The organism is Streptomyces bauhiniae (assembly GCF_004784475.1).
In the GTDB taxonomy this organism is placed as follows: Bacteria; Actinomycetota; Actinomycetes; order Streptomycetales; family Streptomycetaceae; genus Streptomyces; species Streptomyces seoulensis.
The window spans coordinates 227,509-456,148 of record NZ_SRRT01000003.1; the positions used below are offsets into that span (position 1 = coordinate 227,509).

Annotated in this window: 204 protein-coding genes, 2 pseudogenes and 2 riboswitches (1 of these 208 cut by a window edge); of the genes and pseudogenes, 91 read left to right on the forward strand and 115 right to left on the reverse strand. The window is 72.2% G+C overall.

The genetic code is table 11. The features are described 5' to 3' along the window. The first annotated feature begins 68 nt into the window (after positions 1-68). Complete coding sequence (locus E5083_RS11105; RefSeq protein ID WP_135785483.1) at positions 69-557, forward strand: GNAT family N-acetyltransferase; 489 nt, start codon at positions 69-71, stop codon at positions 555-557. A gap of 24 nt (positions 558-581) precedes the next feature. Here E5083_RS11105 and pepN read toward each other — a convergent pair whose 3' ends face one another. Next, complete coding sequence (gene pepN, locus E5083_RS11110) at positions 582-3,062, reverse strand: aminopeptidase N (protein WP_135785484.1); 2,481 nt, start codon at positions 3,060-3,062, stop codon at positions 582-584. Between the two features lie 88 nt (positions 3,063-3,150). Continuing rightward, positions 3,151-3,489 (reverse strand): chorismate mutase, encoded by a 339-nt coding sequence (locus E5083_RS11115; protein WP_031182885.1) that lies wholly within the window; start codon positions 3,487-3,489, stop codon positions 3,151-3,153. A gap of 94 nt (positions 3,490-3,583) precedes the next feature. On the opposite strand from E5083_RS11115, the gene E5083_RS11120 reads away from it, so the two are divergent. Continuing rightward, complete coding sequence (locus E5083_RS11120) at positions 3,584-4,477, forward strand: hypothetical protein (RefSeq protein ID WP_135785968.1); 894 nt, start codon at positions 3,584-3,586, stop codon at positions 4,475-4,477. 8 nt (positions 4,478-4,485) lie between these two features. Here the strand turns inward: E5083_RS11120 and E5083_RS11125 are convergent, their stop codons facing one another. Next, positions 4,486-5,697, reverse strand: coding sequence for an esterase/lipase family protein (locus E5083_RS11125; protein WP_135785485.1), 1,212 nt, complete (start codon positions 5,695-5,697; stop codon positions 4,486-4,488). Positions 5,698-5,943: 246 nt separating this feature from the next. On the opposite strand from E5083_RS11125, the gene E5083_RS11130 reads away from it, so the two are divergent. Next, complete coding sequence (locus E5083_RS11130; protein WP_135785486.1) at positions 5,944-6,861, forward strand: rhomboid family intramembrane serine protease; 918 nt, start codon at positions 5,944-5,946, stop codon at positions 6,859-6,861. Positions 6,862-6,961: 100 nt separating this feature from the next. Here the strand turns inward: E5083_RS11130 and E5083_RS11135 are convergent, their stop codons facing one another. The 3 genes from E5083_RS11135 to E5083_RS11145 form a co-directional block, all read right to left on the reverse strand. Further along, on the reverse strand, positions 6,962-8,425 hold the full coding sequence (locus E5083_RS11135; RefSeq protein WP_135785487.1) for a glutamate synthase subunit beta: 1,464 nt from the start codon (positions 8,423-8,425) through the stop codon (positions 6,962-6,964). Beyond that, on the reverse strand, positions 8,418-13,022 hold the full coding sequence (gene gltB, locus E5083_RS11140; protein WP_208754025.1) for a glutamate synthase large subunit: 4,605 nt from the start codon (positions 13,020-13,022) through the stop codon (positions 8,418-8,420). The genes E5083_RS11135 and gltB overlap by 8 nt, the downstream gene beginning before the upstream one ends. 417 nt (positions 13,023-13,439) lie before the next feature. Further along, positions 13,440-14,171: a VIT1/CCC1 transporter family protein gene (locus E5083_RS11145; protein WP_135785488.1), complete on the reverse strand. Its 732-nt coding sequence runs from the start codon at positions 14,169-14,171 to the stop codon at positions 13,440-13,442. A 272-nt stretch (positions 14,172-14,443) separates the two neighbouring features. Here E5083_RS11145 and E5083_RS11150 point away from each other — a divergent pair, with 272 nt between their 5' ends. Genes E5083_RS11150 through E5083_RS11180 form a run of 7 tightly spaced genes read left to right on the forward strand, consistent with a single transcriptional unit; the run spans position 14,444 to position 22,341 of the window. Next, positions 14,444-15,784 carry an ADP-ribosylglycohydrolase family protein gene (locus E5083_RS11150; RefSeq protein ID WP_244317474.1) on the forward strand — a complete coding sequence of 447 codons (1,341 nt, stop codon included), beginning with the start codon at positions 14,444-14,446 and terminating at the stop codon, positions 15,782-15,784. Further along, the gene (locus E5083_RS11155) at positions 15,781-16,893 is read left to right on the forward strand and encodes an ADP-ribosylglycohydrolase family protein (protein WP_135785489.1); all 1,113 of its coding nucleotides are present in this window, start codon (positions 15,781-15,783) and stop codon (positions 16,891-16,893) included. The genes E5083_RS11150 and E5083_RS11155 overlap by 4 nt, the downstream gene beginning before the upstream one ends. A 7-nt stretch (positions 16,894-16,900) precedes the next feature. Beyond that, positions 16,901-18,085 (forward strand): ADP-ribosylglycohydrolase family protein, encoded by a 1,185-nt coding sequence (locus E5083_RS11160; protein WP_135785490.1) that lies wholly within the window; start codon positions 16,901-16,903, stop codon positions 18,083-18,085. After that, positions 18,073-19,437, forward strand: a complete 1,365-nt coding sequence (locus E5083_RS11165) for an ADP-ribosylglycohydrolase family protein (RefSeq protein WP_135785491.1) — start codon at positions 18,073-18,075, stop codon at positions 19,435-19,437. The genes E5083_RS11160 and E5083_RS11165 overlap by 13 nt, the downstream gene beginning before the upstream one ends. Beyond that, positions 19,434-20,327: a ribokinase gene (gene rbsK, locus E5083_RS11170; protein WP_135785492.1), complete on the forward strand. Its 894-nt coding sequence runs from the start codon at positions 19,434-19,436 to the stop codon at positions 20,325-20,327. The genes E5083_RS11165 and rbsK overlap by 4 nt, the downstream gene beginning before the upstream one ends. Next, positions 20,324-21,538, forward strand: a complete 1,215-nt coding sequence (locus E5083_RS11175) for a CaiB/BaiF CoA transferase family protein (protein WP_208754026.1) — start codon at positions 20,324-20,326, stop codon at positions 21,536-21,538. The genes rbsK and E5083_RS11175 overlap by 4 nt, the downstream gene beginning before the upstream one ends. Further along, a complete protein-coding gene (locus E5083_RS11180; RefSeq protein ID WP_135785493.1) occupies positions 21,535-22,341 on the forward strand; it encodes an HpcH/HpaI aldolase/citrate lyase family protein in 807 nt (268 codons plus the stop codon). Before E5083_RS11175 ends, E5083_RS11180 begins: the two co-directional genes overlap by 4 nt. A 61-nt stretch (positions 22,342-22,402) precedes the next feature. Here E5083_RS11180 and lgt read toward each other — a convergent pair whose 3' ends face one another. The 11 genes from lgt to hisI all read right to left on the reverse strand — a co-directional run bounded on the left by lgt (position 22,403) and on the right by hisI (position 31,225). Next, positions 22,403-23,395, reverse strand: coding sequence for a prolipoprotein diacylglyceryl transferase (gene lgt, locus E5083_RS11185; RefSeq protein WP_135785494.1), 993 nt, complete (start codon positions 23,393-23,395; stop codon positions 22,403-22,405). A gap of 85 nt (positions 23,396-23,480) precedes the next feature. Further along, complete coding sequence (locus E5083_RS11190; RefSeq protein WP_135785495.1) at positions 23,481-24,257, reverse strand: DsbA family protein; 777 nt, start codon at positions 24,255-24,257, stop codon at positions 23,481-23,483. Between the two features lie 101 nt (positions 24,258-24,358). After that, positions 24,359-25,177 (reverse strand): tryptophan synthase subunit alpha, encoded by an 819-nt coding sequence (gene trpA / locus E5083_RS11195; RefSeq protein ID WP_135785496.1) that lies wholly within the window; start codon positions 25,175-25,177, stop codon positions 24,359-24,361. After that, positions 25,174-26,460, reverse strand: a complete 1,287-nt coding sequence (trpB, locus tag E5083_RS11200; protein ID WP_135785497.1) for a tryptophan synthase subunit beta — start codon at positions 26,458-26,460, stop codon at positions 25,174-25,176. Before trpB ends, trpA begins: the two co-directional genes overlap by 4 nt. A 63-nt stretch (positions 26,461-26,523) precedes the next feature. Beyond that, entirely contained in the window at positions 26,524-26,742 is a 219-nt protein-coding gene (trpM, locus tag E5083_RS11205) for a tryptophan biosynthesis modulator TrpM (RefSeq protein WP_135785498.1), read from the reverse strand. Between the two features lie 22 nt (positions 26,743-26,764). Beyond that, positions 26,765-27,574: an indole-3-glycerol phosphate synthase TrpC gene (gene trpC / locus E5083_RS11210; protein ID WP_135785499.1), complete on the reverse strand. Its 810-nt coding sequence runs from the start codon at positions 27,572-27,574 to the stop codon at positions 26,765-26,767. 134 nt (positions 27,575-27,708) lie between these two features. Beyond that, positions 27,709-28,152, reverse strand: coding sequence for a DUF2752 domain-containing protein (locus tag E5083_RS11215; protein WP_244317475.1), 444 nt, complete (start codon positions 28,150-28,152; stop codon positions 27,709-27,711). A gap of 91 nt (positions 28,153-28,243) precedes the next feature. Then, a complete protein-coding gene (locus E5083_RS11220) occupies positions 28,244-28,501 on the reverse strand; it encodes an HGxxPAAW family protein (RefSeq protein ID WP_086696430.1) in 258 nt (85 codons plus the stop codon). A 168-nt stretch (positions 28,502-28,669) separates the two neighbouring features. Continuing rightward, entirely contained in the window at positions 28,670-29,308 is a 639-nt protein-coding gene (locus E5083_RS11225; RefSeq protein WP_135785500.1) for a TIGR02234 family membrane protein, read from the reverse strand. Positions 29,309-29,357: 49 nt separating this feature from the next. Then, positions 29,358-30,839 (reverse strand): anthranilate synthase component I, encoded by a 1,482-nt coding sequence (locus tag E5083_RS11230; RefSeq protein WP_135785972.1) that lies wholly within the window; start codon positions 30,837-30,839, stop codon positions 29,358-29,360. Between the two features lie 5 nt (positions 30,840-30,844). Beyond that, positions 30,845-31,225: a phosphoribosyl-AMP cyclohydrolase gene (gene hisI, locus E5083_RS11235; protein ID WP_130334460.1), complete on the reverse strand. Its 381-nt coding sequence runs from the start codon at positions 31,223-31,225 to the stop codon at positions 30,845-30,847. Between the two features lie 82 nt (positions 31,226-31,307). Here hisI and E5083_RS11240 point away from each other — a divergent pair, with 82 nt between their 5' ends. Both E5083_RS11240 and E5083_RS11245 read left to right on the forward strand, forming a co-directional pair. Then, complete coding sequence (locus tag E5083_RS11240) at positions 31,308-31,943, forward strand: TIGR03085 family metal-binding protein (protein WP_135785501.1); 636 nt, start codon at positions 31,308-31,310, stop codon at positions 31,941-31,943. A 27-nt stretch (positions 31,944-31,970) separates the two neighbouring features. After that, entirely contained in the window at positions 31,971-32,369 is a 399-nt protein-coding gene (locus tag E5083_RS11245; RefSeq protein WP_135785502.1) for a VOC family protein, read from the forward strand. 4 nt (positions 32,370-32,373) lie between these two features. Here the strand turns inward: E5083_RS11245 and E5083_RS11250 are convergent, their stop codons facing one another. From E5083_RS11250 to hisD, 9 genes are read right to left on the reverse strand one after another with little or no spacing between them, the layout of a single operon-like run. Beyond that, positions 32,374-33,609 (reverse strand): MFS transporter, encoded by a 1,236-nt coding sequence (locus E5083_RS11250; protein WP_244317495.1) that lies wholly within the window; start codon positions 33,607-33,609, stop codon positions 32,374-32,376. Positions 33,610-33,643: 34 nt separating this feature from the next. Beyond that, positions 33,644-34,402: an imidazole glycerol phosphate synthase subunit HisF gene (gene hisF / locus E5083_RS11255; protein WP_086691315.1), complete on the reverse strand. Its 759-nt coding sequence runs from the start codon at positions 34,400-34,402 to the stop codon at positions 33,644-33,646. After that, the gene (locus E5083_RS11260; RefSeq protein WP_135785503.1) at positions 34,399-34,794 is read right to left on the reverse strand and encodes a RidA family protein; all 396 of its coding nucleotides are present in this window, start codon (positions 34,792-34,794) and stop codon (positions 34,399-34,401) included. Before E5083_RS11260 ends, hisF begins: the two co-directional genes overlap by 4 nt. After that, positions 34,791-35,516 (reverse strand): bifunctional 1-(5-phosphoribosyl)-5-((5-phosphoribosylamino)methylideneamino)imidazole-4-carboxamide isomerase/phosphoribosylanthranilate isomerase PriA, encoded by a 726-nt coding sequence (gene priA, locus E5083_RS11265; RefSeq protein ID WP_135785504.1) that lies wholly within the window; start codon positions 35,514-35,516, stop codon positions 34,791-34,793. The genes E5083_RS11260 and priA overlap by 4 nt, the downstream gene beginning before the upstream one ends. A 4-nt stretch (positions 35,517-35,520) precedes the next feature. Next, positions 35,521-36,168 (reverse strand): imidazole glycerol phosphate synthase subunit HisH, encoded by a 648-nt coding sequence (gene hisH, locus E5083_RS11270; protein ID WP_135785505.1) that lies wholly within the window; start codon positions 36,166-36,168, stop codon positions 35,521-35,523. Beyond that, complete coding sequence (locus E5083_RS31180; protein WP_030810044.1) at positions 36,159-36,323, reverse strand: hypothetical protein; 165 nt, start codon at positions 36,321-36,323, stop codon at positions 36,159-36,161. The genes hisH and E5083_RS31180 overlap by 10 nt, the downstream gene beginning before the upstream one ends. Before the next feature lie 5 nt (positions 36,324-36,328). Further along, a complete protein-coding gene (hisB, locus tag E5083_RS11275; protein WP_026248532.1) occupies positions 36,329-36,922 on the reverse strand; it encodes an imidazoleglycerol-phosphate dehydratase HisB in 594 nt (197 codons plus the stop codon). Further along, complete coding sequence (locus E5083_RS11280; protein WP_135785506.1) at positions 36,919-38,025, reverse strand: histidinol-phosphate transaminase; 1,107 nt, start codon at positions 38,023-38,025, stop codon at positions 36,919-36,921. The genes hisB and E5083_RS11280 overlap by 4 nt, the downstream gene beginning before the upstream one ends. Continuing rightward, complete coding sequence (hisD, locus tag E5083_RS11285) at positions 38,022-39,347, reverse strand: histidinol dehydrogenase (protein WP_135785507.1); 1,326 nt, start codon at positions 39,345-39,347, stop codon at positions 38,022-38,024. Before hisD ends, E5083_RS11280 begins: the two co-directional genes overlap by 4 nt. 232 nt (positions 39,348-39,579) lie before the next feature. Between hisD and E5083_RS11290 the strand changes: the two genes are divergently transcribed. The 4 genes from E5083_RS11290 to ybaK all read left to right on the forward strand — a co-directional run bounded on the left by E5083_RS11290 (position 39,580) and on the right by ybaK (position 43,691). Continuing rightward, positions 39,580-41,163, forward strand: coding sequence for an oxidoreductase (locus tag E5083_RS11290; RefSeq protein WP_425276714.1), 1,584 nt, complete (start codon positions 39,580-39,582; stop codon positions 41,161-41,163). 165 nt (positions 41,164-41,328) lie between these two features. Continuing rightward, the gene (locus tag E5083_RS11295) at positions 41,329-42,345 is read left to right on the forward strand and encodes a hypothetical protein (protein WP_135785508.1); all 1,017 of its coding nucleotides are present in this window, start codon (positions 41,329-41,331) and stop codon (positions 42,343-42,345) included. Between the two features lie 80 nt (positions 42,346-42,425). After that, on the forward strand, positions 42,426-43,166 hold the full coding sequence (locus E5083_RS11300) for an LON peptidase substrate-binding domain-containing protein (protein ID WP_135785509.1): 741 nt from the start codon (positions 42,426-42,428) through the stop codon (positions 43,164-43,166). Positions 43,167-43,190: 24 nt separating this feature from the next. After that, positions 43,191-43,691: a Cys-tRNA(Pro) deacylase gene (gene ybaK, locus E5083_RS11305; protein ID WP_135785510.1), complete on the forward strand. Its 501-nt coding sequence runs from the start codon at positions 43,191-43,193 to the stop codon at positions 43,689-43,691. 4 nt (positions 43,692-43,695) lie between these two features. Here the strand turns inward: ybaK and E5083_RS11310 are convergent, their stop codons facing one another. The 4 genes from E5083_RS11310 to E5083_RS11325 form a co-directional block, all read right to left on the reverse strand. Continuing rightward, entirely contained in the window at positions 43,696-44,373 is a 678-nt protein-coding gene (locus E5083_RS11310; protein ID WP_135785511.1) for an AAA family ATPase, read from the reverse strand. 34 nt (positions 44,374-44,407) lie between these two features. Next, complete coding sequence (locus E5083_RS11315) at positions 44,408-45,229, reverse strand: ABC transporter permease (protein WP_135785512.1); 822 nt, start codon at positions 45,227-45,229, stop codon at positions 44,408-44,410. 76 nt (positions 45,230-45,305) lie between these two features. After that, entirely contained in the window at positions 45,306-46,319 is a 1,014-nt protein-coding gene (locus E5083_RS11320) for an ABC transporter ATP-binding protein (RefSeq protein ID WP_135785513.1), read from the reverse strand. Positions 46,320-46,398: 79 nt separating this feature from the next. Beyond that, on the reverse strand, positions 46,399-47,616 hold the full coding sequence (locus E5083_RS11325; protein ID WP_135785514.1) for an NYN domain-containing protein: 1,218 nt from the start codon (positions 47,614-47,616) through the stop codon (positions 46,399-46,401). A gap of 225 nt (positions 47,617-47,841) precedes the next feature. On the opposite strand from E5083_RS11325, the gene E5083_RS31185 reads away from it, so the two are divergent. Then, positions 47,842-48,015: a hypothetical protein gene (locus tag E5083_RS31185; RefSeq protein WP_167513517.1), complete on the forward strand. Its 174-nt coding sequence runs from the start codon at positions 47,842-47,844 to the stop codon at positions 48,013-48,015. 109 nt (positions 48,016-48,124) lie between these two features. On the opposite strand, the gene dnaE is transcribed toward E5083_RS31185, so the two are convergent. Beyond that, positions 48,125-51,664 (reverse strand): DNA polymerase III subunit alpha, encoded by a 3,540-nt coding sequence (dnaE, locus tag E5083_RS11330; protein WP_135785515.1) that lies wholly within the window; start codon positions 51,662-51,664, stop codon positions 48,125-48,127. A 211-nt stretch (positions 51,665-51,875) separates the two neighbouring features. On the opposite strand from dnaE, the gene E5083_RS11335 reads away from it, so the two are divergent. From E5083_RS11335 to E5083_RS11350, 4 genes are all read left to right on the forward strand, one after another. After that, positions 51,876-53,204 carry a DUF2252 domain-containing protein gene (locus E5083_RS11335; RefSeq protein WP_135785516.1) on the forward strand — a complete coding sequence of 443 codons (1,329 nt, stop codon included), beginning with the start codon at positions 51,876-51,878 and terminating at the stop codon, positions 53,202-53,204. A 58-nt stretch (positions 53,205-53,262) separates the two neighbouring features. Next, positions 53,263-53,964: a hypothetical protein gene (locus E5083_RS11340; RefSeq protein ID WP_135785517.1), complete on the forward strand. Its 702-nt coding sequence runs from the start codon at positions 53,263-53,265 to the stop codon at positions 53,962-53,964. Positions 53,965-54,055: 91 nt separating this feature from the next. Continuing rightward, the gene (locus E5083_RS11345; protein WP_135785518.1) at positions 54,056-54,880 is read left to right on the forward strand and encodes a thioredoxin domain-containing protein; all 825 of its coding nucleotides are present in this window, start codon (positions 54,056-54,058) and stop codon (positions 54,878-54,880) included. A 92-nt stretch (positions 54,881-54,972) separates the two neighbouring features. Continuing rightward, positions 54,973-56,643 (forward strand): alkaline phosphatase D family protein, encoded by a 1,671-nt coding sequence (locus E5083_RS11350; RefSeq protein ID WP_135785519.1) that lies wholly within the window; start codon positions 54,973-54,975, stop codon positions 56,641-56,643. A 4-nt stretch (positions 56,644-56,647) separates the two neighbouring features. Here the strand turns inward: E5083_RS11350 and E5083_RS11355 are convergent, their stop codons facing one another. Beyond that, positions 56,648-57,217, reverse strand: a complete 570-nt coding sequence (locus E5083_RS11355) for a dienelactone hydrolase family protein (RefSeq protein WP_135785520.1) — start codon at positions 57,215-57,217, stop codon at positions 56,648-56,650. A gap of 113 nt (positions 57,218-57,330) precedes the next feature. On the opposite strand from E5083_RS11355, the gene E5083_RS11360 reads away from it, so the two are divergent. After that, positions 57,331-58,437 carry a mechanosensitive ion channel family protein gene (locus E5083_RS11360; protein WP_135785521.1) on the forward strand — a complete coding sequence of 369 codons (1,107 nt, stop codon included), beginning with the start codon at positions 57,331-57,333 and terminating at the stop codon, positions 58,435-58,437. A gap of 26 nt (positions 58,438-58,463) precedes the next feature. Here the strand turns inward: E5083_RS11360 and E5083_RS11365 are convergent, their stop codons facing one another. The 5 genes from E5083_RS11365 to E5083_RS11385 form a co-directional block, all read right to left on the reverse strand. Further along, the gene (locus tag E5083_RS11365) at positions 58,464-60,050 is read right to left on the reverse strand and encodes a Na+/H+ antiporter (RefSeq protein ID WP_135785522.1); all 1,587 of its coding nucleotides are present in this window, start codon (positions 60,048-60,050) and stop codon (positions 58,464-58,466) included. A 95-nt stretch (positions 60,051-60,145) separates the two neighbouring features. Next, complete coding sequence (locus E5083_RS11370; protein WP_135785523.1) at positions 60,146-60,622, reverse strand: GNAT family N-acetyltransferase; 477 nt, start codon at positions 60,620-60,622, stop codon at positions 60,146-60,148. Further along, positions 60,619-61,563 (reverse strand): RluA family pseudouridine synthase, encoded by a 945-nt coding sequence (locus E5083_RS11375; RefSeq protein ID WP_135785524.1) that lies wholly within the window; start codon positions 61,561-61,563, stop codon positions 60,619-60,621. The genes E5083_RS11370 and E5083_RS11375 overlap by 4 nt, the downstream gene beginning before the upstream one ends. Positions 61,564-61,630: 67 nt before the next feature. Then, entirely contained in the window at positions 61,631-62,203 is a 573-nt protein-coding gene (gene lspA / locus E5083_RS11380; protein ID WP_135785525.1) for a signal peptidase II, read from the reverse strand. A gap of 79 nt (positions 62,204-62,282) precedes the next feature. Continuing rightward, entirely contained in the window at positions 62,283-63,335 is a 1,053-nt protein-coding gene (locus E5083_RS11385) for a TraR/DksA family transcriptional regulator (protein WP_135785526.1), read from the reverse strand. Positions 63,336-63,885: 550 nt separating this feature from the next. On the opposite strand from E5083_RS11385, the gene ileS reads away from it, so the two are divergent. Continuing rightward, positions 63,886-67,023, forward strand: coding sequence for an isoleucine--tRNA ligase (gene ileS / locus E5083_RS11390; protein WP_135785527.1), 3,138 nt, complete (start codon positions 63,886-63,888; stop codon positions 67,021-67,023). 239 nt (positions 67,024-67,262) lie between these two features. Here the strand turns inward: ileS and E5083_RS11395 are convergent, their stop codons facing one another. From E5083_RS11395 to rsmH, 16 genes are all read right to left on the reverse strand, one after another. Continuing rightward, positions 67,263-68,495 carry a DivIVA domain-containing protein gene (locus tag E5083_RS11395; protein ID WP_135785528.1) on the reverse strand — a complete coding sequence of 411 codons (1,233 nt, stop codon included), beginning with the start codon at positions 68,493-68,495 and terminating at the stop codon, positions 67,263-67,265. Between the two features lie 52 nt (positions 68,496-68,547). Continuing rightward, positions 68,548-68,838, reverse strand: a complete 291-nt coding sequence (locus E5083_RS11400; RefSeq protein ID WP_030810117.1) for a YggT family protein — start codon at positions 68,836-68,838, stop codon at positions 68,548-68,550. A gap of 50 nt (positions 68,839-68,888) precedes the next feature. Next, positions 68,889-69,530 carry a cell division protein SepF gene (locus E5083_RS11405; RefSeq protein ID WP_030810120.1) on the reverse strand — a complete coding sequence of 214 codons (642 nt, stop codon included), beginning with the start codon at positions 69,528-69,530 and terminating at the stop codon, positions 68,889-68,891. 129 nt (positions 69,531-69,659) lie between these two features. Continuing rightward, positions 69,660-70,379, reverse strand: coding sequence for a YggS family pyridoxal phosphate-dependent enzyme (locus E5083_RS11410; protein ID WP_135785529.1), 720 nt, complete (start codon positions 70,377-70,379; stop codon positions 69,660-69,662). Positions 70,380-70,385: 6 nt separating this feature from the next. Further along, positions 70,386-71,114: a peptidoglycan editing factor PgeF gene (gene pgeF / locus E5083_RS11415; RefSeq protein WP_135785530.1), complete on the reverse strand. Its 729-nt coding sequence runs from the start codon at positions 71,112-71,114 to the stop codon at positions 70,386-70,388. Further along, positions 71,111-72,337: a cell division protein FtsZ gene (gene ftsZ, locus E5083_RS11420; RefSeq protein ID WP_135785531.1), complete on the reverse strand. Its 1,227-nt coding sequence runs from the start codon at positions 72,335-72,337 to the stop codon at positions 71,111-71,113. Before ftsZ ends, pgeF begins: the two co-directional genes overlap by 4 nt. Before the next feature lie 277 nt (positions 72,338-72,614). Continuing rightward, positions 72,615-73,409, reverse strand: a complete 795-nt coding sequence (locus tag E5083_RS11425) for a cell division protein FtsQ/DivIB (protein WP_135785532.1) — start codon at positions 73,407-73,409, stop codon at positions 72,615-72,617. A gap of 27 nt (positions 73,410-73,436) precedes the next feature. Beyond that, the gene (gene murG, locus E5083_RS11430; RefSeq protein WP_135785533.1) at positions 73,437-74,525 is read right to left on the reverse strand and encodes an undecaprenyldiphospho-muramoylpentapeptide beta-N-acetylglucosaminyltransferase; all 1,089 of its coding nucleotides are present in this window, start codon (positions 74,523-74,525) and stop codon (positions 73,437-73,439) included. Between the two features lie 6 nt (positions 74,526-74,531). Further along, the gene (gene ftsW / locus E5083_RS11435) at positions 74,532-75,890 is read right to left on the reverse strand and encodes a putative lipid II flippase FtsW (RefSeq protein ID WP_135785534.1); all 1,359 of its coding nucleotides are present in this window, start codon (positions 75,888-75,890) and stop codon (positions 74,532-74,534) included. Positions 75,891-75,960: 70 nt separating this feature from the next. Further along, positions 75,961-77,403: a UDP-N-acetylmuramoyl-L-alanine--D-glutamate ligase gene (gene murD, locus E5083_RS11440; protein ID WP_208754027.1), complete on the reverse strand. Its 1,443-nt coding sequence runs from the start codon at positions 77,401-77,403 to the stop codon at positions 75,961-75,963. Beyond that, positions 77,385-78,458 carry a phospho-N-acetylmuramoyl-pentapeptide-transferase gene (gene mraY, locus E5083_RS11445; RefSeq protein ID WP_030810142.1) on the reverse strand — a complete coding sequence of 358 codons (1,074 nt, stop codon included), beginning with the start codon at positions 78,456-78,458 and terminating at the stop codon, positions 77,385-77,387. The genes murD and mraY overlap by 19 nt, the downstream gene beginning before the upstream one ends. Next, positions 78,455-79,870 (reverse strand): UDP-N-acetylmuramoyl-tripeptide--D-alanyl-D-alanine ligase, encoded by a 1,416-nt coding sequence (locus E5083_RS11450; protein ID WP_135785535.1) that lies wholly within the window; start codon positions 79,868-79,870, stop codon positions 78,455-78,457. The genes mraY and E5083_RS11450 overlap by 4 nt, the downstream gene beginning before the upstream one ends. Positions 79,871-79,874: 4 nt before the next feature. Then, a complete protein-coding gene (locus tag E5083_RS11455) occupies positions 79,875-81,554 on the reverse strand; it encodes a UDP-N-acetylmuramoyl-L-alanyl-D-glutamate--2,6-diaminopimelate ligase (RefSeq protein ID WP_167513518.1) in 1,680 nt (559 codons plus the stop codon). A gap of 44 nt (positions 81,555-81,598) precedes the next feature. Beyond that, positions 81,599-83,551: a peptidoglycan D,D-transpeptidase FtsI family protein gene (locus tag E5083_RS11460; protein ID WP_279632458.1), complete on the reverse strand. Its 1,953-nt coding sequence runs from the start codon at positions 83,549-83,551 to the stop codon at positions 81,599-81,601. A gap of 5 nt (positions 83,552-83,556) precedes the next feature. Beyond that, entirely contained in the window at positions 83,557-84,108 is a 552-nt protein-coding gene (gene ftsL, locus E5083_RS11465) for a cell division protein FtsL (protein ID WP_135785538.1), read from the reverse strand. Between the two features lie 43 nt (positions 84,109-84,151). Next, positions 84,152-85,108 carry a 16S rRNA (cytosine(1402)-N(4))-methyltransferase RsmH gene (gene rsmH, locus E5083_RS11470; RefSeq protein WP_135785539.1) on the reverse strand — a complete coding sequence of 319 codons (957 nt, stop codon included), beginning with the start codon at positions 85,106-85,108 and terminating at the stop codon, positions 84,152-84,154. Between the two features lie 417 nt (positions 85,109-85,525). Here rsmH and E5083_RS11475 point away from each other — a divergent pair, with 417 nt between their 5' ends. From E5083_RS11475 to E5083_RS11490, 4 genes are all read left to right on the forward strand, one after another. Then, positions 85,526-86,098 carry a beta-class carbonic anhydrase gene (locus tag E5083_RS11475; protein WP_135785540.1) on the forward strand — a complete coding sequence of 191 codons (573 nt, stop codon included), beginning with the start codon at positions 85,526-85,528 and terminating at the stop codon, positions 86,096-86,098. 224 nt (positions 86,099-86,322) lie between these two features. Beyond that, complete coding sequence (locus E5083_RS11480) at positions 86,323-87,402, forward strand: AAA family ATPase (protein ID WP_208754028.1); 1,080 nt, start codon at positions 86,323-86,325, stop codon at positions 87,400-87,402. Further along, positions 87,402-88,715: a DUF58 domain-containing protein gene (locus E5083_RS11485; protein WP_135785541.1), complete on the forward strand. Its 1,314-nt coding sequence runs from the start codon at positions 87,402-87,404 to the stop codon at positions 88,713-88,715. The genes E5083_RS11480 and E5083_RS11485 overlap by 1 nt, the downstream gene beginning before the upstream one ends. Then, positions 88,712-91,069: a transglutaminase TgpA family protein gene (locus E5083_RS11490; RefSeq protein WP_135785542.1), complete on the forward strand. Its 2,358-nt coding sequence runs from the start codon at positions 88,712-88,714 to the stop codon at positions 91,067-91,069. The genes E5083_RS11485 and E5083_RS11490 overlap by 4 nt, the downstream gene beginning before the upstream one ends. 115 nt (positions 91,070-91,184) lie before the next feature. On the opposite strand, the gene E5083_RS11495 is transcribed toward E5083_RS11490, so the two are convergent. From E5083_RS11495 to E5083_RS11505, 3 genes are all read right to left on the reverse strand, one after another. Continuing rightward, entirely contained in the window at positions 91,185-91,571 is a 387-nt protein-coding gene (locus E5083_RS11495; protein ID WP_031179948.1) for a DUF3040 domain-containing protein, read from the reverse strand. Positions 91,572-91,847: 276 nt separating this feature from the next. After that, positions 91,848-92,645 (reverse strand): methyltransferase, encoded by a 798-nt coding sequence (locus E5083_RS11500; protein WP_135785543.1) that lies wholly within the window; start codon positions 92,643-92,645, stop codon positions 91,848-91,850. 190 nt (positions 92,646-92,835) lie between these two features. Then, positions 92,836-93,339, reverse strand: a complete 504-nt coding sequence (locus E5083_RS11505; RefSeq protein WP_135785544.1) for an SAV_6107 family HEPN domain-containing protein — start codon at positions 93,337-93,339, stop codon at positions 92,836-92,838. 197 nt (positions 93,340-93,536) lie between these two features. Here E5083_RS11505 and E5083_RS11510 point away from each other — a divergent pair, with 197 nt between their 5' ends. The 4 genes from E5083_RS11510 (at position 93,537) to E5083_RS11525 (ending at position 98,904) form a co-directional block, all read left to right on the forward strand. Next, the gene (locus E5083_RS11510; RefSeq protein ID WP_244317477.1) at positions 93,537-94,319 is read left to right on the forward strand and encodes an ATP-binding cassette domain-containing protein; all 783 of its coding nucleotides are present in this window, start codon (positions 93,537-93,539) and stop codon (positions 94,317-94,319) included. Next, positions 94,291-96,375 carry a YhgE/Pip family protein gene (locus E5083_RS11515; protein ID WP_135785546.1) on the forward strand — a complete coding sequence of 695 codons (2,085 nt, stop codon included), beginning with the start codon at positions 94,291-94,293 and terminating at the stop codon, positions 96,373-96,375. The genes E5083_RS11510 and E5083_RS11515 overlap by 29 nt, the downstream gene beginning before the upstream one ends. 56 nt (positions 96,376-96,431) lie before the next feature. Next, positions 96,432-97,058, forward strand: a complete 627-nt coding sequence (locus E5083_RS11520; RefSeq protein WP_030810186.1) for a TetR/AcrR family transcriptional regulator — start codon at positions 96,432-96,434, stop codon at positions 97,056-97,058. 355 nt (positions 97,059-97,413) lie between these two features. Then, positions 97,414-98,904, forward strand: coding sequence for a phytoene desaturase family protein (locus tag E5083_RS11525; protein ID WP_208754029.1), 1,491 nt, complete (start codon positions 97,414-97,416; stop codon positions 98,902-98,904). A 7-nt stretch (positions 98,905-98,911) separates the two neighbouring features. On the opposite strand, the gene E5083_RS11530 is transcribed toward E5083_RS11525, so the two are convergent. The 6 genes from E5083_RS11530 to E5083_RS11555 all read right to left on the reverse strand — a co-directional run bounded on the left by E5083_RS11530 (position 98,912) and on the right by E5083_RS11555 (position 103,704). Continuing rightward, positions 98,912-99,838, reverse strand: coding sequence for an SCO2102 family sporulation regulator (locus E5083_RS11530; protein ID WP_135785547.1), 927 nt, complete (start codon positions 99,836-99,838; stop codon positions 98,912-98,914). A gap of 56 nt (positions 99,839-99,894) precedes the next feature. Beyond that, positions 99,895-100,818, reverse strand: a complete 924-nt coding sequence (metF, locus tag E5083_RS11535) for a methylenetetrahydrofolate reductase [NAD(P)H] (protein ID WP_135785548.1) — start codon at positions 100,816-100,818, stop codon at positions 99,895-99,897. Between the two features lie 97 nt (positions 100,819-100,915). Beyond that, a complete protein-coding gene (thiE, locus tag E5083_RS11540) occupies positions 100,916-101,563 on the reverse strand; it encodes a thiamine phosphate synthase (RefSeq protein ID WP_135785549.1) in 648 nt (215 codons plus the stop codon). A 93-nt stretch (positions 101,564-101,656) separates the two neighbouring features. Then, entirely contained in the window at positions 101,657-102,022 is a 366-nt protein-coding gene (locus tag E5083_RS11545; RefSeq protein WP_031179938.1) for an Rv2175c family DNA-binding protein, read from the reverse strand. Between the two features lie 65 nt (positions 102,023-102,087). Beyond that, positions 102,088-103,275 (reverse strand): NAD(P)/FAD-dependent oxidoreductase, encoded by a 1,188-nt coding sequence (locus E5083_RS11550; protein WP_135785978.1) that lies wholly within the window; start codon positions 103,273-103,275, stop codon positions 102,088-102,090. 78 nt (positions 103,276-103,353) lie between these two features. Further along, positions 103,354-103,704: an avidin-fold protein gene (locus E5083_RS11555; protein ID WP_135785550.1), complete on the reverse strand. Its 351-nt coding sequence runs from the start codon at positions 103,702-103,704 to the stop codon at positions 103,354-103,356. Between the two features lie 53 nt (positions 103,705-103,757). After that, positions 103,758-103,870: riboswitch (TPP riboswitch) on the forward strand. Here E5083_RS11555 and thiO point away from each other — a divergent pair. The 5 genes and pseudogenes from thiO to E5083_RS11580 all read left to right on the forward strand — a co-directional run bounded on the left by thiO (position 103,867) and on the right by E5083_RS11580 (position 109,031). Then, a complete protein-coding gene (gene thiO / locus E5083_RS11560) occupies positions 103,867-105,051 on the forward strand; it encodes a glycine oxidase ThiO (protein WP_135785551.1) in 1,185 nt (394 codons plus the stop codon). Its footprint overlaps the riboswitch before it by 4 nt. Then, positions 105,048-105,248, forward strand: coding sequence for a sulfur carrier protein ThiS (gene thiS / locus E5083_RS11565; protein ID WP_030810212.1), 201 nt, complete (start codon positions 105,048-105,050; stop codon positions 105,246-105,248). The genes thiO and thiS overlap by 4 nt, the downstream gene beginning before the upstream one ends. A 2-nt stretch (positions 105,249-105,250) precedes the next feature. Next, positions 105,251-106,042 (forward strand): annotated as a pseudogene (locus tag E5083_RS11570) (thiazole synthase); the annotation flags it as partial. 91 nt (positions 106,043-106,133) lie between these two features. Continuing rightward, positions 106,134-108,071, forward strand: coding sequence for a Stk1 family PASTA domain-containing Ser/Thr kinase (gene pknB, locus E5083_RS11575; RefSeq protein WP_135785553.1), 1,938 nt, complete (start codon positions 106,134-106,136; stop codon positions 108,069-108,071). Between the two features lie 57 nt (positions 108,072-108,128). Continuing rightward, positions 108,129-109,031, forward strand: coding sequence for a deoxyribonuclease IV (locus E5083_RS11580; RefSeq protein ID WP_135785554.1), 903 nt, complete (start codon positions 108,129-108,131; stop codon positions 109,029-109,031). 24 nt (positions 109,032-109,055) lie between these two features. Here the strand turns inward: E5083_RS11580 and E5083_RS11585 are convergent, their stop codons facing one another. Next, complete coding sequence (locus E5083_RS11585; RefSeq protein WP_135785555.1) at positions 109,056-109,688, reverse strand: sulfite oxidase-like oxidoreductase; 633 nt, start codon at positions 109,686-109,688, stop codon at positions 109,056-109,058. Between the two features lie 153 nt (positions 109,689-109,841). On the opposite strand from E5083_RS11585, the gene bfr reads away from it, so the two are divergent. Continuing rightward, positions 109,842-110,333 carry a bacterioferritin gene (bfr, locus tag E5083_RS11590; protein ID WP_135785556.1) on the forward strand — a complete coding sequence of 164 codons (492 nt, stop codon included), beginning with the start codon at positions 109,842-109,844 and terminating at the stop codon, positions 110,331-110,333. 19 nt (positions 110,334-110,352) lie between these two features. Here bfr and E5083_RS11595 read toward each other — a convergent pair whose 3' ends face one another. Next, a complete protein-coding gene (locus E5083_RS11595) occupies positions 110,353-110,604 on the reverse strand; it encodes a (2Fe-2S)-binding protein (RefSeq protein WP_135785557.1) in 252 nt (83 codons plus the stop codon). Positions 110,605-110,758: 154 nt separating this feature from the next. Beyond that, a complete protein-coding gene (locus E5083_RS11600; protein ID WP_031179927.1) occupies positions 110,759-112,114 on the reverse strand; it encodes a class II 3-deoxy-7-phosphoheptulonate synthase in 1,356 nt (451 codons plus the stop codon). 122 nt (positions 112,115-112,236) lie between these two features. On the opposite strand from E5083_RS11600, the gene E5083_RS32245 reads away from it, so the two are divergent. Both E5083_RS32245 and E5083_RS11610 read left to right on the forward strand, forming a co-directional pair. Next, positions 112,237-112,293: a trp operon leader peptide gene (locus E5083_RS32245; protein ID WP_425276720.1), complete on the forward strand. Its 57-nt coding sequence runs from the start codon at positions 112,237-112,239 to the stop codon at positions 112,291-112,293. 137 nt (positions 112,294-112,430) lie between these two features. Continuing rightward, positions 112,431-114,302: an anthranilate synthase family protein gene (locus E5083_RS11610; protein ID WP_135785558.1), complete on the forward strand. Its 1,872-nt coding sequence runs from the start codon at positions 112,431-112,433 to the stop codon at positions 114,300-114,302. A 6-nt stretch (positions 114,303-114,308) separates the two neighbouring features. Here the strand turns inward: E5083_RS11610 and E5083_RS11615 are convergent, their stop codons facing one another. The 4 genes from E5083_RS11615 to E5083_RS11630 form a co-directional block, all read right to left on the reverse strand. Further along, positions 114,309-115,337, reverse strand: coding sequence for a 6-phosphofructokinase (locus E5083_RS11615; protein WP_135785559.1), 1,029 nt, complete (start codon positions 115,335-115,337; stop codon positions 114,309-114,311). Between the two features lie 88 nt (positions 115,338-115,425). Continuing rightward, positions 115,426-116,100 (reverse strand): response regulator, encoded by a 675-nt coding sequence (locus E5083_RS11620; protein ID WP_135785560.1) that lies wholly within the window; start codon positions 116,098-116,100, stop codon positions 115,426-115,428. Continuing rightward, positions 116,097-117,269 (reverse strand): MacS family sensor histidine kinase, encoded by a 1,173-nt coding sequence (gene macS, locus E5083_RS11625; RefSeq protein WP_425276715.1) that lies wholly within the window; start codon positions 117,267-117,269, stop codon positions 116,097-116,099. Before macS ends, E5083_RS11620 begins: the two co-directional genes overlap by 4 nt. A 50-nt stretch (positions 117,270-117,319) precedes the next feature. Next, positions 117,320-118,057: a lysophospholipid acyltransferase family protein gene (locus E5083_RS11630; RefSeq protein WP_037855357.1), complete on the reverse strand. Its 738-nt coding sequence runs from the start codon at positions 118,055-118,057 to the stop codon at positions 117,320-117,322. A gap of 160 nt (positions 118,058-118,217) precedes the next feature. On the opposite strand from E5083_RS11630, the gene E5083_RS11635 reads away from it, so the two are divergent. Next, positions 118,218-118,997: an alpha/beta hydrolase gene (locus E5083_RS11635; protein ID WP_135785562.1), complete on the forward strand. Its 780-nt coding sequence runs from the start codon at positions 118,218-118,220 to the stop codon at positions 118,995-118,997. Beyond that, positions 118,990-119,571 carry a hypothetical protein gene (locus tag E5083_RS11640; protein WP_135785563.1) on the forward strand — a complete coding sequence of 194 codons (582 nt, stop codon included), beginning with the start codon at positions 118,990-118,992 and terminating at the stop codon, positions 119,569-119,571. The genes E5083_RS11635 and E5083_RS11640 overlap by 8 nt, the downstream gene beginning before the upstream one ends. 6 nt (positions 119,572-119,577) lie before the next feature. On the opposite strand, the gene E5083_RS11645 is transcribed toward E5083_RS11640, so the two are convergent. The 6 genes from E5083_RS11645 to E5083_RS11670 all read right to left on the reverse strand — a co-directional run bounded on the left by E5083_RS11645 (position 119,578) and on the right by E5083_RS11670 (position 124,574). Next, positions 119,578-120,330: an endonuclease/exonuclease/phosphatase family protein gene (locus E5083_RS11645; RefSeq protein WP_135785564.1), complete on the reverse strand. Its 753-nt coding sequence runs from the start codon at positions 120,328-120,330 to the stop codon at positions 119,578-119,580. Positions 120,331-120,432: 102 nt separating this feature from the next. Further along, on the reverse strand, positions 120,433-121,386 hold the full coding sequence (locus E5083_RS11650) for an ROK family glucokinase (protein ID WP_031179915.1): 954 nt from the start codon (positions 121,384-121,386) through the stop codon (positions 120,433-120,435). Positions 121,387-121,453: 67 nt separating this feature from the next. After that, positions 121,454-121,960, reverse strand: a complete 507-nt coding sequence (locus E5083_RS11655; protein ID WP_135785565.1) for a DUF5304 domain-containing protein — start codon at positions 121,958-121,960, stop codon at positions 121,454-121,456. Between the two features lie 56 nt (positions 121,961-122,016). After that, positions 122,017-123,189 (reverse strand): ArsA family ATPase, encoded by a 1,173-nt coding sequence (locus E5083_RS11660; protein WP_135785566.1) that lies wholly within the window; start codon positions 123,187-123,189, stop codon positions 122,017-122,019. Between the two features lie 49 nt (positions 123,190-123,238). Beyond that, complete coding sequence (locus E5083_RS11665; protein WP_030810292.1) at positions 123,239-123,679, reverse strand: SRPBCC family protein; 441 nt, start codon at positions 123,677-123,679, stop codon at positions 123,239-123,241. Between the two features lie 97 nt (positions 123,680-123,776). Then, on the reverse strand, positions 123,777-124,574 hold the full coding sequence (locus E5083_RS11670) for a metallophosphoesterase family protein (protein WP_135785567.1): 798 nt from the start codon (positions 124,572-124,574) through the stop codon (positions 123,777-123,779). Positions 124,575-124,826: 252 nt separating this feature from the next. Here E5083_RS11670 and E5083_RS11675 point away from each other — a divergent pair, with 252 nt between their 5' ends. Continuing rightward, on the forward strand, positions 124,827-126,635 hold the full coding sequence (locus E5083_RS11675; RefSeq protein ID WP_135785568.1) for an AMP-dependent synthetase/ligase: 1,809 nt from the start codon (positions 124,827-124,829) through the stop codon (positions 126,633-126,635). Between the two features lie 50 nt (positions 126,636-126,685). On the opposite strand, the gene E5083_RS11680 is transcribed toward E5083_RS11675, so the two are convergent. Beyond that, positions 126,686-127,828 (reverse strand): glycosyltransferase family 4 protein, encoded by a 1,143-nt coding sequence (locus E5083_RS11680; RefSeq protein ID WP_135785569.1) that lies wholly within the window; start codon positions 127,826-127,828, stop codon positions 126,686-126,688. A gap of 128 nt (positions 127,829-127,956) precedes the next feature. On the opposite strand from E5083_RS11680, the gene E5083_RS11685 reads away from it, so the two are divergent. After that, complete coding sequence (locus tag E5083_RS11685; protein ID WP_135785570.1) at positions 127,957-129,192, forward strand: glycosyltransferase family 87 protein; 1,236 nt, start codon at positions 127,957-127,959, stop codon at positions 129,190-129,192. 3 nt (positions 129,193-129,195) lie between these two features. Here the strand turns inward: E5083_RS11685 and E5083_RS11690 are convergent, their stop codons facing one another. The 5 genes from E5083_RS11690 to E5083_RS11710 all read right to left on the reverse strand — a co-directional run bounded on the left by E5083_RS11690 (position 129,196) and on the right by E5083_RS11710 (position 134,543). Beyond that, positions 129,196-130,383 (reverse strand): hypothetical protein, encoded by a 1,188-nt coding sequence (locus E5083_RS11690; protein ID WP_135785571.1) that lies wholly within the window; start codon positions 130,381-130,383, stop codon positions 129,196-129,198. 29 nt (positions 130,384-130,412) lie between these two features. Next, positions 130,413-131,417 (reverse strand): C40 family peptidase, encoded by a 1,005-nt coding sequence (locus E5083_RS11695; protein WP_208754030.1) that lies wholly within the window; start codon positions 131,415-131,417, stop codon positions 130,413-130,415. 226 nt (positions 131,418-131,643) lie between these two features. Continuing rightward, entirely contained in the window at positions 131,644-132,684 is a 1,041-nt protein-coding gene (locus tag E5083_RS11700; RefSeq protein WP_135785572.1) for a C40 family peptidase, read from the reverse strand. 210 nt (positions 132,685-132,894) lie between these two features. Next, positions 132,895-134,238: an NYN domain-containing protein gene (locus E5083_RS11705; RefSeq protein WP_135785573.1), complete on the reverse strand. Its 1,344-nt coding sequence runs from the start codon at positions 134,236-134,238 to the stop codon at positions 132,895-132,897. A 65-nt stretch (positions 134,239-134,303) separates the two neighbouring features. After that, positions 134,304-134,543, reverse strand: a complete 240-nt coding sequence (locus E5083_RS11710; RefSeq protein ID WP_031179904.1) for a hypothetical protein — start codon at positions 134,541-134,543, stop codon at positions 134,304-134,306. A gap of 132 nt (positions 134,544-134,675) precedes the next feature. Here E5083_RS11710 and E5083_RS11715 point away from each other — a divergent pair, with 132 nt between their 5' ends. Together E5083_RS11715 and E5083_RS11720 are read left to right on the forward strand one after the other, a co-directional pair. After that, positions 134,676-135,428: a rhomboid family intramembrane serine protease gene (locus E5083_RS11715; protein WP_135785574.1), complete on the forward strand. Its 753-nt coding sequence runs from the start codon at positions 134,676-134,678 to the stop codon at positions 135,426-135,428. Continuing rightward, positions 135,425-135,706: an Lrp/AsnC family transcriptional regulator gene (locus E5083_RS11720; RefSeq protein ID WP_135785575.1), complete on the forward strand. Its 282-nt coding sequence runs from the start codon at positions 135,425-135,427 to the stop codon at positions 135,704-135,706. The genes E5083_RS11715 and E5083_RS11720 overlap by 4 nt, the downstream gene beginning before the upstream one ends. A gap of 6 nt (positions 135,707-135,712) precedes the next feature. Here E5083_RS11720 and E5083_RS11725 read toward each other — a convergent pair whose 3' ends face one another. From E5083_RS11725 to ctaE, 6 genes are all read right to left on the reverse strand, one after another. Then, positions 135,713-137,062, reverse strand: coding sequence for an aminotransferase class V-fold PLP-dependent enzyme (locus tag E5083_RS11725; protein ID WP_135785576.1), 1,350 nt, complete (start codon positions 137,060-137,062; stop codon positions 135,713-135,715). 169 nt (positions 137,063-137,231) lie between these two features. Continuing rightward, positions 137,232-137,348: riboswitch (SAM riboswitch) on the reverse strand. A gap of 107 nt (positions 137,349-137,455) precedes the next feature. Next, complete coding sequence (gene trpD / locus E5083_RS11730; RefSeq protein WP_135785577.1) at positions 137,456-138,520, reverse strand: anthranilate phosphoribosyltransferase; 1,065 nt, start codon at positions 138,518-138,520, stop codon at positions 137,456-137,458. A gap of 151 nt (positions 138,521-138,671) precedes the next feature. Further along, entirely contained in the window at positions 138,672-140,309 is a 1,638-nt protein-coding gene (gene qcrB, locus E5083_RS11735; RefSeq protein ID WP_135785578.1) for a cytochrome bc1 complex cytochrome b subunit, read from the reverse strand. After that, entirely contained in the window at positions 140,306-141,364 is a 1,059-nt protein-coding gene (gene qcrA, locus E5083_RS11740) for a cytochrome bc1 complex Rieske iron-sulfur subunit (protein WP_135785579.1), read from the reverse strand. The genes qcrB and qcrA overlap by 4 nt, the downstream gene beginning before the upstream one ends. Further along, on the reverse strand, positions 141,361-142,173 hold the full coding sequence (qcrC, locus tag E5083_RS11745) for a cytochrome bc1 complex diheme cytochrome c subunit (RefSeq protein WP_135785580.1): 813 nt from the start codon (positions 142,171-142,173) through the stop codon (positions 141,361-141,363). The genes qcrA and qcrC overlap by 4 nt, the downstream gene beginning before the upstream one ends. 60 nt (positions 142,174-142,233) lie before the next feature. After that, positions 142,234-142,854 (reverse strand): aa3-type cytochrome oxidase subunit III, encoded by a 621-nt coding sequence (gene ctaE / locus E5083_RS11750; RefSeq protein ID WP_030810341.1) that lies wholly within the window; start codon positions 142,852-142,854, stop codon positions 142,234-142,236. 145 nt (positions 142,855-142,999) lie between these two features. Between ctaE and E5083_RS11755 the strand changes: the two genes are divergently transcribed. Then, on the forward strand, positions 143,000-143,401 hold the full coding sequence (locus tag E5083_RS11755; protein ID WP_135785581.1) for a response regulator: 402 nt from the start codon (positions 143,000-143,002) through the stop codon (positions 143,399-143,401). A 53-nt stretch (positions 143,402-143,454) separates the two neighbouring features. On the opposite strand, the gene E5083_RS11760 is transcribed toward E5083_RS11755, so the two are convergent. From E5083_RS11760 to ctaC, 4 genes are all read right to left on the reverse strand, one after another. Next, a complete protein-coding gene (locus tag E5083_RS11760; protein ID WP_135785582.1) occupies positions 143,455-144,717 on the reverse strand; it encodes a L,D-transpeptidase in 1,263 nt (420 codons plus the stop codon). Positions 144,718-144,861: 144 nt separating this feature from the next. Continuing rightward, positions 144,862-145,260 carry a cytochrome c oxidase subunit 4 gene (locus tag E5083_RS11765; protein ID WP_030810349.1) on the reverse strand — a complete coding sequence of 133 codons (399 nt, stop codon included), beginning with the start codon at positions 145,258-145,260 and terminating at the stop codon, positions 144,862-144,864. Then, positions 145,257-146,990 carry an aa3-type cytochrome oxidase subunit I gene (ctaD, locus tag E5083_RS11770; RefSeq protein WP_135785583.1) on the reverse strand — a complete coding sequence of 578 codons (1,734 nt, stop codon included), beginning with the start codon at positions 146,988-146,990 and terminating at the stop codon, positions 145,257-145,259. Before ctaD ends, E5083_RS11765 begins: the two co-directional genes overlap by 4 nt. Further along, entirely contained in the window at positions 146,987-147,979 is a 993-nt protein-coding gene (ctaC, locus tag E5083_RS11775) for an aa3-type cytochrome oxidase subunit II (protein WP_376117014.1), read from the reverse strand. Before ctaC ends, ctaD begins: the two co-directional genes overlap by 4 nt. Before the next feature lie 323 nt (positions 147,980-148,302). Here ctaC and E5083_RS11780 point away from each other — a divergent pair, with 323 nt between their 5' ends. Next, positions 148,303-149,679: a cysteine desulfurase/sulfurtransferase TusA family protein gene (locus E5083_RS11780; RefSeq protein WP_135785585.1), complete on the forward strand. Its 1,377-nt coding sequence runs from the start codon at positions 148,303-148,305 to the stop codon at positions 149,677-149,679. A 97-nt stretch (positions 149,680-149,776) separates the two neighbouring features. On the opposite strand, the gene E5083_RS11785 is transcribed toward E5083_RS11780, so the two are convergent. After that, complete coding sequence (locus tag E5083_RS11785) at positions 149,777-150,751, reverse strand: carbohydrate kinase family protein (RefSeq protein ID WP_135785586.1); 975 nt, start codon at positions 150,749-150,751, stop codon at positions 149,777-149,779. 131 nt (positions 150,752-150,882) lie between these two features. Here E5083_RS11785 and E5083_RS11790 point away from each other — a divergent pair, with 131 nt between their 5' ends. After that, entirely contained in the window at positions 150,883-151,077 is a 195-nt protein-coding gene (locus tag E5083_RS11790) for a hypothetical protein (protein ID WP_135785587.1), read from the forward strand. 696 nt (positions 151,078-151,773) lie between these two features. Continuing rightward, positions 151,774-153,186 (forward strand): hypothetical protein, encoded by a 1,413-nt coding sequence (locus tag E5083_RS11795; protein ID WP_244317478.1) that lies wholly within the window; start codon positions 151,774-151,776, stop codon positions 153,184-153,186. 78 nt (positions 153,187-153,264) lie between these two features. Here the strand turns inward: E5083_RS11795 and erpA are convergent, their stop codons facing one another. After that, complete coding sequence (gene erpA / locus E5083_RS11800) at positions 153,265-153,621, reverse strand: iron-sulfur cluster insertion protein ErpA (protein WP_030807593.1); 357 nt, start codon at positions 153,619-153,621, stop codon at positions 153,265-153,267. A gap of 262 nt (positions 153,622-153,883) precedes the next feature. Between erpA and nadA the strand changes: the two genes are divergently transcribed. Continuing rightward, complete coding sequence (gene nadA, locus E5083_RS11810) at positions 153,884-155,068, forward strand: quinolinate synthase NadA (protein ID WP_135785590.1); 1,185 nt, start codon at positions 153,884-153,886, stop codon at positions 155,066-155,068. 75 nt (positions 155,069-155,143) lie between these two features. On the opposite strand, the gene E5083_RS11815 is transcribed toward nadA, so the two are convergent. The 3 genes from E5083_RS11815 to E5083_RS11825 form a co-directional block, all read right to left on the reverse strand. After that, positions 155,144-158,257, reverse strand: coding sequence for an efflux RND transporter permease subunit (locus E5083_RS11815; protein WP_135785591.1), 3,114 nt, complete (start codon positions 158,255-158,257; stop codon positions 155,144-155,146). Between the two features lie 156 nt (positions 158,258-158,413). Continuing rightward, positions 158,414-159,091 (reverse strand): response regulator, encoded by a 678-nt coding sequence (locus tag E5083_RS11820; protein ID WP_135785592.1) that lies wholly within the window; start codon positions 159,089-159,091, stop codon positions 158,414-158,416. Next, positions 159,088-160,308 carry a sensor histidine kinase gene (locus E5083_RS11825; protein ID WP_135785593.1) on the reverse strand — a complete coding sequence of 407 codons (1,221 nt, stop codon included), beginning with the start codon at positions 160,306-160,308 and terminating at the stop codon, positions 159,088-159,090. Before E5083_RS11825 ends, E5083_RS11820 begins: the two co-directional genes overlap by 4 nt. Before the next feature lie 160 nt (positions 160,309-160,468). Here E5083_RS11825 and E5083_RS11830 point away from each other — a divergent pair, with 160 nt between their 5' ends. Then, the gene (locus E5083_RS11830) at positions 160,469-161,845 is read left to right on the forward strand and encodes a DUF3616 domain-containing protein (protein WP_425276716.1); all 1,377 of its coding nucleotides are present in this window, start codon (positions 160,469-160,471) and stop codon (positions 161,843-161,845) included. Here E5083_RS11830 and pspAA read toward each other — a convergent pair whose 3' ends face one another. Together pspAA and E5083_RS11840 are read right to left on the reverse strand one after the other, a co-directional pair. After that, positions 161,846-162,124, reverse strand: coding sequence for a PspA-associated protein PspAA (pspAA, locus tag E5083_RS11835; RefSeq protein ID WP_135785595.1), 279 nt, complete (start codon positions 162,122-162,124; stop codon positions 161,846-161,848). Positions 162,125-162,157: 33 nt separating this feature from the next. Beyond that, positions 162,158-162,955 (reverse strand): PspA/IM30 family protein, encoded by a 798-nt coding sequence (locus E5083_RS11840; protein ID WP_135785596.1) that lies wholly within the window; start codon positions 162,953-162,955, stop codon positions 162,158-162,160. Positions 162,956-163,262: 307 nt separating this feature from the next. Here E5083_RS11840 and E5083_RS11845 point away from each other — a divergent pair, with 307 nt between their 5' ends. The 3 genes from E5083_RS11845 to E5083_RS11855 all read left to right on the forward strand — a co-directional run bounded on the left by E5083_RS11845 (position 163,263) and on the right by E5083_RS11855 (position 165,801). Next, positions 163,263-163,859 (forward strand): DUF3043 domain-containing protein, encoded by a 597-nt coding sequence (locus tag E5083_RS11845; protein WP_167513520.1) that lies wholly within the window; start codon positions 163,263-163,265, stop codon positions 163,857-163,859. 71 nt (positions 163,860-163,930) lie between these two features. Next, entirely contained in the window at positions 163,931-164,671 is a 741-nt protein-coding gene (locus E5083_RS11850; protein ID WP_208754047.1) for a class I SAM-dependent methyltransferase, read from the forward strand. 56 nt (positions 164,672-164,727) lie between these two features. After that, positions 164,728-165,801, forward strand: coding sequence for a S1C family serine protease (locus E5083_RS11855; protein WP_135785598.1), 1,074 nt, complete (start codon positions 164,728-164,730; stop codon positions 165,799-165,801). Positions 165,802-165,844: 43 nt separating this feature from the next. Here the strand turns inward: E5083_RS11855 and E5083_RS11860 are convergent, their stop codons facing one another. Then, positions 165,845-166,057, reverse strand: coding sequence for a hypothetical protein (locus tag E5083_RS11860; RefSeq protein ID WP_135785599.1), 213 nt, complete (start codon positions 166,055-166,057; stop codon positions 165,845-165,847). A 133-nt stretch (positions 166,058-166,190) separates the two neighbouring features. Here E5083_RS11860 and E5083_RS11865 point away from each other — a divergent pair, with 133 nt between their 5' ends. Next, positions 166,191-167,390, forward strand: a complete 1,200-nt coding sequence (locus E5083_RS11865; RefSeq protein ID WP_135785600.1) for a bifunctional adenosylcobinamide kinase/adenosylcobinamide-phosphate guanylyltransferase — start codon at positions 166,191-166,193, stop codon at positions 167,388-167,390. On the opposite strand, the gene E5083_RS11870 is transcribed toward E5083_RS11865, so the two are convergent. Further along, entirely contained in the window at positions 167,387-168,229 is an 843-nt protein-coding gene (locus tag E5083_RS11870; protein WP_135785601.1) for a class I SAM-dependent methyltransferase, read from the reverse strand. The genes E5083_RS11865 and E5083_RS11870 overlap by 4 nt on opposite strands. A 131-nt stretch (positions 168,230-168,360) precedes the next feature. Here E5083_RS11870 and cobT point away from each other — a divergent pair, with 131 nt between their 5' ends. The 3 genes from cobT to E5083_RS31485 all read left to right on the forward strand — a co-directional run bounded on the left by cobT (position 168,361) and on the right by E5083_RS31485 (position 172,007). Continuing rightward, the gene (cobT, locus tag E5083_RS11875; protein ID WP_135785602.1) at positions 168,361-169,443 is read left to right on the forward strand and encodes a nicotinate-nucleotide--dimethylbenzimidazole phosphoribosyltransferase; all 1,083 of its coding nucleotides are present in this window, start codon (positions 168,361-168,363) and stop codon (positions 169,441-169,443) included. Between the two features lie 66 nt (positions 169,444-169,509). Beyond that, a complete protein-coding gene (locus E5083_RS11880; RefSeq protein ID WP_135785603.1) occupies positions 169,510-171,324 on the forward strand; it encodes a phosphatidylglycerol lysyltransferase domain-containing protein in 1,815 nt (604 codons plus the stop codon). Next, complete coding sequence (locus E5083_RS31485) at positions 171,321-172,007, forward strand: hypothetical protein (protein WP_208754031.1); 687 nt, start codon at positions 171,321-171,323, stop codon at positions 172,005-172,007. The genes E5083_RS11880 and E5083_RS31485 overlap by 4 nt, the downstream gene beginning before the upstream one ends. Here the strand turns inward: E5083_RS31485 and E5083_RS11890 are convergent. Then, positions 171,947-172,711, reverse strand: a complete 765-nt coding sequence (locus E5083_RS11890) for a hypothetical protein (RefSeq protein ID WP_135785604.1) — start codon at positions 172,709-172,711, stop codon at positions 171,947-171,949. The two genes, E5083_RS31485 and E5083_RS11890, sit on opposite strands and share 61 nt — an antisense overlap. 61 nt (positions 172,712-172,772) lie before the next feature. On the opposite strand from E5083_RS11890, the gene E5083_RS11895 reads away from it, so the two are divergent. From E5083_RS11895 to E5083_RS11925, 7 genes are all read left to right on the forward strand, one after another. Further along, on the forward strand, positions 172,773-173,564 hold the full coding sequence (locus E5083_RS11895; RefSeq protein WP_135785605.1) for an adenosylcobinamide-GDP ribazoletransferase: 792 nt from the start codon (positions 172,773-172,775) through the stop codon (positions 173,562-173,564). Between the two features lie 238 nt (positions 173,565-173,802). Further along, the gene (locus E5083_RS11900) at positions 173,803-175,329 is read left to right on the forward strand and encodes a leucyl aminopeptidase (protein ID WP_135785606.1); all 1,527 of its coding nucleotides are present in this window, start codon (positions 173,803-173,805) and stop codon (positions 175,327-175,329) included. A 243-nt stretch (positions 175,330-175,572) separates the two neighbouring features. Then, the gene (lpdA, locus tag E5083_RS11905; RefSeq protein ID WP_135785607.1) at positions 175,573-176,961 is read left to right on the forward strand and encodes a dihydrolipoyl dehydrogenase; all 1,389 of its coding nucleotides are present in this window, start codon (positions 175,573-175,575) and stop codon (positions 176,959-176,961) included. A 61-nt stretch (positions 176,962-177,022) separates the two neighbouring features. Continuing rightward, positions 177,023-178,873 carry a 2-oxoglutarate dehydrogenase, E2 component, dihydrolipoamide succinyltransferase gene (gene sucB, locus E5083_RS11910; RefSeq protein ID WP_135785608.1) on the forward strand — a complete coding sequence of 617 codons (1,851 nt, stop codon included), beginning with the start codon at positions 177,023-177,025 and terminating at the stop codon, positions 178,871-178,873. 188 nt (positions 178,874-179,061) lie between these two features. Beyond that, positions 179,062-179,685: a GntR family transcriptional regulator gene (locus E5083_RS11915; RefSeq protein WP_135785609.1), complete on the forward strand. Its 624-nt coding sequence runs from the start codon at positions 179,062-179,064 to the stop codon at positions 179,683-179,685. A 247-nt stretch (positions 179,686-179,932) separates the two neighbouring features. Beyond that, complete coding sequence (gene aceE / locus E5083_RS11920) at positions 179,933-182,644, forward strand: pyruvate dehydrogenase (acetyl-transferring), homodimeric type (protein WP_135785610.1); 2,712 nt, start codon at positions 179,933-179,935, stop codon at positions 182,642-182,644. A 108-nt stretch (positions 182,645-182,752) separates the two neighbouring features. Beyond that, complete coding sequence (locus E5083_RS11925) at positions 182,753-183,271, forward strand: DUF4240 domain-containing protein (protein ID WP_135785982.1); 519 nt, start codon at positions 182,753-182,755, stop codon at positions 183,269-183,271. A gap of 3 nt (positions 183,272-183,274) precedes the next feature. On the opposite strand, the gene E5083_RS11930 is transcribed toward E5083_RS11925, so the two are convergent. Further along, positions 183,275-184,048, reverse strand: coding sequence for a peptidoglycan recognition protein family protein (locus E5083_RS11930; RefSeq protein ID WP_244317479.1), 774 nt, complete (start codon positions 184,046-184,048; stop codon positions 183,275-183,277). Positions 184,049-184,225: 177 nt separating this feature from the next. Between E5083_RS11930 and E5083_RS11935 the strand changes: the two genes are divergently transcribed. From E5083_RS11935 to E5083_RS11945, 3 genes are all read left to right on the forward strand, one after another. After that, positions 184,226-185,419, forward strand: a complete 1,194-nt coding sequence (locus E5083_RS11935; RefSeq protein WP_135785612.1) for a MarP family serine protease — start codon at positions 184,226-184,228, stop codon at positions 185,417-185,419. 48 nt (positions 185,420-185,467) lie between these two features. Further along, complete coding sequence (locus tag E5083_RS11940) at positions 185,468-186,364, forward strand: TIGR01777 family oxidoreductase (RefSeq protein WP_135785613.1); 897 nt, start codon at positions 185,468-185,470, stop codon at positions 186,362-186,364. Positions 186,365-186,557: 193 nt separating this feature from the next. Continuing rightward, positions 186,558-187,925 (forward strand): FAD-dependent oxidoreductase, encoded by a 1,368-nt coding sequence (locus E5083_RS11945; protein ID WP_135785614.1) that lies wholly within the window; start codon positions 186,558-186,560, stop codon positions 187,923-187,925. Positions 187,926-188,569: 644 nt separating this feature from the next. Here E5083_RS11945 and E5083_RS11950 read toward each other — a convergent pair. Beyond that, positions 188,570-190,000, reverse strand: a complete 1,431-nt coding sequence (locus E5083_RS11950) for an NsdA family TPR-like regulatory protein (RefSeq protein WP_135785615.1) — start codon at positions 189,998-190,000, stop codon at positions 188,570-188,572. A 251-nt stretch (positions 190,001-190,251) separates the two neighbouring features. On the opposite strand from E5083_RS11950, the gene lipB reads away from it, so the two are divergent. The 4 genes from lipB to E5083_RS11970 all read left to right on the forward strand — a co-directional run bounded on the left by lipB (position 190,252) and on the right by E5083_RS11970 (position 193,326). Next, positions 190,252-191,046 (forward strand): lipoyl(octanoyl) transferase LipB, encoded by a 795-nt coding sequence (gene lipB, locus E5083_RS11955; RefSeq protein ID WP_135785616.1) that lies wholly within the window; start codon positions 190,252-190,254, stop codon positions 191,044-191,046. A gap of 121 nt (positions 191,047-191,167) precedes the next feature. Next, positions 191,168-192,133, forward strand: a complete 966-nt coding sequence (lipA, locus tag E5083_RS11960) for a lipoyl synthase (protein ID WP_135785617.1) — start codon at positions 191,168-191,170, stop codon at positions 192,131-192,133. A gap of 230 nt (positions 192,134-192,363) precedes the next feature. Continuing rightward, positions 192,364-192,561 carry an SCO2195 family GlnR-regulated protein gene (locus E5083_RS11965; protein WP_135785618.1) on the forward strand — a complete coding sequence of 66 codons (198 nt, stop codon included), beginning with the start codon at positions 192,364-192,366 and terminating at the stop codon, positions 192,559-192,561. A gap of 63 nt (positions 192,562-192,624) precedes the next feature. Continuing rightward, positions 192,625-193,326, forward strand: a complete 702-nt coding sequence (locus E5083_RS11970) for a DUF4191 domain-containing protein (RefSeq protein ID WP_030807686.1) — start codon at positions 192,625-192,627, stop codon at positions 193,324-193,326. A gap of 66 nt (positions 193,327-193,392) precedes the next feature. Here E5083_RS11970 and E5083_RS11975 read toward each other — a convergent pair whose 3' ends face one another. Further along, on the reverse strand, positions 193,393-193,860 hold the full coding sequence (locus tag E5083_RS11975; protein WP_135785619.1) for an RDD family protein: 468 nt from the start codon (positions 193,858-193,860) through the stop codon (positions 193,393-193,395). A 212-nt stretch (positions 193,861-194,072) separates the two neighbouring features. Here E5083_RS11975 and glnA point away from each other — a divergent pair, with 212 nt between their 5' ends. Beyond that, on the forward strand, positions 194,073-195,482 hold the full coding sequence (gene glnA, locus E5083_RS11980; RefSeq protein WP_030807690.1) for a type I glutamate--ammonia ligase: 1,410 nt from the start codon (positions 194,073-194,075) through the stop codon (positions 195,480-195,482). Positions 195,483-195,545: 63 nt separating this feature from the next. On the opposite strand, the gene E5083_RS11985 is transcribed toward glnA, so the two are convergent. Beyond that, the gene (locus tag E5083_RS11985) at positions 195,546-196,532 is read right to left on the reverse strand and encodes an endonuclease/exonuclease/phosphatase family protein (RefSeq protein ID WP_135785983.1); all 987 of its coding nucleotides are present in this window, start codon (positions 196,530-196,532) and stop codon (positions 195,546-195,548) included. 90 nt (positions 196,533-196,622) lie between these two features. Here E5083_RS11985 and E5083_RS11990 point away from each other — a divergent pair, with 90 nt between their 5' ends. Both E5083_RS11990 and E5083_RS11995 read left to right on the forward strand, forming a co-directional pair. Continuing rightward, entirely contained in the window at positions 196,623-197,297 is a 675-nt protein-coding gene (locus E5083_RS11990) for a response regulator transcription factor (protein WP_135785620.1), read from the forward strand. Beyond that, positions 197,290-198,393, forward strand: a complete 1,104-nt coding sequence (locus tag E5083_RS11995; RefSeq protein WP_135785621.1) for a sensor histidine kinase — start codon at positions 197,290-197,292, stop codon at positions 198,391-198,393. Before E5083_RS11990 ends, E5083_RS11995 begins: the two co-directional genes overlap by 8 nt. 55 nt (positions 198,394-198,448) lie before the next feature. On the opposite strand, the gene E5083_RS12000 is transcribed toward E5083_RS11995, so the two are convergent. Then, positions 198,449-198,697, reverse strand: a complete 249-nt coding sequence (locus E5083_RS12000; RefSeq protein WP_135785622.1) for a hypothetical protein — start codon at positions 198,695-198,697, stop codon at positions 198,449-198,451. 272 nt (positions 198,698-198,969) lie between these two features. Here E5083_RS12000 and E5083_RS12005 point away from each other — a divergent pair, with 272 nt between their 5' ends. The 4 genes from E5083_RS12005 (at position 198,970) to pspAB (ending at position 202,127) form a co-directional block, all read left to right on the forward strand. Continuing rightward, entirely contained in the window at positions 198,970-199,230 is a 261-nt protein-coding gene (locus tag E5083_RS12005; RefSeq protein ID WP_135785623.1) for an SCO2583/SCO2584 N-terminal domain-containing protein, read from the forward strand. A 55-nt stretch (positions 199,231-199,285) separates the two neighbouring features. Continuing rightward, a complete protein-coding gene (locus E5083_RS12010; protein ID WP_244317480.1) occupies positions 199,286-200,503 on the forward strand; it encodes a hypothetical protein in 1,218 nt (405 codons plus the stop codon). A gap of 103 nt (positions 200,504-200,606) precedes the next feature. Then, complete coding sequence (htpX, locus tag E5083_RS12015; RefSeq protein ID WP_135785625.1) at positions 200,607-201,527, forward strand: zinc metalloprotease HtpX; 921 nt, start codon at positions 200,607-200,609, stop codon at positions 201,525-201,527. A 3-nt stretch (positions 201,528-201,530) separates the two neighbouring features. Beyond that, the gene (gene pspAB, locus E5083_RS12020) at positions 201,531-202,127 is read left to right on the forward strand and encodes a PspA-associated protein PspAB (RefSeq protein ID WP_135785626.1); all 597 of its coding nucleotides are present in this window, start codon (positions 201,531-201,533) and stop codon (positions 202,125-202,127) included. Between the two features lie 4 nt (positions 202,128-202,131). On the opposite strand, the gene E5083_RS12025 is transcribed toward pspAB, so the two are convergent. Next, positions 202,132-202,401 (reverse strand): hypothetical protein, encoded by a 270-nt coding sequence (locus E5083_RS12025; RefSeq protein WP_135785627.1) that lies wholly within the window; start codon positions 202,399-202,401, stop codon positions 202,132-202,134. Positions 202,402-202,492: 91 nt separating this feature from the next. Here E5083_RS12025 and E5083_RS12030 point away from each other — a divergent pair, with 91 nt between their 5' ends. Next, positions 202,493-204,142, forward strand: a complete 1,650-nt coding sequence (locus E5083_RS12030; RefSeq protein WP_135785628.1) for an alpha/beta fold hydrolase — start codon at positions 202,493-202,495, stop codon at positions 204,140-204,142. A gap of 40 nt (positions 204,143-204,182) precedes the next feature. On the opposite strand, the gene E5083_RS12035 is transcribed toward E5083_RS12030, so the two are convergent. Next, on the reverse strand, positions 204,183-204,488 hold the full coding sequence (locus tag E5083_RS12035; protein WP_135785629.1) for a hypothetical protein: 306 nt from the start codon (positions 204,486-204,488) through the stop codon (positions 204,183-204,185). A 189-nt stretch (positions 204,489-204,677) separates the two neighbouring features. Between E5083_RS12035 and E5083_RS12040 the strand changes: the two are divergent. The 6 genes and pseudogenes from E5083_RS12040 to E5083_RS12065 all read left to right on the forward strand — a co-directional run. Then, a pseudogene (locus E5083_RS12040) lies at positions 204,678-204,815 on the forward strand (arsenate reductase family protein); the annotation flags it as partial. 141 nt (positions 204,816-204,956) lie between these two features. After that, positions 204,957-205,691, forward strand: a complete 735-nt coding sequence (locus E5083_RS12045) for an RlpA-like double-psi beta-barrel domain-containing protein (RefSeq protein WP_135785630.1) — start codon at positions 204,957-204,959, stop codon at positions 205,689-205,691. Positions 205,692-206,061: 370 nt separating this feature from the next. Next, positions 206,062-207,093, forward strand: a complete 1,032-nt coding sequence (gene glnII / locus E5083_RS12050; RefSeq protein ID WP_135785631.1) for a glutamine synthetase — start codon at positions 206,062-206,064, stop codon at positions 207,091-207,093. Between the two features lie 434 nt (positions 207,094-207,527). Then, a complete protein-coding gene (locus E5083_RS12055) occupies positions 207,528-208,142 on the forward strand; it encodes a winged helix-turn-helix domain-containing protein (protein ID WP_135785632.1) in 615 nt (204 codons plus the stop codon). A gap of 61 nt (positions 208,143-208,203) precedes the next feature. After that, entirely contained in the window at positions 208,204-209,232 is a 1,029-nt protein-coding gene (locus E5083_RS12060) for an NAD-dependent epimerase/dehydratase family protein (RefSeq protein WP_135785633.1), read from the forward strand. A gap of 137 nt (positions 209,233-209,369) precedes the next feature. Next, positions 209,370-210,944, forward strand: a complete 1,575-nt coding sequence (locus E5083_RS12065; protein ID WP_135785634.1) for a DUF1996 domain-containing protein — start codon at positions 209,370-209,372, stop codon at positions 210,942-210,944. 148 nt (positions 210,945-211,092) lie between these two features. Here E5083_RS12065 and E5083_RS12070 read toward each other — a convergent pair whose 3' ends face one another. After that, the gene (locus E5083_RS12070) at positions 211,093-211,500 is read right to left on the reverse strand and encodes a hypothetical protein (RefSeq protein WP_208754032.1); all 408 of its coding nucleotides are present in this window, start codon (positions 211,498-211,500) and stop codon (positions 211,093-211,095) included. Positions 211,501-211,624: 124 nt separating this feature from the next. Between E5083_RS12070 and E5083_RS12075 the strand changes: the two genes are divergently transcribed. The 5 genes from E5083_RS12075 to E5083_RS12095 all read left to right on the forward strand — a co-directional run bounded on the left by E5083_RS12075 (position 211,625) and on the right by E5083_RS12095 (position 216,904). After that, positions 211,625-212,131, forward strand: coding sequence for a tetratricopeptide repeat protein (locus E5083_RS12075; RefSeq protein WP_135785636.1), 507 nt, complete (start codon positions 211,625-211,627; stop codon positions 212,129-212,131). Positions 212,132-212,192: 61 nt separating this feature from the next. Beyond that, positions 212,193-214,115 (forward strand): hypothetical protein, encoded by a 1,923-nt coding sequence (locus E5083_RS12080; protein WP_135785637.1) that lies wholly within the window; start codon positions 212,193-212,195, stop codon positions 214,113-214,115. A gap of 79 nt (positions 214,116-214,194) precedes the next feature. Next, a complete protein-coding gene (locus E5083_RS12085) occupies positions 214,195-215,097 on the forward strand; it encodes a metal-dependent hydrolase (RefSeq protein ID WP_135785638.1) in 903 nt (300 codons plus the stop codon). Next, positions 215,090-216,154 carry a PDR/VanB family oxidoreductase gene (locus tag E5083_RS12090; protein WP_135785639.1) on the forward strand — a complete coding sequence of 355 codons (1,065 nt, stop codon included), beginning with the start codon at positions 215,090-215,092 and terminating at the stop codon, positions 216,152-216,154. Before E5083_RS12085 ends, E5083_RS12090 begins: the two co-directional genes overlap by 8 nt. A gap of 60 nt (positions 216,155-216,214) precedes the next feature. Next, positions 216,215-216,904 carry a TetR/AcrR family transcriptional regulator gene (locus E5083_RS12095; protein ID WP_135785640.1) on the forward strand — a complete coding sequence of 230 codons (690 nt, stop codon included), beginning with the start codon at positions 216,215-216,217 and terminating at the stop codon, positions 216,902-216,904. A 4-nt stretch (positions 216,905-216,908) separates the two neighbouring features. Here E5083_RS12095 and pulA read toward each other — a convergent pair whose 3' ends face one another. The 6 genes from pulA to E5083_RS12125 all read right to left on the reverse strand — a co-directional run. Next, positions 216,909-222,305 (reverse strand): pullulanase-type alpha-1,6-glucosidase, encoded by a 5,397-nt coding sequence (gene pulA, locus E5083_RS12100; protein WP_135785641.1) that lies wholly within the window; start codon positions 222,303-222,305, stop codon positions 216,909-216,911. 180 nt (positions 222,306-222,485) lie between these two features. Beyond that, entirely contained in the window at positions 222,486-223,862 is a 1,377-nt protein-coding gene (locus tag E5083_RS12105) for an alpha-amylase (RefSeq protein WP_135785642.1), read from the reverse strand. Between the two features lie 158 nt (positions 223,863-224,020). Beyond that, positions 224,021-225,703 (reverse strand): glycoside hydrolase family 13 protein, encoded by a 1,683-nt coding sequence (locus tag E5083_RS12110; protein WP_135785643.1) that lies wholly within the window; start codon positions 225,701-225,703, stop codon positions 224,021-224,023. Positions 225,704-225,760: 57 nt separating this feature from the next. Further along, positions 225,761-226,681: a sugar ABC transporter permease gene (locus tag E5083_RS12115; RefSeq protein ID WP_135785644.1), complete on the reverse strand. Its 921-nt coding sequence runs from the start codon at positions 226,679-226,681 to the stop codon at positions 225,761-225,763. Between the two features lie 19 nt (positions 226,682-226,700). Next, entirely contained in the window at positions 226,701-227,705 is a 1,005-nt protein-coding gene (locus E5083_RS12120) for a carbohydrate ABC transporter permease (RefSeq protein ID WP_135785645.1), read from the reverse strand. Between the two features lie 104 nt (positions 227,706-227,809). Further along, positions 227,810-228,640, reverse strand: the 3' portion of a protein-coding gene (locus E5083_RS12125) for an extracellular solute-binding protein (protein ID WP_135785646.1). 444 nt of this gene lie beyond the right edge of the window; the window shows 831 of its 1,275 coding nt (coding positions 445-1,275); its start codon lies beyond the right edge, outside the window; it ends in the stop codon at positions 227,810-227,812.

Here is a 228,640-nt window from a genome sequence, read left to right on the forward strand (position 1 = left end):
GGAAATGGGTACTGCCGTACGGGGAAAACGCGTTGGAGCGGCGTCCGGGCGGCACTACCGTCGCCGGGATGAGCGAGACATGGACGGTGGACCTGCCCGGTGAGCGGGTGCTGCTGCGCGAGCCGGGTCCGGCCGACGAGACGGCACTGCTGAAGCTGTTCGAGGAGTGCGAGGACTGGTTCACGGCGGCGACGGGGCTGCCGTCGGCGCCGGGCGATGTGCAGAGCCTGTACTACGCGCTGCCCGAGGGCGCGGACCCCGGCGCCAAGGTGCTGCTCCTGGTGGAACGGAACGGCGAGGTCGCGGGCCTGGTGGACGCGGTACGGGACTGGCCGGAGCCGGGCGCGGTGGCGGTGGGGCTGTTCCTGCTGGCGCCGTGGGCACGCGGCCGGGGCCTGGGGCGGGCGGTGGCGGTGTCGCTGCTGGCGCGGGGCGCGTCCCGGGTCACGGCGACGGTGCCGGCCGGGTGGACGGCGGGTGAGCGCTTCTTGGAGGGGCTGGGCTTCACGCTGGAGGCGGGTGTGCTGCGCCGGGCGGAGTGGCTGCGGGGGTCCTGAGCCGTGCCGCCCGGCGCGCAGGAGTTACTCCCCCCGCACCCGCAACGCCCGCGCCAGGTCGTCGAGTTCGTCGGCGAGCTTCCGCCTGAGGGCGGGTACCGGGTCGGCGTCGCGCAGGCACGTCTCCCCCAGGGCCAGGTTCTCGGCGTCGACGGCGTGGTGCGGGAAGGCCCAGGCGCCGGCGGCGGTGGCGATGGCGGGCCCGCGCCGGGCGGACACCGCGACCGCCTCGTCGTAGTAGCGGGGTACGTACTCCCGGACGAGGTCGGCCTGTTCGGGTTGCCAGAAGCCCTGGGCGGTGGCCTTGAACAGGTAGTTGGAGAGGTCGTCGGTGGCGAACATCGACTCCCAGGCCCGCCGCTTGGCCTCCGGGTCGGGCAGCGCGGCACGGCAGCGGGCGGCGCCCTCCTGGCCGTTGGCGGAGGGGTCGCGCTCCAGTTCGGCGGCGATGGCGGCCTCGTCGGTGGCGCCGAGCACGGCGAGCCGGCCGAGGATGCGCCAGCGCAGCTCGGGGTCGAGTTCGGGCCCGCCGGGCACGGTGCCGTCGGCGAGCCAGGCGGCGATGGCGTCGGGCTGCGCGGCGACGTCGATGAAGTGCCGTACGGCGACCAGGCGCAGGCCGGGGTTGTCGCCGTCCTCGGTGCGGCGCAGCAGGTCGCGGCAGAGGGAGCGGAGGGTGGCAAGCGCGGCGGGCCGCTCCTCGGGGGTGAGGTAGCGGTCGGCGATGTGGGTGCCGGCGAAGGCCAGGACGCCCTGGACGAGGGCGAGGTCGGTCTCCAGCGGGAGGTGGGCGCGGGCGGTCTCCAGGTAGGCGGCGGGCGGGAGTTCGCCGTCCCGTACGGCGTCGCGCAGGGCGTTCCAGACGACGGCGCGGGTGAGCGGGTCGGGCAGGCCGGAGAGGCTGGTGCGCAGGGTCTCGAAGGACTCGGGGTCGAAGCGGACCTTGGCGTAGGTGAGGTCGCCGTCGTTGAGGAGGAGCAGCGCGGGCCGCTTGCCGAGGGGCTGGGGCACGGTCTGGGGCACGTCGAGGCCGACGCGCTCGCGCAGGGTGAGGCGGCCCTCCTCGGTGAGGTCGTGGTCGTAGACGCCGGCGGTGACGCGGTGCGGGCGGTCTCCCTCGTGCTCGACGGTCAGGACGCGCTTGCCGTCGGCGGTGGTGAGGCGGGGGGTGAGCTTGTCGACGCCGGTGGTGCGCAGCCAGGCGTCGGCCCAGGCGGGGACGTCGCGCTCGGTGGCGGAGGCGAGGGAGTCGATGAAGTCGGCGAGGGTGGCGTTGCCGAAGCGGTGCCGTTCGAAGTGGACGTTGATGCCGGCCAGGAAGTCCTTCTCGCCGAGCCAGGCGACGAGTTGGCGCAGGGCGGAGGCGCCCTTGGCGTAGGAGATGCCGTCGAAGTTGAGCAGCGCGGCGGCGGTGTCGTCCACGGACTCGGGGGCCACGGGGTGGGTGGAGGGGCGCTGGTCGGCGTCGTAGCCCCAGGACTTGCGGGTGACGCCGAACTCGACCCAGGGCTGGGTGAAGCGGGTGGCCTCCAGGGTGGTCTGGTAGCCCATGTACTCCGCGAAGGACTCGTTCAGCCAGATGTCGTCCCACCACCTGAGGGTGACGAGGTCGCCGAACCACATGTGGGCCATCTCGTGCGCGATGACCATGGCACGGGTCTGCCGCTCGGTGTCGGTGACGGCGGAGCGGAAGACGAACTCGTCGCGGAAGGTGACGAGTCCGGGGTTCTCCATGGCGCCGGCGTTGAACTCGGGGACGAACGCCTGGTCGTAGGAGTCGAAGGGGTAGGGCTCCTCGAACTTCTCGTGGTATCGGTCGTACAGGGCGCGGGTGATGTCCAGGATTTCGTCCGCGTCGGCGTCGAGGTACGGGGCGAGCGAGCGGCGGCAGTGGATGCCGAAGGGCAGCCCGCGGTGCTCGGTGCGCACGGAGTGCCAGGGGCCCGCGGCGACGGCGACGAGGTAGGTGGAGATCAGCGGGGTGGTGGCGGCGCGCCAGCGGCCCCCGCCGAGGTCCTCGGTGATCCCGTTGGCGAGCACCTGCCAGCCCTCGGGGGCGGTGACGCTCACGTCGAAGACGGACTTGAGGTCGGGCTGGTCGAAGGCGGCGAAGACGCGCTGGACGTCGTCGAGGAAGAGCTGGGTGTAGACGTAGGTCTCGCCGTCGGTGGGGTCGGTGAAGCGGTGCATGCCCTCGCCGGTGCGGGAGTAGCGCATGACCGCCTCGACGGTGAGTTCGTGCTCCCCCGCGGTGAGGTTCTTCAGCGGCAGCCGGTTGCCGTCGAGGGTTCCGGTGTCCAGGGGCTGTCCGTCGAGGGTGACGGCGCGCAGCTCGGCGGGCTTCAGCTCGACGAAGGTGTCCCCGTCCGTGCGCGCGGTGAACCGGACCGCGGTACGGGAGCCGAAGGTCTCGTCACCGCATGTCAGGTCGAGATCGACGGTGTAGCGGTGGACGTCGAGGAACTCTGCTCGGGCTTGCGCTTCGTCGCGCGTCAGTACGGACATGGGGGCCATGCTGCCCGATCGCCCCCGGCGGCCGACAGGGGCGGTTCGGTACGCGGCTTATGTCCGGCCCCGCGCGGGCGTACGCGGGTCAGGGGCGGGTGTGGGCGGAGTCCTCGGCGATGCGCTCGTGGTGCCGGATCACCTCGGCGACGATGAAGTTCAGGAACTTCTCGGCGAAGGCGGGGTCGAGGCGGGCGTCCTCGGCGAGGCTGCGCAGCCGCTCGATCTGGCGGGCCTCCCGGCCGGGGTCGGCGGGCGGCAGGTGGTGGCGGGCCTTGAGGCGGCCGACCTGCTGGGTGGCCTTGAAGCGTTCGGCCAGCATGTGGACGACGGCCGCGTCGATGTTGTCGATGCTGGCCCGCAGCCGCTCCAGCTCCTCGCGGGCCTCGGGGTCGACGTCACCGGTGCCGGTGTTGCTGATGGTCATGGGCGTCAACCCTACGGGGCGCGGGGCGGTGGCGTCGCTGGTGGGCGGTTCTACAGTGGGAGGGGTGTTCCGGGCGACCTTCGGGGGTGCGGGCGTGGTGGCAGGCGGACCGGTGGAACACGGCTTTCCGCACCTTGAGACGGTGCGGGCGGCGGTCACCGCGCTGTACCGGCGGCTGTCGGAGGACGGCCTGCGGACCTTCGCGGCGAGCGTGGCCCCGGCCGACGTGGCCTTCGGTGACGAGGACGATCTGCACCTGGGCGCGCAGCGGGTGGCGCGGGAACTGGTACGGCACTTCCGGCTGCCGGACGCCCGGCTGATCGTCTGCTTCCGCGAGATGACGCACGCCGCCGACGTGGAACTCGCGGCGGGCCCGGAGTACTTCGTGGAGCTGAACGACCGTTTCCGCACCCATCGGCGGGACATCGGCGCGGCCCTCGCGCACGAGGTGGCCCATGTGTATCTGCACCGGCTGGGCCTTGCGTTCCCGACCACCGCCGAGAACGAGATCCTCACCGACACGGTGACCACGTATCTCGGCGCGGGCTGGCTGCTGCTGGACGCCTACCGGGAGCACGGCGAGGCGTCGCAGAAACTCGGCTATCTCACCCCGGAGGAGTTCGGCTACGTCCTGGCGAAGCGGGCGGCGGTGTTCGGGGAGGACCCGGCGGTGTGGTTCACCAGCCCGCAGGCGTACACGGCGTACGTCGCGGGCCGGGACCGGGCGCGGGCGGACGAGCGGCGGGCGCCGCTGAGCGCGGCGGGCTGGGCGGCCCGGCGCCGGTACGCCCACGACCGGCGTGACTCCGCCCGGCACGACTCCGGCCGGCCCCGTCCGGATTCCCCCTACGCGTTCACCCCGGACGGGGCGGGCCTGAAGGTGTCCTTCCCGTGCCCGGTGTGCCACCAGCGCATCCGGCTGCCGGTACGGGGCCGGGTCAGGGCCCGCTGCGGGCTGTGCCGGACGGTGCTGGAGTGCGATACCTAGGGGGTGTCTCAGTCGGGGAGGCGGTCCAGCAGCCAGGTGGCGAGTTCCTCGGTGACGGCCGTGTGCGGGGTGGTCGTGGAGGACCAGGTGAAGTCGTCGGCCTCGCTCTCGTCCGGGGCGATGTCGTCCAGGTTCGCGTAGAGGTCCTTCTGCTGGTCCAGGTCGCGCAGGGCGACCGCGCTGACCGTGGGCACGAAGCAGACCTCCTCGTGCCGCAGGTCGACCTGGGCGCCGGCCTTCTTCAGGGCGTCGGCGAGGATGCCGTAGGAGCGCAGGGTGCCGCCGGGGGCGCCGTCCAGCTCGGGGAGGTCGCCGGTGGTGATCGTCTTCTCCGACGCGGGGAAGCGGCGCTTCAGCTCGGCGACGGTGACCTCGCGGCCCTGCGCCTGGGCGGAGAAGGCGGTGCCGGGGTAGACCCGCTCCGACTTCAGTACGGTCTCGCCGGGCGGGACGGCGATGCCGGTGCCGTCGCCCCGGCCGTTGGCGACGGCCAGGATGCGCGGGATGCGCGGCCAGCCGCCGACGTCGGCCAGGCGCTGGAGGAACTCGCGGCGCTCGGGGGCGATGCCGTTCTGGCCGGTCATCGCGTCGTAGTGGCGCCAGAGCATCTGGCGGGCGGCCGGGCTGTTCATCTGCCGCGCGAAGTCGTTGGGCACCGGGATGAAGTGGGCGAACGCCTGGAGGCCGATGGGGATGTAGGCGCCCCGGTGCGGGGTGTCGTAGGAGAAGTACACGCCGGTCTGGTGGTCCATGCGGTCGTGCTCCATCTTGGCGAGCGCGTAGCGGCTGACCAGGCCGCCCATGCTGAAGCCGCCCACCATGAGGCGGGTATCGCCGAGCCGTTGGGCGATGGTTCGCAGCACGGCCTCGGTGACGGTGCGGGCGTTGTCGAGGACGGAGGCGCTGCGCTCGTCGAAGCCGACCAGGATGACGTCGCGGCCCCGGCGGCGCAGCTCGGTCAGGAAGGGGAAGTCGCGGTCGAGGCCCGCGTAGAGCCACGTGAGGTCGCTCTTGCCGAGGTTGAAGCCGTCGGCCATGATCACCGGGCGGACGATGCCCTGGTTGCGCTCGCCGTGGTACACGTGGGCGAAGCCGCCCCGGAGCGTCCACTTCTCGTCGGGCTCGGGGGCGGTGTAACCGGCCGGGGGCGCGGTGGTCAGCGGGCCGGTGAGGGTGAACTCCCCGACGCCGCGCTCCGCCTGCTCGATCTGCTCGGACATGGCCGTCTCCTTCCGACCACGCGGGCGCGTGGGTCGGGACATCATCAGCACGCCCCGCGGACCTGCCCGAAATGCCTCGCCGGTGCGGTCACGCCTAAGAGTGCGCGGCGAGCGAGGCGCTGACGCGGCGTCGGGAAATCGGTTGATCACAGCCTGAGGCGCGGCCATCCTGCGATGATCCGATATTTTGTTCGCCGCCGTCCCCACCGGCTCACTTCGACACCCCTTTCCTCTAAGGAGCCGGCCGTGACCGCCGAGTCCGCCGTGACCACGTGCTTTCGTCATCCCCGGGTGGAGTCGCACGTCCGCTGCACCCGCTGCGACCGCTACATCTGCCCGGACTGCATGCGCGAGGCGTCGGTCGGCCACCAGTGCGTGGAGTGCGTCCAGGAGGGCGCCCGCTCGGTACGGCAGGCACGGACCGCGTTCGGCGGCCGGATCAGTACGTTTCCGCTGGTCACGTGGGTGCTGGTGGCGCTGAACGTGCTCGCCTACCTCGCCGGGCTGGCCCGGCCCTCGATCACGGACCGGTTCGGGATGCTGGGCGCGGGCCTGGTCGGCCCGGACGGCGGCCACTACCTGTGGCAGTACCCGTACGACTCGGTGCTGACCCCGGAGGGGGTGGCGGGCGGGCAGTGGGAGCGGCTGCTGACCGGCGCGTTCCTGCATCTGCCGCCGGACGACGGGATCGGCGTGGTGCACATCGTGCTGAACATGGTGGCGCTGGTGAACGTCGGCCGGGTGGTGGAGACCCAGCTCGGCCGGGCCCGCTATCTCGCGCTGTATCTGCTCTCGGCGCTCGGCGGCTCGGTCCTGGTGCTGCTGATCGCGCCGGACGTGCCGACGGTGGGCGCCTCGGGGGCGGTCTTCGGCCTGGGCGCCGCGTACTGGGTGATGGGACGCCGGCTCGGTTACGACATGCGGTCGGTCAACCAGTACATGACGGGCCTGCTGATCTGGCTGGTGGTCTCGGCCTTCGCGACCTCCTGGCAGGGCCACCTCGGCGGCCTGCTCGCGGGCGCGGTCGTCACCCTCGCCTTCGCCTACGCCCCACGCGGCGACCGCCGCACCCTCATCCAGTGGGCGGCGTGCGCGGGCCTGCTGGTGCTGCTGCTGGGGCTGGCGGCGGTGAAGGTGGCGACGCTGACCAGCGGCACCTGGTGAGAAGGCGGCGGCGCCTGCCCGGGCGTCCGGTCGGGGACTGTCGGGCAGGCGCCGTCTGATGTTCCGTACGCCGTTGTACGGCACACCGGGTGTGCGGGTGTCAGACCGCCAGGGCGCTGTCGGTGGGGCGGATCGGGGCGGGCAGGTCGCTGGCCCCGGTGAGGTGGCGGTCCACGCCACGGGCGGCGGAGCGGCCCTCGGCGATGGCCCACACGATCAGGGACTGGCCCCGGCCCGCGTCACCGGCGACGAAGACACCGGGCACGTTGGTCTGGAAGTCGGCGTCGCGGGCGATGTTGCCCCGCTCGTCCAGCTCCAGACCGAACTGGTCGACCAGGCCGTTCTCCCGGTCGGTGCCGGTGAAGCCCATGGCCAGGGTGACCAGTTGGGCCGGAATCCTGCGCTCGCTGCCCGGCTTGGGGGTCAGCTTGCCGTCGATGAACTCGACCTCGGCCAGGTGCAGCGCCTGGACGTTGCCGTCCTCGTCGCCCTCGAAGTGCGTGGTGGAGACGGCGTAGACCCGCTCGCCGCCCTCCTCGTGGGCGCTGGTGACCTTGTACAGCATGGGGAAGGTCGGCCAGGGCTGGTTCAGCGGGTGCCGCGCGTCGTTCGGGCGGGGCATGATCTCGAGCTGGGTGACGGAGGCCGCGCCCTGGCGGTGGGCGGTGCCCACGCAGTCGGCGCCGGTGTCGCCGCCGCCGATGACCACGACGTGCTTGCCCTCGGCCGTGATCGGCGGGGACACGTAGTCGCCCTCCTGGACCTTGTTGGACAGCGGCAGGTACTCCATCGCCTGGTAGATGCCGGTCAACTCCCGCCCCGGGACCGGGAGATCACGGGCGGTGGTGGAACCGGCGGCGATGACGACCGCGTCGTACCGCTTCTTCAGGTCGCCCGCCTTGAGGTCGCGGCCGATCTCCACGCCGGTGCGGAACCGGGTGCCCTCCGCGCGCATCTGCTCGATACGGCGGTTGATGTGCCGCTTCTCCATCTTGAACTCGGGGATGCCGTACCGCAGCAGGCCGCCGACGCGGTCGGCGCGCTCGTACACGGCGACGGTGTGGCCGGCGCGGGTGAGCTGCTGGGCGGCGGCGAGGCCGGCCGGGCCGGAGCCGATGACCGCGACCGTCTTGCCGGACAGCCGCTCGGGGATGCGCGGGGCCACGTCCCCGGTCTCCCACGCCTGGTCGATGATCGAGACCTCGACGTTCTTGATGGTCACCGGCTGCTGGTTGATGCCCAGCACACAGGCCGACTCACAGGGCGCGGGGCACAGCCGCCCGGTGAACTCGGGGAAGTTGTTGGTCGCGTGCAGCCGCTCGGAGGCGGCCGCCCAGTCCTGCCGGTAGGCGTAGTCGTTCCACTCCGGGATCAGGTTCCCGAGCGGACAGCCGTTGTGGCAGAACGGGATGCCGCAGTCCATGCACCGGCTGGCCTGCTTGCCGATGATCGGCAGCAGGGCGCCGGGGACGTAGACCTCGTTCCAGTCCTTGACCCGCTCGTCCACGGGACGGGTCCGGGCGACCTCGCGGCCGTGGTTCAGAAAGCCCTTGGGATCAGCCATTGGTCGCCGCCTCCATCATCTTCTCGGTGATCTCGGTCTCGGAGAGACCGGCTCGCTCGGCGGCGTCCTTGGCGGCGAGCACTGCCTTGTACGTGCTGGGGATGATCCTGCTGAAGCGCTCCACGGACCGGTCCCAGTCCGCGAGGAGCTTGCCCGCGACCGTGGACCCGGTCTCCTCGGCGTGCCGGCGCACCACGTCGTGCAGCCAGGTCCGGTCGGCGTCGTCCAGCGGCTCGACCGCGTCCGCGTTGCCCGCGTTCATGTTGTCCGGGTCGAGGTCGATGACGTACGCGATGCCGCCGGACATGCCCGCCGCGAAGTTGCGGCCGGTCGGGCCGAGGACGACCGCGTGCCCGCCGGTCATGTACTCGCAGCCGTGGTCGCCGACGCCCTCGGAGACCACCAGGGCCCCGGAGTTGCGGACGCAGAAACGCTCGCCGGTACGGCCGCGCAGGAACAGCTCGCCGCCGGTGGCGCCGTAGCCGATGGTGTTGCCCGCGATGGTGGAGTACTCGGCGAGGTGGTCGGCCGCCCGGTCGGGGCGGACCACGATCCGGCCGCCGGAGAGGCCCTTGCCGACGTAGTCGTTGGCGTCGCCCTCCAGGCGGAGCGTGACCCCGCGCGGCAGGAAGGCGCCGAAGGACTGGCCGGCCGAACCGGTGAAGGTGATGTCGATGGTGTCGTCGGGCAGGCCCGCGCCGCCGAACTTCCGCGTCACCTCGTGGCCGAGCATGGTGCCGACCGTGCGATTGATGTTGCGGATGGCGACCTGGGCGCGCACCGGGTGCGCCTCGGTGGCGTCGGTGGCGGCCAGCGCGTCGGCGGCGAGCCGGATCAGCTCGTTGTCGAGCGCCTTCTCCAGCCCGTGGTCCTGGGAGACCACCTGGTGGCGGGCCGCGCCCTCGGCCAGCTCGGGCACGTGGAACAGCGGGGCCAGGTCCAGGCCCTGGGCCTTCCAGTGGTCGACCGCGCGCTCCACGTCGAGCACCTCGGCGTGGCCGACGGCCTCCTCGATGGAGCGGAAGCCCAGCTCGGCCAGGAGCTCGCGGACCTCTTCGGCGATGAACCGGAAGAAGTTGACGATGTACTCGGCCTTGCCCTCGAAGCGCTCGCGCAGCACCGGGTTCTGGGTGGCGATGCCGACCGGGCAGGTGTCCAGGTGGCAGACGCGCATCATCACGCAGCCGGAGACCACCAGGGGCGCGGTGGCGAAGCCGAACTCCTCGGCGCCGAGCAGCGCGGCGATGACCACGTCCCGGCCGGTCTTGAGCTGGCCGTCGGTCTGGACGACGATCCGGTCCCGCAGCCCGTTGAGCAGCAGGGTCTGCTGGGTCTCGGCGAGGCCCAGCTCCCAGGGGCCGCCCGCGTGCTTGAGCGAGGTGAGCGGGGAGGCACCGGTGCCGCCGTCGTGGCCGGAGACCAGCACCACGTCGGCGTGCGCCTTGGACACACCGGCCGCGACCGTGCCGACGCCGACCTCGGAGACCAGCTTCACGTGGATGCGGGCCGAGGGGTTGGCGTTCTTCAGGTCGTGGATGAGCTGGGCGAGGTCCTCGATGGAGTAGATGTCGTGGTGCGGCGGGGGCGAGATCAGGCCGACGCCGGGCGTGGAATGCCGGGTCTTGGCGACCCACGGGTACACCTTGTGGCCGGGGAGCTGGCCGCCCTCGCCGGGCTTGGCGCCCTGGGCCATCTTGATCTGGATGTCGTCGGCGTTGACCAGGTACTCGGAGGTGACGCCGAAGCGGCCGGAGGCGACCTGCTTGATGGCGCTGCGCCGGGCCGGGTCGTACAGCCGCTCGGGGTCCTCGCCGCCCTCACCGGTGTTGGACTTGCCGCCGAGCTGGTTCATGGCGATGGCGAGCGTCTCGTGCGCCTCCTGGGAGATGGAGCCGTACGACATGGCGCCGGTGGAGAAGCGCTTGACGATCTCGGAGACCGGCTCGACCTCGTCCACCGGGATGGGGGCGCGGCCGGAGTCGAAGCCGAACAGGCCGCGCAGCGTCATCAGCCGCTCGGACTGCTCGTTCACCCGGTCGGTGTACTTCTTGAAGATGTCGAAGCGGCCGGAGCGGGTGGAGTGCTGGAGGCGGAAGACCGTCTCCGGGTCGAACAGGTGCGGCTCGCCCTCGCGGCGCCACTGGTACTCGCCGCCGATGTCGAGCGTGCGGTGCGCGGGCGCGATGCCGCTGGCGGGGTACGCCTTGGCGTGCCGGGCGGCGACCTCCTTCGCGATGACGTCGATGCCGACGCCGCCGATCTTGGTGGTGGTGCCGTCGAAGTACTTCTCCACGAAGGCGTCGTCCAGGCCGACGGCCTCGAAGACCTGCGCGCCCCGGTAGGAGGCGACGGTGGAGATGCCCATCTTGGACATCACCTTCAGCACGCCCTTGCCGAGGGCGTAGATCAGGTTGCGGATGGCCGCTTCCGGCTCCATGCCGGGCAGGAAGGTGCCCGCGCGGACCAGGTCCTCGACGGACTCCATCGCCAGGTACGGGTTGACAGCGGCGGCGCCGTAGCCGATCAGCAGGGCGACGTGGTGAACCTCGCGGACGTCACCGGCCTCGACCAGCAGGCCCACGTGGGTGCGCTGCTTGGTGCGGATGAGGTGGTGGTGGACGGCCGCGGTGAGCAGCAGCGACGGGATCGGGGCGTGCTCGGCGTCGGAGTGCCGGTCGGAGAGCACGATCAGCCGGGCGCCGTTGTCGATGGCGGCGTCCGCCTCGGCGCAGATCTCCTCGATGCGCGCGGCGAGCGAGTCGCCGCCGCCGGAGACCCGGTACAGGCCGGAGAGGGTGGCGGCCTTGAAGCCGGGCATGTCGCCGTCGGCGTTGATGTGGATGAGCTTGGCCAGCTCGTCGTTGTCGATCACCGGGAAGGGCAGCACGACCGAACGGCAGGAGGCCGCGGTGGGGTCGAGCAGGTTGCCCTGGGGGCCCAGCGAGGAGCGCAGCGAGGTGACCAGTTCCTCGCGGATGGCGTCCAGCGGGGGGTTGGTGACCTGGGCGAAGAGCTGGGTGAAGTAGTCGAAGAGCAGCCGGGGGCGCTCGGAGAGGGCCGCGATGGGGCTGTCGGTGCCCATGGAGCCGATGGGCTCGGCGCCGGCCTTGGCCATCGGGGCGAGGATGACGCGCAGCTCTTCCTCGGTGTAGCCGAAGGTCTGCTGGCGGCGGGTGACGGAGGCGTGGGTGTGCACGATGTGCTCGCGCTCGGGCAGGTCGCTCAGCTCGATCTCGCCGGCCTCCAGCCACTCGGCGTAGGGCTGGTCGGTGGCGAGGGACGCCTTGATCTCGTCGTCCTCGATGATCCGGCGCTCGGCGGTGTCCACGAGGAACATCCGGCCGGGCTGCAGGCGGCCCTTGCGGACGACCTTGGCGGGGTCGATGTCGAGGACGCCGACCTCGGAGCCGAGGACGACCAGGCCGTCGTCGGTGACCCAGTAGCGGCCGGGGCGCAGGCCGTTGCGGTCGAGCACGGCGCCGACCTGGGTGCCGTCGGTGAAGGTGACGCAGGCGGGGCCGTCCCAGGGCTCCATCATCGTGGAGTGGAACTGGTAGAAGGCCCGGCGGTCGGCGTCCTTCACGTTCATGGTGGCGTGGTTCTCCCACGCCTCCGGGATCATCATCAGCACCGCGTGGGGCAGCGAGCGCCCGCCGAGGTGGAGCAGTTCCAGCACTTCGTCGAAGGACGCCGAGTCGGAGGCGTCCGGCGTACAGACCGGGAAGGTGCGCGCGAGGTTGTCGTCGGTGCCGAAGAGGTCCGAGGCGAGCTGGGACTCGCGGGCGCGCATCCAGTTGCGGTTGCCCTTGACGGTGTTGATCTCGCCGTTGTGGGCGACGAAGCGGTACGGGTGCGCCAGCGGCCACGACGGGAAGGTGTTCGTGGAGAAGCGGGAGTGCACCAGCGCGATCGCGGAGGCGAACCGGCGGTCGGACAGGTCCGGGAAGAAGGGTTCGAGCTGGCCGGTGGTCAGCATGCCCTTGTAGACGATCGTCCGGGCGGACAGCGACGGGAAGTAGACCCCGGCCTCCCGCTCGGCGCGCTTGCGCACCACGAACGCCTTGCGGTCCAAGGCGATGCCTTCGCTCGTACCGTCGGCGACGAAGAGCTGGCGGAAGGCCGGCATGGTCGAGCGGGCGGTCGCGCCGAGCAGTTCGGGGGCGACCGGGACCTCGCGCCAGCCGAGGACGGTGAGGCCCTCCTCGGCGGCGATCGTCTCGATCCGTGAGACGACTTCGCCGGTGCCGTCCTCGGGCAGGAAGGCGATGCCGACCGCGTAGGAACCGGCGGCGGGGAGGTCGAATCCGGCCACCTCGCGGAAGAACGCGTCGGGCACCTGGGAGAGGATGCCGGCGCCGTCCCCGGAGTCGGGCTCGGAGCCGGTCGCGCCGCGGTGTTCGAGATTGCGCAGTACGGTCAGCGCCTGCTCGACCAGCGCGTGGCTCGCCTCACCGGTGAGGGTGGCCACGAAGCCGACGCCGCAGGCGTCGTGCTCGTCGCGGGGGTCGTACATGCCCTGCGCGGCAGGGCGGGCATCCATGAAGGACCAAGCGCGGTCGGTCACGGAATGCGGGGACGGCTGGCGCGTCGTACGCATCGGCTCTCCCGTCGTCGTCAGTGGCGTGTGGCAGGTGCCGAGGGACGACGCTGGCCCTCTGCTGGTGCAAAATTTCGTGCAGGTTACATGATGGAACGCTTGTCGGGAACCGGATACTCCGTTCCACCATGCGGACGCCACAGGGGGGCGCGGCGGGGTGCCGTGGGGTACGGCGGCGCCGCTCCGGGCGGCGGGGACAGCGGGGTTTCACTGCGGTTTCGAGCGAGGTCCTGCGACTGGGCCGGACGGGTGGTGACCGGTCGGACCCAGGGGGCGGAAGAGGCGTCGTCGCCCGTCCCGCGAGTGCACCGCGGGCGCCGTTGCCCGCAGTGCTTACGGCTCATGCCCGACGCTCAAGCGCGCGAAACCCGCGAGTAACAATTATTTATGCGTGCCCCGGCATATGTCCAGGGTCTCTCAGCTCACAGCGGTGTCGAACAACGCGCCGAGCGCGAAAGTAACCCCTGCTGCCGCGCCGCCGAGCGCGAGCTGGCGGAGGCCGCTGTACCACCAGCTACGGGCGGTCACCCGTGCGACCACCGCGCCGCAGCCGAAGAGTCCGGCGAGTGCGAGCAGTACGGCGGGCCACAGCGCGGTCGCGCCCAGCAGGTAGGGCAGGACGGGCAGCAGGGCGCCCAGGGCGAAGGAGCCGAAGGAGGAGACGGCGGCGGTCAGCGGGGAGGGCAGGTCGTCGGGGTCGACGCCCAGCTCCTCGCGGGCGTGTATCTCCAGGGCCTGCTCGGGGTTCTTGGAGAGCTGGCGGGCCACCTCGCGGGCGAGGCCGGGTTCGACACCGCGCGAGGTGTACAGCGCGGCCAGCTCGTCCTGCTCGGCCTGCGGGTGCCTGCGCAGCTCACGGCGCTCGACATCCAGCTCGGCCTGGACGAGTTCGGCCTGCGAGGCGACGGAGGTGTACTCACCGGCCGCCATCGAGAAGGCGCCGGCCGCGAGCCCGGCGAGGCCGGTGATCACGATCGTCTGGTGGCCCACCGAGCCGCCCGCGACCCCGGTCATCAGGGCGAGGTTGGAGACCAGGCCGTCCATCGCGCCGAACACGGCGGGGCGCAGCCAGCCGCCGTTGACGTCGCGGTGCGTGTGGTTGTCGCGGTGCGCCTCGTGCAGCGCGGCCCCGGTCTCGATGATCGCCATGAGGACCCCCGGTAAGCTGAGCCAAAGCTAAGTTTGGACTGATTCTATTTTTCGAACGACCCTCAACCTACGTCGATTCCCGCCCCGTCGCCAGCAAGGCCAGGCTGCGCTAACCTCCGCCGTCTTCCCAGCTCAGGCACCCACGGCGGGGATTTCCCGGTACCGAGCGGGTGATGGCGGCGGCCCGGAGGCTAGGGCACCGCCCCTCGGGTGGGACACATCCGCAAAAGGCCACGCGGTCCACGCGGTCCTGGCGAAGGAGGGTCCCGCCCATGGCATCGAACGCACCCGCTTCCCCACTGCCCGCCCCCGCCGCACCCGGACTCCGCGAGCGGGCACGCGGCGCGCTGCTCGGCCTGGCCGTGGGTGACGCGCTGGGTGCCCCCGCCGAGAACCTCAAGCCCTCCGAGATCCGCGCCCGCTGGGGCCGCATCACCGGCTACGTCACCGACCGGCCGTGCGGCACGGACGACACCGAGTACGCGATCTTCTCCGGGCTGCTGCTCGCCCGGCACGGCTCCGCGCTCACCCCGGCCCATGTCGAGGCGGCCTGGCACCAGTGGATCGCCGACCGGGCCGAGGGTCCCTTCCGGGGCGCGGGGTTCAGCGAGCGGGGCACGCTGGAGAACCTGCGCCGGGGGCTGGCGGCGCCCATCTCGGCCCAGCACCGGCACGCCTGGAGCGACGGGCTGGCGATGCGGGCGGCGCCGTTCGGGGTGTTCGCGGCGGGGCGGCCCTCGGAGGCGGCCCGGCTGGTGGCGATCGACGGCTCGGTCAGCCACGAGGGCGAGGGCATCTACGGCGGGCAGGCGGTCGCGGCCGGGGTGGCCGCCGCGATGGCGGGCGCGGAACCGGCCGTGGTGATCGCCGCCGCCCTCGCCGTCGTACCGGACGACTCCTGGACCGCCCGCTCGCTGCGCCGGGCGGTCGCCGTCGCGCACCGGGGCGAGCGCGCGGTCCGTACGGCGGTGGTCATCGGTGGCTACCCGTGGACCGACCTGGCCCCCGAGGCGGTCGCGCTCGCCTTCGGCGCGTACGCGGCGGCCGACGGGGACTTCCGGGAGGCGGTGCTGACGGCCGTCAACATGGGCCGGGACGCCGACACCACGGCGGCGGTCGCGGGTGCCCTGGCCGGTGCGACCCACGGGGTCGCCGCCATCCCCGGTATGTGGGCCGCCGCCATTGGTCCGGCGCGCGGCAGGTGTCTGCCCGCCATGTCGGGCCACCACATTCTCGACGTGGCCGAACTGCTGACCCCGGAGGAGGGCGGCAAGTGGGGCGAGGGGGTGGTGCTGCCGGACCTGTTGCCGGAGGGGCTGCGGCGCACGCTCTCGGGGTCCGTCGCAGTGGCCGCCGATGACCCACCCATCCCCCTGGCGAGCACCGCCTCGGACAGGATCGGCACCGCCCCCCTCGGCCTCACGGGGACGGTGACCCCCCTCCGCCCGGCCGCACACGTCACCGGACCGGCCGAGGGCCCGCCGCTCGCCCCCGCGCGCCCGGCGACACCGGCCGCCGCGCGGGTAGCACCCCGCCCGGTCGCGGAGACTCCCTCCCCCGGAATCGCCGGCAGGCGGGCCGCGGCCGTACGGAACACGGAGGACCGGTCGTGACCCGGCGCATCGAGGGGCTGCTGCTGGGGCTCGCCGCCGGGGACGCGGCCGGCTGGCCCGCCGCCCGGCACCGGGCGGCCCGGATGCCGGAGTGGACGCGGCGGCTCACCCGCGAGCTGGACACCTTCGCCGAGTTGAACGCCACCACCACGCTGCCGGTGCCCATCGCGCTGAACCAGCCCCCCGAGCCGCTGCGCCTCGGCCCCTCCGACGACGCCGAATGGGCGGCGTTCGCGGCGGAGGCCGTCCTGCGGGCCGGGGACGACGTGCTGGGCGACCTCAGCCGGGACCGCCGGATACGCGCCGCCATCGACCTGACCTGGACCGCCGTCGCCTCCGAGGTCGCGGCGGCGGCCGAACGCGCGCCGGAGATCGAGTCGGCCGTACTCCCCCTGCGCGCCCGCATCTCGGTGCGCGCCGGGCTCGGCAACCTCGCCGCCGGGCTGCGCCCGCCCGCCACCGGCCACGACAACCCGCACTACTTCGACGACGCGGCCTGTGTACGCGCCTGTGTGCTGGCCGTCGCCCACCCCGGCGACCCGGCGCGCGCCGCCGACCTGGCGGAGTTCGATGCCCGCTACACCCAGGACGGTGACGGGGTGCACGGGGCGCGGGCCATGGCGGCGGCGCTGGCCACCGCCCTGTCCGGCGCGGGCGCGGACGCGTGTGTGGCGGCCGCGCTGGACGAGCTGCCCGAGGGCACCGAGATCGGCCGCAACGCCCGGCACGCGCTGGCCCTGGTGACCGCCACCGACACCGCGTTCGCCCTGGTCCCGCTGCTGGAGCACGGAATCGTGGACCACGTCTACAGCTACGGCATCGCCGCCGCCGAGACCGTCCCGGTGGCGCTGGCGCTGACCCTCGCGGCGGCCGGGCGGATCGCGGAGGCGGTACCGGCCGCCGCCTGCCTCTCCCGTGTCGCGGACTCCGCGCCCGCGCTCGCCGGGGCGCTCTGCGGCGCGCTGGGCGGGGGTGAGTGCGTACCGGAGGCGTGGCGGCACTCCTGCCGGACCCTCTCCGGCTGCGCCCTGCCCCGGCTGACCGGCACCGATCTGGTGGAACTCGCCGGGCTGCTGGAAGCCACCCAACGGACCCGGCCAGGGGGATGATGCGGGCATGACGCCGAAAAGTGATGAAATCTCAAATTCCGGTGTAATCGGTCTGGACGAACGGATCACCGGCGCCCTGCTCGGCGCCGCCGTGGGCGACGCGCTCGGCGGACCGGTGGAGGGCTACAGCCCCGACCAGATCGTGGAGCGGCACGGCGGCCGGGTGCACGGGATCGTCGGCCCCTGGAACGGCGACGCCTGGCGCACCGCCCGCCCCATCGCGCCGTACCACAAGGGCGACGGGCACGTCACCGACGACACCCTGATGACGCACGCGCTGATCCGGGTCTACGGCCGCGTCCGGGACCACCTCGACGCGTACGCCGTCGCCGAGCACCTGGTGCCGGACCTGATGACCGAGCCGCGCTGGATTCCCGAGCTGGAGGCGGAGGCGCTGCCGCTGCAGCGGATCTTCCTCGCGGAGAAGTGGCTGGTGGCCCGGATCGCGTACGGGCACGTGGACCCGCGTGAGGCGGGCACCGGCAACATCGTCAACTGCGGGGCGGCGATGTACATGGCCCCGGTCGGCCTGGTCAACGCGGCCAACCCGGCGGGCGCGTACGCCGAGGCGCTGGACGTGGCCGGCGCCCACCAGTCGTCGTACGGCCGGGAGGCGGCCGGGGTGTTCGCGGCCGCCGTGGCCGCGGCCTGCGCTCCGGGCGCGACCCCGGACTCGGTGGTGGACGCCTGTCTGGCGCTGGCCAAGGACGGCACCCGCGAGGCCATCGAGAAGGTCTGCGAAGTGGCCGCCGGACACGGCGACTTCGAGTCGGCGCTGCTCCCGCTGCGCGAGGCCGTCGCCCCGTACGACACCGTCGGCCCCGACTACCGCGCCCCCTCGCTCGGCGCCCGCCGCCCCTCCCGGCTGCACGCGATCGAGGAACTCCCCGTGGCGCTCGGCATGTTGGTGGTCGCGGGCGGCGACCTGCGGCACGCGGTGCTCGGCGCGGTCAACTACGGCCGGGACTGCGACTCGATCGCCACCATGGCCGGTGCCCTCGCGGGCGCGCTCGGCTCACCGGTGCCCGAGGAGTGGGCGAAGACGGTCGCGGAGGCGAGCCGCCTGGACCTGTGGGCCCCGGCCCGTGAGCTGACCGAGGTCGCCCGCGAGGTCTTCGTACGGGACACCGAGCGGCGCCGGGCGCACGAGCGGGCGTTCGCCGCGCTGGGAGGCCCGGCATGCTGCGACTGACCTGGGTGCAGCCCGAGGACCTGGTCGGCCACGAGGTGCGCCAGGCCCGCCTGGACGGCCGCAACGCCACCCGGATCGAGGCGCGCTGGCGCGCGGCGGGCGGCGCGGACGCCCCCGAGCGCGCCGGAGCCTCACCGGAACCCGCCTCCCCCTATCTGCGACTCCTGGCCGAGGACCTGCTGGACGAACTGGCCGAGCTGCCCAGCGACTTGGCCGAGCTGGAGCCGACCGCGCTGGACCGGATCACCGCCCTGTGCCCCGACTGGCCCGCCTCCCCCGCCGCGCGCACCGCCCCCGACCCGGAGGCGCTGGAGGCCGCCTGGCTCGGCCGGGCCATCGGCTGCCTGCTCGGCAAGCCGGTGGAGAAGCTCCCGCTGGACGGCATCCGCGCGCTGGCCCGCGCCACCGGCAACTGGCCGCTGACCACGTGGTTCACCGCCAAGGGCGTGCCCGGCGACCTGCTCGCCCGGCACCCCTGGAACCGCCGCTCCGCCCCGACCTCGCTGGCCGAGAACATCGACGGCATGCCGGAGGACGACGACCTCAACCACCCCCTGCTGGGCCTGCTCCTGCTCCGCCGGCACGGCCGGGACTTCACCACCGACGACATGGCCCGGCTCTGGCTGGACGAACTCCCGCCCGGCCGCGCCTTCACCGCCGAGCGCGTCGCCCTGCGCAACCTGCTCGCCGGGGTCGAGCCTCCGCACACCGCCCGGTTCCGCAACCCGTTCCGGGAGTGGATCGGCGCCCTGATCCGGGCCGACGTGCACGGCTGGACCAACGCGGGCGATCCGGGGGCGGCCGCCGCGCAGGCCCACCGGGACGCGGTCCTCACCCACACCGCGACCGGTGTGCACGCGGCGATGTTCGCGGCCGCCGTCATCGCCGCGGCGACCTCCGGCACCGAGGACGTGCACGCCTGCCTGCGCACCGGCCTCACCGTGGTCCCACCCGCCTCCCGGCTGGCCGGCGCCATCGGCCATGCCGTCCAACTGGCGCAGCACCACACAGACTTCGATGACGTGGTGGATGCGCTCCACATGGTGTACGGCCCCACCCACCACTGGGTGCACGCCCTGCCCAACACCGCCCTGATCGCCGCAGCGCTCACCCACGCGGACGGCGACTTCACCGGCTCCATCTGCCGGGCGGTGTCGGGCGGCTGGGACACCGATTCCAACGGCGCCACGGCCGGCTGCGTCGCGGGCCTCCTCGCGGGCACCCCGGACGCGCTGCCCGAGCGCTGGCGGGCCCCGCTGAAGAACCGGCTCGCCAGCACGGTCGCCGACTTCGACGGCACCGGCTTCGACACCCTCGCCCGACTCACCCACCTGGAGGCGACCCGCCCATGACCCACATCGTCGTGCTCGGCAGCACGAACATGGACCTCGTCACCTATGTCGCCCAGGCCCCGCAGCGCGGCGAGACCGTCACCGGCCGGGAGTTCCGCACCATCCCCGGCGGCAAGGGCGCCAACCAGGCGATGGCCGCCGCCCGCGCGGGCGCGACGGTGTCGCTGATCGGCGCGGTCGGCAACGACGCGTACGGCGTCCGGCTCCGCGACAACCTCGAACACTCCGGTGTGGACACCGACTTCCTGCGCACCGTCGAGGGCCCGTCCGGCACCGCGCACATCGTGGTGGACGACCAGGGCAACAACGCGATCGTGGTCGTCCCCGGCGCCAACGGCACCGTCGACCACCTCTCCCCCGGCGACGAGGGCCTGATCGCCTCCGCCGACGCCCTGCTGCTCCAGCTCGAAGTACCGCTCCCGGCCGTGATCGCGGGCGCCGAGGCCGCGCGGCGCCACGGCGTCCGTACGGTCCTCACCCCCTCCCCCGCCCAGCCGCTGCCGGAGGAGCTGCTGAGCGTGACCGACGTGCTGGTGCCCAACGAGTACGAGGCCGTCACCCTCACCGGCCGCACCGACCCCCTCGACGCGGCCGTGGGCCTGCTCGACCTGGTCCCGGAGGTGGTCCTCACCCTGGGGGAGGCGGGCGTGCTGTACGTGTCCCGCGACACCGAACCGCTCGCGGTGCCCGCGCACCAGGTCGCCGCGATCGACTCCACCGGCGCGGGCGACACCTTCGCCGGGGCGTACGCGGTCGCCGTCGCCGAGGAGAAGCCGCTGCGGGAGGCGCTGTCCTGGGCGGCGGCCGCGGCCGCGCTGTCGGTGCAGCGGGAGGGCGCGTCGGCGTCGATGCCGTACCGCCCCGAGATCGAGGCGCAGTACACATCATGAGCGCCGACCGCCCCGAGAACGCCACCCGCCCGCCGCTGGACGGCCTGCGGGTGCTGGACCTGGCCACTCTGTTCGCCGGTCCGCTGGCCGCCACCATGCTCGGTGACTTCGGCGCCGAGGTGATCAAGGTCGAGCATCCGCTGCGGCCCGACCCGTCCCGAGGGCACGGCCCGGCCAAGGACGGCATCGGGCTGTGGTGGAAGATGCTCGGCCGCAACAAGCGGACCATCACCCTGGACCTGTCCCGCCCCGGCGGCCGGGACACCCTGCTGCGGCTCGCCGCCACCGCGGACGTGGTGATCGAGAACTTCCGCCCCGGCACCCTGGAGAAGTGGGACCTGGGCTGGCCGGAGCTGTCGGCGGCCAACCCCCGGCTGGTCCTGGCGCGGGTCACCGCCTTCGGCCAGTTCGGCCCGTACGCGCACCGGCCCGGCTTCGGCACGCTGGCCGAGGCGATGAGCGGCTTCGCGGCGCTCACCGGCGAGCCGGAGGCGCCCCCGACCCTGCCGCCCTTCGGGCTCGCGGACTCCGTCGCCGCCCTGGCCACCGCGTACGCCGTGCTCACCGCGCTGGCCGCCCGGCAGCGCACCGGCGCCGGGCAGGTGGTGGACATGGCGATCATCGAGCCGATGCTGGCGATGCTGGGCCCCCAGCCGACCTGGTACGACCAGCTCGGCTACGTCCAGGAACGCACCGGCAACCGGTCCGCGAACAACGCCCCGCGCAACACCTATCGCACCCTGGACGGCTCCTGGGTCGCGGTCTCCACCTCCGCGCAGTCGGTGGCGGAACGGGTGATGCGCCTGGTGGGCCGCCCGGAGCTGATCGAGGAACCCTGGTTCGCCACCGGCGTGCAGCGGGCCGCGCACGCCGACGAACTGGACGAGGCGGTCGGCCACTGGATCGCCGCCCGCCCCCGTGACGAGGTGCTGTCCGCCTTCGAGAAGGCCGAGGCGGCGATCGCCCCGGTGCAGGACGTACGGGACGTGTTCGAGGACCCGCAGTACCTTGCGCTGGACACGGTCACCACGGTGGCCGACCCGGACCTCGGCCCGCTGCGCATGCAGAACGTGCTCTTCCGGCTCTCCGCGACCCCCGGCGCGATCCGCTGGGCCGGGCGCGGACACGGCGCCGACACCGACGCGGTCCTCACCGAGCTGGGCCTCGGGCCCGCCGAGATCGGCGCACTGCGCGAGGAGGGTGCGCTGTGACCCCGCTGACCTGGCTCTACGTTCCCGGCGACCGGCCGCACGTGGTGGACAAGGCGCTCGCGGCGGGCGCCGACGTGGTGGTGATCGACCTGGAGGACGCGGTCGCCCCGGACCGCAAGGAGTACGCCCGCGCGGCCACCGCCGAACGGCTCGCCGACCCCCAGCCGGTCCCGGTCCACGTCCGCCTCAACGGCCCCGAAGGACCCTGGGCGGCGGCCGACCTCGCCGCCCTGGCCGACCTGCCGGGCGCCTCCGGGCTGCGGCTGCCCAAGGTGGCCGTACCGGAGCAGATCCGCCGTACCGCCGAGGCGACCGCGCTGCCCCTCTACGCCCTGCTGGAGTCCGCCCTCGCCATCGAGCACGCCTACGCCATCGCCACGGCCCACCCCTCGCTGCGGGGCCTCTCCCTCGGCGAGGCCGACCTTCGCTCCGACCTGGGGGTACGGGCCGACGCGGGCCTGGACTGGTGCCGCTCCCGCGTGGTGGTGGCCGCCCGCGCGGCGGGCCTCGCCCCGCCGCCCCAGTCGGTGCATCCCGACGTACGGGACCTGGACGGGCTCGCCGCGTCCTGCGCCCACGGCCGCGCGCTGGGCTTCGTGGGCCGCGCGGCGATCCATCCACGCCAGCTCCCGGTGATCGCGCGGGCCTACCTCCCCACCCCGGAGGAGGTCGCGGAGGCGGAGACGGTACTGAAGGCGGCGGCCGCCGAACAGGGCGCCCTCGCGCTCCCCGACGGCCGCTTCATCGACGCGGCGGCGGTGGCGCAGGCGCAGCGCATCCTGTCGATGGCGGGGGGCGCCTGAACACGCCGAAGGGCGCCCGGTGGAGTGCCGGGCGCCCTTCGGCGTGCGTACGGGGCTTCGGTCAGCCCTTCTTGCCGGAGTCGGCGGTGTCCTTGACCCCGGCCTCGGCCTCGGCCTCCGTGGCGGACTCGGGGTCGGCCTCGGGTTCAGCCTTCTCGGCCTTCTCCGCCTTGGTCACATCGACCTTCGCCCGGTCCGTGCTCTCGGCCTCACCGTCACCGGCGTCCGGATCGTCGGAGGCACCCTGCTCGACCAACGCTTCCCGGCCCGGCCGGCGCCGCGCGGAGAGCACCAGGTAGGTCACCGCGAGGAGGAACACCACGATGGCGGTCCAGACGTTCAGCCGGACGCCAAGAATGTGGTGGGCGTCGTCCACCCGCATGTACTCGATCCACGCGCGGCCCGTGCAGTACGCGGCGACGTACAGCGCGAAGGCGCGGCCGTGGCCCAGCTTGAAGCGGCGGTCGGCCCAGATGACCAGGAAGCCGACGCCCACGCACCACAGCGACTCGTAGAGGAAGGTCGGGTGGTAGTAGCCCGGCACCCGGCCGCCCTCGGAGGAGGTGATGTGCAGCGCCCAGGGCAGGTGGGTCTCGTGGCCGTACAACTCCTGGTTGAACCAGTTGCCCCAGCGGCCGATGGCCTGCGCGAAGGCGATGCCGGGGGCGACGGCGTCGGCGTAGGCGGGCATGGCCACGCCCCGGCGGCGGGCGCCGATCCAGGCACCGAGCGCGCCGAGGGCGATGGCGCCCCAGATGCCCAGGCCGCCCTCCCACACCTTGAAGGCGTCCACCCAGTTCCGGCCCGGGCTGAAGTACAGCTCGTAGTCCGTGATCACGTGGTAGAGCCGGCCGCCGACGAGGCCGAAGGGCACGGCCCACACCGCGATGTCGGCGACCGTGCCGGGACGGCCGCCCCGCGCGACCCAGCGCTTGTTGCCGAGCCAGACGGCGACGAAGACGCCGATGATGATGCAGAAGGCGTAACCGCGCAGCGGGATGGGGCCGAGGTACAGCACCCCGCGCGACGGACTGGGAATGTAGGCAAGTTCCATGGCAGGACCGACGCTACCGTGCCGGGCCGTACGGTCGCCGCGCGGCCGGGCTACGGGTGCATAACGGGGAGGTGAGAAAACCTCCTCATCCGCGGTCGGCGCTCTCCACCATCTCCTTGAGCTTCTCGGGGGTCATGGACTGGTCCTGGTAGATGTTCTTGCCGCCGAACAGCACGGTCGGCGTGCCGCCGTAGCCGCCGGAGGCGAACGCCTGCTGGGAGCGGTCCACCCAGGTGTTGTGGGTGCCGTCGTTCACACACTTGCGGAACGTCGGCGTGTCGAGTCCCTTGACCTTGCCCGCGAGGTCGATCAGCTTGCCGTTGTCCGCGAAGGCGTCGTCGGTCTCCGGGGGCTGGTTCTCGTACAGCACGTCGTGGAAGTCGCGGAACTTCCCGGCGTCCTGGGCGCAGGCCGCCGCGTTGGCCGAGTGCAGGGAGCCGGTGCCGCCCATGTTGCCGTCGATCAGGCGGACCAGGTGGTACTCGACCCGGAGCTTGCCCGCGTCGGTCAGCTCGTGGAGCGTGGAGCGGTACCGCGTCTCGAAGGACTGGCAGGCGGGGCAGCGGAAGTCCTCCCAGACCGTGAGCGTGGACTTGGCGCCCTCCTTGCCGACCGGGATCGCCAGGCTGTCCTTGCCCTGGGCGCCGGAGGGGGCCACGACCGGGCCCGCGTTCTTGCTGCCCTTGTCCTTGCCCGCGTTCGCCGCGATGACCCCGATCACCGCGGCGAGGCCCAGCACACCGACGACACTGACGCCGACGATCAGCGCGCGCCGGCGCTTCTCCGCGGACTTCTGCTTCTCGCGCTCGGCGGCCAGGCGCTGGCGGGCGTTGCGCTTTCCGTCACGGTTCTTCTCGCTCACACCCCCTGAACGAACCGGGGAGACGCATTGCGCCTCCCCGGCCGGAGGTCCACCCGTTCGAGTGACGGGGAGTGACGTGGGGCGACGTGGAGCGAGGGGGCTCAGGCGCCCCGGCGGACGCCCTTCGCCAGGTCGGCGGCGAGCGCGCGGACGGCCTCGACACCGGCGGCGTCGTCGGGGGCGTCCAGCATGCGCTTGACGAAGGCCGAGCCGACGATGACGCCGTCGGCGAAGGCGGCCACCTCGGCGGCCTGGGCCGCGTCGGAGACCCCGAGGCCGACACAGACGGGCAGGTCGGATCGGGTGGCGCGGGTCCGCGTCACCAGGTCCTCGGCCTGCGCGCCGACGGACTCACGGGTGCCGGTGACGCCCATCAGCGAGGCCGCGTAGACGAAACCGCTGCCCGCCGCGGTGATCTCGGCGAGCCGCGCGTCCCGGCTGCTGGGGGCGACCACGAAGACGGTGGCCAACCCGTGCTTCTCGGCGTGCTCGCGCCACAGCGCGGCCTCCTGCACGGGCAGGTCGGGCAGGATGCAGCCCGCGCCGCCCGCCTCGGCCAGCTCGGCGGTGAACCGCTCGACGCCGTAGCGGTCGATGGGGTTCCAGTAGGTCATCACGAGCACGGGTTTGCCGGTGGCCGCGTGGGCCTCGCGGACCGTACGCATGACGTCCGCGATCCGTACCCCGCCGCGCAGGGCGATGTCGTCGGCGGTCTGGATGACCGGGCCGTCCAGCACCGGATCGCTGTGCGGCAGGCCGACCTCGACGACGTCGGCGCCGCCGTCGAAGGCTGCCTTGATCGCCTCGATGCCGCCGTCCACGGTCGGGAACCCGGCCGGGAGGTAGGCGATGAGCGCGGCGCGGTCCTCGGCCTTCGCGGCGGCGAGGGTGTCCGACAGCAGGTTGATGTTGCCGCTCACTTGGCGTCCCCCTCGATCTCGGCGGTGTGGGCCTCGTCGGCCGCGACCTCGGCGTCGGTGTCGTAGAGCCCGAAGTACCGGGCGGCGGTGTCCATGTCCTTGTCGCCGCGTCCGGAGAGGTTGACGACGATCAGCCCGTCCGGGCCCAGCTCCTTGCCGACCTCCAGGGCACCGGCCAGCGCGTGCGCGCTCTCGATGGCCGGGATGATGCCCTCGGTGCGCGACAGCAGGCGCAGCGCCTGCATGGCGGCGTCGTCGGTGACCGCGCGGTACTCGCCCCGGCCGGAGTCCTTGAGGTAGGAGTGCTCGGGGCCGATGCCGGGGTAGTCCAGGCCGGCCGAGATCGAGTACGGCTCGGTGATCTGGCCCTCGTCGTCCTGGAGTACGTAGGAGCGGGAGCCGTGCAGGATGCCGGGCTCGCCCGCCGTCAGGGTGGCCGCGTGCTCCCCGGTGTCGATGCCGTGCCCGGCGGGCTCGCAGCCGATCAGGCGCACGTCCGCGTCGGGGATGAAGGCGTGGAAGAGGCCGATGGCGTTGGAGCCGCCGCCGACGCAGGCGATGGCGGCGTCGGGCAGGCGTCCGGCGCGCTCCAGGATCTGGCGGCGGGTCTCCACGCCGATGACGCGGTGGAAGTCGCGGACCATCGCCGGGAAGGGGTGGGGTCCGGCGACGGTGCCGAAGAGGTAGTGGGTGTGGTCGACGTTGGCGACCCAGTCGCGGAACGCCTCGTTGATGGCGTCCTTCAGGGTGCGGCTGCCGGACTTCACGGCCACGACCTCGGCGCCGAGCATGCGCATCCGGGCCACGTTGAGGGCCTGGCGCTCGGTGTCGATCTCGCCCATGTAGATGGTGCAGTCGAGGCCGAACAGGGCGCAGGCGGTGGCGGTGGCGACGCCGTGCTGGCCGGCGCCGGTCTCCGCGATGACGCGGGTCTTGCCCATGCGCTTGGTCAGGAGGGCCTGGCCGAGGACGTTGTTGATCTTGTGCGAGCCGGTGTGGTTGAGGTCCTCGCGCTTGAGGAAGACGCGGGCTCCGCCGGCGTGTTCGGCGAACCTGGGGACCTCGGTGAGGGAGCTGGGGCGGCCGGTGTAGTTGACCATGAGGTCGTTCAGTTCGCGGGCGAACTCCGGGTCCGCCTTGGCCTTGTCGTACTCGACGGCGACCTCGTCCACGGCGGCGACGAGGGCCTCCGGGATGAACTTGCCGCCGAAGGCGCCGAAGTAGCCCCCGGTGGTGGGGACTTGACCCTCCGGGTCGGGGAAGAAGTAATCGTTGCTGGGCATGCCAGTACCTCACGGTGAGTGCGTGTGAAAAGACACTGTTCGCCGTGGGGGCGGGGATGGTTATTAGGCTGCGGGCCGTTCGTGGCTGGTCGCGCAGTTCCCCGCGCCCCTGAAGGTCGGCTGTCGCCATCGCATGCCATTGATCTGGCCGGGCTCCGCGCCGATGTGGTACCTCACCCTGCGGCCGTGGACGCGGCGGGCCGGGGCGCGGCAGCCGCGGGGACGGCAGCCGCGCGCGAGGCGGGCGTGGCGGTCCACGGTGGTGGGCAGGGTGAGGTTCATCGGGGTCAAGCCTACCGGGGGATCAGCCGCGGCCGTGCCGGAGCGCGGGGTGCTCGCCCGCGGCCACCAGGTCGGCCACCGCGGTCTTGGGGTCGCGGCCGGTGACCAGGGACTCGCCGACCAGGACGGCGTCGGCGCCCGCGTTGGCGTAGGCGATCAGGTCGTGCGGGCCGCGTACGCCGGACTCCGCGACCTTGACCAGCTCGTCCGGGATCTCCGGAGCGATCCGCTCGAAGGTGCCCCGGTCGACCTCCAGGGTCTTCAGGTTGCGGGCGTTCACCCCGATGATCCTGGCGCCCGCGTCCACGGCACGCTCGATCTCGTCCTCGTCGTGCACCTCGACCAGCGGGGTCAGCCCGATGGACACGGCGCGCTCGATCAGCGACTCCAGCGCGGGCTGCTCCAGCGCGGCCACGATGAGCAGCACCAGGTCGGCGCCGTACGCGCGGGCCTCCCAGAGCTGGTACGAGGTGACGATGAAGTCCTTGCGCAGCACCGGGATGTCCACGCGGGCGCGGACGGCCTCCAGGTCGGCCAGCGAGCCGCCGAAACGGCGCTGCTCGGTGAGGACGGAGATGACGGCGGCGCCGCCCGCCTCGTAGTCCGCGGCGAGGGCGGCGGGGTCGGCGATGGCGGCCAGCGCGCCCTTGGACGGGCTGGAGCGCTTGACCTCGCAGATGACCTTGACGCCGTCGCCCTTGAGGGCGGCCACGCCGTCCTTGGCGGCCGGGGCCTGCGCCGCGCGCTCCTTGAGCTCGTCGAGGCTGACGCGGGCCTGCCGCTCCGCGAGGTCGGCCCGGACTCCGTCGATGATCTCGTCGAGCACGCTCACGCGAGCGGCCCCCTTTCAGCGGTTGGTCTGGGGCGGGTTCGAAAACCCCATGGTCACTGCGATGGTATCCGGAGGAACCGCCGGGGCTCGCATCCGGCGGGCGGCGGTCCCATTACCTGGACATTCCTTGTTGATCAAGGACGGATCGAGCCACCGAACGGCAGGTTCCGGACGACGGTGAAGACCAGCAGCACGGACCCGAGGACCCACAGCGGGGTGCGGCCGAGGACCAGGCGCACCGGCAGCCCCCGCGCGGCGCGCACCGCCCACAGGGTCCACAGCACGGCGAAGGCGAGGTAGGCGGCGACTCCGGCCGCGTTGTCGTGCAGGGCGCCGAGGAGGTCGCCGTGGACGAAGGCGTGCGCGCTGCGCAGTCCGCCGCAGCCGGGGCAGTACAGGCCGGTCAGCGCGTAGAGCGGGCAGACGGGGTAGTGGCCGGGCTGGTTGGGGTCGACGGTGCCGACGTAGGCGAAGGCCCCGGCCACCGCCGCGAGGACACCGGCCGGGGTGGCCAGGCGCCGCCACAGAGGAACCTGGGCGGGCGGGGCGAAGAGCGGGGCACCGCTGTCGGCGTTCACCCTGGCATTCTGCCGTGGCCCCGCCGCGGACGCGCGAAGGGGCGCCTCCGAGCCGTCCGTACGGCTTGGGGGCGCCCCTTCGGTGCTTCGCTCAGCTCTCCGCGGCGACCGGCTCACGGGTGGCCGCGGCGGTAGGGCGGACCGGGGCGGCGTTCTCCTTCGGCATGCCGAGGCCCATGGAGCGCATGATCCAGCCCACGACGCCACCGAGGGCCACGACGACCATGCCGGCCCAGAAGCCGACGGGCTGGGCCATCACGATGAAGGCGCCCGAGACGCAGAAACCGATGAAGGCGATGATGACACCGGTCCAGGCGGCCGGGGTGTGACCGTGGCTGCTGCCCGCCATGACTTGCTCCTCGTTGCTGTGTACGTGTCGAGTACATGCCGTACAGGTCGCACGGCCCGAGCCCGCCCGTCACTGTCCGAGCCGGGTCGCTCGCGGTCCATTCTCCCGTACGCCCGCACGCGATCGACGCGGGGGTGGGAGTCTCGTTGCCCACACTTGGGCCGCGGTTCAGGCGCCGGTGGGGTCCTCGCCCCGGTCCAGGGCCTTCCAGATCTCCTCGGGGCGCTCCGGGTCCACCGGGCGCGCGCTGCGGCGGGGGCGGTCCGTGCCGCGCTCGTAGCGGCCGGACATGGCGGGCCAGCGGGGGCCGTAGCGCAGGGCGAGGAGCCCGGCGAGCAGGATCAGCACGCCTCCGGCGGCGGCCGCGTAGGGCCACGCGGTGTGGCTGAGGGCCTGGACGGTGGCGGAGGTGTCGCCGGTGGTGGCGGCCGCCTTCTCGTCCAGCGCGGAGCCGTCCGCGACCCCGCCGAGCGCGGCGGCGACGATGCCCGCGCCGGAGAGAGTGAGCAGCGCGGCGACGGCGAACCGGCCCGCCCGGCGCACCGCGAACACGGCGACCAGCGCGGCGAGGCCCACCACGGCGAGGGCGGCCGGGACGCCGGTGACGTCGCTGCCCGTGGCGGTCAGCGGGAAGTTCCCGCCGGCGACGGTCGCGGTCCCCTCGGCCCAGCGCTGCCGGGTCGCCAGCAGCGCCACGGCCGCGCCGAGCGCGCCGGACAGCAAGGCGGCGGCCAGGCTGCGCCGGCCGGAGCGGGCGGGCGCGGCGACTTCGGAACGGGGGTGCGGTACGGCAGTCACGTACTCCACTATCGCCTGAACCCGCCACGAAGCGTCATCCGGGGTTCCCGCGAACGGGTCACACCGTGCCCAGCCGGTTGGCGGTGTGCACGGCGCGCAGCACGGCCGCCGCCTTGTTGCGGCACTCCTGGTCCTCCGCGACCGGGTCGGAGTCCGCGACGATCCCCGCTCCGGCCTGCACATATGCGGTGCCGTCGCGCAGCAGGGCGGTGCGGATGGCGATCGCGGTGTCGGAGTCGCCCGCGAAGTCGAGGTAGCCGACGCAGCCGCCGTACAGACCGCGCCGGGAGGGCTCGAGTTCGTCGATGATCTGCATCGCGCGGGGCTTGGGAGCGCCGGAGAGGGTGCCGGCCGGGAAGCAGGCGGTGAGCACGTCGAAGGCGGTACGGCCGCCGGCGACCTCGCCGGTGACGGTGGACACGATGTGCATCACGTGCGAGTAGCGCTCGATCGACATGAAGTCCACGACCTCCACCGAGCCGGGTTCGCAGACCCGGCCGAGGTCGTTGCGGCCGAGGTCGACCAGCATCAGGTGCTCGGCGCGCTCCTTGGGGTCGGCCATCAGCTCGTCGGCGAGCGCCTGGTCCTCCTGCGGAGTGGCGCCCCGGTGCCGGGTGCCGGCGATGGGGTGCACCATCGCCCGGCCGTCCTCGACCTTGACCAGCGCCTCGGGCGAGGAGCCGACCACGTCGAACCCGTCGAACCGGAACAGGTACATGTACGGGGACGGGTTGGTGGCCCGCAGCACCCGGTACACGTCGAGCGCGCTCGCGGTGCAGGGCGTCTCGAAGCGCTGGGAGGGGACGACCTGGAACGCCTCGCCCGCGCGGATGCGCTCCTTGACGTCCTCCACGGCCTCCCGGAAGTCGGGGCCGCCCCACAGCGCGGTGTACTCGGGCAGTTCGGAGGGCGGCAGCACGGCCGGGGGCTGGGCGACCGGGCGGGCCAGGTCGGCCTCCATGGCGTCGAGCCGGGCGACCGCGTCGGCGTACGCCTCGTCCACGCCGGTGTCGAGGTCGTTGTGGTTGATCGCGTTGGCGATCAGCAGGACCGAGCCCTCCCAGTGGTCCATCACCGCGAGATCGCTGGTGAGGAGCATGGTCAGCTCGGGGAGCTTCAGGTCGTCGCGCTCGCCGGGGCCGATCTTCTCCAGGCGGCGGACGATGTCGTAGCCGAGGTAGCCGACCATGCCGCCGGTGAAGGGCGGCAGACCCTCCTGGTGCGGGGTGTGCAGGGCCTGGAGGGTGGCGCGCAGCGCGGCGAGCGGGTCGCCGTCGGTGGGGACGCCGACCGGCGGGGTGCCGAGCCAGTGGGCCTCGCCGTCGCGGGTGGTGAGGGTGCCGGCGGAGCGGACACCGACGAAGGAGTACCGGGACCAGGAGCGGCCGTTCTCTGCGGACTCCAGCAGGAAGGTGCCGGGGCGTTCGGCGGCGAGCTTGCGGTAGAGGGCGACGGGGGTGTCGCCGTCGGCGAGGAGCTTGCGGGTGACCGGGATGACCCGCCGGTCGGCGGCGAGCTTGCGGAAGGTGTCGAGGTCCATGGCGCTCACCGGTCCTCCCCCTTCAGCAGCACGTCGGCGTCGAAGCAGGTCCGGTCGCCGGTGTGGCAGGCGGCACCCGTCTGGTCGACCTTGACCAGCACGGTGTCGGCGTCGCAGTCCAGCGCGACCGACTTGACGACCTGGACGTGGCCGGAGGTGTCGCCCTTGACCCAGTACTCCTGGCGGCTGCGGGACCAGTACGTGCAGCGGCCGGTGGTCAGCGTGCGGTGCAGCGCCTCGTCGTCCATCCAGCCGAGCATCAGCACCTCGCCGGTGTCGTACTGCTGGGCCACGGCGGGGACGAGGCCGTCCGGGTCGCGCTTGAGGCGGGCGGCGATCTCGGGGTCGAGGCCGCTGGGACGGGGGCTGCCGGTCGTACGGGTCATGGGTGCCATTGTGCCGTGCGGTGCCCGGGGTCACGTTCCGTGTCCGCTGCGTGGTCCTCGGGGGTGGCCGTACGCTGAAGTCATGTCGACCTTCGCCAAGCGTGAACGGCTCCTGCTCGCAGACCTCTTGGAAACCGCCGGCCCGGACGCACCGACCCTGTGCGAGGGCTGGACGACCCGTGATCTCGCCGCACACGTGGTGGTGCGCGAACGGCGCCCCGACGCGGCGGCCGGGATGCTCGCCAAGCCGCTGGCCTCCCGGCTGGACCGGGTGATGGACGAGTACGCCGCCAAGCCCTACGACGAGCTGATCCGGCTGATCCGCACCGGCCCGCCGAAGTACTCCCCGTTCCGGCTGAAGCAGGTGGACGAGGCCGCCAACACCGTCGAGTTCTACATCCACGCCGAGGACGTGCGCCGCGCCCAGCCGGACTGGAGCCCGCGCGAGCTGGACCCGGTGTTCCAGGACCTGCTCTGGACGCGGCTGGAGCGCACGGCCCGGATGACCGGCCGGCACGCGCCGACCGGCCTGGTGCTGCGCCGCCCGGACGGCCGTACGGCGGTGGCGCACCGGGGCACGCCGGTGGTCACGGCGACCGGTGAGCCCTCGGAGCTGCTGATGTTCGCCTACGGGCGGCAGGACGCGGCCAAGGTGGCGCTGGAGGGCGACGCGGACGCGATCACCGCCCTGCACGACTGCCGTCAGCTCGGTCTCTGACCCGCCTCTGACCGGCTGGGAGCCGTCATGATCAAGGTCGCCATGACCGGGGTGTACGTGGACGACGTGGCGCGGGCGCACGCCTTCTACACGGAGGTGCTGGGGTTCGAGACCCGGCTGCACCTGGACCTCGGCGACGGCGTGCTGTTCGTGACGGTGGGCGCGCCCCAGGGGGCCCAGCCGGACCTCCAACTGCTGCTGGAGCCCGGCGGCGGCCCCATCGCCGAGCCGTACCGCACCGCCCTGTACGACGCCGGCCTGCCGACCATCGTGTTCGAGGTGGACGACATGCGCGTGGAGTACGAGCGGCTGCGCGCCGCCGGTGTCCGGTTCACCCATCCCCCGCAGGAGCAGGGGCCGCTGCTGGCGGCGGTGTTCGACGACACGGTGGGCAATCTGGTCCAGCTCACCCAGCGGCTGCGCTGAGGGCTCAGGCGGGCAGCTCGGCCCGCCTGAGGTGCGGGAAGCACAGCACGACGACCCCGCCAAGACCGCACACCGCCGCGCTGGCCACGAACACCGGCCCGAGCCCCCAGACGCCGATCGCGGTGGCCGCGAACGGCATGCTCAGCGGGGCGAGCCCCAGGCTGACCAGGCTGGCGACGGCCGTGATCCGGCCCAGGTAGGCGGGATCGGCCTGGGTCTGGAGCAACGCCCCGCACATCGCGCCGCTGAGCCCGGCGAGCAGCCCGACCAGCAGGGCCACACCGACCGCGGCGGGGAGCACCGGTACGTAGGCGAGGGCGCCGATGGCCACGGACCCGGCGAGGATCGAGCAGGCCGCGGTCAGTCCGGCGCGCGGGACCCGGCCGCGTACCGCGAGCAGCAGCGAGACGGCGCCCGCGCCGACGCCGAACCCGGCGAGCACCCAGCCCATGCCGGCCGCGCCCCAGCCGCGCCGGTCGGCGAGCAGGGTGAGGCCGACGTTGAGCGGGCCGACGAAGCCGAAGTCGCCGAGGGCGATGGCGAGCATCAGCGGGCCGAGGACGCGGTGGCGGCGGACGTAGCGCAGGCCGTCCACCAGCCCGGCCCAGGCGGTGCCCGCCGCGCGGGCGGTGTCCTCGGCGGGCAGCGGCCTGATCCGGACGGTGACCAGCAGGGGCAGCGACAGTGCGATGAGCAGTCCGGCCAGCCCGAACGCGGTGGCCGCGCCGCCCATGGCGACGCCGAGGCCGCCGAGCGGGGCGCCGACGACACCGGCGATCCGGATGGCGAGCCCACGCAGTCCCTGGACCCGGGCGAGCTGGCCGGGTGCGGTGATCCGGGCCGGGAGCGCGCCGACGGCCGGCATGAAGACGGCGTCGACGGTGCCGAAGACCAGCGCCAGTGCGGCCAGCGGCCACAGTCCGGGCGTGCTGACGGACAGCAGCGCGGCCACCGCGAGCACGGCCGCGCACCGCACGGCATCGCTGCCGACGACCACCCGGCGCGGCCCGAACCGGTCCGCGATCACCCCGCCGCCCAGCAGCAGCAACGCCCTGGGCACCGCGCTGGCCGCCATCACCAGCCCGGCCTGCGAGGGGCTTCCGGTCCGGACGGCGGCCCAGGACAGGGCGATGTAGTAGACGTTGTCCCCGAGCATGGACGCGGTGTACGCGCCCAGCCAGCGCAGGACGTTGGGGTCACGATGAGCCGCCCGGTCGCCTGTCGGGGCGGCCGGGCGTATCTCGCTGTCGGTGACGGGAGGCGGTTCAGACAGCTCAGACACGGACCGGGTGGCCCGCTTCTCGCAGGGTGTGCTTGACCTGGCCGATGCGCAGGTCGCCGAAGTGGAAGACGGAGGCGGCCAGCACCGCGTCCGCGCCCGCGTCGACGGCCGGCGGGAAGTGCGCGAGGGCGCCCGCGCCGCCGGAGGCGATGACCGGGACCGAGACGTGCTTGCGGACGGCCGCCAGCATGTCGAGGTCGTAGCCGTCCTTGGTGCCGTCGGCGTCCATCGAGTTGAGCAGGATCTCGCCCGCGCCCAGCTCGGCGGCCCGGTGCGCCCACTCGACCGCGTCGATGCCGGTGCCGGTGCGGCCGCCGTGGGTGGTGACCTCGAAGGAGCCGGACGGGGTACGGCGGGCGTCCACCGAGAGGACCAGCACCTGGCGGCCGAACCGCTCGGCGATCTCACGGATGAGGTCGGGCCGGGCGATGGCGGCCGTGTTGACGCCCACCTTGTCCGCGCCCGCGCGCAGCAGCTTGTCCACGTCCTCGGCGGTGCGGACGCCGCCGCCGACGGTGAGCGGGATGAAGACCTGCTCGGCGGTGCGGCGCACCACATCGTAGGTGGTCTCCCGGTCGCCGGAGGAGGCGGTGATGTCCAGGAAGGTCAGCTCGTCGGCGCCCTCGGCGTCGTAGACCTTGGCCATCTCCACCGGGTCGCCGGCGTCGCGCAGGTTCTGGAAGTTGACGCCCTTGACGACCCGGCCGTTGTCCACGTCCAGGCAGGGGATCACACGTACGGCCAGGGTCATGCGGACACTCCTCGGAACGCCTCCACCTCGATCTCGACGACCAGGCTGGGGTCCACGAAACCGGAGACGATGATCATGGATGCGGCGGGCCGCACGGTGTCGAACAGTTCCTTGTGTGCGCGGCCCACCTCCTCCACATCGCGGGCATGGGTGATGTACATACGGGTGCGCACCACATCGTCACGGCCGAGCCCCACCTGGGCCAGCGCGCCGAGCGCGACGCCGAAGGCGTTGACTGCCTGCTCGTACGGGCCGCCCCCGGCGATCTGGCCGTCCACGATGGAGGTGCAGCCGGAGACCAGCACCAGACCGTTGGGCAGCTCCACGGCGCGGGAGTAGCCGAACTGGTCCTCCCAGGGCGCGCCGGTGCTGATCCGGCGTACGTCGCTCACCGGGACACCGCCGCGAGGGCCTCTTCCAGGGTGAACGCCTTGGCGTACAGCGCCTTGCCGACGATGGCGCCCTCGACGCCGAGCGGGACCAGGCCGGCGATGGCGCGCAGGTCGTCCAGCGAGGAGACGCCGCCGGAGGCGACGACCGGGCGGTCGGTGGCGGCGCAGACGCTCTTCAGCAGCTCCAGGTTGGGGCCCTGGAGGGTGCCGTCCTTGGCGATGTCGGTGACCACGTAGCGGGCGCAGCCCTCGCGGTCCAGGCGGGCGAGGGTCTCGTAGAGGTCGCCGCCGTCACGGGTCCAGCCGCGGCCGCGCAGGGTGGTGCCGCGTACGTCGAGGCCGACGGCGATCTTGTCGCCGTGCTCGGCGATGACCTTGGCGACCCACTCGGGGGTCTCCAGCGCGGCGGTGCCGAGGTTGACGCGGGTGCAGCCGGTGGCGAGGGCGGCGGCGAGGGTGTCGTCGTCGCGGATGCCGCCGGACAGCTCCACCTTGATGTCCATGGCCCCGGCGACCTCGGCGATCAGGGCCCGGTTGTCACCGGTGCCGAACGCGGCGTCCAGGTCGACCAGATGCAGCCACTCGGCGCCCGCGCGCTGCCAGGCGAGGGCCGCCTCCAGCGGGGAGCCGTAGGAGGTCTCGGAGCCGGACTCGCCGTGCACGAGGCGTACGGCCTGGCCGTCGCGGACGTCGACGGCGGGGAGCAGTTCGAGCTTGGCCATGGTCTTAGAGGGTTCCGATCCAGTTGGTGAGGAGCTGGGCGCCGGCGTCGCCGGACTTCTCGGGGTGGAACTGGGTGGCGGCCAGCGCGCCGTTCTCCACGGCGGCGACGAACGGCCCGCCGTAGGCCGACCAGGTCACCGCGGGCGGGGTCATGGCCGCGTTGAGCTGCTCGAAGTCCCAGTCCTGCACGGCGTAGGAGTGCACGAAGTAGAAGCGGCTCTCGGGGTCGAGCCCGGCGAAGAGGCGGGAGTCGGCCGGGGCGTCGACGGTGTTCCAGCCCATGTGGGGCACCACGTCTGCCTTGAGCGGGCCGACCGTGCCGGGCCACTCGTCCAGCCCGTCGGTCTCCACTCCGTGCTCGATGCCGCGCGCGAACAGGATCTGCATGCCGACGCAGATGCCGAGCACCGGGCGGCCGCCGGCCAGGCGCCGGTCGACGACCCAGTCGCCGCGGGCCTCGCGCAGGCCGGTCATGCAGGCGGCGAAGGCGCCGACGCCGGGCACCAGCAGGCCGTCGGCGTTCATCGCCTTGTCGAAGTCGCGGGTGATCTCCACCTCGGCGCCCACGCGGGCGAGCGCGCGCTCGGCGGAACGGACGTTGCCGAAGCCGTAGTCGAAGACCACGACCTTCTTCACGTCGCTCAACTCCACACCCCCAGCCGCATGACGCCCGCGACCAGGCACATGGCCGCGCCGATGGAGACCAGCACGATCAGGCTGGTGGGCATCTTCTGCTTGACGAAGGAGATGATGCCGCCGACCAGGAAGAGGCCGACGACGATCAGGATGGTGGACAGTCCGGTCATGGGATTTACAGCGCGCCCTTCGTGGAGGGGAGGATGCCGGCCGCGCGCGGGTCACGCTCACTGGCGTAGCGCAGGGCGCGGGCGAGGGCCTTGAACTGGCACTCCACGATGTGGTGCGCGTTGCGCCCGTAGGGCACGTGCACGTGCAGCGCGATCTGGGCCTGGGCGACGAAGGACTCCAGGATGTGCCGGGTCATCGTGGTGTCGTACTCGCCGATCATCGGCGCCATCTTCTCGGGCTCGGTGTGCACGAGGTAGGGGCGGCCGGAGAGGTCGACGGTGACCTGGGCGAGGGACTCGTCCAGCGGGACCGTGCAGTTGCCGAAGCGGTAGATGCCCACCTTGTCGCCGAGCGCCTGCTTGAAGGCGGCGCCGAGCGCGAGGGCGGTGTCCTCGATGGTGTGGTGGGTGTCGATGTGCAGGTCGCCGTCGGTCTTCACGGTGAGGTCGAACAGGCCGTGCCGGCCGAGCTGGTCGAGCATGTGGTCGTAGAAGCCGACGCCGGTGGCGATGTCGGTCTTGCCGGTGCCGTCGAGGTCGATCTCGACGAGGACCGAGGTCTCCTTGGTGGTGCGCTGCACGCGTCCTGTGCGGCTCATGCGTCAAGCTCCTTCTTCAAGTCCCGTACCGCGTCGAGGAACGCGTCGTTCTCTTCGGGGGTTCCGGCGGTCACCCGCAGCCAGCCGGGCACGCCGTTGTCCCGGACCAGCACCCCCTTGTCGAGGATGCGCCGCCACGCGCCGTGGGTGTCCTCGAAGCGGCCGAACTGTACGAAGTTGGCGTCGGACTCGGTCACCTCGTAACCGATGGCCCGCAGTTCGGCGACGAGCCGGTCCCGCTCGGCCTTGAGCTGCTCGACATAGCCGAGCAGCGTGTCGGTGTGCTCCAGCGCGGCGAGCGCGGTCGCCTGGGTGACGGCGCTCAGGTGGTAGGGCAGCCGGACCAACTGGACGGCGTCCACCACGGCGGGGTCGGCGGCCAGATAGCCGAGGCGCAGGCCGGCGGCGCCGAACGCCTTGGACATGGTCCGCGAGACCACCAGGTGCGGGCGCCCTTCGAGGAGCGGCAGCAGCGAGTCGCCGTGGCTGAACTCGATGTACGCCTCGTCCACGACCACCATGGACGGCTTCGCCGCCTGCGCGGCCTCGTACAGCGCGAGGACGGTCTCGGGCGGGACGGCGTTGCCGGTGGGGTTGTTGGGGGTGGTGATGAAGACGACGTCGGGCTTGTGCTCGGCGATGGCGCGCTCGGCGGCGGGCAGGTCGATGGTGAAGTCCGCGCCGCGCGGCCCGGAGATCCACCCGGTCCCGGTGCCGCGCGCGATCAGCGCGTGCATCGAGTACGACGGCTCGAAGCCGAGCGCGGTGCGGCCGGGCCCGCCGAAGGTCTGCAGGAGCTGCTGGATGACCTCGTTGGAGCCGTTGGCCGCCCAGACGTTTTCGACGCCGAGGGGGTGATGCCCGGTCGTGGTGAGGTACTTGGCGAGTTCGGTGCGGAGCTGGACCGCGTCCCGGTCGGGGTAGCGGTTCAGGTTCCGGGCGGCGTCGCGCACCCGCTCCGCGATCCGCTCGACCAGCGGCTCGGGCAGAGGGTAGGGGTTCTCGTTGGTGTTCAGCCGGACGGGGACGTCCAACTGGGGCGCGCCGTAGGGGGACTTGCCGCGCAGCTCGTCCCGTACGGGGAGTTCGTCGATGCCGGTCACTTGGTCCCCGGTACCTTCCAGCCGAAGCGGGCCTTGACGGCCGCGCCGTGCGCGGGCAGGTCCTCCGCCTCCGCGAGGGTCACCACGTGGTGGGCGACCTCGGCGAGGGCGTCCTCGGTGTAGTCGACGATGTGGATGCCGCGCAGGAAGGACTGCACGGACAGGCCCGAGGAGTGGCAGGCGCAGCCGCCGGTGGGCAGCACGTGGTTGGACCCGGCCGCGTAGTCCCCGAGGGAGACCGGCGCCCAGGGGCCGATGAAGACCGCGCCCGCGTTGCGCACCCGGTCGGCGACGGCGGCCGCGTCGCGGGTCTGGATCTCCAGGTGCTCGGCGCCGTACGCGTCGACCACCCGCAGGCCCTCCTCGACGCCGTCCACCAGGACGATCGCGGACTGCTGCCCGTTCAGCGCGGGCACGATCCGGTCGTCGATGTGCTTGGTGGCGGCGACCTGCGTCTTCAGCTCCGCCTCCACCGCGTCGGCCAGGGCGACCGAGTCGGTGACGAGGACGGCGGCGGCCAGCGGGTCGTGCTCGGCCTGGCTGATCAGGTCGGAGGCGACGTGCACCGGGTCGGCGGTGTCGTCGGCGAGGACCGCGATCTCGGTCGGGCCCGCCTCGGCGTCGATGCCGATCCTGCCGGTGAAGAAGCGCTTGGCGGCGGCGACCCAGATGTTGCCGGGGCCGGTGACCATGTTGGCCGGCGGGCAGGACTCGGTGCCGTAGGCGAACATCGCGACGGCGGTGGCGCCGCCGGCCGCGTACACCTCGTCCACGCCGAGCAGGGCGCAGGCGGCGAGGATGGTGGGGTGCGGGAGACCGCCGAACTCGGCCTGCGGCGGGGAGGCGAGTGCGACGGAGCCGACGCCGGCCTCCTGCGCGGGCACCACGTTCATGATCACGGAGGAGGGGTAGACCGAGCGGCCGCCGGGCGCGTAGAGCCCGACGCGGTCGACGGGGACCCACTTCTCGGTGACGGTGCCGCCGGGCACGACCTGGGTGGTGTGGGAGTTACGGCGCTGGGCGCGGTGGACCAGGCGGGCCCGGCGGATGGACTCCTCCAGGGCGGCGCGCACGGCCGGGTCGAGGGCCTGGAGCGCGTCGGTGAGCGCCTGGGCCGGGACACGGACGGATTCCAGCCGTACTCCGTCGAACTTCTCCGCGAAGTCGATCAGTGCCGCGTCGCCACGATGATGCACGGCCTCGCAGATCGGACGCACCTTCTCCAGGGCGGCCGAGACGTCGAAGTCGGCTCGGGGCAGCAGGTCGCGCAGGGCGGGGCTCTCGGGGAGGGCGTCGCCGCGCAGATCGATTCGGGAGATCACAGTCCCAATTCTCTCAGACCGGCGCCGGGCCCCGTCCGCGCGTATCAATGGCTGATACAGAACGTGGGACAACCGGTGGCACAGTGCGTGGCCGGAACCCGCGATTTCACCCTCACTTTGTGTGTCGAACCCGTCACTCAGCGGGCATGAGCCGGGGAACGACGTGTGGGACGGACGTGGGCGGCGGGCCGGGCGGTGACGCCCGTGGCCGGCTCGCGGGAGAGGAGCCGCGGTGACCGAGGCACTGGCGGCGGGTCCGGGCGCCCAGGAGCTGCCGGACGATCTGACCCCGGCCGAGGCGGGCATGTGGCAGGCGTTCCGCAACGGCAGCGTGTACGACCTGAGCAGCGGCGAGCCCGGCGTGGACGATCCGCACGGGGGCGTCCCCTGGGGCCCGGAGCGCAGTGTGCGGGCGCGGGTGGTGTGCTGGCTGCTGCTGGACGGCCCGCCGGCGCTCGCGGGCCGGGTCTCCTCGCTGAAGCTGACCGGGGTGCGGATCACCGGCACGGTGGACCTGGCGGGCGGCACCGTCACGCCGTACGTGGAGCTGCGGTGCTGCCGGTTCGACGACGAGGTCCGGGTGCCGGAGGCGCACTTCACCACCGTGCGCCTGGTGGACTGCGCGGTGCCCCGCCTGGAGGCGGCGCGGGTGCGCACCGAGGGCGATCTGCATCTGGCGCGCTGCCGGTTCCGTACCGGCATCCGGCTGACCGACGCCCGGATAGGCACCGACCTGATGCTGAACCAGGCGGTGGCGCACCGGGACCGGGGCGGCCGGTCCATCGCGGCGGACGGCATGACGGTCGGCCAGGACCTCCAGGCGGAGATGCTGGAGTCGTACGGCGAACTCCGGCTGCGCGGCGCCCAGGTCGGGGTGTCGCTGAGCCTGCGCGGGGCCCGGCTGTCCAACCCTTACGCCCGGCTGGCGCTGAACGCCCCGCAGCTCACGGTGGAGCGCACCCTGTATCTGACCCCGGCCGCGGTGGGCAGCCCGCTGCTGAGCGGGACGACACCGGCGCGCGGGACGCGGGTGCAGCGGTTCGAGTGCCGGGGCGGGATGCGGCTGGACGACGGGCGGTTCGGGGACGCGGTGGACCTGGAGGGGGCGCGGTTCGTGCTCACCGACGACCAGGAGCTGTCGCTGCGCCGGGTGCAGACGCCCGAGCTGCGCTTCCTCGGGGACCGGCCGCCGTCGGGCCGGGTGGTGCTGTCGGGCGCCCGGATCGTCAACCTGGTGGACCACGCGGGCAGTTGGCCGGAGCCGGGGAACCTCCAGATGAGCGGCTTCACCTACGAGAACCTGGTCCCGCGCGGCCCCTTCCCGCTGGCCCACCGGCTGGACTGGGTGGCGGCGGCGACCGCCGAGTACCACCCGGAGCCGTACGAGCGGCTGGCCGCCGTGCTGCGGGCGGCCGGGGAGGACGAGGACGCCCGCGACGTGCTTCTGGCCAAGCACCGCAGACGCCGCGAGACCCTGCCGCTCGCGGCCAAGCTGTGGGGGTACGCGCAGGACTGGACGGTCGCCTACGGGTACCGGCCGGGCCGGGCCGCGCTGTGGCTCGCGGTGCTGTGGGCGGCGGGCACGCTGGCGTTCGCGCACGCCGATCCGCCCCCGGCGCACTCGGAGGACCATCCGGCGTGGAGTCCGGCGCTGCTGACGCTGGACCTGCTGCTGCCGGTGATCGACCTGGGCCAGCTCGACCAGTGGCGGCTGCGCGGGGCGTGGCCGTGGCTGGCGGCGGTGCTGATCATCCTGGGCTGGGTGCTGGCGACGGCGGTGGCGGCGGGGGCGACGCGGCTGCTGCGGCGGAGCTGAGGCGGAGGGGGCGCGGGGGACGCGTGGGGCTCGTGGGGCCTTTTCGGTGGCAGGGGCCTGACAATAGTGGAAAAGCTACCTTTTTGCGGTTCCTTGACCCTCGGCGGCACAACCTTCCACAACTTGCCCCAACCCTCTGGCGCGGGCCCGACCTGCGGACTTTCAATGGTCGGCACCATGGTTCTGCTGCCGGCGTTCCTCCGCCCCACCCGGAAGACACGACGCGCCTCGCGCCCGGACTCCCCCGCACCGGCCGACGACGTCGTCCTCGACGCGCCCGACGACCGCCTCTCCCCCGCCCTGGTCTCGGCCGGGCAGGGCGAGTTCACGGTCGCCGCCGCCCTGCTCGCGGCCACCCGCGCGGCGGCCCAGTGGGAGGAGCGCGACGCCTACGCCACCCGGCTCGCCGCCTTCGCCCGCTCCCGCCCCGAGTGGTTCGAGGCGTGGCGCGCGGCCGACCCCGGCGACCCCGGCGTGCTGCTGGTCGGCGCCCAGTTGGCCGTGGACCGCGCCTGGCCCTCGCCGGGCCGGGCCGAGCTGCTGCGCGAGGCCAGCCCGCTGATCACCGCCGCCGCCCGCGCCGACGACCGCGACCCGGTGCCCTGGCGGATCGCGCTGGACCACGCGCGCGGCTCCCGCGCGGGCCACCGCTACTTCGAGGAGCTGTGGGAGGCGGCCGTACGCCGCTCCCCGCACCACTACGGCTGCCATGTGGCCGCGCTGCGCTATCTGGCCACCTTCTGGCACGGCTCGCACCGCGAGTGCTTCGACTTCGCCGAGCCTGCCGCCCAGGACGCCCCGCCCGGCTCGCTGGTGCAGGCGCTCCCGCTGCGGGCCGCCTTCGGCTACCTCACCGACGCCTGCGGCCCCGAGGTGCCCCGCGAGCGGCTGCTCGCCGCCGCCGACCGCGCGGTGGCCCTCTCGGCCCGCTTCCCGGCGGCCGACCCCCGCCCGGCCGAGGTCCGCAACAAGCTGCTGTACGTGCTGCTGCGCCTGGAGCGCTGGGAGGAGGCCCGTACCCAGCTCGCGCTGATCGGCCCGTACGCCACCTCGTTCCCCTGGAACCGGGTGTCCGAGGACCCGCTCGGGCACTTCCTGCGGCTGCGCGACGCCCTGCTGACCGACGCCCCGCCCGCCGCCCTGGCCGCTCTGCTGCCGATCCCGCCGCGCGCCCGCGTCTGAGCCCGGCGGGGGCAAGATCGGCGGGGCAACCGCTGGCGCCGCGGACGCTCCCGCGGGCGGGACCATTAGGCTGGGGCGTCGTGACCACCGCCCGCCTGCCCCTCTTCCCGCTGAACACGGCGCTGTTCCCGGGACTCGTGCTGCCGCTGTCCGTCTTCGAGGAGCGGTATCGCGCCGTCATGCGCGAACTGCTGAAGACCCCGGAGGACGAGCCGCGCCGGTTCGTCGTCGTGGCGATCCGCGACGGCCACCAGTTGGCGCCGAGCGCCACGGGCCTGCCGGACCCGGACGCCGACACCGAGGAGGGCCCGGCGGCCGGCTTCGGCCCCGACCCGCTCAAGGCGCTGCACCGGGTGGCCTGTGTGGCGGACGCCGCGACCATCCGGGAGCGTCCCGACGGCACCTTCGAGGTGCTGTGCACGGGCACCACGCGCGTCAAGCTGCTCTCGGTGGACGACTCGGGGGCGTTCCTCACCGCCGAGGTGGAGGAGCTGCCGGAGGAGCCCGGCGACGAGGCGGGCGCGCTCGCCGAGGGGGTGCTGCGCTCCTTCCAGCAGTACCAGAAGCGGTTGGCGGGAGCCCATGAGCGCTCCATCTCCGCCGACTCCGACCTGCCGGACGACCCCAGTGTGATCTCCTACCTGGTGGCGGCCGCGATGGTGCTGGACACCCCGACCAAGCAGCGGCTCCTGCAGGCCCCGGACACCGCGTCCCGGCTGCGGGACGAGCTGAAACTGCTTCGCGCGGAGACGGCGATCATCCGTAGTCTGCCGTCACTGCCCGCGTTCGAGCTGACGCGGGCGCGCACCAGTCTGAACTGAGGGAACAGAGGGCCGGCACCCGCGATGGCGAAGAAGTCCAAGAAGCAGCAGGCGGGCGGCACGCCCGCCACGGTGGCCCTCACCGCCGCGGGCGTGGACCACACGGTCCACGCCTACGAGCACGACCCGGCCCACCCCTCCTACGGCGAGGAGGCGGCCGAGGCCATGGGCGTCTCCCCCGACCGGGTCTTCAAGACCCTGGTGGCCGACGTGGACGGCACCCTGACGGTCGCCGTGGTCCCGGTCTCCGGCTCGCTGGACCTCAAGGCCCTGGCAGCGGCCGTCGGCGGCAAGCGGGCGGCGATGGCCGACCCCGCCCTCGCCGAGCGCACCACCGGCTACGTACGCGGCGGCATCTCCCCGCTGGGCCAGCGCAAGAAGCTCCCCACCGTGCTGGACGAGTCGGCCGGAGCCCATCCCACGATCTGCGTCTCGGCGGGCCGGCGCGGCCTGGAGGTCGAACTCGCCCCGGCCGACCTGGCCACCCTGACGAAGGCCGTCCTGGCACCCATCGGCCGCGGCTGATCCCTTACGCGGGCGGTGTCCCGTACGGGCCCTGCGGCTCGTGGTCGTAGGGGCCCTGCTCGTACGGGTCGGGGTCGCGGGGGCCGAAGAGGGCCGTCAGGCCCAGGTGGACCAGGAGCGCGCCCAGCGGCCAGGCCAGCAGGGCGCCCTTGGCGCCGAGCCGGAGCGGGGCCGGGAAGGTGACGCCCGCGCCGACCGCCTTGGCGTGCGCGATCACGTCGGAGGTCGGGCCCAGCCAGACCCCGAGCCGCCAGGCCAGCAGCGAGGCGAGCAGCCCGCCGACGCCGAGGCCCACCACCAGCGGCACACCCCCGCGCCGCCGCAGCAGGAACACCAGGACCGCGCTGATCAGGCCGAACGCCAGGCCCAGCAGGGCGAAGGTGCCGTCCACCCCGGCCGCCTGCTCGCCCTCGGTGTCCTTGAGGTAGACCACCCAGCTCCGGTCGGTCTCCTCGCCCACCAGCGGCACATGCGGGGCCAGCCACCACCACAGCAGCCCCAGCAGCACCCCGGAGAGCGCCACCGCCACGGCCACGACGACGGCTTCGCGTACTTCGGTCTTCATACCGGGGCCGTCCTGTCCGTACGGGTCCGCGACCGGTGTCCCGCCCGAAGGGCCCCCTCCGTGCTGATGCGCGAAGTCGTCGTGCGGCGGCGGTGGCGGAGTCAGCGGTGCGGTCACCCTGACATCGTGCCAGGTCGCGTCGCGCGCCGCGTCACCGGACGGCGGCCCTGCGGTACGCGCGGGTCGCCACGGCCAGCGAGATCACTCCGACGCCCGCGCACACGCCCAGGTCAGCGAGGACCACCGCCCAGTCGGGGTCCGGGCCGAAGGTGCGCGCGTACGCCTCCACCCCGTAGGTCGAGGGCAGCAGGTCGCGGGCGAGGCGCACGACGCCGGGCATCCGGTCGGCGGGCAGCACGCCGAGCAGCAGCGCCGCCGACATGCCGAGCTGGCCGAGCAGCGTGGCGAGTTCGGGGCGCGGGGCGAGCAGCCCGCACGCGGCGCCGAGCCCGGACAGCGCGGCCCCGGCCAGCGGGATCACCGCCAGCAGCACCCAGAGGTTGGACAGCGGCAGCCCGAACAGCGCGCAGCCCACGATCGCGGTGACCAGCGTCCCCGGCACGGTGAAGGAGGCGTACGCGGCCGCCGCGCCCAGCACCACGGCGGCCGGCGGCACCGGCAGCGTGGCGTAGTGGTCGAGCCCGCCGCTGGCCCGCAACTGGCCGAAGTACTGCGAGAGCAGGTTCAGCGCCACATAGGCGACGACCAGCACCGAGGACCCGGCGACCACGGCCTGCGCCTCGGGCCCGCTGTCCACGACGCCCCGCATCATCACGGCGATGCCGACCGACTGGAAGGTCGCCACGAACAGCAGCGGGATGCGCGCCACCCGGGCCCGCGACAACTGGGCCCGGTAGACGGCGGCCAGCGACGGCCACAACCGCACGGGCGGCCCCAGCTCGGCCGCGCGCCGCGCCTGCCCCGGCACGCTCCTCGCGGCGCCCGGCAGGACCTCGGCGGGTACGACACTCACGACGCGCTGCTCCTCTTGACGACGGCGGCCGGACAGACGTCCCCCAGGGACCATACGGATGCGATCGGGACCGTGCTCACGCCTTGACCAGCCCCTGCCGGGCCTCCCCGCCGAGGGCGAGGTAGACATCCTCCAGGCTCGGCGTGGCGAGGGTGAAGTCGTCCAGCGCGGCGAAGGCGGCCCCGCCGGTGACGGTGGCGACGGCGGCCCGCGCCTCCTCGGGGGCGAGCCGGAGCGTCCAGCGGCGCCCGGCCTCCACGGCCCGCTCGCGCAGGACGGCGACCTCGGGCACCTCCAGCGGCGCCCGCTCCCGCCAGACCAGCTCGACCCGGACCTCGCCGGAGACCCGCTCCTTGAGGCCGGCCGGGGTGTCGCAGGCGATCACCCGGCCCTCGTCGAGCACGGCGACCCGGTCGAGCACGGTCTCGGCCTCGATGACGTTGTGGGTGACCAGCAGCACGGTCGCGCCCTGTTCGGCGCGGCGCCGGTCGACGGCGGCCCAGACCGCGCGCCGGGCCACCGGGTCCATGCCGGTGGTCGGCTCGTCCAGCACCAGCAGCGGGCGCGCGCCGACGAGGGCGGCGGCCAGGCAGGCGAGCCGCCGCTGGCCGCCGGACAGCTTCTTCAGCGGACGCCCGGCGAGCGGGGCGAGGCCCAGCTCGTCCAGTACGGCGTCCCGTTCGGCGCGGGCGGCGCGTGCCTCCAGGCCGCGCAGCCGGCCGGTGGTCTCGGCGGCCAGCGCGACGGTCAGCTCGTCCAGCGCGGAGGACTCCTGGCCGAGGTAGGCGAGGATGCGGGCGGCCCGCTCGGGGTGGCGCACGATGTCGTGGCCGAGGATCTCGACGCTGCCGGAGTCGGGGCGCAGCAGCCCGGTGAGCTGGCGGACCAGGGTGGACTTGCCGGCGCCGTTGGGACCGAGCAGCCCGAAGATCTCCCCGTGCCGCACGTCCAGGGTCACCTGGTCGGTGGCCCGCACCTCGGGCGCCCCGGCCGCGCCGCGCCGCCCCTTGACGGGCGGATAGGTCTTGCTGAGGGCGCGCACGCGTACGACGTCGTCGTACCTGAGTGGCTCTCCCGCGCGCGTGGTCACGAGGGACGAGACTACGCGGTGCGGACCCTTTACTCGCCTTTGGGGCACCTCATCTCGGCATCCGCCGGTCAGGGCGCGTTCACTCCCCGGCGGAGGCGTTCTCCGCCGCGGCCGGGACGTCGAACTCCCGCCAGAACCCCGCCCGGATGGCGTAACGGTCGTGCTCGTCGATCTGGTCGTCCTTGTGGGCGAGCAGGCCGAAGCGGGCCGCGTAGCGCAGCAGCTCGCCGTCGATGCGGTGGGGGATGCGGGGGTACATCGCGGACAGCCGCTGGAGGTGGCCCTGGTCGCCGAGCCGGGCCATCCAGCGGCGGGCGAACACCTGGCCGACCTCGTACGGGTCGCCGCCGACCGTGGTGATGTCCTCCTCGCGGTCCGCCCAGCGCTGCTCGGCGGTGGTGAGCTGGGCCAGCGTCGGCATGGCGGCGACCTCCGGCGGCTCGGCGGCGGTGCCCGGCCGGTCCACCCAGCCCTTGTCGGAGGACCAGCGCAGGGTGGCGCTCGCGGGGTGCTGGGGAGGCGGGGCGCCGGGGGTGCGCAGCGCCGCGAGGTCCTTGGGGGTGGGGACGCCCTTGTGAGCGGCCGCCCGGTCCTGGCCGCCGTTCTCCGAGGCGGGGGCGGCCGGGCGGTGGGTGTCGTCCTCGGCGGTGCGTTCGCGGCCGTTGGGCGCGGACTCGGGCAGCGGGGCGGAGAGGATCGCGGCGATCTCGGGACGCGGCGCCGGGGGCGGGGCGCAGACGCCGGTGAGTTCCTTCGCGCGGACGGCCTTGATGATCCAGGCCCGGTCCAGCACGCGCCGTTCGTCGGCCTCGGCGACCAGGTCCTCGGACTGGTTGTAGTCGCCGTCGGCGGCCTGCACGGCCCACAGGTGGACGGCGACGCCGTGCTCCTTGGCCGCCATCATGCCGGGCAGCAGATCGCCGTCGCCGGTGACGAGGACGATGTCGGAGCAGGCGCGGTTGCGGGCCAGCTCGGTCAGCTCGGCGTGCATGGCCGCGTCGACGCCCTTCTGCGCCCAGCGGCCGTCGCTTCTGGTCAGGGCGCCGAGCCGGACCGTCACCCGGGGCATCACCCGGAGTCTGCGGTGCTCCGGCTGGGGGACCCGATCGGGGGCGCCGTCGAACCAGTAGATGCGCAGCAGCGGGCGGCCGGTCTCGGACTCGGCGCGTTCGCGCAGCGCCTGGATGAGCGCGGTGTGGTCGACGATGATCCGGGACCGCGAGGGCTCACCGGCGAGGAGGCTCGCGGCGGCTCCCAGCAGATACCCGGCGTCCACCAGGACGATGCAGCGGTCCACGCGACTCACCCTCTTTCCGGGAGGTATTGCTTCGGCGTTCCTTCGAGTCTGCCCGACCGCGCGGGGGTTAACGGCCGGAACTCGATCTTCGGCGTGGCGTTTCGGGAGCCGGTGTCCCCACCAGCCCTGTCACACACGGTAATTATCCGACATGCGCTTGATGTCAGCGTATGTGAATCTAATTTCGGCCCTGGCCCCTAGACCCCCTTCAGGAGGCAGATCCCCATGGCCAAGAACAAGAACCGCAAGCAGACCGGCCCGAAGAACCGCGCTTCCCAGGCCGAGCAGTCCCAGCGCTCCGCCGAGCAGGCCCCCGAGGCGCAGGAGGCCACCGCCCAGATCGCGGGCGGCCAGCAGGACTACACCCGCAAGCAGAACAAGCGCTTCGGCCACAACTGAGTGCCGCTACACGGCATTTGAGCTGGCAGTGAGCATATGAAAAGGGGCGCACCTCCGCGGGGTGCGCCCCTTTTGCTCTGCCTGTCGCCGTGCTCTGGGTACCGCCGGCTCAGCCGGTCAGGCAGGACGGGCCGAGCAGGACCTTCAGGTCGCCGTAGAGCGCGGGGTCGGGCTTGACCCGGTGCCGGTCCAGGCGCAGCACCGTGGTCTTGCGCGGGCCCTGGAGCTTGATACGGACCTCGCTGTCGCCCTTGTGGTGGCTGAGGATCTCGCCGAGGCGGCTGATCATCGGCGGGGTGACCCGGACCGCCGGGATGGTCAGCACCACGGGCGCGTTGGTGCCCGCGTTGGACAGGTCGGGGACCTGGAGCTCCATGGCGACGAGCCGGGGCACGTCCTCCCTCTTGTCGAGCCGGCCCTTGACGAACACCACGGCGTCCTCGACGAGTTGGGTCGAGACGAGCTGGTAGGTCGCCGGGAAGAACATGCACTCGATGGAGCCCGCCAGGTCCTCCACGGTGGCGATGGCCCAGGCGTTGCCCTGCTTGGTCATCTTGCGCTGGAGGCCGGAGATGATGCCGCCGATGGTCACCACCGCGCCGTCGGAGTGCTCGCCGCCGGTCAACTGGGAGATGCCCGCGTCGGCCTTGTCGGAGAGCACGTGCTCCAGGCCGAAGAGCGGGTGGTCGGAGACGTAGAGACCGAGCATCTCCCGCTCCTGGGCGAGGAGATAGGTCTTCTCCCACTCCTCGTCGGTGAACTGGACGTCGAGTCCGAAGCCGGGCTCGTCACCCGCGTCGTCGCCCATGCCGCCGAAGAGGTCGAACTGCCCCTCGGCCTCCTTGCGCTTGACCGCGACGACGTTGTCGATCATCGGCTCGTACTGCGCGGTGAGGCCCTTGCGGGTGTGGTTCATCGAGTCGAAGGCGCCGGCCTTGATCAGCGACTCGGTGGTGCGCTTGTTGCAGGCGACCGCCTCGACCTTGTCGAGGTAGTCCGGGAAGGACAGGTACTTCCCCTTGGTCTTGCGGCCCCGGATGATCGCCTCGACCACGTTGGTGCCCACGTTGCGCACCGCGGAGAGGCCGAAGAGGATCACGTCGTCGCCCTGGGCGGCGAAGTTGGACTCCGACTCGTTGACGTTCGGCGGGAGCACCTTGATGCCCATGCGGCGGCACTCGTTGAGGTAGACGGCCGACTTGTCCTTGTCGTCCTTGACCGAGGTCAGCAGTCCGGCCATGTATTCGGCCGGGTAGTTGGCCTTGAGGTAGGCGGTCCAGTAGGACACCAGGCCGTACGCGGCGGAGTGCGCCTTGTTGAACGCGTAGCCGGCGAAGGGGACCAGCACGTCCCACAGGGCCTGGATGGCCTCGTCGCTGAAGCCCTTGTCGCGGGCGCCCTTCTGGAACAGGACGAAGTTCTTGGCCAGTTCCTCGGGCTTCTTCTTGCCCATCACACGGCGGAGGATGTCGGCCTCGCCGAGCGAGTAGCCCGCGATGATCTGGGCGGCCTTCTGCACCTGCTCCTGGTACACGATCAGGCCGTGGGTGACGTCCAGGACCTCCCGGAGCGGCTCCTCCAGCTCCGGGTGGATCGGCGTGATCTCCTGCTGCCCGTTCTTGCGCAGGGCGTAGTTGGTGTGGGAGTTCATGCCCATCGGGCCCGGCCGGTACAGGGCCGAGACGGCGGAGATGTCTTCGAAGTTGTCCGGCTTCATCAGGCGCAGCAGCGAGCGCATGGGGCCGCCGTCGAACTGGAAGACGCCGAGGGTGTCGCCGCGCTGGAGCAGTTCGAAGGTCTTGGGGTCGTCGAGCGGGAGGCTCAGGAGATCGATGTCGATCCCCTTGTTGGCCTTCACCATCTTGACGGCGTCGTCCATGATCGTGAGGTTGCGCAGGCCCAGGAAGTCCATCTTCAGCAGGCCGAGCGACTCACAGCTCGGGTAGTCCCACTGGGTGATGGTCACGCCGTCGGTGTGCCTCACCCACACCGGGACGTGCTCGGTGATGGTCTCGCTGGACATGATCACGCCGGCGGCGTGCACACCCATCTGCCGGACCAGGCCCTCCACACCGCGCGCGGTGTCGATGACCTTCTTGACGTCCGGTTCGTTCTCGTACATCGACCGGACCTCGCCCGCCTCCGAGTACCGGGGGTGCTCGGGGTTGGTGATGCCGTCGATGTTGATGCCCTTGCCGAGGACGTCGGCGGGCATGGCCTTGGTGATCCGGTCGCCCATCGCGTACGGGTAGCCCAGCACGCGCGCGGAGTCCTTGATCGCGTTCTTGGCCTTGATGGTGCCGTAGGTGCCGATCATGGCGACCTTGTCGGCGCCGTACTTCTCGGTCACGTACCGGATCACCTCGACGCGCCTGCGCTCGTCGAAGTCGATGTCGACATCGGGCATCGAGATGCGCTCGGGGTTGAGGAACCGCTCGAAGATCAGGCCGTGCGGGATCGGGTCGAGGTCGGTGATGCCCATGGCGTAGGCGACGATCGAGCCGGCCGCGGAGCCTCGGCCGGGGCCGACCGCGATGCCGTTGTTCTTGGCCCACATGATGAAGTCGGCGACCACGAGGAAGTAGCCGGGGAAGCCCATCGAGATGATGACGTCCATCTCGTACTCGGCCTGCTTCTGGCGGTCGTCGGGGACGCCGTCGGGGAAGCGGCGCTCCATGCCGCGGCGCACCTCCTCCTTGAACCAGGTGACCTCGGTGTAGCCGTCGGGGATGTCGAACTTGGGCATGAGGTTCTTGGCCTCGAACATGCCCGTGGTGTCGACCATCTCGGCCACCAGGAGGGTGTTGGCGCAGCCCTCCTGCCAGGCGTCGGAGGAGTCGATGGCGTACATCTCGTCCGTGGACTTCAGGTAGTAGCCGGTGCCGTCGAACTTGAAGCGGCCGGGCTCGGAGAGGTTCTTGCCGGTCTGGATGCACAGCAGGGCGTCGTGGGCGGCCGCCTCGTGCGCGTAGGTGTAGTGCGAGTCGTTGGTGACCAGCGGGGGGATGCCGAGCTTCTTGCCGATCTCCAGCAGGCCGTCGCGGACCCGGTGCTCGATGTCGATGCCGTGGTCCATCAGCTCCAGGAAGTACTTGTCCTTGCCGAAGATGTCCTGGTAGTCGGAGGCGGCCTTGAGGGCCTCGTCGAACTGGCCGAGCCGGAGCCGGGTCTGCACCTCGCCGGAGGGGCAGCCGGTGGAGGCCACGATCCCCTCGGACCACTTGGCGATGGTCTCCTTGTCCATCCGGGGCCACTTCTGCAGCCAGCCCTCGGCGTACGCGTCGGAGGACAGCCGGAAGATGTTGTGCAGGCCGGTCTTGTTCACCGCCCACATCGTCTTGTGGGTGTAACCGCCGGAGCCGGAGACGTCGTCCCGCTTCTGGTGCGGCTGGCCCCACTGGATCTTGCGCTTGTTGCGCCGGGACTCGGGGGCGACATACGCCTCGATCCCGATGATCGGGGTGATCCCGGCCTTCTTCGCGGAGTGGAAGAAGTCGTACGCCCCGTGCAGGTTGCCGTGGTCGGACATGGCGATGTGCGTCATGTCCATCTCGTTGCAGGCGTTGAACATGTCCTTGAGCCGCGCGGCACCGTCCAGCAGCGAGTACTGGGTGTGGACGTGCAGGTGCGTGAAGGGCGGCTTCGACACGGTTTCGGCCTCCGGATGAACAAGAAGGGGACAGCGAGGAAGTCTATGCCCCGGCACTGACACCGCCGGGCCCGGTCCGCGTACCTTCAGATGGGAACCGGGCACTCCGGCGCGGCGTCGCCCGTTGTGGACGGGGAGAGCGCGGCGCTACGGCTCCCTCCGTGTTCCCGCTCACCTCGACGCACGATCCCGCACCAGGAGGCACCCCGCGATGTCGGTTTCCCAGCTCAGCGACGAGCAGCGCGGCGAGGAGATCCTCGCCGTCTTCGACACCGCCTTCGGCCGGCTGCTGGCCGCGGACCCGGCCGCGTTCCGGGTGAAGTTCCGCAAGATGGCCGCGAGCGCCTTCGCCTTCTACCGGGGCACGGCCAGCCTCTTCTACCACGACCTCGACGCCGAGAAGCGGGGCGGCCCGTACCTGGACGAGCGCACCTCGCGGGTGTGGGTGCACGGCGACCTGCACGCCGAGAACTTCGGCACCTACATGGACTCCAACGGCCGCCTGGTGTTCAACGTCAACGACTTCGACGAGGCGTACGTCGGCCCCTTCACCTGGGACCTCAAGCGCTTCGCCGCCTCCATCGCGCTGATCGGGTACGCGAAGGCGCTGAGCGACGAGCAGATCACCGAGCTGGTGACGGTCTACGCGGTCGCCTACCGCGAGCGCATCCGCGCCCTGGCCACCGGCGCCAAGGACGACGAGGTGCCGCCCTTCACCCTGGACACCGCCCAGGGCCCGCTGCTGGACGCGCTGCGCGACGCCCGCTCGCTGACCCGGTTCGGGCTGCTGGAGTCGATGACGGAGATCCGCGACTTCGAGCGCCGGTTCGCGCCGGGCGGCGGCTCGGTCGAGCTGGACGCGGCCACCCGGTACAAGGTGCTGGCGGCCTTCGACGGCTATCTGGAGACGCTCCCGGATTCCTCGCTGGCCCGCCCGGAGTCGTACCGGGTCAAGGACGTCGTGGGGCGGCGGGGCATCGGCATCGGCTCGGCCGGGCTGCCCTCGTACAACATCCTGCTGGAGGGGGCGACGGACGCGCTGGAGAACGATGTGGTGATCTACATCAAGCAGGCGCAGACCCCGGCCGTCTCCCGGCACATCACGGACCCGGCCATCGCCGGCTACTTCCAGCACGAGGGCCACCGCACGGTGATCTCGCAGCGCGCCCTCCAGGCGCACGCCGACCCGTGGCTGGGCTGGACCGAGCTGGACGGCGCGGGCCAGCTCGTCGCCGAGATCTCGCCGTACGCGGTCGACCTGGACTGGGGCGACATCGACGACCCGGAGGAGATCGCGGCCGTCGTCGCCGACCTGGGCCGGGCCACGGCCACCATGCACGCGGCGGCGGACGAGACCACCTCGGGCGAGTCCCTGGTGCCGTTCTCCACCGAGCGGGCCATCGACGCGGCCATCGCGGGCGACGAGGAGGGCTTCGCGCCCCTGCTGGTGGACTTCGCGCACAGCTACGGCGCCCGGGCCCGCGCCGACCACCAGACGTTCCTGGACCTGTTCCGCAACGGCCGGATTCCGGGGCTGTAGCCGGCGCACACCCTTTACGGGTGTCTCACAGCGGTCCGTGACACACTCTCCTCTCGCTATGGACATATCCGGGACCCAGCTCAGAGCCGTGCGCGCGGCGCTGTTCACGGCCTTCACCGTGACGCTCAGCACCGCGTCGCACGTGCTGCTGTCCCGGTCCCCGCTGCCGGTGGCGACCGTCCTCGCGGTCGCCGCCGGGGTGTTCACCGCCGCGTACGCGCTGGCGGGCCGGGAGCGCGGCTTCGGCCCGATCGCGGCCCTGCTGGTCCCGCTGGAGCTGGCCGCCGACACGGTGTTCACCACCGGCCAGCACGCCTGCTACGGCCGGGCCGGCGGCCCGGTCACCGGTCCGCTGCACGCGGTGGGCCTGGACCTGCTGTGCCGGGGCGGCGCGGTCGGCGGCCCGCTGGCCCATGTCGCCGGTGTCCCCAGCTCCCCGGACCGCGCGGGCGCGCTGCTCGCGCACACCGACCCGGCCGCCTCCTGGCTGCTGCTCGCCGCGCACATCGGGGTGGGGCTGCTGGCCGCCGCCTGGCTGCGCCGGGGCGAGCGGGCCCTGGCCGAGCTGGTACGGGCCCTCGGCGCGACCACGTTCCGGCCGCTGCTGCTGGCGGTCGCCGTCGGTGCGGTCCGGCCGGCCCCGGCCCGCCGGACGCCCCGCCCGGCGCCGCGTCCGGCCGCCGCGCGGGCCGCCCTGCTCCTCGCGCACTCCCTGGGACGGCGCGGACCGCCGTGCTCCCTCGCGCTCGCCCACCCCTGAGCGACACCGAGCACGATTCCGTTCCCACACATATCCCGCGCACACGTACCTCGCGTACGGCATGTGCGCGTCCCCTATGGAGATCACCAACATGAGCAAGCGGAACACCCAGGCGGCGAAGACGGCGGCGCGTGAGCGGCTGCGCGAGGAGCGCGAGCGCCAGGCCAAGCGGGACAAGGTGAAGCGGCAGGCGATCGTCGGCCTGTCGGTGGTGGCGGTGCTCGCCGCCGCGGGCGGCATAGGCTACGCGGTCGTCCAGAACAACAAGCCGAGCGGCTGGGAGGCTGCCGAGAAGGCCACTCTGGTCAAGCCCGCCCACACCACGGGCAAGGACGGCACCACGGTCGTCATCGGCAAGGACACCGCGAAGAAGACCCTCGTGATGTACGAGGACCCCCGCTGCCCGGTCTGCGCCCAGTTCGAGCAGGCGTCCGGCGCCACGGTGGACAAGGACGTCGCGGACGGCAAGTACAAGATCCAGTACGTCGGCGCGACCTTCATCGACAACAACATCCCGGGCGAGGGCTCCAAGAACGCGCTCAGCGCGCTCGGCGCGGCCCTGAACGTCGACCCGGAGGCGTTCCTCAAGTACAAGGCGGCGCTGTACTCGGCGAAGTACCACCCCGACGAGCAGGAGGACAAGTTCAAGAGCGACGACTACCTGATCAAGGTGGCCGACACCGTGCCCGCGCTCAAGGGCAACGCGGCCTTCCAGAAGGCCGTGAAGAACGGCACCTACGACAAGTGGGCGCTGGTGATGAGCGACAAGTTCAACACGGACGGCAAGAAGTACGACTTCCAGGGCACGCCGACCCTGCTCATGGACGGCAAGAAGGTCACCGGCTCCGACGGCCAGAACGCGCCGATGACGCAGGGCGAGTACGTCACCGCGATCACCAAGGCCCTCAAGGGCTGACCCTCTGGCGCTGAGGGGCACCGCGTGAAGAGCGGGCGAACTTTCGGGGTTCGCCCGCTCTTCGGGCATACCGATCAGTAACCTGATCGGCCGTGACCAGTCCCCACAGATCCGTCGAGGCCGTACCGGCCCGCAACACCCTTGCGCCCAGCCGCCGTACGGTCGTCAAGGCCGCGGCGGCCGGCGCCGTCCTGGCCGGGCCGCTCGCCGCGGCGCTCCCGGCCCGCGCCGCCACCGCGGCCCCCGTCTTCCTGCACGGTGTCGCCTCCGGCGACCCGCTGCCCGACGGCGTCCTGCTCTGGACGCGGGTGACCCCCGTGCCCGAGGCGCTGCCCGGCTCCGGCATCGGCCCGGACACCGAGGTCGGCTGGGCCGTCGCCCGCGACAAGGCGTTCACCGACGTCGTCGCCGCCGGCTCCACCACCGCCACGGCGGCCACCGACCACACCGTGAAGGCCGACATCCGGGGTCTGCAGCCGGGCACCGACTACTGGTTCCGCTTCACCAGCGGCGGCGCCGAGTCCCCCGTGGCCCGCACCCGCACCGCGCCCGCCGCCGACGCGGCCGTGACCGGTCTGCGCTTCGGCGTGGTCTCCTGCGCCAACTGGGAGGCGGGCTACTTCAGCCCCTACCGCCACCTCGCGGCCCGCGGCGACCTGGACGCCTGGCTGCACCTGGGCGACTACATCTACGAGTACGGCACCGGCGAGTACGGCACGCGGGACACCGTGGTGCGCCCGCACTCCCCCGCGCACGAGATCCTCACCCTGGCCGACTACCGGATACGGCACGCCACCTACAAGACCGACCCCGACCTCCAGGCGCTGCACCTGGCCGCGCCGGTCGTCGCCATCTGGGACGACCACGAGTTCGCGGACAACGCCTGGTCGGGCGGCGCCACCAACCACACCGAGGGCGCCGAGGGCGCGTGGGCGGCCCGTCAGGCGGCCGCGAAGCAGGCGTACTTCGAGTGGATGCCGGTCCGCCCGGCCGTCGCGGGCACCACCTACCGCAGGCTGCGCTTCGGCAAGCTGGCCGACCTGTCCCTGCTGGACCTGCGCTCGTTCCGCTCCCAGCAGGCGGCCACTGCCTCCGGCTCGGTCGACGACCCGGACCGCACGCTCACCGGGCGGGCCCAACTGGACTGGCTCAAGGCCGGGTTGAAGGCGTCGGACACCAAGTGGCGGCTGGTCGGCAACTCGGTGATGATCTCGCCGTTCGCGGTGGGCGCCCTCTCCGCCGATCTGCTCCGGCCGCTGGCGAAGCTGCTCGGGCTGCCGCAGGAGGGCATCGCCGTCAACACCGACCAGTGGGACGGCTACACCGACGACCGGCGCGAACTCCTGGCCCACCTCAAGGCCAACGCCATCGGCAACACCGTCTTCCTCACCGGTGACATCCACATGGCGTGGGCCAACGACGTGCCCCACGACGCGGGCACCTACCCGCTGTCGGCGTCGGCGGCCACCGAGTTCGTGGTCACCTCGCTCACCTCGGACAACCTCGACGACATCGTGAAGGTCCCCGAGGGCACCGTCTCGGCCGTCGCCGCGCCGGTCATCCAGGCCGCCAACCGGCACGTCCACTGGGTCGACACCGACCGCCACGGCTACGGGGTGCTCGACATCACCGCCGAGCGGGCGCAGATGGACTACTACGTGATCTCCGACCGCAGGAGCCCCGACGCCACGTCGGCGTGGGCCCGTTCGTACCGCACCCGCAGCGGCACGCAGAAGGTGGAGCGGAGTTACACGCCGGTGTAGCGGCTCACAGGCTCTCCAGGAAGCCGAGCGCCACCCGCCAGGTGGCCTCGGCGGCCTCGGCGTCGTAGTCGGGCAGGTCGCGGTCCATGTAGAGGTGGCCGGCGCCGGGGTAGCGGTAGACCTCCACGTCCGCTCCGGTGCGGCCCATCTGGAGGTACCAGGCGCTCAGCCAGTCGTCCGTCTCGAACGGGTCCGGCTCGGCCACGTGCAACTGCACCGGCAGCTCGTCCGTGAAGGCGTTCGGTGCGATGTCCGAGGTGCCCTGGAGGAGCAGCAGCCCGCGCGCCTTGTCGTCGCCGAGGGCCAGGGTCTGCGCGATGGAGCCGCCGAGCGAGAACCCCGAGTAGACGAGCCCTCGGTCGGAGTAGGGGGCGACGGCGAGCACGGCCCGCTTCAGCAGTTCTTCCTTGCCGACGGACTGCTGGTACTCCATGCCTTCCTCGACCGAGTCGAAGGTGCGGCCCTCGAAGAGGTCCGGCGTCCACACCTCGTGCCCGGCCGCGCGCAGCCGGTCCGCCGCGTCGCGTACCGCGGGGGTGAGCCCGTACGCCGAGTGAAAGAGCATGATGTTCATGCCCCCATGGTGCCAGCCGCACCAGGTCAGGGCGTTACCGGCGCGGCCCGTCTACCCAGCGCGAGACCGAACACACAGGTTCATGCCGCCGCCACGCGGTTACGTTCCCCCTCATGGAGAACGTCATCCGGCCCCTGGCCGTGGTCGGCGGTGCCGTCGCGCTCACCGTGCTGCTCGGCTGGGCCACCGATCTGCTGCTGCGCAAGGCCGACGAACGGCACGGCGAGACCCCGCTGTGGGATCTGCTGCGCCGTTGCCGCATCCCGTACCAGCTCGTCCTGCTCGCCGCCCTGCTCAGAGGGTCCTACGCCCAGGTGCCGTGGCTGCGCGCCCACCGGGTCGGCATCGGCCAGACCCTGACCCTGGTGCTGATCGGGTCGACCGCGTGGCTCGTCATCGGCATCGCGGGCGCCGTCGTGGAGACCTCGTACAGCCGCTACGCCCGGATGCACCGGGACGCGGCGCGGGTGCGCCGGGTGCGCACCCAGGTCACGCTGATCATGCGGGTGGTGTCGGCCACGGTCGGGGTGGTCGCGGTGGCGGCGATGCTGCTGACGTTCCCGGAGATGCGCGCGGCCGGTGCCTCGCTGCTGGCCTCGGCCGGCATCCTCGGCATCGTGGCCGGTGTCGCGGCCCAGTCCACGCTGGCCAACCTGTTCGCCGGGCTGCAGATCGCCTTCGGCGACATGGTGCGCATCGGTGACACCGTGGTGGTGGACGGCGAGTGGGGCACCGTCGAGGAGATCACCCTGACCTTCCTGACGGTACGGACCTGGGACGAGCGCCGGATCACCATGCCGGTCTCCTACTTCACCTCGCGCCCGTTCGAGAACTGGTCGCGCGGCACTCCGCAGATGACCGGCACCGTCTTCTGGTACCTGGACCACAGTGCGCCGGTGGAGGCGATGCGGGAGAAGCTCCGCGACATCCTGCGCCACTGCGCCGCCTGGGACGGCCGTGCCTACGGCCTGGTGGTGACCGACACCACCCCGAACACCATCGAGGTGCGCGCCCTGGTGACCGCGAAGGACGCGGACGACATCTGGACGGTCCGGGTCACGGTCCGCGAGCAGCTCATCGCCTGGCTCTCCGCCGAGCACCCGTACGCGCTCCCCCGCGTCAACACCTCCGACGCGGTCAAGGCCCCCTACCAGATCCCCTCCCCGGACCGGTCCACCCTGCGCAAGGCATACGACTTCCCGCGCACCGGCCGGGTCTAGCGGGCCCGAGGGAGCCCGGGGGCGGCTCAGCGCAGGCTGCGTACGTCGAGATGGCGCAGCACCCGGTCCACGATCTCCGGGTCCGCCCCCGGCTCGCTGCGTGCCGCGAGTACCTCGTGGCGGGCGGCGCTCATCATCTCGGACTGGATCTGCCGCACCCGCTTCAGGCGCCGGGCCCGCTTCTGGTGGGCCTCCCGGCGCTCCTCCTCGCCCATGTCCGGGCTGATGCGGATGCCGATGTCGAAGGCGCGGCGGAGCATCTGCTCGGACAGCTCCTCGGGGAGGTCCTCGACCTGCTCGATCTCGCGCAGCTTGCGCCGGGCTGCCTTGGTCGCGCGGACCGCCAGCTCCTTCTCGAAGTCCTTCTCCCGCTCGGAGTCGGCCCGCACCCCGAGCCTGCGCACCAGCGAGGGCAGGGTGAGCCCCTGGAGCACCAGGGTGGCGATGATCACCCCGAAGGCGATGAAGACGATGATGTCCCGGTCCGGGAAGGGCCCGCCGTCCTCGGTGGTGAGCGGGATGGCGAGGGCCAGCGCCACCGAGGCCACCCCGCGCATCCCGGACCACCACATCACCACGGTCTCGCGCCAGCCGACCGGGATCTCCTCGTCGATGTCCCGCCGGGCGTGCAGGCGTTTGGTCAGCCAGGTCGCCGGCAGCAGCCAGAGGAGGCGGACCAGGATCACCACGGCCGCGACCGCCGCCGCCCAGCCGAGCAGCTCGGCCCAGCGGCCGGAGGCGGTGCGGATGGCGTTGTGGAGTTCGAGGCCGATCAGCCCGAAGGCGACGCCGGTGACCAGGGTGTCGATGATGTCCCAGAAGGTGTGCCCGGCCAGCCGGGTCATCACGTCGTCGGCGTCGGTGGCGTACTCGGAGAGGAACAGGGCGGTGGTCAGCACCGCCAGCACGCCCGAGCCGTGCAGCTCCTCGGCGAGCACGTAGGAGGCGTACGGCACCAGCAGAGAGAGGCCGATCTGGAGGGTGGCGTCGCCCAGCAGGGACATCAGCTTGTTGGCGCCCCAGCCGAGCGCGAGACCGATGACGACGGCGACGACCGCGGAGAGCACCAGGTCCAGCCCGGCCTCCCAGGGCGAGAACTCACCGCTGATCGCGGCGGCGATGGCCACGTGGTAGAGCACGATCGCGGTGACGTCGTTGAACAGCCCCTCGCCCTCCAGGATGGACACCAGGCGGCGCGGCAGGCCCAGTTGACCGGCGACGGCGGTCGCGGCGACCGGGTCCGGCGGGGCGATCAGCGCGCCCAGCGCGACGGCGGCGGCGACCGGCAGGCCCGGCACTATGGCGTGCGCGACCGCGGCCACGCAGATCGTGGTTACGAAGACCAGGGCGACGGCCAGCAGGAAGATCGGCCGGATGTTCGCCGTGAACTGCCGCCAGGAGGTGCGCCGTACGGCCGCGTAGAGCAGCGGCGGCAGCAGGGCGGGCAGGATCAGGTCGGGCGGGATGTCGACGTTGGGCACGAAGGGCAGCACGGCGAGCACCCCGCCGAACACCGTCATCAGCACCGGCGCGGGGAGGTTGAAGTACTCGCCCACCGGCACGCTCACCAGCGCGGCCAGCAGGATCACGAACAACAGGGCAAGCTGATCCACGTAGCGCGCTCCGGAGGTAAACGATCACCGCAAGCCTCCAGCCTGCCACGCCGGCCGGAAAAGCCCGGTCAACGGCCCGCTCTCGTACGGCAGTCCTACGCGGGCCCGAGGGGGCGGCGCATCGCCCGGTGCGCTATCCCGGCGTCCTGGAACTCCGGGCCGTACGCGGTGTAGCCGAGGCGCTCGTAGAACCCGAGGGCCTGGGTCTGGGCGTGCAGGTCGACGGCGGTGAGGCCGAGGTCCCGGGCCGCGTCCTCGATGGCCCGCACCAGGGCCGCGCCGACGCCGAGGCCGCGCGCCCGCCGGGTCACCGCGAGCCGGCCCAGCGAGCCCACCGAGGCGTCCCCGCCGGTCTTGCCCGCGGCCGCCTCGCCGTGCAGCAGCCGGCCGGTGCCCAGCGGTATGCCGTCCGCGCCGATGGCCAGTACGTGCAGGGCGGTGGCGTCGTGGGCGTCGTACTCGATGTCCTGCGGCACGCCCTGTTCGCCGACGAAGACCTCCTTGCGGACCGCGAAGCACGCCTCGCGGTCGGCGGGGTCCCCGGCGACCCGGACGGTGTACGGAGTGCTCACGCGTACGTCTCCTCGCGGACCCGGTCGAGGGCGCGGCTGAGGTCCTCGGGGTAGTCGCTCTCGAACTCGACCCACTGGCCGTCCGCCGGGTGCTCGAAGCCGAGCCGGACCGCGTGCAGCCACTGGCGCTCCAGCTTGAGGCGCTTGGCGAGCGTGGGGTCGGCGCCGTAGGTCAGGTCGCCGACGCAGGGGTGGCGGTGGGCGGCCATGTGGACGCGGATCTGGTGGGTGCGGCCGGTCTCCAGCTTCACGTCCAGCAGGGAGGCGGAGCGGAACGCCTCGATGAGGTCGTAGTGCGTGACCGAGGGCTTACCCTCGGCGGTGACGGCCCACTTGTAGTCGTGCTGGGGGTGGCGGCCGATGGGGGCGTCGATCGTGCCGCTCGTGGGGTCCGGGTGGCCCTGGACCAGGGTGTGGTAGCGCTTGTCGACCGTGCGCTCCTTGAACTGGCGCTTGAGCGAGGTGTAGGCCCGCTCGGACTTGGCGACCACCATCAGGCCGGAGGTGCCCACGTCGAGCCGGTGCACGATGCCCTGGCGCTCGGCGGCGCCGGAGGTGGAGATCCGGTACCCGGCGGCGGCGAGACCGCCGATGACGGTGGTGCCGGTCCAGCCGGGCGAGGGGTGCGCGGCCACGCCGACGGGCTTGACGATCACGACCACGTCGTCGTCGTCGTACACGATCTCCATGCCCTCGACCGGCTCGGCGACGATCTGCACCGGGGCGGGTGCCTGCGGCATCTCCACCTCCAGCCAGGCACCGCCGTGCACGCGCTCGGACTTGCCGACCACGGCGCCGTCGACCTGGACCTTGCCGGCCGCGGCCAGCTCGGCCGCCTTCGTGCGGGAGAAGCCGAACATCCGGGAGATGGCGGCGTCGACGCGCTCGCCCTCCAGGCCGTCGGGCACGGGCAGGGTTCGGATCTCGGGAAACGTGCTCACCCGTCGAGTATGACGGACGGCCCGGAAGGCACCGAACGAGCCTGTGGAAAACCGGTGCGGGGGCCCGTCAGTCCTTGTGGACGGTGCCGTCCGGGTCCAGGCCGCGGAAGGACAGCAGCACGATCAGGATGCCGCCGCAGACGATCGCGGAGTCCGCCAGGTTGAACACGGCGAAGCCACGGGGCGCGATGAAGTCGACGACCTCGCCCTGGAAGACACCGGGGGCGCGGAAGATCCGGTCGGTGAGGTTGCCGAGGGCGCCGCCGAGCAGCAGGCCGAGCGCGACGGCCCAGGGGAAGCTGTAGAGCTTACGGGAGAGCCGGACGATCACCAGGATCACGGCGACCGCGATCACCGTGAAGATGATCGTGAAGGCCGCGCCGAAGCCGAAGGCGGCACCGGGGTTGCGGATGGCGTGCAGCTCCAGGAGGTCGCCGACCAACTGGATCGGGGCGTGGTGCTCCAGCTTGGCCACCACCAGCAGCTTGCTGCCGAGGTCAAGGGCGTAGGCGAACGCGGCCACCGCGAAGAGCACGGCGATCCGGCGTCCGCGCCCGGTCCGGGGCGCGGGGGCGCTCGCCCGCTCTCCGCTGTCCTCCGGAGTGTCCGGCGTACCGATGATGCGCTCCGCCTCTGCCACGTGAGTCCCTCAACCTAGGTGCCTGACTGAGGAGAGAGTACGGCACGCCCCCGGCGGCGGCGGAGAGCGGACCCGGAGGTCAGGAGCGGCGTTCCTGCTTCTGCTTGCACTCCACGCACAGGGTGGCCCGCGGGAACGCCTGCATGCGGGCCTTGCCGATGGGGTTGCCGCAGTTCTCGCACAGGCCGTAGGTGCCCGCGTCCAGCCGTTCCAGGGCGCGCTCGGTCTGGCTGAGCATTTCGCGCGCGTTGGCGGCCAGCGCCAGCTCGTGCTCGCGGGTGATGTTCTTGCTGCCGGTGTCGGCCTCGTCGTCACCGGCGCCGTCCGCCGAGTCGCGCATCAGGCCGACCAGGGACGCCTCCGAGGAGGAGATCTCGGTGCTGAGCCGGTCCGCCTCGGCGGCCAGCTCCGCGCGCGCCTCGGCGACCTCCTCGGGCGTCCAGGGGTCCTCACCGGGACGTACGGCCAGGTCACCGGGTTCCGCGGCGGCCAGGCGCGTGCCCGGCAGGGCACCGCCCTCCGCCGTGGCCGTGCCAGGAGTCTTCTTAGCAACCACCCTCGTGGCTCCCGTCTTCTCGGCCGTGCTCTTCCCGGCCGCCTTCTCGGCGACCGCCTTCTTCGCGGGCGCCTTCTGGGCCGCGGTCTTCTTGGTGCCGGTCTTCTCGGTGGCGCTCTTCTTGGCGACCGCCTTCTTGCCGGCCGTCTTCTTGGCGGCGAGCTTCTTGGCGGGCGTCTTCGTGGCCGTCTTCGTGGCAGAGGTCCTGGACGCAGCGGTCCTGGAGGCAGCGGTCTTGGAGGCAGAGGTCTTGGCGGTCTTCTTGGCGGCCGTCTTCCTGGTGGCCGTCTTCTTCGCCGCCGTTCGCCCGGCCGTCGTGCCCTGCGGGGTCGCCGCCTCGGCTGCGGTGGCCTTGGCGGCCGTCTTCCCTGGAGTCACCGTCTCGCCGCCCGTCTTCTCACCGGCCGTCCGCCCGGCGGACGTCTTCTTGGCCGTGGTCGTCTTCTTCGCGGCGGGCGCGCGCTTCTCACCTGCGGCTCTCTTCTCGGCGGCGCCCTTGCCGGCAGCTTTGTCCGCCTTTTCGGACCGCCCGCTCCCCCTTCCTGCCGAACCGCCGGAGGTCTTCTTCGCCACCATGGCCGGGACCCCTTCACATATGTGAGATTGCAGGCGAATCGTGCTGGGACGATAAATCGACTTCAGTCCCGCGGCAACGGGGCACGCCGCCCGATTCGCCCGCCCCGCGCCCCCCGCGCAGCAGACCTGCATCCGTTGTGCCCAGCTCCCCGGCCCGTAACCCGTCACTCCCGCCCCCGCCGCCGTTCGGGTCACACCACCGGCCCGGAAAAGCGGTCGGCCGCTGTCCGCCCGGCGCCGTACACTGGGCGGAGCGAGAAGCGTGGATGGGGACGAGTAGCGTCGTAACGCAGCCCAGAGCGAGCCGGGGTCGGTGGAAGCCCGGTGGCGAGCGCGATGTGAAGATCACCCCGGAGCCGCCGGAGGAAAGCCCCTCGGGGCGAGTAGAACCGGCTTCGCGACCCCAATGAGGGGGCTCACCGCCGGACGTACCCCGGTGGCGGGCCAAGGAGGGTGGTACCGCGGGAGCGCGCCGCACACGGCGTGAACAGGAAGAACGCTCTCGTCCCTCCGACGGAAGGCAGCAAGTTCCGTTGGAGGATGCCCGCAGATGACAGCGCCGACGTACCGCCAGGTGCCCGCCCAGGTCGACCTGCCCGCGCTTGAGCACGCCGTGCTCGACTTCTGGCGCGACCAGAAGATCTTCGCCAAGACCCTGGAGCAGTCCGAGGGCCGCCCCGAGTGGGTGTTCTACGAGGGCCCGCCGACCGCGAACGGCATGCCGGGCGCCCACCACATCGAGGCCCGCGTCTTCAAGGACGTCTTCCCCCGCTTCCGCACCATGCGCGGCTACCACGTCGGCCGCAAGGCGGGCTGGGACTGCCACGGGCTCCCGGTCGAGCTGGCCGTGGAGAAGGAGCTGGGCTTCTCCGGCAAGAAGGACATCGAGGCGTACGGCATCGCCGAGTTCAACGCCAAGTGCCGCGAGTCGGTGACCCGGCACACGGACGCCTTCGCCGAGCTGACGACCCGCATGGGGTACTGGACGGACCTCGAGGACCCGTACCGCACCATGGACCCCGAGTACATCGACTCGGTGTGGTGGTCGCTGAAGCAGATCTTCGACAAGGGCCTGCTGGTCCAGGACCACCGCGTCGCCCCCTGGTGTCCCCGCTGCGGCACCGGCCTCTCCGACCACGAGCTGGCCCAGGGCTACGAGACGGTCGTCGACCCCTCCGTCTACGTCCGCTTCCCCCTCACTTCCGGCCCGCTGGCCGGCGAGGCGTCCCTGCTGGTGTGGACGACGACCCCGTGGACCCTGGTGTCCAACACGGCCGTCGCCGCCCACCCGGACGTCACCTACGTCGTCGCCACCGACGGCACGGAGAAGGTCGTCGTCGCCGAGCCGCTGGTGGAGAAGGCCCTCGGCGAGGGCTGGGAGACCACCGGCCAGTCCTTCACCGGCGCCGAGATGGAGCGCTGGACCTACCAGCGCCCCTTCGAGCTGGTCGAGTTCCCGGAACCGGCGCACTACGTGGTCAACGCGGAGTACGTCACCACCGAGGACGGCACCGGTCTGGTCCACCAGTCCCCCGCCTTCGGTGAGGACGACCTCAAGGTCTGCCGCGCCTACGGCCTGCCGGTGATCAACCCGGTCCGCCCCGACGGCACCTTCGAGGAGGACGTCCCGCTGGTCGGCGGCGTCTTCTTCAAGAAGGCCGACGAGCGGCTCACCGAGGACCTGCGCGAGCGCGGCCTGCTCTTCCGCCACCTGCCCTACGAGCACAGCTACCCGCACTGCTGGCGCTGCCACACCGCGCTGCTGTACTACGCCCAGCCGTCCTGGTACATCCGCACCACCGCCGTCAAGGACCGGATGCTCGCGGAGAACGAGGGCACCAACTGGTTCCCGGAGACGGTCAAGCACGGCCGCTTCGGCGACTGGCTGAGCAACAACATCGACTGGGCGCTCTCCCGCAACCGCTACTGGGGCACCCCGCTGCCCGTCTGGACCTGCGACAACGACCACCTCACGGTCGTGGGCTCCCGCGCCGAGCTGAGCGAGCTGACCGGCACCGACCAGTCGGGCCTGGACCCGCACCGCCCGTACATCGACGCGGTGACCTTCCCCTGCCCCCAGTGCGGCGACACCGCCACCCGCGTGCCCGAGGTCATCGACGCCTGGTACGACTCGGGTTCGATGCCGTTCGCGCAGTGGGGCTACCCGCACAAGAACAAGGAGCTGTTCGAGAGCCGGTACCCGGCGCAGTTCATCTCCGAGGCCATCGACCAGACCCGCGGCTGGTTCTACACCCTGATGGCCATCGGCACCCTGGTGTTCGACGAGTCCTCCTACGAGAACGTCGTGTGCCTCGGCCACATCCTCGCCGAGGACGGCCGCAAGATGTCCAAGCACCTGGGCAACACCCTGGAGCCCATCCCGCTGATGGACCAGCACGGCGCGGACGCGGTGCGCTGGTTCATGGCGGCCGGCGGCTCCCCCTGGGCGGCCCGCCGGGTCGGCCACGGCACCATCCAGGAGGTCGTCCGCAAGACGCTCCTCACCTACTGGAACACCGTCGCCTTCCAGGCCCTGTACGCCCGCACCGCCGGCTGGGCCCCGAGCGAGGCGGACCCGGCCCCGGCCGACCGCCCGCTGCTGGACCGCTGGCTGCTGTCCGAACTCCACGCCCTCACCGACCAGGTGACCAAGGCGCTGGAGGCGTACGACACCCAGCGCGCCGGCAAGCTGCTCTCCGCCTTCGTGGACGACCTGTCCAACTGGTACGTGCGCCGCTCGCGCCGCCGGTTCTGGCAGGGCGACAAGGCCGCGCTGCGCACGTTGCACGAGGTGGTGCAGACGGTCACCCAGCTCATGGCTCCGATCACCCCGTTCATCGCCGAGCGGGTCTGGCAGGACCTGATCGTCCCCGTGACCCCGGACGCCCCGGAGTCGGTCCACCTCTCCACCTGGCCGGAGGCCGACCTGTCGGCGATCGACCCGGAGCTGTCGAAGCGGATGGTGCTGGTGCGGCGGCTGGTGGAGCTGGGCCGCGCCACGCGTGCCGAGTCGGGCGTGAAGACGCGTCAGCCGCTGTCCCGCGCGCTGGTCGGCGCGGCCGGCTTCGACACCCTCGGCGCGGAGCTGCGCGCGCAGATCACCGAGGAGCTGAACGTCGAGTCCCTGGCCTCGCTGTCCGAGGTCGGCGGCTCGCTGGTGGACACCACCGCGAAGGCCAACTTCCGGGCGCTGGGGAAGCGGTTCGGCAAGCGGGTGCAGGACGTGGCCAAGGCGGTCGCCGCCGCCGACGCCGCCGCGCTGTCGCTCGCGCTGCGCGAGGGCACGGCCTCGGTGGAGGTCGACGGGGAGACGGTCGCTCTCGCCCCGGACGAGGTGATCATCACGGAGACGCCGCGTGAGGGGTGGTCGGTGGCGTCCGACTCCGGTGCGACGGTGGCGCTGGATCTGGAGATCACGGAGGAGCTGCGGCAGGCGGGGCTCGCTCGGGATGCGATCCGGCTGATCCAGGAAGCCCGTAAGAACAGTGGGCTCGATGTGGCCGACCGGATCGCGCTGCGGTGGTCGGCGGCGGACCCTGCGGTGGTGGCCGCCCTGTCCGAGCACTCCGGGCTCATCGCGGAGGAGGTTCTCGCCACGGACTTCGCCCAGGGCGAGGGTGATGAGAGCTTCGGGGAGGCTTTCGCGGACGAGGGGCTGTCTCTGACGTTCCGTCTGCGTAAGGCGTAAGGCTCCGCATTCGGCAACGGCGGCTCCCGGTGGGGGGCCGCCGTTGTTGTTTCGAGGCTGCGGGTGCTTCGTGGCTGGTCGCGCAGTTCCCCGCGCCCCTGGGGTAGGTGCGCTTGACGTCAGCCGAACCCGCAACCCTGCTCAACGCGCGTAAAACAGGGCGGCCCCCGGACCTTGAGTCCGGGGGCCGCCCTGAACGCTGCCGACGTCTGTGGCGTACTACAGGCCGTGCGGGGCCGTCAGTTGTCGTCCTCGTCGATCAGGAACCCGCGCATGGGCGAGGGAGCCTGGCCCATCGGGGACGGGCCCTGCGGGCGGACCGGAGCCATCGGCTGGGTCATGGCCGGCGTCATCTGCTGCTGGCCGCCGTAGGACGGTCCTGCGGGCGACTGGGGGCCACCCATGCCCTGGTTGCCGCCACCGTAGGACGGGGCGCTCGCGCCGGCCGGAGCCATCGAGGGCGCCGGGGACGGCGGGAGGGACGCGGCGGCCGGAGTGCGCGGCGGAGCGAGCGAGTCGTCGGCCTGCGTCTCGAGCTGACGGAGCTGGGACTCCAGGTACGACTTCAGACGCGTCCGGTACTCGCGCTCGAAGCCGCGCAGGTCCTCGACCTTGCGCTCCAGCGTGGCGCGCGCGGACTCCAGGGAGCCCATGGCCACGCGGTGCTTCTCCTGCGCGTCCCGCTCCAGGGCGTCGGCCTTGGCACGGGCGTCGCGCTCCAGACCCTCGGCGCGGCTGCGGGCCTCACCGACGATCTTGTTGGCCTCGGAGCGGGCCTCGGCGATCGCCTGGTCGGCGGTCTGCTGGGCCAGCGAGAGGACACGCGCGGCGCTGTCGCCGCCGGGGCCACCCTGACCGGGCAGGCCGGGGCCGCCCATGGGACCGCCCATGGGGCCGCCCATCTGCTGCGGCATGGGCGGCTGGCCGCCCATGGGGCCCTGGCCCATCGGACCGGGACCCTGACCCATCGGGCCGGGGCCCTGCTGGCCCATCGGACCCTGGCCCATGGGGCCCTGGCCCATCTGTCCCTGGCCCTGGCCCATCGGACCGGGACCCATCTGACCCTGGCCCATCGGGCCGGGGCCCTGCGGGCCGCCCTGTCCGCCGGGACCGGCGGGGAGCTGCGGGGCACCGCTCGGCAACTGGGGCGGGCCACCCATGGGGCCACCCATCTGCTGCTGCGGCGGGCCCGATATCCCGGCGGGAACCGGAGCGCCGGGACCGCGCATGCCCTGCTGCTGCTGGTCCTGACCGCCCTGCTCCGGGGGCTTGCGCATGTTCTGCTGGTTCTGCGCGGCGGCCCGCGTGGCGGCGGCCAGCTTGGCGCGCAGATCCTCGTTCTCGCGGAGCAGACGGGTCAGTTCGGCTTCGACCTCGTCGAGGAAGGCATCGACCTCGTCCTCGTCATAGCCTTCTCGGAGGCGGACGGTCGTGAACTGCTTGTTCCGCACGTCCTCGGGGGTCAACGGCATCTCTTCACCTCAACGTAGTCATCGGCAGTCGGCAAGACCGTATCGTCCACCCTCATCGCACGAAGCTCCCCGCCACGGTGATGAGGATGTAGACGATGATCATCAGGACGAAGAAGGACAGGTCGAGTGCCACGCCCCCGAGCCGCAACGGCGGGATGAACCGCCGCAGAAGCTTCAACGGTGGATCGGTGACAGTGTAGGTGGCCTCCAGTACGACCACCATCGCCTTGCCGGGTTGCCACGAGCGGGCGAACTGGAAGACGTAGTCCATGACCAGCCGGAAGATCAGGACGACGAGAAACACCATCAGCGCGATGTAGATCACCTGCGCGAACACGCTCATGGCTGCTGGTTCCCTCTCCCCTGTTCCGTGCGTCTTCCGGTGGTGCGTCTTCAGCTCTGGTTGAAGAACCCGCCCTCTGCGATGCGGGCCTTGTCCTCCGCCGTGACATCGACGTTAGCAGGAGACAACAGGAAGACCTTCTGCGTCACCCGTTCGATACTGCCGTGAAGTCCAAACACCAAACCCGCCGCAAAGTCGACAAGTCGCTTCGCGTCGGTGTCGTCCATCTCGGTCAGATTCATGATCACCGGGGTGCCCTCGCGGAAGTGTTCCCCGATGGTACGGGCCTCGTTGTAGGTCCGCGGGTGCAGCGTGGTGATGCGGTACGGCTCTCGTTCCGACACGACCTTGGGCATGATCACCGGCGCGTTCTTCTCCAGGGACTGACGTTCTTGTGTGATGGACGCCACGGGCGCGATGCGCGCCGGGCGGCCCGATTCCGCGGTCAGCGCCGGGGAATGGGACACCGGTTCGCGTTGCGCCGGAGGCTGCACCACTCGCACCGATTCATCCCTTTGGGACACATGTGCACTGTGCGGCTGGTGTGTCGGCTCGTGTCGTCGGTGGTCCCGCTCGGGCTCCGGGTCCAGTTCGGGCTCGAAGTCGTCGTCGGGGTCGAAACCCCGGCCGTCGTACCCATCGTCCTCCACGAGGCCGAGGTAGACCGCCATCTTGCGCATCGCGCCGGCCATGCTCTGAGTCCTCCGCTCTGTGGTGGATCGGGTGACGACTGCCAAGTTCCCGCGATCCACTCGGTCGTTGCGCCCGCTTTCGGCGGGCATTGACCATATTTTCTGCTGTGGTCCGACTTCTTGGCGACGTTACCCGAGCCTGGCACGGACTCCGAGTACCGCGCTGCCGACGCGCACATGTGTCGCCCCGGCCGCCACGGCCTCCTCGAGGTCCGCGCTCATCCCTGCGGACACCATGGTTGCAGCAGGATGGGCCCGGCGCAGGTCGGTCGACAAATCCACGAGCCGTTCGAACGCCGCGCGTTCGCGTCCCGCGTACTCGCCGGTGAGCGGCGCGACGGTCATCAGGCCGTCCAGCCGCAGTCCGGGCGCGCCGGCGATCAGGTCGGCCAACTCCCCGATCCCAGCCGGTGCGATCCCGCCCCGCTCGCCCCGGCCGCTCGCCCCCGCGTCCAGGGCGACCTGGATGAGGCAGCCGATCTCGCGGCCGGCCCGCACGGCCTCCTTGGAGAGCGCGGTGACGAGCCGGTCCCGGTCGACGGACTGCACGACATCGGCATAACCGACCACGGAACGCACCTTATTGGTCTGCAACTGACCCACGAAGTGCCATTCCAGGGGCAGATCCGCGCACTCGGCGTGCTTGGGCGCCGCGTCCTGGTCCCGGTTCTCCGCGACCTGACGCACCCCCAGTTCCGAGAGGATGCGGACGTCGTCGGCCGGGTAGGTCTTGGTGACCACGATCAGGGTCACCTCTTCACGTGCCCGCCCCGCGGCCGCGCACGCGGCGGCGATGCGTTCCTCAACCTTCGCCAGATTCCCGGCGAGTTCGGTCCTACGGTCCGTCATGCCCCATCAGTCCAGCCACACATAGCCGGCGAGCCGTCCGGTGGAACGGTCGCGGCGGTACGAGAAGTGATCGTCCGACTCCCTTGTGCACACCGGGGATTGCTCCCGGTCGCGCACCCCGAGCCGGTCGAGCTGCGCGTGCACTCCGGCGCTCACGTCGACGGCGGGAGTGCCCCAGCTCGTCTCGGCGTGCGCCGCCGGTTCGGCGGCGGCCACCTCGGCGCGCATCGCCTCCGGCACCTCGTAGCACCGGCCGCACACGGCGGGTCCGGTGCGGGCGACGATCCGGCCGGGCTCGGCGCCGAGTTCGGTCATGGCGCGTACGGCGGCCGGGACGACCCCGGCGAGCATGCCGGGCCGTCCCGCGTGCGCCGCCGCGACGACACCCGCGACGGGATCGGCGAGCAGCACCGGTACGCAGTCGGCGGTGAGCACGGCGAGGGCGAGGCCGCGGCGGGCGGTGACGAGCGCGTCGACCTCCGGCACCGGCTTCTCGCCCCAGGGCTCGTCCACGACCGCGACCTCGGCGCCGTGCACCTGGTTCATCCAGACCACCCGCGCCGGGTCCACGCCCAGCGCCTTGGCGGTCAGTTCGCGGTTGGTCCGCACGGCACCGGGGTCGTCGCCGACCGCGCCGCCGAGATTGAGCTCCGCATACGGAGCGGCGCTCACCCCGCCCCACCTGTCGGTGAAGGCGAAGTGCGCGCCGCTCACGTGTCCGCGCTGTCCTATCACTTCAGGAAGTCCGGCACGTCCAGCTCCTCGGCCGCGCTGTCCGCGTAGGTACGGGACTGCGGCACCGGCGGGGCCACCGGGATCTCGACCACCGGCTCGGGGGCCGGCTCAGGCTCCTCCTTCGGGGTCACGCTGCCGAGCGAGCCGAAGGTCGGACGGCTCTCCGCCTGCTGCTGGCGCGGCGGGGCTGCGGGCTCCTCGCGGCGCTGGGCCGAGGAGTTGGCGGAGGAGGAGGCCGAGGACGAGCCGAGGACGTTGTCCCGGCGGGCCGGGGGCTGGCCGCCGTCGAAGCCGGCCGCGATCACGGTGACCCGCACCTCGTCGCCGAGGGCGTCGTCGATGACCGCGCCGAAGATGATGTTGGCCTCGGGGTGGGCGGCCTCGCTGACGAGCTGGGCCGCCTCGTTGATCTCGAACAGACCGAGGTCGGAGCCGCCGGAGATGGAGAGCAGCACGCCCCGGGCGCCGTCGATGGACGCCTCCAGGAGCGGCGAGGAGATCGCCATCTCGGCGGCGGCCACCGCGCGGTCGTCGCCGCGGGCCGAGCCGATGCCCATGAGGGCCGAACCGGCCTCGGACATGACCGACTTGACGTCGGCGAAGTCCAGGTTGATCAGGCCGGGGGTGGTGATCAGGTCGGTGATGCCCTGGACACCGGAGAGCAGGACCTGGTCGGCGGACTTGAACGCGTCCAGGACCGAGACCTGGCGGTCCGAGATGGACAGCAGCCGGTCGTTGGGGATCACGATGAGGGTGTCGACCTCTTCGCGCAGCTCCGCGATGCCGTCCTCGGCCTGGTTGGCGCGGCGCCGGCCCTCGAAGGTGAACGGGCGGGTGACGACGCCGATGGTGAGGGCGCCCAGCGAGCGGGCGATGTTGGCCACGACGGGCGCGCCGCCGGTGCCGGTGCCGCCGCCCTCGCCGGCGGTCACGAAGACCATGTCGGCCCCCTTGAGGACCTCTTCGATCTCCTCGCGGTGGTCCTCGGCGGCCTTGCGGCCGACGGCCGGGTTGGCGCCGGCGCCGAGTCCGCGGGTGAGTTCACGGCCGACGTCCAGCTTGACGTCGGCGTCGCTCATCAACAGTGCCTGCGCGTCGGTGTTGATGGCGATGAACTCGACGCCCTTGAGGCCGACCTCGATCATCCGGTTGATGGCATTGACACCACCGCCGCCGACACCGATGACCTTGATGACTGCGAGGTAGTTCTGCGGTGCTGCCACGTCGAAGGCCTCTCGCCTCGAATTACGTTGTCGCGCCGGGCGGTTCCCCGACCGGGACGACGGATGCCGAATTGGGACGGTCCGAACGCCGACCCGAACCCTAACGCTGAAGTTTAGGGTTACCAGTGTGTCTGTTCCCTGGAGTCTTCTGAACAGGACACTAAGTCGACAAGCGGCGCCCGTTCAACGAACACGCCGAACCTCCCGTTTTTCTTTTCACCCTATGTGATCAGCCGTAGCAGTGCCCAACCAGGGTGCTGGCCTGCGCTGATGTGCGTCAACTCCCCGCTGACGCGGGGGCGGTGGGCACGCTCACATCGAAGTGCCGGGCCTTCGGAGCTGCTTTCATGAGAGCTGTGAGGGCCCGTGCCTTGGCGCGGCCCTGCTCCCCGCTCCCCCACTCCACGGTGCGTCCGCGGCCCAACTCCAGGGTGATGGCGTCGAACGAGCCCACCTTGACCGTCCCGGTGTCGCGGGCGACGGCGGGCGGGAGACTGCCGGCCACCCGGACCGCCTCGCGCACGAGACGTCCGGTGCCGAAGCGGCGCAGGCTGGCGGCACCCGATCCCTTGCGAGAAGCGGCGAGTTCGAGCATCGGTACACCCTTCGGCGCCTTCCCCACGACCGCGAAACGTACGCCTTCGTGATCGATCTCGGTGAACTTGCCGTTCTCGCGGGCCAGCAGCACCGGGGTGCGCTCGGTGACCTTCAGGGTGATGCCGTCCGGCCAGGACCGGGACACCTCGACGGTGTCGATACGGCGCAACTTCCCCCGCAGCCGGGCCTCGACGGCGTCCGTGCCGATGGAGGCCAGCGGGGCGCCGACCGGTACGGCGGCCGCGTCGCGGACCTCGGCGGGGGTGAGCACCTCGGTGCCGGAGACCGAGACGTGCCGTACGCGGAGCCACTCGGAGCCGTAGAGCAGCCAGACCGTGCCGGCGCCCAACAGGACCAGGGCGACGGCCAAAACGATGATCATACGAAGACGGGGGCGCCTGAATCGGCGGACGAGCGGCGGGCCGGCCGACTCCTGCTGGCGTTCACCGCGCTCCGCGGTGGTCGAACCGGCCACGCTCGCTGTCCCTTCGTCGTGCCGTGCCTAACGGCCGGCGGCGATGGCCTCGTACACCATGCCGACGAGCAGGTCGTCGGCGTCCCGGCGGCCGAACTCACCGGCGGCGCGGGACATCTCGTACAGGCGGTGCGGGTCGGCGAGGACGGGGAGCACGTTCTGCTGCACCCACTCCGGCGTCAGTTCCGCGTCGTCCACGAGGAGTCCGCCGCCCGCCTTGACCACCGGCTGGGCGTTCAGCCGCTGTTCGCCGTTGCCGATGGGCAGCGGGACGTAGGCGGCCGGGAGTCCGACGGCGGTGAGTTCGGCGACGGTCATCGCGCCCGCGCGGCAGAGCATCATGTCGGCCGCGGCGTACGCGAGGTCCATCCGGTCCAGATAACTTACCGGGACGTACGGGGGCATCCCCGGCATCTGCTGCACCTGCGGCAGTTCGTTCTTCGGGCCGACCGCGTGCAGGATCTGGATGCCGGCCTGCTGCAGCCAGGGCGCGACCCGCTGGACGACCTCGTTGAGGTGCCGGGCGCCCTGGGAGCCGCCGGAGACGAGCAGCGTGGGCAGGTTGGGGTCCAGGCCGAAGCGGGCGCGGGCCTCGGGGCGCGCGGCGGCACGGTCCAGGGTGGCGATGGAGCGGCGCAGCGGGATGCCGATGTAGCGGGCGTCACGCAGCTTGCTGTCGGGCGTGGAGACCGCGACCCGGGCCGCGTAGCGGGAGCCGATCTTGTTGGCCAGGCCGGGGCGGGCGTTGGCCTCGTGGATCACGATCGGCACGCCCAGGCGCTTGGCGGCCAGGTAGCCGGGCAGCGCGACGTAGCCGCCGAAGCCGACCACCGCGTCCGCCTTGGTGCGCTCCAGGATCTGCTCGGCGGCCTTGATCGTGCCGCGCAGCCGGCCCGGCACGGTGATCAGCTCAGGGGTGGGCTTGCGCGGCAGCGGGACCGCCGGGATCAGCGCCAGCTCGTAGCCGCGCTCCGGGACGAGCCGGGTCTCCAGACCGCGCTCCGTGCCCAGGGCCGTGATCCCCACGGTGGGGTCCTGCCTGCGCAGGGCGTCCGCGAGGGCGAGCGCGGGCTCGATGTGGCCCGCGGTACCCCCGCCGGCGAGTACGACATGCACCGAAATTCACCGCTCTCCGGACGGACGCGCCGCCGAGGCACGCCGTCGCATCGTGTTCCATCTCCGTGGCACCCGCTCGGCACGGGAGCCCCCCGACCGCTTTCTACCAAAGCGGGGTTGCCGCATCGCAAGTGCCGCCCGCGCACCGGGCTCGTCACGCGCGAACGCGATCAGCAGCCCGACGGCGAACATGGTCGGCAGCAGGGCGGACCCTCCGTAGGAGAACAGCGGGAGCGGGACGCCGGCGATCGGCAGCAGGCCGAGCACCGCACCGATGTTGATCACCGCCTGGGCGATGAGCCACGTCGTCACGCCTCCCGCGGCGTACCTCACGAAGGGGTCCTCCGTGCGTCCGGCCACGCGGATACCCGCATAGCCTAGAGCCGCGAACAGGGCCAGTACCGACAGCGTGCCCGCGAGACCCAGTTCCTCACCTGTGACGGCGAAGATGAAGTCCGTGTGGGCTTCGGGGAGTTGGCCCCATTTCTCCACGCTGGCGCCGAGTCCGGAACCGAAGATCCCGCCCGAGGCGAGGGCGTAGATGCCGTGCACGGCCTGCCAGCAGTCGGCGGCGCCCGCCTTGGGCTCGGTGGCGCCGATGCAGGCGAGCCGGGCCATCCGGTTGGGGCTGGTCTTGATGAGGATCACACCGATCAGCCCCGCCACCGACAGCACCCCGGCGAAGAGCCGGGTCGGGGCGCCGGCCAGCCAGAGCAGGCCGAAGAGGATCGCGGTGAGGATGATCGCGGTGCCCATGTCACCGCCGAGCATGATCAGTCCGAGCAGCAGGAAGGCGACCGGGACCAGCGGGACCAGCATGTGCTTCCACTGGGTCAGCAGCCGCTTCTCCTGCTTGCGGGCGATCAGGTCGGCGCCCCACAGCACCAGGGCGAGCTTGCCGAACTCGCTGGGCTGGATCTGGAAGGAGCCGCCGAGCGAGATCCAGTTCCGGTTGCCGTTGACCGACATCCCTATCCCCGGCACCTGCACCAGGGCCATGGAGAACACGGCGGCGGCCAGGATCGGGTAGGCCAGCGCCCGGTGCAGCTTGACCGGCATCCGGGAGGCGGCGAACAGCAGCGCGCCGCCGATGAGCGCGGCGAGGAACTGCTTGCGGAAGAAGAAGGAGCCGGGCAGCGAGAGCTGCAGCGCGGTGATCTGGGAGGCCGAGTAGACCATCACCAGGCCCAGGACGGTGATCAGCATGCTGCCGCCCAGGATCAGGTAGTAGGCGGTCAGCGGCCGGTCCCACGCCTTGCGGGCGCGGTCGCGCAGCCGGCGCAGCGGGTTGTCGCCCGCGATCCTCGGGGGTGCGGGACGGGCCGCCCGCTGTACGGGCGGCCGTCCGGTACGGCTACTGGGCATCCTGGCCTCCGCTGAACGTCGACCGTCCCACGCGTCCCTCCCAAGGTCCGCCCGGCACGGGCGGCCGGGGTCAGGCGCCGAGTTCGCGGACCGCGGCCGCGAACGCGTCGCCGCGCTGGTTGTAGTTGGTGAACATGTCCATGGAGGCGCAGGCCGGGGCCAGCAGGACCGTGTCGCCCTGCTGGGCCAGCCGCTTCGCCTCCGTCACCGCCTGGAGCATCGCCCCAGTGTCGGTCCGGTCGAGGTCCACGACGGGTACTTCCGGGGCGTGTCGCGCCAGGGCCTCGCGGATCAGCGCGCGGTCGGCGCCGATGAGGACGACCCCCCGCAGCCGCTTCGCGGAGTTGGCCACCAGCTCGTCGAACTCGGCGCCCTTGGCGAGTCCGCCCGCGATCCAGACGATCGGCTCGTAGGCGGCCAACGAGGCTTCTGCGGCATGGGTGTTGGTGGCCTTGGAGTCGTCCACGTAGGCCACGCCGTCGACATCGGCGACGTGCGCGATGCGGTGGGCGTCGGGCTTGAAGGCGCGCAGTCCGTCGCGCACCGCCTGCGCGGGGACCCCGTAGGAGCGCGCGAGGGCCGCCGCGGCAAGGGCGTTGGCGATGTTGTGCGGGGCGGGCGGGTCCACGTCGGAGACCTCGGCCAGCTCCTGGGCGTTCTTCTGCCGGTTCTCCACGAAGGCGCGGTCGACCAGAATGCCGTCCACCACGCCGAGTTGGGAGACGGCGGGCGCCTGGAGCGTGAACCCGACGGCCCGGCAGCCCTCTTCGACGTCGGCCTCGCGGACCAGGTCCTCGGTGCGCGGGTCGGCCACGTTGTAGACGCAGGCGACCTTGTTGCCCTCGTAGATACGGCCCTTGTCGGCGGCGTAGGCGTCCATGGAGCCGTGCCAGTCGAGGTGGTCCGGGGCGAGGTTGAGGACCGCGCCGGAGTGGGCGCGCAGGGAGGGCGCCCAGTGGAGCTGGTAGCTGGACAGCTCGACGGCGAGCACGTCGTACTGCTCGTCGCCGAGTACGGCGTCCAGCAGGGAGACGCCGATGTTGCCGACCGCGGCCGTGCGCAGGCCCGCCGCCTTGAGGATGGAGGCGAGCATCTGCACGGTCGTGGTCTTGCCGTTGGTGCCGGTGACGGCGAGCCAGGGGGCCGCGTCGGGGCCGCGCAGGCGCCAGGCCAGCTCGACGTCGCCCCAGACGGGGACGCCCGCCTCTTCTGCGGCGCGGAACAGCGGCTTGCCGGGCTGCCAGCCGGGGGCGGTGACGATCAGCTCGGTGCCCTCGGGGAGAGTCGCGCCGTCGCCGAGGCGGACGGTGATGCCGAGCGCCTCCAGTTCCGCCGCCTGCTCGCGGGCGCGGGCGTCGTCGCCGTCGTTGACGGCCGTGACGATCGCCCCGCGCGCGTGCAGCGCCTTCGCGGCCGGCAGGCCGGAGACGCCGAGCCCGGCGACGGTGACGTGCTTGCCCTGGAATTCGCTGGGCCCCGAAGGCACCGAGGAGGTCACTTGTCCGCTGCCCATCCCGCGTAGAAGAGGCCCAGTCCGACGATGACGCAGATGCCCTGGATGATCCAGAAGCGGACCACGACAAGGACCTCGGACCAGCCCTTGAGTTCGAAGTGGTGCTGGAGCGGTGCCATCCGGAAGACGCGCTTGCCGGTGAGCCGGAAGGAGCCGACCTGGATGACGACCGACATGGTGATGAGGACGAACAGGCCGCCCATGATGGCCACCAGCAGCTCCGTGCGGGAGAGGATGGCCAGGCCGGTGAGGACACCGCCGAGGGCGAGCGAGCCGGTGTCGCCCATGAAGATCTTCGCCGGGGAGGTGTTCCACCACAGGAAGCCCAGGCAGGCGCCCATCAGGGCGGAGGCGACCACCGCGAGGTCCAGCGGGTCGCGCACCTCGTAGCAGGCGGCCGGGTTGGTCAGGGTCATGGCGTTGGCGCAGGACTCCTGGAACTGCCAGACGCCGATGAACGTGTAGGCGCCGAAGACGAGGACGGAGGCGCCGGTGGCCAGGCCGTCCAGACCGTCGGTGAGGTTCACGCCGTTGGACATGGCGAGGATCATGAACAGCGCCCAGACCACGAACAGCACCGGGCCGATGGTCCAGCCGAAGTCGGTGATGAACGACAGCTTGGTGGAGGCCGGCGTGTTGCCCCGGTTGTCGGGGAACTGCAGGGCGAGCACGGCGAACCCGATGCCGACTATGAGCTGGCCGGCCATCTTCGCCTTGGCCCGCAGACCGAGCGAGCGCCGCTTGACGATCTTGATGTAGTCGTCGAGGAAGCCGACCAGGCCCATGCCGAACATCAGGCCGAGCACCAGCAGGCCGGAGTAGGTCGGCGGCTTGCCGGTGATCACCTTGCTGAGGAAGTACGCGGCGATCGTGGCCAGGATGAAGGCGATACCGCCCATCGTCGGCGTACCGCGCTTGCTGGCGTGCTCGCGCGGGCCGTCGTCGCGGATGTACTGGCCGTAACCCTTGCGGGCGAGGAGCTTGATCAGCAGCGGGGTGCCGATCAGCGTCAGGAAGAGACCGATGACGCCCGAGAACAGGACCTGGTTCATCATCGGGCGGCGACCTCACCCTCGGTACCGGCCTCGGCGAGCGTCTGCGCGACCCTCTCCAGACCCACCGACCGGGACGCCTTCACCAGCACGACGTCCCCCGGACGCAACTGCTTGCGCAAAAGGTCGATCGCCGCCTGTGCGTCGGACACGTGCACCGACTCCTCACCCCACGAACCCTCGTTGTATGCGCCCAGTTGCAGCCAGGAGGCTTCGATGCCACCGACCGCGACGAGCTTGCTGACGTTGAGCCGGACGGCGAGCCGTCCGACCGCGTCGTGCTCGGCGAGAGCCTCGTCCCCCAGCTCGGCCATCTTGCCGAGCACCGCCCACGTGCGGCGCCCCTTGCCCATGGCCACGAGCGCCCTGAGGGCGGCCCGCACGGACTCGGGGTTGGCGTTGTAGGCGTCGTTGACGATGGTCACGCCGTCCGGGCGCTCGGTGACCTCCATGCGCCAGCGGGAGAGGGTGCCCGCCCCGGAGAGCGCGGTCGCGATCTCGGTTGCGGACATGCCCAGCTCATGGGCGACGGCGGCCGCGGCGAGCGCGTTCGACACGTGATGCTCACCGTACAGGCGCATGGTCACATCGCTTGCACCGGAGGGTGTGTGAAGCCTGAAGGAGGGCTGTCCGCTGTCCGTGAGTCGTACGTTCTCGGCGCGTACGTCCGCTTCGGCCGACTCTCCGAAAAGGACCACCTTCGCCTTGGTACGGGAGGCCATGGCGCGCACCAGCGGGTCGTCGGCGTTGAGGATCGCCGCGCCGCCGTCCGCCGCCGGGGGCAGGCTCTCCACCAACTCGCCCTTGGCCTGGGCGATCTGCTCGCGGCCGCCGAACTCGCCGATGTGGGCGCTGCCCACGTTGAGCACCAACCCGACCTTGGGCGGGGTGAGTTCGGCGAGGTAACGGATGTGCCCGATGCCGCGGGCGCCCATCTCCAGCACGAGGAACTTCGTCTCCTCGGTGGCGGACAGGGCGGTCAGCGGCAGCCCGATCTCGTTGTTGAGCGAGCCGGGCGTGAACACGGTCGGCGCCTTGCCGCCCAGTACCTGGGCGATGAGGTCCTTGGTGCTGGTCTTGCCGGCCGAGCCGGTCAGCGCGACGAGGGTCGCGCCGAGGCGCTCCACCACGTGGCGGGCGAGGGCGCCGAGGGCGGTCTGCACGTCGTCCACCACGACCGCGGGCACGCCGACGGGCCGCGTCGCCAGTACGGCGACCGCGCCCGCCTCAACGACCGACGCGGCGAAGTCGTGGCCGTCGACCCGCTCACCGCTGAACGCGACGAAGAGGGCGCCGGGCACCACCTCGCGGGAGTCCCGGACGACCGGGCCGGTGACCTGGACGGACGTATCCGGTATGTCGTGCGTCTGCCCGCCGGTGACTGCTGCGATCTCGGCGAGGGAGAGGGCGATCACAAGTTCATCCCTGGGTGTTCTGGATAGCTTCGCGGAGCACCTGGCGGTCGTCGAAGGGACGGATCACGCCGGCGATGTCCTGGCCCTGCTCGTGGCCCTTGCCCGCGACCAGCACCGTGTCACCGGCGGCGGCGCGGCCCACGGCGGCGGCGATGGCGGCGGCCCGCTCCTCGAACAGCAGCACCTCGCCCCGCTCGTGAGCGGGGACGGAGGCGGCGCCTTCGAGCATGGTCGCCAGGATCGCCAGCGGGTCCTCGGAGCGGGGGTTGTCGGAGGTCAGTACGGCCGTGTCGGCGTACCGGGCCGCGGCCGCGCCCATCGGGCCGCGCTTGGTGCGGTCGCGGTCGCCGCCGCAGCCGAGCACGAGGTGCACGCGGCCCTTGGTGACCTTGCGCAGCGCCTTGAGCACCGACTCGACCGCGTCGGTCTTGTGGGCGTAGTCGACGACGGCGAGGTAGGGCTGTCCGGCGTCGACGCGCTCCAGCCGGCCGGGGACGCCGGGCACGGCGGCGATGCCGTCGGCGGCGGTCTGCGGGTCGATCCCGGCGGCGGCCAGGGCGGCCACGGCGGCGAGGGTGTTGGCCACATTGAACGGGCCGGGCAGCGGCGAACGGGCGTGCACCCGCTCGCCGTTCGGGCCGAGCGCGGTGAACGTCGAGTCCATCGGGCCGGTCTGGACGTCCTCGGCGCGCCAGTCGGCGTCCGGGTGGCCCTCGGCGGAGAAGGTGACGACGGGCACGCCGGCCTCGGTGACGAGCCTGCGGCCGTACTCGTCGTCGGCGTTGACCACGCCGAGCCGGCTGCGCCCAGGGGTGAACAGGCTCGCCTTGGCCTGGAAGTAGTCCTCCATGCCGGAGTGGAACTCCATGTGCTCCGGGCTGAGGTTGTTGAAGACCGCGATGTCGAAGACACAGCCGTCGACGCGGCCGAGGACCAGGGCGTGGCTGGAGACCTCCATGGCGACGGCGTCGGTGCCGCGTTCGCGCATCACGGCGAACAGGGCCTGGAGGTCGGTGGCTTCGGGGGTGGTGCGCTCGGACTTGATCCGCTCGTCGCCGATGCGGGTCTCGACGGTGCCGACCAGACCGGTGGCCCGGCCGGCCGCCCGCAGGCCGCCCTCGACCAGGTAGGCGGTGGTGGTCTTGCCGGAGGTGCCGGTGATGCCGATCTGGAGCATGTCCCGGCCGGGGTGGCCGTAGATGGTGGCGGCCAGCTCGCCCATCTCCGCGCGCGGGTCCTCGACGACCAGGACCGGCAGGCCGGTGGCGGCGGCGCGGTCGGCGCCCGCCGGGTCGGTGAGGACGGCGACGGCGCCGAGGCCGGCCGCCTGGGTGGCGAAGTCGGCGCCGTGCAGCCGGGCGCCGGACAGGGCGGCGTAGATGTCACCGGGGCGGACGGCCCGCGAGTCGTGGGTGATGCCGGTGACCCCGGTGGACGCGGCGGTCTCGGCGGGCGCGGCGGTACCCAGTTGACCGGCCAGTTCCGCGAGGGAGATGGCGGAGACCTGAACCGGTCGCGGCGGTCCCGGATTTGTCACGGAAGCGCCTTTCTGAGTGGTTTGGGACTGATCGGCGTGTGGCACGGCGGTGAGCGTACCGGGAGTACCCGCTCCGGAGCTAAAACGGGGCTCGCGCTCGGTGCGGTGGGTCCCTCGGTTCCCGTCGTCGGGGGTGATCGTTGTCACGGGCTCGTTCCTGGTGGTCGGTGCCTGGTTCCGGTGGGGGCGGGTCAGGGCTGGTAGGAGACGGGCAGGGCGGCGGCCTTGGCTCCGGTCGGCGGCACCTGCAGGGTCTTCAGCGCGAACTCCATCACCTGCTTGTAGACCGGACCGCAGATCTGGCCGCCGAAGTAGCTGCCGGAGGTGGCGTTCTGGATGGCGCAGTAGACGGTGACGCGGGGCTTGTCGGCGGGGGCGAATCCGGCGAAGGACGAGGTGTAGCCGTGGTACCTCCCGGTGGCCGGATCGACGCGGTTGGCGGTGCCGGTCTTGCCCGCGACCCGGTAGCCGGGGATGCGGGCCTTGACGCCGGTGCCCTGCTCGTCGTCGACGACCGACTCCAGCATCTGGGCCACGGTCTTCGCGGTCTTCTCGCTGACCACACGGGTCTTCTTGGGCTTGGGCGCGGGGGCGAAGCGGCCGTCGGCGCCCTTGGTGCCGCGCACCAGGGTGGGTGCGACGCGGACTCCGCCGTTGGCGATCGTGGAGTAGACGGAGGCGGCCTGCATGGCGTTGATGGAGAAGCCCTGGCCGAAAGGGATCGTGTACTGCTGCGAGGTGGACCACTTGGCCGAGGGCGCGAGGATGCCCGGTGTCTCGCCGGGGAAACCGAGCCCCGTGTAGCGGCCGATGCCGAACTGGCGCAGGTACGAGTAGAGCGTGTCGTTGGCGGCCCGCTGGGTCTTGCCGAGCTGGCCGGTGGCGAGGATGGTGCCGATGTTGCTGGACTTGGCGAGCACCCCGTTCAGGGTGAGGTACCAGGTGGCGTGGTCGACGTCGTCCTGGAAGAGCCGGTCGCCCCGGTGCAGCCGGTTGGGTACGACGACATGGGTGAGCGGGGTGGCCGCGTTCTCCTCCAGCACGGCCGCCATGGACATCACCTTGGCGGTGGAGCCGGGCTCGTACGCGTCCTGCAGGGCGGGGTTGCCCATGGCGGCGGAGTCAGCCTTGGAGAGGTCGTTGGGGTCGAAGCCGGGCGAGTTGGCCATGGCGAGGATCTGGCCGGTGGCGGTGTCCTGGACGACGACGTAGCCGCGGTCGGCCTTGGACTTCTTCACCTGCTCGGAGATCGCGTTCTGCGCGGCCCACTGGATGTCGCGGTCGATGGTCAGCTCGACGTCGCTGCCGGGCACGGCGGGCGTCTCGGTGGAGCCCGCGGTGGGCACCTCCCGGCCGCCGGACTGGGCGTAGCGGATCTTGCCGTCCTTGCCGGAGAGCTGCTTGTCGAGCTGCTGCTCGATGCCGCCGCCGCCCCGGCCCTCGCTGTTGACCCAGCCCAGTATCCCGGCGGCCAGCTCCTTGTTGGGGTACACCCGCTGGCTGCTGGGGTCGGCGAAGACCCCGGCGAGCACATTGGGGGTGCCCTTCTTGACGAAGGCGGCCTTGAGGTCCTTGATCTGCTTCCAGACCTGCGGGGTCTGCCGGGAGGCCAGCCGGGCGTAGCGGGACTGCTTGTTGGCCGGGCGGAGCTTCTTGACGAGCGCTTCCTGGTCCTGGCCGAGGATCGGGGCGAGCAGCGCGGCGGCCTGCTCGGGACCGTCGGAGATCTTGAGCTGCTCGCTGTTGAACATCTTCGGGTCGGCGGTGATGTCGTAGGCGTCCTCGCTGACGGCGAGGGCGACGCCGTTGCGGTCGGTGATGCCGCCGCGCTCGGCGGTCAGGGTGTGCGCCACATAGCGGTTCTGCTCGGCCTTGGCGCTGTAGGTGCTGGCGTCGACGGCCTGCACCTGGAGGAGGCGCACGGTGAAGGCGGTCAGGACCAGGGCGAGGGCGAGGCCGACCAGACGCAGCCGGGGCCGGGGGCTGCCCAGCCGCAGGGCGGGCTTGGCCGGGGGCCGGCGTCCGCCGGAGGGGCGGCGGGCGGGGCGGGCTCCGGGGCCGGGGCGGCGGGGGGCCGCGCTCCGGGGGCGGGGCGGCCTCGCGGGTCCGGGCACACGGCGGCGCGGCGTTTCCCTGTCGGACACTTCCGTCACCTGCCGGGGGTCGGGGTGGTGGGGGCGGACCGGAGGGCGCCGCCCGGCGCGGGAGTCGTGGCGGCGGGGGTCGCCGGGGTGCTGGCGGGTGTGCCGGCGGGCGGCGCGCTCGGTGTCGCCGGGGCGGTGCTCGGGGCGGCGGTCAGCGCCTCGGGGGCGCGGGGGCCGGTGAGGACGGCGGAACGGGGGGCCGCGCTGGGGACGCCCTTGACGCTGCCGTCGGGATTCAGGAAGGCGGGGTCGCCGCCGGGAACCATGCCGAGTTCGCGGGCGCGGCGCTGGAGGGCGTCCGGCGCGGAGTAGGCGTCGATGTCCCGCTGGAGGGCCTGTTCCTCGTCGGTGAGGCTCTTGGTCTTGCGCTGTATGTCGTCCAGCTCGAACGACCCTTCGCTGAGCGCCGAGTTGAGCACCAGCAGGCCGAGCAGCCCGCCGCCGAGGAGCAGGACGACGAGGAGGACGAAGGGGGTGCGGGCCGCGCGGGCGCGGCCCGCGGGGATGAGCCGGGCGAGCCGGGCCGCCCTCCCCCGAGGCGCGGGCTTGCTGCTCACTGTCCCTCCCGGCGGGTCGTGGCACCCGGCCGGCCCCGTCCGTTCACTCGGCGTCCTCCCTGATGCGCTCGACACCCCGGAACCTGGCCGGGGCGGCCCGGCGGTTCTCGGCGATCTCCTCCTCGGTGGGCAGTTCGGCACCGCGCGTGAGGAGCTTGAGACGGGGCTGGTAGCGCTCGGGCACCACGGGCAGTCCGGGGGGCGCGGTGTTGGCGGCGCCGGCCGCGAAGACCTGCTTGACCAGCCGGTCCTCCAGCGACTGGTACGACAGCACGGCGATCCGCCCGCCCACCGCGAGCGCCTTCACCGCGGCCGGCACGGCCCGCTCCAGTACGGAGAGTTCGCCGTTGACCTCGATGCGCAGGGCCTGGAAGGTGCGCTTGGCCGGGTTGCCGCCGGTGCGCTTGGCGGCCTGCGGCAGGGCGTCCCGGATCAGTTCGACCAGACGGGCGCTGTTGGTGAACGGCTCCTTCTCGCGCTCGCGGACGATGGCCGAGACGATCCGCTTGGCCTGCTTCTCCTCGCCGTACGCGCGCAGGATGCGCACCAGTTCACCGGCCGGGTAGGTGTTGAGGACCTCGGCGGCGCCGATGCCGGTCGTCTGGTCCATGCGCATGTCGAGCGGGGCGTCCTGGGCGTAGGCGAAGCCCCGGTCGGCCTCGTCGAGCTGCATGGAGGAGACGCCGAGGTCGAAGAGGACGCCCTGGACGGACGGGATGCCCAGGCGGTCGAGGACCTCGGGGAGTTCGTCGTAGACGGCGTGCACGAGGGTGGCGCGGTCGCCGTAGGGGGCGAGGCGTTCACCGGAGAGGCGGAGGGCTTCCTTGTCCCGGTCGAGGCCGATCAGCCGGGCCTCGGGGAAGCGGGCCAGCAGGGCCTCGCTGTGGCCGCCGAGGCCGAGGGTGCAGTCGACGACCACCGCTCCCGGCCGCTCCAGGGCGGGCGCCAGCAGGTCCAGGCAGCGCTGGAGCATCACCGGGACGTGTCGACTCTCGGTCAAGGGGGCCTCTCATTCCGGCGGGCGGTACGCACCGCCGGGTCCCCGCCCGCTCCGTGAAGGGGAGGCCCGCCGGCGCCGGAAGCGTCGGCCGGCCGGGAGCGGGAGGAGGCCGAGCCGCACGTACGCGCCGCGCACGCGGGGAGACGGTCCGGGCGGATGCCGGGATCTCCGGGGGTTTCACCAGCGGGAAGAGCCGCGCCTCCCGCTTCGCGTCACTTTAGTCCACCCTGTGTCGCGGTCAATCAACCGGCCTGCGCGTCGCGTACGGCTTCCGGGAGGGCCCCGCGATTCGCCGGGATTCACCCGTCCGGCGGAGGTTCGCGCTCCGTGTGGGTTAGCTCACAACAAGCCACGACGGGGTTCTTTGTGGCCGTCCACAGCAGGCCAGGGGCACCGGTGACCAGTAACGTCGGGAGCATGACGACTTCCGCAGCAGTTCCGACCGGGTCCGACAACGCCATAACGGGTGGCAACAGCGTGACGGACCGCCTGGTCGGCGCCAACCAGACGTATGCGAGCGAGTTCACCGACCCCGGCATGGACGCGCGTCCGGTGCTCCAGGTCGCCGTCGTCGCCTGCATGGACGCCCGCCTCGACCTGCACGCCGCGCTCGGCCTGGAGCTGGGCGACTGTCACACCATCCGCAACGCGGGCGGCGTGGTCACCGACGACGTGATCCGCTCGCTGACCATCAGTCAGCGCGCGCTGGGCACCCGCAGCGTGGTCCTGATCCACCACACCGGGTGCGGTCTGGAGTCCCTCACCGAGGAGTTCCGGCACGACCTGGAGATGGAGGTCGGCCAGCGCCCGGCGTGGGCGGTGGAGGCGTTCCGGGACGTGGACCAGGACGTACGGCAGTCGATGCAGCGGGTGCGGACCTCCCCGTTCCTGCTGCACACCGACGACGTGCGCGGCTTCGTCTTCGACGTGCGCACCGGTCTGCTCCGGGAGATCGACCCGGCCGACGGCGGCGCCGAGAAGTCGGCCTGACGCCCCGGCGGCCCTCCTACCGCCCTCGGGGCGGGGGGTGAAAGGGCCGCAAGCCCGGCATCACGGGGGCAGTTGTCCACAGGCGGTGACACGAATCCGTAACGGCGGCAAGAATGCGGGGTGTGACGGCGCGCGGCCTGGTCCGCGCGGCGTCGCAGTTCCGGGGTGGGCCGGTCGCGCTCGCGTGCACAGGCCCTGGGTGATGACGGGCCGAGGAGGGCCGGGTGACGACCTATGACGATCGGGCGAGCCAGGGGGGCGTCCCCGCTCGGACGGAGTCGGGCGCGGGGCGGGAGCTGACCGCCACCGCCGAGCGTGTCCGCGCTTCGGTGGAGGACGTGATCGAGGGCAAGCCCGAGGTCGTCCGGCTCGCGCTGACCGTGCTGCTCGCCGAGGGGCATCTGCTGATCGAGGACGTCCCCGGCGTGGGCAAGACCATGCTGGCCAAGGCGCTGGCGCGGTCCATCGACTGCTCGGTGCGGCGCATCCAGTTCACCCCCGACCTGCTGCCCTCGGACATCACCGGGGTCTCCATCTGGGACCAGCGGGGCGGTGACTTCGAGTTCAAGCCGGGGGCGATCTTCGCCCAGATCGTGATCGGCGACGAGATCAACCGCGCCTCCCCCAAGACCCAGTCGGCGCTGCTGGAGTCGATGGAGGAGCGCCAGGTCACCATCGACGGCCACAGCTACGAACTGCCGAGCCCCTTCATGGTGGTGGCGACGCAGAACCCGGTCGAGATGGAGGGCACCTACCCGCTGCCCGAGGCCCAGCGCGACCGCTTCATGGCCCGCGTCTCGGTGGGCTACCCCAGCGTCGAGGCCGAGCTGCGGATGCTGGACGTGCACGGCGGTGCCTCCCCGCTGGAGGACCTGGAGCCGGTGGCGCACGCGCACGAGATCGTGAAACTGATCGAGGCGGTGCGCGCGGTGCACGTCTCGGAGGCCGTGCGGCGGTACGCGGTGGAACTGGTCGCCGCCACCCGTGTCCACCCCGACCTCAGACTCGGCGCCTCCCCGCGCGCGACGCTGCATCTGCTGCGCGCGGCGAAGGCGTCCGCCGCCCTGGAGGGCCGGGAGTACGCGCTGCCGGACGACCTCCAGGCGCTCGCCCCGCCCGTGCTGGCCCACCGGCTGCTGCCCACCTCGGAGGCCCAGCTCAACGGGCGGACGGCCGAGGACGTGGTGCGGGAGATCATCCAGCACACGGCCGTGCCCACCACCGGCCGGCAGAGCGGCTACGACGGCCTGGACGCCTCGCCGGCCCATCCCCCGCGGCCGCTGCGGCCTCCCAGGGGTCTGTGATGTCCGCCGGGGGGCGGGGCGGGGTGCGGGCGACGCTGTCGGGGCTCACCACGCGCGGGCGTTCCTTCCTGGCCGCCGGGATCGCGGCCGCGATCTGCGCGTATGTGCTGGGCCAGGACGACCTGCTGCGGGTGGGGCTGCTGCTGGCGGTGCTGCCGCTGCTCTGCGCGGCCGTCCTGCACCGCACCCGGCACCGGGTGACCGCCGAGCGCGGCCTGGCCCCCACGCGGGTGCCCGCGACCGGGGAGGCGCGGGTCCGGCTCAGGGTGGACAACGTCTCCCGGCTGCCCACCGGCCTGCTGATGCTCCAGGACCGGGTGCCGTACGTGCTGGGGCCCCGGCCGCGTTTCGTGCTGGACCGGGTGGAGCCGGGCGGGCACCGCGAGGTGTCCTACCGGGTGCGCTCGGACCTGCGCGGCAGATACCGGCTCGGCCCGCTCCAGGTGCGGCTGAGCGACCCGTTCGGGATGTGCGAGCTGACCCGCTCCTTCTCGGCGTACGACACGCTCACGGTGCTGCCCCGCGTGGAGCCGCTGCCGCCGGTCCGGTTCGGCGGGGAGGCGCTCGGGCACGGCGACGGACGGCAGCGTTCGCTGGCGCTGGCCGGCGAGGACGACCTGATCCCGCGCGGCTACCGGCACGGTGACGACCTGCGCCGGGTGCACTGGCGCTCCACCGCCAGGCACGGCGAGCTGATGGTGCGCCGCGAGGAGCAGCCCCGCCGCTCGCGCTGCACGGTGCTGCTGGACACCCGCGCGGTGGCCTACGAGGGCGCCGGCCCCGGCTCGGCCTTCGAGTGGGCGGTGTCGGGGGCCGCCTCGGTGGTGACGCATCTGCTGGAGCGGGGGTTCTCGGTGCGGCTGCTGACGGACTTCGGGGTGACGGTGTCCGGCGAGGGCGGCTCGGGGCACGAACGGGCGGCGGCGGCCGCGCTGATGATGGACACCCTCGCGGTGATCGACCACTCCGACGGCGCCGACCTGGCGGGCGCGTACGACGTGCTGCGGGACGGGCACGACGGGCTGCTGGTCGCCTTCCTCGGCGACCTGGACGGCGGACAGGCGGCCTCGGTGGCCCGGATGCGCAGGCGCGGCGGCGCGGTCGCCTTCGTGCTGGACCCGGACGACTGGACGCGCGAGCCGACGGCGGTGCCCGGGCCGAACGCCCCGCTGCCCCAGCGGCTGCGGGTGCTGCGTGAGGGCGGCTGGACGGCGCTGGGCGTGCCGCGCGGGGCCTCGCTGGAGGAGCTGTGGCGGCAGGCGGACCGGGAGCGGCCGGGTCCGGCCGCGCTGAGCGGGAAGGCACGGGGATGAGCGGGCGGGCACGACTGGCGCTGTGCGCGGCGGCGGCGACGCTGATGGCGTCCTCGGCCCTGCTGCCGCTGGTCGACGGCCCCACCTGGCTGCTGCTGTCGGCGCTGCTGGTGGCCGTGCAGACGGGGGTGGGCATCGCGGCCCGGCGGATTCCGCTGTCCCGGTCGCTGACACTGCTGGCGCAACTGCTGGTGACGCTCGTGCTGCTGACGCTGGTCTTCGCGCGGCCCGAGGCGCTGGGCGGACTGCTGCCGGGGCCGGACGCGTTCCTGAAGTTCGGGGCGCTGTTCGGGCAGGGCGCGGACGACGTGAGCCACTACGCGATCCCGGCGCCGCTCACCGACGGCATCCGGCTGCTGCTGGTCGGCGGGGTGCTGCTGGTGCATCTGCTGGTGGACACCCTCGCGGTGTCCTTCCGGCGGGCGGCTCCGGCGGGGCTGCCGCTGCTGGCGCTGTACTCGGTGGCGGCCGGGCTGTCGGACGGGGCGGCGGACTGGCTGTGGTTCCTGGTGGCGGCGGCCGGTTATCTGATGCTGCTGCTCGCGGAGGGCCGGGAGCGGCTCGCCCAGTGGGGCCGGGTCTTCGGCGGCACCCCGCGCGCGGGTGCCCCGGCGGGCGGGGTGACGGCGCCGGCGCGCACCGGCCGCCGGGTCGGCGCGGTGGCGCTGGGCGTGGCCCTGGTGGTGCCGCTGGCCCTGCCGACGCTGCACGGCGGGCTGCTGGGCCAGGCCGGTTCGGGCGTCGGCGCGGGCAACGGCCGGGGCGGCACGATCTCGGCGGTGAACCCGCTGGTGTCGCTGCGGGACAGTCTGAACGTGGACGACGACCGTCAGGTGCTCTCGCTGCGGCCCAGCTCCGGCGAGGTGCCGGACATGTACGTGCGGATAGTGTCCCTGGACGACTTCGACGGCACCGACTGGAAGCCGTCCCAGCGCCGGATCGCCGCGGTGCCCGGCGTCTTCCCGGCCCCGGCGGGCCTGAGCGACGACGTCCGGCGGACCACGCTGCGCACGGTGATCACGGCGGCGGACTGGTACGCCCAGGACTGGCTGCCGATGCCGTATCCGCCGAGCGGGGTCCGGATCGACGGCAACTGGCGGTACGAGCCGGTCGGCATGACCCTGGTCGGCGACCACGGCCAGACCACGCGCGGCGAGACCTACCAGGTCACCAGCCTGGACCTGCGGCCGACCGCGAAGCAGCTCGCCGACGCCCCGAAGCCGCCGGCCGCGCTGGAGCGGGAGTACACGCGGGTGCCGTCCCGGCTGCCGGACGTGGTGGCGCGGACCGCCGAGGAGGTCACCTCCGGTGCGCGCAACCACTACGAGGAGGCGGTACGGCTCCAGGACTGGTTCTCGGTGGACGGCGGTTTCCGGTACGACACCGAGGTGCAGGTGGGCCGGGGCGCGAACGCGATCGCCAACTTCCTGAAGAAGAAGGAGGGGTTCTGCGTCCACTTCTCCTTCGCCATGGCGGCGATGGCCCGCACGCTGGGCATTCCGGCCAGGGTGGCGGTGGGGTTCGCGCCGGGCACCCCGCAGGGCGACGGCTCGGTGTCGGTGAGCCTGAAGGACGCGCACGCCTGGCCGGAGCTGTATTTCCAGGGCGTGGGCTGGACCCGGTTCGAGCCGACGCCCACGCGGGGCACGACCCCGGCGTACACCCAGCAGGACACCCCGAGCAGCGCCCGCCCGGACCAGGAGCTGCCCTCGCGCGGGGCCTCCAGGGAGCCTTCGGCGGCGGCGACGCAGGGTGAGAGCTGCGCCGCGCAGGACCGATCGGGGGCGTGTGCCGACCCCTCGGCGGCGGTGGCGGCGCCGGGCGGGGGCGGGGGTCCGTCGGGCGGGCTGTGGGCCGCGCTGATCGTGCTGGGCGCGCTGGCGCTGGTGGTGCTCCCGCTGTCCCCGATGCTGTGGCGGACGCGGGTACGGGCCACACGGCTGGACGGGCACTCCCCCGACCCGGCCGGGCGGACGCTGGCGGCCTGGCGGGAGCTGACCGACAGCGCCTGGGACCACGGGGTGATACCGGACGACTCGCTGACCCCGCGCGGCTCGGCGGCCCGCATCGTGCGGCTGGGTCAACTGGACGGGGAGGCGGGGGCCGCGGTGCACCGGGTGGCGTCCGCCCTGGAGCAGGTGCTGTACGCCCCTGAGCCGCACCCTGCGCCGGACCTCGCCAAGGACGTGCGCCGGGTAATCGCCGGGCTGGCGGCCCCAGTGGGCCGGGGCACCCGGCTGCGGGCCCTGTTCGCCCCGCGCTCGGCCCGGCGGGTGCTGTGGTCGGCCCAGGACCGGTGGGCATCCCTCCGGGCACGGGCGGCGGCGCTGCGGCCGGTGCGCGGGGAGGCGTAGCGGCCGCGCGGCACGGCTGAGGCGTGACACGACTGAGGCGTGACACGACTGAGGGGGTGACCACCGGGTCCGGTGGTCACCCCCTCGTGCGAAACCTTGGAAGTCCGCGGGCGGCTCAGTGGCCCTGTTCGTCCCGGCGGCGCTGCCAGCGGTCCTCGATACGTTCCATGACGGTACGTTTCCGCCGGACCGGGCGGCGTCTGGTGTGGCCCTTGGGGGTTTCACCCGGCTTGGGTGCCTTGCGCCATCCGGTGACGGCGAGCACGGCACAGCCGAGCATCACGAGGAAGCCGACGACACTGATCCAGATCAACTGGGCGACCATACCGGCCATGAGGAGCGCGATACCGACGAGGAATCCCGCGACCGCCTGATAGACCCGGCGCCGGGTGTAGGTCCGCAGCCCGTTTCCCTCGAGCGCCGACGCGAACTTGGGATCTTCGGCGTACAGCGCTCGCTCCATCTGCTCGAGCATGCGCTGCTCGTGCTCCGAGAGCGGCACGGAGTCCTCCTCATCGTGCAGTCGCCGGGGCGACTCTGGGGGGTCCTTTCAGGATAGGCAGGGAATCGCCCCCGTGAAACCCGCCCCTCTGCGCCATCTGGCCAACCGGTGCGTCAGGACGTCCCGGCCCGCTGAGGCTGTCATTCCCCGGCGGCCGACCCGTCATGCCGGTCGGTGTACCTCGATCATACGGCGCAAACCCCTCGATCGGGGGGCTTGTGGCGTACTCCATCTGCCGCCGCGCCCCTGATCAGCGCCGTGTCCCACGGGGCGGGTTCAGTCTCCGGCGCCCCCGACGGGCCCGCCGGGCGCTCCGGTCCCGCCCGTCTCGCCGAGCACATGGACCTGGGTGGCCACGGAGTGGAAGGCGGGCAGCTCCGCCACGGCCGCCTCCAGCCGCAGCAGGGCGTCCAGCGCGCCCGGCTCGGTGTCCACCAGGACGCCGGGCACCAGGTCGGCGAAGACGCGTACGCCGTGCACGGCGCCGACCCGCAGGCCCGCGCCCTCGACCAGGGCGGTGAGCTGGTCGGGGGTGAAGCGGTGTGGCACCGGGTCGCCCTCGCCCCAGCGGCCGTCCGGGTCGGCGAGGGCCTGGCGGGCCTCGGTGAAGTGCCCGGCGAGGGCGCGGGCCAGTACGGCGCCGCCGAGGCCGGCCGCGAGGAGGCTGAGCACGCCCTCGGGGCGCAGCGCGGCCACCGCGTTGCCGACGCCCTCGGCGGGGTCGTCCACGTACTCCAGCACGCCGTGGCAGAGGACCGCGTCGTAGCCGCCGCGCTCGACCACGTCGAAGAGGCCGTGGGCGTCGCCCTGGACGCCCCGGACCCGCTCGGCGACGCCCGCCTCGGCGGCCCGGCGCTCCAGGGCGAAGAGGGCGTTGGGGCTGGGGTCGACGACGGTGACGCGGTGGCCGAGCCGGGCGACGGGCACGGCGAAGTTGCCGCTGCCGCCGCCGGTGTCGAGCACGTCCAGCGAGTCCCGCCCCGTGGCCTTGACCCGGCGGTCGAGGGCGTCCTGGAGGACGTCCCACACCACGGCGGTACGGAGAGAGGCGCGGGGGCGCGTCGGGTCCGGCACGGCTGTTGCTCCTCGGCACGGCACCGCCCGTTGCCCGGCGGCGCGATGGGGGCCTCCCCGGCCGGTCACGGGGAGGTGCGCGGCAAGTGGAGACGTAAGGCGCCTCCACCCTATGGCCTCGCCTGCCGCGCCCGGTCACCCCGGCCGGGTGCGGTGGTCCGCGTCTCGCCCACTGGACGAGAACGCCGGGTCAGACGGTCTCCGGGCTGGTCCGGGGCAGCACCGGCTGGAGGGCCAGCATCCGCTCGATCAGGCGCAGGAACATGCCCGCGTCGCGTATCAGGTCGTCCGCGTCGCGAGGGCCGGCCGCGCCCCGGATGCCGGCCTCGGCGCGGGCGCGGCGGTCGGCGCCGGAGGCGAACAGGGCGCTCCACTCGGCCAGCTCCGGCGCCAGCTCGGGCAGTACCTCCCAGGCGGGGCGGATACGGGCCCGGCGGCGCGCGGTGGCCTCGGGGCGTCCCCGGACGGCGAGGACGGCGGCGGCCGCGCGGAGGGCGGCGAGGTGGGCCAGGGCGTACCGCTCGTTCGGGGTCTCCAGGGTGGCGGCCTCCTCCAGCGCGGTGTGGGCCTGGCCGAGGAGGGCGACGGCGGCGGGTGGTGCCGTGGACCGGCGGAGCACGGGGTGGACGTCGCTCGCGGCGGTGGCCGCTGACGAGCTGGTCATGACGAACCTCCTGTCGTCCGGTGACGGCATGGATGCCGTATGCCCACATCGTGCGGTATGCCACTGACAATCCGTTCCGACCTGCTGTTTCACCCCAACTGGGGCCGGAATCGGGGGCATCGGGGAACACCTGTGGGGCATCCGGGCTTTGTCGCGCACGTCTGTTCGGGCATACTTTTGAACTGACCAGTCAGTTCAAAAGTAGTTCCGGGGAGAGGCGGGGGCTTGTGCACGGCGTGGACGTCACGGCCGGGGGGTTCGGGCTCAAGGGGCCACGGGGGTGGGCCTTCAGGGACATCGGCTTGGAGGCCGGGCCGGGTTCCCTGATCGCCGTGGAGGGACCGTCCGGCTCCGGCCGTACGTGTCTGCTGCTGGCGCTCACCGGGCGGATGAAGCCGAGTGAGGGCGAGGCGGCCGTCGGCGGTCTTCCGCTCCCCCGGCGGATGGGGGCGGTGCGCCGGTTCAGCGCGGTGGCCAATGTCGCCGGGGTGACCGATCTGGAGCCCGCGCTGACCGTGGGCGAGCATCTGCGCGAACGGGCCCTGCTGCAGCGCCGGTTCGGCGACTCGCTGCGCGAGGCGCTGCATCCGCGTCCCCAGCGCACGCACGAGGCCAGGCTGCGCGCGGACGCGGCCCTGGCCGCCGCCGGGCTCGACCTGGACGCGCTGCCGAAGGGTTCGCGCACGGCCGTACGGGACCTGGAGCGGCTGGAGGTGCTGCGGCTGTCCGTGGCGCTGGCGCTGATCGGCAGGCCCCGGCTGCTGGCCGTGGACGACGTGGAGCTGAAGCTCTCGGCGGGTGAACGCGCCGAGGTGTGGGACCTGTTGCGCTCCCTGGCCGACGCGGGGACGACGGTCCTGGCCGTGTGCCGCACCGCCCCGGACGGGTGCGTCAGCGTCTCGACGGAGCCCGCCGAGGCCGGACCCGCCGAGGACCACCCGGCCGAAGACACCCAGGACGCCCCCCGAGAGGAGGCCCCCGATGCGCTCACCGAAGCTGGCCGCTCTTGAGCTGCGCCGGTTCGGCCGGGGCCGGCTGCCCCGCGCCGCACTGGTGGCGCTGCTGGTGCTGCCCCTGCTCTACGGCGCCCTCTACCTGTGGTCGTTCTGGGACCCGTACGGCCGCCTGGACCGCGTCCCCGTGGCCCTCGTCAACGAGGACCAGGGCGCGACGGCGGGCGGGAAGAAGATCCACGCCGGTGCCGACATCGTCAAGGGGCTGCGCGAGCGGCGGACCTTCGAGTGGCACGAGGTCGACGCGGCCGAGGCCCGCCGGGGCACGGAGGACGGCACGTACTACCTGTCGCTGACCCTCCCGGCCGACTTCAGCCGCCGGGTCGCCTCCAGTTCGGGTGACTCCCCGGAGACCGGCGCGCTCCAGGTGCGCACCAACGACGCGAACAACTACATCGTCGGCCAGATCTCCCGGACCGTGTTCGCCGAGGTCCGTTCGGCCGCGTCCACCAAGACCTCCCGGACCTTCCTGGACCGGATCTTCATCAACTTCTCCACCCTGCACGACAAGACCGAGACCGCCGCCGAGGGCGCCGACAAGCTGAAGAACGGCCTGGGCAAGGCGGAGAAGGGCGCCCGGAAGCTCGCGGACGGCCTGAAGGAGGCCGACAGCGGCAGCGGCAAGCTCGCCAAGGGCCTCACCCGGCTCGACAAGGGCGCGGGCGACCTGGAGGACGGCTCCCGGCAGGTCGCGGCCGGCACCCAGACCCTGGCCGACAAGGTCGACGGGGCGTACGCCAAGGCCGGGCCGTTCCTGGAGAAGAACGGGAAGACCATCGGCGCCACCGCCCGCCTGGTCTCCGACTCGGCCCGCATCGTGCAGGACAACCTCGACACCCTGGTCCGGCTCGCCCCCGGCGCCGCGAAGACCGCGCACGCCTCCGCCGCCGTACTGGACCAGGTGCACAAGACCCGCTGCGAGACACCCCCCGTGCCCGACCCGGCCTGCCCGGACCTGGCGAAGGCCCAGAAGGCGGCGGACGACGTGGCGGACGTGGCGGACGATCTGAACAAGGTCGTCGCCGCGCAGGGCGGTGATCTGACGACCATGCGGAAGAACCTGACCACCCTGCGCGGGCAGGCCGACGCCCTCGCCGAACGCGCCCCGCACCTGCACCAGGACGTCGCCGACGCGGTCGCCCGGATCGACAAGCTGAACTCGGGCGCCAACGCCGTCGCCGCCGGAGCGAAGAAGCTGCACACCGGCCTCGGCAGCGCCCAGTCCGGCGCGGCCACCCTGCACCGGGGCATCGGCACCGCCGAGTCGGGCGCCAAGGCCCTGGACAGCGGCCTGTACAAGCTGGAAGACGGCTCCGAGCGGCTGGCGGACGGCCTGCACGAGGGCGCCGGGAAGATCCCCGACTACGACGAGCGCGCCCGCGACCAGCGCACCGGCGTGATGGCCGACCCGGTCCGGCTCTCCTCCGCCGACCTGCACCACGCGCCCAACTACGGCACCGGGTTCGCCCCGTACTTCATCCCGCTGTCGCTCTGGGTCGGCGCGATGGTCGCCTACATGCTGATCCCGCCGCTCAACCGGCGTGCCCTCGCGGCCGGTGCCCCGTCCTGGCGGATCGCGCTGGCGGGCTGGCTGCCGGTGCTGGCGGTGGGGGTGCTCCAGACGGCCGCGCTGATGTCCGTACTGCACTTCGGCATCGGGCTCGAAATGGCCCGCGCGGCCGGGACGACCCTGTTCCTCTTCCTGGTCACGGCGTGCTTCACGGCGATCGTGCAGTGGCTCAACGCCCGCTTCGGCGCGGCGGGGCGCATCCTCGTGCTGGCGCTGCTGATGCTCCAGCTCACCTCGGCGGGCGGCACGTACCCGGTGCAGACCAGTCCGGGCTTCTTCAACGCCATCCACCCGTTCCTGCCGATGAGTTACGTGGTCTCCGCGCTGCGCCGGCTGATCACCGGCGGCGGGCTCGGCCCGGTGTGGGAGGCGTGCGTGGTGCTGACGGCGTTCACGGCGGGCGCCCTGGCGCTGACCGCGCTCACCGCCCGGCGCCGCCAGGTGTGGACGCTCCAGCGGCTGCACCCGGAGCTGAGCCTGTGAGCGCGGGGGCGGCGGAGGCGGCCCGGCGGTCCGGCGCACCTGTGAGAATCGGGTCCATGGAAAGCACCAGCGCCCGGCCCGCCGGCAGCACGCGCCGCGAGGCCACCCGGCAGAAGCTCTACGAGGCGGCCGTCACCCTCATCGCCGAGCAGGGGTTCTCCGCGACCACGGTGGACGAGATCGCCGAGCGCGCCGGGGTGGCGAAGGGCACCGTCTACTACAACTTCGCCAGCAAGTCGGTGCTCTTCGAGGAACTGCTGCGGCACGGCGTGGGCCTGCTCACCGCCTCGTTGCGGGAGGCCGCCGAGCGCACCGCCCGCGAGGGCGGCGGCGGGGTGGACGCGCTGGACGCGATGGTCCGGGCGGGCCTGGTCTTCATCGACCGCTACCCGGCCTTCACCCAGCTCTACGTGGCCGAGCTGTGGCGCACCAACCGGGCCTGGCAGTCGACCCTGATGGTGGTCCGCCAGCAGGCCGTGGCCGTGGTCGAGGGGGTGCTGCGCGAGGGCGTGGCGGCCGGGGAGTTCAGCGACGAGATCGACGTACCGCTGACCGCGGCCGCGCTGGTCGGGATGGTGCTGGTGGCCGCGCTGGACTGGAAGGCGTTCCAGCCGGAGCGGTCGCTGGACGACGTGCACTCCGCGCTGTCCCGGCTGCTCCAGGGGCGGGTCAGCGGGGGCTGAGCCGAGGCGCGCGAAGGGCGCCGGACCGCATTGCTGCCGGTCCGGCGCCCTCGCTCTCCCCCGTACTCCCCCGTACGGTTCCCACCGCGGTCCCCGTGACCAGTACGGCCACGGACCCCGTGTCTCGCTTCCGCCGACGGATCGGCGGAAGGAGCGGCCGGCGGGCGGGCCCGTTCCGCCGCCCCGTGTCGGCGGTGCCGGGCCGCGCCCCCTGGCCGTGTCTCCACTCTCCCGTCCGGCCGGTCCCCGGCCCATCCGCGCGGCTACTCATCTGTGCGTCTAGGTACGGGTACTCAAGCCCCCGCGTTCGGGCCCAGAACCAGTGCTGTCAGTGGTGGTCGGTAAAGTCGCGGTCATGGCACGGATTGCGGTGATCGGCGCCGGGATGGGCGCGCTGGCGGCGGCCGCCCGGCTGGCCGTCGCGGGCCACCGGGTGACGGTGTACGAGCGGACGGACACATACGGCGGGGCGGTGCGCCGCTTCGAGCGGGACGGGTTCGCCTTCGACACCGGCCCCGGTCTGCTGCCGCTGCCCGCGGTCTGGCGGGACCTGTTCCTGAAGACCGGCAAGGAGCCGCTGGAGGACCTGGTCGAGCTGGTCCAGGTCGACCCCTCCTCCCGCCACCTCTTCGCGGACGGCACCGGCGTCGCCGTGCCCAACGCCTCGCGCGCCGGTGTCGTCTCCGCGCTGGACGAGGCGCTGGGCGCCGGGGTCGGGCAGCGCTGGGGCGACTTCCTGGTGCGGGCCCGCGAAGCCTGGGACCGTACCCGGCGCCCCCTGCTGGAGGAGCCGCTGTGGCCCAACTGGCAGGTGCTGGCGGAGCGCGAGCCCTACCCGGCCGTCCCGCACAAGCGCCTGCTGCGCACCCGCCGCGCCACCACCCTCGCCGAGGTCGCCGACTGGGAACTGCGCGACGACCGCCTCAAAGCCCTGCTGACCGGCCACGCCCTGGCCCACGGCCTCGACCCGCGCACCACCCCGGCGAGCGCGGCCGTCCTGCCGTACCTGGAGCACGCCTTCGGCACCTGGTACGTACGCGGCGGCATCCGCGAGCTGGCCCGCGCGGTGTACGAGCGCTGTGTGCGGCGCCGGGTGGAGTTCGTGTTCGGCGCCGAGGTCACCGGGATCACCGTGAAGGACGGCCGCGCGGCGGGCGTCGAGCTGGCCGACGGCACGGTGGCGGACGCCGATCATGTGGTGGCCGACGTGGACCCGGCGCTGCTGGGCCGCCTGACGGACCGCCCGCTGGACGGTCCCGGCGATGTGCGCCCCGGCGAGAGCGGCGCCGCCCGGCTCGCCCTGCTGCTGGCGCTGAGGGGCGCCCGCGAGGAGGGGGCCGCGCACCGCACGGTCGTGCACGCGCCGGACGCGGAGGCCGAGTTGGACTTCCTGGCGAACCCGGGCGGCGATCCCTTCCCCGTCCCCACGGTCACCGTGCTGCGTCCCGACGACCCGGCGCTGCGCCCGGACGACGCCCACGAGTCGGCGGTGGTGTGGGCGACCCTGCCCGCCGGGCTGGAGCCGGACGCGCGGCACGCGGAGGTCCTGCTCGACGCGGCCGCCAGGGCGATTCCCGCCCTGCGCGACCGCCTGCTCTGGCACGAGGTCCGCACCCCGGACCACAACTCGGCCGAGACCGGCGCCCGTTACGGCGCGGTCCCGGCCCCCTCACTGGCGGCGGCCGACGGCGGTTTCCTGCACCCGGCCAACTCCACGCGTCTGCCCGGCCTGTACCGGGTCGGTGGCTGGTCCCATCCCGGCGGCGGGCTGCCGCACGCGGGGATGTCGGGGGCGATGGTGGCCGGACTCGTCGTGGAGGGGCCGGAGTTCCGGGGCTCGACGTGAGCGGCGCTCAGTAGCGGTACTGCTCGTCGTAGCCGGTGTTCTGCTGCTGGGTCTGGCTCTGGTAGGGGTACTGCTGCTGCTCCGGCGGGAGTTCGCCGTTGTAGTTCTCGTCGGTCCGCTGCTGCGGCACCCACACCCCGCCCGCCGGGGTCTCGCCTTCACCGCCGTACGCCTCCTGGCCGTAGCCCTGCTGGGCGTAACCCTGCTGCGCGTAGCCGGAGTTGTCGTAGCCGCCCGCGTAGCCCTGGCCGTACGGGTCGGTGTAGTTGGGGTACGCCTGCTGGGCGCCGGTGTCGTAGCCGTTCTGGGCGTAGCCCTGCTGGTCGTAGCCCGAGTAGTCGTAGGCGTACGCCTGGTCGGTCTGCTGGGGCTGGGGCTGGGCCGGGGTGCCGTCGCCGTAGACGCCGTAGCTGCCGGTGTCGTCGGGCATGGGCTGGGGCTCGTAGACCGAGGTGGTCTCGGCGGCGGTGGGGTCGGGGCGGGCCGGGGTGAACACGTCGTCCCGGTCGTAGGCGTCGTCCCCGTCGTAACCGTCGGTGGCGTAGGCCGCGGTCTCGGGTCCGGGGTGGTCCTGGCCGAAGTCGGCCGCCTCGTCCGGGCCGGGGTCGCCGAGGACCGGGTCCTGGTGCTCGGCGCGGTTGCGGCGGCGCCGGGTGACCGGGCCCGCCTCCTCGTCGTCGGGGCGCTTGACGGCCCAGCCGGCCGCGAAGCCCTTGCGGAACGACAGCGTGACGTAGGTCTGCCCGACGGCGAACGCGATGGCGCCCAGTCCGATGACGACGACCGACGGCATCAGCACGCCGACCACCACACCGAGGAACCCGGTGAAGGCGAGCAGCCGCCAGCGCAGCCGCGCCTTGTACTGCAGCAGCACTTCGCCGAGCAACCACAGCGCGACGATGCCGAACGCGATGTAGAGGACCGTCCAGCCCATGTACGCCCCTCTCCCAGTGACCGTTACGCAGTGTGTCCCATCGCGGTGCGGCCGGTCTAGGCCCGCGGGGGGTGGTGCAGGCCCAGGTTCTCGTAGATTTCCAGCGTCGCCGTGGAGTTGTTCAGCGTGATGAAGTGCAGTCCGGGCACCCCCTCGTCGAGCAGCCGGGCGCAGAACTCCGTGGCGAAGTCGATCCCCAGGGAGCGTACCGCCGCCGGGTCGTCCTTCGCCGCGAGGATGCGCTCTTTCAGCTCGGGCGGGAACAGCGCGTTGCTCAGCTTCGGCAGCCGTTCCAGCATCTTCACGCTGGTGACCGGCAGGATCTCCGGAATCACGGGGGTTTCGCAACCCGCGGCGGCGACCCGGTCGCGCAGCCGGAGGTAGGACTCGGGCTGGAAGAACATCTGGGTGATGGCGTAGTCGGCGCCCGCGCGGCACTTGTCCACGAAGTGGGCGACGTCGGTGTCCCAGTCGGCGGAGCGCGGGTGCATCTCCGGGAAGGCGGCGACACCCACGCAGAAGTCCCCCGACTCCTTGATGAGGCGCACCAGTTCGGCCGCGTACCGCAGCCCCTCGGGGTGCGCGACCCAGTCGCCCATGGGGTCGCCGGGCGGGTCGCCGCGCACGGCGAGCATGTTGCGGATGCCGGCGTCCGCGTACTGGCCGATGATGTTGCGGAGTTCGGCCACCGAGTGGTCGACGGCGGTGAGGTGGGCGACCGGGGTGAGCGTGGTGTCGACGACGATCTGCTGGGTCTCCTTGACCGTGGTGGCACGGGTGGTGCCGCCCGCGCCGTAGGTGACGGAGACGAAGTCGGGCGCGACCGCCTCGACCCTGCGCAGCGCGTTCCACAGGTTGCGCTCGCCCTGCGGGGTTTTCGGCGCGTAGAACTCGAAGGAGTACGCCGTCTTGCCGGTGGCGAGGATGTCCCGGACGGTCCGGGCGCGATCAGTCCTGGTGGATGCGGTTCCGAGGGCCATACCCGCAGGTTAGCCACGGGTGGGCGGTGGCCCAACCGGGCACCGGCGATTTGGCCGAATTGCCGGGCCCTTGTCCATCCCTTGGGACGGCTCCCCGTCAGATTTCCCGCAGCCGCTTGGCGAATTCGGCCGCCGCCGCGCCCGGATCGTCCGCGGCCGTGAGCGCGCGGACCACGACCACCCGGCGGGCGCCCGCGTCGAGCACCTGGTCCAGGTTGGTGCGGTCGATGCCGCCGATGGCGAACCAGGGGCGCTCGGTGCCGAGGCTCGCGGTGTACCGGACCAGGCCGAGGCCGGGGGCGTGGCGACCGGGCTTGGTGGGGGTGGGCCAGCAGGGGCCGGTGCAGAAGTAGTCCACGCCGTCCTGCACGGCGGCGGCTGCGGCCTCCGCCTCGGAGTGGGTGGAGCGGCCGGTCAGGACCCGGTCGCCGAGGATGGCGCGCGCTGCGGGCACCGGGAGGTCGCCCTGGCCGAGGTGGAGCACGTCGGCTCCGGCGGCGTGGGCCACGTCGGCCCGGTCGTTGACCGCGAGCAGCTTGCCGTGCCGGGCGCAGGCGTCGGCGAACACCTCCAGGTGGGCCAGCTCCTCGGCGGCCTCCATGCCCTTGTCCCGCAACTGGACGATGTCGACACCGCCGGCCAGGACCGCGTCCAGGAACTCGGCGAGGTCGCCCTGCTCCCTGCGGGCGTCCGTGCAGAGGTAGAGCCGGGCGTCGGCGAGGCGGGCGCGGGCGGTGTCGGGCATGCGGTGGGTCCCCCGGTGTTCGGTGTGCGGGTGCTGCGGGAGGGCGGCACCCGGCCGGGTGCCGCCCTGGGGCGCCCCTGGGGCGCGGTCGGCTCAGACGGCCAGCGCCTGGGCCCGGCGCTTCACCTCCGTGCCGCGGTTCTCACTGAGGGCCTGCGCGGGGGTGCCGGGCAGGGAGGGGTCCGGGGTGAAGAGCCACTCGATCATCTCTTCGTCCGTGAAACCGTTGTCCCGCAGGAGCGTCAGGGTGCCGGTGAGGCCCTTGACGACCTTGTCCTCGTCGATGAAGGCGGCGGGGACGTGCAGCGCGCGGTTCTCACCGCGGCGTACGGCGATGAGCTGGCCCTCCTTGACCAACTGCCGTACACGCGTCACCTCGACGTCGAGCTGTTCGGCGATGTCGGGGAGGGTGAGCCAGGCGGGGACAAGTGCGTCGGTCTTGGTGTCAATCTCGGTCACGACATCTAGCCTGCCATCCCCCACCGACAGCCGGTAGTCGGGCCACTCCGCGCGGGGCGCCCGGCCTACTCGACGACGGCCTGCTTCAGCGGGAGGGCGGGGTCCGTCAGTGCCTCGGCGTCCATCACCCGGCCCGCCTCGATCAGCCGTCTGCCCTGGGCCAGGTCGCGCGGGCGGCCCACCGCCAGCAGGGCCACCAGGCGGCCCTCGCGCAGCCAGCACACGGTCCAGGCGGGGTCGGCCGGGTCGCCGCGCCACACCGTGCGGTCGGCGGCCGCGTGGTGGCCCGCGTACTGCACGAACCGCCCGAACTGCTCCGACCAGAAGTACGGCACCGGGTCGTAGGGCGCCGCCTCCTCGCCCAGGATGTCGGCGGCGACCGTACGGGGGCCCTGGAGGGCGTTGTCCCAGTGGTGGACGAGGAGCCGCTCGGCGTAGCGGGCCGAGGGGAAGGAGGTGCAGTCGCCGACCGCGTACACGTCCGCGGCGGAGGTGCGCAGCCGGTCGTCGGCCAGCACGTCGCCGTGCGGGCCGAGGGCGATGCCGGAGCCGGCCAGCCAGTTGGTGGCGGGGTGGGCACCGATGCCGACCACGACGGCGCCGGAGGGCAGGTGGGCGCCGTCGTCCAGCACGACCGCGCCGGGCTCGACGGCCGCCACCCGGGCGCCGGTGCGCAGGGTGACACCGGCGTCGGCGTACCAGGCGGTCATCGGGGCGGCGACCTCGGCGGGCAGGGCGCCGGCCAGCGGGCGGTCGGCGGCCTCGACGACGGTCACCGCACAGCCCGCCTCCCGGGCGGCGGTGGCGAACTCGGCGCCGATCCAGCCCGCGCCGACGACCACCACGTCGTGCTGCGCGGCCAGCACCGGGCGCAGCCGCTCGGCGTCGTCCAGGGTGCGCAGCAGGTGCACGCCGGGCGCCTGGTCGGTGCCGGGCAGCCGGACGGGTTCGGCGCCGGTGGCCAGGACCAGCACGTCGTACGGGACGGGTCCGGTGACGGTGTCCAGTTCGTGGTCGGCGGGGCGGACGCCGAGCGCCTCGCAGTTGAGCCGGAGGTCGATGTCGAGCGAGGCGAAGTCCACGTCGAAGGCGGAGCCGTCGGCGGTGCCCAGCAGGATGGCCTTGGACAGCGGGGGCCGGTCGTACGGCTGGTGCGGCTCGGCGCCGATCAGGGTGACGGGCCCGGTGAAGCCCTGTTCGCGCAGGGCGACGGCGGTCTGCACCCCGGCCATCCCCGCCCCGACGACGACCACGCGCCGTTCCTGTGCCTGGCCCGCCGAAGATCTCTGCTCGCTCACATCGCCACCCTAGATCACCTGACTGCCCGTCAGTCAGTGCGCTGCGGCACCGACCTCTTCCACCACGCTGGTGCCCGCGCCCGGCCCGGATTCCCACTCCCACTCCTCCTCCAGCCGGACCCGGCCGTCGGGCAGCTCGGTCACGGTGGAGACGCAGTGCCCGGAGGCGGTGGTGCCGTCGTGCCGGAGCTGCACGTACCGGAAGTCCAGCCGGTCCCCGGCGCGGGTGCCGACGAGGTGGCCGCGCGCGATGTCGCCGCCCGCGTACTCGGCCCAGATCCGCCCCTCGCTCTCGTGGTAGGCGAACCGGGTCCCGGTGCCCACCTGGCCCGGTGCCTGGTCGGCCACGGGGGCGAGGGTGAGTCCGTCGAGCGAGCGGGGCATGGGCGTGGGCTCCCTTACGGGTGAGCTGGTGGGGCGGCTAGGCTGGCCACCGTACAAGCACTCGCGGGAGCCCGGACGCACCGGGCTGAGAGGGAGGCTGGCGGCCTCCGACCGTACGAACCTGATCCGGGTCATGCCGGCGAAGGGAGGGGCGAGACGCCCATGCCGTCACGTACGTCCGAACGACCCGATGCACCCGATGTCCTCGTGGTCGGGGGCGGGATCATCGGCCTGGTCACCGCCTGGCGCGCGGCCGGGCGGGGACTCACCGTCGCCGTCGTGGACCCCGATCCCGGTGGCGGGGCCGCGCGGGTCGCGGCCGGGATGCTGGCCGCGGTCACCGAGCTGCACCACGGCGAGGAGGGGCTGCTCGCCCTCAACCTCGCCTCCGCCCGCCGCTATCCCGACTTCGCCGCCGAGCTGGCCGAGGCCACCGGCCGCGACCTGGGCTACCGCCGCTCGGGCACGCTGGCCGTCGCCTTCGACACCGACGACCGCGCCCAGCTCCGGGAGGTGCACGAGCTGCAGCTCCGGTGCGGGCTGGACTCGGAGTGGCTGTCGGGGCGGGAGTGCCGGCGTCTGGAGCCGATGCTGGCGCCCGGTGTGCGCGGCGGGCTGCGGGCCGACGGAGACCACCAGATCGACCCCCGGCGGCTGGCGGCCGCGCTGCTCACCGCCTGCGAGCGGGCCGGCGTCGCCTTCCACCGCGCCTGGGCCGCACGGCTCGACACCGCCGGGGACCGGGCCACCGGGGTCACCACGGCGGACGGCACCGCGCTCGCCGCCGGGCAGGTGGTGCTGGCGGGCGGCTGCCTGAGCGGGCGGCTGGCGGGGGTGCCCGAGGCGCTCGTACCGCCGGTGCGCCCGGTGAAGGGGCAGGTGCTGCGCCTGACCGTGCCGCCCCGGTACCGGCCGTTCCTCAGCCGTACCGTGCGCGCCGTGGTGCGCGGCGGCCCGGTGTACCTGGTGCCGCGTGAGAACGGCGAGCTGGTGGTCGGCGCGACCACCGAGGAGCTGGGGTACGACACCACGGTCACCGCGGGCGGGGTGTACGAGCTGCTGCGCGACGCCCATGAGCTGGTGCCCGGCATCACCGAGCTGCCGCTCACCGAGACCCTGGCCGGACTGCGCCCCGGCTCCCCCGACAACGCCCCGCTGCTCGGCCCCTCCGGCCTCGACGGCCTGCTGCTGGCCACCGGGCACCACCGCAACGGCGTGCTGCTCACCCCCGTCACCGGGGACGTGATGGCCGACGTGCTGTGCGGCGCCGGCCTGCCCGAGGTGGCCCGCCCGTTCTCGCCGCGCCGCTTCGCCGCCCCCTCCCCCACCCTGGAGCCCTCCGCATGAACATCTCCGTCAACGGCGAGCGCCGCGAGGTGGCACCCGGCACCGCTCTGGACGCGGTCGTACGCGTCCTCACCCCGGCGCCCTCCGGGGTGGCCGCCGCCGTCAACGAGACCGTGGTCCCGCGCACCCGGTGGGCCGAGACCGGCCTCGCCGAGGGCGACCGGGTCGAGGTCCTCACCGCCGTGCAGGGAGGCTGACCGTGACCACCGATCCCCTGATCCTCGGCGACCTTGCGCTCGACTCCCGGCTGATCATGGGCACCGGCGGCGCCCCCAGCCTGGACGTGCTGGAGCGCTCGCTGATCGCGTCCGGCACCGAGCTGACCACGGTGGCGATGCGCCGGGTCGACCCCGGCGCGCACGGGTCGGTGCTCTCCGTGCTGGAGAAGCTCGGCATCCGCGTGCTGCCCAACACCGCGGGCTGCTTCACCGCCGGGGAGGCGGTGCTGACCGCCCGGCTGGCCCGCGAGGCACTCGGCACCGACCTGGTGAAGCTGGAGGTGGTGGCCGACGAGCGGACCCTGCTCCCCGACCCGGTGGAGACCCTGGACGCGGCCGAGACACTGGTCGACGACGGCTTCACCGTGCTGCCGTACACCAACGACGACCCGGTGCTGGCCCGCAAACTCCAGGACGTGGGATGCGCGGCCGTGATGCCGCTGGGCTCCCCGATCGGCTCCGGGCTCGGCATCCGCAACCCGCACAACTTCGAGCTGATCATGGAGCAGTCCTACGTCCCGGTGATCCTGGACGCCGGTGCCGGCACCGCGTCCGACGTCGCGCTGGCGATGGAGCTGGGGTGCGCCGGTGTGATGCTCGCCTCGGCCGTCACCCGTGCGCAGGACCCCGAGACGATGGCCTCGGCCATGCGGTACGCCGTGCACGCCGGGCACCTCGCGCGGCGGGCCGGACGCATCCCGCGCCGCCATTTCGCGCGGGCGTCGTCCCCCGCCGAGGGGCGCGCGGACCTCGACCCCGAGCGCCCGGCGTTCACCTCGCCGAACGGTCACAGCTCTGCTGCAGCCGCTCACCCGGACGGCGCAGCGGGAGCCGGCTCCGCGCACCCCTCGTAGACTCGCCCGCGTGGATACGACCCTCTCGGACCCCCTCCTCGGCCAGGTGCTCGACGGCCGCTATCGCGTCGAGGCGCGGATCGCCGTCGGCGGGATGGCGACCGTCTACCGGGCCCTGGACATCCGGCTGGACCGGGTCCTGGCGCTCAAGGTGATGCATCCGGCGCTGGCCGCCGACGGCGCCTTCGTGGACCGGTTCATCCGTGAGGCCAAGTCGGTCGCCCGGCTGTCCCACCCCAATGTGGTGCAGGTCTTCGACCAGGGCACCGACGGGGGTTACGTCTACCTCGCCATGGAGTACGTCGCCGGGTGCACCCTGCGCGACGTGCTGCGCGAGCGGGGCGCGCTGCGGCCGAGGGCGGCCCTGGACATCGTGGAGCCGGTGCTCGCCGCGCTGGGCGCCGCCCACCGGGCCGGGTTCGTGCACCGGGACATGAAGCCGGAGAACGTGCTGATCGGGGACGACGGCCGGGTCAAGGTCGCCGACTTCGGCCTGGTGCGCTCGGTGGACACGGTCACCAGCACCACCGGCTCGGTCCTCGGCACCGTCTCCTACCTGGCCCCGGAGCAGATCGAGCAGGGCACCGCCGACCCGCGCGTGGACGTGTACGCCTGCGGTGTCGTGCTCTACGAGATGCTGACCGGCGCCAAGCCGCACTCCGGGGACTCCCCCGCCCAGGTCATCTATAAGCACCTGAACGACGACGTGCCCCCGCCCTCGGCGCTGGCGCCGGGCGTGGCCCCCGAGCTGGACGAACTGGTGGCCGCGGCCACCGCCCGCACCCCGGCCCTGCGCCCGGCGGACGCGGCCGCGCTGCTCGGCGAGGTGCTGCGGGTGCGCGGCACGCTCACCGAGGAGCAGCTCGACACGCTGCCCCCGCAGGCCCTCTCGGGCGCCCACGACAACGCGGGCGACCGGACGAGCGTGCTGCCGCGCGCCCTGACCATCCGGCCGCTCCCGGTCGACGGAGACGGCGAGGACGGTCGCGACGTCACGAGCGTGCTGCACACCACCGACATCGAGCCTCCGCCCACCCGGCGCGGCACCGGACGGTCCCGGCGGCCCCGGCGCACGCTGCTGACCCTGCTGGCGGCGGTGCTGGTGGTCCTGGGCGTCGGCGGCGGGGTCTGGTACATCAACTCGGGCCAGTTCACCAAGGTGCCGCCGGTGCTGTCGCGCACCCAGGACCAGGCCGAGCAGCGGCTGAAGGCGGCCGGTCTCGAGGTGGGCGGTGTGAAGCGCGCCTACAGCGACACGGTGGACCGGGGCACGGTCATCAGCACCGACCCGTCGGCCGGCTCCCGCGTCCGGGGCCACGCCTCGGTGGGGCTCACGGTCTCGCTGGGCCCGCGTACCGTCTCGGTGCCCAGGGTGGCGGGGCAGCCGCTGGAGCAGGCGCGGGAGCGGCTGAAGACGGCCGGCCTGGAGCCGGGCATGGTCACCCGCGAGTTCAGCGACGAGGTCGAGCGGGGTTCCGTGGTCCGTACGACGCCGGAGGCAGGCATCGAGCGGCACGCCGGGTCGGCGATCGCGCTGGTCGTCAGCAAGGGCGCCCCGGTCGACATCCCGGACGTCAGCGGCGAGGACGCGGAGAGCGCCCGCCAGGACCTGACCGACGCCGGACTGAAGGTGAAGATCGCCGCCGAGCGCGTCAACTCCGACTTCGACAAGGGCCAGGTGGCCGCCCAGTCGCCGGAGCCGGGCGCCCAGGGCGCCGAGGGCGACACGGTGACGCTGACGCTGTCCAAGGGCCCGGAGATGGTGAAGGTCCCGGACGTGACCGGGTCGAACGTGGACGACGCCCACCGGAAGCTGGAGGCGGCCGGGTTCGAGGTGCACGAGGACCGGGGGCTGCTGGGGCTGTTCGGCGACACCGTGAAGAAGCAGTCCGTGGCGGGCGGCGACGAGGCGCCCAAGGGCTCGAAGGTCACGATCACCATCCGGTGACCGGTCTCACCGCGGCCGCCGGTCCGGGCGCGCGGGACGGCGTGACACCCTGAACGGGTGACACTCCAGCCGTCCCCCGCAGCTCCCCTCACCGTCCCCGGTGCCCTCCGCAACCCCGTCGGCGCCCATGTGCCGGTGGCCGGCGGGCTGCACTCGACCGGACTTCCGTACGCCCGTGAGCTGCGGGCGGAGACCGTGCAGGTCTTCGTGGCCAACCCGCGCGGCTGGGCCACCCCGGCCGGGAACCCGGCCCAGGACGAGGCGTTCCGGGCGGCCTGCACGGCGGAGTCGATACCGGCGTATGTGCACGCGCCCTATCTGATCAACTTCGGCTCGCACACCGAGGCGACCGTGGAGCGCTCGGTGGAGTCGCTGCGGCACTCCCTGCGGCGCGGGCGGGACATCGGGGCGCTCGGCGTGGTGGTGCACACCGGCAGCGCGACCGGCGGGCGCCCGCGCGAGGTGGCCCTGAAGCAGGTGCGCGAGCATCTGCTGCCGCTGCTGGACGAGCTGACCCACGACGACGACCCGTTCCTGCTGCTGGAGTCGACGGCCGGGCAGGGTTCCTCACTGTGCTCGCGGACCTGGGACTTCGGCCCGTACTTCGAGGCGCTGGACGCCCACCCCAAGCTCGGCGTCTGCCTGGACACCTGCCACATCTACGCGGCCGGGCACGACCTGACCGGCCCGGACGGCATGCGGCAGACCCTCGATCTGCTGGTGGAGACCGTGGGCGAGGGACGGCTGAAGCTGATCCACGCCAACGACTCCAAGGATGTGGCCGGCGCACACAAGGACCGCCACGAGAACATTGGCTCCGGACACATCGGCGAGGAGCCGTTCCGGGCCCTGCTCCAACACCCGGCCACCGCGGGCGTCCCGCTGGTGATCGAGACCCCCGGCGGCAAGGAGGGCCACGCGGCGGACGTGGCCCGGCTGAAGCGCCTCAGGGACGGCTAGAGCGCGCCTCAGGAACGGCCGGAGCTACAGCTCGGGACCGTCACCGGGCTCCTCCTGGTAGGAGTAGCGCTGTTCCTTCCAGGGGTCGCCCACGTTGTGGTAGCCGCGCTGTTCCCAGAAGCCCCGGCGGTCGGCGGTCATGTACTCCACGCCCCGGACCCACTTGGGGCCCTTCCAGGCGTACAGGTGCGGGACGACCAGGCGGGCCGGGAAGCCGTGTTCGGCGGTGAGGAGTTCGCCGTCCTTGTGGATGGCGAAGATGGCGCGCTCGTCGGCGAAGTCGGCCAGCCGGAGGTTGGCGCTGAAGCCGTACTCGGCCCAGACCATCACATGGGTGACCTCGGGCGCGGGCGGCGCCAGGTCGAGGATCGCGCGGGCGGGCACCCCGCCCCACTCGGCGCCGAGCATGCTGAACTTCGTCACGCAGTGCAGGTCGGCCACGACGGTGGTGTACGGCAGGGCGGTGAACTCCTCGTGGGTCCAGGACCGCTTGTCGCCGTCGGCGGTGGCGCCGAAGACGCGGAAGTCCCAGCGCTCGGGGCGGAACTTGGGCACGGGCCCGTAGTGCGTGACCGGCCAGCCGCGCTGGAGCCGCTGCCCCGGCGGAAGATCTGCCGCTGCCCCCGTTCCAGACGCGCGTTCCACCGGATGACCCATGTCTCCATCCTGACAGACCCGGCGGGGTGCATCCGACCAGCACAGGTACATTTCCGGCATTGTCTACTAAGTGTGCGCTTACTGGACGGCTCGGGGCGCCGGTGGAATCATGCGGCAGGATCTGCCAGGAATGTCCGGAAGGAGCCCATCCCGATGTCAGGCGACCCCGAGGTCATCGAGCTGCTCAACGAACAGCTCACCGCCGAGCTGACCGCGATCAACCAGTACTTCCTGCACGCCAAGCTCCAGGACCACAAGGGGTGGACGAAGCTCGCCCGGTACACCAGGGCCGAGTCCTTCGACGAGATGCGGCACGCGGAGTCCCTGACCGACCGCATCCTGATGCTGGACGGCCTGCCCAACTACCAGCGGCTCTTCCATGTCTCGGTCGGCCAGACGGTGACCGAGATGTTCCGGGCGGACCGGCAGATCGAGGTCGAGGCCATCGACCGGCTGCGCCGGGGCGTGGAGATCATGCGGGCCAAGGGCGACATCACCTCGGCCAACGTCTTCGAGGCGATCCTCGCCGACGAGGAGCTGCACATCGACTACCTGGAGACCCAGCTCGACCTGATCGAGAAGCTGGGCGAGTCGCTCTACCTGTCCACGGTGATCGAGCAGGTCCAGCCGGACACGGCGGGCTGAGCCGAGGGGCCCGGCAGCCTCAGGCGGCGTCGCCGAGGCGGCGTACGGGTGCCTCGGCGGTGGCGGTGACAAGCACCGGCGGGCGCTGGGCGATCTGCTCGCGGCGCGGGCAGGCGCCCCGGCCGAGGAGGGCCTGGATGCGGCGGACACAGCCGCCGCAGTCGGTGCCGGCCTTGCAGGCGGAGGCGATCTGGCGCGGGGTGCAGGCGCCGTCCGCGGCGTGCTGCTTGACCTGCTGCTCGGTGATGCCGAAGCAACTGCAGACGAACACCAGGTTCACCTCCCGACGGGACCGCCGATCGCTGCCGTCGCCGGATTTCGGTGAGGCAAACCTAACCTAACCCGAAGGGCGGGGGCCGGGGAAGCGGAAGGGCGCGGATCTCGTGTGATCCGCGCCCTACTTCACGCTCGACGCCGGTGCGGCCTCACTGGTCCCGGTACATCTCCGCGACCAGGAAGGCGAGGTCCAGCGACTGGCTGCGGTTGAGCCGGGGGTCGCAGGCCGTCTCGTAGCGCTGGTGCAGGTCGTCGACGAAGATCTCGTCGCCGCCGCCCACGCACTCGGTGACGTCGTCGCCGGTCAGCTCCACGTGGATGCCGCCGGGGTGGGTGCCCAGGCCCTTGTGGACCTCGAAGAAGCCCTTGACCTCGTCCAGCACGTCGTCGAAGCGGCGGGTCTTGTGCCCGGAGGCCGCCTCGAAGGTGTTGCCGTGCATCGGGTCGGTCACCCAGGCCACCGTGGCACCGGACGCCGTGACCTTCTCCACCAGCTCCGGCAGCCGGTCCCGGATCTTGTCGGCGCCCATCCGGACGATGAACGTCAGCCGGCCCGGCTCCCGGTCGGGGTCGAGACGGTCGATGTAGCGCAGCGCGTCCTCGGCCGTGGTGGTCGGGCCCAGCTTGATGCCGATCGGGTTGCGGATCTTGGACGCGAACTCGATGTGCGCGCCGTCCATCTGCCGGGTGCGCTCACCGATCCACACCATGTGCCCGGAGACGTCGTACAGCTTGCCGGTGCGGGAGTCGACGCGGGTCAGCGCCGACTCGTAGTCCAGCAGCAGCGCCTCGTGCGAGGAGTAGAACTCGACGGTCTTGAACTCCTCCGGCTCCGCGCCGCAGGCCCGCATGAAGTTCAGCGCCTGGTCGATCTCGCGGGCGAGCTGCTCGTAGCGCTGGCCCGACGGCGAGGACTTCACGAAGTCCTGGTTCCAGGCGTGCACCTGGCGCAGGTCGGCGTAGCCGCCGGTGGTGAAGGCGCGGACCAGGTTCAGCGTGGAGGCGGAGGCGTGGTACATCCGCTTCAGCCGCTCGGGGTCCGGGTAGCGGCTCTTCTCGGTGAAGTCGAAGCCGTTGACGGAGTCGCCCCGGTACACCGGCAGGGTCACACCGTCACGGGTCTCGGTGGGCTTGGAGCGCGGCTTGGAGTACTGGCCCGCGATCCGGCCGACCTTGACCACCGGGACGGACGCGGCGTACGTCAGCACGGCGCCCATCTGCAGGATCGTCTTGACCTTGGCCCGGATGTGCTCGGCGCCCACCGCGTCGAAGGACTCGGCGCAGTCGCCGCCCTGGAGCAGGAACGCCTCGCCCTTGGCGACGGACGCCAGCCGGGCGCGCAACTGGTCGCACTCGCCCGCGAAGACGAGGGGCGGATAGGTCGACAGCTCCGCGATCACTTCGCGCAGAGCCTCGGTATCCGGGTATTCGGGCTGCTGCGCCGCGGGCAGGTCTCGCCAGGTCGCCTCGGCGGCCACGGCTCGGGAATCAGCGTTCACGGTCACCCTCTCAACATTACGGGGTCACGACCGGTGCTCCCGGCCCCGCTCGAAAGGTGAGACGGGGTGACTGCTCCGTGGACGGCTTTCCCGGCGCCGGGCCGGGCCGATGCGGTAGGGTCGGCGCCGTGTTCGCGCTGCAGATCCAGAACTGGTGGTGGACCGCTCTTCCGGCGGCCCACTGATTCGCGCGCACTACCGAGACTTACGCGAAGGCCGCCCGAGGGGCGGCCTTCGGTGTTTCCCGGGGTCCGTTCCACGAACGGCGTCCGTCGTGCCCGCCTTTCCGGTTTTCCGGACCGCCCGACGCAAGAGGACCCCCATGAACCAGCCCGACCTGGCCCGTCTCGCCGACGACGGCCGCCCCTTCGCCCTGCTGCACCGCCGCACCCCCGGCCGCGACACCTCCTTCGTGGAGGTGCTGCTCGGCCCGGTCACCGCCCACGAGAAGCTGGCCGAGCTGCCCGACGAGGGCCTGGCGCTGATCCCGTTCCGGCAGATCCGCGAGCGCGGCTTCGACGTCCGCGACGACGGCACCCCGCTGCTGGTGCTCCGCCCCGAGGAGTCGTACGAGGTCCCGCTCGCGACCGCGCTGGAGACCCTGCCCGCGCATCCGGTGCGGGTCGAGGACGGCGGGTTCGACGTGCCCGACGAGGAGTACGGGGAGATCGTCGGCCGGGTGCTCGCTGAGGAGATCGGGCGGGGCGAGGGCGCCAACTTCGTGATCCGGCGGACCTACCGGGGCGAGATCCCCGGCTTCTCGCGGGCCGACGCGCTCGCGCTGTTCCGGCGGCTGCTGGCGGGCGAGCGGGGCGCGTACTGGACGTTCGTGGTGCACACCGGGGACCGGACGCTGGTCGGGGCGAGCCCCGAGGTCCATGTGCGGATGTCCGGCGGGACGGTGGTGATGAACCCGATCAGCGGGACGTACCGCTATCCGGCCGAGGGGCCGACGCCGGAGCACCTGCTGGAGTTCCTCGGTGACGCCAAGGAGACCGAGGAGCTGTCCATGGTGGTCGACGAGGAGCTGAAGATGATGTGCACCGTCGGCGACCGGGGCGGGGTGGTGGTCGGCCCCCGGCTGAAGGAGATGGCCCACCTCGCGCACACCGAGTACGAGCTGCGCGGCAAGACCTCGCTGGACGTCCGGGACGTGCTGCGCGAGACCATGTTCGCCGCGACCGTCACCGGCTCGCCGGTGCAGAACGCCTGCCGGGTGATCGAGCGGTACGAGCCCACCGGTCGCGGCTACTACGCGGGCGCGCTCGCCCTGCTCGGCCGGGACGCCGGGGGCGCCCGCACCCTGGACTCCCCCATCCTGATCCGCACCGCCGACATCGCCGCCGACGGCCGGCTGAGCGTGCCGGTCGGCGCGACCCTGGTGCGCGGCTCGGACCCGGCCGGCGAGGTGGCCGAGACCCACGCGAAGGCGGCGGGCGTGCTGGCCGCGCTCGGGGTGCGCCCGGCCCGGCCGCGTACCGAGCGGGAGCGGCCCCGGCTGGCGGACGACCCCCGGGTACGGGCCGCGCTGGACGGGCGCCGCGCGGCGCTGGCGCCGTTCTGGCTGCGGATGCGGGAGCCGGCCGCCCCGCTGGGCGCGCACGCGCTGGTGGTCGACGGCGAGGACACCTTCACCGCGATGCTGGCCCACGTGCTGCGCTCGGGCGGCCTGGAGGTGACCGTACGGCGCTTCGACGAGCCGGGGCTCACCGAGGCGGTACGGGCGCACGAGGGGCCGGTGGTGCTGGGGCCCGGCCCCGGTGACCCCTCCGACGCGGCCGACCCGAAGATGCGGGTCCTGCGGGAGCTGACGGCGACCGTGCTGCGGGAGCACCGGCACGGGGTGCTCGGGGTGTGCCTGGGGCACGAGCTGATCGCGGCGGAGCTGGGGCTGGAGATCGTCCGCAAGCGGGTGCCGTACCAGGGGGCGCAGACGGTGATCAACCTGTTCGGGCGGGCGGAGACGGTCGGCTTCTACAACAGCTTCACGGCCCGCTGCGACGACGACGCGGCACGTGAACTGGCCGCGCACGGCGTGGAGGTGAGCCGTACGCCGGACGGCGAGGTGCACGCGCTGCGCTCCGGCCGGTTCGCGTCGGCGCAGTTCCACCCGGAGTCGGTGCTGACCGTCAACGGGGCGGATCTGGTACGGGAGTTGGTGTCCGGTCTGCTGACGGCGCGGACCGGCTCGTAGCGGGCGTCACCCGAAGAAAACTCCGGCCTCCGCGTACAGCTCCGGGTCGACCGTCTTCAGTTCGGCGGTCGCCTCGGAGATCGGGATGCGGACGATGCGGGTGCCCTGGAGGGCGACCATCTTGCCGTAGTCGCCGTCGTGGACGCAGTCGATGGCGTGCAGCCCGAAGCGGGTGGCGAGCCAGCGGTCGAAGGCGCTCGGGGTGCCGCCGCGCTGGACGTGGCCCAGCACGGTGGTGCGGGCCTCCTTGCCGGTGCGCTTCTCGATCTGCTTGGCCAGCCACTCCCCCACCCCGGACAGCCGGACGTGCCCGAAGGAGTCGTGCGACTCGTCCTTGAGCACCATCTCCCCGTCGCTCGGCATGGCGCCCTCGGCGACGACCACGATCGGGGCGTACGCCGCCTCGAAGCGGGAGGTGATCCAGCCGCACACCTCGTCCAGGTCGAAGCGGTGCTCGGGGATGAGGATGACGTTGGCGCCGCCGGCCAGCCCGGAGTGCAGCGCGATCCAGCCCGCGTGCCGGCCCATCACCTCGCAGACCAGCACCCGCATGTGGGACTCGGCGGTGGTGTGCAGCCGGTCGATGGCCTCGGTGGCGATGTTGACGGCGGTGTCGAAGCCGAAGGTGTAGTCGGTGCCGGAGAGGTCGTTGTCGATGGTCTTGGGCACGCCCACGCAGGGCACGCCGTGCTCCTCGTACAGGGTGGCGGCGACGCCGAGGGTGTCCTCGCCGCCGATGACGATCAGCGCGTCGACGCCCTGTTCGGCGAGGTTCTCCCGGACCCGGCGCACCCCGTCCTCGGCATTCAGGGGGTTGGTGCGCGAGGAGCCGAGGATGGTGCCGCCGCGCGGGAGGATGCCGCGCACGGCGGGGATGTCGAGCGGGACGGTCCGGCCTTCGAGGGGGCCGCGCCAGCCGTCCCGGAAGCCGGTGAAGTCGTAGCCGTACTCCTGGACGCCCTTGCGGACGATGGCCCGGATGACGGCGTTCAGGCCCGGACAGTCCCCGCCCCCGGTCAGCACTCCGACGCGCATGGTCCGTCCCTTCGCCGCGGTAACCGACTCAGCCACGTTAATGGTGATACAGGTCACACAACGAGGTGGGAAGGGCGAAACCGGTGAATCAGTCGTCGTCCAGGCCGCGCTCGATGGCGTACCGCACCAGTTCCACCCGGTTGTGGAGCTGGAGCTTGCCGAGGGTGTTCTGGACGTGGTTCTGGACCGTGCGGTGCGAGATGACCAGGCGCTCCGCGATCTGCTTGTAGCTCAGGCCCTTGGCGACCAGGCGCAGCACCTCGGTCTCCCGCTCGGTCAGCCGGGGCGCGCCCGGCGCCCCGGCCTCGGGCGCCGGCGCGGGCTCGGCGGCCAGCCGCCGGTACTCGCCGAGGACCAGTCCGGCGAGGCCGGGGGTGAACACCGGGTCACCGACGGCGGTACGGCGGACCGCGTCCAGCAGTTCGCCGGTGGACGCGGACTTCAGCAGATAGCCGGTGGCGCCCGACTTCACGGCCTCCAGCACGTCGGCATGCTCGCCGCTGGCGGAGAGCACCAGCACGCGCAGGGCCGGGTTGTGGGCGACGAGTTCCTTGCAGACCTGCACACCGGGCTTGGCGGGCAGGTTGAGGTCGAGCACCAGCACGTCGGGGGCGGCGGCCTTGGCCCGGCGCACCGCCTGTTCGCCGTCGCCCGCGGTGGCGACGACGTGCAGCCCGGACTCGGCCAGGTCGCGGGCGACCGCGTCGCGCCACATGGGGTGGTCGTCGACCACCATCACCTTGATCGGGTCCTGCTCGGTCATCGCCGTTCCGCCTTCCCCCGCGCCGCCTCGGCGCTCTTCGGTACCTTCAACTCGACCTCGGTGCCCTGGCCGGGCACGGAGATCACCTCCGCGCTGCCGCCGAGGTCGCGCAGCCGTCCCCGGATCGACTGGGCCACCCCGAGCCTGCCCTCGCCCTCGGCCAGCGCGAGCCGGCCCTCGGGGATGCCGGGGCCGTCGTCGCGGACGGTGACGACGATCTCGCCGGGCTCGTCCTCGACCAGAATCCAGGCGCGGGCCTCCTCGCCCGCGTGCCGCCGCACATTGTCCAGCGCGGCCCCGACGGCGGCCGCCAGCTCCCGCGCCGCCGTCGCCTCCAGGGTGACCGGCGCCCCCGGTTCGGCCAGGCTCACGCGGGACCCGGCGTACGGGGCGAGCAGGGAGCGCAGGTCGAGCGGGCCGGTGTCGGCGGAGGCAGGGCCGGCGGGAGTGCGACTGGTGGGGAGCAAGCCGCCGGAGACCAGGGTGCGCAGGGCGATCTCCTGTTCCCCGGCCAGCCGGCCCAGCTCGGCCGCCTCGCCGCCGATGACCGCGCCGCGCCGCTGCACCATGGCCAGCACCTGGAGCACGCTGTCGTGGATGTCGCGGGCGAGGCGCTCCCGTTCGCGGGTGGCGGCCTCGATCTCCAGGGCGCGGGCGAGGGTGCGCTCGGAGGCGCGGGCCACCTCGACCACGTAGCCGATGGCGATGGCGGCGACCCAGACCAGGATCACGTTGTGCACGGTGTCCCGCGCCGGGGCGCCGCGCTCGACCAGGTTGGCCACGGCGACCGCCGTGGAGGCGCCGGCCGCCCAGCGCCAGCCGCCCTTGAGGGCGAAGGCCAGCACCGCGCCGGCCGTCCATATCGACGGCAGGGTGGGACCGCCGTCCGCGATCCGGTGCGGATCGTCGGCGAGCGGGGTGAGCAGGATGCCGAGGACCGCCACGGCCAGGTCGGCCGCGAGGAACCGCCGGGTGCAGCGGGCCGCACCGGTCACCCGGGTCACGGTGGCGAGCGTCCAGACGACGAGCAGCGCGTAGTAGGCGAGGGCCAGCCAGGGGCGGACGAAGTGGGTGTAGGCGGTGGCGCCCAGACCGATCGCGTACAGCATGGTCAGGACGCGGTAGCCGGTGAGCGCGCGCCACAGCGGCAGCTCGACCGACATCCGCATGACTTGCCCACCCCTGGCCACGGCGCCCCCGCCTCCCCCGAGCCGGGTCGCTACGCCCCGGTCTTCTCCGCCTTCTCCGCCTTGCCGGCTTCCTTCGCCGCCTTCGCCGCCTCCGCGATCTGCCGCTTGGCGGCGGTCGCGTAGATGTCGACGTACTCCTGGCCGGAGAGCTTCATGATCTCGTACATGACCTCGTCCGTCACCGCCCGCAGCACGAACCGGTCGTGGTCCATGCCGTGGTAGCGGCTGAAGTCCAGCGGCTTGCCGATCCGGATACCGGGCCGCATCAGCTTCGGCATGACCTTGCCGGGCGGCTGGATCTTCTCGGTGTCGATCATCGCCACCGGGATCACCGGCGCCCCGGTGGCCAGCGCCACGCGGGCCAGACCGCCGGGCTTGCCCCGGTAGAGGCGGCCGTCGGGCGAGCGGGTGCCCTCGGGATAGATGCCGAACAGCTCACCGCGCTCCAGCACCTCTATGCCGCTCTTGATCGCGGCCTCGCCCGCACCCCGCGCGCCGGAGCGGTCGACGGGGAGCTGCCCGACGCCCTTGAAGAAGGCGGCCGTCAGCCGTCCCTTGAGTCCGGGGGTGGTGAAGTACTCGGCCTTGGCGATGAAGGTGACCTTGCGGTCCAGCATCGTGGGCAGGAAGAACGAGTCCGAGAAGGACAGGTGATTGCTCGCCAGAATGGCGGGCCCCTCGGCCGGGATGTTCTCCAGCCCCTCGACCCAGGGTCTGAAGGCGACCTTCAGCGGCCCTCCGATGGCAACCTTCATCGTGCCGTACAACACCCACGTGCCTCCCGATTCCGTCGCACAGACCTTAACCCGGACCGCCGCCGATGGCGCCGACGACCCTGGTCGGTGGCGACGCGGTCGCGTACGGTGAAGCACATCCGCCCGTACCGCACTCCCCAGAGATCCACATACCGGAACAGGAGCCCCAAAGGTGCCGGTCCTTCCCGGAGCCGAGCCGTACCGCCACGACGGCGGGGAGGTGGGGGTTCTCCTCTGCCACGGTTTCACCGGCTCGCCCCAGTCGCTGCGCCCCTGGGCGGAGCACCTCGCCGCGCACGGCCTGTCGGTGTCGCTGCCCCTGCTGCCCGGTCACGGCACCCGCTGGGAGGACCTGCGGGCCACCGGCTGGGAGGACTGGTACGCGCACGTCGACCGTGAACTGTGGCAGCTCGCCGAGCGCTGCGAGCGGGTGTTCGTGGCCGGGCTGTCGATGGGCGGCGCGCTCGCGCTGCGGCTGGCCGCCAAGCACGGTGAGCGGGTGGCCGGTGTGGTCGTCGTCAACCCGGCGAACCGGGTGCACGGACTCGCCGCGCACGCCCTGCCCGTGGTCCGGCACCTGGTGCCCGCCACCAAGGGCATCGCCAGCGACATCGCCAAGGGCGCCACCACCGAGCTGGGCTACGACCGGGTCCCGCTGCACGCGGCCCACTCCCTGCGCCGCTTCCTGCGGGTGCTGGACGGTGAGCTGCCGCAGGTCACGCAGCCGTTGCTGCTGCTGCGCAGCGCGGTGGACCATGTGGTCCCGGCGGCCGACTCGGCGCGGGTGCTGAGCCGGATGTCCTCCACGGACGTAACCGAGAGCGTGCTGGAACAGAGCTACCACGTGGCGACGTTGGACCATGACGCGGACCGGATCGTCGAGGAGAGCCTCGCCTTCATCGACCGGCTCGCTCCCCGTGTCGGCAAGGAAGGGACGGCCCCCGTTGGCTGAGCACGACTCCGACCGCGAGGGCCGCGAGCCGGACGAACACGGCACGCCCCTCGACGAGGACGCCGCCTGGCGTGCCATCGTCGCGGGGTACGGCGACGAGCCGCCGGACCCGCCCGGCTCCAGGCCGTTCCGCGCCATCGAGGACCTCGCACTGCTGGAGAAGGACCCGGAACCCGAAGCAGAGTCGGAGTCCGAGTCGGACGGCACCGACGAGAAGCCCGCGCCGGTACGGCCGCTGGGCAGCTCGGTCACCTTCGCGCCCGGCGTCGGCCCGCGCGACCACACTCCGGCCGAGCCTTCCGACGACGGTGACGATGACGACGGCGAGGGTCACTTCGTACCGCCCGAGCCGCCCCCGCTGCCCGTCGCCGACACCACCGCCAAGTTCGCCTGGCTCGGGGTGGTCGGCGGGCCGGTCCTGCTGCTGCTCGCCGTGCTGCTGGGCTGGGAGATGACCTGGTGGCTGACGACCCTCGCCATCGGCGGCTTCCTCGGCGGCTTCGTCACCCTGGTGACCCGGATGCGCACGGACGACGACGGCGACGACGACCCCGGCCGGGGGGCCGTCGTCTGAGCATCGCTAGGCGCTCGCGGGGATTCTGAGGGCGGCCAGGACCGGGAGATGGTCCGTGGCCGCCCTCAGGTCGCTTCCGGTGACGCCGGGGAGGTCGGTGGGGACTCCGCAGGCCAGCACCTCGATGCCGTTCGTGGCGAGGACGGCGTCGATGCGGCGGGCCGGGGCCTCGGCGGGGAAGGTGTCCGTGCCGCCCCGGGGGGCTAGGGTCGCGGCGTCCTGGAGGGCTTCGGCGAGCTGGGTGAAGGCGGGGCCGGCCGGGCCTTCGTTGAGGTCGCCGCCGATCACGGCGTGGTCCACGCCCAGTTTGCCCAGGTGGTCGAGGAGCAGGCCGCTCTGCACCTGGCGTTCGGCCTTCGTCAGGCCGAGGTGGCAGCAGACGAGTCCGACGCGGGCCTTGCCGAAGCGGACGATCGCGGTGGCCAGGCCCCTGCGGTGCTGGCCGGGGGTGAGGGGCAGCAGGATGTCCTCGGTGTGCTCGACCGTGGCCCGCAGGGAGCAGAGGATCGCGGGGCCGGCTGCGGGGGCTCCGCCGGTGAGGTAGACGAGGTTGGTGGCCTTGGCGAGGCGGGCCAGCTTTTTGCGCCAGCGGAAGAAGCGGGGGGCTTCCTGGAGGAGGAGTACGTCGGGGGCGCAGGCGTTGATCACTCTTGCCAGGGCGTCGACGTCGTCCCTCAGGGAGCGGATGTTGTAGCTGAGAACCCTGATGACCGCGGAACCGTCTGACTCCGTACGGGAGTTGGGGAACGGGGATGGCATGTGATCAACCTACTCGGGGCGCGGGGATCGTTTGCGACTGCCGGTCCGTCGTGGCTTGTCGCGCAGTTCCCCGCGCCCCTGAGTCGGGACAACCGAGGTCACTTACATGACCGGGTCCGGCTCCCTGGCGAGGTCCGCCGCGCCGACCAGGCCCGCCTTGTTGCCGAGCTGGGCGGCGATGACGTCGGCGACCGGGCGCCAGTTGCCGCCGACCAGCCAGCGCTTGTAGGACTTGCGGATCGGGTCGAGGACCAGCTCGCCCTCGTCCGAGAGGCCGCCGCCCACGATGAAGGCGGAGGGGTCGAACAGCGAGGCCAGGTCCGCGAGACCGGCGCCCGCCCAGCGGGCCAGCTCGCGGTAGGAGTCCACGGCCACCGGGTCGCCCTGGCGGGCGGCCACCGAGATGTGCTTGCCCTCGATGCCGTCGGGGGTGCCGTCGCCGAGGCCCAGCAGGATCTCCGCGTTCTCCGGGGTGGCGTTGGCGCGCTGCTTGGCGTAGCGGACCAGGGCGCGGCCGGAGGCGTACTGCTCCCAGCAGCCCTGCGAGCCGCAGCCGCAGGCCAGGCCGTCCGGGACCATCCGGATGTGGCCGAACTCGGCGGCCACGCCGAAGTGACCCCGGCGCAGCTTGTTGCCGATGATGATGCCGCCGCCCAGGCCGGTGCCGAGCGTGATGCAGATGACGTTGCGGTGGCCCTTGCCCGCGCCGAACTTGTACTCGCCCCAGGCGGCCGCGTTGGCGTCGTTCTCCACGACGACCGGGAGACCCACACGGGCCTCGACCTTCTCCTTGAGCGGCTCCTGGCGCCAGTCGATGTTGGGCGCGAAGTACACGGTCGAGCGCTGCCGGTTCACGTAGCCGGCCGCACCGATGCCCACGCCGACGATGTCGTGTCCGGCACGCGCGCCCTCCACGGCCGAGGCGATGGCGTCCACGATGGCCTCGGGCGTGCTGGGGGTCGGCACCTTGAAGGTCGAGAGGATGTTGCCTTCCTCGTCGACCACGCCGGCCGCGATCTTGGTGCCGCCGATGTCGACGCCGATGGTGAGTCCCATGAATCCCTCAGTTCCGGTCGAGCCCCGCTAGGGCCAACGGTACCCGAGGCCCCACCGGGACAGACCGTCAGTCCAGGTCGATGCGCTCGCCCGGTCCGGTGCCCTCACCTGGGTCGCGGCGGCCGGTGGGCGGGGGGTCGGCCGGGGGCGGGGTGGGGCCGGTGGTCCACCGCTGCTCCTGGGCCTGGACGGCCGAGCGGTAGGCGGCGAGCAGCTCGCTGCCGGCGGCGGCGAGGTGGTCGAAGACCTGGGGATTGCGCTCGACGACCGGCTCGACGGCGGCCTTGGCCTGCTGGACCATCTGGCGCACCGCCTGCTGGGCGGCGGGCCCGGCCACCGCGCCGAGCAGCGGGGACTGCAGGCCGGAGAGCTTGTCGGCCACGGAGTCCATCAGCCGGCGCAGCTCCTCGGCGGCCGTGCCGGGCGGCGGCGGGCTGGTGCCGCGGCGGCGGGCCTTCTCGGCGGCCAGGTCCTCGGCGGTGGCGGTGGCCCAGGCGTCGGCGTCGCCCATGCGCGGCGCTTCGGGAGCTTCGGGCTCCTCGGGGGGCTGGGGTGCGGGGCGCTCTTCGCTCATGGCGGGCTCCTGACTACGGTTCGCGTCTTCGACGTTACCCGAACGGCGCAGTCCGTTCACCGTCCCGTGCCGGGCCACAGCGCGGGGTCGGGCGCGAACCGGACACACAGCTCGCCGTCGGTCAGGGCGGCCCCGGCGACGGTGCAGCGGCGCAGCGCGGAGGGCAGGGCGACGATCCGGTGGAAGGGCCCGGCGGTGACCACGAGTTCGTCGCCGCGCCGGATCAGGTCGAGGTCGTCGCGTACGGCGCCGGGCAGCGGGAGGCGCCAGACGAGGGTGCCGTCCTCGGCGAGGCGGTCGGTGACCGGCCACTCGACGGGGTCGGGCGCGGGGTTGACGGCGGGCGGGGCGAGCGCGGTGAGGTCGTCGGTGCCGCGCGGGTCGTGGCCGAGGTGCGGCACGGTGTGCACGTCGTGGTCCTGGGCCCAGTCGGCCAGGGTCTTGCGCTGCTGGGCGAAGGGGCCGGCGAGCCAGGTGCCGTCGGCGGACTCGGGCAGCACGCGGTTGGCGATCAGGGTCTCGGCGCGCAGTCCGCGCAGGGCGAGGCCGAGCGTCGCCGTCCGTACGGCGTCCTCCCCGGCCGGGCCGGGTTCGGCGACCAGGCGGACGGTGGTGCCCTTGTCGGCGACGACGGCTTCGACGGCGGCGAGTTCCAGGTCCCAGCGGGCGGCCGTCTCGTACAGCCAGTCGGCGGGCATGGGGACCCCGGCGAGGCGGCCGAGGACGGGGTGCAGGGCGCGGGCGGCCTGGCGCTCGGGCGGCAGGAGGCGGCGCAGGTAGCGGCGGAGTTCCTCGGGCAGCGCGAGCAGGGCGAGGGCCTGGGGCAGCGGGGGGAGGTCCACCACGAGCAGGTCGTAGCGCTCGGAGAGGGCCGCGTCGCGCAGGGCGCGCAGTACGGAGAGTTCCTCGGCGCCGGGCAGCGGGGTGACCTCCTCGGCGTCGAGCCGGGAGGCGCCGAGCAGGTCGAGGACGGTTCCGGCGCGGTGCTGGAAGGCGGTGAGGTCCTCGCGGAAGCGGGCGCCGGCGTCGGGGCGCCAGACGGTGAGGTTCTCGGCGGCCTCGGTGGGCGTGGGTCCCGTCACCGTGCCGAGGGCGGCGCCGAGCGTGTCGGCCCGGTCGGCGCCGAGCACGAGCACGCGGGCGCCGGTGCGGGCCGCGGCGAGCCCGGTGGCGGCGGCGACGCTGGTGCGGCCGCTGCCGCCCGGCCCGGTGATCAGGAGGGTACGCATGAGGCTGAACGGTAACGGAGCCGCAGCCCCCGGCGGGGACGGGCCGGGGTCAGGAACCCGTCTCGACGCGCTTCTTCAGGCCGGCCAGGGCGCGGTCGATGATGACCTTCTCGGCCTTGCGCTTGATCATGCCGAGCATGGGGATCTTGACGTCGACCGTGAGGCGGTAGGTGACCTCGGTGGACCCGGCGCCCGCGGGCTTGAGCAGGTAGCTGCCGTCCAGGGAGCGGAGCATCTGGGACTTCACCAGGGTCCAGGAGACCTCGTGCTCGCCGGTCCAGGTGTAGGCGAGGGTCTGGTCGTCCTTGATGGCGCCCGCGTCCATGACGAGGCGGACCTCCTCGGCGCGGCCACGGCCGTCGGTCTCCAGGACCTCGGCCTCCTTCACCTCGCCGGTCCAGTCCGGGTAGCGGGAGAAGTCGGCGATCACCGCCATGACATCGGCCGGGGCCGCCTCGATCGTGATGCTCGAACTGGTGTGTTCCGCCATCGCCGTGGCTCCTCCAGATGCGGCCGGACGTTGTCTCACGCGCGGGGTGCGCACGTGTGTGCAGCGTGAAGGCTACCGCGCCGCCCCCGGCCCGCCGTCACCACTCCAGCGCCCACGGCTTGCCGGTTCCGGCGAAGTGCCCCACGTTCACGCACTCGGTCGCCCCGATCCGCATCCGGCGGACGAGCGGCTGGTGGACGTGGCCGAACAGGGAGTAGCGCGGCTTGGTGCGCTGGATGGCGGCCAGCAGGGCCCGGCTGCCGCGCTCGAAGCGGCGGGCGACGGTGTCGTAGACCAGTTCCGGCACCTCGGGCGGGATGTGGGTGCAGAGGACGTCGACCTCGCCGACGGCCTCGATCTTCGCCGCGTACTCCTCGTCGTCGATCTCGTACGGGGTGCGCATCGGGGTGCGCAGGCCGCCGCCGACGAAGCCGAAGACGCGGCCGCCGATCTCCACCCGCTCGCCGTCCAGCACGGTGGTGCCCGGTTGGGCGTACTCCCGCCAGAGGGGCGGCATGTCGACGTTGCCGTAGGTGGCGTAGGTCGGGGTGGGGAAGGCGGCGAACATCTCGGCGTACTGGCGGCGTACTGCCTGCTCGATCGCGGCGTCCCGGTCGGTGCCGATGCCCGACCACAGCTTCCGGCCGAAGGCGCGGGCCTCCTCGAAGCGGCGGGCGGTGCGCAGTTCGACGATCCGGTCGGCGTTCTCCGCGCCGAACAGGTCGGGGAAGATGCCGCGCGAGTGGTCGGCGTAGTCGAGGAAGAGGACGAGGTCGCCGAGGCAGATCAGCGCGTCGGCGCCCTCCCCGGCCCGCGCGAGATCACGGGCGTTCCCGTGCACGTCGCTGATCACGTGGACGCGGGTCCGGGGGCCGCGGGCGGGTGTGGAAGCCATGGCGATCAAGGGTAGAGGTGTGCGGTCTACGTGAACAGTGGCCCGTCTGGCCTGCGGTTACTCGCCCGTTGGTCAAGAGGTGGACTACTGTGCGCCCAAGAGGGTTATCCCGTGTGACGCAGCGAACATCTGGCACGGACCCCCTGTCCCAGAGGTCATACCGGCGGGTAACGTCCGGGCAGTCCGGTCGTGCTCCGGAGAACACCCCGGCAGGCGGGACCCCCCGAGCACCCGCCCCGAGGAGCAGCAGTTTTGCGCGAGTTCAGCCTTCCGGCTCTGTACGAGGTCCCCGCCGACGGCAACCTGACGGACATCGTCCGCAGAAACGCCGCTCAGCATCCGGACGTCGCCGTCATCGCGCGCAAGGTCGGCGGCGCCTGGCAGGACGTGACGGCCCGGCAGTTCCTCACCGAGGTGCACGCGGCCGCCAAGGGCCTGATCGCCGCCGGTGTGCAGCCGGGCGACCGGGTCGGCCTGATGTCCCGCACCCGCTACGAGTGGACCCTGCTGGACTTCGCCATCTGGAGCGCGGGCGCGGTCACCGTGCCGGTGTACGAGACGAGTTCGCCGGAGCAGGTGCGCTGGATTCTCTCCGACTCGGGCGCGACCGCCGCCTTCGTGGAGCTGGACGGCCACGCGGCCGCCGTGGACTCGGTGCGCGATTCGCTGCCGGCGCTGAAGCACGTGTGGCAGATCGAGGCCGGGGGCCTGGAGGAGCTGACGCGGCTCGGGCAGGACGTCTCCGACGCGACGGTCGCCGAGCGCGGCTCGCTGGCCAAGGCGGACGACCCGGCGACCATCGTCTACACCAGCGGCACCACCGGGCGCCCCAAGGGCTGTGTGCTGACCCACCGCAGCTTCTTCGCGGAGTGCGGCAACATCGTGGAGCGGCTGCGCCCGCTGTTCCGTACCGGTGAGTGCTCGGTGCTGCTGTTCCTGCCGCTGGCGCACGTCTTCGGGCGGCTGGTGCAGGTGGCGCCGATGATGGCGCCGATCAAGCTGGGCTGCGTCCCGGACATCAAGAACCTCACCGACGAGCTGTCCGCGTTCCGGCCGACCCTGATCCTGGGTGTCCCGCGCGTGTTCGAGAAGGTCTACAACACCGCGCGGGCCAAGGCGCAGGCCGACGGCAAGGGCGCGATCTTCGACAAGGCCGCGGACGTGGCCATCGCCTACAGCCGCGCGCTGGACACCCCGGCGGGCCCGTCGCTGAAGCTGAGGCTCAAACACAAGGTCTTCGACAAGCTGGTCTACGGCAAGCTGCGCGCGGTGCTCGGCGGCCGGGGCGAGTACGCGATCTCGGGCGGCGCTCCGCTGGGCGAGCGGCTCGGCCACTTCTTCCGGGGCATCGGCTTCTCGGTGCTGGAGGGCTACGGCCTGACGGAGTCCTGCGCGGCCACCGCGTTCAACCCGTGGGACCGGCAGAAGATCGGCACGGTCGGCCAGCCGCTGCCCGGCTCGGTCGTGCGGATAGCGGACGACGGCGAGGTGCTGCTGCACGGCGAGCACCTGTTCAAGGAGTACTGGAACAACCCGGACGCGACCGCCGAGGCGCTGGCCGACGGCTGGTTCCACACCGGGGACATCGGCACCCTGGACGAGGACGGCTACCTCCGGATCACCGGCCGCAAGAAGGAGATCATCGTCACGGCGGGCGGCAAGAACGTCGCCCCGGCCGTGATCGAGGACCGTATCCGGGCGCACGCGCTGGTCGCGGAGTGCATGGTGGTGGGCGACGGGCGGCCGTTCGTGGGCGCGCTGGTCACCATCGACGAGGAGTTCCTCGGCCGCTGGGCCGCCGAGCACGGCAAGCCGGCGAACTCCACGGCCGACTCGCTGCGCGACGACCCGGAGCTGAACGCGGCGATCCAGGCGGCCGTGGACGACGGCAACGCGGCGGTGTCCAAGGCGGAGTCGGTGCGCAAGTTCCGTATCCTGCCGATCCAGTTCACCGAGGAGTCGGGGCATCTGACGCCCTCGCTGAAGCTGAAGCGGAACGTGGTGGCCAAGGACTACGCGGCCGACATCGAGGCCATCTACGCCAAGCAGACCGCCTCCTGACGCACCGTCACAGAGCCGAGCGGCGCCGGGGATTCCCCGGCGCCGTCGTGTCAGAGCAGCACCTTCAGCCGTTCGGCCAGCAGGTCCCAGCGCCACTTCTCCTCGACCCACTGCCTGCCGCGCTCGCCCATGCGGCGGCGCAGGCCCTCGTCGGCGAGGAGGGCGGTGATCCGCTCGGCGGCCTCGGCCGGTTCGCCGCCCCGGACCACCCAGCCGGTCTCGCCGTCGAGCACGGCGTCCGGTGCGCCCCCGGAGTCACCGGCGACGACGGGCAGCCCGGTCGCGGACGCCTCCAGGTAGACGATGCCGAGCCCCTCCACGTCCAGCCCGCCGCGCCGGGTGCGGCACGGCATGGCGAACACGTCCCCGGCGCCGAAGTGCGCGGGCAGTTCCGCCCAGGGCAACGCGCCGGTGAACCGTACGGAGTCCGCGACGCCGGTCTCCGCGGCCATGCGGCGCAGGTCGGCCTCGTAGGGGCCGCCGCCCACGATCAGCAGCACGGCGTCCGGCTGGGCGGCGAGGATCTGGGGCATCGCCCGGATCAGGGTGTCCTGGCCCTTCCTCGGCACCAGCCGGGAGACGCACACCACGACCGGCCGGTCGGTGAGCCCGAGCCGGGCGCGCACCTCGTCCCCGCCGGAGCCGGGGTGGAAGGTCTTCTCGTCCACGCCGGGCGGCAGTTGGACCATCCGTCCGGCCGCCTCCGGGGTGAGCGCGGCCGCGATCCGGGACCGGGTGTACTCGCCGAGATAGGTGATGGTGTCCGTCGACTCGCCGATCCGGCGCAGCAGCCCGCGGGCGCCGGGCAACTGGGCCCAGCCCGCCTCGTGACCGTGGGTGGTGGCCACCAGCCGCTCGGCGCCGGCCTGGCGCAGCGCGGGTGCCATCAGCCCGAGCGGCGCCGCAGCCCCGAACCACACCGAGGTGCAGCCGTGCTCCCGCAGCAGCCCCACCGCCCGCCGGGTCGCCGCCGGGGTGGGCAGCAGCATGGTCGTACGGTCGCGTACGACGGTGAAGGGCTGCTCGGCGTCGAAGGCGGCGGTCGCCTCGGCGCCCTCCCGGCCGCGCTTCCAGGTGGAGGCGTAGACGACGATCCGGTCCGGGTCCAGGCGCAGCGCCATGTTGTGCAGGAACGCCTGGATGCCGCCGGGGCGGGGCGGAAAGTCGTTGGTCACGATCAGGGTCTTGTGCATCGCCGCCGACCCTACCGGGTGGCCCGCCGGGGGCCGGGCCGGGCGGAGTCTGTGGCAGGGACACGGCCGTAAAGGACATCATGAGTCTTCCGACGCGCACGACACACGACCGAACGGCAGGGGATCACGTGGACACGAAGGGCGCCGGGCGGTCCCTGGCGTGGCTCGCGGCGGTGTGGGCGGCGAGCCGTGCCGTCCTGCTGCTGACCGTGTTCAAGGTGATCACCGTCGCGGGCCCGGACGTCACCTCGGACGTGTCGGTGATCTACCGGGGCTGGTACGAGGTCCTGCGCCAAGGAACGTTTCCGCTGGACGACGTCACCTGGCAGTACCCGCCCGCCGCCGCGCTCGCGGTCCTCTCCCCCGGCCTGCTGCCGTTCCTGGACTACACGGACGCGTTCTTCGTCCTCGCCTGCCTCACCGACCTCGCGGTGCTCGCCCTGCTGGTGCGCTACGGCCGCGAGCCGGGCCGCTCGCCGCGCGGGGCCTGGCTGTGGACGGCGGCCGTCCCGCTGCTCGGGCCGACGGTGTACGCCCGCTACGACGTGATGGTGACCGCCCTGGCGGTTGCCGCCCTGCTGGTGGCCGCCCGGCATCCGCGCGCCTTCGGGGTGCTGACCGCGCTCGGCGCGCTGGTGAAGGTCTGGCCGGCGCTGCTGCTGACGGGATCCTCCCGGCGCCGTCCATGGGCGTCGGCGGCGGTGACGGCGTCGGGGCTGGCGGCGCTGTTCGCGGTGTCGATGCCGGGCGCCTTCGCCTTCCTGACCTTCCAGCGGGACCGGGGCACCGAGGTGGAGTCGCTGGGCGCGCTGGTCTTCCATGTGGCCCGGCACTTCGGCTGGGAGGGGCAGGTCCTGCTGAACTACGGCTCGATCGAGTTCCTCGGCCCCTGGGTCGGGGTGGTGAGCACGGCCGCGCTGGTGCTGACCGGGGCCGCGTTCGGCTGGCTGGTGCTGTGGCGGCTGCGGGTGGCGCGCACCGACGAACTGACGCTCCCCGAGGCCGCGTTCACCGCGGTGCTGCTGTTCACGGTGACCAGCCGGGTGATCAGCCCGCAGTACCTGGTGTGGCTGATCGGGCTGGCCGCGGTGTGCCTGACCCACCGCGCCTCCCGGATGACCGTGCCCGCGCTGATGGTGGCGGTGGCGTCCCTGGTGACGGTCCTGGAGTTCCCGCTCGGCTTCATCCACGTGGTGACGAGCGACTGGTACGGCGTGACGCTGATGGTCGTGCGCAACGGCCTGCTGGTCGCCGCCTCCCTCACGGCGGGCCGCCGGCTGTGGCGCGCCACCGTGTCCCCGGTGCCCCTCACGTCCGCCCCCGCCACGGCGGACCGCGCCGACGAGTCGCCCGTCTCCCCCTGAGCCTCAGCCCAGTTGGGCCCGGACGTAGTCCTGCCACTGGGCGGTGAACTCCTCCGGGGTGGTGTCCAGCACCTGCTTCAGCGCGCCCTCCACCGCGCCCGCGCGGGTGCGGTGGGCGCCGACGGCCCGGTAGAAGGCGCGCAGCTCCTCCTCGCCCCAGCGCTCGGCGATCATCCGGCAGGCCAGCCAGCCGGACTCGTAGGCGCGGGCGAGCCCGGCCGGGTCGCCGGTGAAGCCGAAGTCCTTGTCGGCGGGGAGCGCGTCCGGGACGCGCCCGTCCGCGACGGCGCGGGTCAGCTCGGGGGCGACCTCGCCGGGGGTGCGGCCGGTGCCGAGGTAGCCGGTCCAGTCGGCGTACCCCTCGGAGAGCCAGAGCGGGGTGGCGGCGGTGGTCGCGGAGCGGGTGGCGACATGGGTGGTCTCGTGGGTGAGCACGACCTGTTTGCCCAGGTCACCGAGGGCCGCGTACGCCTCCGGGTTGACCACCACCCGGTCGGCGGGTGCCCGCCCGGCGCCCCGTGTCTCGGCGGTGGTGACAGCGGCGATGCCCCGGTACTGGGCGGCGGGCGAGCCGAGCAGCGCGGCCATGCCGTCCAGCGAGCGCGGCACCAGCACCACCACCCGCCGGGCCCAGCGGGCGCCCCAGGCGCGGGAGACGGCCGGTACGGCGCGGTCGGCGAGCCGGGCGTAGCCACGCAGCTCCTCCGTGCTCTGCCCGGTGCCCAGCACCAGACTGTGCGCCCCGCTGACGGCGCTGACCGGGCCCTGGTCCCAGAGCTGCTGTCCGGCGCCCTGCGCGGGCCCCTCGGCGGCGACGTACCAGCCGCCGTCGGCGGTGTGGCTCAGGGTGAGGGTGCGGCGGGCGGTGACGGGCGCGGTGTCCTGCCCGGCGACCCGGTAGCTCAGCTCGGCGTCCGCGCTGGTGCCGTCGGGGCGCAGCGAGGTGATCCGGTAGGCCCAGGCGGCCAGCGGGAGGGCCCGGAGCCGGGTGTAGGGGGTGCGGGTGCCGGTGGTGGCGTAGGCGGCCTCGTCGTGGCCGAGCAGGGCGGTGGCCCGGCGGTCGAGCACCCGCTGCACCTCGGCGCGGGCGCCGGTGCCGGGGGCGCGGTGGCCGCATCCGGAGAACGCCGGCAGGAGCAGCAGGCAGAGTCCCGCCGCCGCTGCTCGCCACGCTCCGTCCCGGCCGGCCACCGTCCGATCGTACGGGGTGCGGGCCGGTCTCAGGGCCGGGTCACCGCGGAGATCGGCAGCATCCCGACCCGGTCGTAGCGCACGGCCGCGCCGGGGTGGGGCGCGTGGATCACCTGGCCGTTGCCGGCGTACATCGCCACATGGCTGGCGTCGGAGCGGTAGATCACCAGGTCACCGGGGCGGGCCTGGGAGAGCGGGACCTGGTGCCCGGCGTTCCGCTGGGCCTGCGAGGTGCGCGGGAGCTGGACGCCGGCCCGGGCGTACGACCACTGCATCAGGCCGGAACAGTCGAAGCCCGAGGGCCCGTTGGCGCCCCACACGTACGGCCGGCCGAGCGCGGAGCGGGCGGCGGCGAGCGCGGCGGCGGCGCGGGGGTTCAGGTCGCCGAGGCCGGTGAGGTCGGGGCGGCCGGAGCGGGAGGACCGGTTGTAGTCGGCGCGGTCGGCGGCGGGCAGGGAGTCGAAGAGGCGCCGGGCGCGGGTGAGCCGTTCCCGTACCTTCCGCTTGTGCGCGGCGACCGCCTTGCGGCTGCGTTCCAGGTCGCCGAGCTTGGCCTCGGCCTCGGCCCGCTCCTGGGCGAGGTCGCGCAACGCGCCGCTCAGTTCTCGGAGTTGGCCGGCCTGGCGGGTGTCGATGCGGTCGACGACGGACGCCTTGTCGAGGTAGTCGTCGGGGTCGGCGGAGAACAGCAGGGCGACGGCCGGGTCGATGCCGCCGGAGCGGTACTCGGCACCGGCGAGCGAACCGAGCCGCTCCCGCAGGGAGTTGACCCGCTGCTGGGTGCGGGCGATGTGGTCCTGGGCGTCGCGGACCTCGCGGCGGAGCTGGTCGGCGCGTTCGTCGGCCCGGTCGTAGTCCTCGGTGGCGCGCTCGGCCGCCGCGTAGAGCCGGTCCAGTTGGGCGCGGGCGCCGTCACGGGGCGCCGCGTGCGCGGCGGGTACGGCGCCGAGGGCGGCGGCCGCGGCCGACAGCACGCACAGGGCTGCCGCGCCCCGGTCGCATCCGGATGTTGCGGGACGGCGATGGGACGCCACGGCGGTCCTTCCCCTGGACGACGGGAACCGTCCCCCCGGCGCGCGGACGGGCGGGGGCCCTCGGCGCGGGGGAAACGCGCCAGACAGTAGCCGCAGCGGCACCCACCGGCCAACGACCGCCGTGCGCACACACGGTGACGCCCCGGCGCCGACGCAGGTCAGCGGCGGGGCGCCAGGGGTCGCGCGGTGCCGTGATTCGCCCGTTCGGGCGGGTGTGGCGAGGGTGTCAGACGCGGACGCCGAACATGAACGGGCCGCCGATGGTGCTCATGGACTCGTAGCGGACGACCGTGCCGGTGCGCGGGGCGTGCAGGATCTGGCCGTTGCCCGCGTAGAGACCGACGTGGTGGATGTCGTTGAAGAAGAAGACGAGGTCGCCGACCTGGAGGTCGCTCGTGGAGTAGATCCGGGTGCCGATGTTGGCCTGCGCCTCGGAGGTGCGCGGGATGGAGACACCGGCCTGGGCGTAGGCCCAGGAGGTCAGACCCGAGCAGTCGTACGAGGAGGGGCCGGTGGCGCCGTAGACGTACGGGGTGCCGATCTTGCTCTGGGCGGCGGAGAACGCGGCTCCGGCGCGGCCCGAGGCGGGGACGGCGTTGCCGAGCTGGACGCGCTCGCTGGAGGAGCGGTCGGCGCGCTGCTGCTCGGCGGCGAGCGCCTGCTTCTCCTTGGCGGTCAGGGTGTTGAGCAGGCGCTGCGCCTCGCCCAGCTTGCCCTGGACCTCCTTCTTCTTCTTGCCCAGCTCGGTGCGGGTGGAGGCGAGGTCCTTGAGCTTCTCGGTGGCCTCGGCGCGGTCCTGGGCGAGTTCGCGCTGCTTGTCCTGGATCTTCTTCAGCGCCTCGACCTGCTGACCGCTCAACTGGTCGAGCGTGGACGCCTTGTCGAGGTAGTCGTCCGGGTCGGCGGAGAGGAAGAGCTGGACCGAGGGGTCGATGCCGCCGCTGCGGTACTGGGCGGTGGCGAGCGAACCGAGGCCGTCGCGCAGCTTGTTGAGGTCCTGCTGGCCGCGGGCGACGTTGTCCTGGATCGTGGAGATCTCCTTCTGGAGCTTCTCCTGCTTCTCCTTGGCGCCGTTGTACTTCTCGGTGGCCTGCTCGGCCTGCTCGTAGAGCTTGTCGACCTGGGCCTTGACCTCCGTCTTGCCCGGCTTCTCGCTCGGGGCGGCGTTGGCCGCGTTCGCGCTCAGCGCGACGGCGGCGGCCGCCGCGGTGGTCAGCACGGTGACACGCGTGCGGCTCGGCTGCTTGGGTCGACGATGGGACGCCACTGAGGACGAACTCCTTCTTGTGAGTGATCACCCGCTCGGAGGTTCGAACCGACCCTAGTGACCCAGTTGTGATCAGTTCAAATCCTCACAGCAAAAAATCCAGTCCCTCGCTGCATATTTTGCACTCAACGCACCACGCGTGACGCCGGGTTGACTTTCCGTCGTCCACAGACGCCCTCAATTGGGGCAGGTCAGGCGTCCGTCGGGCGTTCAGGACAGTCGCTTGAGAAGTACCGCAGAGGCCACCGGGCGCGCTCCGGCGCGGGCGACGCCGTCCGCCACCTCGCGGTCGGTGGAGGCCACGATGACGGGGCGGCCCGGCGGTTCGGCGCGCACGAGCTGGCGGATCAGCTCGTCCGCCGTGACGCCCGGCTTGGAGAACAGCACCCGTACCCCACGCGGCGGCGCGAGCAGGACCGGGGCGGCCAGTTCGGCGCCGTCGAAGACACAGGTGACCTCGGCGCCGGTCTGCGCGGCGAGCGCGGAGAGCTGGCCGAGCAGTCTGAGCCGCTGCTTCTCCAGCGGCATCTGCGGATAGCCGGTCTTGGTGACGTTGTAGCCGTCGACCACCAGATGGGCCTGCGGCAGCGCGAGCAACTGGTCGAGGATGGCGGGGTCGTGCTCGGACAGCGCGCGGGCGGCGATGTCCTTCGGCGTCATCCGGCCCGGCTCCACCGCGTCCACGGTCTCCGCCGGGCGCACCGACACCGGTGGCAGGGCGAGTTCGCGGCGCAGCCCCTGGGCCGCCTCCAGCACGGTGTCGAGCAGCAGCCGTACCCGCATGTCCTCCACGCTGCGGCCCTCGCGGACCGCGCGGCGGGTCGCCTCCAGCGCGGCCTCCGACTCGCCGAGGCGGGTCTTGAGCCGGCGGGACTCGCTCTCGGCGGCGGAGACGGCCGCCTGGCCCTCGGCCCGCGCGGACTCGGTCTCGGCGCGCTCCTTGCGCAGCGCGGCCTCGCCGCGCTTGACGTCGCTCAGGGCCGAGCGCAGCTTGCGGTGCAGCGCGTCGGCCTCCTTCTTCGCCGCGTCCAGCTCGGCGCGCAGCCGGGCGGTCTCGGCGCGGGTGTGCTCGCGGGCCCGCTCCAGCTCCTCGCGGAGCTTCTCCAGCTCGGCGCGACTCTCCTCGTCCACGCGCTCGGCGTCCGCGCGCTGCGCCTCCTCGCCGGCCGCGGCGACCAGCTTGGCCCAGCCGGGCGGGCGCAGCACATAGGCGGCGGCCGCGACGTCGAGGGGGTCGGCGGCCGGGGGCGGTGCGCCCGCCTCCAGCGCGCCGCACAGCTCGGGCTGGATCTCCTTGTAGCGCTCGCCGATCCGCTGCCGGAAGAGGCGTTCGGTCTCCAGCGCGGCGGCCATCGCGTTCCCGGCGAACTTGGCCCGCCGGTTCGGCGTGAACCGGGCGTACTGCCGCAGGGGGGCGGGCAGTTCGGCCATGGTCAGGGCACCGAAGGCGTCCGCGACGATTCTCACGACCCGGCGGCGCACGCCGTCGGGCAGCGGATGGTCAAGCACCTCGGCGGTGCCGTCCTCCGGCCCCCCGCCCGCGGTCTCCACCATCCGTCACACCCCAATGCCCGACATGCCCGATCCACCTGTCCGATCCCGTGCGGACCGCCCCGCCGCTAGGAGGCGGCGCCCGGCCTGTCCACGAGTTCCACCTGGTCCACCGCGTTGCACCAGCGGCAGCGGACCGACTCGATGGTCTCACTGACCACCTCGCGCTCCTCGACGGTCGGCTCCCCGGCCAGGTCGAGGTGGACGTACTCGACGGCCTTGGAGGAGCGGGTCACGTCGAACCGGGTGAGGTTGCCGCACAGGGTGCAGCGCCAGCGTGTCGTGGCGGTCGGCGGAGGAACCGTCATGGCGCAGCTCGCTTCCTTCTCGTCGCGTCGTGTGGCCGTAACCCTACGGCCTGCCGGGTGTTCGCCGCCCGCCTGTCCGAAGCGGCGAGGCGGTCTGTACCAGTGCGTCCGGTTACGTCATGCTCTGTATTCATGATCAGAGAGTGGAGCACGACCGCCGCCCGGACCGTCAGGGCGGTCCGGGGCAACCCGGCGCCGCAGACGTACGGCCTCATCGCCCTGTGCTGCCTGATCTTCCTGCTGGGCCCGGCCTCCGGCTTCACCCACTCGTACGGCACCGGGGACGCGCTGCTCGCGGCGCAGCGGGCGTACTTCCGGCACTGGGGGGTGATCCCGGCCGGGCTCTTCGCGGAGCCGGTGCGGGAGGCGCTCACGCCGGTGACCGCGCTGTTCGTGCACGGGAGCTGGGTGCATCTGCTCGGCAACATGCTGTTCCTCTTCGTCTTCGGCGTGCTCACCGAGGAACGGATGGGCCGCGTCGAGTTCGCCCTCTTCTACGTCGGCTGCGGCTACCTCGCCCTGCTCGGGTACGCGCTGGCCAACGCGGACTCCGAGCAGTCCCTGGTCGGCGCCTCGGGGGCGATCTCCGCGGTCCTCGGCGCCTTCCTCCACCTCTTTCCGCGGGCCCGTGTCACCAGTCTCCTCCCGTTCCTCTTCTTCCTCCCGCTGCGCTTCCCGGCCTGGGTGGTGCTGCCCTTCTGGGCCGGGCTCCAGTGGTACGCGGCGGGCCGCGCGCCGGAGGGTCCCGGCGTCGCCTACCTCGCCCATGTGATCGGCTTCTGCCTGGGCTTCGGCTACGCCTGGCTCAGGTACGGGCGGACCGCGGGCGGGGCTAGAGTTGAGGCCGCCCCGGCTCCGGCGTCCAAGGGAGAGAACCAGCCGTGATCACCGCGATCGTCCTGATCAAGACCAGCGTGGACCGGATTCCGGAGATCGCCGAGCAGATCGCCGCGCTGGAGAGCGTGAGCGAGGTCTTCTCCGTCACCGGCACCTACGACCTGATCGCCATGGTCCGCGTGGCCCGCCACGAGGACCTCGCCGAGGTCATCCCCGGCCGCATCAGCAAGATCCCGGGCGTGGAGGGCACCGACACCCACGTCGCCTTCCGCACCTACTCCCAGCACGACCTGGAAGCGGCCTTCGCCATCGGCCTGGACTCCTGAGAAACCTCAGCTCTCCGGGACGCAGCGGCCGTTTTCGGTGCGGTAGGTCCAGCGGGCGCCCTGGGTGACCAGTTCGCGGAGCGCGGTCACGAAGCGGGTGATGTGCTCGTCCGGGGTGCCCGCGCCGAAGCTGACGCGGACGGCGTTCAGGGAGCCGGTGCCGCAGCCGGCCTGTTCGGCGGTGTTCGTGCCGAGGAGGGCGTGCACCAGGGGGTGGGCGCAGAAGAGGCCGTCGCGGACGCCGATGCCGTACTCGGCGGAGAGCGCGGCGGCGAGGTGGGAGCTGTTCCAGCCGTCCACCACGAAGGACAGCACGCCCACGCGCGGGGCGTCGTCGCCGAACAGCGAGAGCACCCGCACCTCGGGCACCTCGGCGAGCCCCGCCCGGAGCAGCCCGAGCAGGTGCCGCTCGCGGGCGGCCAGCGTCTCGGGGCCGGCCTCGGCGAGCGCCCGGCAGGCCGAGGCGATCGAGTAGGCGCCGATGACATTGGGCGAACCCGCCTCGTGCCGGGCGGCGCCCTCGTGCCACTCCACCTCCACCGAGCCGTCGGCCCGCCGGGCCACCGTGCGGCTGGCGCCGCCGCCCGCGAGGTACGGCTCGGCCGCGGAGAGCCAGTCGGCCCGCCCGGCGAGCACCCCGGAGCCGAAGGGCGCGTACAGCTTGTGCCCGGAGAACGCGATCCAGTCGACGTCCAGCTCGCGCACGCTCACCGCCTGGTGCGGCACCAACTGGGCGGCGTCCAGCACGATCCGCGCCCCGGACGCGTGCGCGGCGGCCGCGAGTTCACGTACCGGCCACACCTCGCCGGTGACATTGGAGGCGCCGGTGACGCAGACCAGCGCGGGGCGCGCGGTGTCCCGGCCGGCGAGGGCCCGCTCCAGCGTGCGCACGGCCCCCTCGGGGCTGCGCGGGGCGTCCAGGAAGGTCACGTCGGCCTCGCGCCAGGGCAGCAGCGCGGCATGGTGCTCGGTCTCGAAGACGTACACCTCGCACCCGGCGGGCAGCGCGCGGGCCAGCAGGTTCAGGGAGTCCGTGGTGGACCGGGTGAAGACCACCTGGTCGTCGTCCCGGCAGTGGAGGAACTCCGCGACCGTACGGCGGGCGTTCTCGAACAGCTCGGTGGAGAGCTGCGAGAGGTGCCCGGCACCCCGGTGCACGCTGCCGTAGTAGGGGGCGTAGGCGGCGACGTCGTCCCAGACCCGCTGGAGCGCGGGGGCGCTGGCGGCGTAGTCGAGCGCGGCGTAGCCGGCCTCTCCCCCGGTGACGAGCGGCACCGAGACGTCCCGGCCGAGCACCGGCAGCGGGGCGGGGACGGCGTCGGCGGGGGCGGGGGCGAAGGCGGTGGAGACGGACATGGCTGAACTCCCGTGAGGCAGGCCGGAGTCACCGCGCGCAGGGCATGCGGACGGGGCACCGGAGGAAGGGTGAAAGGGGGTGTGCGGAGGCGGGGCTCGGCGGCCCTAGCGCATTCGCTTGCTCACGGAAAAAGCTCCCTCGTACGACCAGGACCCCTGGTTATCGAGGGGTCCGCGCTTGCCGTAGACCTTCTGGAATACGGCCTGGTCCTCACCCGGAGCACCCCGCCACGGACGGAGGGTTGCCGGACAGCCGGCCGGGGCCGCATGGCTGTCGCTCATGACCTGATCAGGAAGCTAGCCGGACCGAGCGCGCGGCGCAACCGGCGTCCGGATGCCGGAACGCCGACGCGGCGGGGAGCAACCGCTCCCCGCCGCGCCCGAAAAGCACTCCTACCGGTTGCTGGCGGCCACCCAGCGCTCCAGCGTGCGCGCCGCAGCCCCGGAGTCGATGGACTCCGCCGCTCTCGCCATGCCCGCCCGGAGCTGGTCCGCCAGCGGCTCCTCGGTCGGGTCCAGCGCGACCAGCGCGGCCGCCGAGTTCAGCAGCACCGCGTCCCGCACCGGCCCCCGCTCGCCCTCCAGCACCTTGCGGGCCACCATCGCGTTGTACGCCGGGTCGCCGCCGCGCAGCGCGTCCACCGGCACCAGCTCGATGCCGACGTCACGGGGGTCGAAGACCTCCTCGGTGACCTTGCCGTCGCGCACGATCCACACCCGCGAGGGCGAGGTGGTGGTCAGCTCGTCCAGCCCGTCCTCGCCCCGGAAGACCAGCGAGGAGTTGCCGCGCTCGGCGAAGACGCCCGCGACGATCGGCGCCATGGCCAGGTTGGCCACGCCCACCGCCTGGGACCGCACCCGCGCCGGGTTGGTCAGCGGACCGATCACATTGAAGACCGTACGGATGCCGAGCTGACCGCGCGCGGCGCCGACATGACGCAGCGCCGGGTGGAACTTGACCGCGAAGCAGAAGGTGATCCCCGCTTCCTCCGCGACCTCGGCCACCCGCCTCGGCGTCAGCTCCAGGTTGACCCCGAGCCGCTCCAGCACGTCCGAGGAGCCGGACGCGGAGGACGCGGCCCGGTTGCCGTGCTTGATGACCTTCGCGCCGGTGCCGGCGACCACGATGGAGGACATCGTGGAGATGTTCACCGTCTTGGCGCCGTCCCCGCCGGTGCCGACGATGTCCACGGTCCGGCCGGGCACCTCGATCACATTGGCGTGGTCGTACATCGCCCGGACGATCCCGGTGATCTCCTCGACCGTCTCGCCCTTGGCCCGCAGCGCCACCAGGAAGCCCGCGATCTGGGCGTCCGTGGCCTCGCCGCGCATGATCCGGTCCATCGCCCAGGCGGTGGCGTCGGCGCTCTGGTCCCGGCCCTCCAGCAGGGCGTTCAGTACCTCGGGCCAGGAACGGCCCGCCGCGGTGTCGCCTCCAGCGGGGGTCACAGCGCTCATTCGGCCGCTCCTGGGTGTGAGTGAGGGAAAAACCGGTGTTCCGGGGCACGCGGGGTGCCCGCTCCCACCCTATCCAGCCCGGACAGGGCGAAGGGCCCCGCCGGTGTTCCGGACGGGGCCCTTCGGCCGTGGCGTGGCGACGCGCGCGGGATCAGTGGTGGCCGTGGCCGCTCGTGATCTCCTTGTACTCGTCGACGGTGGGCTTGGGGATCTGGTTGTCCTTGCCGTAGTAGGCGTTGGACAGCTTGACCCGCAGCCGCTCGGTCGGCTTGATCTTCCGCTCGACCCCGTTCTCGTCGACCGTGGGGCCGATCTCGGCGGGCTCGTACTGGTGGTGCGCCGTCAGGGTGTGGAGCTGCTCCTGGCTGAGCGGCTCGTGCACCTCGATGAACTCACCGTGCGGCAGGCGCTTGATGATGCCGGTCTCGCGGCCGTGCAGCACCTTGTCCTTGTCCCGGCGCTGGAGGCCGAGGCAGATCCGCTTGGTGACGATGAACGCGATCACCGGTCCGGCGAAGAAGAAGATCCGGACGAACCAGGTGACCTGGTTGATCGACAGGTGGAAGTGGGTGGCCCACAGGTCGTTGCCACCGCCGACCAGACCGATCATGTACACCGTGACCCAGGCGACGCCGAACGCGGTACGCGTCGGGGCGTTGCGCGGGCGGTCCAGGATGTGGTGCTCGCTCTTGTCGCCGGTGACCCAGGACTCGATGAACGGGTAGACGGCGATGGCCATCAGCACGACACCGAACAGGACCAGCGGGATGAACACGCCCAGGACCAGCGTGTGGCCCCAGAAGTTGATCTCCCAGCCCGGCATGTAGCGGACCAGACCCTCGGCGAAGCCCATGTACCAGTCGGGCTGGGCGCCGGTGGAGACCTGGTCGGGCCGGTACGGGCCCATCGCCCAGATCGGGTTGATCTGCGTGATGGCCGCGATGACCGCGATGACACCGAAGACCAGGAAGAAGAAGCCTCCGGCCTTGGCCATGTACACCGGCAGCAGCGGCATGCCGACGACGTTGGTCTCCTTCTTCCCCGGACCCGCGAACTGCGTGTGCTTGTGGTAGAAGACCAGGATCAGGTGCGCCACCATCAGGCCGAGCATGATGCCCGGCAGCAGCAGGATGTGGATCGAGTAGAACCGGGCCACGAAGTCGTGGCCGGGGAACTCGCCGCCGAAGAGGAAGAACGAGATGTACGTGCCGACGATCGGCATGGACAGGATCGCGCCCTCGGTGAAGCGCACACCGGTGCCGGAGAGCAGGTCGTCCGGGAGCGAGTAACCGGTGAAACCGGTGAACATGCCGAGGACGAACAGCAGGAAGCCGAACAGCCAGTTGACCTCACGCGGCTTGCGGAACGCGCCGGTGAAGAACACGCGCATCATGTGCACGAACATGCCGGCGAGGAAGATCAGCGCGGCCCAGTGGTGGATCTGCCGGATGAGCAGACCACCGCGCACATCGAAGGAGATGTGCAGGGTCGAGTTGAACGCCTCCGACATGAGCTGTCCCTGGAGCGGGACGTAACTGCCGTGGTACTCCACCTCGTTCATCGACGGGTGGAAGAACAGCGTCAGGTACACACCGGTCAGGATGATGATGAGGAAGCTGTACATGCAGACTTCGCCCAGCATGAACGACCAGTGGTCCGGGAAGACCTTGCGCATGTTGGCCTTGGCCAGGGAGAAGATCCCCAGCCGGCCGTCCGCCCAGTCGGCGACGCGCTCGCCGGCCGGCGCCTTCCCGCGCGAGCGGGGGGCTTCGTTCGCTTCAGTACTCATCCGCGCTCCCAGAATGCAGGACCGACGGGCTCCGCGAAGTCGCCGAGCGCCTCGAGGTAGCCCTCGTCGTTCACACCGATGCGGAGCTGCGGCAGGGCGTGACCGGCGGGGCCGAAGATCACTCGGGCACCGTCGGAGAGGTCGAAGGTGGACTGGTGGCACGGGCAGAGCACGTGGTGCGTCTGCTGCTCGTACAGGGAGATCGGGCAGCCCACGTGGGTGCAGATCTTCGAGAACGCGACGATGCCCTCGTGGGACCAGGCCAGTTCCTGCTTGTCCTTGATGTCGTTCGGCAGGAGCCGGACGATCATCAGGGCGGCCTTGGCGATCTGGTCCTGGAAGTCCTCGTCCGTCTCCTCCAGGCCCTCGGGCTTGGCGAAGGTCAGCGAGCCGACGGCCACGTCCTCGGGACGCAGCGGCTCGTTGGTGTTGACGTTGACGAGGAGCTTGCCCTTCGCCCACAGCGTGTGGCGGAGCGAGTTGTGCGGCAGCGGACCGAGGTCGCGCAGCAGCATCACACCGGAGAGCGGCACCAGGGCCAGCGCGCCGAACATCGTGTTGCGGATCAGCTTGCGACGGCCGATGCCGGACTCGGCGGCTCCCTGGCGGAAGTCGTCGAAGACCTGGGCGCGGACCGTGGGCTCCGCCGCGATCGGGTGGCGCTCGGCCACCATCTCGACGTCGGACATCAGGGTGCGCGCCCAGTGGACGGCGCCCGCGCCGATGCAGAACAGCGCCACCCCGAGGGTCAGGCCCAGCGCGAAGTTGAGCGCGCTGATGTGACCGATCGGGAAGACGAAGATCGACTTGTCGTGCGGGATCGTCACGTACGACGCGATGAAGCCGAGGGTGGCCAGCATCGAGATCGTGAACAGCAGGGCCACCGCGCGCTCGGACCGCTTGGCGGCCCGCTCGTCGATGTCCTGCGCACGGTGCTCGTGCGGCGGCATGCCCGGATCGGCGAACGGGGTCTCTTCGTCCGCGACGCTCACCGAGCCGTGCGGGTGGTCCTGCGCGGCGGGCAGGTTCTCTTCTGGAATGTCTTGGCTACTCATGACTTCTTGGCCTTTGCGGTCCGAGCGGCGACCCAGACGGCGACCGCGATCAGCGCGCCGAGGCCGAAGATCCAGGCGAACAGGCCCTCACTGACCGGGCCGAGTCCGCCCAGCTCAAGGCCGCCGGGGTTCTCGGTCTCGCTGCTGTTGACCGCGTTCAGGTACGCGATGATGTCCTTCTTGTTCTTCTCCGTCATGGTGGTGTCGGGGAAGGACGGCATGTTCTGCGGGCCGGTCTGCATGGCCTCGTAGATGTGCTTGGGCGCGACGTCCTCGAGGCTCGGCGCGTACTTGCCCTTGGTCAGGGCACCACCCTTGCCGGTGAAGTTGTGGCACTGCGCGCAGTTGGTGCGGAACAGCTCGCCACCCCGGGCGATGTCCGCACCTTCCTTGGAGTACTGCTCCTTGGTCGGCACGTTCGGGCCGGCGCCCAGCGACGCGACGTACGCGGCGAGCTGGTCGATCTGGGCCTGGGTGTAGATCGGCTTCTTGGCCGGGATCTGGGCCATCTGCGAGCTGGAGGCGGGCATCCGGCCGGTGCCGACCTGGAAGTCGACCGCGGCGGCGCCGACGCCGACCAGGCTCGGGCCGTCGGAGGTTCCCTGGCCACCGGTGCCGTGGCAGCTTGCGCAGCCCACCGAGTAGAGCTTCTGGCCCTCCTTGATGGTCAGGGACTGGGAGGTTTCATCGGCCTGCGCCTTGCCCGCGGGCGCGAACGCGGCGTACAGCCCCCCAGTGGCCGCCAGCGCGAGGAGTAGGACGACGACCGCCGCCAGCGGATGGCGTCGTCGTGCGGAGAGCTTTTTCACGGATTACCCCGGTGTCAGGATCTTCTGCGTCGGTGCTTCTGGATGTGCGGGTGGTGCCCGCTACTTGATCAAGTAGATCGTGGCGAAGAGGCCGATCCAGACCACATCGACGAAGTGCCAGTAGTAGGACACGACGATGGCGGCGGTCGCCTGCTCGTGAGTGAACCTCTTGGCCGCGTAGGTGCGGCCGAGGACCAGCAGGAAGGCGATGAGTCCGCCCGTCACGTGCAGGCCGTGGAAGCCGGTGGTCAGGTAGAACACGGAGCCGTAGACGTCGGAGGACAGCGAGATGCCGTCCTTCTTCACCAGTTCCGTGTACTCGAAGATCTGTCCGCCGATGAAGATCGCACCCATCACGAAGGTGACGATGAACCATCCGCGGAGCTTCTTCACGTCCCCGCGCTCGGCGGCGAACACGCCGAGCTGGCAGGTCAGGGAGGAGAGCACCAGGATCGTGGTGTTCGTCGCGGAGAAGGGCACATTCAGCGCGTGCGCCATCTCCTTCCAGTGATCCAGTCCGGTCACCGATCGAGCGGTGAAGTACATCGCGAAGAGGGCCGCGAAGAACATCAGCTCGGAACTCAGCCAAATGATGGTTCCGACGCTGGTGAGGTTCGGCCGGTTGACCGACGGGTGCGCGTGCCCGGTATCTACTGTCGTTGCTGTCGCCACGACCGACATTATGTCGGTCGCTTATCTCGCCCTCACTCCGGGGGTGCCGTTCGGAGTGTCTCCGCCTGTCGTACCGGTGTTGACGTGCTGTCCCAGGGAGTAGCATCCGGCCCACAACGGCCTGTCCGTAAGACGCCGACGTCTCGGAGGAAGCATGCAGCCGACCGCCACTGTGCTGGTGTACAGCGACGACTCCAACACCCGTGAACAGGTACGGCTCGCCGCCGGACGCCGGCCGGCTCCGGACGTGCCGCTGGTGGAGTTCGTCGAGTGCGCCACCCCCGAGGCCGTGGTGCGCGAGGTGGACCGGGGCGGCATCGACGTCTGCGTGCTGGACGGCGAGGCGGTGCCCATGGGCGGCATGGGGGTCTGCCGCCAGCTCAAGGACGAAGTCTTCGGCGCTCCCCCGGTGTTGCTGCTGATGGGCCGTCCGCAGGACGCCTGGCTGGCGACCTGGAGCCGGGCCGACGCGGCGGTGACGCTGCCGGTCGACCCGATGGAGTTCGCGGAGGCGCTGGCCTCCCTGCTGCGCCGCAAGCGCCTCCAGAACGCCTAGAACGGCCCGCTGAAGGGGCGCGGGGGCCCGTCCGGCTCCCGCACCCCGGAGCGTCATGCGGCGGCGGGGCGCAGGCGTACGGAGTCCCTGGGCGCGGAGCCGTTCTGGGCGGCCCCGGTGAGGGCGCTGCCGGTGCCCCACTTCTTCCAGTCCAGGTTCCAGTCGCCGAACCCGTTGCCGAAGTCCTCCATGGCATGGCCGTTGGAGTTGACGACCTTCACGATGTCGCCGGCCCGGACGTGGTCGAAGAACCACTCGGCGTTCCCGGTGCTCATGCCGGTGCAGCCGTGGCTGACGTTGGCGTAGCCCTGCGAGCCGACCGACCAGGGCGCGGCGTGTACGTACTCACCCGACCAGGTGACGCGGGTGGCGTAGTACACCGGCAGGTCGTACGAGTCGGAGCTGCCCTCGGCGATGCCGACGGTGGTTCCGCGCATCCGTACGAAGTACTGCTTCTCCAGGACCACCTTGACGCCGTTGCGGGTCTCGAAGCCGGGCTTGCCGGTGGTGACCGGGATGGTGTTGATCACCTCACCGTTCTTGTAGAACGTGAGCTGGTGGGTGGCGGCGTCGGTGATGGCCTCCACCTTGTCGCCGATGGTGATCTTCAGATCTTTGCTCTTGCCACCGCGCAGCCGGTCGGTGATCTTGATCCCGTCGAGGTTGCTGTGCACCTGGACGGTGGCGTGGGCGGGCCAGTACTCCTTGGGCCGGTAGTGGAGTTCCTTGTCGCTGACCCAGTACCAGGAACCCTGCACGGCGGGGACGGAGTCCACCCGCAGCCCGCTCTCCACCACGGCCCGCTGGGCCTTGTCCTTGACGGGCTGGTCGAGGTTGGCGACGACGGGCTGTCCGACGCCGTACTCCCCCGCCTCGGGCCCGAAGGTGACACCCAGGCTCTTCTTGCTCACCGTCTTGGTGGTGTCGAAGTTGAGGACCTTGCGGCCGGGGGCGCCGTCCTCGTCCTCGGTGCTCACGCGGACCGTGTAATGGGCGTTGGCGGCCAGCGGGGAGGTGCTGTGCCAGCGCCCGCCGTCGGCGGCGAGTTCGCCCGCCACATAGCGGCCTGTGGCGTCCATGGCGGTGACGTCGGTGATCCGGCCCTCGCCGCTCTTCAGCGTGACCTCGAGGGGCTTGTCCGGATCGGCCTGCTTCGCCTTGTCGGTGGGCGCGTTGAAGACGATCTGGTCGGCCGCGTCGTACGGCTTGGACGACAGGGCATTGCCGTCCGAGCCGCAGCCGGTGACGCCCGCGCCGAGGGCGGCCACCAGCATGGCGGAGCTGACCACGGTGCGGGTCCGCGCAGTGTGATTCATATGATCACGCTATGAGATGAAGACCTCACTGGCTCGGCACGTAACCCGTACGAGGGACGGACACTGCGGCAAAGGAAGGAGCCCGGACCCTCCTGATGGAGTGTCCGGGCTCCCGCCATGTCCTGCGCTGTGCCGCTGGGGGTGTTACTGGGTGCGGTTCTCACCGCGGTAGTACTCGAACACCCAGCCGAAGAGGCCCACGGCGATCAGGGGCGCCGAGAAGTACAGCAGCCACCAGCCGACCGCGATGCCGAGGAAGGCCAGCGCGCCGCCGACCGCCAGGGACAGCGGCTGCCAGCTATGCGGGCTGAAGAAGCCCAGCTCGCCCGCGCCGTCCGCGACGTCGGCCTCCTTGTCGTCCTGCGCGCCCGCGTCGACCCGCCGGGCGGTGAAGCCCAGGTAGAAGCCGATCATGATGCACAGGCCGAAGGCCAGGAAGAGCGCCGTGGTGCCGGCCGGCTCCTTCGACCACACGCCGTACACGACGGCCATGACCAGGACGAAGATGCTCAGCCAGAAGAACATCCGACCTTGGATCTTCACTTGCCGGCCTCCTTGCTGCCCGCGATGGCGGCGCCGTGACCGGCGTGCTCAAGCTGCTCCAGCGCGGCGATCTCGGGGTGGTGCAGGTCGAACGCCGGGGATTCGCTGCGAATCCGCGGCAGGGTGAGGAAGTTGTGCCGCGGCGGCGGGCAGGAGGTCGCCCACTCCAGCGAACGGCCGTAGCCCCACGGGTCGTCCACCTCGACCGGCTTGCCGTACTTGGCGGTCTTCCACACGTTGTAGAGGAACGGCAGGATCGACAGGCCGAGCACGAACGAGGCGATCGTCGAGACCGTGTTCAGCGCGGTGAAGCCGTCGGCCGCCAGGTAGTCGGCGTACCGGCGCGGCATCCCCTCGGCGCCCAGCCAGTGCTGGACCAGGAAGGTGCCGTGGAAGCCGATGAACAGCGTCCAGAAGGTGATCTTGCCGAGCCGCTCGTCCAGCATCTTGCCGGTGAACTTCGGCCACCAGAAGTGGAAACCGGCGAACATCGCGAAGACGACGGTGCCGAACACCACGTAGTGGAAGTGCGCCACCACGAAGTACGAGTCCGAGACGTGGAAGTCCATCGGCGGCGAGGCCAGGATAACACCGGTCAGACCACCGAAGACGAAGGTGATCAGGAAGCCGGTCGTCCAGAGCATCGGTGTCTCGAAGGACAGCGAGCCCTTCCACATCGTGCCGATCCAGTTGAAGAACTTCACACCGGTCGGGACCGCGATCAGGAACGTCATGAAGGAGAAGAACGGCAGCAACACACCGCCGGTGACGTACATGTGGTGCGCCCACACGGTCACGGACAGACCGGCGATGCCGATCGTGGCCGCGATGAGGCCCATGTAACCGAACATCGGCTTGCGCGAGAACACCGGGATGATCTCGGAGATGATGCCGAAGAACGGCAGCGCGATGATGTACACCTCTGGATGGCCGAAGAACCAGAAGAGGTGTTGCCATAGCAGGGCCCCGCCATTGGCGGCGTCGAAGATATGGGCACCGAACTTGCGGTCCGCCTCCAGGGCGAACAGCGCGGCGGCCAGCACCGGGAAGGCCAGCAGGACCAGCACACCGGTCAGCAGCACGTTCCACACGAAGATCGGCATGCGGAACATCGTCATGCCGGGAGCGCGCATGCAGATGATGGTGGTGATGAAGTTGACCGAGCCGAGGATCGTGCCGAAGCCGGAGAAGGCCAGACCCATGATCCACATGTCGGCGCCGACACCCGGCGAACGGACCGCGTCCGACAGCGGGGAGTAGGCGAACCAGCCGAAGTCGGCCGCGCCCTGCGGGGTGAGGAAGCCACCCACGGCGATGGTCGAGCCGAACAGGTAGAGCCAGTAGGCGAACATGTTCAGCCGCGGGAACGCCACGTCGGGCGCGCCGATCTGCAGCGGCATGATCCAGTTGGCGAAACCGGCGAACAGCGGCGTCGCGAACATCAGCAGCATCACGGTGCCGTGCATCGTGAACGCCTGGTTGAACTGCTCGTTGGAGATGATCTGCATGCCCGGGCGCGCCAGCTCGGCACGCATGAGCAGCGCCATCACGCCACCGATGAGGAAGAACGCGAACGACGTCGCCAGATACAGCGTGCCGATCGTCTTGTGGTCCGTGGTCGTCAGCCACTTGATCACGACGTTGCCGGGCTGCTTGCGCCGGATCAACAACTCGTTGTCGTTCGAGTCCTCGGTCGCGCCGGCACCCTGGGGTTCATTGAGGATGCTCACAGGTTGTTCGTCTCCCGGTTCTTCTCGTGGCTCGTCTGCGCGATGCCGGCGGGAATGTAACCGGTCTGCCCCTTCTTGGCGAGGTCCTTGAGGTGCTGCTCGTACCGCTCGGGGGAGACGACCTTCACGTTGAACAGCATCCGGGAGTGGTCGACGCCGCAGAGCTCCGCGCACTTGCCCATGAAGGTGCCCTCCTTGTTGGGAGTCACCTGGAAGGCGTTGGTGTGGCCCGGGATGACGTCCTGCTTCATCAGGAAGGGCACGACCCAGAAGTCGTGGATGACGTCACGCGAGGTCAGCACGAAGCGGACCGTCTTGCCCTTGGGCAGCCACAGCGTCGGGCCGGGGTTGCCGGTCTGCGGGTTCCGCGTACCCGGCGTACCGACGTCGTAGACGCCACCGGCGTTGGCCGGGAACTGGTCCAGGAACCGCGTGGGGATGGCCGCGAGGTTCGGGTCCTTCTTGGCGTCACCGGTGGAACCCGGCACGTTCTCGATGTAGTTGAAGCCCCAGCTCCACTGGAAGCCGACCACGTTGACCGTGACGTCCGGCTTCTTCTCCAGGCTGAGGAGCTTCGATTCGTCCCGCGCGGTGAAGTAGAAGAGCACCGAGACGATGATGATCGGAACCACCGTGTACAGCGCCTCGATGGGCATGTTGTACCGCGTCTGCGGCGGAACCTCGACCTTGGTGCGGCTGCGCCGGTGGAACATGGCGCTCCACAGGATCAGGCCCCACACCAGCACGCCGGTCGCGAGCGCGGCCGCCCACGAGCCCTGCCACAGGGAGAGGATGCGGGGAGCCTCTTCCGTGGTCGGGGTGGGCATGCCAAGGCGGGGGAAGTCCTTGTATGTGCAACCGGTCGCGGTCGCAAGGACCAGGCCCGCGGTCAGTGCCTGGAGCAGCTTCCGCCGCGTCGCGCGCCGCGGCTTGGGGGTACCGCCCACGCCTTTCGGGCGAAGGGGGAGGTCGGAGCCGTTGGGACTCACGTAGCGCCTTCCCGAGAGTCTCGCCCGCGCGGTCGGCTGCGGCCTTCTCGCTGGTCGGTCGCCGCCCTGCGTCGGGCAGGGGTTTGGATGTTTATGCGGACCAAACCCTAGCCGACGGTCTCCGACGGTTCGCGGGGAGGGGGGCATACGCGTCGTCGGGTCGTTCTGAGGGGTGTTGCTGGGGGGCCAATCGCCGTTGTTGTTGCGGTTTGGGGGTTTGTGCGGCGCCGTTGTGGCTTGTCGCGCCCCGCGGCGGAGCCGCAGATGGACACAGCCCCGCGCCCCCAGGTTGGCAGGACTGGACGGCGTTCTAACGTTGAGCCGTGGCTTTCTTCGATGTTGCTTCTGGTGGTGCGCTTCATCCTGTCGCTCGTCAGGCGTTGTTGGCGTCCTTGGACGAGGGGTGGGGTGATCCTGGGCGGTTGTACCGGGAGGGGCGGCGGGCTCGGTTGCTGCTGGACGCTGCTCGGGAGGCGGCGGCCGAGGTGGTGGGGTGCCGGGCGGACGAGGTGGTGTTCACGTCGTCGGGGACGCGGGCCGTGCACGACGGTGTGGCGGGGGCGTTGGCCGGGCGGCGGCGCGTCGGACGTCACCTGATCGTGTCAGCGGTCGAACATTCCTCGGTCCTCCATTCGGCGGACGCGTTCGAGGCCCAGGGCGGTGCTGTCACCCGAGTGGGCGTCAGCCGGGCGGGGGCGGTGGACCCGTCGGCGTACGCGGATGCGCTGCGTACGGACACCGCGCTGGCGTGTCTGCAGTCGGCCAACCACGAGGTGGGCACCGTGCAGCCGGTGGCCGAGGTGGCCGGGGCGTGCCGGGCGGCCGGGGTGCCGTTGCTGGTGGACGCGGCCCAGTCGCTGGGCTGGGGTCCGGTGCCCGAGGGCTGGTCGCTGCTGACGGCCAGCGCGCACAAGTGGGGCGGCCCCACGGGCGTGGGCCTGCTGGTGGTGCGCAAGGGCGTCCGCTTCGCGGCCCAGGGTCCGGGCGAGGAACGGGAGTCGGGGCGCGTCTCCGGCTTCGGCAACATCCCGGCGATCGTGGCCTCGGTGGCCGCGCTGCGGGCGGTACGGGCCGAGGCCGACGCGGAGGCGGTACGGCTGCGGGCGCTGACCGAGCGCATCCGGGCGCGGGTACCGCAGTCGGTGCCGGACGTGGAGGTGGTGGGCGATCCGGAGCGGCGGCTGCCGGGGATCGTCACGTTCTCCTGCCTGTACGTCGACGGCGAGGTGCTGCTGACCGAGCTGGACCGGGCCGGCTTCTCCGTCTCCTCCGGCTCCTCCTGCACCAGCGGCACCCTGACCCCGAGCCATGTCCTCAAGGCGATGGGCGTACTGAGCGAGGGCAACGTCCGCGTGTCGCTGCCGCCGGGCGTCGCGTCGGAGGAGGTCGACCGCTTCCTGGAGGTGCTGCCGGGCGTGGTGGCGGGAGTCCGCTCCCAGCTCGGCGCCCCGGAGCCCCAGGTGCGGCAACGCGCGGCGGAGCTGGTGGTCGACTCCCTCGGCAAACGCTGCCCGATCCCGGTGATCGAACTGGCCAAGGTCTTCCCCGAGGTCCCCGTAGGCGGCACGGTCCGCGTCCTCTCGGACGACGAGGCAGCCCGCCTGGACATCCCGGCATGGTGCGAGATGCGGGGCCAGGAGTACGTGGGCGAGGAGGAGGCGGAGCGGGGACGTGCCTACATCGTCCGCCGGGTGAGCTAACCAAGAGGCTGAGGGGCAGCTACCTCAGGGGCGCGGGGAACTGCGCGACCAGCCCCAACGGGCCCGCAGCGAACCACGGACCCGTCAAGGCTAGGACTTAGCTGAGGTACTCACGAACCTCGGCAGCCGCATCCTCCCCGTACGCCTTCGTGAACCGATCCATGAAGTGCGCCCGCCGAAGCTGGTACTCCTGCGTACCCACCGTCTCGATGACGAGCGTCGCCAGCATGCACCCGACCTGAGCCGCCCGCTCCAGCGAGACCCCCCAGGCAAGCCCGGAAAGGAACCCGGCCCGGAAGGCGTCGCCCACACCCGTGGGATCAGCCTTACGCTCCTCATCCGGGCACCCGACCTCGATCGGGTCCTCACCGACCCGCTCGATCCGCACCCCGCGCGAACCAAGCGTCGTCACCCGGTGCCCGACCTTCGCGAGAATCTGCTCATCGCTCCAGCCGGTCTTGGACTCGATGAGCCCCTTCTCGTACTCGTTGGAGAACAGGTACGTCGCACCGTCCAGCAGTATCCGGATCTCCTCACCCTCCATACGGGCGATCTGCTGGGAGAAGTCCGCGGCGAACGGGATGGACCGGGACCGGCACTCCTCGGTGTGCCGGAGCATCCCCTCCGGGTCGTCCGCGCCGATGAGGACGAGGTCCAGCCCGCCCACCCGGTCCGCGACCGTCTTCAGCTCGATCAGCCGGGCCTCGCTCATCGCGCCGGTGTAGAAGGAGCCGATCTGGTTGTGGTCGGAGTCGGTGGTGCACACGAAGCGGGCGGTGTGCAGGGTCTCCGAGATACGGACCGACTCGGTGTCCACGCCATGGCGGTCGAGCCAGGAGCGGTACTCGTCGAAGTCGAAGCCCGCCGCGCCGACGAGGATCGGCCGGGTGCCGAGCTGGCCCATGCCGAAGGCGATGTTGGCGCCCACGCCGCCCCGGCGCACGTCCAGATTGTCGACGAGGAAGGAGAGCGAGACCGTGTGCAGTTGGTCCGCTACGAACTGGTCGGCGAAGCGGCCGGGGAAGGTCATGAGGTGGTCGGTGGCGATGGAGCCGGTGACTGCGATGCGCACGGCAGGCGTTCTCCTGGCGGGAGGGGGAGCTGACAGTTCACGCTACCCGTAATCGGGCAGCCGCTGAAGCGGGGAAAACTACCCGATAGTAGATCTTTCTTCACCGGCCCTGCCGTGCCTACGGTGCGCTCATGACGAACCTCAGGCCCGACGATCTCGAAGTGGACCTCCCCGCGCTGCGCGGTGACTGCGCCCGCATGGCCCCGCACTGGGCCCCGCCCGAGCACCCGGCCACCCACCCGGTCCCGCCCTCACTGATCCACGGGGTCCGGGTGCCGCATCGCTCCGCTCGACTGGTGGACGAGATGTCCGAGTACGGCGACTGAGGCTGCCTCCGGCGGTTCGGCAGGCTCCTCCGCCGGGGCGCGCGGCAGGGAACCGTGCGCTCCCCTCACGCGTCCCACCGCCGTCCCCCGCGCGGGAGACGCGGGGCACGAGCAGCGAGGAGCGATGCGGTGACCACGGAGCGACCCGAGAACCCGGACCCGTCCGAGTCGGCGGAGGAGCCTGCGGCGACCTCGGCCGCATCGAAGGCCCAGGGGAACACGGAAAGCCTGAAGCCCGGCGAGCCTGCGGAGCGCTCTGGGGCCGCGGAGGCGTCGGAGGCCGGCGGGACCGCGGAGAGCCCTGAGCCTGCCGGGGCCACGGAGGCGACGGAGGGCCCGGAACCCGCGGAGGCGACGGAGCGTCGGAGGGGCACCGAAGCGTCGGAGGCCGGCGGGACCGCGGAGAGCCCTGAGCCTGCCGGGGCCACGGAGGCGACGGAGGGCCCGGAACCCGCCGGGGCCACAGAGGCGACGGAGAGCCTGGAGCCCGCTGGGGCCGCGAAGGCGACGGAGCGTCGGAGGGGCGCCAAGGCGTCGGAGGCCGCCGGGACCGCGGAAAGCCCTGAGCCCGCCGGGGCCACGGAGGCGACGGATCGCCCCGAGCCCGCCGGGGCCGCGGAGGCGGCGGAGCGGCGGGAGGCCGGCGAGGTGTCGGAGGCTCTGGGGGCCCCGGAGGCTGACGAGGCTCCGGAGGCTGTGGGCGAGGTTGCCGCTGTCGGCCAGGCCGGTCAGGACGGCCCCGCCTCTCCCGCCCGACGCCCCCGGACCGCCGCGATCGTCGCCTCCGTCGCCGCCGCCGTGCTGCTCGTCGGTGGCGGGGGCGCCTGGCTGGCCTCCGGGGCCGGGGGCGACGAGAAGCCGGCCGGCAGCAATGGCGCTCCCCCGCCCCTCGCCCTCGACAGCGCCCCCGGCTCCCCCGGCATCGCCGTCGGGGAGCCCGACCCCAACGGCGCCGTCCACTACGTCGTCAAGGGCGACCTCCCCGACGGCCCCGACTCCGCCCCCGTCCACCTCGCGGGCGACAAGGCCGGCAAGGACGAAGTGGCCCGGCTGGCCAAGGCGTTGGGGATCGACGGCGTCCCTGTGGCCGACGGGAACGGCTGGCGGGCCGGGGAGCGGGAGGGCGGGCCCGTGCTGCGGGTGACCGGCGCCGACTGGTCGTACACCCGTTACGCGCCCGGCACCGACAACTGCCGCAAGATCACCGTCTGTTCGCAGGACCCGGCCGCCCCGGCGGACGAGCCGGTCGGCACCACCGAGGCGGAGCGGGTGGCGCGGCCGGTACTGAAGGCGCTCGGGCAGGACGGCGCGAAGCTCGACGCGAGCCAGGTGATGGGCGGCCGGCGGGTGGTGAACGCCGACCCGCTGGTGGACGGTCTGCCCACCTACGGCTGGACGACCGGCCTGACCGTGGACGAGAAGGGCGACATCGTCGGCGGCCACGGCATGCTGGCGCGGCTGACGAAGGGCGCCACGTACCCCGTGCTGGGCGCGGCCGACACGGTGAAGCTGATGAACAAGCAGCCCGCCGAGGGCCACCGGATGGGCATCGGCGGATGTGCGAGCCCGGTGCCGCTGGAGGACCGCCTGGAGCAGCCGTGCGGCGCCGGCACCGGCTCCCCCGCCGCGCCGAAGGCCGCTTCGGTGACGGTCGAGAAGGCGGTGTTCGGGCTGGCCGCGCAGTCGGTGGACGGCCGCCAGGCCCTCGTACCGTCCTGGCTGTTCGAGGTGCGCGGCTCGGCGGCGCGGGGCGGTTTCACGGTGGCGCACCCGGCGGTCGACCCGAAGTATCTGGCCTCCGCCTCCGCCGAAGCGCCGACGGCGCCGAAGGAGCGCGGGGTGAAGGTGGAGGGGTACCGCACCGAGGGCCGGAAGCTGACCGTGCGCTTCATGGGCGGGGTGTGCGCCGACTTCAGCGCGGCGGCACGGGAGAGCGCGGGCCGGGTGACGGTCACGGTCATCGAGAAGCCGGAGCCGGGCAACTGCGTCGCCATGGCCAGGGAGTACGCCCGTACCGTCTCCCTGGACGCCCCCCTCGCGGACCGCGCGGTGGTCGGCACCGACGGGGACCGGGTGCCGAAGGCGGAGCAGAGCCTGCTCCCCCGCTGACACCTCCGCACACGACGACGGCGGCGGTCCCTCGCAAGGAGGGGCCGCCGCCGTCGTGTCGCGGCTGTGGGGCCGAGTTTAGCTGAAGGAGTCGCCGCAGGCGCAGGAGCCCGTCGCGTTCGGGTTGTCGATCGTGAAGCCCTGCTTCTCGATCGTGTCCACGAAGTCGATGGTGGCGCCGCCCAGGTACGGGGCGCTCATGCGGTCGGTGACGACCTTGACGCCGTCGAAGTCCTTCACGACGTCGCCGTCGAGCGAGCGCTCGTCGAAGAAGAGCTGGTAGCGCAGACCGGAGCAGCCGCCGGGCTGGACGGCAACGCGCAGGGCGAGGTCGTCCCGGCCTTCCTGGTCGAGCAGTGCCTTGACCTTGGCCGCGGCGGCGTCGGTCACGATGATGCCGTCGGTGACGGTGCTGGTCTCGTCCGATACGGACATCTACATCTCTCCCAAGTTGTACGGAGACTGCTTTCCGACCAGTGCAACCGGCGCGCCGGCCGATTCATTCCGGGCCGGGCGGACCGTCTGGCCGCGTTTCGCTCTCTCTTCATGCTCGCACACGGGCGGAAGAGGGGGCAGCGGGCCGGTGCCGGAGAGGCCGGGATTCACGTCACATGGACGCTATCGCCATCGTCAAAGTGACGTGAAGCGGTTATGATAGATAACGTCAGTTAGACGAAAAGTAGAAAGGGTAGGTGCCGTGACCACCGCCCAGACCCCGCAGCTCGACGTACAGCCGTCTCCGCTCGCCCTGCTGCTGCTCGGCCGCGGGGCCGACCCGAGGAGCGAGCGGGGCGTCGAATGCCCCGGCGATCTGCCCGAGCCGTCCGACCCGGACCTGGTGGCGCGTGCCCGCGCGGCCAAGGAGAAGCTCGGCAGCAAGGTCTTCGTCCTCGGCCACCACTACCAGCGGGACGAGGTCATCCAGTTCGCGGACGTCACCGGTGACTCCTTCAAGCTGGCCCGTGACGCGGCCGCCCGGCCGGACGCCGAGTACATCGTGTTCTGCGGTGTGCACTTCATGGCCGAGTCGGCGGACATCCTCACCACCGACGACCAGAAGGTCGTGCTGCCGGACCTCGCGGCCGGGTGCTCGATGGCCGACATGGCCACGGCCGAGCAGGTCGCGGAGTGCTGGGACGTGCTGACCGAGGCGGGCGTCGCCGAGCAGGTCGTGCCGGTGTCGTACATGAACTCCTCCGCGGACATCAAGGCGTTCACCGGCAAGCACGGCGGGACCATCTGCACCTCGTCCAACGCCGAGCGGGCGCTGGAGTGGGCCTTCCAGCAGGGCGAGAAGGTGCTGTTCCTGCCCGACCAGCACCTCGGGCGCAACACCGCCGTCCGGGACATGGGGATGTCCCTGGAAGACTGCGTCCTCTACAACCCGCACAAGCCGAACGGCGGGCTCACCGTCGAGCAGCTCCGGGACGCGAAGATGATCCTGTGGCGCGGGCACTGCTCCGTGCACGGGCGCTTCAGCCTGGAGTCGGTCGAGGACGTGCGGGAGCGGGTGCCGGGTGTCAACGTCCTGGTGCACCCCGAGTGCCGGCACGAGGTCGTGGCCGCGGCGGACTACGTCGGCTCGACGGAGTACATCATCAAGACGCTGGAGGCGGCTCCGGCCGGCTCCAAGTGGGCCATCGGCACCGAGCTGAACCTCGTCCGGCGGCTGGCGAACCGGTTCGCGCCCGAGGGCAAGGAGATCGTCTTCCTCGACAAGACGGTCTGCTTCTGCTCCACCATGAACCGCATCGACCTCCCCCACCTCGTCTGGACCCTCGAGTCCCTCGCCGAGGGCACCTTGGTCAACCGCATCGAGGTGGACCGCGAAACGGAGGCATTCGCCAAGCTGGCCCTGGAGCGGATGCTGGCGCTTCCGTAGCGGCACCTGTCTACGACAGAGGCCCGTCGGACACCTTGAGGGTGTTCGACGGGCCTCTGCCTGTTGGGGTGCCGATCAGACTCCGGCCGTCTCCGGCTCGTCCGAGCTGCTCGGCTCCTGCTCCGGGGTCCGCTTCGCCGCCTTCTTGGCTGCTCGGCGTTCCTTTCTCAGCTCGACCATCGCGTAGAGCGTCGGGACGAGGAGGAGGGTCAGGAGGGTGGAGGTGATCAGGCCGCCGATGACCACGACCGCCAGGGGCTGGGCGATGAAGCCGCCCTCGCCGGTGACGCCGAGGGCCATCGGGAGGAGGGCGAAGATCGTCGCCAGGGCGGTCATGAGGATCGGGCGGAGCCGGTGGCGGCCGCCCTCGACGACGGCCTCGACGACCCCGTACCCCTGCGAGCGGTACTGGTTGATCAGGTCGATCAGCACGATCGCGTTGGTCACCACGATGCCGATGAGCATCAGCATGCCGATCATCGCCGGGACACCCATCGGGGTGCCGGTGAGGATGAGCAGGCCGATCGCGCCGGTCGCCGCGAACGGGATGGAGACCAGCAGGATCAGCGGCTGGACCAGCGAGCGGAAGGTCGCCACCAGCAGCATGAACACGATGGCGATGGCCGCCAGCATGGCCAGACCCAGGTTCTTGAAGGCGTCGTCCTGGTCGGAGGAGACCCCGCCGATCTCGGCCGTGGCGCCCGCCGGGAGCTTCAGGGCCTTGATCTTCGACTGGAGCTGGGTGCTGACCGCGCCGGTGTTGTCCCCGGTCGGCTTGGCCGTGACGGTCGCCGCGCGCTGACCGTCGATCCGGGTCATCGACACCGGCCCGTCGACCAGCTTCACCGTGGCGATGTCACCGAGCTTCACCGCACCAAGCCGCAGCCCCTTCAACTGGGCCAGCGTGGCGGCCGGGTGGGCGGACCGTACGACGACATCGCGCTCGGTGTCGTCCAGGACGGCCTTGCCCGCCGGAACACCGCGCACCGACTGGGCGACCGCCGCGCCGAGCTTCTGCTCGTCGAACCCGGCCGCGGCCGCCTTGGCGTTGGCGCGCACCGAGATGCGCGGCACGCTCTGCGCGAGGTCGCTGGTGACGTCGGTGACGTCGTCCAGGCCGGCCACGGTGGAGCGCACCTTCTCGGCCGCCGTGCGCAAGGTCGCGGGGTCGGCGGCCTTGACCACGACGCTGAGGTCCTGGTTACCGAAGGCCGCGCCCGCCGAGACGGTGGTGGTGCCCGCGCCGTCCAGCTTCTTCAGCCCGTCCTCCAGCTCGCGCTGCACGTCGGCGGCGGAGCCGGAGTCCTTCAGCATGATCTGGTACGACGCCTGGTTGGTGTCGGTGCCGCCGCCGAAGGCGGCCATGAAGCCGGAGGAGCCGACGGTGACCTGGTAGTCCTTGATGCCGTCGATCCCGCCGAGCAGCTTCTCCACCCGCCTGGCCTGCGCGTCGGTCGCGGCGAGGCTGGTGCCGGGCTTCAGCTTCTGCTTGACGGTGAGGACCTGCTGCTCGCCCTGGTCGAAGAAGTTGGTCTTCAGCAGCCCGGCCATGCCGAAGGTGCCGAACAGCACGACGACCGCGATCAGCAGGCTGACCAGCCGGCGCCGGGTGGCGAACCGCAGCACGGGGACGTAGAGACGCTGGAGGCGGCTGTTCGCCTCCTTCTCCTCGGCCCGGCGGCGGGCCTCCTCGGCGTCCTCGGGGGTGCCCTTGGGGGCGCGCAGGAACCAGTACGACAGCACCGGCACCACGGTCAGCGACACCAGCAGCGAGGCCAGCAGGGCGGCCGTCACGGTGATGCTGAACGAGCCGAACAGGGCGCCCACCATGCCGCCGACCAGGCCGATCGGCAGGAAGACGGCGACCGTGGTCAGGGTGGAGGAGGTGACCGCGCCGGCGACCTCGCGGACGGCGCCGAGGATGGCCTCCTTGCGCTCCTCGCCGTAGCCGAGGTGCCGCTTGATGTTCTCCAGCACCACGATCGAGTCGTCCACGACCCGGCCGATGGCGATGGTCAGCGCGCCCAGCGTGAGCATGTTCAGCGACAGACCGCGCGTCCACAGCACCAGCAGCGCCAGCACCACGGAGAGCGGGATGGAGACCGCGGTGACCAGCGTGGAGCGGACCGAGGCCAGGAAGACCAGGATGATCAGCACGGCGAACAGCAGGCCGAGCGCGCCCTCGGTGGTCAGGCCGTCGATGGCCTTGGACACCTCGGGCCCCTGGTCGCTGACGACCGTGAGCTTGGCGTCCTTGCCCAGGTCGGCCCGGAGCTTGGGGAGCTGGTCCTCGACGGCTTCGGAGATGGCGACCGCACTGCCGTCGTGGTCCATCGTGACGTTGACCGCGAGACTCGGCTTGCCGTCGGTCCGGGTCAGCGCGTCGGCCGGGGCCGGCCGCTCCGCGACGGTCGCCACGTCGGCCAGGCGTACGGGCTTCCCTCCGCCCTGGCCCGCGATACGCAGGTCCTTGATCTGGTCCAGTGAGGTGAAGCCGCCGCCGACCTGGACGGTGCGGTTGGCGCCGTTCTCGTCGAAGGAACCCGCCGGGACGGACGCGCCGCCCGCCTGGAGCGCCGGGATGAGCGCGGCCGGGCCGATCCCCGCCTTGGCGAGCTTGGCGTCGTCCGGGGTGACGGCGACCTGGAGGTCGCGCACGCCCATGACCTGGACCCGGCCGACGCCGTCGATGTCCTTCAGCGCCGGGACGACCGTACGGTCCAGCTTGTCGGCGAGCGCCTGCTGGTCGGTGCCGGAGGACGCGGCGAGCACCACGGTCGGCATGTCGTCGGTGGAGCCGGAGACGACTTGGGGGTCGACGGTGTCCGGGAGCTGGGCGCGGGCACGGTTGACGGCCTGCTGGACGTCGGTGACGAGCCGCTTGGTGTCGTTGCCGTAGTCGAAGGACGCCATGATCACGGCGTTGCCCTCGCTGGCGGTGGAGGTGACCGAGGTGACGCCGTCGACGCCCTGGAGGCTGTCCTCGATCGGCTCGACGACCTGCTTCTCCACCACGTCGGGCGAGGCGCCCTGGTAGGGGGCGATCACCGAGACCATGGGCAGGTCGATGGTGGGCAGCAGTTGCTGCTTGATCTGGGGTATCGCGATGAGCCCGAAGACCAGCGCGATGAGCGACATCAGGCCGATCAGGGCCCGTTGCGCGAGGCTGAAACGGGACAGCCAGGACATGGGACAGGGTCTCTCTTCTGTGAGCGGCAGAAGCTGCGGCGGGACGCGTCTGTGCGCCCACCTCACACCCTGGTCCATCATCGGGGCCCGACCCGTAGCCCCCAGGTCCATTTCCTTCGCGGGCCGGTACTCCGCGCGCAGTAGCGCGGCCGGGGGTCAGTCCGACCTCGGGCGGACCAGCCCGGACTCGTAGGCGATGACGACGAGCTGGGCCCGGTCGCGGGCGCCCAGCTTGGCCATGGCCCGGTTGACGTGCGTCTTCACGGTGAGCGGGCTGACCTCGAGCCGCTCGGCGATCTCGTCGTTGGAGTGGCCGCCGGCCACCAGCACGAGCACCTCGCGTTCCCGGACGGTGAGCGCGTCGAGCCTGGCCAGCCGGGCCGGGTCGGGGGCGGGGGCGTCGGACTGGGCGAGGAAGCGGGCGATCAGGCCCTTGGTGGCGGCCGGGGACAGCAGCGCCTCCCCGCTCGCGGCGAGCCGGATCGCGGTGAGCAGCTCTTCCGGCTCGCTGCCCTTGCCGAGGAACCCGGAGGCGCCGGCGCGCAGTGCCCGTACCACGTAGTCGTCGACCTCGAAGGTGGTCAGGATGACCACGCGGACGTGGGCGAGGGCCGGGTCGGCGCCGATCAGGCGGGTGGCGGCGAGGCCGTCGGTGCCGGGCATCCGGATGTCCATCAGGACGACGTCGGCGGCGCACTCCTTGGCCAGCCGCACCGCCTCGGCGCCGTCGGACGCCTCGCCCACCACGGCCATGCCGGGCTCGGAGTCGACCAGTACCCGGAACGCGCTGCGCAGCAGGGCCTGGTCGTCGGCGAGCAGGACACGGATGGTCATACGGGCTTCCTCTCGGCCCCGGCACGGGTCTGGACCGGCAGGATGGCATGGACGCGGAAGCCGCCGCCGTACCGGGGGCCGGTGGTGAGGGTGCCGCCGAGCGCGGTGACCCGCTCGCGCATGCCGAGCAGCCCGTGTCCGCCGCCGGTGCCGGTCGCCCCGGTGGCGCCGGCGCCGTCGTCCAGCACGCTGACCTCGATGTTCGGCCCGACCCGGACGACGCTGACCTCGGCCTTGGCGCCGGTTCCGGCGTGCTTCTGGGCGTTGGTGAGGGCTTCCTGCACGATCCGGTAGGCGGCCAGGTCGACGGCGGCCGGGAGTTCGGTGTCCTGATCGGCGCGGGCCACCTGGACGGGCAGTCCGGCGTTGCGGAAGGTGCCGGCGAGTTCGTCGAGGCGGCCGAGGCCGGAGGCGGGTTCGGTGGGCGCGGCGGGGTCGTCGGACTGGCGGAGCAGGCCGACCGTGGCGCGCAGTTCGTCCAGCGCCGAGCGGCTGGCCTCGCGGACGTGCGCGAGGGCCTCCTTGGCCTGGTCGGGGCGCCGGTCCATGACGTGGGCGACGACACCGGCCTGCACGTTGACCAGGGCGATGTGGTGGGCGACCACGTCGTGCAGTTCGCGGGCGATGCGCAGCCGTTCCTCGGCGACCCGGCGCCGGGCCTCCTCCTCGCGGGTGCGCTCGGCGCGTTCGGCGCGCTCCCGGATGGCCCGCACATAGGCACGGTGGCTGCGGACGGCGTCGCCCGCGGTGGCGCCGATGCCGGTCCAGGCGACGAGGGCGAGGTTCTCCTGCGCGTACCAGGGCAGCGGTCCGGCGGCCATGGCGGCCACCGTCAGCACGGTCATGGTGAGCAGTCCGACCCGCCAGGTGGTGGCCCGGTCGGTGGTGGAGGCCACGGTGTACAGGGCGATGACGGCGGCCATCGCCACGGGGGCGCGGGGGTCGCCGGTGACGCACTCGATCAGCGCGAAGGTGCCGGTGGCGGCCAGTACGGCGAGCGCGGAGCGGCGGCGCAGGACGAGGGCGGCGGCGGCCAGGACCATCAGCAGCAGGCTCACCACGCCCGGCGGCCGGGCGCCCCAGTCCACGCCGTGGTCGCCGTCCGGTGCGGCGAAGGCGCTGCTGATCATGCACAGCAGCACGGCCGCCGCGATGACCGCGTCGAGTGTGAGGGGGTGCGCCTTGAACTGGTACCGGGCGCGTCGGAGAGTGCTCACCCGGTGAACAGTACGGGGCGCGGTGTCCGTGCGGGTGAGCGCCGGGACGCCAGGTGTCGGGTGGTGTTCGCCGGGGATACCGGTGGTGGACGCCCGCCGTTGGCCGGGGCGGCCGAGCCTCGGGTCGCCGGATGTGTCCCGTCGTCGAAAGGCAGTGACCGTGCGCCCTCTCGCCTCCCGTCTCCTCCCCACCGCCACCGCCGTGGCCCTGCTGGCGGTGCTCGGCCCGGCCGCCGCGGTGCACGCGGCGTCCACCGGCACCCCGACGATTCTGCTCTCGGCCGGCTACCTGTCCGGCGCGGTCGGCGCGACCGGAGACCCGGTGGTGACGGTGACCGTCGCGCAGAGCGGCGCGGACGCCTCGGGGCTGACGGTGACGGCGTCCAAGAGCAGCCGGAGCACGGTGGCGGGCACCGGGGACGTCAAGGTCACCGGCACGGGCGGCAGCCGTACGGTCGCGGTGACCGCCCGCGCCCAGGGGTACGCCGACCTCACGCTGAAGGTGACCGGCGCCGACGGCAAGTCGGCCACCACGACCCTGCACTACGCGGCCTCCCCCGCCGTCCAGCGGTCGGCCGACGCCCGCTATCTCACCGGCGCCTCGGACGCCTCCGCCGCCGTGGACGCGGGAGGCGGCTATGTCCTGGTGGCCAACGACGAGGACAACACCCTGCGCCTGTACGACGGTTCGGCCTCGGGCGCGCCGGTGAAGAGCTGGGACCTGTCCGCCGCGCTGGGCGCGTCCAAGGAGGTCGACATCGAGGGCGCGGCCCGCGTCGGGAACACCGTGTACTGGACCGGCTCGCTCGGCAACAACAAGGACGGCGAGTACAAGGCGGACCGCAACACGGTCTTCACCACCACGCTCTCCGGCTCCGGCGCCACCACCTCGGTGGCCTTCGGCAGCGCCGGGCACAGGCTGCGGGACGACCTGGTGGCCTGGGACAAGGCGAACGGCAACCGGTACGGCTTCGCGGCCGCCACCGCCGACGGCCAGACCTCCAAGCAGGTGGACGGCTTCAACGTGGAGGGCCTGGAGTTCGCGCCCGGCTCCACCACCACCGCCTACGTCGGCTTCCGCGCTCCGCTGGTGCCGCCGAGCAACACCGGGAAGGCACTGATCGTGCCGGTGACCAACATGGACCAGGTGGTCCGGGGCACGAAGGCGGCCTTCGGCACCCCGGTCGAGCTGGACCTCGGCGGGCTCTCGGTGCGGGACCTGCGCCGGAACGACAAGGGGCAGTATCTGATCGTCGCCGGGTCCTGGGCGGCCGAGGACAACAGCGCGCCCTACGCCCTGTACCGCTGGGACGGGGTGGCCGGGCACCAGCCGGCGAAGGTGCTGGACCTGCCCACGGCGGACGCGGGTGGCTGGGAGTCCGTGGTGTCGGTGCCCGACCTGGACGTGTCCGGCGGCCGGGTCCAGCTCATCACCGACGACGGCAGTGCCGACCTCTACGGCGACGGCACCGAGGCGAAGGACCTCTCCCACCCGGAGTGGCAGAAGTCCCGCTCCACCTTCTTCCGGCTCGGCTGATCAGCCGGGGATCAGCCCGTCGTCGCTGAGCATCTCCCGGACCTCCTCCACGGTGGCGTCCGGGGCGGGCAGGATCAGCTCGGAGGGTTCCAGGGAGTCGTCCGGGAGCGGGGTGCCCAGCTTCCGGACGGCTTCCAGCAGGGCGTGCAGGGTGCGCCGGAAGCCCTCCTCGTCACCGCCCTCGACCTCGGCGAGCAGTTCGTCGTCCAGCTCGTTCAGCTCAGGGAAGCGGGAGTCGTCCAGCCTCACCTGGCCCTCACCCATGATCCGTACGATCACTACGGCCTCCTCGGTTCGGGTCCCGGCGGCGGGCTACTGCTTGTCGAAGCGGGGGGTGTCCTGCGGCTGCTGCTGCGCCTGCGAGCCGCCCGTACCGCCCTCGATGGCCTGCTGCTGTGCGGAGGAGCCGCCCGCCAGCTCGGCCTTCATCCGCTGGAGTTCCAGCTCGACGTCCGAACCGCCGGAGAGGCGGTCCAGCTCGGCCTGGATGTCGTCCTTGGCCATGCCGGACTGGTCGTCCAGCGCGCCGGAGGCGAGCAGCTCGTCGATCGCGCCGGCCCGCGCCTGGAGCTGGGCCGTCTTGTCCTCGGCCCGCTGGATCGCCATGCCCACGTCGCCCATCTCCTCGGAGATGCCGGAGAACGCCTCCCCGATGCGGGTCTGCGCCTGGGCGGCGGTGTAGGTGGCCTTGATGGTCTCCTTCTTCGTACGGAAGGCGTCCACCTTGGCCTGGAGGCGCTGGGCCGCGAGGGTCAGCTTCTCCTCCTCGCCCTGGAGGGTGGCGTGCTGCGTCTCCAGGTCCGTGACCTGCTGCTGGAGAGCGGAGCGGCGGGACAGCGCCTCGCGGGCGAGGTCCTCCCGGCCGAGCGCGAGGGCCTTGCGGCCCTGGTCCTCCAGCTTCCCGGACTGCTGCTGCAACTGGTTGAGCTGGAGCTCCAGGCGCTTGCGGGAGGTCGCCACGTCGGCGACACCGCGCCGCACCTTCTGGAGCAGCTCGAGCTGCTTCTGGTACGAGTAGTCGAGGGTCTCGCGCGGGTCCTCGGCCCGGTCAAGGGCCTTGTTCGCCTTCGCGCGGAAGATCATCCCCATACGCTTCATGACACCGCTCATGGGCTTCGCGCGCCCCCTTCTGACGGACTCCAGCTCACCGATCCTGCGACAGAACCCACAGTACGGGCCCTGCCACCATTACCGCACCGTTCGGGGAGCGATGCGCTCCTCCCCAAGGACGAGCCCCGGCCCGGCCACTCCGGCGTGAGGAGTAGGTGATCCCCGGGGTGACGCCCCGCCGGGTGCACGACTCGCCCGGAAAGCGCCGGTGACGTCCTCTTCTGTACCCCGATAGACGTCCGGCGTTGCCGGATCGTTCCCCGCGGGACTGGGGTCCATGCCGGTGATGCCCGTACCCTTGGGTTTTGTGTTCCGTAGCCGTGCGAAGGAAGAGAAGGCACCCGCCGACAAGGCGCAGGTGACCGGCTCCATGCAGCCCCGCGACCCGCAGGCCCCCAAGGGTCGGCCCACGCCGAAGCGCAGTGAGGCCCAGACCCAGCGCCGCAGTGTCGCCAGTACGCCCGTGTCCCGCAAGGACACCGCCAAGCGGCAGCGGGAGGACCGCCGTCAGGCCCTGGACCGGCAGCGCCGCGCGCTCGCCGGGGGCGACGAGCGGTACCTGCCCGCCCGGGACAAGGGGCCGGTGCGCAAGTTCGCCCGTGACTGGGTCGACTCGCGGATCAACGTGGCGGAGTTCTTCCTGCCGCTGGCCATCGTGATCCTGATCCTCAGCGTGGTGCGGGTGCCCTCGATCCAGAGCATCGCGCTGCTGCTGTGGCTGATCGTGATCGTGCTGATCGTCGTCGACTCCGCCTTCAGCGGCTACCGGCTGAACAAGCGGCTCGCCGAGAAGTTCCCGGACGTCAACCGCCGTGGCGCGGTCATGTACGGCCTGATGCGCTCGCTCCAGATGCGCCGGCTGCGGCTGCCCAAGCCGCAGGTCAAGCGCGGAGAGCGGCCCTGAGCGCAGACGCCGCTCCCGGTACGGCGGCCCTGACCGGGTCGCACACGCCGGGCGAGCTGATCCGGCAGCGCCTGGTCACCCGGCAACTGGACGAGCAGCTCGCCCGTGCCTTCGCCGTCGGGCGGCGGCTGCGGGTGCTCGACGTCGGCATGGGCCGGGGCGCGCAGGCGCTGCGGCTGGCCCGGCTCGGCCACATGGTCACCGGCGTGGAGCGCGACCCGGAGCTGGTCGCGGCCGCGCGTGCGGCGCTGACCGGTGAGCCGGACGGCATCCGCGAGCGGGTCCGGCTGGTGCAGGGCGAGGGCCGGGACACCGGGGTGCACTTCCTGCCGGGCAGCTTCGACGTGGTGCTGTGCCACGGGGTGCTGATGCATGTGGAGGAGCCCGACGCGCTGGTGGCCGGGCTGGCCCGGATGCTGGCGCCCGGCGGGCTGCTGTCCCTGCTGGTGCGCAACGGCGACGCCCTCGCCATGGGGCCCGGCCTCGCCGGTGACTGGGCCGGGGCACTGGCCGCGCTGGACAGCGCCGCCCTGCTCCCCCGCTCCCGTACCGAGGCCGACGGCGACACTCCGCCCGCGCCCGCCGCCGAGGGCCGCGCCGACCGCCTCTCCGCCCTGACGGCCACCCTGCACGGCATCGCCGCCCCCCTGCACGCCTGGTACGGCGTCCAGGTCTTCGCGGGCCGTGTCCCCTCCGCCCCCGTCTCCCCCGACGACCTGGAGACCCTCCTCGCCGTCGAGGAACGCGCCTGCCGCACGGACCCGTACCGGGGAATCGCGGAACTGCTGCACCTGTGCGGGGTGCGGGGCTAGTCCCGTTCGGCGGTATTGGGCGGGCCCCTGTCCGTGACCCGTGGGGAGACTCGTCCATGGACGCTTCCCGTATCCGGGCCGGGCGCAGGGGTGCCGTGGCCGTCGTGCTGGTGTGCGCCGCCGTCCTCGTGGGCGGCTGCTCGGACCCGGCGGACCGGGCCCGGAAGGGCGGCCCGCCGACCGCGCAGGCGGCACTGCCGATGGCGGCGGACGACCTCCAGGACCAGTACCAGAAGGTCATCAAGGACGTGCTGCCCTCGGTCGTGCAGATCCAGGCGGGGCAGTCCCTCGGCTCGGGCGTGATCTACGACGACAAGGGCCACATCGTCACCAACGCGCACGTGGTCGGCTCCGAGAAGACCTTCCGGGTGACCACGGCCCGCAGCGAGGAACCGCTGGCGGCGAGCCTGGTCTACTCCTACCCCGAGCAGGACCTCGCGGTGATCAAGCTGGACAAGGCCCCGGCGGGTCTGCGCCCGGCGGTGTTCGGCGACTCGGACAAGGTGGAGGTCGGCCAGATCGTGCTGGCCATGGGCTCCCCCCTCGGGCTGGCCTCCAGCGTGACCCAGGGCATCGTCTCGGCCACCGGACGGACCGTCAGCGAGCCCGCCGACGACGGAGGCGCGGGCGCCACGATTCCCAACATGGTGCAGACCTCGGCCGCGATCAACCCGGGCAACAGCGGGGGCGCCCTGGTGAACCTGAACGGCCAGGTCATCGGCATCCCGACGCTGGGCGCGGCCGACCCCGGCATGCAGGGCGGGGCGGCGCCGGGCATCGGCTTCGCCATCCCGGCGTCCATGGTGCGTACGGTCGCCGGGCAGATCATCGCCACCGGCAAGGTCACCGACTCGGGCCGGGCCGCGCTGGGCGTCACGGTCCGCACGGTGGTGGACGACGGCTACCGGCCCGCCGGGGCGGCGGTCGTCACGGTGCAGCAGGGCGGTCCGGCGGCGAAGGCGGGGCTCGGGGCGGGCGATGTGATCACCCGGCTGGGCGACAGCCCGGTCGGCACGACCACGGAACTCGCCGAGGCGCTGGCGGACAGGAAACCCGGCGACAAGGTCGAGGTCACCTACCAGCGCTCGGGCTCACAGCACACGGCCGAGGTGACACTCGGGGAACAGTGACCCCGACGGGAGCGGGAGTGTCCCCGCCCCCGCTGGACCGGGGCTACACCCCTTCGGCGTCGAGGCTCATCGGCCCGTAGATCTCGGTGCCCTCCTCGAAGAGGCGCACCTGGTCCGCGCCGCCCTCCAGCAGCGCCTTCCAGTTCTCGCCGACCCAGGACTCGGCGTCGCCCTGGGTGGTGAACTCCTCGGGCTCCACGGCGGGCGGGACCTCCGTGCCGTCGGCCTTCTCGAACCGCCATGTCCAAGCTGTCATGCAAGCCTCCTTCGATCCGACTCCTGCGGGCAGCGTATGCGGTCGGCGGGGCCGCCCACAGGACATCGTGGATCATCGTCCGCTCAGGTGACCCGGTGCGCGGCGCCCGCCGGGACAGGTGAAAATCGGTTCCGTGGACGTCACTCTGCTCGGCACCGGTGCCCCCTCGGGACTGCCCCGCCCCGACTGCCCCTGTGCCGTGTGCGCGAGCGCGCTCGGCCCGGACGCGCGGGCGGCCACCGCGCTGCTGGTGGACGGGGTGCTGCTGCTGGACCTGACCCCGGGCGCCGCCTTCGCCGCGGCCCGCGCCGGGCACTCGCTGGGCCGGGTCCGCCAGGTGCTGCTCTCCCACCCGCACGACGGGCCCGCCGTGGAGGTCCCCGCCGGGCTGCCCCAGCCGGTCCGGGTGCCGGACGGCCGCGAGCTGACCCTGCTGACGGGGCATCGGGTGAGGGCGCTGGCGATGGACGCGGGCGGTACGGGATACGAGGTGACCGGGCCGGACGGCCTGAGGCTGCTGTACCTCCCGCCGGGCGGCGCACCGGCCGGGCTCGAAGAGGTGCCGGAGCCGTACCACATGGTGCTGGCCGACATCGTGGGGCGCCCGGACGCGCTGGCCCGGCTGCGGGCGGCCGGCGGGGTGGGTCCGGCGACCGATGTCGTCGCGGTCCACCTGGACCATGACGTGCCCCAGGCGGCTGAGCTGCCCCGGCGGCTGGCGGCGGCCGGGGCGCGGACGGTGCCGGACGGGATGACGCTGGCGGTGGGCGCGTACGACGAGGTCCCGGACGTGCCGCGCCGGACGCTGGTGCTGGGCGGCGCCCGCTCGGGCAAGTCGGTGGAGGCGGAACGGCGCCTGGAATCCTTCCCCGACGTGGTCTACGCCGCGACCGGCGGCACCCGCGCCGGGGACCGCGAGTGGGCGGACCGGGTCGCCGCCCACCGCGAACGCCGCCCCGGCTCCTGGCGTACGGCGGAGACGACGGACCTGGTCCCGCTCCTCGCCGAGGACGGCCCCCCGCTGCTCATCGACTGCCTCTCCCTCTGGCTCACCGACGTGATGGACGCGGTCGGCGCCTGGGACGACGCCCAGTGGGCCGACGGCGGCGAGAAGGCGCTGCGCGAGCGGGTCCACGAACTCACCCGCGCCGTCCGCGAAACCCCTCGCACCGTGGTCGCCGTCTCCAACGAGGTCGGCTCCGGCATCGTCCCGGCCACCCCCTCGGGCCGCCGCTACCGCGACGAACTCGGCCGTCTGAACACGGCGTTCGCCTCGGAGTGCGAGCAGGTCGTCCTGGTGGTGGCGGGCCAGGCGCTGGTGCTGCGCGGTTAGAACCGTCCCGGCTTGCGGGCCACCACCCGGTACGTGTTGGCGAAGCGGGTCCGGCGGGTCAGGGGGGCCAGGAGGTGGTCCAGCGCCGTGGCCGCCGTCAGGGGAGCCCGTAGGGGGCGGGGGAAGGTCGTGGTGAGGTCCTGGGGCTGGTGGATGCGGGTCGTGGTGGTGACCGTGCAGGCCAGGGCGCTCAGTTCGGCTTCCAGGTTGGGCAGCGGGAGCAGGTGGGCGTGCCGGTGCGGGAGCCAGTGGGGGCCGAGGAGGCCGGCGTAGGCGCTGTCGGGGGCCGGGGACTCGATGACGAGGTGGCCGCCGGGGCGGAGGACGGTCAGCGCGGCGCGCAGTTCGGCGCGGGGGTCGGGGACGTGGGCCAGGTGGTGGAGCAGGCTGACCACGTCGTAGCGGGCGCGCAGCCGGTCGGTGACGCCGGGCGTGGTGAGCAGGCCCCGGTGGGCCTCCTCGACTCGGCCCTCGGCCAGCGCCCGTTCGACCCGCGCGGTGGGGTCGAGCCCGTCGAAGCTGGTGTACGGGAAGAACTCCCGCGCCGCTTCGGGGAAGTGGCCGTGCCCGGTGCCGACGTCGAGCCAGCTCTCGGGGTCGGCCAGCCCGGCGAGGGCGCGGGCGGTGGCCCGGTGGGAGCGGGGGGACGGCGCGGGGGCGTCGGCGGGCGGCATGGGGTTCTGGAAGGCGTGGGCGCACGCCCCGCACTCGTCCAGGGCCAGCGCGCGGGGTCCGCGCAGCCGGGTGCGCAGGCGGGCCGAGCCGCACCAGGGACAGTCCGCGCGGCGCGGCCCGGGGAACCGGTCGCTGACCTGGGGGGCGGAGGGCGAGGACGGCATGGCGGCTCCTGTACGGCATTTCGCGGTAAACCGGAACGTATGGGATGCCGATCTTGGGTGCAATGACGTGCGCCGGGCGTGGTGGCGGTGTGGCGCGGGGCGCCTCGCGCGCGGGCGGTACTGTTCCGCGAATGGACAGCCTTCAACTCGACGACTTCACCGATCTGATCGAGCGCCCGGACGGCGGCGTGCGCCGGGACGCCGAGGCGCGGCGGGAGCGCCTGGCCGTGCCGCCCGGCGCGCTGGGCCGGCTGGACGAGCTGGGCGAGTGGCTGGCGGCCGCGCAGGGCGCGGTGCCGGTACGGCCCGTCGAGCACCCGAAGCTGGTTCTCTTCGCCGGTGACCACGGCATCGCCACCCTCGGCGTCTCCCGGCGCCCGGAGGGCGGCGCGGCCGACCTGGTCCGGGCGGTGCTGGAGGGCGCGAGCCCGGCCGCGGTGCTGGCCCGCCGGCTGGACGTCCCGGTACGGGTGGTCGACCTGGCACTGGACTGCGACCCGGACGCCTTCCCCGCCGAGGTGACCCGGCACCGGGTGCGGCGCGGCAGCGGCCGGATCGACATCGAGGACGCGCTGACGGCCGAGGAGGCCGAGGCGGCGTTCCGCGCGGGCATGGCCGTGGCCGACGAGGAGGCCGACTCCGGTACGGACCTGGTGGTGCTCGGCGATGTGAGCGTGGGCGGCACGACGGCGGCCGCGGTGCTGGTGGCCGCGCTGTGCGGGACGGACGCCTCGGTGGTGACCGGACGCGGCGGCGAGGCCATCGACGACCTGGCCTGGATGCGCAAGTGCGCGGCCGTACGGGACGCCCTGCGCCGGGCCCGCCCGGTCCTGGGCGACCAGCTCGAACTGCTGGCGACGGTGGGCGGCGCCGACCTGACCGCGATGACCGGCTTCCTGCTCCAGTGCGCGGTGCGCAAGCTGCCGGTGATCCTGGACGGTGTGGTGGCCGCGGCCTGTGCGCTGGTGGGCCAGCGGGTGGCGTTCCGGGCGCCGGACTGGTGGCTCGCGGCCCACGACAGCGGTGAGCCGGGGCAGGCGAAGGCGCTGGACCGGATGGCGCTGGAGCCGCTGCTGACGACGGGCGTGCGGGTCGGCGAGGGCGCGGGCGCCCTGCTGGCCCTCCCCCTGGTCCGCTCGGCCGCCGCGCTGGCCGCCGAGCTGCCGGAGCGGCCGGAGGCGGAGAAGCCCGAGGAGACAGACGAGAGCGCCTGACCCGGCCCCTTCCCGTCGCACCGATGAGCGCGATTCACGGCAAATGCGGACATATGATCCCCGCTCATGGGAGATGCCCGAGTTGCCGACCGGTCGAGCGAGCCGGACCGGCGGACGGAACCGGACCAGCGGACCGAACCGGGGCGGCGGCCGGGCGGGGTGTCGTCCCGCCGGGCCGCCGCAAGCGCCGTCTGGTACCTGCGGGCCGTCGCGTTCGTCAACTTCCTCAGCGCGGTGTGGGTCTCGCTGGGCCAGGACGTGCGCCGCCACAACCAGGAGAACCTGTTCACGCCGTACCTGCTGACGGCCGGCTTCGCCTCGGGCGTGTTCACCGCGTTCCTGGCCATCACCATGCGGCGGCGCAAGCGGGCCGCGTGGATTCTCAACCTGGTGCTGAGCGGGGCCTTTCTGGCGCTGTTCGCGGTCGCCATGGCGTTCCCGGAGATCCGCCGCTCCCCGCAGAACTGGGTCTCGCTGGCGCTGACGGCCGCCTTCGTCACCGTCCTGCTGCTGGGCCGCCGGGAGTTCTACGCCAAGGGTGACCGCGCCAACCCCCGCCTCGCCGCGAGTGTGGCCCTCGGCGGCGGTACGGCCGCCTCGCTGCTCGCCGCACTGCTGGTGACGGCCACCAACCAGGCGCCGGACGCGGCCCGTTCGACGTTCTGGGAGCGCTGGCAGTACGGCACGCTGCGGCTGGTGTCGGTGGCCACCGAGGAGTCCGGCTTCCCCGGCATCGACCCGCCGAACTGGGCCAATGTCAGCGTGAACGTGCTCAGTACGGCCCTCCTCCTCGCCGTCCTGTACGCCGCGTTCCGCTCCCGCCGCGCCGTCGACCCGCTCACCGAGGACGACGAGAAGCGGCTGCGGGAGCTGCTGGACCGGCACGGCGAGCGCGACTCCCTCGGCTACTTCGCGCTGCGCCGGGAGAAGAGCGTGCTGTGGTCCCCCACCGGCAAGGCGGCCGTCGCCTACCGGGTGGTGGGCGGGGTCAGCCTGGCCTCCGGCGACCCGCTGGGCGACCCCGAGGCATGGCCCGGCGCCATCGCGCCCTGGCTCACCGAGGCACGGGCCCATGGCTGGATTCCGGCTGTGATGGGCGCGAGCGAGGAGGCCGGGACCGTCTACGCCCGGCACGGCCTGGACGCCCTCGAACTCGGCGACGAAGCGATCGTGGAGGTAGCCGAGTTCACCCTGGAGGGCCGCGCGATGCGCACCGTGCGCCAGGCGTACAACCGGGTGCGGCGGGCCGGGTACGAGGTGCGGATGCGGCGGCACGAGGACATCCCGGCGGCCGAGATGGCCCGGCTCGTGGAGCGGGCCGACGACTGGCGGGACGGCGCCACCGAACGCGGCTTCAGCATGGCGCTGGGCCGGCTCGCGGACCCCGAGGACGGCCGGTGCGTGATGCTGGAGTGCACCGACGCCGAGGGCCGGCTGCGCGCCCTGCTGTCGTTCGTGCCGTGGGGCCCCGGCGGGCTCTCGCTGGACCTGATGCGGCGTGACCGGGACAGCGACAACGGGCTGATGGAGTTCATGGTGATCGACCTCCTGCGCCGGTCGCGGGAGATCGGGGTCACCCAGGTCTCGCTGAACTTCGCCGTGTTCCGCTCGGTGTTCGAGCGCGGCGGCCGGCTCGGCGCCGGACCGGTGCTGCGGCTGTGGCGCTCGCTGCTGAGCTTCTTCTCCCGCTGGTGGCAGATCGAGTCGCTGTACCGGGCCAACGCCAAGTACCGGCCCATCTGGGAGCCGCGCTTCCTGCTCTTCGAGAAGAGCGCCGACCTGCCCCGGATCGCCCTGGCGGCGGCCCGCGCGGAGGGGTTCCTGGAGGCGCCGGGCCTGCCGAAGTGGCTGCACCGCAGACAACTGGAGACCCACCGGTGAGAGCGTGGGCGCGCGCCGAGTGGGGCCCGCTGTACGCGGCCCTGCGGACGGCGCTGCTCGCGCGCGGCCCGCTGCTCGGGGCGCCGCTGACGCTCGGCGCGGTGGGCCTGACCGCGCTGCTCCAGTTCGTGCAGAACCAGCCCTGGGGCTTCGCCCTGGTGGAGGCGGCCGGTGCCGTACGGGCCGCCGACCCGCTCTGGCTGGCCCTGCTGCGCACCCCGCTCTCCCTGTTCGTGCCCGCCCTCGACCTGCCGGTGTGGGGCGCGCTGGCCCAGGTGCTCTGCGTGTTCGGCATCGCGGAACTCTGCCTGGGCCGCCGACGCACCCTGCTCATCGCCTACACCGCCACCCTCGCCGGAACCCTGTACGCCCGGATCGGCATCGCCCTCGGCCCGCACGCCCCCTTCGGCCTGCCCGCCTCGGACGCCCTCGTGGTGGACACCGGCCCCTCGGCCGCCGTGGTCGGGCTCGCGGTGTACGTCGCGGTACGGCACCACGCGCGTGTGACGGCGATGGCGGTACCGGCCGCGATAGTGATCGAGGTGCTGCTCAAGGACAACCTGGCCGGCAAGGAGCACCTCGCGGCCCTGCTCGCCGTCGGCACCCTGTGCCTGGCGGAGCTTCAGCCGCCCCTGGGCAGCCGGGCCGGGGACGGGTCGGGCTTGCCGCCGATCCAGTCCTGAACCACCCGCCGGGGCCCCGCCCAGCGCCGGTCGTGCCGGTAGGCCCGCAGCAGGGACCGGGCGCGGGCACGCGGGCGGCGGCCGTAGAAGCGCCGCGCCCAGAACGACGCCGGCCGGGCCAGCCGGAGGGCGCCCGCCAGCGCCAGCAGCGGCACGATCGCCCCGAACACGGCGGTACGGGTCTTGCCCTTGCTCAACGCGACCAGCGAGACGAGGAAGTTGGCCGCGACGAACGCGATGACCTCGCCCCGGTCCTGCAACTCGTCCTGCGAGAGGTCGTTGACGCCGAACGGGGAGAACCCCGCGAGCAGCAGCCCGACCAGCGCGGCGGTGATGACCACGACCTCGACGCTCTTGCGGCCCTCCGCGCTCCAGTACACGTCGTCCAGATGCAGGATCAGCGCGAACTCGTCCAGCACCAGCCCGGCGCCGATCCCGAAGACCACGGCGGCGATCGCGCCGCCCGCCCCGTGCCGGTCGCTGGCGACGGCGCCGAAGCCGCCCACGATGGTGAGCACCACTCCGGGCACCACGTGATGGATGTGCAGCCCGCCCGCCTGGACGTTGCCGAACGGGCCCTTCCCGGCGCGGATCAGCCGGACGATGATCCGGGTCACGACGAAGGTGAGCACGAACGAGAAGAGGGCCAGCAGCAGCGGAAGCTTGCCCGGTTCCAGGATGTTCCGCTCCCACCAGTGCCCCATGTGCGCACTTTATCCCCGGCCCGCCGACCGGGCCCGGCGACGGCCCCGGTAGCCTGCGCCGATGCCCAGGACCCCGCCGCTCGACGGACCCCGCTTCGCCTTTGGCACCCTCACCGTGATCCCGGTCCGCGTGCACCGCTGGGACCGGACGGCCGCGCGGGCGGGCATGCTGTGCGCCCCGCTGACGGGGCTGGCCGTCGGCCTCGCCTCCGCCGGGCTCGGGCTGTTGCTCCTGTTCCTCGGCATGGGCCCGCTGCTCGCGGCCGTCGCCTCCGTCGCCGTACCGGCCGCGCTCACCCGCGGGCTGCACCTGGACGGGCTCGCGGACACCGCCGACGGGCTGGGCAGCGGCAAGCCCGCCGAGGAGGCCCTCGCCATCATGAAGCGGTCCGACATCGGGCCGTTCGGCGTGCTGACCCTGGTGCTGACGCTGCTGGCCCAGGTCGCCGCGCTCGCCGGGCTGTACGGCGACTCGTGGGCGCGGGGCGCGCTCGGGGCCGTCGTCTCCGGGGTCGCGGCCCGGCTGGCGCTCACGCTGGCCGCGCGCGCCGGGGTGCCGGCCGCCCGTCCCGAGGGGCTCGGGGCGGCGGTGGCCGGGGTGGTGCCGGTGGCGGGGGCGCTGGCGGTGGGGGCGGCGGTGACGCTGGCGGCCGGTGCGGGCGGGGCGCTGCTCGGGCCGTGGGAGGCGGTGCGCGCGGCGGCGGCCGTACCGCTCTGTCTGGTCCCGGCCGAACTGCTGCTGCGCCGCTGCGTCTCCCGCTTCGGCGGGGTCACCGGGGACGTGTTCGGCGCCCTCGCGGAGACCTCGGCCACGGCCGCGCTGCTCGTGCTGTGCCTGGGCGGCACCGGCTGAGCACGGCAACTGTGCCGTACCTGGGGCGAGTTGTCCCCCTCGCCTGACAGAGGTGCCCGAAGTGCGGGCGGCCGGGGTGGTCCTCGGCCATGAGCGATCGCACGTACGCGCGTAGTCTCGTGGCGGGTGTTCGCCGACAGGGAGTCGACCCACCCCTTGCGGCGGTCGCCCCTCGCGGACGACCGGCTTGCGCAAACGGCCCCAGCAAACTTCACATCGGAAGCGAGATTTCACCACCGTGACTGCTCTGACTCTCAAGCCTGCCGCGGCGCCGGGCCCGCGGGCCGACGCGATCGTGATCGGTGTCGCCAAGGCCGGCACGGGCCCCGTCGTGGCGCCCGGCGCCGAGGCCGTCGACCAGGCGTACGACGGCGGGCTGGCCGGCGTCCTGAAGACCCTCGGTGCCTCGGGCGCCGAGGGCGAGCTGACCAAGCTGCCCGCCCCCGCCGGTCTCGACACCCCGCTCGTGGTGGCGGTGGGTCTGGGCGCCGAGCCCGAGGCGGACGCCGGGTACGACGCCGAGGCGCTGCGCCGGGCCGCCGGTGTGGCCGCCCGCGGTCTCTCCGGCACCAAGAAGGCCGCCTTCGCGCTCCCCGTCGACGGTCCGGGCGCGCTGGCCGCGATCGCCGAGGGCGTGCTGCTCGGCGCGTACGCCTTCGACGCGTACAAGGAGAGCCCGAAGGACGAGAAGGCGAAGGACGGCAGCGGCCCGCTCGGCGAGGCCGTGCTGCTCGGCGGCGCGGAGGGCGAGGACGGCTACCAGGCCGCCGTCGACCGCGCGACGGCGATCGGCGAGGAGCTGAACCGCGCCCGCGACCTCGTCAACACCCCGCCGAACGACCTGGACCCGGAGGCATTCGCCGCCGTCGCGCAGGCCGCGGCCGACGAGCACGGCCTCACCATCGAGGTGCTGGACGAGCAGGCCCTGAAGGACGGCGGCTACGGCGGCATCCTCGGCGTCGGCGGCGGCTCGGCGGCCACCCCGCGCCTGGTGAAGCTGGCGTACAAGCACCCGGAGGCGGACAAGCACCTCGCCTACGTGGGCAAGGGCATCACCTACGACTCGGGCGGCATCTCGCTCAAGCCCGCCGGGCACAACGAGACGATGAAGTGCGACATGGCCGGTGCCGCCGCCGTGTTCGCCGCCGTCGTCGCGGCCGCCCGCCTCGGCCTGAAGGTGAACGTCACCGGCTGGCTGGCGCTCGCCGAGAACATGCCGTCGGGCTCCGCCACCCGCCCCGGTGACGTGCTGCGCATGTACAGCGGCAAGACCGTCGAGGTGCTCAACACCGACGCCGAGGGCCGCCTGGTGCTGGCCGACGCGCTGTGGGCGGCCTCGGCCGAGGAGCCGGACGCGATCGTGGACGTGGCCACGCTGACCGGCGCGATGGTGCTGGCGCTGGGCAACCGCACCTTCGGGATCATGGCGAACGACGACGCCTTCCGCACCTCGCTGCACGAGGTGGCCGAGGAGTCCGGCGAGCCGGCCTGGCAGATGCCGCTCCCCGAGCACCTGCGCAAGGGCATGGACTCCCCCGTCGCCGACATCGCCAACATGGGCGAGCGGATGGGCGGCGGCCTGGTCGCCGGCCTGTTCCTGCGCGAGTTCATCGGCGAGGGCATCACCTGGGCCCACCTGGACATCGCGGGCCCGGCCTTCAACGAGGGCGGCCCCTTCGGCTACACGCCCAAGGGCGGCACCGGCACCGCCGTGCGCACCCTGGTGCGGCTGGCCGAGCAGACCGCCGACGGCGACCTCGGCTGACCCTCGCGGGACCCCCTGGGGGGCGCGGACCGGGCCGGTCCGCGCCCCCGGCGTGAGGCGTCCGGAGCGGACGTGGGGCGTCTCACACCCCGGCCCGGCGTCCGTCGCACCCCCGACAGGTGCAAAGATGGAGCCCGGCAGGACAGGGCCCCCACCACAGGGCCGAAGCATTGAGCGGCCGGACACCAGCCGCCTGCCGGTCATCGGAGACCGGCACAGGCGCACATGCATGGAGGACGTGACGTGGCGAACGACGCCAGCACCGTTTTCGACCTAGTGATCCTCGGCGGTGGCAGCGGTGGTTACGCCGCGGCCCTGCGCGGAGCGCAGCTTGGCCTGGACGTCGCCCTGATCGAGAAGGACAAGGTCGGCGGCACCTGCCTGCACAAGGGGTGCATCCCCACCAAGGCCCTGCTGCACGCGGGCGAGATCGCCGACCAGGCCCGCGAGAGCGAGCAGTTCGGCGTCAAGGCGACCTTCGAGGGCATCGACGTCCCCGCCGTCCAGAAGTACAAGGACGACGTGATCTCGGGCCTCTACAAGGGCCTGCAGGGCCTGATCGCCTCCCGCAAGGTGACGTACATCGAGGGTGAGGGCCGGCTGTCCTCCCCCACGTCGGTGGATGTCAACGGGCAGCGCGTCGAGGGCCGTCACGTCCTGCTCGCGACCGGCTCCGTGCCGAAGTCGCTGCCGGGCCTGGAGATCGACGGCGACCGCATCATCTCCTCCGACCACGCCCTCGTCCTGGACCGCGTGCCCAAGTCCGCGATCATCCTCGGCGGCGGTGTCATCGGCGTCGAGTTCGCGTCCGCGTGGAAGTCCTTCGGGGCCGACGTCACCGTCATCGAGGGCCTGAAGCACCTGGTCCCCGTCGAGGACGAGAACTCCTCCAAGCTGCTGGAGCGCGCCTTCCGCAAGCGCGGCATCAAGTTCAGCCTGGGCACCTTCTTCGAGAAGGCCGAGTACACCCAGGACGGGGTCAAGGTCACCCTCGCCGACGGCAAGGAGTTCGAGGCCGAGGTCCTCCTCGTCGCCGTCGGCCGCGGCCCGGTCTCCCAGAACCTCGGGTACGAGGAGCAGGGCGTCACCATCGACCGCGGCTACGTCCTGGTCGACGAGTACATGCGCACCAACGTGCCGACCATCTCGGCCGTCGGTGACCTCGTCCCGACCCTGCAGCTCGCCCACGTCGGCTTCGCCGAGGGCATCCTGGTCGCCGAGCGGCTGGCCGGTCTCAAGACCGTCCCGATCGACTACGACGGCGTGCCGCGTGTGACGTACTGCCACCCGGAGGTCGCCTCCGTCGGCATCACCGAGGCCAAGGCCAAGGAGATCTACGGCGCGGACAAGGTCGTCGCCCTGAAGTACAGCCTCGCGGGCAACGGCAAGAGCAAGATCCTCAAGACCGCGGGCGAGATCAAGCTCGTCCAGGTCAAGGACGGTGCCGTGGTCGGCGTCCACATGGTGGGCGACCGCATGGGTGAGCAGGTCGGCGAGGCCCAGCTCATCTACAACTGGGAGGCGCTGCCCGCCGAGGTGGCCCAGCTCATCCACGCCCACCCGACGCAGAACGAGGCGCTCGGCGAGGCGCACCTGGCGCTGGCCGGAAAGCCGCTGCACGCCCACGACTGAGCCTTCGGCCCCCGGGCGCGACGACACAGACTTCCGCAATTCCTAAGGAGCAACAGAAACCATGGCGGTTTCCGTAACCCTTCCGGCGCTCGGTGAGAGCGTCACCGAGGGCACTGTCACCCGCTGGCTGAAGGCCGAGGGCGAGCGCGTCGAGGCCGACGAGCCGCTGCTCGAGGTCTCCACCGACAAGGTCGACACCGAGATCCCGGCCCCCGTCGCGGGTGTGCTGGCCTCCATCAAGGTCGCCGAGGACGAGACCGTCGAGGTCGGCGCCGAGCTGGCCCTGATCGACGACGGCTCCGGCGCCCCCGCCGAGGCCGCGGCCCCGGCCGCCGAGGCCCCCGCCGCCGAGGCTCCGGCCCCGGCCGCCCAGGAGGCCCCGCAGTCCGCCCCGTCCACCGAGCAGGAGGCGCCCGCCCCGGCGCCGACCGCCGAGGCGGCCTCCGGCGGCGGTTCCGCCGAGGGCACCGACGTGGTCCTGCCCGCGCTGGGCGAGTCGGTCACCGAGGGCACCGTCACCCGCTGGCTGAAGTCGGTCGGCGACTCCGTCGAGGCCGACGAGCCGCTGCTCGAGGTCTCCACGGACAAGGTCGACACCGAGATCCCGGCGCCCGTCTCGGGCACCCTGCTGGAGATCGTGGTCGGCGAGGACGAGACCGCCGAGGTCGGCGCCAAGCTCGCCGTCATCGGTGCCGCGGGTGCCGCCCCGGCCGCCGCTCCCGAGGCCCCGAAGGCGCCCGCCGCCGAGGCCCCGGCCGCTCCGGCCCCGGCTGCCCCGGCTTCGGCCGCCCCCGCCGCCCCGGCCCCGCAGGCTCCCGCCCCGCAGGCCCCGTCGGCTCCGGCGCCGCAGCAGCAGACCACGCCGGCTCCCGACCCGGTCCCGTCCGCCCCGGCCCCGGCTCCCGCGCCCGCCCAGGCTCCGGCTCCGGCCGCCCCGGCCACCGCGCCGAGCGCGCCGACCGCCACCCAGGCGACCGACGAGGGCGCCTACGTGACCCCGCTGGTGCGCAAGCTCGCCGCCGAGAACGGCGTCGACCTGGCGTCGGTCAAGGGCACCGGTGTCGGTGGCCGCATCCGCAAGCAGGACGTCATCGCCGCCGCCGAGGCCGCGAAGGCCGCCGCCGCCCCGGCTCCGGCCGCGGCCCAGGCTCCGGCCGCCGCGAAGAAGGCCCCGGCGCTGGAGGTCTCCCCGCTGCGTGGCCAGACCGTCAAGATGACCCGCATCCGCAAGGTCATCGGCGACAACATGGTCAAGGCGCTGACCGAGCAGGCCCAGCTCTCCTCGGTCGTCGAGGTCGACGTCACCCGTCTGATGAAGCTGCGCGGCAAGGCGAAGGACTCCTTCGCCGCCCGTGAGGGCGTCAAGCTCTCCCCGATGCCGTTCTTCGTCAAGGCCGCCGCGCAGGCGCTGAAGGCCCACCCGGTCATCAACGCCCGCATCAACGAGGCCGAGGGCACCATCACCTACTTCGACACCGAGAACGTCGGTATCGCGGTGGACTCCGAGAAGGGCCTGATGACCCCGGTCATCAAGCACGCCGGTGACCTCAACCTCGCGGGCATCGCCAAGGCGACCGCGGAGCTGGCCGGCAAGGTCCGCGCCAACAAGATCACCCCGGACGAGCTGTCCGGCGCGACCTTCACCATCTCCAACACCGGTTCGCGCGGCGCCCTGTTCGACACGATCATCGTGCCGCCGAACCAGGTCGCCATCCTCGGCATCGGCGCCACGGTGAAGCGCCCGGCCGTCCTGGAGACGGAGGAGGGCACGGTCATCGCCGTCCGCGACATGACCTACCTCACCCTCTCCTACGACCACCGCCTGGTCGACGGCGCCGACGCGGCCCGCTACCTGACCACGGTCAAGCAGATCCTGGAAGCAGGCGAGTTCGAGGTAGAACTCGGCCTGTAACCCCGGCCTGTGAGGAAGCCCCCTTGTCCAAGGACAAGGGGGCTTCGCCATTCCAGCGCAGGGCAACTGCCACTCCCCAGGGGCGCGGGGAACTGCGCGACCAGCCACGACGAACCCGCACCCGCACACACAGCACGCGCATGACACCCGTAAGGTCATAGTGCCCGCCCCTCTCGAAGGAGCCCAGAATGACCGCGCCCGTAATCCACTCGCTGCGCGAACAGATCCGCGAGCACATCGTGGAGGGCATCGTCAGCGGCCGCTGGCAACCGGGCGAGCGCATCGTGGAACGAAGGATCGCCACCGAACTGGAGGTCAGCCAGACCCCCGTACGCGAGGCCCTCCGCGAACTGGAATCCCTCCGCCTCATCGAATCCGCCCCCAACAAGGGCGTACGCGTACGCAACCTGACCGCGGCCGACCTGGAGGAGAGCTACCCCGTACGGGCCGGCCTGGAAGCCATCGCGGCGGAACTCGCGGCCGAGACCCTCGCGGAGAGCTGCGAGGCCCTGGAACCCCACGTGGCGGCCCTGTACGAGGCCGACCGGGCCGGCGACGGCACCGCCCAGGTCCGCCACACCGTCGGCTTCCACCGCGAACTCGTCCGCGCCGCGGGCAACTCCGTGCTGCTGCACACCTGGGAGGGCCTCGGCATCGAGGTCTTCACCGCCCTGTCGATCCGCTGGCTCGGCACCGTCCAGCAGTCCTACGCCGAGGAGCACGAGGAGCTGGTGCAGGCGTTCCAGCGCCGCGACCCCCGCATCCCCGAGCTGGTGAAGGCACACGTGCTGGGCTGCGCGCCCCGCCCCTGACCCGGCTGAGCCACCCCCCGCTCACCTGGGAAAACAAGGCACCGCGTGCCTGTACGAAAGACACCGGGTGCCTACTTTCGCCTCAAGACCGGGTTTTCGTCCCCAAACCTTTGATCGATCATCGATCAGGGAGTTATTGTCACCGACGGACTTCTACCGAGTTCTCGCCCTGTCCTGCCAAAGACCAAGGGCAACCCCGAACCCTCACCCATGAGGGCTTCCCCCTTCGACTGAGGAAGGCGGCGAGATGACCGACCCCAACGCCATCCAGCCGAGCGCGCTCGACCAGCTCCCGGACCGCGACCCGGAGGAGACCGCCGAGTGGCGCGCCTCCCTGGACGCCGTGGCCAGGGAAGCGGGCCCGCACCGCGCCGCGTACCTGATGCGGCGCACGCTGGAGCGTGCCGAGGCGGGCGGCGTCGCGCTGCCGAAGCTCCTGGAGACGGACTACGTCAACTCCATCCCCACCGCCGCCGAGCCGGGCGTACCCGGTGACGAGGCGATGGAGACCCGGATCACCGCGTGGAACCGCTGGAACGCGGCGGCGATGGTCACCCGCGGCAGCAAGCACGGCGTGGGCGGCCACATCGCCACCTTCGCCTCGGCCGCGTGGCTGTACGAGACCGGCTTCAACCACTTCTTCAAGGGCAAGGAGTCCCCGGACGCCGACGGCTCCGGTGACCAGCTCTACATCCAGGGCCACGCCTCCCCCGGCATCTACGCCCGCGCCTTCCTCGACGGACGGCTGAACGAGGCGCACCTGGACAACTTCCGCCAGGAGGCGGGCGGCAACGGCCTGCCGTCGTACCCGCACCCGCGCCGGCTGCCCTGGCTGTGGGAGTTCCCGACGGTGTCGATGGGCCTCGGCCCGCTCTCCGCGATCTACCAGGCGCGGTTCAACCGCTACCTGACCAACCGCGGCATCAAGGACGTCTCCGCGTCCCACGTGTGGGCGTTCCTCGGTGACGGCGAGATGGACGAGCCGGAGTCGACGGCGGCCCTCGCGCTCGCCGCGCGTGAGGAGCTGGACAACCTCACGTTCGTCATCAACTGCAACCTGCAGCGCCTGGACGGCCCGGTCCGCGCCAACTTCAAGATCGTGCAGGAGCTGGAGGCCCAGTTCCGGGGCGCCGGCTGGAACGTGATCAAGACGCTGTGGGGCACCGCCTGGGACGAGCTGTTCCAGCTCGACACCACGGGCGCGCTGGTCCGCCGCCTTCGCCAGGTGCCGGACGCCCAGATCCAGACGTACCAGACGCGTGACGCGGCCTACATCCGCCAGGACTTCTTCGGCGCCGACCCGGCGCTGGTGGAGATGGCGAAGCTGCTGAGCGACGACAAGATCCTCGAGTGCTTCCACCTGTCGCGCGGCGGTCACGAGGCCCGCAAGGTCTTCGCCGCGTACAAGGCGGCCGTGGAGCACAAGGGCGCGCCGACGGTGATCCTGGCCCAGACGGTCAAGGGCCACACCCTCGGTCCGGGCTTCGCCTCCAAGAACGCCAACCACCAGATGAAGAAGCTCTCGGTGGACGAGTTCAAGGCGATGCGGGACCTGCTGGAGCTGCCGATCTCCGACAGCGCCTTCGCCGACGGCCAGGTGCCCTACGGCCACCCGGGCGCCGACTCCCCCGAGGTCCGCTACCTCCAGGAGCGCCGCGCGGCCCTCGGCGGTCCGGCCCCGGCCCGCCGGACGCACCCGGTCGCGCCGCTGCCCGCCCCGGCGGAGAAGGCGTTCACCTCCTTCGACAAGGGCTCCGGCACGCAGAACGTCGCCACCACCATGGCGTTCGTCCGCCTGGTCAAGGACCTGGTCCGCGACAAGGAGACCGGCAAGCGCTGGGTGCCGATCGTCCCCGACGAGGCGCGCACCTTCGGCATGGAGTCGCTGTTCCCGTCGCTCGGCATCTACTCGCCCAAGGGCCAGACGTACGAGCCGGTCGACCGCGACCAGCTCATGTACTACAAGGAGGCCAAGAACGGCCAGATCCTCAACGAGGGGATCACCGAGGCCGGTTCGATGGCCGACTTCATCGCCGCGTCCACCGCGTACGCCACGCACGGCGAGACGATGATCCCGTTCTACATCTTCTACTCGATGTTCGGCTGGCAGCGCACGGCCGACCAGATGTGGCAGCTCGGCGACCAGCTCGGCCGCGGCTTCCTCGTCGGCGCGACGGCCGGCCGTACGACCCTGACGGGCGAGGGCCTCCAGCACGCCGACGGTCACTCCCCGGTGATCGCCGCGACCAACCCGGCCGCGCTGACGTACGACCCGGCGTTCGCCTACGAGGTCGCCGCGATCGTCAAGGAGGGTCTGCGCCGGATGTACGGCGAGGCCGCGCCGGGCGAGGACCAGGACGTCTTCTACTACCTGACCGTCTACAACGAGCCGATGCCGCAGCCCGCCAAGCCCGCGGTGCCCGGCATCGACGAGGGCATCGTCAAGGGCCTGTACCGGTTCAACACGGCCGAGTCCGCGGGCGTGACCGTCCCGGCGAACGCGCCGCGCATCCAGCTCCTGGGCTCGGGTACGGCGATCCACTGGGCGCTGGACGCGCAGCGGATGCTGGCCGAGGAGTGGGGGGTGGCCGCCGACGTGTGGTCCGCGACCTCCTGGTCCGAGCTGCGCCGTGACGCGATGGACGCCGACGCGGCCCTGCTGCGCGGCGAGGAGCGGGTGCCGTTCGTGCGGCGGGCGCTGCAGGGTGCCGAGGGTCCGGTCCTCGCGGTCTCCGACTACATGCGCCAGGTCCCGGACCAGATCGCGCAGTGGGTCGACCAGGACTGGTCCTCGCTGGGCGCGGACGGCTTCGGTCTCTCCGACACCCGCGCGGCGGCCCGCCGGCACTTCGGTGTCGACGCCGAGTCGATCGTGGTCGCGTCCCTGGCCCAGCTCGCCAAGCGCGGCGCGGTCAAGGCGACGGCGGTGAAGGAAGCCCGCGAGAAGTACGGGCTGTGACCTCCTGAGGTCCGCTGAAGGGGTACGGCGTGCTGCCGTACCCCTTCTTGCTTTTGGCGTGCCGTTCCGCGTGCGGGGCGGGGGTGGAGGCCCGATGCTGGTGGCGTGATGGACGAGACGGAGTTCTGGGAGCTGATCGACGCCACCCGCGAGGCCGCCGAGGGCGACCCCGAGGAGCAGGCCGACCTGCTGGTGGACCGGCTGCTCCAGTTCGACCCGGACATGGTGCTGGACTTCGCCCGTCACTTCGAGGCCCGCTACAACCGCGCCTACCGCTGGGACCTGTGGGGCGCGGCCTGGCTCCTGCTGGACGGCGCGAGCGACGACGCCTTCGACTACTTCCGCTGCTGGCTCATCGGCCAGGGCCGCGAGGTCTTCGAGGGCGCCCTCCACGACCCGGACTCCCTCGCGGAGCTCCTCGACGAGTTCGACGACGAGATAGACGGCGACGGCGAGGAACTCGGCTACGCGGCCGACGAGGCGTACGAACGCCTGACCGGCGTGGTCGCCCCCGACCTGGGCATCGCCCCCGCCCCCGGCGAACCCGCCGGCACCCCGATCGACTTCGAGAACGACGGCACCCTGGCGGACCGGTACCCCACCCTGTGGGACCGCTTCAAGCCGTGAGTACTAGCGGGTGCGGCCCTGGAGACGGGCTGCCTTGGCTCGGATGGTGGGGAGGGTGGTGGTGAGGGCGGCTCCGGGGCAGGTGGTGGCGTAGACGGTGTTGTGGCCGGCGATGGCGGGGAGGGTGGCGGGGGCGCCGGTGTGGTAGCGGCTGAGGTCGCTGGTGGAGGTCAGGCGGACGTGGGCGCGGGGGTCGGTGTCGGAGGGGCCGAGTTTCCAGGCGGCGAGCGCGGCGATGGCGTCGGTCATGGCGGTGGGGACCGTCGCGCCCGCGGTGAAGGTGCCGAGTGCGGCGATGCCCGTCGAGCGGTGGTTGAACCCCATGGTGTGGGCCCCGGTGACCGGCCGGTCGGCGCCCCCGGCGCGGCCCTCGTAGATGGTGCCGCAGCGGTCGACGAGGAAGTTGTAGCCGATGTCGTCCCAGTGCCGGGCGCCGGTCTGGCCGGAGTACAGCGAGCGGATGATGCGGGGGGCGTCGGCGCAGTCGTAGTCGTTGGGCGAGTCGGTGTGGTGGACGAAGACGGCGATGACCCGGTCGTCGTAGCGCGGCGGGGGCTGGCGGCGCAGGGTGGCCTGGTCGAGCCAGGCGGAGCGGGGCAGGATGGCCGGGCGGGGCGCGCGGTGGGCGACGGGTGCGGTGCTCGGCGTGGGGTGCGCGGGGTGGGCCGTGACGGCGCGCTCGCTGCCGGTCACGAGCAGCAGCAGGGCGGCGACGGCGGTCAGGGCCGGCAGGACGCCGGGCAGGCGCGCGATACGCCACGGGCGCGTCCACTTCATGATCCCACTGTCGGCCCGGCGCGGCGGGTCCGCGATGTGTGGTGTGCCACCCGGTGGAACCATCGTCCAGGTCCGGGGCGTTTCTGTGGGTACACGCATACGGGAAGCCCCCGGGCGTGCGACTGATCAACGGGGCTGCCCCGTCCGTATTAGGGGGTCCGACAGAAAGGCGGCTTCGTGGACCTGCTCGACGTGCTGCTCGTGCTGGTGATCCTGCTGTACGCGGCTTCGGGGTACCGGCGCGGGCTGGTGGCCGGGTGTGTCTCGCTGGCCGGCTTCGTGGGCGGCGCGGCGGTCGGCGTGTGGGCGCTGCCGTGGGTGACGGGGCTGGTGACGCGCGGCTCGGCGGCGGCCACGGTGGTCGCGGTGCTCACCGTGCTGGTGCCGGGCATGATCGGGCACGAGCTGGCGGGCCGCCTGGCGCTGAAGCTGCGCAGCCGGATGGACCGAGCGGCCCCGGGCCCGCTGCGGGTCGCGGACGGCATCGGGGGCGCCGCCGCCAACGGGGTCGCCGTCCTCCTCGTCGCGTGGGTCGCCGCGAGCGTGCTGGGCGCGGCCCCCTCGCAGACGGTGACGACGGCGATCCGCAACTCCGCCCTGCTCGGCGCGGTCCAGCAGACGATGCCGGAGACCACCCCCGCCTGGTTCTCGCGGGCCACCTCCGCGCTGACGGAGGCGGGCTTCCCGCAGGTCTTCAACCCCTTCGAGAACGAGTCGACCGCGCAGGTGGCCGAGCCCTCCGGTGACAGCGTGACCCCGGCGGCCACGGAGGCGGCCCGGCGCAGCACCGTGAAGATCGAGGGCTCGGCGGGCGCCGAGGGCCGCGAGGGCAGCGGCTTCGTGTACTCCCCGCGCCGGGTGATGACCAACGCGCACGTGGTGGCCGGCATCGACAATCCGACGGTACGGATCGGCGGGGTCGGCCCGGTGTACCGGGCGCGGGTGGTGCTGTTCGACCCGAACAAGGACGTGGCGGTGCTGTACGTACCGGGGCTGCGCGCCCCGGTGCTCCCCTTCGACTCCTCCGCCCGGCGCGGCGAGTCGGCGGTGGTCGCGGGCTACCCGCAGGACGGCAGCCTCGATCTCCAGGCGGCGACGGTGGCGAACCGGGTGCGGGCGACCGGTCAGAACATCTACAGCGACCGTACGGTCACCCGCGAGATCTACTCCATCCGCTCCACCGTCCGGCCGGGCAACTCCGGCGGCCCGCTGCTCACCACCGACGGCCGGGTCTTCGGCGTGGTCTTCGCCCGCTCCACCTCCAGCGCCGAGACGGGGTACGTGCTCACCGCGTCGGAGGTCTCGGCGGACGCCGCCCGCGCGCAGACCGCGACGGCGCCGGTGGACACGGGTGAGCTGATCACGTCGTAGGGAGTAGACGGCCGCCCTGATTCCGGACGAGCGGGGCATGCTGGGATCATGGACTCTTCCCGAATCGCGGTGACCGGCGCGTCCGGTCTCATCGGCAGCGCCCTGGTGCGGTCCCTCACCGCCGACGGGCACCAGGTGGTGCGGCTGGTCCGGCGCGAGCCGCAGGGCCCGGACGAGGTCCGCTGGGACCCCCAGGAGAGTTACGTGGACGCGGCCGGGCTGGCAGGCGTCCACGCGGTGGTGAACCTGGCGGGCGCGGGGATCGGGGACAAGCGCTGGACGCCGGAGTACAAGCGGATGATCCGCGACAGCCGGGTGTTCGGCACGACCGCGCTCGCGGAGGCCGCCGCCTCCCTGCCCGAGCCGCCGCGCGTCTTCGTGAACGGCAGCGCGATCGGCTTCTACGGCGAGACCGGCGACCGGATCGTGGACGAGGACGCCCCGCCCGGCGAGGGGTTCCTGCCCTCGGTGTGCGAGGAGTGGGAGGAGGCGGCCGCGCCGGTGCGGGAGGCGGGCGTACGGACGGCGTTCGTGCGGACCGGTCTGGTGGTGTCCGCCGCCGGCGGGGCGTGGGCCAAGATGTTCCCCCTGTTCAAGGCGGGGCTCGGCGGGCGTCTTGGCAGCGGGAAGCAGTACTGGTCGTACATCGCGCTGCACGACGAGGTGGCGGCGATCCGGCACATCCTGGACCGGGAGGACCTGTCCGGGCCGTTCAACCTGACCGCGCCGCACCCGCTGACCAACCAGGAGATCACCGAGGCGATGGGCCGGGTGCTGCACCGGCCGACCCCGTTCCCGGTGCCGGCGGCGGTGCTGAAGACCGTGCTGGGCGAGATGGCGGGAGACGTGCTGGGAAGTCAGCGGGTGGTGCCCAAGCGGCTGTTGGAGTCCGGGTTCCAGTTCGCGTTCCCCGGCATCGAGGACACGATCCGCGCGGCGGAGTAGGCCGGCGGCATAGGCGTGATCTTGAGGGGCACAAAGCGGTCATGACCGTATGCGACCGCCGTGCGACCGTGCCCTGCCGATGCGCGACTGGCATTGACCGACAATGACCCTAACCTCGACCCGAACTCGCGTATCCGGCGGGCCAGTTGAGGGCATGACCTCTCCACCGCCGTGCAACCACAGGAGGGGCCACGTGCTTGAGCCCGCGTACCAGGTGGACGTCGTCGTCGTGGGGGCCGGGGTCGCCGGACTCGCGGCGGCCCATCGGCTGACCAGCGCAGGAGTGACGACCGCAGTCCTGGAGGCCGCCCCGGAGGTCGGCGGCCGTATGTCGACCGAGAAGGTCGACGGCTTCCGTCTCGACCGCGTCGGACGGCCCCTGACCACGCCCGGCACCGAGCTGCGCACCGTGCCGGGGCTGGAACCGCTCGCGCTCAAGCAGTTCGCGCCCGGTGTGCTGCTGCACCGGGACGGCCGCAGGCACCGTGCGGGCGCGCCGGCACCCGTAGGGGGCGCAAGGGGCGCACTCCATGTGGCGCGCGCCCTGGCGAGCGCCCCTAGGGGGCCGGTCGCCGTGCTGCCCGGCCGGGCCGGTACGGCGGTCGGCGGGGCATGGGACCAGGCCCGGCTGAACGCCGCGCTGGCCCGGATCGCGGCCACCCCGGTGGACCGGCTGCTGGCCCGCCCGGAACAGGCCGCCGCCGACGCGCTGGCGGCGCGCGGGATTCCGGCCCGTACCGTCGACGGCTTCCTGCGGCCGCTGCTCGCCGCGCTGCTGTGCGACCCGGAACTGAGCACGTCCAGCCGGGGTGCCGACCTCGCGCTGCGGGCGTTCGCGGGGGGCCGGCTGAGCGTGCCGGAGGGCGGGGCGGACGTACTGCCCGAGCTGCTGGCGCGCGCCCTGCCGACGGGCACGGTACGCACCGGGGTGCGGGTCACCTCGGTCTCCACCACCTCGGTCACCACCGCCGAGCACGGCGTGCTGCGCTGTCGCGCGGTGCTGCTGGCCACGGACGCCCGCGCGGCGGCCGAGCTGCTGCCGGGACTCCGCGTCCCGGACTTCCACCCGGTGACCGTCGTCCACCACACCACCGACGACCCCGGCCCGGCGCTCTCCACGGGCACCTCCCTGCTGCTGGACGCGGACCGGGGCGGCCCGGTCGCCCACACGGCGGTCCTCAGCAACGTCGACCCCAGCCGCGCCCCGGCGGGCCGCACCCTGATCTCCTCCACCGTCCTCGGCACCCCGCCGGACGACGTGGACGCCGCCGTCCGCGCCCACCTGTCCCGCCTGTACGGCACGCCCACGAACCGCTGGGAAACCCTGGCCGTCCACCACACTCCCGACGCCGTCCCGTCGATGCGCCCCGCCTACGACCCCCACCGCCCCGTACGCCTCCTGGCCGGCCTCTACGTCTGCGGCGACCACCGCGACACCACCACCCTCCAGGGCGCCCTCCACTCCGCCACCCGAGCCACAACAGCCATCCTCACGGACCTGGGCGCCACAACCTCGATGCACTTGGCAGACCCCCCGGCATCAATGCCACGCGCGGCCTGACACGGGGGCCCGGCCGGCCCACCCGGACCGAGCCGGCCGGGCCCCCGCCCCCCCGCGCCTCCAAGACCCCGCGCTGCGGTCTCGGCCCTACGAGCCCTGCCTCCGCACCCACCGCGACACGAGCACCGGCCGAAGGACTCGACGCCAAGCGCTCCGCACCCACACCCGGCGGCAGCACCCCGAGCCCTGCCACGGCCCAGAGGCCGGCCAGCGGGTCGGGTCGGGTCGGGTCGGGTCGGGTCGGGTCGGGTCGGGTCGGGTCGGGTCGGGTCAGTGGACGCTACTTTCCCAGCCCTGCCCCGCCCGGCCGGAGGCCCGCCGCACCGCCATGCGGGGCCGACGAGCACTGCCTCACCGCCCTGAGCCGGAGAACTCCACGCTAGGCCACCAGCCCCCGCGCCCAGCCAGGGCCCACCGCACCCCGATGACAGGTCGACGGCCGCCGACCCGCACGCCCACCACAACCCGAGCACCAGCCGCAGGACTCAGCACCGGACCACCAGACACCCGCGCCCTGCCGGAGCCCACCGCGGTCGCGACGACGGGTCGGCGGGCGCCGCCCCGTGCCCACCGCGGCCCGTGCGCCTGGCGGGCCTTCGCGACGATGGACGGCGCGGCCCAGCCCCTAGGGCACCCCCCTGCCCTTACCCCAGCGCCGCCACCCGCTCCCGGTACCCCCTCGCCGGGGCCGCGTCGCGGTAGGGCTCCAGGCGGCGTTCGAAGTCGCGGATGTATTCCACCGCGCGGACCGAGCGCATTTCGGCGGCCTGGGCCGCGGCTTCGGCGGCGAGGGTGCAGGCCAGGTCGAGGTCGCCGAGGCCCAGGCGGGCGGTGGCCAGGACGACGCGGGAGAAGAGGCGGCTGCGGGCGTGGGTGGCGGAGCGGAGCCGGAGGGAGCGCTCGGCGTGCTGGGCGGCCGCCCGGAACTGGTGCAGATCCCGGTGGCAGTGGCCGAGTTCGTCGGCGAGCTGGGCCTCGTCGAAGAAGCGCGCCCAGTGCGGCACGTCGTCGCCGGGCCGGGCCGTCTCCAGGGCGCGCTCGGCACGTACCAGTGCGCCGGTGCACGCCCGCGTCTCCCCGAGGACGGCGTGCGCCCGCGCCTCCGCCGCGTGCAGCAGGGCCTGCACCACGGGCGTCGCGCCAGTACCGATCCCCTGCTGGGCGACCCGCGCCAACTGGACGGCCTCCCGCCCGTGCCCGAGGTAGACGGCCTGGCGGCTCATGGTGACCAGCACGTACGAGCCGTAGGCCCGGTCACCGGCCGCCTGGGCGAGCCGCAGGGCCTGCACGAAGTACCGCTGGGCGAGCCCGTGCGCGGCGATGTCGTACGAGGTCCAGCCGGCCAGCCGGGTGAGGTCGGCGGCCGCGCCGAACAGCCGGCGGCCGGTCTGCTCGGAGTAGCTGCCGCGCAGCATCGGCTCGCACTCGTGCTCCAGGTAGCGCACGAGCGCCTGCCGGGCGTGCCCGCCGCCGTACTGGTCGTCCAGCGCCCGGAACAGCTCCCCCACCGACCGCAGCGCGGCGAGGTCCCCGCCGGTCACCCGGTGCCCGGAGGGGCGCGCAGCGGGAGGTGCGGGGGCGCGCACGGGCCCGGCCTGCGCCGGTACCCGGACCGCGGGCTCCCGCGCCACCCGGTCGTCGGCCTTGCCGATCAGCCAGTCCCGGCTGGGCACGACCAGCCCGGCGGGCGTGAACGCGATCTTCCGCAGCTCGGCATGGCTGCCCGAGTCCTTGCGCCACAGCCCGCTGACGATGTCGACGGCCTCCTCGGGCGTCCCCGCGAACTCGAGCCCGGCGTACACCGGAGCGCACGCGTCCAGCCCGAGATCCTGGGCGGTGAGCCGGCGGCCGAGGCGGCGGGTGAAGACCTCGGCGATCAGCGCGGGAGTGGTCCCGCGCGGCTGCTGGCCGCGCAGCCAGCGGGTGACGGAGGTCTTGTCGTATCTGAGGTCCAGCCCGTGTTCCAGGCCGAGCTGATCGACGCGACGGGCCAGACCCGCGTTGGAGAACCCCGCCTCTGCGATGAGCGCGGCGAGCTGGCGGTTGGGGGTGCGCTGCGCGGGTCGGTCCGTCATGTGCGGTGCGGTCTCCTGCCTGACAGGCCACTGAGGTGCCGGGACGGGCTGTGAACAGCCCTTTTGGCCTCACGAACGGCGCGAATGTAGCGGAGAGTGAACAAGCCCTCGCACAGTTCCCCGTGCATTCATCCGATCGTGTGAGGATTACCCGCGCGGCTGACGTCACCCGTCCGGACGTACAGTGGCGTGGGCGCCGTACGCGCCTGACAGGCCCGACGAGGGGTGCCCGGCTTAGGGAGGCGCTTGCCGTGAGTGACTTGCGGTTCGTCCACATGGGGTTCGGCGCGGACGCCGTCGACTACCAGGAGGCGTGGGACGAGCAGCGCCGGGTGCACGCCGCCCGGTTCGCCGACGAGATCCCCGACACCGTCCTGCTGCTGGAACACCCCCCGGTGTACACGGCCGGCCGCCGCACCGACCCGAGCGAGCGCCCGCTGGACGGCACCCCCGTGATCGACGTGGACCGGGGCGGCAAGATCACCTGGCACGGTCCGGGCCAGCTCGTCGGCTACCCGATCCAGAAGCTCCCCCGCCCCGTGGACGTCATCGCCCACGTCCGCCGCCTGGAGGAGGCCCTGATCCGCGCCTGCGCGGAGTACGGCGTCCAGACCACCCGGATCGAGGGCCGCAGCGGTGTCTGGGTGCTGGGCGACCCGGTCGAGCAGCGCCTCGGCGGTCTCTCCCTCGACTTCGATCCCCGGATCGCCGACGAGGAGTTCGACCCCCGGATGAACGGCCCGGAGTACGCCCCCTCCAACGCGGGCCAGCGCCGCGAGGACCGCAAGATCGCCGCGATCGGCATCCGCGTGGCCAAGGGCGTCACCATGCACGGCTTCGCGCTCAACGTGAACCCGGACAACCGCTGGTTCGACCGCATCATCCCGTGCGGCATCCGCGACGCCGGTGTCGCCTCGCTCGCCAATGAGCTGGGCCGGGACATCACGATCGAGGAGGTCGTGCCGGTGGTCGAACGCCACTTGCGCGAGGTCATGGCCGAGGCCGTCCTCGCCCCCCGGGTGATCGAGAAGCCCGCCGCGGTCTGATCCGGGAATGCGGCCTGCGTCCGCGAGGTTTTCACCCCCGGTAGGACCCCATGAACACGGGCGTACCCTGGTGTACGCCGAAGAATCGAAGACTTACTTCGCAACAAGCAGGGAGCCGGTCGTGTCCGCAGTCGCACCCGACGGACGCAAGATGCTGCGCCTGGAGGTCCGTAACAGCCAGACCCCCATCGAGCGCAAGCCCGAGTGGATCAAGACGCGGGCGAAAATGGGACCCGAGTACACCAAGATGCAGAACCTCGTGAAGAGCGAGGGCCTGCACACCGTGTGCCAGGAGGCCGGCTGCCCGAACATCTACGAGTGCTGGGAGGACCGCGAGGCGACCTTCCTCATCGGCGGCGACCAGTGCACCCGGCGCTGTGACTTCTGCCAGATCGACACCGGCAAGCCCGAGGCCCTGGACCGGGACGAGCCGCGCCGCGTGGGCGAGTCCGTGGTCACCATGGACCTCAACTACGCCACGATCACCGGCGTCGCCCGCGACGACCTGGAGGACGGCGGCGCCTGGCTGTACGCCGAGACGGTGCGCCAGATCCACGCCCAGACCGCGGGCCGCGAGACCGGCCGCACCAAGGTCGAGCTGCTGGCCCCCGACTTCAACGCGGTGCCCGAGCAGCTCGCCGAGGTCTTCGAGTCCCGCCCCGAGGTCTTCGCGCACAACGTCGAGACGGTCCCGCGCATCTTCAAGCGCATCCGCCCCGGCTTCCGCTACGAGCGCTCGCTGAAGGTCATCACCGAGGCCCGCGACTTCGGGCTGGTCACCAAGTCCAACCTGATCCTCGGCATGGGCGAGACCCGCGAGGAGGTCGTGGAGGCGCTCCAGCAGCTCCACGACGCCGGCTGCGAGCTGGTCACCATCACCCAGTACCTGCGCCCCTCCGTGCGCCACCACCCCGTCGAGCGCTGGGTGAAGCCGCAGGAGTTCGTGGAGCTGAAGGAGGAGGCCGAGCGGATCGGCTTCTCCGGTGTGATGTCGGGCCCGCTGGTCCGTTCCTCCTACCGCGCCGGGCGCCTTTACCAGATGGCGATCGAGAAGCGTGGTAACTACATCGCCGCCCAGGCGGTGTGAGCGAGTCGTGTGAAATCAGGCACAAGTTCCTACTGGCCAGTAATGGCCGAGTCGACGCGGTCCCGTCCGTCCTCGCTGATGAGGGCGCATGGCGGGGCCGCGTCGGCGTGTACGGGACCCGCGCCGAGGCTTCACTACCGTTTGACCGGTCGGTCACGCACTGGTAACACCAATCAGTGACCCTGGAATCACGCCCCGTACACCACCCGCACCGAGGGGGGACCTCGATCATGCAGGCCGCACCCGTCCGCGCCACCGCCATCCCGTCCTTCGCCGTCGCCCTGCGCGCGGTCGAGACGCTGCTGCTTCAGGGCGGCCAGCGCACCGCCCGCCGCAACGCCTGGACCTCCGTCCTGGAGGACCGCCGCCGCGCCAAGGACCGGGTCGAGGCGCAGCAGTTCCTCGACCGCGCCGCCGCCCGTCCGTAACCCCCGCCATGACGCCGGGCACCGCCGTCGAGAGTGCTCCCGGGGCCACGTAGACTCGTGGGCATGGCGAGGAAGGAAACCGCGGCGGACGCCGCGAGCGCAGGGCGACTGAAGCAGATCGCCCTCACGTACAAGATGACCCGCAAGGCCGACAAGACGATCGGTCTGGTACTCGCGGCTGTCGGGCTCGGTATTTTCGCCGTCCTCCTCGTGATCGGCTTCCTGATCGGGCACCCCGTCTACGGCGGCATCCTGGGCCTGCTGCTCGGTCTGCTGGCGACGGCGATCGTGTTCGGGCGCCGGGCCGAGCGGGCCGCGTTCGGTCAGATGGAGGGCCAGCCGGGGGCCGCGGCCGCGGTACTGGACAACATCGGCCGGGGCTGGGCGACCACCCCCGCGGTGGCGATGAACCGCAGCCAGGACGTGGTGCACCGGGCGGTCGGCAAGGCCGGCATCGTGCTGGTGGCCGAGGGCAACCCGAACCGGGTGAAGAGCCTGCTGGCGGCCGAGAAGAAGAAGATGAACCGCATCGTCGCGGACGTGCCGGTGCACGACGTGATCGTCGGTGACGGTGAGGGCCAGGTCCCGCTGAAGAAGCTGCGGACGACCATGCTGAAGTACCCGCGGGTGCTGACCGGCCCCCAGGTGACCGCCACCAACGACCGGCTGCGGGCGCTGGGCGACCTGATGAGCAACATGCCGCTTCCGAAGGGCCCGATGCCGAAGGGCATGCGGATGCCGAAGGGCGGCGGCAGGGGCCGCTAGTTCCTACGACATGAGAAGGGGCGCCCGGAGATTCTCCGGGCGCCCCTTCGTACGTATCGGGTTGCGCTAGATCCTGACCTCGACGGTCTTGGCGAGCCGGTCGTGCAGGCCCCGGCCGTCGCGGTCCCAGACCAGGGCGGGGACGGCCAGGCAGAGCAGGAAGGTGCGCAGCAGGGCGCGCAGCGGGTTGACGGTGCCGGTCTCCAGGGCGACCACGCGGAGCCCGAGGAGGCGCTTGCCCGGCGTGGAGCCGAGGGTGCCCACGGTGAGGGCGCTCATCGCGAAGAAGACGAGCAGGGCCCAGTTGCTGGTGGCCGGGGAGTTGCCGTGGGTGATCAGGCCGTATGCGATCAGCACGCACAGCCCCCAGTCCACGGCGAGCGCGCCGAGCCGGCGACCCGGACGGGCGATCGAGTTCGGTCCGGTCTCCGGCAGGCCGAGCTGCTCGCCCCGGTACCCGAAGTCGGCACCCGCTTCTTCCATGGCCGCACGCGGCCCGGAGAGCCACGACCCCATCACTTCCCTGTTGTCCACCCGACCACGGTACTGCGCCTGGTTTCGGGCAGTACGGGCAGGGGTGTGACGGGGTTACGTTGGAGGAGTGGCTGGTTAACTTCTGCGAAACAAACGAGTCACGCCCGAGAAATCACCCGTCCCTAGTGTCGGGACCTAGCGTGTGCCACCGCACTGGCCGCACGAGACGATCTACCACCCCGGCGGGAACGGTCGGGAGTAGGAGGAGCTGGATGTTCCAGAACGCCGACGAGGCCAAGAAGTTCATCGCGGACGAGGACGTCAAGTTCGTCGACGTCAGGTTCTGCGACCTGCCGGGCGTCATGCAGCACTTCACCGTGCCCGTCGAGGCGTTCGACCCGGACGAGGAGCTGGCGTTCGACGGCTCGTCGATCCGCGGCTTCCAGGCCATCCACGAGTCCGACATGGCGCTCCGCGCGGACCTGTCGACGTCCCGCGTGGACCCCTTCCGCCGCGACAAGACGCTGAACATCAACTTCTTCATCCACGACCCGATCACGGGCGAGCAGTACTCCCGTGACCCGCGCAACGTGGCGAAGAAGGCGGAGGCGTACCTCGCGTCCACCGGTATCGCCGACACGGCGTTCTTCGGCCCCGAGGCCGAGTTCTACGTGTTCGACAGCGTGCGCTTCAAGACCGCCGAGAACGAGGCGTTCTACCACATCGACTCCGAGGCGGGTGCCTGGAACACCGGCGCGCTCGAGGACAACCGGGGTTACAAGGTCCGCTACAAGGGCGGCTACTTCCCGGTCCCGCCGGTCGACCACTTCGCCGACCTGCGTGCCGAGATCTCCCTGGAGCTGGACAAGGCCGGCCTCAAGGTCGAGCGCCAGCACCACGAGGTGGGCACGGCCGGCCAGGCGGAGATCAACTACAAGTTCAATACGCTGCTCGCCGCCGCGGACGACCTCCAGCTCTTCAAGTACATCGTGAAGAACGTGGCCTGGCGCAACGGCAAGACCGCGACCTTCATGCCGAAGCCGATCTTCGGTGACAACGGCTCGGGCATGCACGTCCACCAGTCGCTGTGGTCGGGCGGCGCGCCGCTCTTCTACGACGAGGCCGGATACGCGGGCCTGTCGGACATGGCGCGCTACTACATCGGCGGCATCCTCAAGCATGCCCCGTCGCTGCTGGCCTTCACCAACCCGACGGTGAACTCGTACCACCGTCTGGTGCCGGGCTTCGAGGCGCCGATCAACCTGGTGTACTCGCAGCGCAACCGCTCCGCGGCGATGCGTATCCCGATCACGGGCTCCAACCCGAAGGCCAAGCGGGTCGAGTTCCGCGCGCCGGACTCCTCGGGCAACCCGTACCTCGCCTTCTCGGCGCTGCTCCTGGCGGGCCTGGACGGCATCAAGAACAAGATCGAGCCGGCCGAGCCGATCGACAAGGACCTCTACGAGCTGGCCCCCGAGGAGCACGCCGGCGTCGCCCAGGTCCCCACCTCCCTCCCGGCCGTCCTCGACCGCCTCGAAGCCGACCACGACTTCCTCCTCCAGGGCGACGTCTTCACCCCGGACCTGATCGAAACGTGGATCGACTACAAGCGGACCAACGAGATCGCCCCGCTGCAGCTCCGTCCGCACCCGCACGAGTTCGAGCTGTACTACGACGTGTGATCGTCGCCGCCTGAAACCAGGTGCCGCCCCCGTCTCCGTTCTGGAGGCGGGGGCGGTTCTGTTTCACCAGGTCAGTGTGGCCGCCACTGGCAAGTGGTCGCTGCCCGTTTTGGGGAGGGTCCAGGAGCGGTTGGCGTCCAGGCCCCGGTACAGGATCTGGTCGATGCGGGCCACCGGGGAGGCTGCCGGCCAGGTGAAGCCGAAGCCGGTGCCGGAGGTTTGCTGGGTGGAGTGGAGGTGGGTGCGGAGGGCGGTGAAGGCTCGGTCGTCCCAGGTGCCGTTCAGGTCGGCCAGGAGGAGCAGGCGGGGGCTTCGGTCGGCGGTGATCGCGTTGGTCAGGGCGGCGGCGCCGATGTTGCGGCTGGTGGTCCAGAAGCCCTTGCGGGGCATGGGGCGGACGGAGCCGAGGTGGGCCACGTAGACCGCCAGGGGGCCGTCGGGGGTGGTCACCGTGGTGTGGAGGGCTCGGTTCTCGGGGAGGTTCGCGGCGGCCGGCTTCGTGGCGGCCAACGGGCCGTAGTTCATGATGTCGATTGGGTGGGTGGCCGATAGGGGGAACTTGCTCCAGAGGCCGACCGTGCCGCGGATCACGTGGTGGGGGTACATCCGCGCCAGCGTCTTCTCGTACAACGGGGTTGCCTGCGGGGTCAGTTCCTCCAGGGCCAGGAGGTCGGCGCCGGAGGCCGCCAGGGTGCGGGCGGTCGGGGCCGGGTCGGCGGTGCCGACGTTGTGGGTGGCTGCGGTGAGGTCGCCGCCCGGGTGGGACTTGTCGGGGAGGAGGCCGCCGAAGACGGTCGTCCAGGCCACGGCCGGCAGTAGGAGCGCCGTCACCGCGGAGAGGGAGCGGCGCCAGAGAGCCGCGGCCAGGAGGACCGGGATGAAGACGCCCAGCCACGGCAGGACGTTGTCCAGCAGGCTTCCCAGGCCCGCGTAATCCGGGATCTTCGCGTGCAGCAGCAGGAGCAGGCCCAGCAGCAGCGCCAGCGCCGTGAGTACCGGGCCGCGTTTCCAGGGCTCCGGGCGGGTACAGGCGCGGAGCGCGTTTCGCATCATGCGGCCAGCCAAGGCGGCACGGTGTTGCGGGGGCGTATGCGGTTTCCGATACGCGGACGATATGTACGGTCTCGTAACCTCGACGGCATGCGTGTGCTGATCGTCGAGGACGAGCCCTATCTGGCGGAGGCCGTCCGAGACGGGCTGCGCCTCGAAGCGATCGCGGCGGACATCGCGGGCGACGGGGACACCGCGCTGGAGCTGCTGGGGATCAACGCGTACGACATCGCCGTGCTCGACCGGGACATCCCGGGCCCCTCCGGCGACGAGGTCGCGCGGCGGATCGTCGCCTCCGGCAGCGGGATGCCGATCCTCATGCTCACCGCCGCCGACCGGCTGGACGACAAGGCGTCCGGCTTCGGGCTCGGCGCCGACGACTACCTCACCAAACCCTTCGACCTGCGCGAACTCGTGCTCAGGCTACGGGCGTTGGACCGCAGGCGGGCCCATCACCGGCCGCCCGTACGGGAGATCGCGGGGCTGCGGCTCGACCCGTTCCGCAGGGAGGTCCAGCGGGACGGGCGCCATGTCGCCCTGACCAGGAAGCAGTTCGCGGTGCTGGAGGTACTGGTCGCCGCCGAGGGCGGGGTGGTCAGCGCGGAGGAACTGCTGGAGCGGGCGTGGGACGCGAACGCCGACCCGTTCACCAACGCCGTACGCATCACCGTCTCCGCCCTGCGCAAGCGGCTCGGCGAGCCCCGGCTCATCGCGACCGTGCCGGGGGTCGGGTACCGCATCGACGCCGGGAGCGGGCGTGGATAGGGCGCCGGGCCCGAGCGTCCGCCTCCGGCTCACCCTCAGCTACGCCGGGTTCCTCATGCTCGCGGGCGCCCTGCTGCTCGCCGCGGTGTGGCTGTTCCTGCTGCGGTACGTGCCCGAGCGGGCGCTGATCGTGCCCTCGGGCACGCCGATCCGGTACGACGTCTTCCCGGTCCGCTCCAACCTGCTACGGGTCTTCGCGCCCCGCGCGGCCGGCGTACTGGCGTTCCTGCTGGTGTTCGGCCTGGCCGGCGGGTGGTTCCTCGCGGGCCGCATGCTCGCGCCGCTGACCCGCGTCACGGAGGCGACCCGCAAGGCGGCGAACGGCTCCCTCTCGCACCGCATCCGGCTGCCGGGACGGCGGGACGAGTTCCGGGAGCTGGCCGACGCCTTCGACACGATGCTGGCCCGGCTCGACGCGCACGTCGCCGAGCAACGGCGCTTCGCGGCCAACGCCTCGCACGAGCTGCGTACCCCGCTGGCGATCTCCAAGGCCCTGCTGGACGTGGCCCGCACCGACCCGGAGCGCGACACCGCCGAACTCCTCGACCGCCTGCACGCCGTCAACGCCCGCGCGATCGACCTCACCGAGGCGCTCCTCCTGGTCGGCCGGGCCGAACAGCGGTCCTTCGAGCGGGAGGACGTCGACCTGTCCCTGCTGGCGGAGGAGGCCACGGAGACGCTGCTGCCGCTCGCGGAGAAGCACGGCATCTCCCTGGAGACCTCGGGCGAGTTCGCGCCCACGACGGGCTCCGAGGCGCTGCTGCTCCAGCTCACCATGAACCTCGTACACAACGCGATCGTGCACAACGTGCCTGGTCAGGGCCATGTGTGGGTCCGTACGGCCGTCCTGCCCGGCACGGTCGCGCTCACCGTGGAGAACACCGGTGAGCGTCTCTCCCCCGAGCTGGCCGCGACGCTCACCGAGCCGTTCCGGCGCGGTACCGAGCGGGTGCACAGCGACCACGCGGGGGCCGGGCTCGGTCTGGCGATCGTCCGGACCATCGCGCACGCGCACGACGGCACCCTGACCCTCACCCCGCGCCCCTCGGGCGGGCTGCGGATCACGGTGGAGCTGCCGGCGGGCGGCGCCGGGTGACGAGAAGGGCCGCCGCCCCGGCGGGGACGGCGGCCCTCTGTTGTCACACTCGTGGTCATCCTGGGACGACGACCACCACGACGCTGCCGTTGTTGTAGCCGTAGCCGGGGCCGTAGCCGTGGTTGAAGCCGTAGCCAGGGCCGTAGCCGTAGCCACAGTTGCCCCACCAGCCGCAGCCGCGGTTGGTCGGCACTTGGGTGGTGGCCGCCGAGGCCGTTCCGGTGGTGGCGATGGCTCCGCCTGCTGCCAGGAGGAGACCGGCGGCGGATGCCGCGACGAGACGCTTGGCGCGCTGTGCATTCATGGACGTACCTTCCTTCCACCCCGCGTGCGGTACGCGACTGCACGGTTCGGATGGCCGCGCACTCGGAGTGGGAGTCCGGCGCGGTCGGTGGGCTGGCCGCCTTCGGTCGCCGGGACGACACGGAACGCGTCCCGCTCTGCGGCACTCTCCCGATGCTAGGTGAGCACCTCCCGCTCGGCATCCGGAGCCGGACGGGATGCAACCTTTTCCGGCGCTCGCGCTTCCTACTTTCGGGGGATCATGGACCCCGTCTCCGGGAAGGGTTGCGTGGCATGGCCGAACAGGACGAATGGCAGCGGGAGTTCGACATCAGATGGGCCGACTCCGCCGAGCACAAGGAGCCGTCCGCGCGGGCCCGTATGCTCGCGGCCCGCTGGAAGGAGAACCCGCCGGACCCGATGCCGTTCCGTGCCGATCCGACCCCGGTCCGTGGTTCCCGCAGAAGTTCGTGGGTGTCGACGGTGGTGGTACTGGGGTGTGTGGCGGCGGTGATCGTGCTGCTGGGGTGGGCGCAGATGAGGTCGCGCTATTAACGGCAGGGGCCCGGCGGAGTGGCTGGAGCTGGACTGGCGGGCGCGGGCCTGGTGGATGCCGGATTCGCCGGGTGACAGCCGTACGCTGCTCGCCGCCTTCGCGACGAGCGAGCCCCTCGGTGACGACGAGTTCACGCGCGCCCTCTGCCACCACGACGGCCGGGTCCGCCAACGGGCGCTGGCCGAGGCAGCCGGGCACCCGGAGCTGTTCCCGCTGATCGTCGTACGGTGCGCCGACTGGGCCGAGCCGGTGCGCAGCCGCGCCCGCGAGCTGCTCGCCGAGATCCTCGACGCCGGTACGGCCGTGACCCTCGCCCCCATGATCCTCCGCGTTGCCGACCGGTACCGGGGTGGCCACGCCCTCGGCCTGCTGGATGCCGTACTCCGCCAAGCGCCCCGCGAGCGGCTGGCCCCGCTGCTGGTCTCCGGCGACCGCGCGGTGCGCAGGTACGCGTACCGCATGGCCGTCGAGGAGGGCAGCCTCTCCCCCGTCGAGCTGGCCCGCGCCGCCGCCGAGAGCGACGACGCGGTGGTGCAGGGCCGGTGTGCCGAGGCCGCGCTGGCCGACGGTGCCCCCGCCGAGGTGCTGGAGATCCTGCTCGGCGGCCGGAATCCGCAGGCCAGGTCGGCCGGGGTGACCGCGCTGCGGCGGGCCGGGCGCCCGGAGCGGGCCGTGGACTTCCTGGCCGACCGCTCGGCCCTGGTGCGGGCCTGCGCGCGGTACGTCGTACGGCAGCACGGCATCGACCCCCTGCCCTGGTACCGGGCGCGCTGCGCGGACCCGGCCGTGGAACCCGGTGCCGCGATCGGGCTCGCGGAGTGCGGTGACCGGGCGGACGCGCCCCTGCTGTGGGCCCTGCTGGAGCACCCCGCGCCGGGCGTACGGGCGCGGGCGGTGGCCGGGCTGCGGACGCTGGACGTGACGGACGTACGACGGCTGCGGCCGCTGCTGGACGATCCGGCGCCCGGTGTGGTCGGCGAGGCCACGCTCGCCCTGCTGCCCTCGGCCCGCGCGCTGCCGGCGGAGTGGCTGTTGTCCCGGCTGGACGCCGGGCGCCCCCGCTGGGAGCGGGTGTCGGCGTGGCGGCTGCTGGACGCGCACGGGGATGTCGTACGGCTCCGGGCGGCCGTGCCGCTGCTCGGCGACGCGGACGTCCGGCTGCGGGGGTGGGCCGAGCATGCCGTACGCCGGGTCGCGCGGCGGGCACCGCGCGCGGTGCGGAGCCCGGAGATCGCGGCGCTGCTCGACCGGGCCGAGGCGGTGGGCCGGTGAAGGGGGAAGCGGGGAAAGCCTTTGCCGGGCGCGGCCACCGGCATGGGCCGTGCCGGGTGCACACTGGAAGCAGGGGGAGAGGTCGAGTATGGGGTGATGCGGGATGCGGAGCCGTTTTCGCAGTGACCGTCGGCTGACCGTGCGGATGACGGTCACCATGTTTCTGCTCGGACTGCTGTACGTGGCGTTCGTCGCCGCGCTGATCGTGCTGCTGAAGTCGTGGATATTGGTCGCGGTGCTGGTCGCCGTGATGTTCGTGGCCCAGTTCTGGTTCTCCGACAAGATCGCCATGTTCGCGATGCGCGGGCATGTGGTGGAGCGGGAGCAGTACCCCGAGCTGCACGCGGTGGTGGACCGGCTGTGCGCCATCGCGGACATGCCGAAGCCGGTGATCGCCGTGTCCGAGCTGGACATGCCGAACGCGTTCGCCACCGGCCGGAACCCCGATCACGCGGTGGTCTGTGTGACCACCGGCCTGCTGCGGCGGCTGGAGCCGGCCGAGCTGGAGGGCGTGCTGGCGCACGAGCTGTCGCACGTCGCGCACAAGGACGTCGCCGTGATCACCATCGCGTCGTTCCTGGGTGTGATCGCCGGGCTGATCGTCCGGTTCATGTTCTACTCGCAGCTCTTCGGCGGGGGCCGGCGCGATCAGAACACCGCCGCGATCTTCGCCGCGGTGATCGGTGTCTCGGCGGCCGTGTACGCGATCAGCTTCCTGCTGATCCGGGCGCTGTCCCGGTACCGCGAGCTGGCCGCCGACCGCGCGGCCGCGCATCTGACCGGCCGCCCCTCGGCCCTGGCGTCGGCGCTGACGAAGGTGTCCGGGGAGATCGCCCGTATCCCGACCAAGGATCTGCGCACCGCGCAGGCGTTCAACGCGTTCTACTTCACCCCCGCGACCGGCAAGGAGCCGGGCATCGAGCGGATCTTCTCCACCCACCCGCCCCTGGAGCAGCGGCTCGCCCAACTGGGCCGGATCTCCGCGGAGCTGGGCGAGGCCGCCGCCCCCGAGAAGACGGGCTGATCATTGGGTCTGCTGGACATCCTGCTGGGGCGTACGAAGCCGGTGGCGCCCGATCTCGATCAGCTCTTCGCGCTGCCTTCGGCGGCGATCACCCTGCAGGCGGCGGCCGGGTTCACCCCGACCGGCGCGGGCGCGGTGTGCTTCGCGACGGTGGAGGGCGCCGCGTTCGAGCAGACGCACCGGGAGGTACGGGCGCTGCTGGACGCCGACGCCGAGCGCGCGGGGCCTCCGGTTGAGCTGACCCAGGACGACTACGGGTACTCCTGGCTCAGCTCGTACCGCTCCCCCGAGCAGCTCCCCGAGCTGGTGAACGACCTCCACGCGGTGAACAGCTCGCTGGAGGCCAACGGCTTCGGTCCCCAACTGCTGTGCTCCCTCGCGGCGTTCGAGCGGGCGGACCAGGACGACGACCGCCGGCTGGCCCTCGTGTACCTCTACAAGCGGGGCACCTTCTACCCCCTGTGCACCCGCCCCGGCCACCAGCGCCGGGACAACGCCCTGGAGCTTCAGGTGGCGTCGGCGCTGGAGGGGGATCTGCGGATCGAGAAGGACACGTCCCGGTGGTTCCCGCTGTGGGACGCGCCGGGGATGACGGGCTGACGGGCTAGCGGCTCTTCTCCCGCTGCTGCCGCCGCGCCTCGTGGGGACGCTCCCGGCGGTAACGCCGCTCCCACTTGGCCTGCCGGTCACGACGGTCGCGGTAGGCCCGGTACGTCTCCGGGGGCGGCCCCCCGCCGGGCGGGGGTGGTGGCGGCGAGCCACGGCCACCCCTGTAGTACAGGCAGAGCAGAGCGACGGCGGCGAGCCAGTAGAGGTGGTTACCGATGCCGAGAACAGCCAGAGTAAGTGTGGCGGCGACGATGAGAACGCTCATGACGAAACCTCCTGGCAATTCAACGTACCGGCGCGGCTACTGTGCGTGCATCTCCTTTTCGGGGTTCGGTGACGGTGGGTAAATGGCACCCATGCCTCAACCCCCCTTCCCTCTGGACCAGTTCACCTACGACTGCGACGGCGAGCGGCTGAGCGCGGTACGGGCGGGCACACCGGACGCCCGCGCCACGGCCGTGCTCCTGCACGGCGCGGGCACCGGCAGCAAGGAACGTCTGCTACCCCTCCTCTCGGCCTTCGCCGACCAGGACTGCCACGCCCTGGCCTTCGACTTCTCCGGCCACGGCGGCAGTACCGGCAAACTGTCCCAACTGAGCCTGCGCCGCCGCTTCGAGCAGGCGGCCGCGGTCATCGACGCCCACGCGGGAGACGCCCCGCTCATCCTGGTCGGCTTCAGCATGAGCGGCCAGACGGTGGCGGACCTGGTACGGCACTACGGACCCCGGGTGACCGCCGTGGGCCTGGGCGCACCGGGGGTGTTCGCGGCGGCGGCGTGGGACGAGGCGTTCGCCGACGGCACGGGCACCTTCACCAAGATCCTCCGCACACAGGGCAGTTGGCGCGACTCCCCCGCCCTGCCGGCCTTCCGCGCCTTCGAGGGCCGCGCGGTCCTGGTGGTGCCGGGCACGGACACCGTCATCCCGGCGGAGGTGACGGAGTCGATCGAGGAGGCGCTGTGCGCACGGGCCCAGTACTCCCGCTTCGAACTGCCTGACGCGGAACACAAGTTGGGCCTGTGGTTCCGCGACCACCCGGAGGACGGCCGGAGGTTGGTGGCCGAGTTGCTGAAGGGGCTGGACGACGGGGGCTGGTCGGCGACCCGGCGCTGGCTGGCCGGGGCGCTGCCCGAGAAGCGCACAGTGCGCGGCTCCCGTCGCTTGACCGGTGGCTGGTCGTCCCAGATGCGGGAACTGCCCCTGGACGACGGCACCGACCTGGTCCTGCGCACCTTCGTGAAGCCCTTCTTCCGACGGCATGCCCCTCGGATGCTGGCCCGGGAGGCGTCGGTACTGGCCTTGCTGGCCGAACGGCAGGACATCCCGGCACCCGCCCTGGTCGCGGTGGACGCGGAGGCAGCCGCTTGCGACCACCCGTCCCTGCTGATGACGCGGCTGCCGGGCAGCGTGCGCGTGGACGGGCAGGAGCCGGCCCGGCGGCTCGACCTGCTCGCCGCTCAACTGGTGCGCATCCACGAGGTCGTGCCGCGAGCGGAGGACCGGCCGCGCACCTACGAGGCGTGGACCTCGGCCGAGCGTGCGCGCACCCCGGAGGGACCGGTGTGGGAGCGGGCGGTTGAACTGATCCGACGCGAACCGCCACCCCACGAGGACCGGTTCCTGCACCGCGACTACCACCCCGGCAACGTGCTGTACACCGGCGCGGGCGACACACTGCGGGTCAGCGGCGTCGTGGACTGGGTGGAGACCTCCTGGGGCCCCGCCGATCTCGACGTCGCCCACTGCTCCACGGCCGTGGCCCTGCTGCACGGCCCCGAGGAGGGGCTCGCCTTCCGGGACCGGTACGAACGGGCGGGCGGCCACGGGCTCCAGTCCGGCCCGGATCACCTGTACTGGTGCTTGCTGGACGCCCTGGCATACGCCCCTGACGCCGCCAAACTGGCCGGCCCATGGCGTGAGCTGGGCCGCACAGACCTGACCCCCGAGGTGCTGGGCGGGCGGCTGGAGGCGTATGTGCGAGGGCTGCTGGAACGGTACGGGGACTGACCGGCACCGGGCGCCCCGCTGAGGCGCCCGGTGTTCAGGCTCAGTGGAGCAGGGCGCGGACCATGCGGCAGGTCGTGGCGGACGGGGGGTGGACGCCGAGGCGGGCCGCCGTGTCGCGGATCGCCTCGTCGCGGGCCTGGGCCGGGTGGTAGACGCCCGAGTCGAGCAGGGCTATGGCGAGGCGCATGGCCTTCAGGCGCCGGTTGTGCGTCACGTACCACTCACGCGGCTGCCCGGCGGGCAGCGGGCGCTTCGCGGCGGGCGTGTACGGCGAGTCGAGCGGCACGGGCCGCCTGGCGGTGGACTGGGTCGGCGACGGCTTGTTCCTCAGAGCGGCAACGGACACGGACACCCTCCTGTGGCGAGCGGAGCACCCACCGGAACCCCCCGGCGAATCCTCTCGAACACTGCCCCCAGTCTACCGACGCCCACTGACAACGGGGAGGGCGCGAAGGGGCACTGAATGCCCTGGTGGGAGCCGGAATTGGCGTACTGTCACACGAGTGGCGGGAGGGGCGCCGGGAATTCGAACAGACCGAGTGCGGCGGAGATCCGGGAGTTGCTCGGGCGTCTCGGGCTGGAGCCGTGGGACATCACCCGGACCGGCGAGGGTGTCGCCGGGGAACTGAAGATGCGGGAGTGGGCGCGGGACGCGGAGGCGCGGGAGCGGTGGCAGTGCGGGACGCGCTGGGGCGGGGTGGGCCAACTGCCGTATGACGTAGGTCACTTACTCGACGTGTGTCGCCGTTGAGACACGGCGGCCGGGCCTCCCGTACATAGCGGCGTACGCTCCCCTACCCCCCTGGAGGCGCCGATGTCGCGCAGTAGAAGTCTCGGCACCAAGAAGAAGATCGCGCTGCTGGTCAGCGCCGCCGCGGTGGCAGGCGGTGGGGCCTTTGCCCTGGCGACCACCTCGAACGCGGCACAGAGCCCGCAGGACGCCAAGACCCTGTCGTCCGCCGCGGACTCGACCGCGTGCCAGGGGTTCGCCACCGCCCTCGGCAACAACCAGAAGTTCATCGAGGGCCAGAAGGCGAACCCGGACGCGCAGTCCTCGGCCCGGATCGCCAACCGTGAGGCGGTCATCGAGCAGATCAAGGTCCAGCAGAAGGCCGCCGGCTGCACCGTTGGGGAGTCGGCTCAGGACTCCCAGGCGGGCGCGGGCCAGCAGGGTGCGGGCCAGCAGCAGGGTGCGGGCCAGCAGCAGGGCGCGGGTCAGCAGGCCGGCGGCGGGCAGCAGGCCGGCGGGCAGCAGAGCGCGCCGCCCGCCCAGGGCAACGGCGGTGGCGCCGCCGCCTCCGGCCAGCAGGTCTGCAACGGCTCGACCGTCACCCTCTCCGGCGAGGGCGGCGCCCCGGCCGCGTCCAGCAACCAGTTCCCGGTCGGGACCACGCTGAAGGTCACCAACCTGGACAACAACAAGTCCACGACCGTCAAGGTCGCCTCGGTGTCCGGCAGTTGTGCCCTCCTCAATAACGCGGCCTTCGAGCAGGTCCGGGAGCCGGGCAAGTTCCTGATCCGCCGCGCCGTGATCGAGAAGGTGGGGTGAGACGCCACGAGGTGAACGGAAACCGGTGAGACGACGGCCCGGACCGACCTGACGTCGGCTCCGGGCCGCTCCCCGGTCTCCCGCACCCCGCACCCCGCACCCCGCACCGACGGGCGGGGTCCGTGACTCGCCGCCTTGCGCACCCACCCGCGCAGGAGGAACAGGCGGCGCCCCCGGACCCCGCCTCCGTCATATGCGGCGGCCACATGGTGAGCCGCAACACAGAACCTCCAGGTAACACGGGGTTCACACACGGGCAATGATCGGGAAATCGGCTGTTGGCACGCTGCCGGACATATCGACGCGGTGTCCGTGCCGCGGCGTCGCGGCACCTCATGTGCGCCCGAACCACCCCGAAGGATGTGTCCCCGTGACCTTCAAGGCCGAGTACATCTGGATCGACGGCACCCAGCCGACGGCCAAGCTCCGTTCCAAGACGAAGATCATCACGGGTGCCCCGGCCGGTCTCGACGCACTGCCGATCTGGGGCTTCGACGGCTCCTCCACCAACCAGGCCGAGGGCCACGCCTCCGACCGCGTGCTCCGGCCGGTCTTCACCTGCCCGGACCCGATCCGCGGCGGCGACGACATCCTGGTGCTGTGCGAGGTCCTCGACATCGACATGACGCCGCACGTGTCCAACACCCGTGCCGCGCTCGCCGAGACCGAGGAACGCTTCGGCGCCCAGGAGCCGATCTTCGGCATCGAGCAGGAGTACACCTTCTTCGACGGCACCCGCCCGCTCGGCTTCCCGGAGAACGGCTTCCCGGCGCCCCAGGGCGGCTACTACTGCGGTGTCGGCGCCGACGAGATCTTCGGCCGTGACGTCGTCGAGGCCCACCTGGACAACTGCCTCAAGGCCGGTCTCGGCATCTCCGGCATCAACGCCGAGGTCATGCCCGGCCAGTGGGAGTTCCAGGTCGGCCCGCTCGCCCCGCTGGAGGTCTCCGACCAGCTCTGGGTGGCCCGCTGGCTGCTGTACCGCACCGCCGAGGACTTCGGTGTCTCCGCCACCCTCGACCCCAAGCCGGTCAAGGGCGACTGGAACGGCGCGGGCGCGCACACCAACTTCTCCACCAAGGCCATGCGTGAGGGTTACGACGCGATCATCACCGCCTGCGAGTCCCTCGGCGAGGGCTCCAAGCCGCTGGATCACGTCAAGAACTACGGCGCCGGCATCGACGACCGCCTCACCGGCCTGCACGAGACCGCCCCGTGGAACGAGTACAGCTACGGCGTCTCCGACCGCGGCGCCTCGGTCCGCATCCCGTGGCAGGTCGAGAAGGACGGCAAGGGCTACATCGAGGACCGCCGTCCCAACGCCAACGTCGACCCGTACGTGGTGACGCGGCTCCTGGTGGACACCTGCTGCGCCGCGCTGGAGAAGGCCGGCCAGGTCTGATCCCACATACCGAGAAGGGGCGCCCGCCGAGCCGGTGGGCGCCCCTTCGGCGTACCCCCGGCCAGCAGCGGGTTTCGGCCAAGAAGGCGTCAAGGAGGCGTCCAAGGGGTGAGAGAAGGCTCCTGCGCGGCGCCCGCGTCTGCTTCAATGGGCGCATGGTCGGCATCCAGAACTTCGTAGCTACGGGTCGTGAGGACCTGGAGCCGTTCTGGCCTTCCCGTCAGCACGACGACTTCGACCGAGTGTGTTGCCGCGCGGCCACCGCGCGAGCCCTCTGAGCACCGTAGATCCCTGAGCGCCGGACACCACCGGCCCACGGACTACCGGCCTCCGGCCAGCGCGTACCGAAGAACGTCCCCCAGGCGTGCGCCCGACCACCGTCAGGGCCGCCGCCTCGCCCGACGACACTCCTCGCGCGAAAGAGCTGACCTCTCATGGCGACCCACCGTCCTCAGTCCACCGCCACCACCCTCACCGACCGCCCCGCCGCCCCGGCCGCGGGCACCCGGCACCGGCTGCGCGCCGTCGACCGGGACGAGGAGTGGCATCTGCCCTCCCCCGCCGTCGCGGAGACGGCCGCGGCGACCGTGGCGGACCTGCTGCCGCCCGGCGCCACCTGGCTGCCCGCCCCGCCGCACACCCTGCCCGACCTGCCCGGCCGCCCGCCGATGGTCGGCTACCTGGTCCTGGTCCCCGCCGACCAGCGCCCGCCCTTCGCCCCGGTGGCCGTCCCCGCCCCGGCCGAGCCCGCCCCCGAGCCGGTGGTGCGGATCGACGCCGTACGCCGGATCGCTCATGTGGACGGCCGTGAACTCGACCTGACCTACCTGGAGTTCGAGCTGCTCGCCCATCTGGTGGCGCACCCGCACCGGGTGCACACCCGCGACCAGCTGGTCACCACGGTCTGGGGATACGGCCATGTCGGCGACGGCCGTACCGTCGACGTGCACATCGCCCGGCTGCGCCGGAAGCTGGGCGCCCAGTACCGGCACGCCATCCAGACCGTGCGCCGCGTCGGCTACAAGTACACGCCCCCGTCGGCCGGTTGAGCCGATCCGCTGTGAGCGGACGTGGGTGCCGCCCGCGTCCGCCCCGGGCATGATCCCCGGCATGAAGCTACTCGTGCTGGGCGGAACCGAGTTCGTGGGCAGGGCCGTGGTGGAGGCCGCGCTGGAGCGGGGCTGGGAGGTGACCGCGTTCAACCGCGGCAACCGCCAACCACCGCCGGACGTACGGTCGTTGCACGGTGACCGCACCTCCCCGGAAGGTCTGGCCGCGCTCACCGCCGACGACACCCGCTGGGACGCCGTCGTGGACACCTGGACGGGCGCGCCGAAGACCGTGCTGGACACGGCCCGCCTCCTCAAGGACCGCGTCGAGCGGTACGCCTACATATCCACCCGCTCCGTCTACACCTGGCCCTGGCCCACCCTGGGCGGCCTCGCCGAGGAGGGCCCCCTGGTGGAGGGCGCCGCCGACGCGGACGCCACCGACTACGCGGCCGACAAGCGGGGCGGCGAGCTGGCCGTGCTGGACACCTTCGGCGCCGACCGCGCCCTGCTGGTCCGGGCCGGCCTGATCCTCGGCCCGTACGAGAACGTCGGCCGGCTCCCCTACTGGCTGAACCGGATCGCGCGCGGCGGCGAGGTGCTGGCACCGGGGCCGCGCGAGATGCCGATCCAGTACGTCGACGCCCGCGACCTGGCCGACTGGGTGCTGGGCGCGCTGGACAAGGGGCTGAGCGGGCCGTACGACCTGGCGAGCGCGCCGGGGCACACCACCATGGGCGAGCTGCTGGAGCGGTGCCGGGAGGCCACCGGCTCGGCGGCCGAGCTGCGCTGGACCGACCCGGAGACGATCCTCGCGGCCGGGATCGAGCCGTGGACCGAGCTGCCCGTCTGGGCGCCGCCGGACGGCGAGCTGTCCTGTGTGCACCGGGGGGACGTGTCGCGGGCGCTGGCCACCGGGCTGCACTGCCGGCCGGTGGACGAGACGGTCGCCGACACCTGGCGCTGGCTGACCTCGATCGGCGGGCGGCTGCCCGCGCGGCCGGGCCGCAAGGCGCCGGGAGTGCCCGCGGACAAAGAGGCGGCGGCACTCGAAGCGAATCCCAACTCCCCCAGTTCAGACGGCATTTAACCCGCCGAGCGCGGGTAGACCTGGGAAATATTTGTGAGACCGGTGAACACCTCTGGGGCGGCGTGCGTATGGAAGGGCGCCGCTTCACTCCTGTCGGGCGCCTCGAAGCTGCCCCGCAAGGAAGTCAGAGGAGTTCCATGGGACGCAACATACGTAAACGCCGCTCGCCGCTGGCCGTGAAGGTCACCGCCGCATCGGCGGCCCTAGCGCTCGGCGGGGGCGGGCTGATCTGGGCGAACTTCTACGCCTCGGCTCACGAGTCGAACAACGACGCGTGGGGAGGCAATCGCACCAAGGCCACGGCCGCGCAGGTCGCCACGATCTCCTGCCCGGACGTCGGCCAGAAGCTGACCAACGTGCCGGACAAGGCCCGTACCGATGTCGCCGGTGAACTGTCCAACCTGGACCGGCAGATCACCGAGGCGTACCAGCGCCTGGCGACCACGCGGGACGCGCAGACCCGGGACGCGAGCTTCGTCCAGAACAGCATCCTGCAGCCGCTCAAGGAGCGCCGCCAGAACATCCTGGACCGGATCAAGCTGGAGATCACCCGCGTGGGCGGCACCGCCCCGGGTGACCTGGACACGCTGGCCAACTGCACCGGCACCCCGGCCGACCAGACCAACGCGGGCGGCCAGAACGGCGGTCAGCAGCAGGGCGGGGGCCAGCAGCAGGGCGGCGGCCAGGACAACGGCGGCCAGCAGCAGGGTGGCGGTCAGCAGCAGGGCGGCGGCCAGGACAACGGCGGTCAGCAGGGCGGCGGCCAGCAGGGCGGCAACATCGGCGGCCAGGCCGGCAACGGCCCCGTCGCGGCCGACTTCGTCGACATCACCAAGGCCCAGCCGAACGTGCAGGCCAAGCCGCGCAAGGCCCGCAACGCCTCGCGGGGCACCTTCACCACGCGCTGCGGTGTGAACACCAACAAGAACCACAACACCGACAACGTCATCGTGGCCCCCGGTGTGAAGAACGGCGCGCACCACCTGCACGACTACGTCGGCAACCAGAAGATCGACGCGTTCGCCAGCAACGACACGTTCCTCCAGGGCGGCACGAGCTGCCAGAACAAGAGCGACCTGTCGTCGTACTACTGGCCGGTCGTCCGTGTCCAGGACGGTTCGCAGGACTTCGACCAGAACAACGACGGCGGCGGCAAGGAGGGCAACGTCGGCAAGATCCTGACGCCGGTCCAGGCGCAGATCAAGTACGTCGGCAGCCCCACCGGCAAGGTCGTGGCGATGCCGCAGTTCCTGCGGATCATCACCGGTGACGCCAAGACCACCACCAACGGTCTGGCCAACGCCAACGCGCACTGGAGCTGCACCGGGTTCGAGAACAAGGTCCAGCTCACCGAGCAGTACCCGATCTGCCCCCAGGGCAGCAAGGTCGTACGGTCCTTCGCCTTCCAGAGCTGCTGGGACGGCCAGAACACCGACAGCGCCAACCACCGCACCCACGTGGCGTTCGCGGACGCCAACGGCGCCTGCCAGAACGGCTTCAAGGCCATTCCGCAGCTCACCATGCGCCTGGTGTACGACATCGCGCCGCCCACCATCGAGAACGGCCAGGTGAAGAACGCCTACGCCGTGGACGGTTTCCCGGAGCAGCTCCACAAGCCCTCCACCGACCACGACGACTTCATCAGCATCACGACCGGCGGTCTCGCCAACAAGATCGCCAACTGCGTGAACCGCGGCCAGAACTGCACGTGATCCGCACGGCGTGATCCCCACGGCGTGATGCACAGCAGGTGATCCAGAACTCGTGATCCTCTGAAGACCCCCCTCCTTGGGGGATCACGAACAGAAGGCCGGTGCCGGGAAACTCCCCGGCACCGGCCTTCGCCGTGTGCGTACCGCGTCAGCCGGAGTGCTTCGCCCCGTGCCCGCTGTGGTCGGTGCCCACCTCGACGTCGCCGCCGAGCGTGCCGCGCAGCGCGTTGACCACGCCGTCGTCGCCCACCGCGACCCACTTGCGGCCGACGAGGTAGTGACCGCCGTAGTCCTTCGCGTCGTTGATCCACTCGCGCTGGCCCCGGTCGGTGGCGAAGGTGGCCAGGACGAACTTCCCGTCGGCGTTCTTGCACAGCGCCTGGCGGATCTCGTCGGCGTCGGTCTGCATGTCCGGGCGGCACTTCACCTCGGCGGCCAGGCTCTCCAGGCTGCCGGTCGCGGTGGCCGGTATCTTCGCGGTGTCGTCCCGGTCCGCGCCGCAGCCCGCCAGCGTCAGCACCACGGCGCCCACGAGCACCGCGCTGGTCATCCTCATCCGTTCCTCCGGTCCTGGTGGGCTCCAGCATCCCGCACTCGAGCCCTCGCAACGGGTACGGCTGCGAGGCCGGACATGCTCAAATCCCTTGATCGGTACGCCCGGTGCCTGCCAGAGTGGTCCGATGGACCGAGACTGGGAAGAGCGCGTGGCGGCCGCCTGGGCCGCCTTGGACACCTGGCCCGAGGACGACGCGGCGGGCTTCCGTGCCGTGATCGACAAGCTGGCCGACGAGTTGCCCGAGAACCATCCGCTGGGCCTGTTCGAGCGGGCCTGCGCCTTCGACTCCACCGGCCACTCGGCCGACGCGGTCGGGCTGTACCGCGCGGCCCTGGACAACGGCCTGACGGAGGCGAACCCGTACAAGGCCCGCCGGACGAAGATCCAGCTCGCCAGCTCGCTCCGCAACACCGGCCACGCGGAGGAGGGTGTGGCCCTGCTCACGCCCGAACTCGACGCGCATTCGGACGAGTTGAACGACGCGGTACGGGCCTGTCTGGCGCTGTGCCTGTCCAGCCTGGGCCGCGACCGCGAGGGACTCTCGCTGGTGCTCGGCGCGCTGGCCCCCCATCTCCCGCGCTACCAGCGGTCGATGGCCAACTACGCCCGTCTGCTGACCGAACCGGCGTGATCCGGGCCGCACATCACCCGTGCGGCGGTGACCTACGGCCGTCTCGCTCGTTCTCCCCGATGTGCAGTCACAGGATGTAGCCCAGCGTCACGCACCCGCCTCCTCCCGGAACCAGGACCCGGCCGTCGACGTCGGCCGGGCCGAGGCCGCGCTCGTCGAGCACTATCCCCGGCTGGTCCGGCTCGCCTACCTGGTGCTCCCGCCCACTCTCGGCCGGGGGCGCCGGGTCCTGACCGCACATGCCCTCGCTCAGCGGGCCCTCCCGCGCGGCCGCAAGCAGCGCGCCCTGATCCCGGCCCAGTCGACGGGCCGGGACGGCGACCCCGGTTACGACTTCGTCCGGCTCCGGGTGCTGCGCAGCGCGCTGGAGGCGTCCGAGCCGCGCAAGGGACTCCCCAAGCTGTCCCAACTCCCGGCCCCGCTCCCCCAGGTGTGGGGTCTGAGGCTCTTCCCGCGTTCCGGTGGTGCCGACGAACTCGCCCTGGACCAACGGCTGTCGGCCCTGACCGGCCCGGCCCGCGCCGCCTACGTCCTGCGCGGCCTGGAGGGGCTGGCGGACGACGACGTGCGCAAGATCCTCAAGGCCGCCGGCGTCACCCGTACCGAGTCCGCGCTGGCCGGGGCGAACGGGGTGCCCGCGCAGTACGCGCTGCTCGCCTCCCCCGAGTTCGACGCCTGCTCGCTGCAGGCCCGGCCCACCGATCTGATGCGCCGCCGCCAGCACACCAAGGCGGCGGTGGCCGCGGCCGCCGCGCTCGCGGTGGCCTGCGTACTGGTCGCGCTGCCCGGCGGCGGCTGGGGCCCGGACGGCGCGGCCGCCCCCGCCTACGCGGAGAACCCGGCCGCGGTGGCCGCGCTCGACCCCGCCAAGGTGCAGCGGGTGACCCCGGCCGCATGGAAGACCTCGGCGCGTACCGACTTCTCCGTCTGGCCCGCGCGCGGCCCGCTCACCGGCGACGACGGCCTGCTGCGCCGGGCGCTGGCGGTCTGGGCCCGCCCCGGCGCCACGGTCCGCGTCTCGGCCACGCCCGGCACCTTCACCGGCGGCCCCGCCGGACCGCCCCAACTCCTGTACGCGGGCGACGTGGACGCGGCCCGCGTGGTGATCCTCTACGACGGTCTGCGCATCGCCCGCTACGCCGAGCCGAGGGACGGCACCGAGGGCGCGGCCCTCGACTTCGCCCGGGTGGACGGCGCGACCGGCGCCGAGGCGAGCGCGCTGGTGCTCGGCCGCTCCGACGGCAACGTCCGCTATCTGACCGCCCCTTGGGTGAAGAAGGCGGCCGGGCGGGACCTGACCAAGCCGGAGTCGCAGCCGACCGCGCTCACCCTGACCGACGGGGTCACCTCCCCGCTGGCCAGCCCGGCGCTGCGGGCGGGCGACTGCACCTCCTGGACCGTGCTCCAGCTCACGGACGACTCGGGCACTCAACTCTCCACCGACCTGGGCGAATTGGTGCCGGCCCATCTCACCGCGGGCCGGCCGGGCGCGACCAGTGAGGCGACCGGGGCCGAAGGGCTGCGCGCCTGGGCGCCGTTCGCCTGCTCGCTGGCGGCGGAGCGGGCGGCCGGGGTGCGCGGGGTGAACGCGTGGGCGTTCGCCGAGCAGCCGCTGCCGGACGCGAGCGGCGCCGGGCAATGGGTGTGCACGCGGGCCGAGACCTGGCGCGGTGACGGCACGGCCGCGCTGGCCCAGTTCCGCACGCCGGGCGGCCCGGCCGGGGCGGTGGTGGCCAAGGGCACCGACACCACGGCGTGCGGGCCGCGCGATCCGCACGTGCTGGCCGGGGTGCTGTGGAAGTCCAGCGGCGGCCACTGGTATCTGCTGGCGGCGGGCAGCCGGGACGTGACCTCGATCCGGTCCTCGGGCGGGGTGACCGCGTCCGGGCAGGGCCAGTTGCTGGTGGCCAAGGCCGAGAAGGGCGCGCAGGCGCAGTTGGCGGGCACGCTGGAGGGCGGCCGGAAGATCAGCGGGCTGCACTGACCGGGCGCTGCTGACAGTTTGCCCAACAAGGTCGTGCACGGGGGTTCTCAGGCGCGGTACCCGTCAGTACATTGACGCCATGTCTAACAAGCAGGCCCGGCCGGTGCAGGCCGAGCGCATCCCGCTGAAGGCGCGCAAGGTGTCCTTCGCCTGGGAGGACACCCCGCTGCACTGGGTGCCGGGCGACCCCTTCACCACGCACACCATCAATGTGCTGCATCTGCTGCTGCCCGCCGGTGAGCGGTGGTTCGTCCACGTGTACAAGCAGGCGCTGCCGCTGATCAAGGACGATCAACTGCGGGAGGACGTCATCGGGTTCATCGGCCAGGAGGCGATGCACTCCCAGGCCCATGACGAGGTGCTGCCGCATCTGCGCGAGCAGGGGCTCGACCCGACGCCGTACACCGCGCAGGTCGACTGGTTCTTCGAGAAGCTGCTCGGGGACCGTACGCTGCCGCCGGGCCGGGCGCGGCGCTGGTGGCTGCTGGAGCGGATCGCGCTGATCGCGGCGATCGAGCACTACACGGCGTTCCTCGGCGACTGGGTGCTGAACGCGGCCGAGCTGGACCGGCGGGGCGCCGATCCGACCATGCTGGACCTGCTGCGCTGGCACGGCGCCGAGGAGGTCGAGCACCGCTCGGTCGCCTTCGACCTCTTCGTGCACGTGGACGGCGACTACCGGCGCCGGGTGCGCACCTGGGCGCTGGCCTTCGCGGCGCTGATGTTCCTGTGGCAGCGCGGGGCCCGCTTCTTCATGGAGCACGACCCGACACTGGTCGACGGCAGGGCGTCGTTCCGGGAGTTCTACCGAAGCGGCCGCCGGGGCACGCTGCCCGCGACGGGCGCGCTGCTGAAGTCCATCCCGCGCTACCTCAGCCGGGCCTACCACCCGTCCCAGGAGGGCTCGACCGCGCAGGCGGTGGCCTACCTGGCCTCGTCCCCGGCGGCGCTGGCCGCGGAGAAGGCGGAGCACGATGCCTGAGCAGACCACCCGGTCCGTCGCCGCCGCCGCGCTCCTGGTGGGCGCCGGACTGCTGACCCGGCGCGCGCTGCGCCGCCGGGTCAAGGACTCCCCGCTGTGGCCGATGCCCACGCTGGACCCGCCCATCTCCGGGCGCCCCCGTACGCGGGCGCTGCGGCTGCTGCTGACCGGGCACGAGCGGATCGCGGACGGCGTGGTGCGCCTCCGCCTGGAGGGCAGCGACCTGCCCGCCTGGGAGCCGGGCGCGCATCTGGACCTGGTGCTGCCCTCGGGTCTGGTCCGCCAGTACTCGCTGTGCGGGGACCCGGCCAACTCCTCGGTGTACGAGGTGGCCGCGCGGCTGGTCGAGGACGGCCGGGGCGGCTCGCGTGAGGTGCACGAGCAGCTCACCGAGGGCCTGGAACTGGAGGTGCGCGGTCCGCGCAACCGCTTCCCGCTGGTGGAGGCGCCCGCCTACGTGTTCGTGGCCGGCGGCATCGGGATCACCCCGGTGCTGCCGATGCTGCGGGCCCTGTCGGAGGACGTGGACGTACGGCTGCTGTACTGCGGGCGTACGCGGGCCTCGATGCCGTTCCTGAAGGAGGCGGCGGCGCTGGTCGGGGACGGGTGCACGGTGGTGGCCGAGGACGAGGACGGGCGCCCCGACCTCACCGCGCTGCTGACCGGGCTGCCCGAGGGCGCGGTCGTGTACTGCTGTGGCCCGGAGGGGCTGATGGCGGCGGTGGAGGCGGCGCTGCCCGAGGGGACCGCGCTGCACCTGGAGCGGTTCGCCCCGCGTACGGCGGGCGGCGAGGACACCGCGTTCGAGGTGGAACTGCGGCGCAGCGGGCGGACGTTGACCGTCCCGGCCGACTCCACCGTGCTGGCGGCGGTGCGCCGGGAGCTACCGGACACCCTCTACTCCTGCGAGCAGGGTTTCTGCGGGACCTGCCAACAGCGGGTGCTGGAGGGCGAGGTGGATCACCGGGACGAGCTGCTGACGGACGGGGAGCGCGACGACTCGATGCTGATCTGCGTCTCCCGCGCCCGCGGTGAGCGGCTGGTGCTGGACATGTGAGCGCCGGCCGGGCGGAACCGGATCGTCCAAGTGTCGTTGCCGGTCGGTAAGGTTGAACCCATGGGTACCGGGGTTCGCCGCAGGATGGGCGTCGAGGAGCGGCGGCAGCAGTTGATCAAGGTCGCGCTCGACCTGTTCAGCCGGCGCTCGCCCGACGAGGTCTCGATCGACGAGATAGCGTCGGCCGCGGGCATCTCCCGCCCGCTGGTCTACCACTACTTCCCCGGCAAGATGAGTCTGTACGAGGCCGCGCTGACGCGGGCGGCGGAGGATCTGGCGGGCCGCTTCGAGGAGCCCCACGAGGGCCCGCTCGGCGCCCGGCTGCTCCGGGTGATGGGCCGCTTCTTCGACTTCGTGGACGAGCACGGGCCGGGCTTCTCCGCCCTGATGCGGGGTGGCCCGGCCGTCGGCTCCTCCGCCACCAACGCCCTCGTCGACTCGGTACGCCAGGCGTCCTACGAGCAGATCCTGTCCCACCTGGGGATCACCGAGGCGCCCGCCCGGCTGGAGCTGGTGGTGCGCTCCTGGATCTCGCTGGTGGAGTCGACGGCGCTGATCTGGCTGGAGGGCCGCCGGGTGCCGCGCGAGGAGCTGGAACGCCAGCTCGTGCACGACTTCGGCGCCCTGGCCGCGGTGAGCGCCGCGTACGACCCCGAAATGGCCGCCGTAGTCCGGACGTTCGTACAGAACGAGCCGGGCGACGGTCCCTTCGCGGAACTCGCCGCCCGGCTGATCTCCCTGGCGTCCTGACCCGTTACCGGGTGAACACCGCCACCGTTCGTGCCGGGACCGTGAAGGTGCCCGAACCTGCCGTGTACGAGGCCGACTTGACCACCTCATCGGCGCCGGACGCCTGGGCGGGGTGCAGGTGGTAGTCCGTGCCCGCGAGGGCGGACACCCGCTGCTCCTGCTGCTCGGGCGTGGCGTTGAAGACCACGACCAGGTCGCCGAGGCGCATGGTGATCACGCCGGGGGTCTCGTCCTTGCCGGAGAGCGGGAAGGAGAGGCGGTCCTGCACCTGGGCGGTGGTGGCGAGGGAGAAGGCGTCCTCGCCGGTGCGGATGCGGAGCAGGTCGCGGTAGGCGGCCGAGGCGCCGGTGATCTGCGGGCAGCCGACCTTGACCGTGCTCAACAGGGGCTTGGCGTACGGCCACTTGGACTCGTTGTCGGCCGCCGGGGGCAGCCCGCGTCCGAAGCCGTTGCCGTCGGCGCAGTTCCAGTGGATGGCGTTGAACCAGTCGCCGCTGTCGAAGGAGTTGCGGTCCAGCGACTTGGAGCGCAGCAGGTCGGTGCCCGCCTGGGACAGGGCCGGCCCCTGGGAGAGCGCGGCCGTGGCCATCGCCAGCACCTGCATCCTGGCCCGGTCGGACGCGCTGGTCCCGGCGGGCAGTTTGAAGGTGAGGGCGTCGAACAGCGACTCGTTGTCGTGGGCGTCCGCGTAGGCGAGGGCGTCGCCAGGGGCAGCCGCGTATCCGGCGGGTGAGCCGTTGTAGTCGACCCCGGCTCCGGTGACGTCCTTGCCGTCGGTGTCGGTGAACCGGTATCCGGCGAGGTTGCCGGTGAGGCCGACCTTGATGAGGTCCTGGTAGTGCAGCAGCCGGGCCTTCTGCTCGTCCGGAGTGCCGTTGGCCGTCGAGGAGTTGGGGTCGGTGTACAGGCCGGAGGCGAAGCCCTGGACGCCGGGGTCCGTATCGAAGGGTCCGCCGCCGCGCACGGCGTCCCGGGCCCGGTCGGAGAAGGTGGCGATGCCGGTGCCGGCCATGTTCTTCTGCGTGGCCTGGACGAAGCGGGCGTCGTCGGCGACCTCGCCGAAGTTCCAGCCCTCGCCGTAGAGGATGATCTTCTTGCCGTCGACACCGTCCTTGGCGACCGTCAGCGCGTCCAGCGCCTTGCGGACGGCCAGGATGTTGGCCTTGGGGTGGTGGCCCATGAGGTCGAAGCGGAAGCCGTCGACCTTGTACTGCTTGGCCCAGGTGACGATCGAGTCCACGACGAGCTTGCCCATCATGGCGTTCTCGGTGGCGGTGTTGGCACAGCAGGTGGAGTTCGCCACGCTGCCGTCCGCGAGGAGCCGCTGGTAGTAGCCCGGCACGATCCGGTCGAGCACCGAGGTGTCCGCCTGCCCGCTGGCCGCCGTGTGGTTGTAGACCACGTCCATGACGACCCGCAGCCCGTCCTGGTTGAGCGACTGGACCATCTTCCGGAACTGCACGGTGCGCGCGGTGCCGTCGGGGTCGGTGGCGTACGAGCCCTCGGGGACCGTGTAGTGGAACGGGTCGTACCCCCAGTTGTAGGCGTCCTTGGCGGCGGTCTTCGCCACGCACTCCTGCTGCTTGGCGGAGTCGGCCGGGAAGGAGGCCAGGTCGCAGTCCGGGGTGGCCTGGTCGGCCTTCTTCTCGGGGATGGTGGCGATGTCGAACGCGGGCAGCAGGTGCACGTAGGAGGTGCCCGCCTCGGCCAGCTCGCGCAGGTGCTTCGAGCCGTCGCTGTCCTTGTCGGTGAAGGCCAGGTAGGTGCCCTGGTCCCCCGCCGGGACGGTCTTGTCGGCCACCGAGAAGTCCCGGATGTGCAGCTCCTGGATCTGCGCGTCCCTGAGCGGCACCGCCTTGGGCTTGGTGAGCCCGGCCCAGCCCTCGGGGGCCAGCGAGCGGTCCGCGAGGTCGACGACGAGGCTGCGCTTCGAGTCGGCGGCCAGGGCGACCGAGTAGGGGTCGGTGACCGAGTTCGTGACGAGCTTGCCGACGCTGGGCGCCCACACCTTGACCACGTACCGGTAGGGCTTGCCCTTCCAGGACGCGGGGCCGGTGACGGACCAGACGCCGGTGGTGTCGTCGCGGCGCATGGGCGTCAGGGAGCCGTCCAGCTCCAGCGAGACGCTCTGGGCCGTGGGCGCCCAGACGGAGAGGGTGGGCTTCCCGCCCTGGAAGACCGGACCGAGGCCGCTCTTGGTGGCGCTCGCGTACACGTCGTCCAGCACCCCGGCGATCTGCACCCCGGTCGCGGCGAGCACCGCGCCGTTGGCCGCGCGCTGGGAGGCGACCAACTGGCCGGTGAGGGCCTCGCGCACCCGGTCGCGGTCGCGGGGGTCGACGGTCCAGGCGGTGTAGTCCTTCAGGTGCGGGAACTTCGCCTTCTGGGCGTCGGTGAGCGTGCCCTTCTCCAGCCGCAGCCAGCGCTCGTCGTCGCTGGTCAGGGCACCGTCCTTGACGGTGATCGAGCCGTCGCGGGAGTACAGGAGCTGAGTGGAGGCAGCGCCCTCGGCGCCGTTCCAGGCGAGGGTGTCCCGGTCGATCCAGACCGCCTTGGCGGTGGTCAGGTCGAGCGCGGCCGCGCTGCCCTTCGGCTGCGGGAGCAGGTACTTCTCCTGGCCGCTCAACAGCCACACCTCGTGGCCGTCGGCCTTGAGGTCGAGGGACTGGTCGGTGGGCAGGTCCTTCTCGTCGCCCTTGTGGAGGATGTAGCTGAGACTGGTGGCACCCTCGGTGAGCGGTACCTCGTAGACCGCGCCATAGGCGTCAGTCTTCACCGGCGTCAGGGGCTTCGACCAGTCGGTGGGGTTCGCGGCGCCGGTCCAGGTGTGCAGGCCCCAGCCGTCGTAGTTCCCGTCGGCGCGGTGGTAGTGGAGGACGGCCTTGCCCTGGTCCTGGGCCGGGTAGTCGGGGCGCTCGGTCAGCACCTCGGGCTTGCCCTGCTCCAGCCAGACCTCACCTGTCTTCGTGACGTCGATGCTCCGGTCGGCGGAGACGTCCTTGTTCCCGTCCTTGTCGATGACCAGGAAGCCGACGTTCGAGGCGCCCGGCTTGAGCTTGACGTAGGCGAAGGCGCCGTAGGCGTCGCGGCCGGTGAAGGGGTGGCTGGCCGGCCACTCGGTGGCCTCGCCGTCCGCGAGGTCGCCCCAGGCGTACAGGCCCCAGTTCGCGTAGTCGCCGTCGGCCCGCTGGTAGTGCACCACCGCGTAGTCACGGGAGGCGGCGGCGGGCGGCTCGGGGGTCGGCGCGATGCCGGTGGTCGAGGCAGCCAGGGCGCTCGCGGTGCGGCCGGTCGAGTCGATCACCACGGCCTTGTACCGCAGCGCGGTCCCGGCGGGTACGTCCTTGCCGAGGGCCTGGGTGACCTTGTACGGGGCGTGGTCCGCCGAACCCAGCGTCTTCCAGGGCCCGTTGCCGACCTGCGCGGCGAAGACGACCCGGTTCAGCCCGCCTCCGCTCACCTCGGCGCCGACCTCCACCGTGCCGGTGGCTCCGGCGGCCGGGGCGGTCAGGGTGAGCGTGGGCTTGGTGGCGGGGGCGGCGGGGCGCTTGGTGGCCCGGTAGACGACGGCGGTCCCGGCGGGGACGGTCAGGGTGAGCCTGCGCCCGGCGTCGGTGCGTACGGTCCGCTCGGTGCCGTAGATCCCCCGGTACGCCATGCCCGCCGAGCCGGTGGTGAAGGTGGCGCGCTGGGCCTCGGTGGCGTTGTTGAGGGCGACGACATACTCGGCGCCGGTGCGCGCGTCGGTGCGGGTGAAGGCGTAGACACCGGCGCCGTCGGCCGCGTACCGCTCGGTCTGCACGCCGTCCGTCAGCGCCGGGTTGGCCTTGCGGAGCCCCGCGAGCGCCGCGATGTCCCGGTACAGCGGGGCCTTGGTGTCGTAGGCGTCGCTGGCGTGGGTGCGGGTGGTGCCGATCTCGTCGTCGTCCAGGTAGTCGGCGACCTTGGAGGCGAACATGGTCTGGCGGGCGTCCTTGTCGCCGCCGGCGCCGGTGAAGCCCTGCTCGTCGCCGTAGTAGACGACCGGGTTGCCCCGGCTGAGGAACATGAGCTGGTTGGCGAGGCGGTCCTTGCGCAGGATCTCCGCGTCGGACGCCTTCGGGTCGTCCTGCTTCAGGAAGGAGCCGATGCGGCCCATGTCGTGGTTGCCGAGGAAGGTGACCTGCTCGTAAGCATTGGCCTTGTCGGTCGTGTACTTGTAGTCGTCCCCGAAGACCCCGGCGAGCTTCTTGGCGCTGCCGCCCTGGGAGGCGTAGGCGCGGGCGGCGTCCTGGAAGGGGAAGTCGAGGGTGGCGTCCAGGCGGCCCTGAGTGACGTACGGGGAGGTCACCGAGGTGTCGGCGGAGTAGACCTCGCCGAACATGAAGAAGTTCTTCCGCCCGCGCTCGGCCGCGTACTTGTCGAGCGCGGTGGCCCACTGGGTCCAGAAGTCCATGTTCACGTGCTTGACGGTGTCGATGCGGAAGCCGTCGACGGCGAAGTCCTTGACCCAGCGCTGGTAGATCTTCTCCATGCCGCTGACCACCTCGGGACGTTCGGTCCACAGGTCGTCCAGGCCGGAGAAGTCGCCGTACTCGGCGGACTCGCCCGCGAAGGTGGAGTCGCCCCGGTTGTGGTACATCGCCGGGTCGTTGAGCCAGGCCGGGACCTTGTCGCGGCTGCGCACGGTGGGGGTGCGCGGGAACGAGGAGGCGTCCACGGCCGGGAAGTTCTTCCGGCCGTCCGCGTAGTCGGCGTCGTCGAAGGGACGGCCGTCCTTGGTCAGGTACGGGAAGGCGCCCTTGGAGAGGTAGTCGTAGGACTTCTCCTGGTAGTCGACCACGTCGGCGGTGTGGTTGGTGATGACGTCGAAGAAGACCTTCATGCCCTTGGCGTGCGCCTTGGCGATCAGGCCCTTCAGATCGGCGTTGGTGCCGAAGTGCGGGTCGACCTGGGTGAAATCGGTGATCCAGTAACCGTGGTAGCCGGCCGAGGCGTCGGCTCCGGTGCCCTGCACGGGACGGTTCTTGAAGATCGGGGCGAGCCAGATGGCGGTCGTGCCGAGGCCCTTGATGTAGTCCAGGCGCTGGGTGAGGCCCTTGAGGTCGCCGCCCTGGTAGAAGCCCTTGTCGGTGGGGTCGTAGCCGGTGCTCAGCCGCGAACCGGTAAGGCCGCCACGGTCGTTGGAGCGGTCGCCGTTGGCGAAACGATCCGGCATGACGAAGTAGAACTGCTCCCGCGTGTCGTCGTGCCGGGCGGGCTCGGCGGCGAGGCGGGCGTCGGAAGGCGGCGCGGGCGGGGTGTCGGCGCGGGCGGACAGGGGCGACACCAGGGTGGCGGCGAGGGCCACCGCGGCCACGGCCGCCGCTCTCCTGACATACGGGGTGCGGCGCGACCGGCGCGCCTGCCAGATCGGTCTCACGGGCACAAACTCCTAAGGCCTGCGGCACGGCTTCGCTGCCGGACGCGGCGTGACCGTACCGCCGTCGAAAGCCTTGCAGCAAGACTTGTGAAACATGAAGAAAGAAATTTCAGCGGTGAACGAGGGACGAACCGCCCGTATACGACGGACGGTTCGCCGGGAGGTACCTCAAGGGGAGCGTCAGCAGCTCGACTTGCCCGCGTACAGCGCGAGCGCGGTGTTGGCGCCGAGGGTCGCGGTGAACTGGCCGCTCGAGTTCACCGACACCGTGGTGTTGTTCTGCACGTTGCAGTACGTGCCCGCCGCCAGCGAGGTCTGATAGGTGCGGGAGAGCGACGAGGACTCGTGGTTGATGGCCACGAACCCCTTGTTGCCGCGCCCGAAGGCGATGGCGTCGTTGCCGTTGTCCCACCAGTTGGAGAGGGCCTGGCCGCGGGTGGCGTTGCGGAAGGCGACCATGGATTTGATCTCCGGCCAGGCGTGCTGGCACTTCCAGCCGTCCTGCCAACAGGCGTTGACCTTGCCCCCGTTGGGCGGTCCGGCGTCCGCGTCCGACCACTCGTAGCCGGAGTTGATGTCCGGGGCGCCGTACGGATAGGCCAGCATGAAGACGTTGGCCAGCGTGTAGTTGGCGCCGTCCTTGTAGTTGAGGGTGCTGCCGTTGCGCTCGGTGTCGTGGTTGTCGACGAAGACCCCGGAGACCGAGCTGCTCATGTACCCCCAGCCCTCACCGTAGTTCTTCAGATAGGCGAGGTTCTCGTTGTTGAACACCCGCTTGAGGTCGTAGGCGTAGCGGAACTCCTGGACATCGCCGTTGCCCGTGTACTCGGTGGGCTGGACGGCCTCGCCCGCGCCGTAGATGACCTCCTGCTTCCAGTACACGGACGGGTTGGTCAGCCGGGACTTGATGTTGGCCAGGTCGGCCTTGTCGATGTGCTTGGCCGCGTCGATGCGGAAGCCGTCGACGCCCAGCGAGAGCAGGTCGTTCAGGTACCCGGCGATGGTCTTGCGGACGTACTCCTCGCCGGTGTCCAGGTCGGCCAGGCCCACCAGTTCGCAGTGCTGGACGTTGTAGCGGTCCTGGTAGTTGCTGACCTGGGCGGTGCAGTCGTCGAAGTCGGGCGAGGAGTACAGGCCCGGGTAGTTGTACTTGGTGTACGACGAGCCGCCGGTACCGGTACCGCTGCCCGCGGACATGTGGTTGATCACCGTGTCGGTGACGACCTTCACGCCGGCCGAGTGACACGTGTCGACCATGCTCTTGAAGGCCGCCCGGTCACCGAGCCGGCCCGCGATCTTGTACGAGACGGGCTGGTACGAGGTCCACCACTGGGAGCCCTGTATGTGCTCGGCGGGCGGGGAGACCTGCACATACCCGTATCCGGCCGGGCCGAGGGTGGTGGTGCACTCGCGGGCCACCGAGGCGAAGTTCCACTCGAAGAGGACGGCGGTGACGTCCTTGGTGCCGGGCGGGGACGCCTGTGCAGTAGTCGGGTACATGCCAATCGAGGCCGCTGCCGCGAGGGCGAGCGCCACGGTGAGGGTTCTGCGTGCCATGTGGGGGTTCCTTCGTCGTTGAAGGCTGTTGCCGCAGGACTGGGTGCCCTTGCTGAAATGTTTCAGCAAACTTGCGGTGACGCAGATGTTAAAGGCCCGCTGCCTGAAAAGGCAGCGGGCCGTGGGAAGTTGATGCAAGAACTTTCAGCGAGAGGCTGTCAGGCCGTGGTCCACCAGACCGTGGTGTCGGCCGGGACCTCGGCCCCGGCGGCACCCTCGGTGATCTCCCCACTGGCGAGCAGCACCCGCCCGTACGCCGGGACGGTGACCGGCGCCCCGGTGGTGTTGGCGACACAGCTGAACTCCCCGCGCCGGAAGGCGAGTACGCCCTCGGGGGCGGCCAGCCACTCGACGCCCGTGCCCGCGCCGAGGGTGGGCTGTTCGCGCCGGGCGGCGACCGCGGCCCGGTACAGCTCCAGCGTCGAACCGGCCACGCCGGTCTGCGCCTCCACACTCAGCTCACCCCAGCCCGCCGGCTGCGGCAGCCAGCTCCCCCCGCCGCCGAACCCGTACGAGGAGCCCTCGCGGGTCCACGGGATCGGCACCCTGCAGCCGTCGCGGAAGCCGTCCTGGCCCGCGCCCCGGAAGTAGGCGGGGTCCTGGCGCACCTCGTCGGGCAGGTCGACCACGTCGGGCAGGCCCAGTTCCTCGCCCTGGTAGAGGTAGGCGGAGCCGGGCAGCGCCAGCATCAGCAGGGTGGCCGCGCGGGCCCGGCGCAGGCCGAGGGCGCGGTCGCCGGCGGTGCGGATCTGGGTGCCGAGGCCGGGCGGGTTGGCGAAGCGGGTGGCGTGCCGGGTGACGTCGTGGTTGGAGAGCACCCAGGTGGCCGGGGCGTCGACCGGGCGCATCGCGGCGAGCGTGCGGTCGATGACCTCGCGCAACTGCTCTGCGTCCCAGTCGGTGCCGAGGTACTGGAAGTTGAACGCCTGGTGCAGCTCGTCGGGGCGGACGTAATTGGCGGTCCGCTCGATGGTCGGCGTCCACGCCTCCGCGACGAAAATTCGCTCGCCCGCGTACTCGTCCAGCACGGTCCGCCACTGCCGGTAGACCTCGTGGACGCCCTCCTGGTCGAAGAACGGCATCACGTCGTTGCCCAGCAGCTTGAGCTGGTCGTGGGCGCCGAGGTCGGGCAGGCCGTCGGCCTTCACCAGGCCGTGGGCCACGTCGATGCGGAAGCCGTCCACGCCCATGTCCAGCCAGAACCGCAGGATGGACCGGAACTCGTCGCCCACCGCCGGGTGGTTCCAGTTGAAGTCGGGCTGCTCGGGCGCGAAGAGGTGCAGGTACCACTCCCCCAGCGTGCCGTCGGGCTCGGTGACCCGGGTCCAGGCGGGGCCGCCGAAGATGGACTCCCAGTCGTTGGGCGGGAGTTCGCCGTCCATGCCCTTGCCGGGGCGGAAGTGGTACCGCTCGCGCAGCGGCGAGCCGGGCCCCTCCGCGAGCGCCCGCTTGAACCACTCGTGCTGGTCGGAGGAGTGGTTGGGGACCAGGTCCACGATGATCCGCAGGGACAGCTCGTGGGCGTCGCGGATCAGCGCGTCGGCGTCCAGCAGGTTGCCGAACATCGGGTCGACGGCACGGTAGTCGGCCACGTCGTACCCGGCGTCGGCCTGCGGGGAGGCGTAGAACGGGCTGAGCCAGACGGCGTCCACGCCGAGGTCGCGCAGGTAGGGCAGTCTGGCCCGCACGCCGGCCAGGTCGCCCATGCCGTCGCCGTTGGAGTCGGCGAAGCTGCGCGGATAGACCTGGTAGATCACCGCGCCGCGCCACCAGTCGCGGTGCTGGGCGGCGGGGGCGACGGCGGTGTCGTCGGCCGGGGCTGCGAGATGCTGCTGGCTCATGGCGTCCTTGGTGCGTGACGAGGTTCGGTTCGTGTCGGGCGTGGGTGCGGCGGGGCGTCAGCCCTTGGTGCCGCCCGCGGTGAGGCCGGTGACGAGGTTCTTCTGCACGAGGTAGAAGAACACCGACACCGGTATCGCTATCAGTACCGCGGTCGCGGCCATGTAGTTCCACTGCGCGTCGTGCTCGCTGACGAAGGTCTGCAGGCCGACCGCGAAGGTGTACTTGGAGTCGTCCAGCATGAAGGTCGTGGCGAACGCGACCTCGCCGACCGCCGTGATGAAGTTGTAGAACGCGGCGACGGCCAGGCCCGGCCGGGCCAGCGGCAGGATCAGCCGGAAGAAGGTGCCGAACGGGGTGAGCCCGTCCACCCGGCCCGCCTCGTCGATCTCGAAGGGGATGGTGTCGAAGTACCCCTTGAGCAGCCACGCGCTGTACGGCACGGCGGTGGAGCAGTTGATGAGGATCAGCGCCCAGTAGGTGTCGATCAGGCCCAGCTCGCCGAAGATCTCGTACATCGGCACGATGAGGATGGCGATCGGGAACGCCTGGGTGAGCAGCAGGACCCACATCAGCGGCTTGTAGCCGGGGAAGCGCATCCGGGAGACGGCGTAGCCGGTGGTGGCGGCGACGAAGACGCCGATGAAGGTGGTGCCGAGCGCCACGATCATCGTCGACTTGAACCAGTCGAAGAAGCCGGTGTGCTGGAGCACGAAGGCGTAGTTGGCGAAGCCCATCCGGCCGAAGATGCGGCCCGGGTGCAGGTAGTCGTCCTTCTCCGGGCCGAGGGACAGGAAGAACAGCCAGGCCACCGGGACCAGCGCGATCAGGCTCGCCAGGACCAGGCCGCCGTGCAGCAGGACGGTGCCCAGCGGGCCGCGCTCGCCGCGCCGGCGGGTCGCGCGGGGCCGGGCGGCGGCCGGCGCGGCGGCGGTGAGGCCAGGTCCCGGTGCGGTCTCGGGGGGTGTCGTGGTGCTCATGGCGGCGGCTCCTGCGGCGTCAGACGGCGAGCTGGTCATTGCGCTTCAGCCAGCGGAAGTAGAAGGAGGTGAACACGGTCAGGATCGACAGCAGCAGTACGCCGTACGCGGCGGACTGGGCGAAGTCGCGCGGCTGCTGGCCGAAGCCGAGGAAGTAGGCCCAGGTGACGAGGATCTGGGCGTCCGGGGCGCCGGTCGGGCCGAACAGCAGGAAGATGATGGCGAACTGGTTGAAGGTCCAGATCACCCCGAGCAGGACGACGGTGGAGCTGACCGAGCGCAGTCCGGGCAGAGTGACGTGCCTAAAGCGCTGCCAGGCGCTCGCGCCGTCCATCTCGGCGGCCTCGTACAGCGAGGAGTCGATGGACTGCAGCCCGCCGAGCAGCGAGAGCATCATGAACGGCACCCCGCACCAGGTGTTGACCATGATGGCGGCGAACCGCTGCCAGAAGGTGTCCTCCAGCCACTGCGGCTGGGGCAGGTGGAGGGCACCGAGGACCTGGTTGAGCACGCCGGAGTCGGCCAGCATGATCCGCCAGGAGAAGACGGTGACGAAGGTGGGCACCGCCCAGGGCAGCACCAGCAGCAGCCGGTAGACGGTGCGCCCGCGCAGCTTCTGGTCGAGCATCATCGCGAGGCCGAGTCCGATGACGTAGTGCAGGGTGACGCAGGCGACGGTCCAGAACACGGTCCACAGGAAGTGCGACCAGAAGCGGTCGTAGGCCGTGGGGCCGAAGAGGATGTCCTGGTAGTTGTCCAGACCGATGAACTTGTAGGTGGCGTCGATGTGGTTGACGCCGATGGTGCGCGCCGAGTTGAGGCTGTTGGCGTCGGTGAGGGTCAGGTAGACGCCCCGCACCAGCGGGTAGCCCACGAGGACACCGAGCACGACGACCACGGGCGCGATCATCGCGTACGCGTACCAGTACCTCTGGTAGCCGTTCTTCAGGCGCTGCCCGAGACCGGGCCGGGGCGGCCGCTCACCGCTGCGCCGGCCGGTCGCGCGGTCGATGGCGACTGTCATGGTGCGACACCTTCTACAAGTTCGGGGGCGGGCTGGTCACAGGCCGGTGGCCGCCGGGTTCCCCCCATCCCCCACGGCGGGGGGAACCCGGCGGCCACACGGGCTCACTTGCTGAAGTCGGGCACCAGCTTGGCGATGGCCAGCTCGGCGTTGCTCAGGCCCTTGTCCAGCGGCTCCTTGCCCCCGGCCACCTTGGGCAGCTCGGTGTCCAGCGGGCCCCACAGCGAGCTGTACTCCGGCAGCGCCGGGCGGGGCTGGGCGGCGGAGAGCACGCCCTGGTAGCCGGCGATGCCGGGGTCGGCCTTGACCTGGGAGGTGTAGGCGTCGCCGCGGGTCGGCAGCGTGGAGTTCTTCAGCGCGATGGTCTCCTGGGACTTCGCCGAGGTCATGAACTTCACGAACTTCAGGGCCGCGTCCTGGTGGGCCTTGTCCGCGCCGGCGTAGACCGAGAGGTTGTGGCCGCCGGTCGGGGCGCCCGCCTTGCCGGCCGAGCCGGCCGGGACGGTGGCGATGCCGAGGTTGGACTTGTCCTTGAAGGCCGAGCCCTTGTAGAAGTTCGTGATCTCCCAGGGGCCCTGGATGATCGAGGCGACCTTGCCGTTGACGAACGCGTCCTGGATGTGGGCGTAGGCGTCCGCGGTGGTGTCCGCCTTGTGCAGGCCCTTGCCGGAGAACGTGCTCTGCCAGGTGCCGTACGCCTTCTTCGCCGGGGCGGAGGCGACGGTGACCTTCTTGGCCGAGGCGTCGACGGTGTCGGTGCCCTCGCCGTAGAGGAAGCACTGGGCGTAGTACGCCTGGGTGGAGCCCCAGTAGCCGTCGACCTTCGCCTTGTCCTTGACCTTGGCGGCGTCTGCCTTCAGCTCGTCCCAGGTCTTGGGGGCCTCGGTGATGCCGGCCTGCTTGAACAGGGCCTTGTTGTAGACGAACGCGAGGGT

Bases quoted from the DNA above. Each gene is read 5' to 3' on its own strand.
- E5083_RS11105 (WP_135785483.1), top strand. From the start codon at position 69: ATGAGCGAGACATGGACGGTGGACCTGCCCGGTGAGCGGGTGCTGCTG.
- pepN (WP_135785484.1), bottom strand. From the start codon at position 3,062: ATGTCCGTACTGACGCGCGACGAAGCGCAAGCCCGAGCAGAGTTCCTC.
- E5083_RS11115 (WP_031182885.1), bottom strand. From the start codon at position 3,489: ATGACCATCAGCAACACCGGCACCGGTGACGTCGACCCCGAGGCCCGC.
- E5083_RS11125 (WP_135785485.1), bottom strand. From the start codon at position 5,697: ATGTCCGAGCAGATCGAGCAGGCGGAGCGCGGCGTCGGGGAGTTCACC.
- E5083_RS11135 (WP_135785487.1), bottom strand. From the start codon at position 8,425: ATGGCTGATCCCAAGGGCTTTCTGAACCACGGCCGCGAGGTCGCCCGG.
- gltB (WP_208754025.1), bottom strand. From the start codon at position 13,022: ATGCGTACGACGCGCCAGCCGTCCCCGCATTCCGTGACCGACCGCGCT.
- E5083_RS11145 (WP_135785488.1), bottom strand. From the start codon at position 14,171: ATGGCGATCATCGAGACCGGGGCCGCGCTGCACGAGGCGCACCGCGAC.
- E5083_RS11150 (WP_244317474.1), top strand. From the start codon at position 14,444: ATGGCATCGAACGCACCCGCTTCCCCACTGCCCGCCCCCGCCGCACCC.
- E5083_RS11160 (WP_135785490.1), top strand. From the start codon at position 16,901: ATGACGCCGAAAAGTGATGAAATCTCAAATTCCGGTGTAATCGGTCTG.
- E5083_RS11165 (WP_135785491.1), top strand. From the start codon at position 18,073: ATGCTGCGACTGACCTGGGTGCAGCCCGAGGACCTGGTCGGCCACGAG.
- rbsK (WP_135785492.1), top strand. From the start codon at position 19,434: ATGACCCACATCGTCGTGCTCGGCAGCACGAACATGGACCTCGTCACC.
- E5083_RS11175 (WP_208754026.1), top strand. From the start codon at position 20,324: ATGAGCGCCGACCGCCCCGAGAACGCCACCCGCCCGCCGCTGGACGGC.
- lgt (WP_135785494.1), bottom strand. From the start codon at position 23,395: ATGGAACTTGCCTACATTCCCAGTCCGTCGCGCGGGGTGCTGTACCTC.
- trpB (WP_135785497.1), bottom strand. From the start codon at position 26,460: ATGCCCAGCAACGATTACTTCTTCCCCGACCCGGAGGGTCAAGTCCCC.
- trpM (WP_135785498.1), bottom strand. From the start codon at position 26,742: ATGAACCTCACCCTGCCCACCACCGTGGACCGCCACGCCCGCCTCGCG.
- E5083_RS11220 (WP_086696430.1), bottom strand. From the start codon at position 28,501: ATGGCGGGCAGCAGCCACGGTCACACCCCGGCCGCCTGGACCGGTGTC.
- E5083_RS11230 (WP_135785972.1), bottom strand. From the start codon at position 30,839: ATGGACCTCGACACCTTCCGCAAGCTCGCCGCCGACCGGCGGGTCATC.
- hisI (WP_130334460.1), bottom strand. From the start codon at position 31,225: ATGACCCGTACGACCGGCAGCCCCCGTCCCAGCGGCCTCGACCCCGAG.
- E5083_RS11240 (WP_135785501.1), top strand. From the start codon at position 31,308: ATGTCGACCTTCGCCAAGCGTGAACGGCTCCTGCTCGCAGACCTCTTG.
- E5083_RS11245 (WP_135785502.1), top strand. From the start codon at position 31,971: ATGATCAAGGTCGCCATGACCGGGGTGTACGTGGACGACGTGGCGCGG.
- hisF (WP_086691315.1), bottom strand. From the start codon at position 34,402: ATGACCCTGGCCGTACGTGTGATCCCCTGCCTGGACGTGGACAACGGC.
- priA (WP_135785504.1), bottom strand. From the start codon at position 35,516: ATGGCCAAGCTCGAACTGCTCCCCGCCGTCGACGTCCGCGACGGCCAG.
- E5083_RS31180 (WP_030810044.1), bottom strand. From the start codon at position 36,323: ATGACCGGACTGTCCACCATCCTGATCGTCGTCGGCCTCTTCCTGGTC.
- hisB (WP_026248532.1), bottom strand. From the start codon at position 36,922: ATGAGCCGCACAGGACGCGTGCAGCGCACCACCAAGGAGACCTCGGTC.
- E5083_RS11295 (WP_135785508.1), top strand. From the start codon at position 41,329: ATGGTCGGCACCATGGTTCTGCTGCCGGCGTTCCTCCGCCCCACCCGG.
- ybaK (WP_135785510.1), top strand. From the start codon at position 43,191: ATGGCGAAGAAGTCCAAGAAGCAGCAGGCGGGCGGCACGCCCGCCACG.
- E5083_RS31185 (WP_167513517.1), top strand. From the start codon at position 47,842: ATGGCCAAGAACAAGAACCGCAAGCAGACCGGCCCGAAGAACCGCGCT.
- E5083_RS11335 (WP_135785516.1), top strand. From the start codon at position 51,876: ATGTCGGTTTCCCAGCTCAGCGACGAGCAGCGCGGCGAGGAGATCCTC.
- E5083_RS11340 (WP_135785517.1), top strand. From the start codon at position 53,263: ATGGACATATCCGGGACCCAGCTCAGAGCCGTGCGCGCGGCGCTGTTC.
- E5083_RS11345 (WP_135785518.1), top strand. From the start codon at position 54,056: ATGAGCAAGCGGAACACCCAGGCGGCGAAGACGGCGGCGCGTGAGCGG.
- E5083_RS11355 (WP_135785520.1), bottom strand. From the start codon at position 57,217: ATGAACATCATGCTCTTTCACTCGGCGTACGGGCTCACCCCCGCGGTA.
- E5083_RS11360 (WP_135785521.1), top strand. From the start codon at position 57,331: ATGGAGAACGTCATCCGGCCCCTGGCCGTGGTCGGCGGTGCCGTCGCG.
- E5083_RS11385 (WP_135785526.1), bottom strand. From the start codon at position 63,335: ATGGTGGCGAAGAAGACCTCCGGCGGTTCGGCAGGAAGGGGGAGCGGG.
- ileS (WP_135785527.1), top strand. From the start codon at position 63,886: ATGACAGCGCCGACGTACCGCCAGGTGCCCGCCCAGGTCGACCTGCCC.
- E5083_RS11395 (WP_135785528.1), bottom strand. From the start codon at position 68,495: ATGCCGTTGACCCCCGAGGACGTGCGGAACAAGCAGTTCACGACCGTC.
- E5083_RS11400 (WP_030810117.1), bottom strand. From the start codon at position 68,838: ATGAGCGTGTTCGCGCAGGTGATCTACATCGCGCTGATGGTGTTTCTC.
- E5083_RS11405 (WP_030810120.1), bottom strand. From the start codon at position 69,530: ATGGCCGGCGCGATGCGCAAGATGGCGGTCTACCTCGGCCTCGTGGAG.
- E5083_RS11410 (WP_135785529.1), bottom strand. From the start codon at position 70,379: ATGACGGACCGTAGGACCGAACTCGCCGGGAATCTGGCGAAGGTTGAG.
- ftsW (WP_135785534.1), bottom strand. From the start codon at position 75,890: ATGCCCAGTAGCCGTACCGGACGGCCGCCCGTACAGCGGGCGGCCCGT.
- murD (WP_208754027.1), bottom strand. From the start codon at position 77,403: ATGGGCAGCGGACAAGTGACCTCCTCGGTGCCTTCGGGGCCCAGCGAA.
- mraY (WP_030810142.1), bottom strand. From the start codon at position 78,458: ATGATGAACCAGGTCCTGTTCTCGGGCGTCATCGGTCTCTTCCTGACG.
- E5083_RS11475 (WP_135785540.1), top strand. From the start codon at position 85,526: ATGACGACTTCCGCAGCAGTTCCGACCGGGTCCGACAACGCCATAACG.
- E5083_RS11485 (WP_135785541.1), top strand. From the start codon at position 87,402: ATGTCCGCCGGGGGGCGGGGCGGGGTGCGGGCGACGCTGTCGGGGCTC.
- E5083_RS11490 (WP_135785542.1), top strand. From the start codon at position 88,712: ATGAGCGGGCGGGCACGACTGGCGCTGTGCGCGGCGGCGGCGACGCTG.
- E5083_RS11505 (WP_135785544.1), bottom strand. From the start codon at position 93,339: ATGCCGTCACCGGACGACAGGAGGTTCGTCATGACCAGCTCGTCAGCG.
- E5083_RS11515 (WP_135785546.1), top strand. From the start codon at position 94,291: ATGCGCTCACCGAAGCTGGCCGCTCTTGAGCTGCGCCGGTTCGGCCGG.
- E5083_RS11520 (WP_030810186.1), top strand. From the start codon at position 96,432: ATGGAAAGCACCAGCGCCCGGCCCGCCGGCAGCACGCGCCGCGAGGCC.
- E5083_RS11525 (WP_208754029.1), top strand. From the start codon at position 97,414: ATGGCACGGATTGCGGTGATCGGCGCCGGGATGGGCGCGCTGGCGGCG.
- E5083_RS11530 (WP_135785547.1), bottom strand. From the start codon at position 99,838: ATGGGCTGGACGGTCCTCTACATCGCGTTCGGCATCGTCGCGCTGTGG.
- metF (WP_135785548.1), bottom strand. From the start codon at position 100,818: ATGGCCCTCGGAACCGCATCCACCAGGACTGATCGCGCCCGGACCGTC.
- thiE (WP_135785549.1), bottom strand. From the start codon at position 101,563: ATGCCCGACACCGCCCGCGCCCGCCTCGCCGACGCCCGGCTCTACCTC.
- E5083_RS11555 (WP_135785550.1), bottom strand. From the start codon at position 103,704: ATGCCCCGCTCGCTCGACGGACTCACCCTCGCCCCCGTGGCCGACCAG.
- thiO (WP_135785551.1), top strand. From the start codon at position 103,867: ATGCCGTCACGTACGTCCGAACGACCCGATGCACCCGATGTCCTCGTG.
- thiS (WP_030810212.1), top strand. From the start codon at position 105,048: ATGAACATCTCCGTCAACGGCGAGCGCCGCGAGGTGGCACCCGGCACC.
- E5083_RS11585 (WP_135785555.1), bottom strand. From the start codon at position 109,688: ATGGGTCATCCGGTGGAACGCGCGTCTGGAACGGGGGCAGCGGCAGAT.
- bfr (WP_135785556.1), top strand. From the start codon at position 109,842: ATGTCAGGCGACCCCGAGGTCATCGAGCTGCTCAACGAACAGCTCACC.
- E5083_RS11610 (WP_135785558.1), top strand. From the start codon at position 112,431: ATGAACCAGCCCGACCTGGCCCGTCTCGCCGACGACGGCCGCCCCTTC.
- E5083_RS11615 (WP_135785559.1), bottom strand. From the start codon at position 115,337: ATGCGCGTCGGAGTGCTGACCGGGGGCGGGGACTGTCCGGGCCTGAAC.
- E5083_RS11620 (WP_135785560.1), bottom strand. From the start codon at position 116,100: ATGACCGAGCAGGACCCGATCAAGGTGATGGTGGTCGACGACCACCCC.
- macS (WP_425276715.1), bottom strand. From the start codon at position 117,269: ATGCGGATGTCGGTCGAGCTGCCGCTGTGGCGCGCGCTCACCGGCTAC.
- E5083_RS11645 (WP_135785564.1), bottom strand. From the start codon at position 120,330: ATGCCATCCCCGTTCCCCAACTCCCGTACGGAGTCAGACGGTTCCGCG.
- E5083_RS11650 (WP_031179915.1), bottom strand. From the start codon at position 121,386: ATGGGACTCACCATCGGCGTCGACATCGGCGGCACCAAGATCGCGGCC.
- E5083_RS11655 (WP_135785565.1), bottom strand. From the start codon at position 121,960: ATGAGCGAAGAGCGCCCCGCACCCCAGCCCCCCGAGGAGCCCGAAGCT.
- E5083_RS11660 (WP_135785566.1), bottom strand. From the start codon at position 123,189: ATGCGTACCCTCCTGATCACCGGGCCGGGCGGCAGCGGCCGCACCAGC.
- E5083_RS11665 (WP_030810292.1), bottom strand. From the start codon at position 123,679: ATGGCGGAACACACCAGTTCGAGCATCACGATCGAGGCGGCCCCGGCC.
- E5083_RS11670 (WP_135785567.1), bottom strand. From the start codon at position 124,574: ATGGCTTCCACACCCGCCCGCGGCCCCCGGACCCGCGTCCACGTGATC.
- E5083_RS11680 (WP_135785569.1), bottom strand. From the start codon at position 127,828: ATGCACAAGACCCTGATCGTGACCAACGACTTTCCGCCCCGCCCCGGC.
- E5083_RS11705 (WP_135785573.1), bottom strand. From the start codon at position 134,238: ATGGTGGAGACCGCGGGCGGGGGGCCGGAGGACGGCACCGCCGAGGTG.
- E5083_RS11710 (WP_031179904.1), bottom strand. From the start codon at position 134,543: ATGACGGTTCCTCCGCCGACCGCCACGACACGCTGGCGCTGCACCCTG.
- E5083_RS11715 (WP_135785574.1), top strand. From the start codon at position 134,676: ATGATCAGAGAGTGGAGCACGACCGCCGCCCGGACCGTCAGGGCGGTC.
- E5083_RS11725 (WP_135785576.1), bottom strand. From the start codon at position 137,062: ATGTCCGTCTCCACCGCCTTCGCCCCCGCCCCCGCCGACGCCGTCCCC.
- trpD (WP_135785577.1), bottom strand. From the start codon at position 138,520: ATGAGCGCTGTGACCCCCGCTGGAGGCGACACCGCGGCGGGCCGTTCC.
- qcrB (WP_135785578.1), bottom strand. From the start codon at position 140,309: ATGAGTACTGAAGCGAACGAAGCCCCCCGCTCGCGCGGGAAGGCGCCG.
- qcrA (WP_135785579.1), bottom strand. From the start codon at position 141,364: ATGAGTAGCCAAGACATTCCAGAAGAGAACCTGCCCGCCGCGCAGGAC.
- ctaE (WP_030810341.1), bottom strand. From the start codon at position 142,854: ATGTCGGTCGTGGCGACAGCAACGACAGTAGATACCGGGCACGCGCAC.
- E5083_RS11755 (WP_135785581.1), top strand. From the start codon at position 143,000: ATGCAGCCGACCGCCACTGTGCTGGTGTACAGCGACGACTCCAACACC.
- E5083_RS11760 (WP_135785582.1), bottom strand. From the start codon at position 144,717: ATGAATCACACTGCGCGGACCCGCACCGTGGTCAGCTCCGCCATGCTG.
- E5083_RS11790 (WP_135785587.1), top strand. From the start codon at position 150,883: ATGACGAACCTCAGGCCCGACGATCTCGAAGTGGACCTCCCCGCGCTG.
- erpA (WP_030807593.1), bottom strand. From the start codon at position 153,621: ATGTCCGTATCGGACGAGACCAGCACCGTCACCGACGGCATCATCGTG.
- E5083_RS11815 (WP_135785591.1), bottom strand. From the start codon at position 158,257: ATGTCCTGGCTGTCCCGTTTCAGCCTCGCGCAACGGGCCCTGATCGGC.
- E5083_RS11820 (WP_135785592.1), bottom strand. From the start codon at position 159,091: ATGACCATCCGTGTCCTGCTCGCCGACGACCAGGCCCTGCTGCGCAGC.
- E5083_RS11840 (WP_135785596.1), bottom strand. From the start codon at position 162,955: ATGAGCGGTGTCATGAAGCGTATGGGGATGATCTTCCGCGCGAAGGCG.
- E5083_RS11855 (WP_135785598.1), top strand. From the start codon at position 164,728: ATGGACGCTTCCCGTATCCGGGCCGGGCGCAGGGGTGCCGTGGCCGTC.
- E5083_RS11860 (WP_135785599.1), bottom strand. From the start codon at position 166,057: ATGACAGCTTGGACATGGCGGTTCGAGAAGGCCGACGGCACGGAGGTC.
- E5083_RS11870 (WP_135785601.1), bottom strand. From the start codon at position 168,229: ATGCCGTCCTCGCCCTCCGCCCCCCAGGTCAGCGACCGGTTCCCCGGG.
- cobT (WP_135785602.1), top strand. From the start codon at position 168,361: ATGGACAGCCTTCAACTCGACGACTTCACCGATCTGATCGAGCGCCCG.
- E5083_RS11880 (WP_135785603.1), top strand. From the start codon at position 169,510: ATGGGAGATGCCCGAGTTGCCGACCGGTCGAGCGAGCCGGACCGGCGG.
- E5083_RS11890 (WP_135785604.1), bottom strand. From the start codon at position 172,711: ATGGGGCACTGGTGGGAGCGGAACATCCTGGAACCGGGCAAGCTTCCG.
- E5083_RS11895 (WP_135785605.1), top strand. From the start codon at position 172,773: ATGCCCAGGACCCCGCCGCTCGACGGACCCCGCTTCGCCTTTGGCACC.
- sucB (WP_135785608.1), top strand. From the start codon at position 177,023: ATGGCGGTTTCCGTAACCCTTCCGGCGCTCGGTGAGAGCGTCACCGAG.
- E5083_RS11915 (WP_135785609.1), top strand. From the start codon at position 179,062: ATGACCGCGCCCGTAATCCACTCGCTGCGCGAACAGATCCGCGAGCAC.
- aceE (WP_135785610.1), top strand. From the start codon at position 179,933: ATGACCGACCCCAACGCCATCCAGCCGAGCGCGCTCGACCAGCTCCCG.
- E5083_RS11925 (WP_135785982.1), top strand. From the start codon at position 182,753: ATGGACGAGACGGAGTTCTGGGAGCTGATCGACGCCACCCGCGAGGCC.
- E5083_RS11930 (WP_244317479.1), bottom strand. From the start codon at position 184,048: ATGAAGTGGACGCGCCCGTGGCGTATCGCGCGCCTGCCCGGCGTCCTG.
- E5083_RS11940 (WP_135785613.1), top strand. From the start codon at position 185,468: ATGGACTCTTCCCGAATCGCGGTGACCGGCGCGTCCGGTCTCATCGGC.
- E5083_RS11950 (WP_135785615.1), bottom strand. From the start codon at position 190,000: ATGACGGACCGACCCGCGCAGCGCACCCCCAACCGCCAGCTCGCCGCG.
- E5083_RS11965 (WP_135785618.1), top strand. From the start codon at position 192,364: ATGCAGGCCGCACCCGTCCGCGCCACCGCCATCCCGTCCTTCGCCGTC.
- E5083_RS11970 (WP_030807686.1), top strand. From the start codon at position 192,625: ATGGCGAGGAAGGAAACCGCGGCGGACGCCGCGAGCGCAGGGCGACTG.
- glnA (WP_030807690.1), top strand. From the start codon at position 194,073: ATGTTCCAGAACGCCGACGAGGCCAAGAAGTTCATCGCGGACGAGGAC.
- E5083_RS11985 (WP_135785983.1), bottom strand. From the start codon at position 196,532: ATGCGAAACGCGCTCCGCGCCTGTACCCGCCCGGAGCCCTGGAAACGC.
- E5083_RS11990 (WP_135785620.1), top strand. From the start codon at position 196,623: ATGCGTGTGCTGATCGTCGAGGACGAGCCCTATCTGGCGGAGGCCGTC.
- E5083_RS12000 (WP_135785622.1), bottom strand. From the start codon at position 198,697: ATGAATGCACAGCGCGCCAAGCGTCTCGTCGCGGCATCCGCCGCCGGT.
- E5083_RS12005 (WP_135785623.1), top strand. From the start codon at position 198,970: ATGGCCGAACAGGACGAATGGCAGCGGGAGTTCGACATCAGATGGGCC.
- E5083_RS12010 (WP_244317480.1), top strand. From the start codon at position 199,286: ATGCCGGATTCGCCGGGTGACAGCCGTACGCTGCTCGCCGCCTTCGCG.
- htpX (WP_135785625.1), top strand. From the start codon at position 200,607: ATGCGGAGCCGTTTTCGCAGTGACCGTCGGCTGACCGTGCGGATGACG.
- E5083_RS12025 (WP_135785627.1), bottom strand. From the start codon at position 202,401: ATGAGCGTTCTCATCGTCGCCGCCACACTTACTCTGGCTGTTCTCGGC.
- E5083_RS12030 (WP_135785628.1), top strand. From the start codon at position 202,493: ATGCCTCAACCCCCCTTCCCTCTGGACCAGTTCACCTACGACTGCGAC.
- E5083_RS12045 (WP_135785630.1), top strand. From the start codon at position 204,957: ATGTCGCGCAGTAGAAGTCTCGGCACCAAGAAGAAGATCGCGCTGCTG.
- E5083_RS12055 (WP_135785632.1), top strand. From the start codon at position 207,528: ATGGCGACCCACCGTCCTCAGTCCACCGCCACCACCCTCACCGACCGC.
- E5083_RS12060 (WP_135785633.1), top strand. From the start codon at position 208,204: ATGAAGCTACTCGTGCTGGGCGGAACCGAGTTCGTGGGCAGGGCCGTG.
- E5083_RS12065 (WP_135785634.1), top strand. From the start codon at position 209,370: ATGGGACGCAACATACGTAAACGCCGCTCGCCGCTGGCCGTGAAGGTC.
- E5083_RS12070 (WP_208754032.1), bottom strand. From the start codon at position 211,500: ATGAGGATGACCAGCGCGGTGCTCGTGGGCGCCGTGGTGCTGACGCTG.
- E5083_RS12075 (WP_135785636.1), top strand. From the start codon at position 211,625: ATGGACCGAGACTGGGAAGAGCGCGTGGCGGCCGCCTGGGCCGCCTTG.
- E5083_RS12085 (WP_135785638.1), top strand. From the start codon at position 214,195: ATGTCTAACAAGCAGGCCCGGCCGGTGCAGGCCGAGCGCATCCCGCTG.
- E5083_RS12090 (WP_135785639.1), top strand. From the start codon at position 215,090: ATGCCTGAGCAGACCACCCGGTCCGTCGCCGCCGCCGCGCTCCTGGTG.
- E5083_RS12095 (WP_135785640.1), top strand. From the start codon at position 216,215: ATGGGTACCGGGGTTCGCCGCAGGATGGGCGTCGAGGAGCGGCGGCAG.
- E5083_RS12105 (WP_135785642.1), bottom strand. From the start codon at position 223,862: ATGGCACGCAGAACCCTCACCGTGGCGCTCGCCCTCGCGGCAGCGGCC.
- E5083_RS12110 (WP_135785643.1), bottom strand. From the start codon at position 225,703: ATGAGCCAGCAGCATCTCGCAGCCCCGGCCGACGACACCGCCGTCGCC.
- E5083_RS12115 (WP_135785644.1), bottom strand. From the start codon at position 226,681: ATGAGCACCACGACACCCCCCGAGACCGCACCGGGACCTGGCCTCACC.
- E5083_RS12120 (WP_135785645.1), bottom strand. From the start codon at position 227,705: ATGACAGTCGCCATCGACCGCGCGACCGGCCGGCGCAGCGGTGAGCGG.